This is a genomic window from Brachybacterium vulturis (assembly GCF_002407185.1).
In the GTDB taxonomy this organism is placed as follows: domain Bacteria; phylum Actinomycetota; class Actinomycetes; order Actinomycetales; family Dermabacteraceae; genus Brachybacterium; species Brachybacterium vulturis.
The window spans coordinates 1-228,972 of record NZ_CP023563.1 but is presented as its reverse complement, the minus strand read 5'-3'; the positions used below and the strand labels follow the sequence as shown (position 1 = coordinate 228,972).

Here is a 228,972-nt window from a genome sequence, read left to right as displayed (position 1 = left end):
GGAGCCCGCCATCGCCAACGGCTCCGTCGCCGCGGCGACCCCCTCGGCGCCCTTCTCCACCGCGATGGAGGAGGCCGGGGTCGCCTCACCGCTGGCGGTCCCGAAGCAGGGCACCACCGGCACCGGAGTGCTCTACTCCGAGACGTTCGTCGGCGGTGAGCTCGCGCAGGGCTTCTTCTCGGCACTCGCCCGGGGCTCCCAGGAGCTCTCGAGCGACGGCACGCAGACCGACGAGGTCTACCAGATCCTCACCGACACCCTGGGCCAGGAGCTCGAGGTGCTGAAGTCCGCGCCGATGTACTCCTACCTGCCCGACCTCGCCCCGCAGCCCGAACAGCTCGAGGCGATGCAGGCGGTGTGGATCGAGGCCGAGCAGATCACGTACGCCGAGCCGATCGACGTGGCCGGGATCGTGGATGCGAGCTTCGCCGAGGGCGCCGACGCCTGAGGCCCGCCGCCGGGGCCCCGATCGGTGGGCGCGGGTGCGGTCGGTGGTGTTCGGGCGCGGCCGGTGTGCATCCATCGGCGTCAGGTGAGCAGACGTCGCCGTATATCCGGGGTGTGTGCTGGCTCAGCGCCACTGGATGCACACCGCGCGCGGGCGGAGCGGCTCCACGCTCAGACCCAGCCCTGGCGCCGCGCGAGCGCGACCGCTTCATGCCGGTTGGCGGCCTGCAGCTTCGCCTGCGCGCTGGAGAGGTAGTTGCGCACCGTGCCCTCGGCGAGATGGGCGCGGCGGGCGATCTGCTCGATCGCGGCACCATCCGCGGCGAACTCCAGCACGTCCGCCTCCCGCGGGGTCAGGGGCGAGTCCCCGGAGGAGATGGTCTCCGCCGCGAGCTCCGGGTCGATGACGCGGCGTCCGTCGGCGACGGCGCGCACGGCGCGGGCCAGCTGATCGGCCGAGGTGGTCTTGGGCAGGAAGCCGAGGACCCCCTGGGCGAGTGCTCGCTTGAGGTATCCGGGTCGGGCGTGCGAGGTGAGGATCAGGCAGCGGGTGGCGGGGGAGGCCTCGGCGATCCGCGCGGCGAGCTCGAGGCCGTCACCGTCGGGCAGCTGCAGGTCGAGCACTGCCACGTCCGGCTGCTCGGCGCCGACGAGACGGACGCCGTCGGCGACCGTCGCGGCCTCTCCTCGCACCTCGAGGTCGGCCTCGAGGGAGAGCATCGTGGCCAGCGCTGATCGGATCAGGTGCTCGTCATCGACGAGGACCACACGCAGCGGGGCGGGGGCATCGGCGGGGTCGGGGGACTCAGCGTTCATCGGGTGCCTCCGGAGGCATCGAAGCGGATGTCGAGGGTGAAGCTGCCGCCGTCGCGGCGGATGCTCAGCGCGGAGTCTGCGCCGAGCCGCTCCCGCATCCCGGTCAGCCCGCTGCCCTCGTGGAGCTCCGCGGAGCCGGAGGCGCCGTCATTGACCAGGGTGATCCCCTCCGGGCCCAGCGTGATGGTCACGAGGGAGGGATCCGCATGGCGGAGGATGTTGGTGCCGCCCTCGCGCAGCACCCAGGCGGCGGTGCCGGCGTGCCGGGCGGGGACGTCGTCGGCGTCGCCATGGATCGTGACCTCGGCGTGCACGGAGCGCAGCAGGGAGGCGGTGCCGCGCAGCTCGGTGGCCAGGTCCGCCTCGCGGTAGCCGCGCACCAGGCCGCGGATCTCCGCGAGCGAGGTGCGGGCGATCTGGGCGACCTCCCGGCTGTGCTCCACGGCGCGGGGATCCTCGCGCTCGACGAGCTGGGCCACCAGCTCCGCCTTCACCGCGATCACCGAGAGATCCCGGCCGGAGACGTCGTGCAGGTCCCGGGCGAAGCGCAGGCGCTCCTCGGCGACGGCGAGCTGGGCCTGCGCCTGGCGCGCGTCATCGAGCTCGCGCACCAGCGCCGCCAGCCACAGGGACAACCGGGTGGTGGGCACCGTGACCACCACGAGGACGCCGCTGGAGAGGACCCACGGGAGGGGACCCAGCAGCAGCGCCGCCACCGCCGTGAACGCCATCACGAGCACCAGGCCCAGCTCCCACCGCCATCGGATCGCCACCGTGGTGACCAGCAGCGACAGGGAGATGACCAGCAGGCGAAGATTCGCGCCGCCGAGCAGCGTGGTACCGGCGATCAGCGCCGACGGTGCCGCGGCGGTGAGCAGGGAGAGATCCGAGGGGAGCCGCCCCACCCGGCGGATCCCCCAGCGGTCCCGTGCGGGGGAGGGAGCGGTGGCGGCCCACGCCTCCATGGCGCGCCAGGCCGACCAGGCACCGAGCACGATCTGCCCGCCCAGCACCGTGGTGCTCAGCGGGGCGGCGGCGAAGGCGGTCGGGATGTGCAGGCCGAGGAACAGGGCGATGCCGAGCGGGAGCACCGCCACCACGCCGACGACGGTCCATGCCGTGTAGGCGTAGAACACGCTCCACTGGCGGCCGGTCGTGGTCTGCACGTTCATCCTCTCGTGATCGTCGACAGGACGGACGACCTGGTGGGGAGCCTATCGGGTCAGCGCCGCGGCTCCCAGCGGAAGTGCTCGCGCACGAACAGGGCGCCGAGCAGGGCCCAGCCGAGCAGGATCCCGGTCTGTCCGGCCAGGAGCAGCCAGGCGTCGGCACCGGTCACGGTCGCCCCGTCGGCATCGATGCCCAGCCAGCCCAGCCGCACCAGCGCCGTGATCGGGGCGGAGGGGAGGAACGCGATCAGCCGTGTCGCCCACTCGGGCAGGAGCTCGAGGGGCAGGATGCCGCCGGCGCCGATCATCAGGACGGCCATCGCGGGCAGCGAGGTGATCTGAGCGGACTCGACGGTGCGGGTGATATTGGCGGTGACCAGCGCCAGCGGCACGAGCATGAGCGCACCGAGCCCCAGGCCGAGGGCCAGCACGAGGGGGTTCTGGGGCAGCGGGAGCTCCAGCACCGGGATCGAGAGCGCCATCGTGAGGCTGAGCATCACCGCGGTGAGCAGCAGTGCCGGGGTGGCCGTCGCGGCGAGCACGGTCGCATCGGAGGCCTCACCGGTGCGCAGACGCTTCAGGACCAGGTCCTGGCGGCGGGCGACATAGGAGCACAGGAGGTTGTAGTAGACGATGAACAGCATCACGGTCACGAGCATCGTGCCCAGCACGGCGGCCAGAGCGGGCCCGGAGGCGCCGTTCTGCGCAAGGGGCAGGAAGCAGAACGGCAGCAGGAGCGGCAGTGCGATGGCGGTGATGAGCTGCATGCGGTTGCGGCGCAGGAGGGACAGCTCCGCGGCGGCGAGCCCCAGCAGGCGGGGAGCGCGGCGCGTGCGGGTGGGGACGGTGCGAGGGAACGCGGTGGCAGTCATGATCATCCTTCGGGGGAGAGGGTGGAGCCGGCGATCGCGAGGAACACCGATTCGAGGCTGGCGGCACGGGCATCGAGGCCGGTGAGCTCGACGTCTTCGGTGCGGGCCCAGGTGAGCAGGGTGTGGAGGTCCGCGTTCAACGAGATGGTGGCCACCTCGAGGAGGCCCTCTGCGCTGCGGACGGCCTTGCCCTGCAGGGCGGGGAGCGCGGGGGCGCTCGCCGGGAGCGTGGCGCGGATCCGAGCGGCGTGCCCGGCGACGACGTCGGCCACCGTGCCCTCGCGCACGATCCTCCCGCGGTGCATGATCGCGAGTCGGTCGGCGAGGGCCTCGGCCTCGTCCAGGTAGTGCGTGGTCAGCACGATCGTGGTGCCGCGCGCTGTGAGGGAGGCGATCAGCTCCCAGGCCCGCGCCCGCGACTCGGGGTCCAGCCCGGTGGTCGGCTCGTCGAGGAACAGCAGCTCCGGGTCGCCGGCGATCGCACAGGCCAGGTCCAGGCGCCGCACCTCCCCACCGGAGAGGGAGGAGATGCGGGTACCGGCCCGGTCGGTGAGGTCGACCTCGGCCAGCACCTCGAGCACGGGGCGCGGGGTGCTCAGCGTCCGGCTCCACATCCGCAGCGCCTCGAGCGCGGTGAGGTCCGCCGGGAAGCCGCCGGTCTGCAGCATGAGCCCCTGGTGGGGGCGCACGGCGCGCCGCTCCCGGAAGGGGTCGTGCCCGAACACGCTCACCGTCCCGGAGGTGGGCCGGGCCAGGCCCTCGAGCATCTCGAGGGTGGAGGTCTTCCCGGCGCCGTTGGTGCCCAGCAGCGCGAACAGCTCGCCGCGGCGGAGGGTGAGGTCCAGCCCGTCCACGGCGAGGTAGGAGTCCCTGCCGCGGCCGTAGCGGCGGCTGAGTCCGCTCGCCTGCAGCACGACGTCGGTGCACTGGTCGGTGGGCAGGTCGGCGGGCGGGGTGGCGGTGACGGCGCGGGTGTCCGGCTGCTCGAGGGTCGACATCTCAGCGCCCGCCCGTCAGCTCGCGGGAGTATCCCCGGGTGCGGAAGCCGGCCACCAGGCGGACGGCCATGAACATGCCGACGACGCCGAACATGACCGCGATGGCCAGCATCTCCGGCTGGATCACGAGGACGACAGCCCCGATCAGGGCCAGGTCCACCACCAGTGCGAGCAGCTCGCGGCCGAGGGTCGCGGAGGGGGTCAGGGCCATCAGGTCCATCAGGACGGATCGTTCGGGGGACTGTGCGGGCGAGGGAGCGGTGCGCGGTGTCGATGTCATGCCCCCACTCTTCCGAGAAGCGTCTGCGGTCAGTAGGGCGCCGCCTCACGGCCTGGGATGGGAACCTCATCGCCCTCCCATGAGAAATGTCAGGGGTGAGGGCTCGGATCCCTCTGCGCGAACCCTCGGAGTGACCCCCTGCACACCCGGAACCGCAGGTCTGTGACGTTTGTTGCGGCAGATGAACCAATCGTCCGGCCCGGGTGCCCGGCGATGCTTGAATCCTCGGGTGATCACTCTGGACCGCCTCACGAAGGTCTTCCCCGCCCCCGGCGGCGGAGACCCCGTCGTCGCGCTCGACGGGATCGACCTCCACCTCGAGCCCGGCCGGGTGCACGGCATCGTCGGCCGCTCCGGGGCCGGGAAATCGACCCTCATCCGCTGCCTGACCGGGCTGGAGAAGCCCACCACCGGGCGCGTCGAGGTGGATGGCACCGATATCGCCGCCCTGGACGGTGCCGCCCTGCGTGCCGCCCGCCGAAACATCGGCATGGTCTTCCAGCACGCGAACCTGCTGGACTCCCGCACCGCCGCCCAGAACATCGCCCACCCGCTCGAGATCGCCGGCGTGCCCCGTGCGCAGCGGCAGCAGCGGGTGGCCGAGCTGGTGGAGCTGGTGGGGCTCACCGGGCGCGAGCACAACCACCCCGCCCAGCTCTCCGGAGGGCAGATCCAGCGCGTCGGCATCGCCCGCGGGCTCGCCGCCGAGCCGAAGGTGCTGCTGTGCGATGAGCCGACCAGCGCGCTCGACGGCTCCACCACCCGCCAGATCCTGCGACTGATCGCCGACCTGCGCGAGCGCCTCGGCATCACGGTCGTGATCATCACCCACGAGATGGGCGTGGTGCGCGAGGTCTGCGACACCGTCACCCTGCTGCAGGACGGCCGGATCACCCAGAGCGGTGATCTGCTGGACGTCGCCGCGGATCCGCACGGCCCGCTGAGCGCCGAGCTGATCCCGCTGCCGCCGGCCCCCACCGGCATCGACGCCCTCGTGGTCAACTGCGACTACGGCAACTCCGCACGCTTCCGCACCAACGATGACCTGATCCGTCTGGCCGAGACCTACCAGGCCGAGGCGACGCTGGTCGCCGGCACCATCGAGACCATCGGCGGGCGCCAGGTGGGCCGCGTGCAGCTCGCCCTGCGCAACCGCTCCGGTCGGCCCATCTCCCGGGAGGGCCTGACCGCCTTCCTCACCGAGCTCGAGGCGGCCGGCGTGGTCGCGACGGAGGTGACCGCATGATCGCGATCCTGCAGGAATGGCTGTCCAACCCGCTGCTGGTGCGCTGGGAGGGCGGTCCCTGGGAGGCCACCCTCGTCACCCTCTACATGACCGCTGTGACCATGGCGCTCACCGTGCTGCTGGGCCTGCCGCTGGGCGTGGCGCTGTTCGAGACCGATGACTCCGCCTCCTCGCTGGTGCGCCGGTTCAACCAGGTCACCGGCTTCGTGGTCAACGTGCTGCGCTCCTTCCCTTTCTTCATCCTGATCATCGCGCTGATCCCGATCACCTCGCTGATCACCGGCCGCTCCACCGGCCCGAACGCGGCGATGATCGCGCTGACCATCGCGGCGGTGCCCTTCGCCGCCCGCCTGTTCGAGCTGAACCTGCGGGAGATCCCCGCCGGGAAGATCGAGGCGGTGCGGATGATGGGCGCGAGCCGCTGGCAGGTGATCCGCCAGGTGCTGATCCCCGAGGCGCTGCCCGGTATCATCGGCTCGATCACCACCACCACGATCGCGGTCATCGGCTACACCGCGATGGCCGGCTCCGTGAACGCCGGGGGCCTCGGCCAGCTCGCCTACAACCGGGGCTACACCGGCTACCAGACCGAGATCATCGTCGTCACCGTCATCCTGCTGATCGCCATCGTGATCCTCGTGCAGCTGCTCGGGGACCGACTCTCCCGCGCCGTCGATCACCGCGCCCGCACCGCCTGATCCCCTCACCCCTGCTGTCCCCTCACCTCGTAAGGAAGCTCTCCATGCGCACCGTCTCCCGCCGCACCCTGTTCGCCTCCGGCGCCGGGCTCACCGCCCTCGCCCTCGCCGCCTGCGGCGGTGAGACGGCGGCCCCGCTCACCGAGGAGGGCGGTGTCACCACCATCCGCATCGCCGCGACCCCGCTGCCCCACATGGAGATCCTGACCTTCGTCAAGGACAACCTCGCCGCCGACGCCGGGCTCGAGCTCGACCTGCAGGAGCAGACCGAGTACCCGATCCCGAACCGTCTGCTCGACGAGGGTGAGGTGGACGCGAACTACTTCCAGCACCTGCCCTACCTCGAGACCGAGATGGCGGAGAACGGCTACGAGCTGACCCCCTTCGAGGGCGTGCACATCGAGCCGCTGGGCATCTTCTCCGAGTCGCTCACCGGCCTCGACGAGATCGAGGAGGGATCCGCCGTCGGCGTCCCGAACGACCCCACCAACCGCGGCCGTGCGCTCGCGCTGCTCGCCTCCGAGGGCCTGCTGGCGCTGCGGGACGGGATCGAGCCCACCGAGGCGACGGTCGACGACATCGCCGAGAACCCCCAGCACCTCGAGTTCCAGGAGATCGACGCGGCGCTGCTGCCCCGCACCCTGGGCGACTACGCGATCGCCGTGATCAATGGCAACTACGCCATGGAGGCGGATCTCAGCCCGGCCGAGGACGCCCTCGCCCTCGAGTCCGGCGAGGACAACCCCTATGCGAACATGCTCGTGGTCCGCACCGGGGACAAGGACAACGCGGCGCTGCGGACGCTCGACGAGCTGCTGCGCTCGGAGGACGTCCGCACCTTCATCGAGGAGACCTACGACGGTGCGGTGATCCCCGCCTTCTGAGCAGCCTGCCTCCGGCCCCCGGACCGGCTCAGGCGACCCGGGCACCGGCGGCGCGGCTCTGGTGACGCTCACCCCGGCCCCCGGCCCCCGGCCCCCGGCGACCTCTGCTCGGCGGCTCATGTCGGCGACGGGCCGTTGGTGATGTGAGGTGGTGATATGGCCATCTCACATCACCAGCGGCCCGTCCGTGACACCTGGGGCCGTCGTCCGAGTCAGGTCGGCGGCCGGTCGGATCAGAGCAGCTCGGTCGCCCCGAGCTGGTCCAGCAGCCAGGCGAGCTCGTCCGCACGCTGCTCCCACTTGCGGTAGCGGCCCGAGCGGCCGCCGTGCCCGGCGACCATCTCGCAGCGGAACAGGATCGGCCGCTCCGCCTGATCGGAGGTGACGGTCTCGCGCAGGCGGGCGACCCACTTGGCCGGCTCGTTGAAGAACACGCGGGTGTCGTTCAGCGAGGTGGAGGCGAAGATCGCCGGGTACTGGACCGCCGTGATGCTCTCGTAGGGCGTGTATCCGCGCATGTACTCGTACACCGCCGGATCGTGCAGCGGATCGCCCCACTCCTCCCACTCACCCACGGTCAGCGGCAGGCTCGGGTCCAGGATCGTGGTCAGCGCGTCGACGAAGGGCACCCCGGCGATGATCGCCCGGAACCGCTCGGGGGCGAGGTTCGCGATGCCGCCCATCAGCAGCCCGCCCGCGCTGCGGCCCTCGGCGCCCAGCCGCTCCGCGGCCACCAGGCCGGAGTCCGTCAGGTGGGCGGCGGCGGCCACGAAGTCGCTGAAGGAGTTCTTCTTCTCCAGCAGCTTGCCGTGCTCGTACCAGTCGCGGCCCATCTCCCCGCCGCCGCGCACGTGCGCGATCGCGATCACCACGCCGCGGTCCAGCAGCGACAGCCGGGTGGGGACGAACGAGGGGTCGATCGACATCTCGTAGGAGCCGTAGCCGTACAGGTAGCCCGGTGCGGTGCCGTCGGCCGTGAGGTCGCGGCGCGCCACCACGCTCAGCGGGATCGCGGTGCCGTCCTCGGCCCTCGCCCATTCGCGCCGCTCCACGTACAGCTCCGGGTCGAAGTTCGGCACCGGCGTGACGCGCAGGATCTCGGTGGCCCCGGAGGCGACCTCCCGCTCGGCGACGGTGGACGGGGTGAGCATGCTGGTGAGCTGGTAGCGCACCGTGGTCTGGTCCCAGTTCGGGTTGGCGTCGATCTCGACGGTGTCCAGCTCGCCGCCGTGGCTGATGTCGCAGGCCTGCTCGATGCGCAGCGAGCCGTCGGCCGCCCGCGGGATCAGCCGCACGCTCGCCAGGCCGCCGCTGCGCAGCTCGAGCGCGACGAAGCCCGCGAACGCCTCGACCGCGAGCAGCCGCTCGCCCTCGGCCGGGGCCAGCAGCTCCTCCCAGCGCTCCGGTGCCTCCAGCGGCGCCTGCGCGAGCGCGAAGCCGCGATGGCCGTCGTTGTGCACGATCAGCAGCCGGTCCCCGCCGTGCTCGACGCCGTAGTCCACACCGTCCCGGCGGCCGCCCGCGGGCACCGGGGCCGATGTGGGATCGGACAGGTCCAGCAGCCAGGCCTCGGTGGTGGAGGTGGAGCCCGCCTGGATCATCAGGGTCGAGCCATCGCGGGAGCGGTCGAAGCCGATCATGAACCGCTCGTCGGGCTCCTCGATGACCAGCACGTCCTCGCCGGCCGGACCCCCGATGCGGTGCCGCCAGATCTGGTGCTGGCGCCAGGCGTCGTCGACCCGGGCGTAGAACAGCCACTGCTGGTCGGTGGAGAAGGCGAGACCGTAGCCGGCGCCGGTGACCGCCTCGTCGAGGACCGTCCCGGAGGCGATGTCCATGATGCGGAGGGTGAAGCGCTCATCGCCCGCGGTGTCCACGGCGGAGGCGAACAGGGTGTGGTCGGGGGAGGGGGCGAGCCCGCCGAGGGAGTAGAACTCGGCGCCCGCGGCCTCGGCCTGGGCGTCCAGCAGCACCTGCTCGCCCTCGAGCATCACGCCCGGCTCGACCTGCGGCATCGTGCCGGTGTCGGCGACGCGGGTGAACTTCGGGTAGTCGTCCCCGGCGGTGGTGCGGGTGATGTACCACCAGTGGTCGCGGCGCACCGGCACGCTGAGGTCGGTCTCCTGGGTGTGCCCGACGAACTCCCGGACCAGGGTGGCCCGGAGCTGCTCGAGGTGTGCGGTGCGGGCATCGGAGTAGGCGTTCTCCGCCTCGAGATGGGCGATCACCTCGGGGTCGGTCTTGTCCCGCATCCACTCGAACGGATCGACCACGGTGTCACCGTGGAAGGTCCTCTCGGTGGGGCGGTGCGCAGGGGTCGGGGCAGCAGGGAGCTCGGCGGTCATTCCCCGAGGGTAACCGCGCCCAGCTGCTCGAGGAGCCAGGCCACTCCCTCGACCCGGGGGTCGCCGGCGGATCCCAGGGTGGGGGTCGCGCGCAGCAGGATCGGGCGCTCGGACGGGTCCGAGGTGACCCGCGCCCGCAGCTGCGCGACCCAGATCGCCGCGCAGGCCGGGGGCACGTCCATGCCGTCGAGCGCCGTCCAGGCGAAGACTGCCGGGTACTCGGTCTCCCGGATGTTCTCCGCCGGGCTGTACCCGCGCTGAGAGCGGTAGGTCGCCTCATCGGCCGCGGGATCGCCCCACTCGGCCCATTCCTCGAGGGTGAGCATCACGTTCGGGTCCAGGAGGGTCTCCAGGGGATCCACCAGCGGACCCCCGGCGAGGATCGCCCGGAACCGCTCCGGGGCGAGGTTGGCCGCTCCCGCGACCAGCAGCGCTCCGGCGCCGTCGCCGACGGCGCCGATCCTGTCCGCTGCGACCCAACCGGTGTCCACGAGATGGTCGGCGCAGGCCAGGAGATCGGCGAAGGAGTTCTGCTTGCGCGGACCCCGGCCCTGCTGATGCCACTGCGGGCCCATCTCGCCGCCGCCGCGCACGTGCGCGATGGCGAGCACGACCCCGCGGTCCACGACCGCTCGGACCTCGGGGCGCAGCTTCGGCTCGGTGGAGATGCCGAAGGCGCCGTGGCCGTAGAGCAGTGCGGGTGCGGTGCCGTCGCGCGGCGTGTCCCGCCGGGCGAGCAGCGAGATCGGCACCCGCGTGCCGTCGGCCGAGGTCGCCCACAGACGACGCTCCACGTACTGCGCGGGATCGAAGTCGGCGGCGTCCTCTCGCAGGAGCTCGATGCTCTCCCCGGTGTCCAGGTCGTGCTCCAGGAGCATGCCGGAGGTGAGGAAGCTGTCCAGGCGGTAGCGGATCCGTCGGGTGCCCCAGGCCGGGACGGGCTCGAGGCGCACCGAGTCCAGCGTCCCGCCACGACCCACGGTGTGCGCCGCCTGCAGGTCGAGGGAGCCGTCGGCCCGGCGCGGGATGAGCCGCAGCCGCGGGACGCCGCCGCCGCGCAGCTGGAGGGCGATGACATCGGCGAAGGCCTCCACGGACTCGAAGTGCTCGTCGTCCTCGGCGCTCAGCAGTGCGGACATGCCCGGCAGGCCGCCGGTCGTGTCCAGACCGATCTCGCTGAGCACGGTCCGCTGGGTCTCGCGGTCCTCGTGGATCACCAGCAGCCGGTCCCCGGCATGCTCCAGGCGCGCGGGTCGCGCATCCGTGAGCCGGCCGGTCACCGGCCGCGGAGGCGCTTCGGCGGCGCGGAGATCGCAGAGCCACACCTCGCTGCCCTGGGGAGAGACGGAGCGGATCATCAGTGCGGAGCCGTCCCGGGAGCGGGAGAGCTCGAGCTCTGCCCAGTGGTCGGACTCCTCGAGCAGGAGGATGTCCTCCTCCGCCGAGGTGCCCAGGCGGTGGCTGCGGACCTGGTGCCGACGGCCGAGATCGTCCACCCGGGTGTGCAGCAGGGAGCGCGAGTCGGCGGAGAAGACGATATCGGGTCCGGCCCCGCCGACGGCGCTGTCGACGACCTGGCCGGTGGCGGCCTCGGTGATGATCAGTCGGCATCCGCCGAACGCCGCCTCGGCGCGGGCGAGCAGTCTGTGGTCGGAGGAGACGGCGAAGCCGATCATCGACAGGCAGTCGGCCACCAGGATCTCCTCGCCGTCGAGGAGCCGCTCGGGCTCGATCCGGGGGATCCCGGAGGGGCTCCGCAGCCCCTCCCGGTCGCGGACCCGGGACAGCGTGGCCGTGCCGTCGGGAGCGAAACGGTCGATGTACCACCATCCGTCGAGCAGGACGGGGGCGGACAGCTCGAGCGGCGAGACGGGGTCGTCGACCAGGGCGCACAGCTCCTCGCGCAGGGAGGCGAGATGCGCGGTCCGCGCGTCGGTATGCGCGTTCTCCGCGGCGAAGTGCCGGGCGACGTCAGGGGAGTCGGCGGCACGCAGCCAGCGGTACGGGATCGGGACGGCGTCGCCGAACAGAGCCCGCTCGACGGGGCGCGGGGCAGGGCGTGGGATGAGGTCGCGCGAGATCTCGCTGCCACGACGTGCCGAGCTCGTCGAGGAGACTGTGTGCTGAGACATGGGTGCAGCTTTCCTGTCGGGGAGAACCATCCGTGGTACGGCGAGCATCGATCGGGACCGGTGCACGTCCGCAGTGAGCTGAGGCACCGGCGTGACCGGCGTCGTTGCCGACCGAGGTGCAGCAGTTCTCATCGAGATGGTGCCTGGGGACTGAGGGATGGTGCCTGGGGACTGAAGGAGCCCTGGCGGTCAGGGCGGGGCAGTACGGCACGTCGCGCCGGAGGGCACTGTCCTCCGGAGTTCACATCGATCTAGCCTCCTTGTCACGTACTTCTCAGGACCACCATGTGAGGTCTGTCATACAGGCTACTGTGGGCATTTCAGAGGTATGTCAGAAATGGTGAACGGCGGCGGACACCGCCGGGCCGGGCGACGGCCAGTGACCGGGAAGGGGAGCGCCGCGGCGATGGCAGCAGGTGATGACGAGAGATTCGCAGTTGAGCTGCGCAGAGCCATCGAGCAGAGCGGCCTGACCCTGACCGCGATCTCCCACCGTTTGCGGGCGCGCCACCGACCGGTCAGCGTCGCCACGCTGAGCAACTGGCAGTCGGGCCGGAGCCTGCCCGGCGGGGAGCAGTCACTCGGTGTGGTGGCGGCGCTCGAGGAGCTGCTGGGGCGGGCTCCCGAGTCGCTCGCGGACCTGGTGGGGGCGCCACGACTGCGGGGACGGTCCGTGCGGACCACGTCCTTCCTCGGCCACCGCTCCAGCAAGGAGGTGTTCAACGACGCGCTCCGGGAGCTGGGGTTCACCTCCGCGCAGCAGTACGCCCATGAACGGGTGTTCCATCAGCACGCGACCATCGACTCGTCGCAGGATGTCCAGAGCTTCGACTTCGGCCTGATCGTGCGGGCCCTCGAGTCCGGGGTGTGCCGTCTGCCGGCGGTGTACGTCCTGGAGCCGGCGGAGCCGAACATCGCGCCGCACTTCATCCCGGTCCAGGGGTGCTCGATCGGGCGCCGAGTGAGCTGGCCCGAGCACCGGGTCTACGGCGTCGAGCTGCTGGTGGACGGCCACCTCGATGCCGGCCAGGTCGCGGCCTTCGACTACCGGGTCGAGCTGAGCGCCCGGGCCACGGACATGACGGCGGTCGTGTACAGCCTCCCGCGGCGGGCCAACGACGCGCTGATCGAGGTCGAGTTCCGCGGCGACCGGAGGCCGGTGGACTGCGTGCGATACCAGCGCACGGAATCCGGTGAGACCACCTCCAGCGTGCGCCTGGACCGTCGCGAACGGCTCCAGGTCAGCGAGGCCCGTTTCGGGCCCGGGACGCTCGGGCTGCGGTGGAAGTGGGAGAACGAGTGCGAGGACGACGAGGACGACGAGGACGACGGGACCGAGCGGGAGGACGACGAGCCCGGCTCCGACCGCGCCATGGCGCGCACGGGCCCCCGCACAGGTCCTCCCCGGCCGTGAGCACGGCGGCGTATCCTGAGGATCCGTTCCCGGCCTCACGGGGAGGTGTGCACCATGGGATTCACCGGTCAGGACATCGTGGTGGGTTACGACGACACCACCGCATCGATGGCGGCCGTCCACTGGGCCGCGGATCTCGCCCGGAGCACGCAGTCCGGGCTGCACCTCGTCCACGCCTGGACCTGGCCCCTGCTCGGACAGGGCGTGACGGGGATCCCGGTGCTCGACCCGACAGGGCCGCGCAATCAGGCCATGAGGCTCCTCGATGATGCCGCCGAGCGCATCGCCCTGCGGTTCCCCGAGGTGACGGTCACGGCGGAGCTGCTCCAGGGGATGCCGCGGGAGGCGCTCGAGGAGATCTCCGAGCGCACCGACCTGCTGGTCGTCGGCACGCGCGGCCTCGGTGCCGTGATGGGGACGCTGCTGGGGTCCGTCAGCCGCGGGATCCTCCACGACGCGGGCTGTCCGGTGGCCGTGATCCGCTCCGATCAGCACCGGGCGGGCCCGGTGCTCGCTGCGTACGACGGCTCCGAGGCTGCCGGCGAGGCGGTCGACGAGGCGGCTGATCTCGCAGCGGCCTGGGCCGCCGTGCTGCGCGTGATCCATGTGCGGTCGGGGTCGCATGCGCCCTCGTCGGGCGGCGCCGAGGTGTGGCGCGCCGGGAGCCGTTCGCGGGGGGTGCTCGAGGAGGGGGCCGCCCGGGCGGCCGCCCGGCACGAGGGGCTCGAGGTCCAGGCGCGGATGATCGAGGACCGCACGGTCGCCGAGGGGATGCTGAGCGCGGCCACCGGGGCGCGCATGTTGGTGATCGGGCATCGCGGGCTGAGCCGGGGCGCCTTCGGGTCGACCGCGCACGCAGTCGTCCTGCACGCCACGGGGAACGTCGCGGTGGTCCGCCCGGCCAAGCGCGAGTGACGTGACTCGCGTCCGCAGTCGGAGAGTTTGAACGGGTGAGGTCGCGGCGGTTAGGCTGTGCGACGGTAGCGTGTCCGAGCGGCCGAAGGTGCATCACTCGAAATGATGTGTGGTTCATAGCCACCGCGGGTTCAAATCCCGCCGCTACCGCTCGTGACCTGGGGAGATGCCAGGTCGATGAAGGCTCCCACCGGATCCGGTGGGAGCCTTCATGCGTGCGGGGCGCAGGGGTGGAGCAGAGCCGGCACCGGGCTCAGCTGTTCTGGAACTCCTCATCGAGGTTGCTCTGGAGCAGGGAGGCGAGCAGGTCGAGGGCTGCCTCGGCACCCTCTCCTTCGGCGCGCAGCGTCACCTCGTCACCATGACCGACGTCCAGGGTCAGCAGCATGAGGATGCTGGAGGCCCTCACCGGTGCCGCCTCCGCGGTCTCGATCGTGACGGCGACGGGCTGCTCGCTGGCCGCCTGGGAGAAGATCGCGGCGGGGCGGGCATGGAGGCCGCTGGAGCTCGCGACCTTCACGGTACGTGCTGGCATCTCTAGCGCCTTTCTCGACGTGGTCCCTCCCAGGGTATCCGCGCGCACGCCCTGACGGACATCTGCCCACCGGCGACGAGGCCACCGGTGCCCGCCCGGCGCTCCCGTCGGCGAGTCCTCATCGGGATCCGCCGACCACGCCGGGGGAGTCGTACCCGGACATCCCCGGTGCGGCGGCCCGGACACCGCGGGACCCGACGGCCGCCCTGCCCGCCTCGGTCAGCTCGAACCAGGCGATCATGTCGGGACCCGGTGTGCGCCCGCCGATCGCGGCCCAGGTGGCGCCGATGTGCTCGACGACGTCCGCCGGTGGCAGGTCCCAGGCCGTGAACCGCCCGGCGGTGACGAACCCGGCGCGGATCTCGCCGCGGGCGAGCAGCCGCGCCAGCAGCAGCGGTCCGCGCCGCTCGAACTCCGCGGCGTCGAGCGCTCCCGCATTCTCCAGCACCCTCACGACGTCCCCCGGATGCAGCCACTGCCGGCGCCCCAGCGCGAGCAGGCGCTCTTCGATGCCGCTGCGGGAGGAGGCGGCGTGCTCGGCCAGCGCCTCGGGGGTCGCGTACAGCGGTGGCCCGGGAGGCCGCTCGCTGAGCTCCCCCTTCTCCTCGACCTGCAGCAGGGCACGGCGTGGGCCCTCCAGCCGCCAGCGCGGGACGGTGGTGAGCCGTAACGGCCCCTGCGCGCTGCGCAGGCTGAGGGTGAGGAGCCCCTCGAGCATCTCGGCGTGCTGGACCGAGGCGCCGACCACGCGCGGATCGCGCAGGCCGACGGCCCTGGCCCCGCCGTCCGCGATCGACGGCCCCTCGAGCTCCTGGATCCGGGAGCGCAGCACCCAGCCGCGCGCCGTCACGGTCCTGGTGCCGCGTGAGGCGACCTGGGTGTGGACGACGGTCTGCCCCCGCAGGGCATCGAGCAGCGGATGGTCCTGCGGACGGCCACGGCCGGACACCCCGGGCAGAAAGAAGTCCATGCCCCCATCGTGCCGCACCGCACGAGGGTCGAGGGGGTCCCGGGCGGCGGCGAGGCTAGGATGAGGAGATGCCCAGCACGAGTGAGCGCGCCGAGGATCCCCGACCTGCACGGACCAGGGCGGCGATCTTCGCTGCCGCCCGCGCCCTCACCGTCTCCGACGGCGAGGTGACCGTCAACGCCCTGGCCAAGCGCGCCGGCGTCAGCCGTGCCGCGTTCTACAGCCATTTCTCGGGCCTCGACGACCTGATGGGGGCGATGCTGACGCAGATGTTCGACCACGCCCACGAACGCAGCACCGCCTGCGCCCGGGATGGCCGGACCGTCCAGGAGCGGGTGCGGTTCGGCTTCGGGATGCTGGTGGCGTACGTCGAACGGCACCACACCTTCCTGCGCGGTGCGCTGGACTGGAAGTTCTCCCGCCGCACCTACCTGGTCCTCGTCGACACCATGACCGAGCTGCACGCCGAGGCGACCGACCGCCTCGGGGACGCGGTGCCCGAGCATCTGCGGACCGAGGACGCCCGCCGCGCCATCGTCGGCGGCAGCCTGGCTCTGTGCGAGCACTGGCTGGTGACCACGGAGCAGGCGGCCGCGGACGGCGGAGTGCCGGACGCCACCGGCCTGCTCGACTCGATCCTGGCCATCGCCCCGAGCTGGTACACGGGTCTGGAGCCGGGGGCGCCGACCGGCGCCGCGGAGCTGCTGGAGATCTGCCGGCAGGTCACGGCCGACGAGGAGAGCTGACCCGGTCCAGCAGCCGCTCCGCCGGCTCAGGCCTCGCCCACCAGGCGCAGCAGCACCCGGGCGCCGAAGCGCACGGCATCCACCGGCACCCGCTCGTCGACGCCGTGGAACAGCGGCGCGAAGTCGAGGTCGGCCGGCAGCTGCAGCGGCGCGAAGCCGTAGCCGGTGATGCCCAGGGCGCTCAGCGGCTTGTTGTCGGTCCCGGCGCTGAGGCAGTAGGGCAGCACCTTCGAGCCCGGGTCCTCCGCCTGGACCGCCGCAGTCATCGCCTCGACCAGCGGCGACTCGCGCGGGGAGTCGACCGAGACGCCCACGTGATCGATGATCAGCTCGACGTGCTCGCCGCTGAGCTCGTCCAGCAGCGCGAGCACCTCCTCCTGGTGGCCGGGGAGGAAGCGGCAGTCGAAGCCGGCCTCCGCGGTCTGTGGGATGACGTTCACCTTGTAGCCGCCGGAGACCATGGTGAGGTTCGCCGAGTCGCGCAGCGTTCCGGAGACGAAGTGGCGGGCTCCGCCCGTCAGCGGCAGGAAGGACTCGATGTCCTGCTCGTCCCAGCCGGTGCCGGTGATCTCGGTGATCCCGTCGAACAGCGCCCGCACGCTGGCGATGTACTCGATCGGGAAGTCGTGGGCGTCGATCGCGGCGATCGCCCGGGCCAGGCGCACGATCGCGTTCTCGTCGTTGGGGACCGAGCCATGGCCGGCCCGGCCGTGGGCGCGCAGCCTCCCCCAGGCCAGGCCCTTCTCGGCGGTCTGGATCAGGTAGGCGCGCACGTCCTGGCCGGTGCCCTGCTCCGGCAGGGTGATCGAGTAGCCGCCCACCTCGCTGATCGCCTCGGTCATGCCGTCGAACACCTCGGGGTGGTTCTCGACCAGCCACTGGGCGCCCCAGACGCTGCCGTTCTCCTCGTCGGCGAAGAAGGCGAACATCAGGTCGCGGGGCGGGGCCTGCCCGGTGCGCGCGAGATGCCGGGCCACCGCCAGGATCATGCCCACCATGTCCTTCATGTCCACGGCGCCGCGGCCGTGGATCATGCCGTCGATGATCTCGGCGCCGAAGGGATCCACGGACCAGTCCTCGGCCCGGGCGGGGACCACGTCCAGGTGGCCGTGGAGGATCAGGCCGCCGCGGGAGCGGTCCTCACCGGGGATCCGCACCATCACGCTGGGACGGCCCGGATGGGACTCGATCACCGTCGGCTCCAGCCCCACCTCGCGCAGCAGGGCGACCACGTGATCCGCCGCCTCCGCCTCGCCCCTGCCCCAGGTGGCGGGATCGTTCCCGCCGAAGTTGGTGGTGTCGATGCGGATCAGCTCGCGGGTGAAGCGGACGGCCTCGTCCTGCAGCACGGCGAGCTCATCGGCGGTGGGGGCGGCGATCGGCATGCCGGGGTCCTCCTGGTGGTTCGGGGGTCTCACCGTACTCGGCGCCGTGGCCACCCGCCGTCGGCGTCCGTACGATGGGGAGGACCAGCCCGCTCCCGCAGGAGGTGCACCCGTGGTGCAGATCTTCACGCTCCGAGAGCGGCTCGCCGCGCTCCCGTCCACGGTGCGCCGGCGCGCCGAGACCTCGACGCTGCGCGCGTCGGTGATCGCCGATGCCCGGGCCGTGGCCCCCGAGATCCCGCGCGACGCGGACGCCGGCCATCTGGAGCGCGCCGCCCGCCGCCTGCTGCGGCGCGCCGCGCAGGACGAGTTCGCGCGCGAGGGCGTGACCCGGGTGCCGCTGCCGCCGGCGGACGCCAGCCGGGCCGAGCTGCGCCGCGCCGACGTCCCCGGGGAGGCGAGCTTCCAGGCCTTCGTCGAGGACGTGCTCAGCGCGGTCGACATCGCCCCCAGTCCGCTCGAGCGCGATGACGCGGTGGAGCTGCGGGATGCGCGGGGTTCCTCCGACGCCTACGGGCTCTCCCCCGAGGTCGCCTCCGACCTCGCGTCCTATCTGCTGTGCCGGGCGCACGCGCTCGATGACGGTGCGGAGGGGCTCGAAGAGCATCTCGAGGCGCAGGCGCGACGGATCCGGGAGGAGGTGCGGGCGGCGCTGGTGCGCCAGGTGCGGGTGCCGCTCGAGCTGACGGTGGCCCGGGACCGCCACGAGCGGGTGGTGCGGGGGGAGGCCGATGAGGGCTTCGCCTCGCCCGCCGGCGGCCCCGGGGACGCGCACGCCACCGCCGAGGAGCGCGCTGACCTCGGCCGACGGGCCCGGTCGGCCTTCGAGTTCGCGCAGTCCGAGGCCGGCCGTGCCGCCTTCGGCGCGCTGCGCAGCGGGGCGGAGAGGGCGTACGAGCGGTACGGGAGCACCCGCACCCCGCCGCGCACCCCGCCACGGACCTGAGCTGGGCGCGGGCGCGGCACCGGGAGAACGCGGGGCGGCTCACCGCTTCGCGGTGGAGCGCCGTCGCCGCCCGGACGTCAGGGTGAGGTCAGGGCGCGGACTTCTCCGCGAGCTGCCGCTTGATCCGGACCAGCATCCCGGCCATGCCGTTCAGCCGCAGCGGACTGACCACCTCGGCCAATCCCAGCGCGCCGGTGACCGACTCGGGGGTGTCCAGCACCTCGCCGACGGTGCGGCCATCGAGCGCCTCGGCGAGGATCGAGGCGAAGCCGCGCGTGGTCGGCGCCTCCGGCGGGGCCGAGAAGAACAGCCGTGCCGTCGCCTCCCGGCCCGTGCCCTGGACCTCCGTGATCAGGAAGATCGGGGACTGGCACTCGGGCACCGGCTCGAGCAGCTCGGGATGGTCGGCATAGCGCTCGGGCAGGGCCGGCAGATCGTTCGAGAAGTCCAGCAGCAGCTGCAGCCGGTCCCGACCGGACAGGGCGTGGAAGTCGTCCGCGATCTCGGCGAAGGCCCCGGGCAGGGCGGTGCTGTCGCTCATCGTGCGCTCGTTCATCGCGCTGTCGTTCATCGGACGGGGACCTCACCCGGCTCGGTGCCCTGCGCGATCGGCAGGCGCACGCCGTTGCCCCATTCGGTCCAGGAGCCGTCGTAGTTGCGCACGTCCGTGAAGCCCAGCAGGTGGGTGAGCACGAACCAGGTGTGGGCCGAGCGCTCGCCGATGCGGCAGTACACGACCGTCGCCGTGGCGGCGTCGAAGCCGAGCTCGGACTGGTAGATCTGCTCCAGCTCGGCGCGCGTCCTGAACCGGCCGTCCTCGGCGGCGGCGCGGGCCCACGGCACGGAGCGGGCGGTGGGGATGTGCCCGCCGCGCACGGTGCCCTCCTGCGGGTAGTCCGGCATGTGGGTGCGCTCGCCGGTGTACTCCTGCGGGGAGCGCACGTCGATCAGCGGCCCGCCGAGGAAGTCCAGCACGTCCTCGCGGTAGGCGCGGATCGGGGCGTCCTGGCGCTCCACGACCGGGTAGCCGGTGGTGGGGGCGGGCTTGCCCTGCTCGGAGGTGGTCAGCTCGCGGCCCTCGGCCTGCCAGGCGGCGCGGCCGCCGTCGAGCAGGCGCACGTCCTGGTGGCCGAACAGCTCGAAGACCCACAGCGCGTAGGCGGCCCACCAGTTCGACTTGTCGCCGTAGATCACCACGGTGGTCTCGCGGGAAATGCCGGAGGCGTCCATGAGCGTGGCGAAGCCGGCGCCGTCGACGTAGTCGCGGGTGACCGGATCGTTGAGGTCCAGGTGCCAGTCGATCTTCACCGCGCCGGGGATGTGGCCGGTCTCGTACAGCAGCACGTCCTCGTCGGACTCGACGACGACCAGGCCCTCGGGGCGGCCGGCGGCGAGCTGATCGGCGAGCCACTGCGTGCTCACCAGCTTCTCCGGCCGGGCGTACTCCTGCAGGGCGGGGGTCGGATCAGCAGGAACGGTCATCAGTTCACCTTTCGACGGTCGATGGCGCACGGGTGTACCTCCAGTCTGTCACTGCGGGCGGTGCCGTGGCGTCCCGGAGGCTCCGCCGAGGGCGGACATCACCTCGGTGGTCCGGGATCGTCGGGGGCGGCCGCACCGGGACCCGCCGCCCGGGCCGTGCCCGTCGCGCCTCTTCCGCCGGACGGCTGTCGACTCCTACGGTGGGGTCATGGAGAACCTCGAGCAGGAACCCGCCCTCCCCGTCCTCGATGTCATCGTCCTGGACTGCCCCGACGCGCTGCAGCTCGCGACCTTCTACGCCAAGCTCCTGGGCTGGCGCGTTCAGGAGGGCAGCGACTCGGACTGGGCCGAGCTGCTCCCGCCGCGCGGCAGGGTCTCGGCTGAGGAGCCCGACGGGCAGGCCTCCCTCGCCTTCCAGCGGATCGACGACTACCAGCGCCCCACCTGGCCGGGCGGCACCCATCCCCAGCAGTTCCATCTCGACCTCGCCGTCTCCGACATCGAGGCGGCCGAGCCGCGGGCACTGGCCCTGGGGGCGGTGGTCCATGAGCACCAGCCCTCGGGCTCGGGCAGCTTCCGCGTCTATCTCGACCCCGCCGGCCACCCGTTCTGCCTCTGCCGCTCCGTCTGAACGGCCCGTGCTACGAGGCGAAGGCCCCGAAGGCCTCGCGGATCCGGTCCGGGTCCGCACCGTCGGCGAGCAGCGTCTGCAGCAGCAGGCGCGCCTTCGCCGGCGGGAGGAGACCGGCCATGACGGCGCCGGCGTCCAGCAGGTCCACCTCGGAGCCGGGATAGGCGTAATGGTGGGTGGAGGTCCCGCCGTACCAGGTGCGGGAGGCGACGACGACGGGGATCCCGCCCTCCAGCAGACGCCGCAGCCGGGGCATCGCGGCGGGGGAGACGTGCCCCATCCCGACCCCCGCGATGACGAGCCCTGCCAGCTGCTCCGGCGGGATGTGGTCCAGGAGCGCGAGGTCCTCGTCGAGCCCCGCGGCGAGCACGGGCACGGCCGGGAAGTGGTCCGGCGGGGAGCCCGGGAGCCGCGCGGTGCGGGACAGCGGGCGGTGCAGCAGGCGCAGATCGTCCTGCTCGATGATCGCCAACGGTCCCGAGGGGGCCGAGGCGAAGGCGGAGACCGACCGGGAGGAGGCCTTGGTGACCTGGTCGGCGAGGTGGGCGTGGCCGTCCAGGACCACCAGCACGCCGAGCCCCCGGGCAGAGGACGCCGTCGCCGCACGCACCGCGTCGCGCAGGTTCGCCGGCCCATCGGCCCCGAGGTCGCTGGCCGGTCGCATCGCGCCGGTGACCACCAGCGGCGCCTCCCGGTCCCAGTAGCGCTCCAGCAGGAACGCGGTCTCCTCGAGGGTGTCCGTGCCGTGGGTGAGCACCACCCCGTCGGCGCCCTCGTCGACCGCGGCCCGGGCGCTGGCGAGCACTGCGGAGAGGTGGTGGGGGCGCACGTCCGAGGAGGAGACGTTCGCCAGCGGGTGCGCGTCGATCCGGGCCCCGTCGACGGCGACCAGCAGGTGCTCGCCGACGCCGTCGTCGGGACGGGCGTTGCCGCCGGAGGCGTCCTGGGTCATGTTGATGGTGCCGCCGAGCGACAGCAGCGCGACCCTCCTGCTCACGACAGCTCCGGCTCCTCGCCGAGGTAGAACGCCGCGGTGCGCACCGACGCCTTGCGGGCCGGCTTCTTGTCCGCTCCGGAGGCGACGTGCGCCTGGAACCAGGCGTCCGCGGTGGCGCGGGTGAACTCTGCGCCCTCGGGCGAGGCGGCGAAACGGCTCAGCCGCGGCAGCTGATCGGCCGCCGGGTCCGCGAGGTGCAGGGCCAGCCCGTACAGCGCCGCATCCCAGCCGCAACCGGTCGCGGCCGGGCCGAAGGCCTGCCAGTGGGCGTCGGCCGGGACGGTGTGGCGCAGGGTGAAGCGGGTGGCGACCTGCGAGGTGGTGGCGACCGGCTGGGCGGCGGCGTCGGACCCGGCGGCGGCTTCCGAGGCCGGGACCGTCGGCTGCTCGGGCGCGACGGACTCGACCAGCAGCTCCATCTGGTTCCTGCTCTTGCCGAACTCCCAGGTCAGCAGCAGCCGGCGGGGCTCCTCGACGGCGAGCACGGTACCGCTGGTCTCCATGTCGGGCAGCTCGTAGCGGCCGCCCTCGACCACCTCGCCGCTGGCCCGCCCGAACCACAGCTCCAGGTGGGAGCCGATGGTCAGCGCGGACCACAGCTCCTCGGGATGCACCGCGAAGGGCTGGGAGAGGGCCACGACATGGCCCCCCGACGTGGGAGTGACGGTGCGGGTGACGTCGGTGAGCTGGCTGGTCGGGCTCGCGGTCATGGGGCTCCTTCGAAGACGGGGGTCGGGCCCCACTGTGCCAGGTCGGTGCGGCGCAGACGCACGATCACCTCGGCGTGCGCGGTGTGCGGGAACATGTCCACGTAGCGGCCGGCGACCACGCGCAGCGAGGGCATCGCCGCGAGATCGGCGGCGAGGGTGGTCGGGTGGCAGCTGGAGTAGATCACATCGGCCACCCCGGAGCGCTCCAGCCAGCCGGCGAGCTCAGTGCCCAGACCGCGCCGGGGCGGATTGACCACGACCAGGTCGGGCGGGCCGTCCGCACCGGCCGCCGCGTCGACCGCCCAGCGGGTGGCGTCGTCCGCGAGGAAGGTCGCCGACCCGATCCCCGCCGCCGCAGCGGCCTCGCGGGCACCGTCGATCGCCTGCGCGGAGACCTCGACCCCGGTGACGCGGGCGCGGGGGACGGCACGCGCCACGTGGAGGGCGAAGCCGCCGAGCCCGCAGTACAGGTCCCAGATCCGCGGGGCACCGGCGGGCCCTGCGTCGCCGTGCTCCTCCGCGATCTCGCGCACCCAGCTCGCGGCCTGGCGGTAGAGCTGCCCGGCGACCTCGGTGTTCGTCTGCAGGAAGGACTGCGGGCGGGAGAACAGGGTGACGTCCCCGGTGCGGATCGCGATCGAGGCGGCGCCGGCGAGGTGGATCTCCTGCTCGCCCTCGACCGCGGTGGTGTGGTCGGGGTGGATGTTCGCGGTGACCGCGACGACGGACGGGTGGGCGTCCAGCAGCGCGGGCAGGTGCTCGCGGATCCGCTCCAGCGCGCGCTCGCTGCGCAGCACCAGCCGCAGCAGATGCTCCCCGTCGGGCGAGGCGGTGACCAGCACGTTCTTGATCTCCCCGCGACGCCTCGCGACGTCGTAGGGCGGCACCTGCGCGCGTCGGATCAGCTCCTTCGCACCGCCCAGGACCTCCTCGACGCCCGGCGGGTACAGCGGGCAGTCGCACAGGTCCGTGCCCGCGGACTGCCCCGGCAGGGTCAGCACCGGTGCCTGAGCGGTGCCGCCCACCGCCATCTTCCCCCGGGCGCGGAACCCCGCCTCGGGACCGACGATCGGCGGATCCCACTGCGTGCCGGGGGCGAGGAAGGGGGCCACCAGCTGCTCGACCCGGGCCCGTCCCTCGGCGAGCTGCCGCGGGCGCGGGAGGTCCAGCAGCGTGCAGGACCTGCACGCGCCGGAGTCGAAATGAGGGCAGCGCACGGAAGGAGTCTACGGGCGGCGGGGTCGGCTGTCGGACCCCTCGGCTGCCGTCACGGACGGGTCAGGAGACGTGGCCGGACGTCCTCGACAGAGGCCGCGGCTCGACCCGGTCGTGAAGGGGTGCTCGCCTCAGTCGAACCACTCGGTGGGCGGGCCCAGCGAGAGCAGGATCGAGAACACGATCGCGACGCCGACGATCGCGATCAGGGCCGCCGGGAGCGGATGGCGCAGTGCGAGGGACACGAGGCGCTGCGGGGCCGTGCGGCCCTGCTCCGCGCGCAGCCGCCAGGTCTCACCGAGCAGGCCGCGGCGGTGCGCCGAACGTTCGAAGGGCACTGTGAGGTACGGGATCACCGCGGAGCCGATCCCCAGCAGCAGGTCCTTCAGCCGCCAGCGCTGATCGACCGCGACCAGCACCGTCACCACCACGTAGGAGAGGAAGGTGAAGCCGTGCAGACCACCGCCGATCCGCACCAGCAGCTCGGTGGACTGCAGCACGTACTTCACGAACATGCCGCCCAGCAGGAGGGTCCAGGTGACCACTTCGGCGAGGGCCAGCACTCGGTACAGACGGGACGGGGTGGAGAGCAGATGCATGCCCTGATGGTGCCAGGTGCGGCTCGATGTGCGCTGGGTGCCGCGAGCAGGGTCACCCGCGCCGCGTGCTGTGCCGAGCTCCCCGCGTGGTGCGGGCGGTGGCCGGAGCGGTCCACGGATCCTCCGGCCAGGGATGCTTCGGGTACCGGCCGCGCATCTCCTTGCGCACCTCCTGGTAGGGGCCGTCCCAGAAGGAGCGCAGGTCATCGGTGACGGCGAGCGGCCGACGGGCCGGCGAGAGCAGATGGAACAGCACCGGCACCCGGCCGCGCACCAGGCGGGGGGTCTCGGCGAGGCCGAACACCTCCTGCAGCTTCACCGAGACCACCGGACGGCCGTCCTCCGCGTCGGGTGCGGGGTAGTCGATGCGGGCGGTGCCGCCCGAGGGCACGGCGAGCCGCTCCGGGGCCAGTCCCGCCAGCTCGGACGCCTCCGGCCAGGGCAGCAGGTGACGCAGACCGCCCTTCAGGTCGATTGCGGAGAGCTTCGTGGTGCGGGCCGACAGCTGCGGGGCCAGCCAGGTCTCGAGGTCCGCGAGCAGCGAGGCCTCGTCCATGGCGGGCCAGGGGTCGCCGAGCTCACGGTGGATCAGCGCGAGCCGGGCCCGCAGCGCCGCGGCCCCGGGATCGTCGGGCAGTGCGTCGAGCCCTCGGGCCCGCACCGCGGCCAGCACGGCCGGCACGGTGTCGCGGGCGGTCGCGGCCACCGGCGTCGAGGACAGCTCGATCGCGCCGAGGGCACGCCGCTGCCGGGCGCGCACCGTGCCGTTCTCCAGGAGAGCGGTGCGCTCCTCGAGCAGCAGCCCGGCACCGAGGAGCAGGGCGTCCTGCTCGGTCAGCGGGGCGGCGGCGCGGATCACCGCCCCGGTGCCGTCGGCCGCACGCCCTGCGGCCCGTTGCACCTCCCACACCACCAGCCAGGGGGCGGACGCCAGCGCACTGCCCTCGGGCAGCGCGGCGCGGGTGCCGGAGGCGAGCAGGTAGGAGCGGGACCCGGCTTCGGTGCGGCGGGCGATCCGCTCGGGGCGGGCGAGGGCGAGCACGATGCCCGCCTCGTGCGCGGCATCCGGTGCCTCCGGTGCTGCCGGCGGCCGCGGGCGGGCAGGTCCCGCCTGGGAGGTGACGGGCGCGCTCCGGGCGATGCGGGTGAGCCGGTCCCGTTCGCGCCGCCACCGCTCCGCCCCCGGGGCGCGGCCCGAGCGCAGGTCCTGCAGCAGGCGGGGGAGATCCGCCCCGGCCGGCCGGTGATCGTCCGAGACCGCCGCGACCACCTCGGCGGCCGTGCGCGCCGCCTCCCGGCCCGGCAGCCGTCGTGCTCCGTCGAGCAGGGCGCGAGCCTCCCGGACCCCCACCGGCAGGCGGGCCACGCGGGTGCCCGACGGAGTGGGCCGGCCCTCCTCGTCCACCAGACCCAGGGCCTGCAGGGTCTGCTCGGCGGCGATGATCTCGGCGCGCGGCGGCGGGGTGAGCAGCGGCAGCCCGTCCCCGCGCGGGGTGCCCCAGCAGGCCAGCCACAGGGCGGCGTCGGTGAGGTCGGTGGCGGTGATCTCCGGCGGGGACTGCGCGGGCATCCCTGCCAGCTCCGCCTCCGAGAACACCCGCACCGCCTGGCCGGGCCCCTGGCGGGCGGCGCGACCGGCCCGCTGCTCGGCCGCGGCCCGGGAGGCGCTGACGGTGACCAGGCCCGACATGTCCCGGGCCCGGTCCCGGCGCACCTGACGGGAGAGCCCCGCGTCGACGACCAGGTGCACCCCGGGCACGGTGAGGGAGCTCTCCGCGAGCGCGGTGGAGACCACGATCCGGGGTCTCTCGCCGGGGCGCCGGCCGCCGGTGGCACGGTCCTGCTGCGCGGCGGGCAGCCTGCCGTGCAGGGCGAGCACCTCCACCTCGTCGCCGACCAGCTCCTGCAGGCGCGAGACCACCGCGTCGACCTCACGGGCGCCGGGCAGGAAGACCAGGGCATCGCTGCCCTGCGCGCGCTGCGCCCGGGCGGCGGTGCGGGCCAGGTGGTCGAGATACTCGCGGGTGATGCCGCGGACGTCGAGGCGGGGGGCGGTGGAGGGGGCGTGGTCGATGCTCAGCGGGTGCAGGGCGCTGGGGACCTCCACGATCGCGGCGCCGTCCAGCACGGCCGCCACGGCCGCCGCATCGAGCGTCGCCGACATCGCTCCGACCAGCAGATCCTCGCGCAGCTGCCGGGCCTCGGCGAGCATCCCCAGCAGCAGGTCCGTCTCCAGGGACCGTTCGTGGACCTCGTCCAGCACCACCGCGGCGACCCCGGGCAGCTCCGGATCGGCGAGCAGGCGGCGCAGCAGGACGCCCGGGGTGAGCATCTCCAGCCGGGTTGCGGTGCCGACCTCCCGCTGCCCGCGCACGGTGAAGCCGACCGGTCCGCCGAGCGGGGTCCGATCCAGCTGGGCGAGGCGACGGGCGGCGGCACGGACCGCGACCCGGCGCGGCTGGGTGACCAGGGTGAGGCCGTCGGCGAGGTTCGCCACCAGCGGCGGCACCAGGGTGGTCTTGCCGGTGCCGGGCGGCGCCGTGACCACCAGTGCGCCGCGGCGCGCGGCAGCCTCCAGCTCGGTCCGGGCCGCCCCGACGGGCAGCCCGGCACCGATGACGTCGAGGTCGAAGCGATGCGGGGCGGAGCGCGGAGTGGACTGCGGAGCGGGCATCCACCCATCATGCCGCGCCGCGCGGCGCGGCCCGGGGAATCGACCTCGGGCACGCCCTGCCGTCCGGACGTCAGTCGATGAGGTCGAACTCGACCTGCTGGGTCTCCTCACAGACGCTGGTGACGGAGAGGGTCCACAGATCGATGGTCACGGTCTCCCCGAGGGTGATGACCTCGAGCGGGCGGGAGCTGGCGTCGCCGAGGGTGGCGGTCAGCTGCGCGTCCGCGCCCTCGATGCTCTCGGCCGTGATCGTGAGGGTCTCGCCGGCACGCTCGGGCAGCTCGGGGGTGGCGGTGCCGCCGACCTCCGCGAGATAGGCGCCCTCGCCCGAGCACGGCTCCGGCGGGGTGAAGCCCTCGGGCGCCGGGGTGACGGCGTACTTCTCCTGGGGCACCGCGGCGGCGGTCTTCCCGCCCCCGTCGGAGGCGCCGTCCGTGGCCGCACCGCCGCCGTCGGACGCGGCAGAGCTCGCGGACGTCTGCTCGGGACCCGGCGTGCTCTCCCCGCAGCCGGCCGCGAGCAGGGTCAGGGCGAACAGGGCTGCGATGAGGCGGGCGACGGAGGGGCGGACGGGGGCGGTGCGAGCAGACACGCGGATCCTCACGGCAGGAGATGTCGACGGCGACACGCTAGCGGACTGCTCCGGCATGCCACCATCTGGGGGACAGAGCATCTCAGATGCCGCGGAGCGCGACGGGAGGCGGACCATGGCGCGTGCTGACGACGGCGCAGGCCGGCCGGGCCTGCCACGGCCGACTCCCCGGGCGCTGGGCGGGAGCACCGATCCCGCCCGCCGGGTGCGACCCGTCGACTGGAGCGCGGGGGCAGGACGGCCGGCTGCGGAACCCGGCTCTCCGGCCGGGGCGGAGCCCGGACGTGGTGACGGAGCGGCCGCGCTGCCGGCCCGGTCCCCGGCGGCCAAGCGTCCCCGGACCCGGGCCCGCACCGTCGAGCTGCCGCGCCCGGTGCCGGCCCCTCCGGTCGGCGCGGTGCACTCGCTGAGCGCTGCGGATCCGCGCCCGCTGCCGCGGCCGCTGCGGATCGAGGACGAGGACATCCGCACCGTCGGGGTCCACGGCCTGTCCGCGGAGCAGATCGTGCAGACGGTCGCCGATCCGGAGGATGCCTGGACCGCGGATGCCGGCGCCAGCGACCACTTCCTGCGTGCGGAGGCGGTGGTGCAGGTGCGTCGGTCGGACAACGCCGTGATCGGCCTGTTCTCCACCCGCTACGCGCTGTCGGTGCGGCCGGCGGAGTACGAGCCGGCCTTGGACATCGCCGAGGAGGCCGCAGGGCCCAGCGCGCGCGGCGGGCGGGGGACCCGGCATCCCACCTCGCGCCGCGAGCTGCTGGGCCGCATGGAGGCGGAGGGATTCGTCGTCACCCCTGGGGCCACGCACGGCCGGGTCAGTCATCCGGATCATCCGGGGCTGGTGCTGCCCTTCGCCTCGACCCCCTCGGACCGGCGCTTCACCCGGCACGCGGTGGCGCAGATCCGGCGGGTGTTCGGGATCGACCTGCGGCGCTGAGCGAAGGCCGCGGCGCGAGCCCGACCGGGCAGGGCCCGACCCTGCACAGGAAAGTGCCCCGGCTCGTCCCCACGAGCCGGGGCCATCCCTTTCCCCCGCGCCCCGGATATGTGGAGCCCGCTTCCTCCTCAGTCGGCGGGTCCTCCGGTGACGCGTTGGATCCAGTAGACGACAGCTCCCGGAAAGACCCCTGTGGTGAGGCTGGTCTTTCCCTGAGCGCCCGGCCGTTCGAGCGTGGGTCGTGCCGACGACCAGCGGATCCGGTAGGCCTGACCGGTTGGTCGGATCAGCCCACAGGGATCGAGACCGACTGCCCACCGGGCCCGGACGCGGGGTTGTAGGTGACCGCTTCGAGCTCCGCATCCTCCGGGACGTCGGCGTACAGCTCTGCGCTCGCCTCCTCACCCGGCTCGATCGGCCCGATGGTGGAGAAGACGCCGTGCATGAGCTGGTACTCGGTGCCGTCGACGTCGAGGAAGGTGAAGCGGTCCAGGTCCAGGGCGATCCCGCGGTCCCCGGTGTTCGTGAGGAGCACTTTGACCCCGATGTACTTGCCGTTCGCCGAGGTCATGGTCTCGCTCCCGGTGTCGAGCGTGGTGCCCTCCTCGGGGGCGGAGGCCTCGGCCTCGAAATGGGCCATGTTCGTCGAGTCGTCCGAGGGGGCCTCTGTGGGCTCGTCCGTCGGCTCGTCGGTGGGGTCCTCCGTCACCTCATCCGTCGGCTCCTCGGTGGGCTCCTCCGTCGGCTCGTCGGAAGGGACCTCGGTCGAGGACTCGCTGGTGGAGGGGCCGGTGGTGGGGCCGTCCTCGCCGCTGTCGCGGGAGAACATCCACAGTCCCGCCCCGGCCACGGCGATCACCACGGCGATCAGCAGCAGGCACCCGCAGGCGATCCCGACGTACAGGCCCGTGCGGCTCTTCCGAGGGGTCGCAGGAGGCTGGGGGGCCTCGGGGGGCATTCCGTAGGGGGTGCTCATGATCTCTTCCGCGTCGACGCCGATCTGTCGGGATCACGCTATCGGTCAGTTGTCCACGACGCGATGGGGAGGACTCCCCATCAGCGCGGAACGGCCGTCCGGGGAAGGGAATTCCCGGACGATGAAGCGGAGAACTTGTGAATTCCTGCCGGTGTCGGAATTATGCTCGGTCACGGGGACCGGTTCGGGCCCGCCTGCGGACGACGACGTGCTTGCACTCCGAGCACACGAGGAGTCGAGAAACTTGCTGAACAGACTGCACGATGCATTGCGATTGCGCACCTCACCGGTGATCTTCTTCGGCTCGGCGGCGATCATCATCGCCTTCGTGGTCGGGACGATCGCCTTCACCGATCCGCTGAACAAGGCCACCACCGCCGCCTCGGACTGGTTGCTGACGAACCTGGGATGGTTCTACATCCTCGGCGTCACCGTCTTCCTGGGCTTCCTGATCTTCATCGCGATCGGCCGTTTCGGCCGCGTGAAGCTGGGACCGGACGACGAGCCGCCGGAGCACTCCGGCGGTGCCTGGTTCGCGATGCTCTTCGCGGCCGGCATCGGTTCGATCCTGATGTTCTGGGGCGTCGCCGAGCCGGTCAGCCACTTCGGTGATCCGCCGCGCGCCGCCGAGCTCGGCATCGAGGCCGGCACCATGGACGCCGCACGTGACGCCATGAACTTCACGTACTACCACTTCACACTGCACACCTGGACGATCTTCACCCTGCCGGCGCTGTGCTTCGCCTACTTCATCCACAAGCGGAACCTGCCGCCGCGCGTCAGCTCGATCTTCCAGCCGCTGCTGGGCGAGGGCATCCACGGGCCGATCGGCAAGACGATCGACATCATCGCCATCATCGGCACCGTCTTCGGCATCGCCGTCTCGGTGGGTCTGGGCACCCTGCAGATCAACGGCGGCCTCAACCAGCTGTTCGGCATCCCGGAGAACGCCGGATGGAACCTCATCATCATCGGTGTGGTCTGCGGGCTGGCGCTGATCTCGGTGTCCCTGGGCCTGGACAAGGGCATCAAGGTGCTCTCGAACTTCAACATCGTGGTCGCCGTGCTGATGCTGATCTTCGTGCTGTTCGCCGGCGGGGCCACCCTGTTCGTGCTCAAGGGGACCATCGAGTCCTTCGGCAGCTACCTGGTGAACCTGCCCGAGCTCGCCCTGTGGAACGACACCTTCGCGAACACCGGATGGCAGAACACCTGGACCGTCTTCTACTGGGCCTGGACGATCACCTGGTCGCCGTTCGTGGGCATCTTCATCGCCCGCATCTCGCGCGGCCGCACCATCCGCCAGTTCGTCGCCGGCGTGCTCGCCATCCCCTCGGGCTTCTCCGTGATCTGGTTCGGCATCTTCGGCTACTCGAGCTTCAACATCGAGCTCAACGGCGAGGGCGGACTGGTCGATCGGGTGGTGGGCGAGGGCGATATCCCCGGGGCCCTGTTCGCCTTCCTCGAGCACTATCCGGCCTCGTTCTTCATCTCGGTGGTCGCGATCATCCTGGTGATCATCTTCTTCGTCACCTCGGTGGACTCCGCCGCCCTGGTCACCGACTCGATGGCCAACGGGCACGAGGACTACAACCCGCTCGGGCAGCGCATCTTCTGGGGCGTGGCGATCGCGCTGGTCACCGCGGCCCTGCTGGTCTTCTCCGGCGCAGACGGGCTGACCGCGCTGCAATCCACGATCATCCTGGTGGGACTGCCGTTCTTCGTCATGGGCTGGTTCCAGATGTACGCCCTGCTGCGGGCGTTGAAGGAGGACGCCGGTGAGCTGCCTCCGATCCGTACCCGCGAATGGGCCCAGGTGCTGCCGCCGGAGGAGTACGAGCGGCGCGAGGAGGACGGGGAGTACGACACCGACGACTATGTCGTCGAGCCGACCTTCACGTCCGAGGTGCCGGTGCTCACCGATCCCTACGAGGAGATCGCGGACATCGACCTGGACTTCCAGCCGGAGCACGGCACCCTGCCCTCGCGCACGGGCAGCGGGAAGGCCGAGCTGCCGGAGGACGGACGGACGCTGTAGACCCGACCGGCCTGACCGTGCGGGTCATGCGACGAGCCGTCCTCCTCCCGAAAGGAACCCGATGACCGACGTCACCGCCACCACCGACCTGCACGACGAGCATGGTGAGGCCCTGATGACCTGCGACACCCAGTTCCGCCAGTTCGGTGCGCGCCGTCGCTTCCGCGGGGAGATCGTCACCGTCCGCAGCCACGAGGACAACTCCCTGCTCAAGGAGATCGTCCGAGAGCCCGGTCGCGATCGGGTGCTCGTGGTGGACGGGAACGGCTCGCTGCACTGCGCGCTGCTCGGCGACCGCATGGCGGCGACCGCGCTGGAGAGCGGCTGGGCAGGACTGGTGGTCCATGGCGCGGTCCGTGACAGCGCGGCCCTGGCCCAGCTCGACCTCGGCATCAAGGCGCTCGGCACGAACCCGCGCCGCTCCCACAAGCACGGTCTGGGCGAGCGTGACGTCCCGGTCGGCTTCGGCGGCGCCGTCTTCACCCCGGGGGCGCTCCTCGTCAGCGACGAGGACGGCATCGTCGTCCTCCCGTCGGCCGGCTGACCCCCGGGCGGCCCCTCTGCGCAGGGAGCGCGACGGGCCGATGCCCGCGGATGCGGGGCATCGGCCCGTCGTGAGCGCGCGGAGTCGGCTCAGGAGGCGTCGTCCTGGTGCTTCTCGGCGCTGCGGCGGTAGTAGGTCGCCAGCATGGCCCCGGAGAGGTTGTGCCAGATCGAGAAGACCGCGGCGGGCAGGGCGGCGGCCGGGGCGAAGGCGCCGGCGGCGAGGGTCGCGGCCAGGCCCGAGTTCTGCATGCCGACCTCGATGGAGGTGGTGCGGGCGGCGCGCTCGCCCTGGCGGAGCAGGCGAGCGGCCCAGTAGCCGAGCAGGTAGCCCGCGCCGTTGTGGAGCACCACGGCGAGCAGCACGATCGCGCCGGCGGAGACGATCGCCTCGGTGGAGCCGCTGACCACGGCGATGATCACCAGCGAGATGCCGGCGACGCTGACCCACGGCAGGGCCGGCAGCACCCTGTCCACGAGCCTGCTCAGCAGCAGCCGCACCACGAGGCCGCCGATGACCGGGATGAGCACCATCTTCACGATCGACATCGCCATCGCGCCCGCATCCACCGGCAGGTAGGAGCCGGCCAGCCACAGGGTCAGCAGCGGGGTGAGCAGCGGGGCGAGCAGGGTGGAGATCGAGGTCATCGTCACCGACAGGGCGGTATCCGCCTTGGCCAGGTAGGCGATGACGTTCGAGCTGGTGCCGCCCGGGGCGCTGCCCACCAGGATGACGCCGACGGCGAGCTCCGCAGGCAGCTGCAGCAGCAGGGCGATGCCGAGGCCGATCAGCGGCATGAGCAGGTACTGGGCGACCACACCGATCAGCACCGGCAGCGGACGCCGGGCCACCAGGGCGAAGTCCGGCACGGTGAGGGTCAGACCCATCGCGAACATGATGATGCCGAGGAAGATCGCCGTGAACGGGGCGAGGGCCTGGCCCGCGGAGGGGACGAAGAAGGCGAAGACGGCGGCGGCGAGGATCAGCACCGGGAAGACGGTCACCGCGATGCGGGCGGAGCGGTCCTCGGGGGACAGGGGCGACGGGGACGGGGCGCCGGAGGAGGCAGCGGCGTCCTCCGTCGTGGGAGCGGGCGATGAGGAGGTCATGCGCCGCATCGTACCGCCTCATGAGACGACATCCCACGATGTGGACCGCTGGTCGCGCTGTGATCCGTGACTCGGGGTGCCGGAGCGCCGACGGGGCACCGAGCGCGGGGGCGGGGTGGGGCGTGGGGCGCTCAGTTCCGCTGTCGCGCCGGGACCGGCCAGGCATGGACCGGATGCCCGGTGTCCACCGCGGCGCGGTAGAGCCGGGTCATCTGTGCCAGCGCCTCGGGACGGTTCGCGCCGCGCACCTCGAGCGAGGTGACCGTGTCGATCTGCCAGCGGGCGCCGTTGCGGCCGGTACGGGCGCGCTCGGAGAGGATCCCGCTGTAGTGCTCGACCACATCGGGGTGCGCCCCGAGGTGCCGCAGCCCGTCCATGGCCTGCGGGATCAGCTGTTCCCGCAGCAGGTCCGCGACCCGCACCCGGCCCACCCTGGGCCAGCGCACCCGGGCCTCCAGGCCCCAGCGGGCGCACTGCTGGAAGGCCTCAGCGGCCTGCTCGAAGCTCATCCGCGACCACAGCGGGCGTCGCTCGTGGACCAGCGAGTGGAGGATCCCGTAGAAGAAGGCGGCGTTGGCGGCCATGTCCGCGGGCGTCGGCCCCGCCGGCAGCAGGCGGTTCTCCAGCCGCAGGTGCGGGACGTCCACGCCGGGATCGTAGATCGGCCGGTTCCAGCGCCACACGGTGCCGTTGTGGAGCATCAGCTCGTGCAGGCGGGGGGAGGAGCCCTCGGTGAGCAGCGGCTCCTCGGCCATCTCCCGCAGCTCGGGGATCAGCGCCGGGAACAGGCGCACGTTCTCCTCGAAGAGGTCGAACATCGAGGTGATCCAGCGCTCGCCGAACCACACCCGGGGGCGCACGCCCTGGGCCTCGTACTCCGGTGGCCGGGTGTCCAGCGCCTGCACGAAGGTGGGGATGCGGGTCTCGTGCCACAGCCGCTTGCCCAGCAGGAACGGAGAGTTCGCGGCCAGCGCCACCTGCGGGCCGGCGATCGCCTGGGCGGCGTTCCAGGCGTCGGCGAACTGCTCGGGCGGGACCTGCAGGTGCAGCTGCATCGAGGTGCAGGCGGATTCCGGCGCGATGGAGTCGAAGGTGACGTCCAGGCCGCGGCCCTTCCCCTCGCCCTCGATCCGCAGGGCGATCTCCTCCCCGCGTGCTTCCAGGACGGTCCGCTCGAGCGCCTCGTACCGGGCGCCGGGAGCGCGCCACTCGTCGTCCGCGAAGAGCTCCTCGGTGATCGTGGGCAGATGGCCGACGGGGATGACCCGGGCGCCCCGGGCGCGAGCGGCGACATCGGCGCGGTCGATCTTCTCGGCCAGCTCCTGCTCGAGCTCCCGCAGACCTCTGCCCTGGGGGTGGGTGACCGGCAGGTTCGCCTCGATGTTGAAGCGGCCGATCTCGTGGACGTAGTCCTCGTCGTCCAGGTCCTCGAGCACCAGGTCGGAGATCAGCGCCGGCGCCATCGTGTCGGTCCGGGCGAGGTTCATCTCGAGCTCGACGCCCACGGTCCCCTCGTTCACGAACTCGGCCGTGTCCAGGAAGGACTCGAAGAGGTCGAGGTTGCGCCGCAGCTCCCGGCGGTAGCGCGTGCGCTGGGAGCGGGTGTACTCGGTGCTGCCGATCTCGCGTCCCATGAGGACCTCCGGGGCTGACGGGGCGGGGAACGCTCATCCAAGCACGGCAGCGGCACCCGTGCGCACCGACAGCCGCTGACCGGACCCCGCGGCGGGTCCCCGTGCGCTTCCTGGAGCGGTCCCGGCCCCTGCGGATTCCGGGACGTTGCCCTGATGAGCGCCCGGGAATAGTGTGGAGGGACCATCCGGTCGGTGAAGGAGCCTGCGATGACGAACCTCGAAGCCCGTTACGATCACGTGATCATCGGGGGCGGTGTCGCCGCCGATTCCGCTGCCCGGGCGATCCGCACCGCGGAGCCGGACGCCACCATCGCGATCCTCTCGGCCGATCCGCACAGCCCGGTCTACCGGCCTGCGCTGTCCAAGGACCTCTGGACCGGCGAGGACCCGGATCCCGAGAGCCAGGAACTCCACACCGCGGAGGAGACCGGCGCGACGCTGTTCACCTCCACCCTGGTCACCGAGCTGCTGCCCCATTCGCACAGCGTGGTCACCGCCCGCGGACAGCTCACCCACTACAAGAAGGCTCTGCTGGCCACCGGCTCCTCCGCCCGTCACGTCCCGGACGTCCACGACGACCGGGTCGTCTGCCTGCGGACCGTCGGCGACTACCGCCACCTGCGCGGGCTGGCGAAGGACGGCGCCAGGATCGTCGTGGTCGGCGGCGGCTACATCGGCACCGAGATCGCCGCGGCGCTGACCCGCACCGGCGCCCAGGTGACGCTGGCCCATGCCGGGCAGCATCTGCTCGAGCACATGTTCCCCGCCTCGATCACCGGGCATCTCGAGCAGACCTTCTCCGAGCACGGCATCACCGTGGTGCCCGGGTTCCGGCTGCTGGGGATCGACACCGGGGACGAGCTGGTGCTGCACTCCGGCGCGGCGGAGTCGCTGCACGCCGACGCCGCCGTGCTCGGCCTCGGCGCCGAGCTGAACACGAACCTGGCCGAGCACGGGGGCCTGGACCTCGACCTCGGTGCCGTGGTCGTGGACCCCTACCTGCGCACCAGTGCCCCGGACGTCTACGCCGCCGGGGACGTGGCCCTGTTCGACGACCCCCTGCTGGGCCTGCGTCATGTCGAGCACGTCGACCACGCCCAGGCCTCCGGTGCCGCGGCCGGGAAGAACATGGCCGGCGCCGAGGAGGCGTACGAGTACACGCCGCTGTTCTTCTCCGACCTCTTCGATGACGGCTACGAGGCCGTCGGCCGCCTGGATGCCTCCATGGAGATGCGCGAGGTGTGGAACCAGGACCGCATCGCCGCCGTCGTCCACTACCTCGAGGACGGCAGGGTCGAGGGCGTGCTGCTGTGGAACACCTGGGACTCCGTGGACCGGGCGCGGGAGGTCATCGCCGCCTCCCAGAACGGGCAGCTCACCCCCGAGGAGCTCGACGGGCAGATCGCACCGGGCTGAGCGCGCGGGCCCGTGACAGACTGGGCGCGTGAGCACGCCGATGAACAACTCCCTGCCCTGGCCCACCGAGGCCGAGGTGCTGCCGCTGGCCTCCGTGCGACCGGTCCTGGACCGTCTCGCCTCGCTGGTGAACACCCATGAGGAGGACTCGACACTGATCCCGGGCCTCGCCGTCACCGAGGAGGAGGTGGCGGCCGATCCACCGCCCGCCCTGGAGCAGATCGGCGATGAGCTCGGCGGCATCGAGGTGCGCGGGCTGACCATGCTGACCCTCCAGATCGAGGACCGCACCGACGTGGGCCCGTACACCCTGCTGGGCCCCGCGACCAGCTACTACCCGCTGTACGAGACCCCGGAGGCGGCCGTGGTCCTGGCGCTGGACGAGGACGGCACCCCCGGAGCCGTGTACGGCATCGGTGAGGATCTCGCCCTGCAGCTCGCCGCCGACGACCTCGCCGCCTACCTCGAGCGCTTCGCCGACGCCCTGGAGACGACGCTGGACGCGCTCGCCGAGCGCGGCCCGGCCGATGACGAGTCCGAGGGCTCGCGCGCCGACGCGGCCGAGCAGCTGATGGATCAGCACCTCTTCGCCGCACTGCTGGGCATGGCCGAACCCGATGAGAGCGCCGAGATCCCGCTGCAGGATCCGGCCACCTCCGGTCTGACCGATCTGCCGGAAGGAACGCTCGCCGTCGCCGATCTGCGCAGCGCGCCCGTCGGCGCCCGCGTGGATCTGATGGAGGTCGACGTGCCCGGCGACCCGCTCGAGATGCATGTCCTCTGGCGCGAGCGAGGCCGCGTGATCGTCCTCTGCGACAGCTGAGCCCCGCGCGGTACCAGCTCGGCGGGGGCCGCGGGAGCGACGGTGGAGTACTGGCGGCTGAGCGATGACTATGCCGATATCGCCGCAGATGTCGCTGCGACGCCAGTACTCGACCAGGGTCCATGAGGGTCTGCGCGCGAGCGGGATGCACCGCCGCGGTCACGAGGCCCGCAGCGCTGCTCCCTTCGCACCGTCGAGCTCTCCCAGCGACGGGACTACCCTGGGAGGAACGCCTCGCAGCCCGCGAGGCACCCCCGATCAGGAGCCGTGACATGCCCACGACCAGCCCCGCAGCCCCCGCTCCGGTCCTCGTCCTCGTCCCCGGTGCCACCGGTGCCCCGGCCGATGGCGGCGCCCCGTTCCACCTGGCCGACGCGACCGTCCCGCAGCTGTCGGTCACCGATCTCGTCGCGACCCGCGGTGACGGCATCTTCGAGACCATCGGCGCCTTCGACGGGGTGCCCGTCAACGTCGGCCCTCATCTGGCACGGCTCGCCCGCAGCGCAGGCCTGATCGAGCTGCCCGAGCCGGATCAGGCGGTCCTGGCCGAGGCGGTCGACGCCGCGATCGCCGCCCACCAGCCGGTCGCCGAGCTCAGCGTGCGCGTGATGCTCACCCGCGGCATCGAAGGCGCGGGCACCCCCACCTGCTGGATCCACGCCCGCGTCTCGGACGACTGGACCCCGTACCGGGCCGGCATGCGGGTGGCGGTGCTCGATCGCGGCCTGGCCACCACCGTCACCGGCACCAGTCCCTGGCTGCTGTCCGGGGCGAAGACCCTCAGCTACGCGGTGAACATGGCCGCCGTCCGCGAGGCCAAGCGGCGCGGCGCGGCCGACGTGCTGTTCCTGTCGAGCGACGGCTTCGTGCTCGAAGGGCCGACGTCCACCCTGCTGGTGCGCCGCGGCGAGGAGTTCCTCACCACGCCCGTGAGCGCCGGGGTGCTGCCCGGGACCAGTGTGAAGAGCCTGTTCACGTGGCTGCAGCAGGACGGCGTCGCGGTGCGGGACGAACTGATGACGCCGGCGGACGTGGCCGGCTCCGACGGCGCCTGGCTGCTCTCCTCGACCCGGCTGGCCGCACCGATCACCCATCTCGACGACGCCGAGCTGCCGGTGGACCACGAGCTCACCGCCCGCTTCCAGACGGTGCTCAAGGGCCAGGCCTGAGCTGCCCGGCCGGAGTTGCCCGGTCTGCGCTGCCCGGTCTGCGCTGCCCGGCCGGAGCCGGACGGCAGGAGCTGTGGGGGTGAGCTGCGGGGTCAGGCGCGCGCGAGGACCTCGCGGGCGAGATCGACGTCGAGCACCGCAGTGTCGATCGCCCCGCTGCGCAGCACGCCGAGCACACCGGGCGCCTTCTCCGGTCCTGCCGCGACGCCCACGACCTCCGGGATCCGCAGCAGCTCCGAGAAGGTCACCGCCAGCACCCGCTGATCCGTCGGTGCGCCCAGTGGTATCCCGTGGGCGTCGATGAAGCGCCCGCACACATCGCCCACCGGGCGCTGTGCGTCGAAGGCGGCGCGCTCGGAGTCGCTGAGGCGCATCAGCTCGAGCACGTGCGGCGAGGAGTGCACCCCCAGTGAGCCGATGCCCACCAGCGCCAGCTCCACCCCGGCGGCCGCGGCCAGCACCGTCCCGATGCTCGACTCCCCGCGCAGCGTCGTCACCGCCGTGGCGGATTCCAGCACCGCCGGGGCGTAGAGCGTGCGCGGTGTCGCCCCCACCCGGGAGGCGAGGACCCGCAGCACGGACTCGCCCGAGTCGAACTGGTCCAGCGCGCTGTGCCCGCCGACCAGGGGCAGCACCTCGGGAACCGGTCGGGGACGCAGCGTCTCCAGCTGTGCGACCACGCTCTGGACCGTCTCGCCCCAGGAGACCCCGATGCTGCGCACGCTCCCGATCCGCTCGGTGAGCACCGCCGCCCCCTCGCGGGCCACCGACTCCATCGCCGAGGTGCGCGGCGCGGAGACCACATGCGCCGCGCGCAGGGAGAAGCTGGTGCGCAGGGCGATCTCGAGCGCCTCATCGCGTTGCGGAGGACCGTCGGGATCATGGATCGTGATCTCCACGATGCCCCGGTCCCGGGCCTGGGCGAGGATCCGCGAGACGTTCGAGCGGGACAGCTCCAGCGCGTGCGCCACCTCCGTCTGCGAGCGCCCCTGTTCGTAGTACAGCCGCGCCGCGCGCACGACGACGGCGGTGTCACGAGGGGCGGGCATGGTGCTCCTGGGGGCAGGTTCCTGCCGGTCGCGGGGCTGCGGGCCGGATTAATGCGCCCAGCGTACGCAGACCGCCGCCGAGAAGTGCCAGAATCAGGGGTGACCGACCCGGGAGGAACCATGAGCACAGACCCGCGACCCTCGGCGGAGGACCCCCGCCCGCCCCTCGGGCTCACGGTGGTCCTCGCGCACCTGGACGTCGCCGACGACGAGGACGTGCTGCGCTCCCTCGCCGGACGCCTGCTCGACGCCGGTGCCGTGACCGTCGACTTCCCCGAGGCGCTGCGGAAGCGGGAGCGGACCTACCCCACCGGTCTGCCCACCCCGATCCCCACCGCGATCCCGCACGCGGATCCGGAGCACGTGGTGGTCCCGGGGCTGGCGCTCGCGACCCTCGCCCGCCCCGTCCCCTTCGGGGAGATGGGTGCGAGCGGGAGCACGGTCGACGTGCGCCTGGTGGTGATGCCGCTGCTGACCGATGCCAGGGAGCACCTCACCGCCCTGCAGCGGCTGATGGGCCTGCTCCGGGACGAGGCCGCCGTCGCAGAGCTGCTCGAGATGACGGACGACGAGGCGCTGCGGGAGCGCGCTGCGGCGCTCCTCGCCGCGACGCTGCCCGGCTCCGCGGGAGGCGGGCCCGTGGGGAGTGATCCGACTGGCAGCGGCACCGACGGCGAGGCCATCGACGGCGAGGCCATCGACGGCGAGGCCACCGACCGAGGGGCGATCGACTGCGGGGGTCCTGACAACAGCACGGGGGCCGAGGCGTGAGGGGCCCGCGCGTGGCCGTGAAGGCCCTCATCATCCGCGACCGACAGGTGCTCATGAACCGCTACGTGCACCCCGCCGGCCACGAGATGTTCGAACTGCCCGGCGGCGGCCAGGAGCACGGCGAGGACCAGCCGGCAGCCCTGATCCGGGAATGCCGGGAGGAGACCGGCGCCCAGGTCGAGGTCCACCAGGTCGCCTGCCTGTTCGAGTTCATGACCGCGCGGAGCATCCGCGATGACTCCGCGATCGCTCCCTTCCACCAGGTCAACGTGGCCTACTGGTGCGGTCTGGCCGAGGGGGAGGAGCCGGGAGAGGGCACCGATCCGGACCGCAGGCAGGCCGGCACCGCGTGGCTGCCCCTGGAGAGCCTCGGCGACTACGACGTCCAGCCTCCGGCGCTCGCCCGGTGGCTCGAGTCCGATCCCAGCGATCGGCCGCTCTCCCTGGGCGTGAGCAGGGGCTGAGGTGCCAGCGGGTCGGTGCCGAGCCGATGCCGAGCCGATAGATGGGCAGGACCGCCCCTCGCCTCCTTCGACGCCACCATGGCCGACCTCGGCCTCGAGGACCTCGACCTCTCTCTGATCCGCTGGCCCGCCCCGTCGGCGGGCATGTCCGTGGGGACCTGGAAGGCCCTCATCGAGCTGAGCCTCACCGAGGATGAGGTCGCGCAGATCAGCGCCCTGCACAAGGGTGAGGACGGCCGCCGCGGCAAGCACCCGGCCGAGTTCGCCGGTCACCAGGGAGCCTGAGGCGGGACCACCCGCCCGGTGCCCCACCGGAACCATCTCGCCTGCTGAACTCACTCGCTGAGCCCATTGCACGGGCCACTGCTGAGGCTCATGACGCGTGGCTTATCTTCACATTCGTGACTTCTTGTCGTAACACTTGCTTCATCCTGTGAGCCAGGGCACCATGATGGGCGTGTGCACACTGATGTGCGAAAGATAGTCACGAAGGTGACAACCGGAGGTCCGTGGCCGGTCGGCACCTTCCCCGAAACGAGCAGCGGCCCTCGGTCTCCGAGGGGTGCTGCGTGGATCGAAGGAGATTCACCATGACCGTCACAGCCCTTGCAGGGCTCGACAGCCAACAGCTCGCGGGAGGTGTGATCCTCGCCGATCCCGCTCCCGCAGTCGGTGCCGACAACCCGGTGATGAAGGCGATCACCTGGGCCGCCGAGCACTTCATCGGCCTCTTCCAGGCCGCGGCGGAGAGCTTCACCGGACTCTTCACCGGGATCTTGCCGCTGCTGATCGTTCTGCTCACCGCGATGTACGCGGTCACCACCTGGATCGGTGAGGAACGGGTGACCCGCGCCGTGCGCTGGTCCGGGAAGTACGCGCTCACCCGGTACACGGTGATGCCGATCCTCGCCGTCATCATGCTCACCAACCCGATGTGCTACACGTTCGGTCGATTCCTGCCCGAACGACAGAAGCCGGCGTTCTACGACTCCGCCGTCTCGTTCGTCCACCCGGTCACCAGCTTCTTCCCGCACGCCAATGCGGGGGAGATCTTCGTGTGGGCCGGCGTCAGCGCCGGTGTGCTGGCGATCAACCCCGAGGCCTACGCGAAGCTCGCCGTCATGTACTTCCTGGTCGGCATCGTGGTCATCCTGATCCGCGGCATCGTCACCCAGTGGATCACCGAGGTGATGATCCGCCGCGGCCCCGACCGCGAGAAGTTCGACCAGTTCGACGAGGACTACGCGGCCGGCACCATCCAGGGAGGCCTGCGATGAGCGCTCGCAGCGTCCACGTCCGTCGGGGTCGTGGTGGCTGGGGCGACGGACTCACCCTGACCCCCACTGAGACCAAGGACGTCGTCCTCTCCGTCACCAACGGCGGAATCCACCCGGTCGCGGCCCGCATCGCGGAGCTGACCGGCGCCACCGCGGTGGACGGGTTCACGAACCACGTCGAGGACGACAAGGTCATGGTCGCCGTGATCAACTGCGGCGGCACCGCCCGCATCGGCGTCTACCCCAAGAAGCGGATCCCCACCGTCGACGTGTACGCCGGGGAGCCCTCGGGCCCGCTGGCCCAGTTCATCACGGCGGACATCTTCGTCTCCGCGGTGGCGCCGGCGGACGTCGAGCTCCTGGACTCCGACCAGGCGGCGACGGCTGCGGCCACCACCGCCGGAGCCGCCGGAGCGGCAGGTGCCGGCACCGACGGGGCGACCGCCACCGATCCCAAGACCCTGCCGTCCAAGCAGGAGCGGATCGAGCAGACCGGAGCCGCGATGGCATCCGGCGGCATGGGCGGATTCACCGGCGTGGTGGTGAAGTTCGGCGGGGTCATCGGCTATCTGATCAACACCCTGCTCTCCTCCGGGCGCCAGGCCGTGCAGCTGTGCCTGCAGACGATCATTCCGTTCATGGCCTACGTGTCGCTGCTGATCGGCATCGTCACCTACACCGGGATCTCCGAGGGCATCGCCCAGCTGGTCACCCCGCTGGTCGGCAACCCGCTGGGTCTGATCCTGCTGGGCGTGATCACCGCGATCCCGATCCTGTCCCCGATCCTCGGCCCCGGCGCCGCGATCGCCCAGGTCGTCGGCGTGCTCATGGGCACCCAGATCGCGGCGGGCAACCTGCCCGTCCAGTACGCGCTGCCCACCCTGTTCGCGATCAACGGCCAGGTCGGCTGTGACTTCATCCCCGTCGGCCTGTCCCTCGGAGAAGCGAAGCCGGAGACGGTCTCGGTGGGTGTGCCCGCCGTGCTCTTCTCCCGCCTGATCACCTCACCGATCGCGGTGATCATCGCGTACTTCGCGGGCTTCCTCGTCAACTGACCGGACCCCACCGACCTCTTCCGACCCGCAAGGAGCGCCCCGCTGTGAGCACCCCCCTCTGGACCACCACCGTCACCCGTATCGGCATCGATGCGCAGGAGATGTTCGACGCCGGGGTGATGATCCTGTTCGCCGAGCCCGTGCCGCCGGCCCTGGCCGACGTCTCCGTCGTCCACACCCCTGCCGGCGCACCGGGTCGGGAGATCCGGGTGGGGGATGTCTTCGAGGTCGCCGGTCGCCAGTACCCGGTGGACGAGGTGGGGGAGAAGGCCACCGAGAACCTGCGCGAGCTCGGACACGTGGTCCTCTACCTCAACTCCGTGGACCAGACGCTGCTGCCGGGCGCCGTGCACGTGCGCGGCGACGCCGTCCCAGCCGCTCCGCCCGCCGCGGGGGAGCAGATCATCCTGCGCTCGGCCTGACCATCCCTACTCTCCCTTCTCCCGAGGAGCACCTCATGGACCAGCTCGGATTCATCGCACTGCTGATCTTCGCGATCGTCCTGTCCTTCGCGTTCAGCTATCAGCAGCACCGCGCGTACGTCGGCGCGATCCGCGAGCTCGCGGATGCCCACGACCGCAACGGCATCGTGGTCGTCTCCGGCCGCGGCAAGGGCTTCCTGCGCGGCTGCGTGGTGATCCTCGCCGTCGACGCCACCACCCGTCGCATCCTCGAGGCCCGCACCATGCAGGGCTCGACGGTGCTCGCCCGGTTCCGCCGCACCCGCTTCCTCGAGGGCAATCTCAAGGGCGCGCTCGAGAGGGCCACCAGCAAGCACATGGTCACGGCCCTGGAGCAGGCCACCGCGCAGTTCCGCGAGACCACCAGGCCCACCCGCTCCCTCCGTGCGCGCAGCCCCCGCACAGCCACTGCGGAAGGAACCCCGGCATGAGCTACTCGCAGCGTCTGATCGAGCGTGAGGCCGCGCTCGGCCGCCCCGTGCGGGTCGGCATCGTCGGTGCCGGGCAGATGGGCTCGGGCCTGGTCGCTCAGGTCCACCGCGCCCGGGGGATGGTGGTCGCGGCCGTCGCCGACGTCGCGATCGACCGTGCCGAGGCAGCGCTCGCCGGGGCCGGCCGCAGCGACGTCGAACGAGCCACCAGCATCGAGCACGCCGCCGAGGTCATCACCTCCGGTCGCGCCGCGGTGTTGGACGACGGGCTGCGCCTGGCCGAACTCCCGCTGGACATCGTCGTCGAGGTCTCGGGGATCCCGGACGTGGCCGCGCAGGTGGCGCTGTCCTGCATCCTCGCCGGCACGGACGTCGCGCTGATGACCGTCGAGGCCGATGTGACCGTGGGACTGCTGCTGGCACGGACGGCAGCCTCCGGCAGCGCCGTGTACACGGTGTGCCGCGGCGACGAACCCGTCGAATGCCTCAAGCTCGTCGAGTACGCGACGGACCTCGGGCTCGAGGTGGTCGTGGCGGGCAAGGGCAAGAACAACCCGATGCGCCCCACCGACGTCCCCGAGGACGTGGCCGAGGAGGCCGAGCGCAAGGGCATGAATCCCAAGATGCTCACCTCCTTCACCGACGGCACCAAGACCCAGATCGAGATGGCCGCGCTCGCCAACGCCACCGGCTACTCGATCGAGACCCCGGGCATGCACGGCGCGGCCGTGGACCTCGACGGGCTCGCCAGGACGCTGCGCCCGGTGGCCGAGGGCGGGATCGTCACCTCCGATGGGCCGGTGGTCGAGTACGTGACCGGGGACGTCGCCCCCGGGGTGTTCGTCGTGGTGCGTTCCGACAGCGAGGTGGTCACCGAGGAGCTGCACTACCTGCGCCTGCCGGGGGAGGGGAACCACTTCCAGCTCTACCGTCCCTTCCACCTCGCCTCGGTCGAGGCACCGCTGTCGATCGGCGAGGCGGTGCTGGATCGTCGGCCGTCGTTCGCCGCCACCGCGTGGACCGCCGATGTCATCGCCACCGCCAAGTCCGACCTCTCCGACGGCACCGTCCTCGAGGGGATCGGCGGGCACCACCTGCACGGCACCGCCTACGACGCGGCGCAGACCCGCCAGGAGCAGCTGCTGCCGATCGCCCTCGCCGCCACCTCGACCCTGGTCCGGGACGTCCCGGCCGGGCAGGCCCTGACCTACGACGACGTCCTCCTCGACGAGTCGCGGCCGCTGGTCGCGATGCGCCGGATGCAGGACGCGATGATCGCGCAAGGAGTGATCCGATGAGCACGCCCACCACCGGTGAGTCCACCGCCGCCGGCCCCGGCCCCGATGCCCTGCTCTCCGACCCGGGGACCGCGGGCGAGGCGCTCGCGACCATGTGGCGGATCCGCCTGTTCGAGGAGGCCGTCGAGGACCTCTACGGCCGCGGCATGATGCACGGGACCATGCACCTGTCCATCGGGATGGAAGCCGTCCCCACCGGGACCTGCCTGAACCTCGAGGAGGGTGACCAGATCACCTCCACCCACCGCGGCCACGGGCACTGCATCGCCCGCGGTGCCGACCTCGGCAGGATGATGGCTGAGCTGCTGGCCAAGGACAACGGCTACTGCCGCGGCCGCGGCGGCTCCATGCACATCGCCGACGTCGCCACCGGCAACCTCGGCGCCAACGGCATCGTCGCCGGCGGTGTCCCGATCGCCGCCGGGGCGGGGCTGACCAACCAGCTCACCGGCAACGGACGGGTCGCGGTCTGCTTCCACGGCGACGGCGCCGTGGGTGAGGGCGCCTGGCACGAGGCGCTCACCCTCGCCTCCATGTGGAACCTGCCGGTGGTGTTCGTCTGCGAGAACAACCAGTACGGCATGTCGATGTCCTCGCACAAGGCGTTCAAGGTCGAGAACCTCGCGGTGAAGGCGATCGGCTATGGCATCCCCGGCGAGAGCGTCGACGGCAACGACGTCCACGCCGTCGCCGACGCCACCGGACGGGCGATCGACCGGGCCCGGGCGGGGGAGGGGCCGAGCTTCGTCGAGGCGGTGACCTACCGCTGGCGCGGCCACTCCAAGTCGGACAAGAACCGGTACCGCTCCAAGGAGGAGATCGCCGAGTGGAAGGAGAAGGACCCGATCGCCGCCTTCGCCCATCACCTGCTGGAGGCCGGGATCCTCGACCAGGACCAGCTCGATGCGCTGCAGGCGGATGCGCGCACCGCGATCCGTGAGGCGGTCGTCTTCGGCACCCAGGGCGAGGACCCGGATCCCGCCGCGCTGCTGGACGCCGTCTACGCCCCCTCGGCCGTGGACGCCACCGACACCCGTGATGCCGAGACGGCCCTGACCGCCGGCGCGACCACTGACGATGCGGAGGCAGGACGATGAGCACCCGTGAGATGACGTACTCCGAGGCCATCCGCGAGGCGATGGCCCAGGCGATGACCGCCGATGAGCGGGTCTTCCTGATGGGGGAGGACGTGGGCCTGTACGGCGGCGCCTTCGGGGTCGAGAACGACCTCATCGACCGCTTCGGCCCGGAGCGGGTGCGGGACACCACGATCTCCGAGCTCGGGATCGTCGGGATGGGCGTCGGCGCCGCGATCACCGGCATGCGGCCCATCGTCGAGATCCAGTTCTCCGACTTCACCGCCCAGGCGATGGACCAGATCGCCAACCAGGCCGCGAAGCTCCACTTCATGGTGGGCGGGCAGGCGAACGTCCCGCTGGTGATCCGTGCCCCCGGCGGCTCGGGCACCGGCGCCGCCGCCCAGCACTCGCAGTCCCTGGAGGCCTGGTTCACCTGCGTCCCGGGCATCAAGGTGGTCATGCCCTCGAACGCGCGCGACGCCGCCGAGCTGCTGCTGGCAGCGCTCGAGGATCCGAACCCCGTGATGGTGCTCGAGCACAAGCTGCTCTACAAGCAGACCTACGAGGTGCCCGAGACGTTCGAGGTCGGACGCCTGGGGGTCGGGAAGATCGAGCGGGAGGGGACCGACCTGACCATCGTCGCCACCGGCGTCCAGGTGCAGCGCTCCCTGGAGGCGGCCGGATCCCTGGCCCAGGACGGCATCAGCGCGGAGGTCATCGATCCCCGCACGCTCAAGCCCCTGGACCTGCCGCTCATCGTCGACAGCGTCACCCGCACGGGCCGCGCCCTGTTGGTCCAGGAGTCCGTGCGCTTCGGCGGATTCATGGGGGAGATCGCCGCGTCGATCGTGGAGTCCTCCGCCTTCGGGCACCTGCAGGCACCGGTGAAGCGGCTCTGCGGCCTCGACATCCCCATCCCCTACAACCCTGAGCTCGAGAAGGCCGCGGTCCCGCAGGTGGACGACATCGTCCGCGAAGCCGCCGCGCTCGTGAAGGAGTGGTGAGCCATGGCCGAGATCCCGCTGACGATGCCCAAGATGTCCATGACCATGGACGAGGGCACGATCACCGAATGGCAGGTCGCCGAGGGCGATGAGATCGCCAAGGGCGACGTGGTCGCGGTGGTGATGACCGACAAGGTCGACATGGAGGTCGAGTCCCCGGCCGCCGGGGTGGTCGCGAAGCTGCTGCACGCCGAGGGCGACGTCGTCGCCGTCGGCGACCACATCGCACTGGTCACCTCCGAGGAGGAGGATCTGCTCGGTGACCTCTTCGCCGGCGACGGTGGGGACGCGGGCGCCGCGGCCGAGGGGAGCCCCGGTACGACGGACACCTCTGCCCAGGCCGCACGGACCACGGGCACGACAGGCTCCGGCGGTTCCGACGAGCCCGCCGAGACGGTCGCACCGGCCTCCGGGCCCGAGGGCCCGATGCCGCCGACGGTGCCGCTGGCGCGAAAGCTCGCCAAGGACCATGGACTGGACCTGCGCGCGCTCACCCCGACCGGCCCTCACGGCACGGTCCGCGTCAAGGACGTCAAGGAGGCGATCGCCGCGACCGACGCCCAGCGCGTCTCCGACCAGAAGGCCCCGTCCGCCCCGTCGGCCGCCCCCGCATCGACCGCCGATGAGAGCACTGCAGCGGCGCTCGCCGCACCCGTGGTCGATGCCGCTCCCGAGGAGCTGCTGGGCTCGGCCCGGGACCGTCGCACCCGTCAGCTCACGGCGCGTGCGATGGCCACCACCCCGCTGATCCCGCAGTTCACGGCCTTCCGGACGATGGACCTGTCCACCGCCGCCCGCGCCCGCACCGGCGTGCTGAAGGGCATCAGCTGGACCACCCTGCTGGTGCGCGCCTACGCACTGCTGCTGCGGGCCACCCCGCAGCTGAACGGGTCCTGGGCCGGTGACGGGGTGAAGCGGAACCCCAGCGTGGATGTGGTCCTGGCCGTGGACACCCCAGGAGGCCTGCTCGTGCCGGTGGTGCGCGAACCGGATCTGCAGAGCGTCCGGGCGCTGGATGCCCAGATCCGCGAGATCGGCGCCTCCGCCAAGGCGGGGACCGTGGACCCCTCCCTGTTCGGACCCGCCACCGGCACCGTCTCGAATCTCGGCGGGATGGGCGTGGACCGGTTCAATGCGCTGATCACCCCGCCGCAGGCGACGGCGCTCAGCATCGGCACCGTCGGCTTCGCTCCCGTGGTGGAGCAGGACGGCACCGTGACCGGACGGATGAGCTGTGAGCTCGGGTTGTCCATCGACCACCGGGTGGCCGACGGCGCCGACGCCGCCCGGGCGCTCCAGGAGATCCAGGAACTGCTGGACGATCCATTGCGGCTGGCGCTGTGAGCACACAGAATCGACCGATCACCCCACCCTCGATCCTCCAGGAGCAGCCATGAAGAAGGTCCTCATCATCTGCGGCACGGGCGTCGCGACCTCCACCGTCGTCGCCGCCAAGGTGCGAGACCACCTCGCCGAGAAGGGCATCGGGGCGACCGTCGCTCAGGGCAAGGTCATGGACCTCGTCGGCGGTGACGTCGACGCCGATCTCATCGTGGCCACCACCGATGTTCCCGCCTCGGTGACCGTGCCCGTGATCCGGGCGCTGCCGTTGCTGACCGGCATGGGTCAGGACGAGGTGCTCGACGAGATCTCCCGAGCCCTGAGCTGACCTGGCCTCGGCCCTTCCCATCCCTCCACGCTCAAAGGAGAGCATCATGGAGTCCTTCCTCGCACCCATCTCGAGCTATCTCAACACGCTGGGCCCCTCCGTGGTCCTGCCGGTCATCATCACGCTGTTCGGTCTGCTGCTCGGCCTGAGACTGGGCAAGTCCTTCCGTGCCGGGGTCACCATCGGCATCGGCTTCATCGGCATCAACCTGGTGATCGGCCTGCTCGCAGCGCAGGTGGCCCCGGCGGCCACCGGGATGGCCGAAGGGCTCGGCGTGAGCCTGGACGTGGTGGACGTCGGATGGCCGTCCTCGGCCGCGATCGCCTTCGGCTCCTCGATCGGAGCGATGATCATCCCGCTGGGCCTGGTGGTCAATGTGGTGCTGCTGCTGACGGGGCTCACCCGCACCTTCGACATCGACCTGTGGAACTACTGGCACAGCGCGATGATCGGGGCGCTGGTCGGCGCCGTCACGGGGAACTACCTGCTGGGTCTGCTGAGCGCCGCGGTGCACCTGGCCCTGATCCTCGCCATGGCCGACCTCACCGCCCCGATCGTGCAGAAGTACTTCCAGCTGCCGGAGATCTCCTTCCCTCACGGGACCTCCGCCCCGTACGGGCTGCTCGCCATCCCGATGAATAAGGTGTTCGACGCGATCCCCGGGCTCCGCAGGCTCGACGCGACCCCGGAGGCGATCCAGAAGCGCTTCGGACTGTTCGGCGAGACCCTCATGATGGGCCTGATCCTGGGCGTGCTGATCGGCATCCTCGGCTACGGCTTCGACGCTCCGGCCGAGGACTCCACCGCGATCCTCACCCTCGCGATCTCGCTCGCCGCCGCGATGTTCCTGCTGCCGCGGATGGTGGCGATCCTGATGGAGGGGCTGATGCCGATCTCCGAGGCCGCCCGCACCTTCGTGCAGAAGCGGTTCCCGGGGCGGACCTTCTACATCGGCCTTGACTCCGCGATCGCCGTCGGCCAGCCCTCGGTGATCGCGACCTCGCTGCTGCTGGTGCCGATCACGCTGCTGATCGCAGTGATCCTCGCACCGGCCGGCAACAGGGTGCTGCCGCTGGTGGACCTCGCCACCATCCCGTTCATCGTCGCCGTGATGGTCCCGATCTTCCGCGGCAACATCGTGCGCTCGGTGATCGGTGGTGGCATCCTGATCGGTGCCGGTCTGTTCATCGCCACCTGGATCGCCCCCACCTTCACCCAGATCGCGGTGGAATCGGGCTTCGCCCTCGAGGACGGACAGGCGACGATCTCCTCGCTGGTCGACGGGGCGAACCCGCTGACCGGCCTGTTCTTCGCCGGTGCCGAGCTCGGGACCGTCGGCGTGCTCGCCACGGCCGTGCTGTGCCTGGCCGGGGTGGTCGCGATCCGCTTCGCGATGAAGGCCCGGGACCGTCGCGCACTCGCGGCGGAGACCACGGACGGCGCCGCGGCGCGGGACGGAGCAGGAGCATGAACGAGGACAGCACCGCTCAGAGCGGGAACGCCGCGGCCGCGGACGAGGACGCTGCTGCGCCGCAGGCGAGCATCCTGCCGGGCGCCGCGCTCCTCGGCCTCGAGGCGGATGATGCCCCCGCCGCTCTGCGGGCCCTCTCGGCGCGCCTGCGGGAGATCGGTGCGGTCACCGACTCCTTCGAAGCGGCCGTGCTGCTGCGCGAGGAGAAGCACCCCACGGGCCTGCCCACGCTCGTGCCCGCGGCGATCCCGCACACCGACCCCGAGCACGTGATCACCCCGGGGTTCGCCGTCGCGGTCCCGGAGGAGCCGGTCGCGTTCGGCGAGATCGGCTCCTCCGGAGAGCGCACCATCTGGGCGGAGCTGATCATCATGCTCGTGCTCGCCGATGCCACCAGCCAGCTGTCGGCGCTGCAGAACCTGGTGGCACGGCTGCAGGAGCCCGACGCCGTGCGCGCGATGCTCGCCGCGAGCGACGACGCGGACCTCGAGCGTCGCGCCCGGGACTGGCTGGCCGGGTGAGCAGCCGGCGACGCGCCGCCCGCCGGGGGAGCGCGCCTGCGGCAGGCCCGCTCAGACCGTGGAGAGCAGCTCCCGGGCGAGGTGCTCATCCAGCACGACGGTGTCCAGCGCCCCGCTGCGCAGCACACCGCTGACCCCCGGAGCCTTCTCCACACCGAACACGACCCCGACCACCTCGGGGATCGCGCGCAGCTCCGCGAAGGTCACCGCGAGCACACGGTCCTCCGCCGGAGCGCCCACCGGACGGCCGTCGGCGTCGACCAGGCGGGCGCAGATGTCGCCCACCGGATGCTGCTTGGCGAAGGTGCGCTTCTCGGCGTCGGTGAGCTTCATCCGCTCGACGATGTGCAGCGAGGAGTGCACGCCCACCGAGCCGATGCCCACCAGGGCCAGCTCGACCGCGGCCGCCGCCTCGAGCACCGAGGCGATGGTCGACTCGGTGCGCAGGCTCCGCACGGTCTCGGCGGACTCCAGCACCGCCGGGGCATACAGGGTGTGCGCCCGGGCCTCGAGCTTTGCGGACAGCACACGCAGCACGGATTCCCCGGACGCCAGCTGATCGAGAGCGCTGAGCCCCCCTACCAGGGGGAAGAGCTCCGGTACCGGGCGCAGCCGCTGCTGCTCCAGGTGATCGATGACGCTCTGGACCGCCTGCCCCCACGAGACCCCGACCCGGCGCACCCCTGCCAGCCGCTGGGTGAACACGAGGGCACCCTGCCGGGCCGTCATCTCGGGCGCCGAGGAGCGGGTCGCTGCGACCACATGCACATCGCCCAGCCCGTACGCCGCCTGGAGCTGCTGTTCGAGGGAGGCCACCCGGACGGGTGGTCCGGCGGGGTCATGGATGATGACCTCCACGATCCCTCGCTCCTTGGCCTGGGAGAGGATCCGGGAGACGTTCGAGCGGGACAGGTTCAGCTCGGCGGCGATCTGTGACTGCGACAGCCCCTGGTCGTAGTACAGGCGCGCGACGCTCACGATCAGGCTGACGTCGCGGGCAGCGGGCATCGGGCCTCCTCGGGAAGGATCTTCCCCCGGCACGGACACCGGGGCGTGGGCTCAGACTACGCAGAACCCCGCCCCGGTGGCTCACCGGGCAGGCACCGGCGCCAGCGTCGCGGCGAAGGGGTCGAAGTCGGCCGGCATCGGCTCGACCTCCGTGAAGCGCGAATCGATCCGCACGATCGAGTCCTCGGCGATCGCGGTCTCGATGCCCACCATGATGTCCAGGACGTGGGCGGCGACCTCGCCCTGCGCACGGTGGGGCACCCCGGCGCGGAGCGCACGCGCCATCTCCAGCACGCCCAGGCCGCGCCCGGTGGTGGCGCCCGCAGCGGGCACCGCGGTCGGCTCCTCGCCGCGGTAGGCGGTCAGGGCCGAGTCGCCGTCGAAGACGTTGGGATCGGGGAAGGCGAGCGTCGCCTCGGTGCCGTACACCTCGACGAAGCCGGCGCGCGTGTGCGGGGAGTCGAAGCTCAGCAGCACGGTCGCGTTCTGACCTGAGGCGAAGCGCAGCAGCGCCGCGACCTGCGTGGGCACGGTGACGTCGAAGACCTCCCCGGCCAGGGGGCCGGAGCCGATGGTGCGCTGCTCGCGCGCCGTCGAGCCGACGGCGCTGACCGAGGCCACGGGGCCCAGGGCGAGCACCAGGGTGGTCGCGTAGTAGGGGGCGATGTCGTACAGCGGGCCGGCACCCTCCTGGAAGAGGAAGGCGGGATTGGGGTGCCAGGACTCGGGGCCCGGGGACTGGAACAGGGTCAGGGCGCTGGCCGGGGCGCCGACCCCGCCCTCGCGCAGGGTGCGCAGCGCGGTCTGGATGCCGGCGCCGAGCACGGTGTCGGGCGCGCCGCCCACCCGCACCCCGGCCTCCTCGGCCGCCGCGAGCAGGGCCTTCGCATCGGCCGGGTCGGTGGTGATCGGCTTCTCGGTCCACACGTGCTTGCCGGCCGCGACGATCGCGCGGGAGACCTCGGCATGGGCGGTGGGGATGGTCAGGTTGACCACGATCTCCACCTCGGGGTGGTCCAGCACGTCCTGGGCGGTGCCGGAGGCGGGGACGCCGAACTCCTCGGCGCGGGCCGCGGCGGCCTCGGGGACCAGGTCGCCGACGATGTGCACGGTGAGGTCCGGGAAGGAGGTGAGGTGGGTGAGGTACTGGGTGGAGATGGTGCCGGCGCCGATGAGGCCGACGCCGACGGGACCGGTCGGGGTCTGAGAGGTCATGGGGGTGTCCTTCGAGGGTGGGGTGCGAAGCGCGGGGTGCGGGCCCGGGAGGGCCGGTCCGCGTGAGGTCAGAGGACGGAGCGCAGGTGGGCGACCGACGCCGCGATGCCCTCGAACATGTCGCCCGCGTAGTCGTCGAACTCGATCACTCCGTAGGCGGCGCCGGAAGCGGCCTGCAGCGTCTCGGCCAGGGGCATCGCCCCGGTGCCGAGGGGGAGCTGGGCGGCGGGATCCGTGGACAGGTCGCCGTCCTTGAGATGGACCAGCTGCACCCGCTCGCCGAGGCGGCCCAGCAGTGCGGGCACCTCGGCCCCGCCGACGGCCGCCCAGTAGGTGTCGACCTCGAGGACCACCTGCGGGTCCAGCGCCTCCGCGAAGACCTCGAGAGCGGTGCGTCCGCCCAGCTGCGAGGCGAGCTCGAAATGGTGGTTGTGGTAGCCGACGCGGATCCCCGCCTCGGCGGCTTCCGCGGCCCGCTGGTTGAGCGTGTCGGCCAGTGCGCGGACCTTCTCGGCGTCGGTCCAGTCCTCCGGATTCCAGAACGGATCCACGAGGTACTGCACCCCCACCGCCTGGGCGGCCTCGAGCACGGCGGGGAAGTCCACCTCGCCGAGGAACGACTGGTGGGCGCTGGGGAAGTCGATCGGGAACTGCTCGCGGGCGCGCACCAGCTCGTCGCGGTATTCCAGCAGGTGGTACGGCTCGGCGTGGGTGAGTCCGAGCTCGACCAGGCGCTGCACGGTGGCCTGGACGTCGGTCGCGAGCGACTCGCGCACGCTGTACATCTGGACGGAGATCTCCATCGGGGTCCTTTCGCGGTGGGCGGGGAGAAGTGGTGGGATCATTTCACGGCGCCGGCGGTGAGGCCGGCGACGAAGTTCTTCTGCATCATCAAGAAGCCGCCCACCACCGGGATCGACACCGCGATCGAGGCGGCGAGGACCTGGTTCCAGTAGACGTTGGTCTGGGTGGCGTACTGCCGCAGGCCCACGGCCAGGGTGCGGGTGTCCTCCGTGGTGAGCACGGAGGCGAACAGCACCTCGCCCCAGGCCGTCATGAAGGCGTAGATCGCGACCGCCACGATGCCGGGACGGGCGGCGGGCAGGATGATCCGCAGCAGGATGGTGAGGTTGCCGGCGCCGTCGACCTTGCCCGCCTGGTCCAGCTCCCGGGGGATGCCGTCGAAGTAGCCGGCGAGCATCCAGATGGAGAAGGGCAGGGAGAAGGTCAGGTAGGTGATGATCAGGCCGATGCGGGTGCCCACCAACGGAACGCCGAAGGTGGTGTCGATGTTGACGAAGATCAGGTACAGCGGCAGCAGGAACAGCACACCGGGGAACATCTGGGTGGACAGCACCGTGGTCATGAACGTGCTGCGGCCGCGGAACCGCCAGCGGGAGACGGCATAGGCGGCGAAGATCGCCACCACCACGCTGCACAGCGTCGCCACCGAGGTGACCACGAGCGAGTTCATGAAGTACCGCGCCAGCGGCACGGTGGACCACATCTCGATGAACGGCCCGAAGGTCACGCGGCTGGGCCACCAGGAGAACCCGGCCTGGACGTCGCCGAGCGGCTTGAGGCTGGTGGTGATCATGACGTACAGCGGCAGCACCACGAACAGGCCGAGGCCCACGAGCACGACGATGCGGAAGATCTTCTCGCCGAGGGTCTCACGCATGGGAGGACTCCTTCCTCCACTGGGTGAAGTACAGGTAGAGCAGGGACACCACCAGCAGGAACAGCAGCAGCAGGACGCTCATCGCGCTGCCCACGCCGAAGTCCCAGGACAGGAACGAGGCGTTGTAGATGTGGAAGCTGATGAGGTCGCCGGCCGGGGGCTGGGCGGTGCCGAACAGGATGTACGGGGTGTTGAAGTCGTTGAACACCCACAGGAACATCACCAGCAGCATGGTCTGGTTGACCGGGGCGAGCATCGGCAGGGTGACGGCGCGCCACTGCCGCAGCGGGGTGGCACCGTCCATGGCGCTGGCCTCGTAGAGCTCGCCGGGGATGGACTGCAGCCCGGCCATGAACATCAGGAACGCGAAGGGCCACATGCGCCAGACCGCGACCACCACCACGGAGACGAAGGCGTTGTCGCCGATCAGCCAGAACGGGGCGTCCTCGAGCAGGCCCAGCTGCTCGACCAGGAGGTGGTTGATGACCCCGGTGTCGCGCTGGAGCATGAAGTTCCAGGTGATCACCGCGGCGTACAGCGGCAGGGCGTAGGGGATCAGGAACAGGGTGCGGAACACGCCGCGCCCGCGGAAGGGGCGCTGCAGGGCGACGGCCGCCGCCATGCCCAGACCCCAGCTCAGCCCCACCACCAGCACGGTGAAGCCGACGGTGACCAGGAAGGAGTTCAGCAGCTCCTGGCCGACCGGGGTGTTCAGGTCGACGGCGATCCGGTAGTTCTCCAGCCCCGCGAAGGGGGCCTCCGTCCAGCGGCGGATGAAGAACTTGGTGAGCTCGACGAAGCTCATCCAGAAGCCGGTCATCATCGGGATGAGGTGGATCAGCACTTCCAGGATCACTGCGGGCAGCAGGATCAGGTACGGGAACCAGCTGCGACGGGGGCGGCGCGGCGCCGGGGGATCGGGGCGCGAGGCGGGCGCCGAGGTCCGGGGGCGGGTGGAGAGGGTCATGGGGGTCCTTCGGGGCAGGGGAGGCGCGGGACGGAGCGGCCGACGGGACGGGAGCGGGCTGCTCCCGCCCGTCGGTCCTCGTGCGCTCAGGCCCGGATCGAGTCCTGGGCCGTCTGCATGGCGGTCATGACGTCCTCACGGGTGACCGTGCCGCCGGTGGCGATGGTCGCGAACATCCCGTTCATCGCCTGTCCGACGGTGGTCTCGAACTGGTCCTCCCACGGCACCAGCGGCAGCGGCGCGGAGCGCTCGGAGTAGATCTCCATGAACATGTCCGCCTGTTCGGTGTTCTCGGTGAAGGTGGGCTCGCCGTCCACCAGCACGGGCAGGGAGGCGAAGGGCGCGCCGAGCTCGGCCTGCGTCTCCGGGGAGGTCATGAACTTCATGAAGGCGAGGGCGCCGTCGCGGTTGTCGGTGTCCACCATCGCGGCGAGGTTGATGCCGGCCAGGTGGGAGGCGCAGTCGTCCACCGCAGCGGCCGGGGCCGGGAAGGGCACGGCCTTGAACTCCTCGGGCGTCATGCCCTGGGACTCGATGGTGGCGTGGGCGTTGTTCTGGTTGATGATCATCGCCGCCTGCTTGTTGGCGAAGGCGGTGACGGACTTGGTGCCGTTGTCGAACTGTGCGTTGGAGGGGTTGACCACCTGGTGCTCCTGCATCAGGTCCAGGTAGCGCAGGATGCCGTCGACCACGCCGTCCTCGGTGAAGGTGGGCTTCCCGTCGGAGCTGTTGAGGGAGGCCCCGTTCTGGGTGGCGTTGATGAAGGCGAAGTGGTTGTTCTCGGTGTACGAGCCCGCTGCGAGCGACATGCCGTACACGTCGGCCTCGGGGTCGGTGAGCGCCTTCGCGGCCTCGACCATCTCCTCCCAGGAGGTGGGCGGCTCGATGCCGGCGTCCTCGAACATCTGCACGTTGTAGTACATGCCGTGGGCCAGGCCGTACAGCGGGATCGAGGTGGGGTCGGTGCCCTCCGCGCCGCCGGTGGCCAGGGCGGCCGGGACGTAGCGGTCCCGCCCGCCGAGCGCCTCGAACTCGGCATCGCCCAGCTCCATCAGACCACCGGTGGCCTGCAGGCTCACGCCCCAGGTGTTGCCGATGTTCAGCACGTCCGGGCCCTGCCCGGAGGTGATCGCGGTCTGGATGCGGGTCTGCAGGTCGGACCAGCCGATGACCTCGAGGGACACCTCGATGCCGGTCTCCTCGGTGAACCTCTCCAGGACGGGCGTGAGCACCTTCTTGTCGTTCTCGAGGCTGGTGCCCTGGTTCGAGGCCCAGTAGGTGAGCGAGTCGGGCGAGTCGTTGGAACCGCCGCCGCCCGAGCCGGAACCGCAGGCGGCGAGGCCGGCTGCGGTCACGGCGGCGAGAGGGGCGGCGGACAGAAGTGTGCGGCGTCGCATCGGGGGACTCCTTGGTGCGCCGTCATCAGTGAGCGGTCGCAGAGGGGACAGTGAGGGGAACTGCCGCTCCGGCCGTCGGGGACGGCCGAGCTTAATCGATTCGAACTTAATCGATTCGGCAATTATGGGAGGAGCCCGACGGGAATGTCAATGGGCAGAGGTCGGCAGTCGCCTCTCGACGGGCTCGGCCGCGCCGGGACTCAGCCGCGGGCGGTCGAGCCTCTCGGGATCAGCGCCGCGGGGGCGTTCTCGAGGACCGTGCCGCCGGGGATCCGCCCGTCGATCTTCTGCACCAGCAGGTCGCCCGCGGAGCGACCCATGTCGAAGGGGCGACGGCTGAGGGCGGTGATGCTCGGGGAGGTGGCCTCGGTGATCAGCGAGTCGTCCCAGCTCACCAGGCCGAGGTCGCGCGGGACGTCGATCCCCTGCACGGCGGCGGCGCGCAGCGCCCCCACGGCGATCAGATCGCTCGAGGTGACCACCGCCGGGCGGGTGCTGAGCGACAGGTCGGCTGCCTGGAAGGCGCGGTAGCCGGAGTCGACCGTGTAGGTGCCGGGGATGTGCATATGCGCGATGCCGCGCTCCGCGCACAGCTGCGCGAGCAGCTCACGGCGGCGTCCCTCGTGCGCATACTCGAACGGGCCCGTGAACTGGAGGCAGCCGTCATAGCCGCGCTCGAGGAGATGGTCGATCACGGTGACGGCGTCGTCCGCCTCCGCGGTCGTCACCTTCACGAAGTCCTCGGGGCCCGAGTAGTGGCCGAGCACCGCGAAGTCCAGCGACAGGGCCTCCAGCACCGGCGGGCGGTGGTCGTCCTCGGCGAGGTCCAGCAGCACCACCCCGTCGACGCGCCGCTGATGTGACCAGGCGCGGAAGACGTCGACCTCGTCGTCGGGTCCGCCGTGCACGAAGCGGATCAGCAGCTCGAAGCCATGGGCGCTGGTCGCCGCCTCGATGCCTGCGGTGACCGCCGAGTAGAAGGGTTCGCGGGAGAGCTCCTCCGGATCGCGCACCACCACCAGTCCGATGTTCCCGCTGCGGCCGCGGCGCAGGGCCTGTGCCCCGGAGTGCGGGGTCCAGCCCACGGCGGCGGCATGGTCGAGCACCCGTTCGCGCATCGCCGCACTCACCCCGGGCTTGTCGTTCAGGGCGTAGCTCACCGTCGCGGGGGAGATGCCGAGGTCCCGCGCGATGGTGGCGACGGTCGGGCGGGAGGACTTCCGCGGCATGGGACGACTCCAGATCGGGGGCGGTGGCCGGGGCCGTGTGCTCGGCGCTGCGGGCCGTGCACAGAGCCAGGGCCGAGGCGCCGGATGCGGTAATGATAGTTCCCGGCCCCGGCCGGGGCCGGAGGCCGGGCGTCGTAGGGTCGGATCATGTCGCTCCCCACCGCCGCTGCGCCCGAGGAGATCACCGTCTCCCACTGCCTGCTGGACGTCCACGGATCGGTGCTCCACGCGCAGGGCGCCGATCGTCCCTACTACGCGGCCAGCACCATCAAGCTCCACGTGCTGCTGGCGGCGCTGCGGGAGGCGGGCGAGGGGAGGCTCGACCTGTCGGCGAGCATTCCCGCCACGCGCAGCTTCACCGGGGCGAACGGCGCCGCCTTCACCCTCGGCGGCGACCACCTCGACCCCACGCATCCCGCTGAGGGTGCCCCCGTCGAGGTGCGGGAGCTGCTGCGGCGGATGATCGATCGCTCCAGCAACGAGGCCACCGACCAGGTCATCGAACTGGTGGGCCTGGACGCGATCGCGGCGACGATCGCCGGACTCGGGCTGCGGGCGACCCGCGTGGAACGCCTGATCGGGGACGCGGCCGGGCTGCGGACCGGGGCGACCAATGAGACCAGCGCCGCGGATCTCGCGCTGACGATGCGCGCCCTCGTGACGTCGGACGGCCTGACCCCGCCGCTGCCCGCGAGCTCGGTGGCCCTCGTGCGGGAGGCGCTGCACGCGCAGCGGATCCCGGTGATCGGCACCGCTCTGCGGGAGGGCGTCCGGTGGGGCTCGAAATCCGGCTGGGTGGACGGGTACCGCCACGACGTCGCCTTCATCGGCGACCCGGAGGGGCGGGATCTGCGCGTGCTCGCGGTGATGACGGGGGCAGAGCCTAGGCGGTTCCGGTGCGGTCACCGCCCGTCGGACGCCCCTGCGGCCTCGGCGCCACCGAGATCCAGATTCGATGCACCATACGCTCGCCATCCTGTGCCGTACCTCGATCTCGACCTCCGTGAACGTCCGGTCCGGGGTCTGGTCGCTGCGGTGGGGATGGTCGGGTACTGGACTGTGGGCGATCACTATGCCGATATCTCCGCAGAGGTCGCGTGGGGTCCACTACCCGACCACCCCTCTCAGAGATATTCGAGGTTGATCTCGTTCTCGGGGTGGAAGAACATGCTGGAGCCGGGCTTGGGCCGCACGTGGATCGTGGAGTCCGGTGCGATGTCCTTGAAGCCGTGGTCCAGGCGCAGCACCAGCTGGTGACCGCGCACGGCGGCGGTCATCGACTCGGTCTCCCGGGCGTGGCAGTGCAGGAACGCCTCCCCACCGAGCTTCTCGACCAGTCGCACCGTCAGCGGCAGGCTCTCCTGCCCATCGGACGCACCGTCGGCGCCGCCGACGATCTCCCAGCTCTCGGGCCGCACGCCCACGATCACCTGGTCGGTGGTCTTCGCGACGTGCTCCCGCGGCAGGCCGAGGTCCATGCCGTGGCCCGGGCCCAGCTGGGCCCGGCCGTCGGAGGTGACGGTGGCACCGTCGATCAGGGTCATCGCCGGGGAGCCGATGAACCCGGCGACGAAGGTGTTGCCGGGGTGCTCGTACAGGTGGGTCGGCTCGTCGACCTGCTGCAGGACCCCCTCCTTGAGCACCGCGACCCGGTCGCCCATGGTCATCGCCTCGGTCTGGTCGTGGGTGACGTAGACCGTGGTCACGCCGAGCTCCCGCTGCAGGGAGCCGATCTGGGCGCGGGTGGAGACCCGCAGCTTCGCATCCAGGTTCGACAGCGGCTCGTCCATGCAGAACACCTTGGGATTGCGCACGATGGAGCGGCCCATCGCCACCCGCTGGCGCTGGCCGCCGGACATCTGCGAGGGCTTCTTGTCCAGCAGCGGCTCGAGCTCGAGCATCGCCGCGGCACGCTGGACCTGCTGGTCGATCTCCGCCTTCGGCAGCTTGAGGTTCTGCAGGGCGAAGGCCATGTTCTGCCGCGCCGTCATGTTCGGGTAGAGGGCATAGGACTGGAACACCATGGCCACGTCGCGGTCCCGGGCGCGCAGCTCGCTGACGTCGACGTCGTCGATGAGGACGGAGCCCTCGTCGATCGGCTCGAGACCGGCGAGCATCCGCATCGCCGTGGACTTCCCGCTGCCCGAGGGTCCCACCAGCACCAGGAACTCGCCGTCGGTGACGGTGAGCGAGACCCGGTTGACCGCCGGCGGGCGGGAGGGATCGTAGATGCGGGAGGCCTGCTGGTACTCGACGATGGCCATGGTGTTCCTCGTGCTCCTTCAGGGGGTCGGTCGGGCGATCACAGGTTGGGCGTGATGTCCCGGTCGATGACCTCCTGCGTCTCGGTCTGCAGGTCCTCCATCACCGCCGCCACGTCCTCCCCGGCGATCGCGATCCGGTCCAGGCCGGCGCCGATGCGCTGGCCGCCGCCGGAGACGAACACCCGGGCGTAGTCCTGCGGCGCCGTGTTCTCGTTCAGCTGCCGGATCGCGGTCATCGCGTTCGGGTTCTCCTCGAGGTACTTCGCCTCCTCGGGATCCTCCATCGCGGACTTCCGCACCGGCATGTAGCCGGTGGCCTGGCTGAAGGTGATGGTGTTCTCGGTGTTGGTGAGGAAGTCGGCGAACTTCATCGCGGTGAGCTTGCGCTCGTCGCTGATGCCGTCCGGGATCGCGATCCCCGCGCCACCGGTGCAGGCGCCGGGCGTGGGCCCGGGCAGATAGGTGGTGTGGAAGGGGAACTCCGCCGAGTCGTTGAGCCCGCCGAGCGAGCCGGTGGACTGCAGCAGACCCGAGGCGTTGCCGATGGCGAAGGTGTTGTTGGCATCCTGCGCGATCTGGATATGGCCCGCCGCGACCTGCTCCTGCAGGAACGTCGCCGCGTCGATCGACCCCTGCTCGGTGAACGTCGGGGTCCACTCCTCCGAGTAGGCGCCGCCGAAGGTCCAGATCATGCCCTGGAAGTACCAGTCGAGGTAGTTGGAGCCGTCGGGCACGACGAGCGCCGGCTTGCCGCCGTTGGCCTCCATGATCTTCGGAGCCCACTGGGCGAACTCCTCCCAGGTCTCCGGGCCGCGATCGGTGGGCAGTCCCGCCGCGGACATCGCGTCGGTGTTGAAGTACATCAGCGTGGTGGAGCGGGAGTACGGCATGCCGTAGTGCTTGCCGTCGAAGGCGTAGTCCTCGCGCAGGGTGTCCACGAGGTCGTCGGAGTCGACCCCGGCCTCGGTCCACAGGTCGTCCAGCGGCGTGGTCGCGCCGGTGAAGGCGAAGTTGAACCAGGTGACGTCCGAGGCGACGATCAGGTCCGGCAGCCCGCCGCCGGCCAGGGCCGCGTTGAACTTCTGCCCCAGCTCCTCGTAGTCGGCGCCGCCGTCGATGAGCTTCGCCGGGGTGTCGGGGTTCTCCTCGTTCCACAGATCGATGATCGCCTGCTCGACATCCTTCGAGCTGCCGGGGTGGTTGGACCAGAACTGGAGGGTGCCGTCACCCTCCTCGCCCCCGCCGCCCCCGGCGGAGGTGGAGCCGCCGGCGCAGGCTCCGAGCGCCAGCGCTGCCGAGCCGGCGCCGGCCATACCGAGAAGTGAGCGTCGTGAGAATGCCATGTCGATCTCCATTTCGTGAGGTGCTGCGGGGGAGGGGAGCGGCCGGCGCGAACCGACCGGGACGGGGAGGGGGGACAGCGGGGTGGCGACGGGCGCTCAGCCCTTCACGGCCCCGGCGGTGAGGCCCTTGATCATCTGCTTCTGCAGGATCAGGAACACGATGAGCATGGGGACGGCGGTCAGGACGGTGCCGGCCATCACCGGGCCCCAGTTGGTCAGCCCCTCGTTGTCCTGCAGCTGGGTCAGACCGATGGGCAGCGGCGCGACCTTGTCGGTGTCCGACATCAGGAACGGCCACAGGTACTGGTTCCACTCGTTGACCACCGTGATCAGCGTGAAGGCGATCAGGGTGGGCCAGGACATCGGCAGCACCACCCGGAACAGGGTCCGGAAGAACCCGGTGCCGTCGAGCTCGGCGGCCTCCATGACCTCCTTCGGCAGGGACAGGAAGTGGTTGCGCATCAGGAAGGTGCCGAAGGCGACCGCGGCCAGCGGCACGATGATGCCCTGGAAGGTGTTGCGCCACCCCCAGCTCGCCACCAGCGCGTAGTTCGAGATCACGGTGACCTGGTTGGGCACCATCAGCGAGGCGATCACCAGCAGGAACAGCAGGTTCCGGCCGGGGAAGCGCAGGAACGAGAAGCCGTAGGCGCACATCACGCCCAGGCTCACCTCGATCACGGTGAGGATCGAGGTGATGATGATCGAGTTGCGCAGGTAGCGGTCGAAGCGCACCTCGGAGAGCACATAGGAGTAGTTCTCCGGCACGAACGGATTCGGGAGCCACGTGATGGGGTCCGAGTAGATGTCACCGTGGTTCTTCAGCGAGGTGATCGCGATGAAGTACAGCGGCACGAAGAACAGCAGCACGGCGGCCACCATCCCGGCATAGCCGAGGAGCTTCCCGCCCGTCCCGCCCTCGAAGGCCTGGTGCCGGGAACCGGCCCGTTTCCTCTGCGCGGGGGTGAGCTCGGGCGCGTCCTCGGGGCCCGTCCCGGGCACGGGCGGGAGGACGGGCGTGGTGTCGTCGGTCATGGTCATGGGTTCTCCCTCCCTCCTGGCCTGGTCAATCCTGCGTGTCCTGGAGCTTCACCTGGACGAGCGTGATCACCAGGATGACGAGGAACATGATCGTGGCGACCGCGGCGCCGTAGCCAGCTCGATTGTTCACGAAGGTCTCCTGGTAGACCTGGTAGATCAGGGTCGAGGTGCCGGTGCCGAAGGGACCGCCCTGGGTCATCACCTGGATGATGTCGAACACCGTGAACGAGTTCAGCAGCACCGTGACGGACAGGAAGAACGTGGTGCCCTTGAGCTGCGGGAGGGTGACCCGCCAGAACTTCCGCCAGGCCGGGGTGCCGTCGATCTCCGCCGCCTCGTCGAGGTCCTTGCGCCGCCCCTGCAGGGCCGCCAGGTAGATCACGAAGGTGTAGCCGAGGTTCTTCCACACGTAGGTGGTGGTGATCATGAACAGCGCCCAGCCGGAATGCTGGTAGAAGTGCGGGGAGTCCAGACCGACCCAGTCCAGCACCGCCTGGATCAGACCGTAGCCGGGATCGAAGACGAACTGGAAGGCGACGCCGATCGCCGCGCCGGCGATGACATACGGCGCGAACACGATGGTCCGCACCAGGCCACGACCCCGCAGATGCTGATCCAGCAGCATCGCCAGCGCCAGCCCGATCGCCATCGAGCCGACCACCGCCACGAGGGTGAAGATCGCCGTGTTGCGGGCGATCTGCCAGCTGGTGTCATCGGTGAACCACTCGACGTAGTTGCCGAAGCCGATGAACGTCATCGTCGGGGACGAGATGTTCCAGTTGAAGAACGAGATGCGGAAGTTGTCGATCAGCGGGCGGTAGGTGAACACGCCCAGCAGGATCATGTTCGGCAGGATCAGCGCGGTGGCCAAGCCGATATGCCGCCAGTTGAGCGCGCGGGACCGCTTGATCGGCTCCTGGTCGGAGGCCGATCTCTCGAGACCGGGAATAGCGGGGGACGTCACGAGGGTCACAGTACGCGTGGCCATCTCGTCGGGAGCGAGGTCCGCAGAATCGGGGCGATTCCGTGACCTTCTCGGGACCGGGCCCGCGCTCCACCCAGCGTCGTGCCATCATCCCTGCTCATGGAGATGTGCAGGGGGCGCGGGCTGCCGCGCGGACGGCACCGGATCGCCGCCCCGTCCCCGGACGGACACCGGCGCGACCTCCGGTGTTCACCCACCGGCCCCGACGGCGCCACCGGACCGCGACCTCGTCGTGACCTGCGACGTGACCGGCGTCTCCGCCGGCCACGGCGGCGGGCTCAGCAGGCGGTGAGGGCGTCGACCGCGCGGATCAGGCCCAGGTGGCTGAAGGCCTGCGGGAAGTTGCCGGCCATCCTGCCCGCACCCCCGTCGAACTCCTCCGCGAACAGGTCCAGATCGTTGCCACAGGCGAGCAGCTGATCCATCAGCGCCCCGGCCTCCTCCCGGCGCCCCGAGGCGGCGTACTGCTCGACCAGCCAGAAGCAGCACACCAGGAAGGGGTGCTCGTCGCCGGGCAGACCGTCCTGCCCCTGCGTGCGGTAGCGCAGGACCAGTCCGTCCGCGGTGCGCAGGTCCTGCTCGATGCGGGTCACGGTGGCGAGCATGTGCGGGTCGTCGGCCGGCAGGAAGCCGGTGTGCGGGATCTGGAGCAGGGAGGCGTCGACCTCCGTGGAGCCGTAGGTCTGGGTGAAGGCGCCGTCGGTCCCGACCCCGCGGGTCATGACCTCCTCGCGCACCTGGTCCCGCAGCTGCTGCCAGCGGGAGACCTCCTCCTCGGAGGCGGGCAGCCCGTGCTCGCGGACCGCCCGGATCGCACGGTCGAAGGTCGCCCACACCATCACCCGGCCGTGCGTGAAGTACGCCGGATCGCCGCGCATCTCCCAGATGCCCTGATCGGGGTCATCGATGTGGTCCTCGGTATAGCGCAGCAGCGCCTTCTGCAGCGGCCACGACCAGCGGGTCTCCTCCAGACCGGCGTCGCGCATCGCCGCCAGCGCGATCATCACCTCACCCACGACGTCCGCCTGGTACTGGCCGGCGGCGCCGTTCCCGACCCGCACCGGCACCGAACCCTCGTAGCCGGGCAGGTGCTCCAGCTCCCGCTCGAGCAGGTTCCGGTCGCCGGTGATCGAGTACATGATCTGCAGCCGCTCGGGGTCGCCGGCGATCGCGCGCAGCAGCCAGCGGCGCCAGGTCTGGGCGGCATCGACGTGGCCGTGGGCGAGCAGCGCCTCGAGGGAGAGCGCGGCGTCCCGCAGCCAGCAGAAGCGGTAGTCCCAGTTGCGCACCCCGCCGAAGTCCTCGGGGAGGCTGGTGGTCGGGGCCGCCACGATGCCACCGGTGCGGCGGTGGGTGAGAGCGCGCAGCACCAGCAGGGAGCGGGTCACGGGTACGGCGTACTCCTGCTCGACCCGTACCTGCCCCAGCCAGCCGGACCATTCGGCCACCGTGGCGGCCAGCGAGGCCTCGATATCCGGGGTCGCCGGGACCGGCTGCCAGGACGGGAACCAGGTCAGCACCCACGAGGCGGTCTCGCCGGCGCTCAGGGGGTGGCGACCGTGGTGGGAGCGGCCGTTCGCGCTCAGCGCGGGGCCGTGCAGGGCGACCCCGTCGCCGCCGGCGACCGCGATCAGCACGGGGTCGCCGGCCTGGTCCTCGCCGCGGCGCACCCAGGGCGCGGCCTGCCCGTACTCGAAGCGGATCTTCAGCTCCTGGACCACCTCGACCTCGCCCTCGACGCACTCGACGGTGCGCACCAGTTCGGCGAGGTCATCGATGTCCCCGGCCAGGGAGGTCGCGCTGCGGGCGCGGGAGCCGCCGGTGGTGGCGGAGAGCGCGCCACCGGTGGTACCGGAGTCCCCGCCCTCGCCGCTGACCGGCATGAACTCGGTGACCGTGGCGGTCCCGGTGGGGGAGCGCCACACCGTCTCGAGCACCATGGTGCCCGGCAGGTAGCGGCGGGAGAGCACCTCGCCGTCCGTGATCCGCAGCGACCAGTGCCCGTTCTCCTCGGTGCCCAGCAGGGAGCAGAACAGGGCATCGGAGTCGAAGCGGGGCAGGCACAGCCAATCGACGTCTCCTTCCCGGGTCACGAGCGCGGAGGCGCGCTGGTCGGACAGCAGGGCATGATCTTCGATGAGCGGGCTCGACATGGGGACAGTCCATCACGGACTGCGCCCGCCGGGGAGGGCGCCCCGGATCCGGTGGGCAGTCCCCCGGTTGCGGGAGCGGACTCGCCGGTGCGGCTCCTGGCAGCGGCGAGGACGCGAGGCCCGCGCTCATGCCCCGACTCGCGGACGGCGGGAGGTCGCGACGCCGTGCGCCGGCACCGACACGGTGCCGTGGTCCCCAGCGGGCAGCGCCTGGTCCTCAGCGGTGTGGTTGAGCGCGATCAGATGACGGGTGCCGTCCTCCCCGATGCGCTCGAGCAGCTCGACATCCTCGGGAAGCTCTCTCGGCGCGAGTCCCGCGGCGCAGTACGGCTCGCTGAACAGGACGGAGAGGTCCACGACGTCGAGATCGGAGGCGAGATACCAGGCCGTGCCCTGGCCGTATGTGTGCTGCGTCGCAGCGACGCCCCCGGACACCGGCCCATCGGCGTAGCTGCCGATCGGCTCCGCCCCGCGCAGCTGCAGATCCTCGCACCAGAGGCGCGCACGCACGGAGTGCCCGCCGAGGACGATCCGTGCGTCGTCCCCCTTTCTCAGCGGGCAGAATTCGTGCACCTCGACACCGAGCACCGGTGCCAGCGAGGCGTTCAGCCCGCCCTCGCGCACTCCGTCCTCTGCATCGACGACGCCTGAGAAGGGTCCGACGACGAGGTTCCCGCCCTCGCGCACGTACGCGGCGAGCTTCGCCGCCGCGGCATCGGTGAGGAGGTAGGAGGCCGGCGCGAGCACCAGGCGGTACCCGCTCAGGTCGTCCTCCGGGTGCGCGAAGTCGGCTGCGAGGTGATCGCGCCACAGCCGCTCGTACCAGGTCTGGATCTGGGCGCGGTGGCTCAGGTCGTCCGCGGGTCGCCAGGGGAGGTCCTGCGCCCAGTGGGACTCCCAGTCCCAGAGGATCGCGACGTCGGCCCGCACTCGCGTGCCGCGGATCCCCGCCAGGCCCTCCAGCTGTGTGCCGAGTTCGCGGACCTCGCGCCAGATCCGGGAGTTCGTGCCCGCATGCGGAAGCATCGCCGAATGGAACTTCTCGGCGCCCTTGCGGGAGGCTCGCCACTGGAAGAACATCACGGCATCGGCGCCCCGGCCCACATGGGACAGGGAGTTGCGGGCCATCTCCCCGGGCTGCTTGGCGACGTTGCGACCCTGCCAGTTCACCCCGGAGGTGGAATGCTCCATGAGCATCCACGGACGGCCCCGGGCGATGGAGCGCGCGAGGTCGGCATCGAGGGCGAGCTCGACGAAGTTCCGGTCGTCGGAGGCGATCAGGTAGTGGTCGTTGGAGACCACGTCGACCTCGTCGGCCCACTTCCACAGGTCGATGTTCCGGCAGGTGTGCGCCATGAAATTCGTGGTCACCGGGATATGGGGCGCGAGCTCGTGCAGGACGTCGCGCTCGGCGCGGAAGCACTCCAGGATCTGCTCGGAGCTGAAGCGACGCCAGTCCAGTGCGAGCGAGGGGTTGTGCACCGAGGGGGTGGGCAGCGGGGCGTGGATCTCTTCGGGGACGCCGAAGCTCTGGCCCCAGAAGGCGGTCCCCCAGGCGGAGTTGACCGCCTCGAGCGAGCCGTGGCGCCGCAGCGCCCAGTGGCGGAACGCATCCTGCGCGAAGGTCGAGAAGCTCTCTCCGACGGGCGCGCCGTACTCGTTGTGGACGTGCCAGAGCGCGAGCGCGGGATGGTCCCCGTAGCGCTCGGCCAGCGCTCGGGTGATGCCGGTGGCCGCCGAACGGTACGCCGGGGACGACGGACAGGCCATGCCCCGCGACCCGGGCCCGAGGGACCGGCCCGCTCGGTCGACCACGCGCGATTCCGGATGCGCGCGGAAGAACCAGGCCGGGGGAGCGGCGGTGGGGGTGCCCAGGTCGATCCGGATCCCGGCCTCGTGCAGCAGTTCGAAGATCTCATCGAGCCATTCCCAGTGGAACTCGCCCTGGCGCGGCTCGATGCTCGCCCAGGAGAACATCCCGATGCTCACCAGGTTCACTCCGGCCTCCCGCATCAGGCGCACGTCCTCGACCCAGGTCTCGCGGGTCCACTGCTCGGGGTTGTAGTCACCGCCGTACGCGAGGCCATCCAGGCCGAGCGGCCATGAGGGACGGGTCTGCGGGGGTCGAGCATCGGTGGATTCCCGCACGTCGGGACGGGAGGAGGGGAATCGATCACTGGTCATGAGGCGAGACCTTTGCACGTCAGCGCAGAGCGAGGCAAGTCACCGCCCGACCGCTGAGGACACGCGATCCCGGTGCTCCGATCCCGACCGGCGCCGCTCGCCCCCGAGGGGCCGCTCGACGCAGGCCGGTGGGCAGGGACCGTGCCGGTCACCCCAGCTCGTCCTGGGCTCCCTCCGCACCGGTGACGAACTCGCTGAGGTGCTGCGAGAGCGCGAGCCGGCTGGGCTCGTGGCAGTACATCATGTGCCCGGCCTCGTAGTACTCGATGCGGATCCGCTCGCCGTAGTCCTCGCGCGGGATCGCGAGCTGGGCGAGCACGTGCTCGCTGGCGTGGAACGGGGTCGCCGCGTCGTGATAGCCGTGGGAGACCAGCACCTTGGTGTGCGGGGACTTGCGCAGCAGCCGGGCGAGGTCCGAGGCGACCTCCACCGAGCGGTTCTCGAAGTCCTTGTAGCTCCACGGATGCACCCGGCCGGACATGATCTCGTAGACCACGTCGCTGGAGAACTCCAGCTCCCCGCGCAGGTACTGGTTGATCGTGGCGGTGTAGGCGGGGGCGAGCTGGTCGATCGAGGGGTCGGTCTCCATCCGCGGGGCATTGCCGTCCCCGGCCGGTGCGGTGAAGCGACCGTCGATGCGCCCGGTGACCAGCCCCTCCTGGCGCAGCAGCTCGGCGAGGAAGGCCATGTGCTCGATCCGCAGATCGGCGCGCTCCACCCACTGCGGATCCACCCCGATCAGGGCGCCGATACGTGCGGCGGCCTCCTGCTTCTGCTCCGGGGTGAGCCGCAGCCCGGCAGCCAGCAGCGCCGGGTACTCCTGTTCGGTGAAGGCCTCGGCCTCGTCGACCACGTCCTGCAGCATCCGGCCGGAGTGCTTGCCGTGCGCGTGGGCGATCGCGGCATAGGTGGGCAGGTAGTGGAGGTAGGGGCGGTCGTTGCCGGCATGGAAGCGGAGGGTGCCGAAGTCGAGCACCGGGGAGATCAGTGCGATCCCGGCGACGGCCACGTAGTAGCGGTCCATGAGATGCGCGGCCACGGCGGAGGCCCGGGTGGTGCCGTAGGACTCCCCGGCCAGGTAGAGCGGCGAGGTCCAGCGCTGGTGGCGGGTGAGCCAGTCGATGACGAAGGCGGTGATCAGGTCGCGGTCCTCCGCCAGCCCGTGATGGCGGTTCGGCTTCTGGCCGGGGGCGGGTCGGGAGTAGCCCGTGGTCATCGCGTCGACCACCACCAGGTCCGCGTCCTGGAGGATCGTCTCGTGGTTGTCCAGCAGCCGGTGCGGGGCAGCGGCCGGGGCTCCCGCATCCCCCGAGTCCACCCGGCGCGGTCCCAGCAGCCCCAGGTGCAGCCATACCGTCGAGGCGCCCGGCCCGCCGTTGAAGGCGAACATCACCGGTCGCTCGGCCGCATCGGTGCCCTGGGCGACGTAGGAGACGGAGAACAGCTCCGCGTGGGCGGCGCCCCGCCCGTACTCCTCGCCCTCGGGCTCCTCCGTCAGCACCACGGTGCCGGCGGTGGCCGTGTAGTCGAGCGCCCCGTCGGGCAGGGACAGCGAGTGCAGCGTGGTGACCAGGTGGTCCTCGGGCTTCTCGGCGACCGGGTCAGCAGCGCTCGTCGTGCTGTCGGGGGAGGGGGTGGTGGGTTCGGCGTTCACTCGTGCTCCTTCGTCGGGTCCGGCGTCGACGTCGATGCTATGCGAGGCCCCTGTCCACAGGATGCGGCACCAGGGCACCCCCGGGGTGCACCGAATCCCCCGCTCCGCACCGTTGCGGGTGCAGAGCGAGGGATTCGCGGAGGGGTCGCCGGCGGATCAGTCCAGCGGCGAGATATCGCGCGGCTCGTCCGCGCCCTCCTCGTTCTCGCGGACGACCATGCGGATCGGGTCAACCTTGGTCCAGACCAGGAACGCGATGGCCACGATCACCATGCCCATGCCCGCCCAGAGATTGGCGTTGAGACCGTCGGTCTTGGTGGCGGCGCCGTCGTCGAAGGCGAACAGGCCCATGGCGAGCAGGATGAGGCCGAACAGGCCCAGCAGGGTGCCGATGAAATTGCGGATGTCGAAGGCGCCGGCGGTCTCGATGTGCGCCGACTCGGGCACCGCGCTCGCGCCCTCGGGGGATTCCTTGGAGGTGGGGGTCATGGCGAGCTCCTTAGACGAAGAGGAAGTTCAGGGCGATGACGAGGACCAGGGCGATGCCGGCCATCGGGACGGGCCGGCGCCAGAACGGCATGCCCTTCTCCTCGGGATCGACCAGATCGGCCTTCGGGGTCTCCGAGTAGACCAGGCCCTTCAGCTCGTGGACGGGCTTCGGGGCGGTGAACTGGGTGACCACGACGGAGACGACGATGTCGACGACGAACGCAGTCGCGGCGGCCATGAAGGCGAGCCCCTGGCCGGGCAGCTCGAAGAGATGGAAGAACGTCGACGAACCCCACAGCGCCATGGCGGACAGGGTGCCCGCCACCAGGCCGGTCCAGCCCGCGGCCGGGGTCATCCGCTTCCAGAACATGCCCAGGATGAAGGTCGCGAACAGCGGCGCGTTGAAGAAGCCGAACAGGGTCTGGAGGTAGTCCATCAGGTTGGAGAACTGCCCGGCGATGAGTGCCGTGAAGATCGCGATCACGCAGGCCGCGGCCGTCGCGATCCGCCCCACCACCGTGTAGTGGTGATCGGGCGCGTCCTTCTTCACGTACTGCTGGTAGAGGTCGTAGCTGACCACCGTGTTGAAGGCCGAGATGTTCGCGGCCATACCGGCCATGAACGCTGCCAGCAGGCCCGCGATCGCGACGCCCAGCAGACCGTTGGGCAGCACCTCCCGCATCAGCAGCAGCAGGGCATCGTTGTAGGTGACGCCGGTCGCGGCGGCACCGGCGGCGTCCCCCGCGAAGTCGAGCTGCTTGAACTCCGTCAGCTGGCCCACCAGCACGGCGGCGATCATGCCGGGGATGATCACGATGAAGGGGATGAACATCTTCGGGAAGGCACCGATGATCGGTGTCATCCGGGAGGCGGTGATGGACTTGCTGGCCATCGCACGCTGGACCTCGACGAAGTTCGTGGTCCAGTAGCCGAAGGAGAGCACGAAGCCGAGACCGAAGACGATTCCGATCACGGACAGCACGGGACTGTCGAAACCGGACAGCGCCGTGCCGGGCCAGGTGTGCAGCTGTTCCGCACCGAGCATCCCGTCATCGGTGATGCGCTCCTTCATGCCGCTCCAGCCGCCCACGCGGTGCAGGCCGATGAGGGTCAGGGGCAGCAGCGCCGCGACGATCACGAAGAACTGCAGCACCTCGTTGTAGATCGCGGCGGAGAGGCCGCCGACCGTGATGTAGAACAGCACGAACGCCGAGGCGACGACGAGGCCCACCCACTGCGGCCACCCCAGCAGGCGATGGACGATCAACGCCAGCAGGTACAGGTTCACACCGGCGATCAGCAGCTGGGCGACGGCGAAGCTGATGGCGTTGACCAGGTGCGCGCTGGCGCCGAAGCGCATGCGCATGAACTCCGGGACGGAGCGCACCTTGGAGCCGTAGTAGAAGGGCATCATCACCACGCCCAGGAACAGCATCGCCGGGACGGCGCCGATCCAGAAGTAGTGCATGGTCGGCATGCCGAGCTCGGCGCCGGTGGCGGACATGCCCATGATCTCGACCGCGCCGAGGTTGGCCGAGATGAAGGCGAGGCCGGTGACCCAGGCGGGCAGCGAGCGGCCGGAGAGGAAGAACTCGATGGAGGTGGAGATGCCGCGCTTGGCGTACCAGCCCACACCGAGGACGAAGACGAAGTACAACGCGATGATCGCGTAGTCGACCCATTGGGCGTCGAGGCGGATGTCGACCATAGGAGACGTTCTCCTGGGGGAATGAGGAGGGAAGCCTCGATGGGTGTGCAGCACCCTGGACGAGGCGTGCGGCAACTGTACCGACGTGCGATCACGCTACCACCGCAGAGAACTGCCGCAGCGCGCACCCCTGGCGAGCACCGATCCGGTCGTCGCGGGTGCGCCGGTGGCAGGTGGCGGCCGGACAGCTCGTGCCGTGCAGGACCGGGACGTCGGCTCCGCAGAGGGACCGGGTCTGGGCAGCGGCCGGATCATCGCGTAGCATCACCTCGCGTGAACGTTCACGGCCCGATGCTGCGCTCACGCGTCGCAGCGGAGTCGGCACGCAGTACTCGACGACGAGGAAGGACGACGTACCAGCGATGAAGCCACGTCCCACCCGGCGCGCCGCATTGGCCGGCACCGGAGCGGGGGTGCTCGCCGGCCTGACCGCCTGCGCACCGCCGAATCCGGGCAACATCAACGACGACGCGACCATCCCGCCCAGCGATGGTCCCGTGACCCTGAGCTACTGGGCCTGGTTGAAGGACCTGCAGAAGGTCGCCGACATCTTCAACCAGAAGCAGGACCGGATCCGGGTCGAGACCACCTGGATCCCCAGCGGGAACAGCGGCGGCTATGCCAAGATCCTCTCCGCGGTCTCCGCGGGCGGCGGTCCCGACATCGCCCAGATCGAGCTGCGCCAGGTCCCTGAGTTCGCCCTTGCCGGCGCGCTGACGGAGCTGACCCGCTACGGCCTCGCCGAGCAGGCCGACGCCTTCGATCCCGGGGCGCTCAGCCAGGTGAAGGTCGGCGAGTCCTACTGGGCGGTCCCGCAGGACACCGGGCCCGTCGCCACCTTCTACAACCGCCAGGTCCTCGAGGAGGAGCTGGGGCTGCAGGCCCCGGCCACGTGGCAGGAGTTCCGCGAGACCGCCGAGGCCGTCTCGGAGGCCGGCAAGAGCCTGATCACCCTGGACCCGTCCGACGGCTCCTACCTCATCTCCTGGATGATGCAGTCCGGCGCCGTGTGGTTCCGGCCCGAGGACGACGGCTGGATCGTCGACATGACCGGCGACGCCTCCATGCGGGTCGCCGAGTTCTGGGACGAGATCTTCGCCGCTGACATCATCGGCACCGGCTACGGCGCGTTCTCCACGCCGTGGATGGCCGCGGCCGGTGAGGGCGATGTGCTCGCCACCATCAGCGGCTCCTGGTCCGACGCGCTCATCAAGTCCGTGCCCGGCGCTGACGGCAAGTGGGCCGTGGCCCCGATGCCGACCTGGCCCGACGGATACGCCTCCGGCGGTCACGGCGGATCGGCCGCCGCGGTCCTGTCCACGAGCGAGCATCCCGCCGAGGCGCTCGAATTCATCACCTGGATGTGCACGGACCCCGAGGGGATCGACGCCATGATCAAGTATTCCGGCATCGGCTGGTCGCCCGCCGAGGACTACATCGGCGAGGCGCGCCTGGAGCCCTCCGAGTTCTTCTCGGGGCAGGACTACAACCAGGAGGTCATCCTGCCGATGGCGGAGGGGCAGAACCTCGAATGGACCTGGGCGCCGATGATGCAGCGCGCTGCGGCGATGGTCGGTGACGGCATGACCACCGCCGTCACCGGGGAGGTCCCGCTGGTGGACATGCTCCCGCAGACGCAGAGGCGGATCGTGCAGATCATGCGCGACATGGGACTGAACGCGGAGGAGGCACGATGAGGTCCAGAACAGCTCCCTGGGTGCTGCTGGCACCCTTCCTGATCGTCTTCCTCGGCACCATGATCGTGCCGATCATCATGGCGATCGGGTACTCGTTCAACTCCGTCGAGCGTCACGGCCTGCTCGGCGAGGACGGCATCACCAACACCTTCGCCGGCTTCGAGAACTACCTCAAGGCCCTGTCGAACGCGAACTTCGTCGAGTCGATCGGGCGCATGGTCCTGTTCGGCGTCGTCCAGGTGACCGTGATGATCGTGGCCGCGGTGATCCTCGCGCTGCTGCTGGAGAGCGCGAACGCCAAGTGGCCGGGCTTCTTCCGCGCCACCTACTTCCTGCCCTACGGGATCCCCGGCGTGATCGCCACGATCCTGTGGTCGTTCCTGTACATCCCCGGGCTCAGCCCGATCGTGGACGTGCTGGAGCTGGTGGGCCTGCCGATCGACTTCCTGGGCCCGAACATGGTGCTGTGGTCGATCGCGAACATCGTGACCTGGACCTACACCGGCTACAACATGCTCATCATCATCGCTCAGCTCAAGTCGATCCCCGGTGAGCTGTACGAGGCCGCGAAGATCGACGGGGCCGGCTCGATCCGGGTGGCCACCGCGATCCAGCTGCCGCTGATCCGCCCGGCGGTGATGCTCACGGTGATCTTCTCGATCATCGGCACCCTGCAGCTGTTCGCCGAGCCGCGGCTGATGCAGTCCATGAGCGCCGGGATCACCTCGGAGTACACCCCGAACATGTCCGCCTATGCCTATGCGTTCCAGTACAACGACATCGGCATGGCGGCCGCCCAGGCCGTGATCATCGCGGTCTCCGCCTTCCTCCTCTCGGCGGTCGCGCTGGGAGTCTCCTCCTGGATGGAGAAGCGCCGATGAGCACCTCACACCCCACCCCCGACACCACTGCACCCGCCGGGCGTCGCAAGGCTGCGAAGCCCGCGAAGTCCGCGAAGGCCGTGAAGAACGCCGCGCAGGAGAGCCGGACCGGCGCGCGCGACGCAGGACGGAAACCGACGACCACCATCCTGATCACCGCGATCCTCGTCATCGTGGCGCTGTACTTCCTGGTCCCCGTCTACTGGGTGCTCATCAACGCCACCAAGTCCACCGAGGACCTCTTCGGCACCAACGGCTTCTGGTTCGGCGAGAGCTTCCAGCTGTGGGAGAACCTCAAGGCCGTGCTCAGCGCCAACGGCGGGATCTTCCCGCGCTGGGGACTGAACTCCATCCTGTACGCGGGCCTGGGCTCCGTGCTCGCCACCTACTTCGCGACCGCTGCGGGGTACGCCCTGGCCAAGTACCGCTTCCCGGGCAGGCGCTTCGTCTACGTGCTGGTCCTGGGAGGAGTGCTGGTGCCCGGCACCGCCATCGCGCTGCCGTTGTTCTTCCTGTTCAGCTCGATCGGGATCACCAACACCTACTGGTCCGTGCTGATCCCCTCGCTGGTGAGCCCCTTCGGGCTGTTCCTGGCCTCGATCTACGCGAGCGCCGCGGTGCCCGATGAGCTGCTCGAGGCCGGCCGGATCGACGGGGTGGGGGAGCTGGGCCTGTTCCACCGCCTCGCACTGCCGCAGCTGACCCCGGCGATCGTGACCATCCTGCTGTTCCAGTTCGTCGCGATCTGGAACAACTACATGCTCCCGCTGGTCATGCTGGCCGACGAGAAGCTCTACCCGATCACGCTGGGCCTGGACAACTGGCGGGCCCAGACGGACCGGCTGCCCGAGTTCTACCAGCTCACCACCGGTGGCGCGCTGCTGTCGGTGATCCCGCTGGCGATCCTCATCCTGGTCCTGCAGCGCTTCTGGCGCGGCGGGCTGACGGAGGGGTCGGTCAAGGGGTGAGACCGACGCTTCCCCGTCCGTGCGGGGTCGACGATCATCGCGTCCCGCTCCGCCGTCGCACGGCGCTCTCGGCGGCGGCGACCCTGCCGCTGGTGGTCGCCGGGCTCACCTCGTGCGGGGCGGAGGGCGAGGGCGGCGGTGCCGCGCCGGATCTCTCGGCCGAGCTGCCGCGCGCCGAGCCGGGACCCGTGGAGGATGCCGGTGAGCTCGTCACTCCCTTCACCGCGCGGATGCTCGGGGCGATCGATCGCGAGGAGGTCAACGCCGTCTGTGCGCCGCTGTCCGCACAGATCGCGCTCACCATGATCGGGATGGGGGCGGGCGGCGCGACCCGCACCCAGATGGAGGAGGTGCTCGGCGGGCGGATGGAGGACCTCGCCGCGACGGCGAACACGCTCTCCCAGCTGCTGGCCGCCGTCGGCGACGAGGAGCGGGAGCAGGACGACGAGGAATCGCCCGAGCCGGCCCGCGCCTCGCTCGTGAACGGGACCTGGCTGCAGGAGGGATTCGAGGTCCAGCAGTCCTTCCTCGAGGACCTCGCCACCTGGTTCGGCAGCGGGGTCTTCGAGGCGGACTTCACCGACGACGCCGAGCGCGAAGCGGCCCGCGAGGAGATCAACGGCTGGGTCGCCGAGTCCACGGAGGACCTCATCGAGGAGCTGATCCCCGAGGGCACCCTGACGGCGAGCACTCGCCTGGTGCTGGTCAACGCCCTGCACCTGAAAGCCGCCTGGCAGGAGGAGCTGACGACGGCCGACGGCTCCTTCACCACGGCCGAGGGCGAGGAGCTCGGCGTGGAGATGCTCCAGGGCGCCACCGGCACCTGGTACGAGGACGAGGTGTGCCGGGCGACCTCCCTGGACACCTACGGAGGCGATCTCGCCCTCGCCCTCGTGCAGCCCGCGGGGGGCCTCGCCGAGGTGCTCGAGGGCTGGTCGGAGGCGGCCACCGGGGGCGGTTCCGGTCTCGGCGCCCTGCTGGCCGGGCTCGAGGCCTCCGAGGTGACAACCCAGCTGGGCGTCCCCGCCTTCGACATCGACTGGGGGGCCTCGCTGAAGGACCTCCTGGAGGGCCTCGGCATGACCGAGGCGTTCTCCGATGCGGCCGACTTCTCCGGGGTCACCGGGACGAAGGACCTGGTGATCGATGAGGTGCTGCAGAAGGCGGTCCTCACCGTCGACGAGAACGGGATGGAGGCCGCCGCCGCGACCGCCGTGATGGTCGCCGAGACCTCTGCCCAGGTGCCCGAGCACGAGCTGGTGCTGGACTCGCCGTTCCTGGTGGTCGCCTATGAGCGGACCACGCTCGCTCCGCTCGTCGTCGGCTGGATCGGCGACCCCACGCAGACCCGTTGACCGACCGCCGAGCGCCTCGGGGCAGGGTGCGCCCGGACGGGTGCGCCCCGCGCCCGAACACCTGACACACTGGCGTAAGACGTTTTACATGAAAGGACATCCGACGATGACCGCCCTGCTCCGCCCCACCCCTGACGGATTCCTCCGTGCGGGGGATCCGCACCTGGTGATCTCCGGTGCGCTCCACTACTTCCGGGTCCATCCCCAGCAGTGGCGCGACCGCCTGCGCCGCCTGGTCGCGATGGGCTGCAACACGGTGGAGACCTACGTGGCCTGGAACGTGCACCAGCCCGCGCAGGACGTCACCACCTTCGAGGGCATCGCGGATCTCGGTCGCTTCCTCGACATCGCTGCGGAGGAGGGGCTCGATGCGATCGTGCGCCCCGGCCCCTACATCTGCGCCGAATGGGAGAACGGCGGCTTCCCCGGCTGGATCCTCGCCGACCGCAACCTGCGCCTGCGCAATCGCAACGCCCCGTACCTGCAGCTGGTCGACGCCTGGTTCGACCAGCTGATCCCGGTGATCGCCGAGCGGCAGGCCGCGCGCGGCGGCAACGTGGTGATGGTGCAGGTGGAGAACGAGTACGGCAGCTTCGGCGATGACAAGGCCTATCTCGCGCACCTGCGCGACGGCCTCCTCGCCCGCGGCATCGAGGAGCTGCTGGTGACCTCCGACGGCCCGGCCCGGATGTGGCTGACCGGCGGCACCGTCGAGGGGGCGCTGGGCACCGTCAACTTCGGCTCCCGCACCCTCGAGGTGCTCGCGATGGCCGAGCGCGAGCTGCCCGCCCAGCCGCAGATGTGCATGGAGTTCTGGAACGGCTGGTTCGACCACTGGGGCGAGCAGCACCACGAGCGCACCGGCGGCGACGCGGCCGGCGAGCTCTCCGACATGCTGAACAGCGGCATGAGCGTGAACTTCTACATGGCCCACGGCGGCACCAACTTCGGCATGCAGGCCGGCGCCAACCACGACGGCACGCTGCAGCCCACCACCACCAGCTACGACTACGACGCCCCGATCGCCGAGAACGGCGCGCTCACCGAGAAGTTCCGCGCCTTCCGCGAGGTCATCGCAGCGCACCGCGACCTGCCGGCGTACGAGGAGCATCTCGCGCAGCTGGGCATCGCCGACCACCCGGCGACCCTCCCGGCGGGCGAGGTCGCGATCGAGAAGGTCGCCTCCCTGCGCGCCACCGAGCGCTTCACCCGCCCTGCCGAGGTGCACCCGACCCCGCCCGCCTTCGAGGACCTCGGGCTGGAGCGCGGGCTGCTGCGCCTGTCCCGCGAGATCGAGATCGCGGCCGCCGAGCGTGAGGGCCGCACCGAGATCTCCCCCCTGAAGCTCTACGACCTGCACGACCGTGCCTGGGTGTACGTCGACGGGGTGTATGTCGGGGCCACCGGGCTGGACCCGGCGCAGGCCGACGTCCCGCACGCGGAGCGCACCGACGCCACCGATCCGGCCACCGTCGAGCTCACGCCCTTCGCCGACCGGCTGCTGCCGGACGGCGGTCACCGCACCGTGCGCGTGGAGATCCTGGTGGAGAACCTGGGCCGGGTGAACTTCGGCCCCCGGCTCGGAGAGCGCAAGGGCATCCTCGGCGGGGTCTGGCAGACCATCCGCTACCTCAACGACTGGGAGGCCGACGCCTGGCCGCTCGAGGAGATGGGGCAGGAGCTGGCCGCACTGCTGGAGGGAGCGCCCGCGCTCGCCGCCGACAGCGACAGCGACGCGCTGCCCGTGCTGGTGGGGGCGTCCTTCGAGGCGGAGGCGCCCACGGACACCTTCCTCGATGTCTCCGCCGCCGGGCACGGAGTCGCCTATGTCAACGGCTTCTGCGTGGGCCGGTACTGGAACATCGGGCCCCAGCAGAGCCTGTACGTGCCGGCGCCGCTGGTCCGCGCGGGCCGCAACGAGGTGCTGCTGCTGGACCTCGAGAAGCGGCCGACCGCGCTCGCGCTGGTGACGGAGCACGTGTTCGTGACGCCGGGGGTCTGAGCCTCACCGCTCCGCTGCCGACGCCGACGGGCGGCCCCGGGACCGTAGTCCTGGAGCCGCCCGTCTGCGTCGTGGCCGAGCTCAGCTGTTGGGTTCGAGATTCATGACCGTCAGGATCCCGTCAGCGGGCACCGTGCCATTGGGGCCGTAGTCGAAGCCCCCCTCGACCGTGGGATACCCGGTCCAGTTCTGCTCATTTGCGACGAGCTTCCAACCGGCGGTCGCGGTCGCGATGAACGGCGCCTCCTCGGTGAGGATCTCCTGGATGCGGATGATCAGTTCACGACTGCGCTCGGCGTCCTCGCCCGCAGGGATCGAGCCGAGTTCGTGGACGAGTTCGTCGTACTCCTCGTTCTGGAATCGACCGTAGTTCCAGATCGCCTGCTCGCTGATCGGCGTGAACTGGAGATCGCTCATGGTCGCGAACATGTCGTACGGCATGCTGCCGCCGAAGGGGGAGTACGACAGCATCCCGAAGTCGCCGATGGAGCTGGCCTCCGTGAACGGTGCGTCGGCCATCTTGTTCACCGCCACCGTCAAGCCGAGGGTCTCGTTCCACTGGTCGGCCAGGATCTGCCCGGTGGTCACCCACTCGGCGTAGGGCTGGTAGACGTCGTAGCGCAGCTCATAGGTCTCGCCGTCCTTCTCCAGCTTGCCTGCCTCCGTGACGGTCCAGCCTCCCTCCTCGAGCTGCGCCTTCGCGTACTCGATGTCCTGGCTCTGCTCCTGGTCCTCGGCGAGCATCTCGGAGAAGACGGTCGCATCCAGGCCCGCGAAGGTCGGGACGCTGTACCCGACCGCGGCGACCTCGGCCGCGATCGCCAGATCCACGGCGGCCCGCAGCGCACGACGCACATGGACGTCGTCGTAGGGAGCCTGCGTCGTGTTGAAGATCAGGCCGTCCGCGGTGCCGACGGGGAAGAAGGTGTAGACGTTGTTCTCCGGGTCCAGCGCCACGAACTCCTCGTCGGCGTTCTCCCACCCCGTGCCGCCCACATCGAGGGTGCCGTCGATGAGCTGCTGCTTCGCGGCATCGCCGGTGACGGCGTGCATGAACAGCTTGTTCGGGCCGCTCGGAGCGCCGCCCCAGTAGTCCTCGCGCAGGTCGAAGGCGATCTGCTGCGGGGAGAAGCTGGCGAGCACGCCGGGCCCGGTGCCCACGGGCTCGGGGTTCGTCCAGGTGCGGACGTCCTGCTCGGCCCAGACGTGCTCCGGGACGATCTGTCGGGTGGCGAAGCCCACCAGGTCGGCGAAGCTGGGTTCGTCGTAGGTGACCACGACGGTCTGGTCATCGGGCGCCTCGACGGAGGCGAAGGGGTAGGAGTTCGGGGTCTTCCCGGCCAGCACCAGGTCCCAGGTGAACTTCACGTCGCCCGCGGTGAACGGTTCGCCGTCGGACCAGGTGACATCGCTGACCAGGGTGAAGGTCAGCTCGGTGCCCTCGTCGTTGAACTCCCAGGACTCCGCGAGATGGGGAAGCAACTCACCGGCGGTGGAGCGGTCCACACGCAGCAGCGGCTCGTACACGAAGGAGGTCCCGGGAGTGACATTCACGCCCGTGGGGGAGAACAGATTGAAGTTCTGGTTCCAGGTGGTGCCTCCCCAGCCCAGCCAGTGGATGTCGCGGGGGGCGTCCTCCCCCTCGCCGCCGCCCGTGCCGCGGTCGAAGCTGCAGGCGGCCAGTGCCGCAGCGGTCAGCGTGGCGGCGCTTCCCGCGGCGAAGGTACGTCGGGTGAAACGGGTCATGTCAGCTCTCCTTCGAGGGGTGGGCCCCGGTGGCCCGGATGGTGTCTGCGGTGTCGTCCGCGTCGTCGTCGAACAGCCAGCACCGTGCATGCTGGGTGGCCGTGGTCAGCAGGGGTGGGGCCTCCTGTCGGCAGCGCGCCATCACGAACGGGCAGCGTGCCTGGAACCTGCAGCCGGCGATCTCCTGCGCCGGGTCCGCGGGCTCTCCCAGGGAGGTCTCCTCGAACTCGGCCGATGCGCTGTCCCGACGCCGTGAGGGATCGGGTGCGGACTCGATGAGGAGCCGGGTGTAGGGGTGCTTGGGGTGGGCGACGACGTCCTCCGTCGGCCCGGTCTCGACCAGCTCGCCGGAGTACATCACCGCCATGCGGTCGGAGATGTAGCGGGCGCTGGCGATGTCGTGGGTGATGTACAGGATCGCCACTCCGCGCTCGCGACGGATCTCGTCGAGCAGGTTCAGCACGTCCAGGCGGATGGACACATCCAGCATCGAGGTGGGCTCGTCCGCCAGCAGCACGTCCGGATCCACCGCGAGGGCACGAGCGATCGAGACCCGCTGGCGCTGCCCTCCCGACAGGGAGCTGGGGAACCGGTCGATGTAATCCTCCGCCGGGGTCAGGCTCACCAGCTCGAGGAGCTCGAGGGTGCGTGCCTCGACCGCTCTGCGCGACAGGCCCGGGGTGTGGATCTTCACCACCCGGCCCAGGATGTGCCGGATCGACTTCAGGGAGTTCAGCGAGGCGAAGGGGTCCTGGTAGATCAGCTGGACCCGCTTGTAGAAGGGACGCCGGCGGGTGCGGCCGCCGATCGGCTCGCCGTCCAGCAGGATCTGGCCGGCCGTCGGCGGATGCACCAGCGAGAACGCTCGGGCCAAGGTCGACTTGCCGGAGCCGGACTCACCGACCAGGGCGACGATCTCGCCGCGGCGCAGGTCCACGTCCACTTCGCGGCACGCGTGGATCTCCACCTTGCGGCCGGAGTTGTCCTTGCCGTCGAAGACCACCGAGACGTTCTCGGCGCGCAGCACGCTGGGGCCGGCGGCGTCCGTCCGGTCGGGAGCTGCGGGATCGGCCTGGTCCACGCTCATCGGGCCTCCTCGAGGATGGTGTGTGCGGCGATGTCATCGGCCTCCATGCGTCGAACGTGGCAGGCGGCGATCGAGTCGGGCAGCACGGTCAGTTCCGGGCGCACCTGCGAGCACAGCTCGATGGCCTCGGTGCACCGGGGGTTGAAGGCGCAGCCGCTGGGGAGGCGGCGCAGATCGGGCGGGGAGCCGGGGATGCCATGACGCTTGCCGCGTTCGGAGACCAGGGACGGGAACGCCTCGCGCAGTCCTCGGGTGTAGGGGTGCTGGGGGTTCTCGGAGATGGTGGAGCCGTCGGCGACCTCCACGATCCGGCCGCCGTACATGATGGCGATCCGGTCCGCCATCTCCAGCAGCAGGGAGAGATCGTGGGTGACGAAGACGACCGCGAAGCCGAGCTCCTGCTGCAGCCGCAGGATCTGGTTGAGGATCTGGCGCTGCATGACCACGTCGACGGCGGTGGTGGGCTCGTCCATCACGATCAGATCCGGATCGCAGGCCAGGGACAGCGCGATCAGCGCTCGCTGGCGCATGCCGCCGGACAGCTCGTGCGGATACTTGTTCAGCGCATCCGGCATGATGCCGACCATCTGCAGCAGCTCGGCGGCGCGGTCCTGCAGCCGGGCCCGGCCCAGGCTCCGGTCGTGCGCGCGCAGCACGTCGAAGAACTGGTCCCGCAGGCGGATGACCGGGTTCAGACAGGCCATCGCGGACTGCATCACGATGGAGATGTCCGACCAGCGGAACCGCTGCATCGCCCGGTCGTCGCAGCCGACCAGATCGACGCCGTCCGCGCCGGGATGCTCATGGAAGATCACGCTGCCCCGCGAGGTGACCGCGGGGGCCTGCTGCAGACGGGTCATGGCGTTGAGCAGGGTGGACTTGCCCGAGGCGCTCTCGCCGGCGATGCCGAGGATCTCTCCGCGGCGCACGGCCAGGTTGATGTCCGAGCACGCCTTGACGTTCGCGGAGTCCTCGGTCCCGAGGTACAGCACGTCCAGGTCGCGGATCTCCAGCAGCACGTCCTCTGCCGTGCTGGGTGGGGTGGGGGTGATGCTCATGCGGGGCCTCCTGCCTCGGCCAGTGCGCGGCGGCGTCGCTGCTCGCGGTTGAACTGGCGGGTGCGTGCGTTCAGGCGAGCGTTCAGCTGCGGGTTGGTGATCTCGTCCAGGCCGAAGTTGATCATCGCGGTGGCGAATCCGATCAGCGCGATGGCCAGGCCGGGCGGGAGGAAGAACCACCAATGGCCGCGCAGGATCGCGCCGCCGGTCTGTGCCTGGCTGACCATCGTTCCCCAGGTGATCTCGCTGGTGGAGCCCAGGCCCAGGAAGGCCAGGGACGCTTCCATGAAGATGCCGGCGACGACGGCCTTGAGGAACATGGAGGAGATGACGCCGCCCAGGTGCGGCACCACTTCGACAGCGATGATGCGGGGAGTGGATTCGCCGACGGTGCGCAGCGCGCTGGTGAAATCACGATTGCGCAGGCTCATGGTCTGGGCGCGGATGGAGCGGGCACCACCGGGCCATTCGAGCAGGCCGATCACCACCGCGATCAGCAGGATCCCGGCCTCCTGCACGTAGCCCGCGATGATGAACAGCAGCGCGAAGCCGGGCAGGGTCATCAGCACGTTGACCACGGCATTGATGGCCTTGTCGGGAACCCCGCCCAGGTAGCCGGCAGTGGTGCCCACCAGCACGGCGATGACCGTGGCGATGATGCCGGACAGCAGCCCGACGGTCACCGAACCGCGGGCACCGATGATCAGCTGGGCCAGCACGTCCTGTCCCACATGGTTCGTGCCCAGCAGATGCTGCGCCGACGGGGGTGCGGAGATCGCGTCGTAGTCGATGCCTCGCGGATCGACCTGCATGATGGCCGTGACGACCCAGGGGCCGAGCAGCGCGACCACCAGGAAGAAGAGCGAGATGATCATCCCGACGGCGAACTTGCGGTTGTTCAGGAGTCGTCTCATGTCAGCTCTCCCTGGTGCGGGGGTCAAGGAGGACGTACAGCGAGTCCGCGATGAAGTTCGCGATCAGCACGGCGAGCACGATCATCAAGAAGATGGCCTGCATCAGCGGGTAGTCCTTGGTGGTGATCGCGTTGAAGAGCAGGTAGCCCATGCCGGGGTAGGTGTACACGATCTCGGTCAGCACCACGCCGCCCAGGATCGCGCCGATCGAGGTGGCCAGGCCGGTGACGTTGGGGAGCATCGCGTTGCGCGCGGCGTAGCGGAAGGTCACGCGGCGATTGCTGAGTCCTTCTGCACGCGCCAGGGTCACGTAGTCCTCGCTGACGGTGGTGACCATCATGTTGCGCATCGCGAACAGCCACCCGGCGAAGCCGACGAAGATCGAGGTCAGGATCGGCAGTGCTCCGTACTGGAGGACGGAGACGAGGAACCAGAAGTTGGTGATCTCGAAGGGCACACTGGGGTCGTAGCCGCCGGAGGAGGGGAAGAGCCCCAGCGTCAGCGCGAAGATCCACAAGCAGACCAGGGCGACCCAGAACGAAGGCATCGACGAGAAGAACTGGGAGATCGGCGTGAGCCAGTTGTCCAGCTTCCCGCCGGGACGATAGCCGACGATGATGCCGAGCCCCGTGCCGACCACCCAGGCCACGATCGTGCTCACTCCGACCAGGAACAGTGTCCAGGGCAGGGCGGCGAGGATCAGGTCGAGCACCGGGGTCGGATAGCGGGAGACGGCGATGCCGAAGTCACCGGTGACGATGCTCCCGAGGTAGGAGACGTACTGCTCGAGCAGATTGGTGTTCGGGTCTCCGTACAGGGTCCGGATCGAGTCGAGCATCTCCGGGGTGAGCTGGGCGCCGGTCTGTCTGGTGATCTGCAGAGCGAGGGCCTGCGCAGGATCCCCCGGCATGAAGCGGGGGATCAGGAAGTTCAGTGTGAGGGCCACCCAGGCGGTCACGACGTAGAAGCCGGCCCGCTGCAGCAGGAAGGAACCGCCGCGGCCTCGCGCCCGCTTGGGCAGTGGTGCGGGGGAGATCGTTGCCGGGGTGCTCGGCACGACCTTCTGGGTATCGCTCACGGTGCCTCCGTTGGCGTCTCGATGTCGGTCGTCTCCCGCCACGGCAGGGCATCGGAGAGCGTCATCGACGCCTCTGCTAAACGGTTCACGCGGACTGTAGCACCTCGTCGTGAATCGGTTTACATGCGCTCTTCTCGTGGACGCCGGGCCCTCGGTACGAGGAGGGGCATGGGTTAGGCTCTCGTAAAACGCTTTACATCTGGGGCGGGCACAGCAGTCCGTGTCACGCTCAGGAGTCGTCGTCACCGCTGATGGGCGGAGAGTGCGGCGTCTCAGCCCTCAGGAAGGAACCTCATGGAAGACCTCAGGATCGGCGTCATCGGTTTCGGCGCGCGCCACTACCTCGCCACTCATGCCCACCAGCCCGGGGAGGGCTCTGCGGTCACGGTCGTCGCCGATCCCGGTGAGCGGGGGAAGGTGAATGCCCGGGAGGCGTTCGGTGAGGACATCCCGATCGTCGGCACCGTTGAGGAGCTGCTGTCCCATCACGACGTCGACGCGGTGATGATCCTGACGCCGGACTTCGCGCACGCCGCGGTCGCGCTGCAGACCCTCGGGGCCGGGATCCCCACCTTCTGCGAGAAGCCGATGGCGATCGGTGTGGAGGACACCGACGCGATGCTGGCGCTGGCGAAGGAGAAGCGGGCGCGGCTGTACATCGGCCACAACATGCGGCACATGCCGGTGGTGCGGCAGATGAAGGCGATCGTGGACTCCGGCCGGATCGGTCGGGTGCGGGCGATCTGGTGCCGGCACTTCGTGGGCGCCGGCGGCGACTTCTACTTCAAGGACTGGCACGCCGAGCGGGCGAAGTCGATGAGCCTGCTGCTGCAGAAGGGCGCCCATGACATCGACGTGATCCACTGGCTGGCCGGCGGCTACACCCGCCGCGTCTCCGGCATCGGGGATCTCGCCGTCTACGGTGACGTCACCGACCGCCGTGACAACTCCGACCGCCAGATGCGTGACTGGTACGACGCGGACATCTGGCCGCCCACCGCTCAGAAGGAGCTGAATCCCGTCATCGATGTCGAGGACATCTCGATGCTCCACATGACGTTGGACAACGGGGTGCTGGCCTCCTACCAGCAGTGCCACTTCACCCCGGATTACTTCCGCAACTACACGGTGATCGGGGACGCCGGCCGGATCGAGAACATGGGCGATGGCAGCGGGGACCAGATCCACATCTGGGAGTCCCGCCGCTCCGGCCCCGGCCGACCCGACGCCGTCGAGGTGGTCGCCCGCGCCGACGGCGGCCACGGCGGCGCCGATCCCAGCCTGGTCGCCGAGTTCCTGGCCTTCGTGCGCCATGGCGGCATCACCGACGTCTCCGCCGTTGCCGCCCGCGAGGCCGTGGCCACCGGGGTGTACGGCGCGGAGTCGATCCGCGACGGTGGGATGCCGTACGACGTCCCGGCCGTGCCGGAGGAGCTGCGCCGCTACTTCGACGAGGGGCAGGCGTGAACCGGATGCCCCGTCGCAGCCGGTCATAGGGTGGTCCGATGAGCGCCGCGAGCACCGACTCCGCCCCGCAGCCCGCGCGGCGACCGAACCTCGTGCTGGTCTGTGTGGACCAGATGCGGTTCGACGCCATGGGCTGCGCGGGCAACGAGCACATCGACACCCCGTACCTCGATTCCCTGGCCCGGCGCGGCAACCGCTTCACCCGCGCCTACTCCTCGACGCCGACCTGCATCCCGGCGCGGGTGGGCATGTTCACCGGCACGGGCCCTGAGACCCACGGCCGCTACGGCTACCGGGAGGGCATCAACTTCCCCGACGCGTACCCGACCACGCTGCCGGGCACCCTGCGGGAGCACGGGTACCAGACCTACGGCGTCGGCAAGATGCACGTGTTTCCCGAGCGGGCGCGCTGCGGCTTCGACGACGTGCAGCTGCACGACGGCTACCTGCACGTCAGCCGAGCAGAGTATCGCGGTGCCTCGGCCCGCGGCGACGACTACCTGCCCTGGCTGCGGGCGCAGACCGGCGATCCGGCTGCCGACTACCAGGACACGGGACTGGGCTGCAATTCGATGGTGGCCCGGCCCTGGGAGCGGGAGGAGCGGCTGCACCCCACCCGTTGGGTGGCCGATACCTCCTTCGAGTTCCTGAACCGGCGGGACCCCACTCGTCCGTTCTTCCTGTACATGTCTTTCCACCGCCCGCACGCCCCCTTCGACCCGCCCGGTTGGCTGTGGGACAAGTACTCCCGCCGCGACCAGCCGGAACGCCCGATGGGGGACTGGGTCGAACAGTTCGAGCAGTTCCGCCACGACGGTGACGACGAGGCCGAGTTCGCGCATCGTCCCCGGTCGCGGCACGACGCGGTGAAGGCCGGCTACTACGGCAGCATCGAGTTCATCGACTTCCAGATCAACCGCCTGATGGAGACCCTGCGCGACCAGGGCGTCGCCGAGGACACCGCGATCCTGTTCGTCTCCGACCACGGCGAGATGCTCGGCGACCACGATCTGTACCGGAAGTCCGTGGCCTACGAGGGCTCCAGCCACATCCCCTTCCTGCTGCACCTGCCGCCGCGGCTGCGGAAGGAATGGGGCCCGGCCGGTGACGTCGAGGCGATCGTGGAGCTGCGCGATGTGATGCCCACCCTGCTGGACCTGGCCGGGGTGCCGATCCCCGCACCGGTGACCGGCACCAGTGTGCGACGGACGGTGACGGAGGGCGCCGCGGTGCGCGACCACCTGCAGGGCGAGCACCTGATCCACCAGCTCGGTCGGCATTCCATGCAGTGGATCCTCACCGAGCGCCACAAGTACGTGTGGTTCTCCGGCGACGGGCGCGAACAGCTGTTCGATCTGCGTGAGGATCCCTACGAGTGCGTCGACCTGGTCGCGGCCGGGGAGCACGCGAATGAGCTCGCCCGTCACCGTGAGCTGCTGATCGCCCACCTCGAGGACCGCGAGGAGGGATTCGTCGACGACGGGGCGCTGGTGCCCGGCAGGCCGCTGCGCAGCGAAGCCGAGTGGGTCAGGCAGTTCGCGGCGGAGTGAGCGGCCAGTGCTCGTCATACGTGAACGGCACCGCCACCACCTGCACCGGGTCCTCGTAGACGATGCGCCCCGGTCGGGCGGTGCGCAGCTGGGTCCAGGGCACCTCGCAGCGGTCCAGCAGCTCCGTGTACCGCAGCGCCATCTGGAGCAGTTCGGTGGCGTCGTCCCTGAACCATGACCTCGCGCCGGGGTTGACGGCGGGGTCATAGCAGTCGGCGAGCACGGTGCTGGGGTCGGTGTAGGTGCGCTCGCCGTGCGCGTTCCAGCGGCGCACCTGTTCCTCATCGGTCGGGCTCAGCAGTCCGGCGTCGCGCAGGCCGTTCGCCATCGCGAAGACGCCCGGGAACACACCGCGACGATTCGGGACGGCGCTCTGGAGACGGATGAACACCAGGGTCCGCCGTTCAGGGGGCCGACGGGCCGGTGGCCGCCGGTGTGCTGCGCTCGTACCGGAACCATTTGTCGGCGACCGCCCGCTCGGGGTCGATGCCCATCTGGCGGGCGTAGACCAGGCACATGCCGAGCGCGTCGCCCAGCTCCTCCGCCACCACCCGTTCCTGCTCCTCATTGCTCAGGCCGCGGTCACGGCTCTGCCCGGTCGCGGTCAGATGTGCCTGCGCGAGCTCCCCGACCTCCTCGGTGAGCTTCAGCAGCGCCCAGCTCCCGGACCTCTCGATGCCGTAGAGCTCCGCGTACTGCGCGGAGAGCGCCTCGATCCGGTCCGTGATGTGGTTCAGCTCCATCCCTGAACCCTATGCGCGGGCGGCACCTGCCCGCCCAGGTGATCAGGTGCCCGTCGCAGCGGCGTGCCGCTGGGCGGCTCGCGTCAGCGACCTGCCTCCGTGGCGTCGGCGATGCGCTTCGTGTTCTGCGCGGTGCGGACCGTGGCGACGGCGAACTCCAGTCCCAGTCGCATGGCGATCAGCAGGATCACGGAGGGGATCCACCCGAAGAGGATGGCGAGGATCAGCGGTACGGCGTTGAAGCCCTGCTCACCGGTCCAGACGTCGGCGCCGAGTGCCAGGCCCATCAGAACTCCGGTGATCACCTGCACTGCCCAGTAGAGCGCGGCGACGATGAATGCGAGCACATAGATGAAGCTCGAGAACCTCACCGTGATGAAATGAGTGAAGGAGAAGTCGAACATGGCGCGGAAGAATCCGGCCTCTTGATGGCCGGCGGCCGCGGTCGAGCCCGCGACGGACTGGGGCCCATAGGCGAGATCGGGCCCGTAGGCGGAGTCGGGCGAGCTCGGGATGGGTGCGGGGCTCTCGTTCCCGTTGTATGGCTGTGTCATGGCGCGATCTCCTGCGGCGTGTGGTCGGTGGTGAGGGGCGACGGGCGCGGGGCAGTGGTGCTGGACGCCGGCGGGCTTCGTCGTCGCTGGTGCTGAGGCTATCCGAGGGGTCGGACGTGCGGAGTGCTCGACCACGTCGTCGGGCTCCGCGGCGGCGTGACGCCATGAGCACGGGCCGCCCGGTACGATCTGGCGCGTCCCGTCCTCACCCGCAGCATCGTCGCCGCCCCAGGAGTCATCCCGATGACCAGCACTGTCAGCACCCGCCGATCGATCTCACCGGCGGATCTTCCGGAGGCCTGGCACGGCGCCGCCACCTGGACCGCAGCGGCCCACGGACAGCAGCCGTGGCGGGTGCGACCCGAGCATCTCGAGCGGATCATGAGCGCCGAGGTCGACGAGCTGGCCCGGATCCCGAACGGGGTGCGGCTCGAGATCGAGACCGACGCGAGTGCCCTCGAGGTCTCCCTGACCACGAGCGAGGCCCCGGTGGGCTCCGTCTGCAGCCTCGACGTGGTGGTGGACGGGGAGCTGGCGGCGAGCCACGAGGCCCGCGGGCGCGTGAGCTTCCGCGTCGAGCTGCCGGGCCGACCCGCGCGGGTGGAGCTGTGGCTGCCGCATGCGGCGCCGACGGTGCTGCACGAGGTGGTCCTGGACGGCGCCACCGAGTGCGTGCCGGCCGCACCGCGCGGACCGCGATGGACCGTCTACGGCAGCTCAATCACCCAGTGCAACCAGGCGGTCAGCCCCACCGGCACCTGGCCCGCGCTGCTCGCCGCGCGGAACTCGTTCGAGCTGACGGCGCTGGGCATATCCGGGCAGTGCCACCTGGATCCGCCACTCGCCGAGACCATCGGCGCGTCCCGCCCGGACCTGGTCACGCTGTGCCTGGGGGCCAACATCTACGGGGCGGGCACCTTCACCGCGCGGAGCCTGCCGCCGATGGTGATCGGGTTCGTCGACCATGTGCGGCGCCTGACGGATGCCCCGATCGTGCTCATGAGCCCGACCACCGCCGGGCCTCACCGTGAGGAGCAGCCCAACAGCGCAGGCCTGGATCAGCGCGAGATCCGCGCACTGATCCACCGCGCGGTCGCGGTGCTGCAGCGGCACGACCCGCTGATCACCCTGATCGACGGCTCGGAGATCGTCACGGCGAAGGAGCTGCACCTGCTCGGTGACCTGCTCCATCCCACGCCGGAGGGCTACCGGGTGATGGCCGAGCGGGTCGCCCCGCGACTCGCCGCCGTGCTCGGCTGAGCGAGGGCGGGGCACGTCTCGGAACGAGTCGCAGCGGCGCGACCTCAGGCCGTAAGGCGGTGCGGCGTGACGATCGTGTCCGCGTAGCGGCGACGGAGGCGCTCCAGGTGGCCGGCGGTGTCGACCACGCCGGAGCGCCCGGTCCAGAACGGGTGCGAGGCCGCGCAGCGCTTCAGCCTCGCACCGCGTACGCGGCCAGCGCCTCCCGCACATCGGCCGTCGCCACCGCCCCGGCATGGACGGGCCAGGACGCCGCGACATACCCGTCGGGCCGCACCAGGTAGAGGCGGTCGGTGCGCAGTCGGCGCCGCGGATCCGGGGAGAAGGCGAACGGACCGTCGATCCAGTCGGCCACCGCGGCGGGCCGCACGGCGTCGGCCCCGTAGGTGTGCAGCTGCCAGCTCATCTCCCGCAGCATCTCGGCGTTCTCATCGGTCGGGGGCAGGCGCAGACCGACGGCGCGCTCCCGTGCCCACCGCGGCAACGGCTCGCCCTTCGGCACCGCGTGGTAGCGGATCCGGTACTGGCCGAGCAGCCCGGCCACGTGCGGTCCCAGCTCCGTGGCGAGCAGCCGTGGGACCAGGGCGCCCAGGACGTCGCGGGCCCGTCGGCGGAGGAGCCCGGTCCCGCGGCCCGGCCGGGCGATCAGACCGAAGGCGCGGTCGGTGGCGCTGATCAGGGTGAGCGCCACCGGTCGGCGCTCGCGCTCGAAGCGGTCCAGAGCCGAGTCGGCGAGGCGCCCGGCGGAGATGTCGGCCAGCAGGTGGGCCAGGTGGTGCCCGTCCTGCAGGCCGGTGTTCATGCCCTGCCCGCCCACAGGGGAGTGCACGTGCGCGGCGTCCCCGGCCAGCAGCGTCGGGCCGCGACGGAAGTGCGAGGCCACACGATGGTGCACCCGGTAGGCGGAGAACCAGTCCACCCTGTCGTAGGCGATCGCGAGGTCCTCGCGCATCCCCGCGAGCGCCTCCTCCTGCGCGGGCTCACGCTCTCCGTGCAACCACACCACCCGCACATGGCCGTCCGGGCCCATCGGGAAGGTGATCGCGAACCGCCGCTGCCCGAAGCGGGCCGTGAGCGAGTTCGCCGGAGAGCCGGTCACGCCGCGCAGGTCCGCGACGCAGAAGGTCGCCTCATCGGTGACCCCCTCGAAGGGGAGGCCCAGGGCGTGACGCACCGGGGAGCCCGCCCCGTCGGCCCCGATCACCCAGCGGGCCCGGATCCGCAGCGGGCCGTCGGGGCCCTCGACCTGCACCTCGACGGGACCCGCGACATCCGCCGGGGTCTCGAGGGCCGTGAAGCGATGGCCCCAGCGCACGGGAGCTCCCTCCTCGGCGAGCGTCCGCGAGAGCAGCTCCTCGTTCAGGGACTGCTCGAATACCTGTGCACCGGGAAACCGCGTCCACCCCTCCTGCAGGGGGCCGAAATCTACTCCCGGGGCGGCATCGGGTCCGAGCTGTATGCGCTGGGCCGGATTGGCGCCGGCGAGCACCTGCTGGGCGAGCCCCAGCTGATCGTAGATCTCCATGCTGCGGGCCTGGACCACGAGCGCCCGCGACTCCCGGGTGGGTCCGCTCTTCCCATCGATCACCAGGGAGTCGACGCCGCGGCGGTGCAGGACCAGGCCTGCCATCAGCCCGGTCGGGCCTGCGCCGACCACCAGCACCTCGGTCTCCAGCGGGCCGGCGGTGGTGCCGGGGGATGTGGTGGGCATGGCGGGCCTCTTCTCGACGCGGCGACGGATCGCTCCTGGTGCCACGGTAGACCCCGATGGCTCGCCGCGCTCCCGCGATGCCGAGCGAACCGCCCGGGACGCCGAGGCTCGCTGGGGTGTGCTGTCCGCGCAGAGCTCGGTGCCGAGTGCCGGTGCCGCGCTCGCCGGGCAGATCGGAGCTGCCTCAGGCGGCGGTGCCTGCCAGGTCGCGGTGGCGGCCCTTGCCGCTCTCCCGCGCGAAGTGCGCCGCGGAGGACAGGTCCACCTCGACGACGGGGTAGATGTTCCCGTCCTCCCAGGTGGTGGAGTGCTCCGAGGTGCGGGTGGAACGGGTGAGGTAGCGCAGGCCTGCGCTCTGGTCGCGGAATACGACGAGAGGCTGCTGTGCGCGGTCGGGACGTCGATGATCGGTGTGCTGCATGGTGTTTCTCCTTCGAGGTCGGCGTAGGGCCGACCGAATGTTCGAGTGCCGGCGGGATGCCGGGATGCGCGATCTGCGCGGGGGTGACCGGTCCGCTGGGGCGGACGATCGCCGGGCCGCATCCGCTGGGGCGGACGATCGCCGGGCCGCATCCGCTGGGGCGGACGGGCCGGTGGCGCGCACCGATCGCGATGCTCCACGGGAGGCCGCCTGGTCGGCGGGATGGAGGCGGTGCGAGGGCGCAGGCCGTGCGAGTCGGGCTCCGGTGCGCTGCCGTCATGGCAGTGCGCTGGGCCGCGAAGCTCGCGGTGGTCGAGCGGGCGGTGTCAGCGCCCTGGTGGCGGGTCTCTCCGCCGGGATGGCGACGAGGTCGCCGGTCCGAATCGCGGGCTTCGACCACCCGGGACCACGACGGACGCTACCAGGGATCAACCACAATGCCCAGGGGATTATTCCCCGGAGCTCTCGGGCACGGCGCGTCACCGCGCAGCGGGCCCTTCCTGCGGTGCCGGTCCTGCGTCCCGTCAGTCCTCTCCGTCGTGCTCGTGGCCGCGCCGTGCCTCGGGGTCCACGATGAGCAGCACATCGACCGGGCCGCCCTCGGCGCCGAAGGCGTGGGGGAGCATGGTGTCGAATTCGGCGCACTGGTTCTCGGTGACCCGGTAGCGGCGTTCGCCCAGCAGCAGGGTGAGGGTGCCGGAGAGCACCACCAGCCACTCGTGGCCGGGATGGGCGCGCATCCGTTCCCGCGCCGGCGGCGGCCCGGTGACCCGTCGGCGGAGGATCACCGTGTTCGGGGCGTGGCGGATCCGCCAGCGCAGCGCGTCCGTGCCGTGCTCCGCGGTCGCGTTCGAGACCACCTCCTCGGCCTGTGTCTCCACGAGCTCGTCGAGGCCCGTGTCCAGGGCGCGGGCGAGCACCACCAGCTGGTCCAGGGCGAGGCGGCGCTGCCCGTTCTCGATGCGCGACAGGGTGGAGGGGCTGAGATGGGCGCGGGCCGCGAGATCCCCCAGGGACAGGCCCTGGGCGAGACGCAGCGCACGCAGCCGTTGGCGCACCAGGCCGTCCACACCCTCAGAAGTTTGCGTCATGAGCAAGAGGCTATGCCTTGGCGGCAAGGCGTGTCTACGGTCGGGGCATGCCTCCCGTCGGAGGCCCCCACCGAGAGGACACCCGTGATCACCATCGACCCGCAGACCACCACCGCCGACGATTCCGCCGTCGTGCCCACCGTCGCCGAGGCCGGTGCCACCACCGATGCGCTCCCCGCCACCGTCGTCGACGCCGCCGTGATCGGGGGCGGCGCCGCCGGCCTCAGCGGCGCCCTGATGCTCGCCCGCTCCCGCCGCAGCGTCGTCGTCATCGACTCCGCCGCGCCCCGCAACGCCCCTGCCGAGGGCATCCACGCCCTGCTCGGCAACGAGGGCACCGCGCCCGCGACGTACCTGGCCCGCGGCCGCGCCGAGGTGCGGCAGTACGGTGGCCTGATCGTCGCCGGAGAAGTCACCTCGGCCCGCGCCGCCGACCCGTCGGCCGAAGGGGACCTGCGCTTCACGCTCACCCTCGCGGACGGACGCACCCTCACCGCTCGCCGACTCCTGGTCGCCACCGGGATCCGCGACGAGCTGCCCGAGATCCCGGGCCTGGCCGCGCACTGGGGCACGAATCTCGTCCACTGCCCCTTCTGTCACGGCTGGGAGGTGCGCGACCGGGCCATCGGCGTGATCGCGACCCGTGCTATGTCCTTCCACCAGGTGCTCATGTTCCGGGCGCTCTCCGAGGACGTCACCGTGTTCGTGGCCGAGGGGCTCGAGATCGACCCCGGGACCCGCGAACGCTTCACGGCGCTCGGGGTCACCGTCGTCGAGACCGGGATCGAGGAGATCGTCGCGGACGCTGAGGGCAGCCTCGCCGGAGTGCGCCTCGTGGGCGGGGAGCTGGTGCCCCGCAGCGTGCTGACCACCGCGACCGTGATGCTTCCGCGACTGGACGGCCTCGAGGACCTCGGGCTCCAGGTCGAGGACCTGCCCGCCGAGATGGGGCGGAAGATCGCCACCGGCAGCGCCGGCGCCACCGAGGTGCCCGGGGTGTGGGTCGCCGGCAACGCGGCGGACCCCAGCGCGCAGGTCGGGGCCGCGGCCGCCGGCGGTGCGCTCGCCGGCGGCCACATCCACGGGATGCTGGTCATGGCCGACGCCGACGCCGCGGTGGCCGCGCACCGGGCTCGCGTCGCAGCCTGACGTCGCCGATCCCGCGCCCGGTCGTCAGGGTCCTGGCGGGGAGCCGGGGGCGCGGGCACCCGGTTCGGGGTGTGCCCCATCTCTCGCGCCGATGGCCGGGCTCTGCGACGATCACCCCATGCGCATCGCACTGATCGGCGGCAAGGGCGGGGTCGGCAGCTCCCTGGTGGAGGCCTGGCGGGCCGAGCACGAGCTGACGGTCCTGGACCGCGGCGCCGCCCCGCTGCCCGGCGTGCGGGACGTGGTCGGGGAGGCGGATGATCCCGCCGCGCTCACCGCTGCTCTCGAGGGCGCCGAGGCCGTGGTGCATCTGGCCGCCCAGCTCCCGAACGGCAGCGAGGCGGAGCAGCTGCCGGGCACCGCCGCCGCGATCGGGGTGAACGTCGGCTCGGTACTGCTGGCCATGCGGCTCTCCCGGCGCCTCGGCCTGCGCTCCTTCGTGCACATCAGCTCGCTCGACGTCTTCGCCCGATACGGCGAGGTGCCGATCCCGGCCGGGGCCCTCCCGGATGCGACGGCCCTGTACGGCCTCTCGAAGCGGTTGGCGGAGCAGGCGCTGCGCCTGTCCCTCGACGGCCCCGCGCCCACGGCGGAGGAGGGGCCGCTGACCATCACCTCGCTGCGCCTGGCCTTCCCGACCACCGCCGAGGCCTGGCCCCGCTGGATCACCCCGCTGCGGCAGGAGCAGGCCGAGCCGGTGCTGCACACCCTGGAGGACGGCACCCCGATCAGCTCCCTGCATCCGGAGGATCTGGCGGCGGCGGTGATGGCTGCACTGCGGCGCGAGCGCGGCGGGGCCTACGAGGCGATCGCCGTCACCGCCGCCGCCCACTCGATCGCCGACGACTCCGCGGCGCGGCTGCTGGGCTGGCATCCCCGGCACGTCCTCGGGGACTGAGGACCGGCGGTCACCGCTGCACCTGTGGACACCTGCGGAAGGCGCGGCCGGCCCGCTCACGGTCCGCTCACCCACCGCTCCTGCCCCGCACCGCGTCAGCGCCGGCGATCACGGGCAGTCTTCACCCAGCCGTCGACGATGTCCCAGAGGGCGATGCCCACGATGAGCAGCACCAGCGCGATCCCCAGGATCCGCATCGACTCCGCGTCCACGCCGTGACTGCGGGCGGCCGCGAGCAGTTCCGGGTTCAGCAGCTGCTCCCGGCCCAGCAGGGTCAGCGACCAGCTCATGAAGCCCACCGCGAGCGCGGAGTTCGCCACCGCCGTCCCGATGCTCCAGCGGCCGCGCCGGTAGATCACCACGGCGAGTGCGGCCTCCAGCAGCACCAGCGCCACCAGGACCAGGATCCCGGCGGACCAGAGGCCGGGATGGAGGGCCTGCAGGGTCTCGCCGTCCACGGTGGCCAGGCCCCGCAGTCGGTCCCAGGCGAGGGCGCCGAGCGCCAGGGCCAGGAAGCTCAGCGAGGCGATCAGGTCCGCCCGGCCGGTGCCGGTGCTCCGCTGCTCCGGGAGCTGATCCACGGTCCAGGTCAGGCCGGTCTCCGCGCCGCTGCGTTCGAGGACCGCGAACGCCACGGTCACCCAGAACGCGATATGGACGGCGACGGAGAGGCCGACGCTGATGACCTCGCCGATCACGTCGCCGACGCTGCCGCCGGAGAGGCCCTCGACGAGGCCGACGATGACCGCGACGACGGGCACGACGATCATCAGCACCAGCCGCAGGAGACGGAGCCAGGTGAGGAAGTAGCGCGGTCCGATCAGCTGGAGCGGCCGGTCGGCGTAGCCGGCCGCGAGCACGGCGGGATCCCCGAGCTCGGTGAGGACGGCGCGTTCGGCGGCGCGAGGGTCCTCACCCTGGGCGAGGCGGGCCTCGACGGCGTCGGCGATGGAGGCGGAGAGCTCCTCGCGGACGTCCTCCTGGACCTCGGTCGGCAGGGAGCGGACGGTGGCGTCGATGTAGCGGGTGGTGAGTGTCGCGGGCATGTCAGTGCTCCTCGCCGGAGACAGGGTCGGTGGTGGTGAGAGAACGGATCGCGCCGGTCAGGACGCTCCACTCCGCGGTCAGGGTGTTCGCGAGGCGCTCACCCTCGGGTGTGGTGCGGTAGAACTTCCGCGGCCGGGCCTCGTCGGTGTTCCACTCGCTGGTGAGGAATTCCTGCTTCTCGAGTCGTCGCAGCAGGGGGTAGAGCGTGTTGGCGTCGGTTCTGAACCCGTGGCGCTCGAGATCCTCGAGCAGGCCGTAGCCGTACCCGGGGGTGCGCAGCAGCTGCAGGCATGCCAGCACCACGGTGCCGCGGCGCAGCTCCTGCAGATGGAGATCGGGAGGAACGCTCATACGCCACACCATAGTGTGTGACGCACAGTGTTGTCCATGGTGAGATCTACAGCCCTCGGAACAGGAGCTGTGCGGTCCCGTCGGCGGCGGTCCGACGCTCCGCCGCGACCGCGTACATCTCGCCGACCAGTGCCTCATCGAGCACCTCGGACGGCGGTCCGTCGGCCTGGATCCGGCCGCCCGCCAGCACCACCACCCGGTCGCAGTAGCGGGCGGCGAGGTTCAGATCATGCAGCACCACGATCGTGGTCAGGCGCTGCGCGCGCACCAGCTGGAGGGTGTGGTGCTGGGCGCCGATGTCGAGGTGGTTCGTCGGCTCGTCGAGCAGCAGCAGGCGCGGCTGCTGGGCCAGGGCCCGGGCGATCAGCACCCGCTGGCGCTCGCCGCCGGAGAGGGTGGAGAGGTCCTGGCGGGCCAGGTGCAGGGCGCCGGCCAGCTCGAGGGCCTCGGCGGCGAGGCGCTCATCGGCGCCGGTGGTGGCGCCGAAGACGCCGCGGTGGGGCAGTCGCCCCAGCATCACCGCATCGGCCGCGGTGATCGGCAGCTCGGAAGGGCTGTCCTGCGCCATCACCGCGAGGTGACGCGCCCGCTCACGCCCGGACAGCGTGGCGAGATCCCGGCCCTCGAGCCGCACCTGCCCGGCATCGGGCACCAGGTCCCGGTGCAGGATCCGCAGCGCGGTGGTCTTCCCGCTGCCGTTGGGGCCCACCAGCCCCACCACCTCGCCCCGGTGGGCGGTCAGGTCCACCCCCTGCAGGACCTCGAGGGCCCCGAAGCGGTGGGTGAGTCCGCGCGCCTCGAGCACCACCTCGCTCATCCCGCCTGCTCCTGCTCGCTCAGCCAGTCGCCGATCCGTTCGAGCCCGTCGACGATCAGCGGCGAGGCGGGCTCGGTGAAGTTGAACAGCAGCGGCAGCACCGCGCTGTCCTGCACGGCGCGGAGCGAGTCGAGGCGGCTGCTGCCGAGCAGCTCGGTGAGCAGCTCCTCCTCGGGGACGGTGCCCTCGTGCAGCACGATGAGCAGGTCGGGGTCGGCCGCCAGCAGCGGTTCGGTCCCGCTCTCGAACACCCGCTGCGCGGTGCCGGCGAACACGTTCTCGATCCCCAGGGCGTCCAGCTGCGCGGTGGCCATCGAGGGCGCGCCATAGGCGTACAGCGGTCCGCCACCGGCGCTCGCGTACAGCACCGCCGCGGTGCTCACCCCGAGCGGGAGCGCGGCGGCGGTCTCGATCCGCTCCTGCAGCGCTCCGACCAGTGCCACGGCCTCGGCCGCGCGGTCGAACACCGCCCCGTACGTGCTGATCTCCTCGAAGAGCATCTCGAAGCGCGCCCGCTCCTCGAGGCCGCCGCAGTACGAGCGCGGGATCAGCACCTCGGCGCCGGCGGCGCGCAGCCCCTCGCGGGTGACGCCGTCGGGCAGGCCCAGCACCAGGTCCGGCCGCTGCGCGATCACCACCTCCTGGCTGATCTGCAGGTGACCGGTGGTGTCGATGTCCTCGGAGAGCACCGGGATCCCCGCGAGGCGGCCGGTGAGGTCGTCGTCGTAGTAGCCCTCCGGGAAGGAGCCGGCGCGGGCGACGACCCGGTCCAGCACCCCGAGCCCGGCGAGGGTGGTCACCGGGGCGCTGTCCAGGAGCACCACCCGCTCGGGCGCCGCCGGGAGGACCACCTCGGCGTCGCAGTCGGTGAGGGTCAGGGGGAAGCCCTCGTCGGAGCCCCCGTCCTCGCCGCTCGCCTGCGCGCCGTGGCCGGAGGCGGTGCAGGCGGTCGCTCCGAGACCGAGGACCCCCAGGAGGGAGGTCATCACGGTGCGGCGGGTGGGGGAGGAGGTCATGGTCGGCCCTTCGGGAGACGGCGGATGAGCGCGGAGGAGGAGCGGGAGACAGGGGCGCCGGGAGCGCGGAGCCCGGACGATGAGCCGGGAGGATGCCCCGGGCTCACCCCTCCCGCGCCTGCATCCGGCGGATCAGGATCAGCAGGAACGGCGCGCCCACGGCCGCGGTGATCACCCCGATGGGCAGCTCCCGCGGCGCCATCACCAGGCGCGCGACGACGTCGGCCCACACCAGGAACCCGGCCCCCAGCAGCGCGCTCGCCGGGATCGCGACCCGGTGGCGGGATCCCACCAGGCGCCGGGCCAGGTGCGGGATCACCAGGCCCACGAAGCCGATCGCCCCGGCGCCGGCCACGGCGGCCGCGGTGCACAGCGAGACCACCACCAGCAGTCCGATGCGGGCGCGGTCCGGGGAGATGCCCAGGCCGTGGGCGATGCCGTCCCCGGCGGCGAGGGCATCCAGCAGCGGGGCCCGGGCGGTGAGCACCAGGGTGCCGAGCAGCCCGGCCACCAGCGCGATCACCAGGAAGGCGTTCCACTGGCCCAGGGACAGCGAGCCCAGCATCCAGAACATCACCGAGCGCGAGCCCTCCGCGGAGTCGGAGGAGAAGATCAGCAGGCTGGTCACTGCGGAGAGCGCGTAGCCGACCGCCACCCCGGACAGCAGCAGCCGCAGCGAGGTGACGCGTCCGTTGCTGCGCGCGATGACGAACACCAGCAGCGCCGCGGCGAGCGCCCCGACGAAGGCCAGCACCGGTTGCGCGTACTCGCCCAGCGCCGCACCCACGCCGAACAGGATCGCCGCCGCCGCACCGGTGGAGGCGCCGCCGGAGACGCCGAGGATGTACGGGTCGGCCAGCAGGTTGCGCACCATCGCCTGCAGCGCCGCACCGCTGATCGCGAGGCAGGCCCCGACCGCCGTCCCCATCAGCACCCGTGGCACCCGGACCGACCAGATGATCGCCTCGGCCGCCGGGTCGGTGGGCGCGGCGACCGGGAGCCCGAGGTGATGGGCGATGACCTGCAGCGTGACCGCGGGGGAGAGCGGGACCGGGCCGATGCCCACGCACAGCAGGAGGCTGAGAGCGACGAGACCTCCGAGCACGGCGAGGAGCAGGGTGCTGCGGCGGGCGCGGGAGCGCAGTCCGAGGGGATCGCGGGATGCCGGCGACGCTGCGGCCAGCGGGTCAGCGGTCGACGATGCGGCGGCCGGCGGCGGAGCAGCCGACGGCGCGGAGGTGCGGTGGGTGGTGGTCATGACCCTCCTTCCCGATCACTTGCACAAAGGTACAAGTATCGGCAGGGTCGCAGAGCGGCGTGCCGCGGAGTGTCGGCGAGCGGTTCAGCCGTGGCCGTGCGGCGGCTCCCCGGCGTGCTCCCCCGGGTGATGGACCCCGGGCAGGTGCGCGGAGCCGAGCTGGTGCAGCAGCTCGTGGATGGATCCCTCGGCCAGCTCGTACCGCACCTCGCGGCCCGCCCGCCGGGCCCGCACCCAGCCGGCCTCCCGCAGCACCGCCAGGGCGTGCGAGGTGGTCGACTCGTGCGCGCCGAGCACGCTGGCGAGGTCCGAGCTGCGCACCCCGGGGTGGGCGTGCAGGCAGAACAGGATCTGCAGGCGCCGCGGGTCGGAGAGCAGCGCCATGCGCCCGGCCAGCTCCTCCACCCCGTCGGCCCGGGCGAGCAGTTCCCGCAGTTCGGCGACCAGCGCCTCGTCCGGCACCTCCGCGGCGGAGGCGCGCACGTGCAACGGCCGGGCTCGATCCATGGGGACACCGTAGTCGGGTGCCCGCGACCCGTCGGCCCCGCGCCGTCCAGCTGCTCGGCCCCTCCGCGCGCCTCGCCCCTAGACTGGCCCGCACGACATCGCTCTGTTCCCGATCCACAATGAGGTGAGCGTGATGATCGACCTGCTGTGGGGCATCGGCGGGATGGCCGGGCTCCTTCTCATCGCCGTCGCGCTGTCCAGCGATCGCAGGGCGATCCGGCTGCGCACCGTGATCGGTGCTTTCGCGATCCAGCTCGGTCTGGGGGTGATGGTCCTGTACTGGGGACCGGGCCAGTGGGTGCTGGAGAAGGTCTCCGCCGGTTTCCAGGCCGTCATCGACACCTCGGGCGCCGGCATCTCCTTCCTGTTCGGGCCGCTGCTGCCGAAGGAGGGCGAGGGCAGCATCTTCGCGCTCCAGGTGCTGCCGGTGATCGTCTTCTTCGCCTCGCTGACCGCAGTGCTCTACCACTGGAAGATCCTGCCGAAGGTGGTCCAGTGGCTCGGCGGGGCGCTGGGCAAGGCCCTCGGCACCAGCTACGGCGAGTCCGTCAACGCCGCCGCGAACATCTTCGTGGGCCAGACCGAGGCGCCGCTGGTGATCCGCCCCTACGTCAAGGGCCTGTCCCGCTCCGGCCTGTTCGCGGTGATGGTGGGCGGCCTCTCCACCGTCGCCGGCTCCGTGCTGGTGGGCTACTCGCTCCTGGGCGCGCCGCTGGAGTACCTCATCGCCGCGAGCTTCATGGCGGCGCCGGGCGCGCTGCTGATGGCCAAGATCCTGGTGCCGGAGAACGACCCGGACGCGGTGGCGCGGGAGGCCGCGCTCGTCACGGCCGACAGCCGCGGGCGCTCCGCGCGATCGGCCGACGCGGCGGGGACCGGCACCACCACCACCGCCACGGCCGACGGAGAGAGCGCAGCGGAGGCCCCCGCCCCGGACCGCGAGGACGAGGAGACGGACACCGGGTACGCGAACGTCATCGATGCCGCCGCCGGCGGTGCGGCCGACGGGCTCAAGCTGGCCGTGAACGTCGGCGCCATGCTGCTCGCCTTCATCTCGCTGATCGCCCTGATCAACCTGCTGATCGGACTCGTCGGCGGCTGGTTCGGCGCCGGCGACCTCACCTTCGAGCAGATCCTGGGCTGGCTGTTCGCACCCATCATGGCGATGATCGGGGTGCCCTGGGACGAGGCGGTCGCCGCCGGCAGCTTCGTGGGCCAGAAGGTGGTCGTCAACGAGTTCGTGGCCTTCTCCGACTTCGCACCGCAGATCGAGACCTTCAGCCCGAAGACCGCCGCCATCACGAGCTTCGCGCTGACCGGCTTCGCGAACCTCAGCTCCCTGGGGATCCTGCTGGGCGGGCTCGGCGGCATCGCTCCCGAGCGGCGCTCCGAGATCGCGCAGCTGGGGCTGAAGGCGATCCTCGCCGGCACCCTCGCGAACCTCATGAGCGCCACCATCGCCGGGATCATGATCGGCTGACCGTCGATGCCGGACCCTTCACGCAGGAAGGACGACGGCACTGCCGTGGCATCGCACCGGTCGTGCCGAGCGGCGACGCGCACGGCCCGCCCGGTGAGCGGCTCCGCACCCGCGCGAGATCAGCGCATCAGCGCGATCACGATCAGCAGCTGGGTGAGCAGGAACCCCGTCACCAGGTTCAGCCACAGGAAGCGCCGCCAGCCGCGGTTGGCCTGCTCCGCCCGATCGTCGCTGAGCGCGCGGAACGGCCAGATGCTCACCAGGTAGGGCAGCGCGAGCAGCCCGGCGAGGGCGGCCGGCCACCCGGTCAGCAGCATCACCGCCCCGGCGGCGGCATAGAGGACCAGCGACAGCCGCACCGTGCGCGCCGCCCCGATCACGGTGGCGATCGACCCGATGCCGGCGTACCGGTCGGGCTGGACGTCCTGGACCGCGCCGAAGGCGTGCGAGGCCATGCCCCACAGGAAGAACGCCACCAGAGACGCCGCCGCGGTGAGTCCCAGCGGCGCCCCGGCGAGGGCCAGCCCGAACGCGGCCGGGCCCACGAAATGGGTGGAGGAGGTCACCGAGTCCAGCCCCGGGCGCTCCTTGAGCCGCAGCCCGGGGGCGGAGTACCCGACCACGGCCGCGAGCACCACCAGCAGCACCAGTGCGGAGACCGCGCCGCCCATCGCCAGCAGCGCCACCGCGAAGGGCAGCGTCGTCAGCGCCGCGGACCACAGCGTGAGCCGGTGCACGCGCCGATCCAGCACGATGCCCTCGACCCCGCCCTTGCGGGGATTGCGCAGATCGGACTCGTGGTCGAAGACGTCGTTCACCCCGTACATCAGCAGGTTGTAGGGGATGAGGAAGAACAGCGTGCCCACCACCAGGGCCGCATCGACACCGCCCCCGGCCAGCAGGTAGGCGGCGGCGAAGGGGTAGGCGGTGTTGACCCAGCTCAGCGGGCGCGAGGTGCCCAGCAGCTGAGCCGCCGCACGGGGGGCGGTGCTCACAGCGGTCATTCTTCCTCCTGCGGGGTCAGCAGCAGCCACAGCGCGGGCAGCAGCAGCCCGGCGGCCAGCGGCCAGGCCAGGTCCTCCAGCGGGGCCAGGCCGAGCCTGATCCCCAGCAGGTCGTCCTCGGCGAAGCGGAACAGGTCCGTGGCGATCATCACCGTGTCGAACACGACGGTGAGCACCAGCAGCCCCGCGAGCGTCACCGCGGTGGTCAGCCACCAGCGGCGTCCGGGGCGGCGCCGCACGACGGCCAGCACCAGGACCGCGAGAGGCACCAGCAGGAACAGCCCGGCCAGGGCGGCGTAGCTCATCGTGCCCCCTCCCGGTCGCCGACGCTGCTCCGGCGGCGGACCCGCCCCAGCAGCAGGTCCACCAGCCCCCACAGCACCAGGGCGTGATAGCTGAGGAAGGTGATGAACACCAGCTCCTCGAGCGGGAGCTCGCGGCCCAGCAGGATCCCGGTCATCCACGGGCTCGCCCCCATCCGGTAGTGGCCGGCAGCGATCGCGGCGAGGTCCCAGAGCAGGAACAGGACGATCCCCGCCACCAGCACGAGCGCCGCGCGCCGGGGGGCACGCCACAGCACCAGGCGGAAGCGCCGATCCAGCAGACCCATGCACACCAGCGGGATCAGCAGCGCGAGGAGGTACACCAGCGAGGTCATGCCTCCGCCCCGCTCTGCGCGGTGGGCGCCGATGCGGACGCGGGCTCGGGCAGCGGCGCGGCCGAGTGGTCGCCGCGCAGACGCTTGGCGACCAGCTCGGCGCTGATCAGGCACATCGGCAGGCCGATCCCCGGGATCGTGCTGGATCCCGCGTACAGCAGGGAGTCGACCTTCCGCGAGGCGTTCCCGGCGCGCAGGAACGCGCTCTGGCGCAGGGTGTGCGCGGGGCCCAGCATGCCGCCCTTCCAGGTGCGCAGGTCGGTCGCGAACTCCTCCGGGCCGACGGTGCGGCGCACCACCACCCGCTCGGCGAGGTCGGGGATGCCTGCCCCGGCGGCGATCTGTGCGACGGCCTCGTCGGCGATGGCCTCGACCGCGCTCGATCCCGTCCCGTCGATCCCGCCGTGCCCCAGTCCGGGCTCGGCCGGCATCGGGACCAGGACGAACAGGTTCTCCTGCCCGGGCGGGGCGACCGAGGGATCGGTCGCCGAGGGCCGGCACACGTAGAGCGAGGCCGGGGAGGGGACACGGCCCTCACGGATCGCGCCGAAGTTCTCCTTCCAGTCCCGGGTGAAGAACAGGCTGTGATGGGCCAGCTGGGGCAGGGATCCCCCCACCCCCAGCATGAGCAGCACCGCGCCCGGACCGGAGGTGGCCTTCTCCCACCAGCGCTGCGGGTAGGTCTGCAGCGCCGGCGGCAGCATGGTGGTCTCCACGTGATGCAGATCGGCGGTCGCGACGACCACGTCGGCGGGCAGCTCGTGCACCGTCCCGTCGGCCTCCTGGATCTCGACGCCGACCGCCCGGGGGCGGCGCCGGCCCGGCTGCGGGGCGGTGAGGATCCGCGTGGCGCGGGTGCCGGTGCGCAGGCGCACGCCCTCGCGCTCGGCGAGGTGGGCGATCACCTCGATCAGCCGGGCGAACCCGCCCTGGGGGTAGAGCACCCCACCGGTGAGGTCCATGGTGCTCATCAGGTGGTACATGCTCGGGGTGCGGTCCGGGGAGGAGCCCAGGAACACGGCCGGATAGCCGAGGATCTGCCGCAGCCGCGGATCCTGGAACCGTCGGCCGACGAAGCGCTCGAGCGGCTCGACGAGCAGCTGCAGCAGCCGCGGCGCCCGGGCGAGCAGCGGGGCGGTCAGCAGCTCCCGGCGACGGGTGAACGAGGAGTAGAGGAAGTGCTCCAGCGCCATCTCATAGGTGTGCTGGGCGGAGTCGAGGTACTGGTCCAGGGCCCGCCCGGCACCGGGCTCGATCGCCTCGAAGGCGGTCGCGTTCCGGGCCACGGAGGCGTGGATGTCCACCGGTTCCTCGTGGTCCTCGAAGAACACCCGGTAGCCGGGGTCCAGTCTCTCGAGGTCCAGCTGTGCGGCGGCGGAGGTGCCCAGCAGGCGGAAGAAGTGGTCGAACACCTCGGGCATCAGGTACCAGGAGGGGCCGGTGTCGAAGCGGAACCCGTCCTGCTCCCAGCTGCCGGCGCGGCCGCCGAGCTGCTCGCGCGCCTCGACCAGCTCCACCCGGTAGCCGTCCCGGGCCAGAAGGGCGGCCGTGGCGAGGCCGGAGATGCCGCCGCCGATGACGACGGCGGTCCCCTCAGTGGCGCTCGAGTCCTGCATATCCGGGGTGGGGCGGGCGCTCATCGGCGGGCCCCGAGCACGGCACGGGCCATGATCACTGCTTTCTCGTGGTCGGGGACCCGCACCCGGGCACGGCGGATCTGCTGGGCCGGGGTGGCGCGCAGCCGGCGCGAGAGCGCGCCGTAGAAGCCGTGGGCGGCGGCCACGGCGCGGCGGCTGGAGACGGGCAGCTGCGGTATCGCCGTCGCCGCCTGGGCGAGGTCGGCATCGATGTCGTCGAGCAGCCGGTCGCGCTCGAGATCGCCGAAGTCCTCGACGTCCAGGCCCGGGAAATAGGTGCGCCCGAGCTCGTCGTGGTCCTCGGCGAGGTCCCGCAGGAAGTTCACCTTCTGGAAGGCGGCGCCGAGCGCGCTCGCCGCCGGGGCGAGCCGTGCATAGGCGGCATCATCCCCGTCCAGGAACACCCGCAGGCACATCAGCCCCACCACCTCGGCGGAGCCGTGCACGTACTGCGCGAGGCTCGCCTCGTCGTGCGTGGAGACGTCGAGGTCGGCGCGCATGGACGCGAAGAAGGGCTCGATGAGCGCGGAACCGATGCCGCAGCGCCGCGCCGTGAGGGCGAAGGCCTGCACCACGAGATTGGTGGACCGGGCGCCGGCGACGGCGCGCGCCGTCTCGGCGGCGAGGTCCTCCAGCAGCCGGGACCGCTCGCAGGCCGGGAACGTCGGGTCCGGGTCGTCGACCGTCTCATCGGCGATGCGGACCAGGGCGTAGATGCTGCGCACATGGGTGCGCACGGGCTCGTCGAGCAGCCTGGTCGCCCACCCGAAGGACGTGGAGTAGCCGGCGATCACGCAGCCGGCGCTGCGCTGAGCGACCCGGTCGTAGCGGTTCCTCGCGACGTGAGCCGCGCTGCGGGCCGTCATCGGACCCTCCTCGCCGTCGTCGTCGTCGTTGCAGTGCGCGTCGTGGAGGCGAGCCCGCGGCGTCGGGGGCGGAGCCACTGCGCGGCGGCGGCGAGGGCGATCACGGCGGCGGCGACCGCAGCGGCGATCGCGACCGCCGGGGCGTGGGGCTCGTCCGTCGCGCGGCCGACGGCGATCCAGGCCAGGCCCCAGATCATCGCCAGCGGTGCGGCGACCGGGCGGCGACCGGCGATGGCCAGTCCCACACCGATCACCGCCACCACCGCGAGCACGACGATGGCCAGCAGCGAGGGGGCGCCGAAGCCGGAGAACCCGGCACCCTTGAGCGCGGCGGCGATGTTCGCGCAGGTCGCGACGCTGACCCAGCCCAGATACAGGCCGAAGGTGCCGTCCACGACGATCCGCTCGAGCGCACCGCCGGGCGGCACGGCCGTGAGGCGGCGGAAGAGAACCGCGAGGACCGCCAGCAGCAGTGCGATCACCACCACGCTGAGCCCGACCCGGCCGGCCTGGATGGTGAGGATCCACGCGGCGTTCAGCAGCAGCGAGGCGATCGCCGGCGGGGCGATGCCGCGTGCATCGCGCGAGTCCCACCACTGCCACAGCGTGAAGGCGCCGAGCCCGACGTAGATGACCGACCAGATCGTGAAGGCGGAGCCGGCGGGTGCCAGGTGGGTGGCGTCGGCGGCGAGCAGGCCGCCGGCGGCCTCGTCGATCGGGTCGCCCCCGAAGGCGCCGACGCCGATCGCGGTGCCGAGCATCGCCAGCAGGAAGCTCACTGTCACAGCGAGCCGACGGACGAGCGGGCCGGTCATGCGATCCCTCCGGGAGCATCGGGGTCATCGGGAGAGCGGGAGGCCCCGGACGTCGTCGCGGCGTCGTGGGGCGTCGGCCGTGCCCGGGCGCGGACGGGACCGGCGGTCTCCGCGGCGCGGGCGATGTTGCGCTGCATGCCGCCGAACACGATCCCGTGGAAGGGCCAGACGGCCCACCAGTAGAGGTCCCCGAGCAGCCCGCGGGGATGGTAGATCGCGCGCTGGTGGAGGATCGCGCGCCCGTCGTCGGTCGGTGCCACCGCCAATTCGAGCCACGCCTGTCCGGGCAGCCGCATCTCGGCGCGCAGGCGCAGCAGCCGGCTGTCCTCGAGGCGCTCGACCCGCCACCAGTCCACCGCGTCGCCGACGACGAGCCGGTCGGGGTGGCGGCGGCCACGACGCAGTCCCGGCCCGCCGACGACGCGGTCCATCAGCCCGCGCGCGACCCAGCCCAGGCGCCAGGAGTACCAGCCGTGCCGACCGCCGATGCCTTCGATCACCGCCCATAGGGTCTCGGGGGAGGCGTCGACGCGGCGCTCGCGCTGGTCGCCGCGCACGATCCCGCCGGACCAGTCGGGATCCTCGGGCAGCGGGGCGGAGGGCGCTCCGGCGGGCGTCGCGGAGTGCCAGGCGGTGGCGACGTCGAGCTCGCGGATGCGGGTCAGGGCCAGCTCGATCGCGCGGCCCACCCCGGTCAGGCCCCCCTCGGGGTCGGGCACGAGGTCGTGCAGGTCGTGCTCGGCCGCGACGGACTCATGGATCAGCGACTCGACCAGCGGGCGGGCGATCCCGGTGGGCACCGGGGTCACCAGACCGATCCAGTGGCTGGCCAGGCGCGGGGTCAGCACCGGCACCGTGCGGATGCGGCGTCGGGGGAGGCCCGCGGCGCGGGCGTAGGCATGCAGCAGCTGGGCGAAGGTCAGCACATCCGGGCCGCCCACGTCGAAGGTGCGGTTCGGGGCCCCCTCGAGCCGGGCCGCCGCGACGAGGTAGTGGAGCACGTCGCGCACAGCGGTCGGCTGGATCCGGTTGCGCACCCACTGCGGTGCGATCATCACCGGCAGCCGCTCGGCGAGGTGGCGCATGATCTCGAAGGAGGCGCTGCCGGAGCCGAGGATCACCGCCGCTCTCAGCACCACCGCGGGGACCGGACCGGCCAGCAGGATGTCTCCGACCTCCTTGCGGGAGGCCATGTGCGCCGAGAGCTCGACCCCCTCGGGGTGGATGCCGCCGAGGTAGACGATCCGCCGCACGTCGGCGCGCGCCGCGGCGCCGGCGAAGGACCGCGCACCCTGCCGGTCGCGGTCGGCGAAGCGGCGACCCGCGCCCATGGCGTGGATCAGGTAGTAGGCGACGTCGATCCCCTCGAGCGCGGCATCCAGGCTCGCCGGGTCCTCCACGTCGGCCTCGACCACCTCGACCTGGTCTCTCCAGGGACGGTCCCGGAGCCGGTCGGCGTGGCGCGCCATGGCGCGCACCCGCAGCCCGGCCTCCAGCAGGGCGGGGACGAGGCGCCCGCCGATGTAGCCGCTGGCACCGGTGACCAGGACCAGTGGGGTGTCGTGGGCAGCGGAGCCGGGACTGCTCATGCGGGGAGCCCTTCTTCGGCGCGGCGCCGGACCGGCGCCGCATCGGCCGGAACGGTCGTCGGCAGGGTGAGGTCCGCGGCGCGGAGGATCTCCGCCGTCGCGAGATCGAGCGCGACGGCGAGGCCCGGTGGCAGCTCGTGACGCTCGGCCGCCTCGGCCGCGCTGGTCACGTGCCAGCGGGCGAGGTCCTCGACCCAGGCGCGGGAGCCGCCGGAGGTCAGCAGGTCCCGAGCGCGGCGCGCCCCCGCCTCGTCGAGATCCTCGCGTCCCAGCAGCGGCTGCAGCGCGTCCCAGGAGTCGGTGGTCGAGGCGTGGGCGATGAGGGCGGTGCGCTTGCCCTCGCGCAGGTCTCCGAGCGCGCTCTTGCCGGTGCGGCGCTCGTCGCCGAACACGCCCAGCAGATCGTCGAACAGCTGGAAGCCGATGCCGAGCAGGCTGCCGATCTCATCGAGGGCGGCGAGCACCTCGGGCGAGGCGTCGGCCAGGAGGGCCCCGGCCCGCAGCGGCAGCTGGAAGGAGTAGAGAGCGGTCTTCAGCTCGGCGACGGCGAGCGCCTCCCGCAGCACCACCGAGCCGTGCGCCGGACCCAGCTGGAGGCGCACATCGGCGAGCTCCCCGGCCGCGGTGGCGTGCAGAGTGCTCTCGAACAGGTCCAGCAGCCGTTCGATCACCGGGGCGGGCGCCTCGCAGCGGGCGATCGCCCGCATCGCCGCGATCAGGCCCAGATCACCGGCCAGGATGCCGGCCGCCTCCCCGAGCCGCCGCGCCTCGGCGGGGCCGGCGCCACGGCGTCGGGCATCGGCGGCGATGCCTCCGGGCAGGCTCGGCACCCCGCGCCTGACCTGGTCGCCGTCGATCACGTCGTCCTGCACGACCAGGGCGGTGTGCAGCAGCTCCAGTGCCGCTGCCACCTGGACCGCGGCGGGCTCCCGAGTACCGCCGAGGGCCTGGTGGGCAGACAGCAGCAGGCTCGGGCGGAACCGCTTCCCACCGTCGCTGGCCCGGGAGAAGGCGTCCCACAGGTCGTGGTGATCGGGCAGCGGCAGAGCTCCGGGGCGGGTCGCGCCGAGGCTCAGCAGGCGCTGGATCTCGCCCTCGACGGCATGCTGGTGCGCGGTGGTCACGGAGCACTCGCGGGAACACGTTCGAGGATCCCGCGCAGCTGAGGGACCTGGGAGGCCGTCCACGGGCTGAGGGTCCAGGGTGAGAGCTCGACGAGAGAGGCGAGCTCGGCAGGGGCGACCCACCGCAGATCCATCACCTCTGCCGGGTTCGGTGCGGCCTCGCCGTCGGCGACGGCGAGGAAGACCGGGCAGATCTCGTTCTCGACGATGCCGGAGGCGTCCACAGCGCGGTAACGGAAGTCCGGGAGCGCCTCCTCGGGGGTCCGCACCCTCATCCCCAGCTCGTGCTGGGCATGGCGGGCGATCGCCTCGGCGAAGGACTCGCCCCGGCGGGGGTGGCCGCAGAAGGAGTTCGTCCACACCCCGGGCCAGGTGCGCTTGGTCAGGGCGCGACGGGTGAGCAGCACCCGAGCGTCCTCACGGATCACGTAGCAGGAGAAGGCCAGGTGGAGCGGGGTCTCGCGTGAATGGACCGTGGCGCGCGGGGCGAAACCGCGGGGGGAGCCGTCGGGCTCCACGAGGATGACATGGTCCTCTGCGTCGGTCTGAGCTGGACGACTGTCGATCATGGTCCCTCCCCAAAGAAACTTAGCCTATCTACGCACATGAACTGTAACATCCAGGCATGACCGAGGCCCCACAGCGCGATGACGTCGGCGACGCGCACACGTACTGGTACGGCGATGCCGATTCCGCCGTCGAACTGCTCTCGGCCACCCGTCGCTTCCGCCGCGCGGACCACGAGATGCGCCGGCGCATGAGTGCCGGCATGGGCATGAACATGACGGACCTCGCGGCGCTGAGATGCGTCATCGCCCATGAGCTGGCCGGGGACCCCGTCACCCCGCTGCGGCTCGCCCAGCAGCTGGAGATCTCCGGTGCCTCGACCTCGAAGCTGCTCGACCGGCTCACCGCCTCCGGCCACCTCGAGCGGGCACCCCATCCCCGTGACGGACGCTCCCGGATCGTGGTGGCCACAGACCATGCGCACTCCCAGGTCAGGGAGCGGCTCAGCGGCATGCACGAGCAGATGCTCGAGATCGCCCGGGCGGTCCCGGCATCGGCCCGACCTGCGGCGATCGACTTCCTGCAGGCGATGGCCGACCACCTCGAGACCGAGGCGCCTCCCCAGGAGCTCACCCCGTCCGAGGAGTGAGGTGCGGCCCGCGGCAGCTGGGATACTGGGATCCCCGACGAGAGGGGCTCATCGCGAGCAGTCCCCGGCCTCCGAGCCTGACGCGATCCCCGGCGCTCGTGGTGCAGACGCCCTGGAGGAGAACCCGATGTCGCTGGTCCGCTGGTCCGAGCACGGCGCCGAGCATGCCGCACGGTGGCACTCGGAGAACGGCGCCCCACCGCCGACGCGGCTCGAGATCGCCGATGACGCCCTCACCGCGGATGCGGCCCTGCGCCGGCTGCGCGCCGGGAACGGGCTCCTGTGGCGGGGCGACTACCCCGGTGCCCGCCAGCTGCTGGCCGCCATCGGGCGCCGGATCGACCGCCGCAGCCCGCCTCGGAGCGACGACATCGCGCAGCAGTTCCGAGATCATCGAGCACAGCGGGCACATCGCGCCACGCTTCTGGGCGGCGTCGTGGTGCTCCTCGACCCCGGCCATCGACTCGATCTGCGGCGTGCGCCCGATGTCGCCGAGGCCTGCCGGGAGGCCTACGGGGAACTCCATGAGCCGATGCTCGTCTCGCTCCCGGAGCTGCTCGGCGTGCTCAGCGCCCACCAATGGCAGCTGACGGGGGTGGCGATCCCGGCGCTCGGTGAGCGCATCCATGCCCGGTACGGGGTGTTCTCCCCGGTGCGCTCGGAATACGTCGACCTCGTCGCCGAGGCCCCGCTGCCTCAGATCGAGGGGGGAGCGGCAGCCTTCGACCTGGGCACCGGGACCGGCGTGCTGGCCGCGGTGCTCGCCCGACGAGGGGCCGCGCACGTGGTCGCCACCGATATCAATCCCCGGGCCGTGACCTGCGCGCGCGAGAACGTCCAGCGCCTGGGCCTGGAGGGGCGGGTCACCGTGGTCGAGACCGACCTCTTCCCACCCGGACGCGCCGATCTCGTGGTCTGCAATCCGCCCTGGCTGCCGGGCGCGGCCACCTCGGCCCTGGAACTGGGCGTCTACGACGAGTCCTCGAGCATGCTCCGAGGCTTCCTCGACGGACTCGCCGAGCATCTGCGCCCCGGCGGGGAGGGCTGGCTGATCCTCTCCGACCTCGCCGAGCATCTGCAGCTGAGAGGCCGGCAGGAGCTGCTGCGGATGATCGAGGGCGCCGGCCTCATGGTGGCCGGGACCCTGGAGACCGCCCCCCGGCATCCGCGGGCGAAGGATCCCCGCGACCGGCTCCACGCCGCGCGTTCACAGGAGGCCACGGTCCTGTGGCGTCTGCGCCCGGCGAGCCATTAGGCAGAGCCCGACGGCCCGGAAGCGAGCAGTCCCGGACCGGCGGTCTCGAACGGGGCCTCGCGAGGGCCCTGGCTACGTCCGCGTAGCCCGTTCCTGACCTCGACAGACGCCGATCATCGGGGTGTGGTCGAGGACACGTCGGAAAGGGTCGTTCTGGCTTGACGGGGGTGTCGGGGGTGCGTAATGTTCTTCCTCGTGCCCCGGACAACGGGAACGAGGAACGGCCAGCGCGCCGGACCGAGATTCTCGCACTGGCCAGGCATGACTGGTCTTCCGAGAGAGGATCGCGGCGCGGATCACACCGCACGGATTTGACTCGGAGAACTGAGCCGCAGTAGGTTAGCGGGGTTGCCTCGGAGCGGATGGCCCGGAAGGGTCCGAAGCACTGAGTGCGCGTGTTGCTTGATATCTCAATAGCGTGTCTGTTTATTGATGCCATTTGTTTGAATGGCAAGTATACGGATGATACAGCAGTTTAATTTGCTGGTTGTTTGTTTATTTTGTCAGGATATTGTTTTTCATGTTTTTTCATGGAGAGTTTGATCCTGGCTCAGGACGAACGCTGGCGGCGTGCTTAACACATGCAAGTCGAACGATGACGACGGGGCTTGCCCTGTCTGATTAGTGGCGAACGGGTGAGTAACACGTGAGTAACCTGCCCTTCACTTCGGGATAACCTCGGGAAATCGTGGCTAATACCGGATATGAGTTCCTGCCGCATGGTGGGTGCTGGAAAGATTTATCGGTGAAGGATGGACTCGCGGCCTATCAGTTTGTTGGTGAGGTAATGGCTCACCAAGGCGATGACGGGTAGCCGGCCTGAGAGGGCGACCGGCCACACTGGGACTGAGACACGGCCCAGACTCCTACGGGAGGCAGCAGTGGGGAATATTGCACAATGGGCGAAAGCCTGATGCAGCGACGCCGCGTGGGGGATGACGGCCTTCGGGTTGTAAACCCCTTTCAGTAGGGAAGAAGCGAAAGTGACGGTACCTGCAGAAGAAGCGCCGGCTAACTACGTGCCAGCAGCCGCGGTAATACGTAGGGCGCAAGCGTTGTCCGGAATTATTGGGCGTAAAGAGCTCGTAGGTGGCTTGTCGCGTCTGCCGTGAAAACCCGAGGCTCAACCTCGGGCGTGCGGTGGGTACGGGCAGGCTAGAGTGTGGTAGGGGAGACTGGAACTCCTGGTGTAGCGGTGAAATGCGCAGATATCAGGAAGAACACCGATGGCGAAGGCAGGTCTCTGGGCCATTACTGACACTGAGGAGCGAAAGCATGGGTAGCGAACAGGATTAGATACCCTGGTAGTCCATGCCGTAAACGTTGGGCACTAGATGTGGGGGACATTCCACGTTCTCCGCGTCGTAGCTAACGCATTAAGTGCCCCGCCTGGGGAGTACGGCCGCAAGGCTAAAACTCAAAGGAATTGACGGGGGCCCGCACAAGCGGCGGAGCATGCTGATTAATTCGATGCAACGCGAAGAACCTTACCAAGGCTTGACATGCACCGGACGACTCCAGAGATGGGGTTTTCTTCGGACTGGTGCACAGGTGGTGCATGGTTGTCGTCAGCTCGTGTCGTGAGATGTTGGGTTAAGTCCCGCAACGAGCGCAACCCTTGTTCTATGTTGCCAGCACGTGATGGTGGGGACTCATAGGAGACTGCCGGGGTCAACTCGGAGGAAGGTGGGGACGACGTCAAATCATCATGCCCCTTATGTCTTGGGCTTCAAGCATGCTACAATGGTCGGTACAATGGGTTGCGAAACTGTGAGGTGGAGCGAATCCCAAAAAGCCGGCCTCAGTTCGGATTGGGGTCTGCAACTCGACCCCATGAAGTCGGAGTCGCTAGTAATCGCAGATCAGCAACGCTGCGGTGAATACGTTCCCGGGCCTTGTACACACCGCCCGTCAAGTCACGAAAGTCGGTAACACCCGAAGCCAGTGGCCCATCCTCGTGAGGGAGCTGTCGAAGGTGGGATCGGTGATTGGGACTAAGTCGTAACAAGGTAGCCGTACCGGAAGGTGCGGCTGGATCACCTCCTTTCTAAGGAGCATCACCAATTATGGTGGCCATTTTCTCACCCGAGTGTGGTGGGGATGGTTGCTCAAGGGTGGAACATCAATGAATGGGCACTTCGCTGGTGATACCGGCTCCAGTACGGCCTTCGGGTCTGGAACGAGTGGTGTGACTGGTTCGAGGTGGAGACACGCTATTGGGTTGTGAGGCTGCACGCGGCCCCGACGAGGCCTACCTTCGGGTGGGTCTTTTCTGGGGTGTGTGGCTGGTCCTCCCTTGCATCGCTGCCGCTATGGCGGGGTGGTGTGGGTGTGGGGTTGTTTTTTGAGAACTGCATAGTGGACGCGAGCATCTTGTAAGCAATATTTGTAGAGCGCGAAGAGTCTTTGTGTTGCCGTAAGTTTTAAAGGGCGCACGGTGGATGCCTTGGCAAGAGGAGCCGACGAAGGACGTGGGAGTCTGCGTTAAGCCTCGGGGAGTTGACAACCTAGCTGTGATCCGAGGATGTCCGAATGGGGAAACCCACCACGAGTCATGTCGTGGTACCCATCACTGAATGTATAGGTGGTGTGGAGGGAACGCGGGGAAGTGAAACATCTCAGTACCCGCAGGAAGAGAAAACAATAGTGATTCCGTGAGTAGTGGCGAGCGAAAGCGGAGGAGGCTAAACCTGGTCTGTGTGATACCCGGCAGGGGTTGCAGGTTGGGGGTTGTGGGACGTATCAGAACTGTCTGCCGGCGGTTCGGCGTGGACGTGCAGTGGTAGTCGAAGTCGTGTTGAGTGCGATGGCGTAGAGGGTGTGACCCCCGTAGACGAAACTGCTGCATGGCGTGATGCTGTTCCCGAGTAGCACCGGGCCCGTGAAATCCGGTGTGAATCTGCCAGGACCACCTGGTAAGCCTGAATACTACCTCTTGACCGATAGCGGACAAGTACCGTGAGGGAAAGGTGAAAAGCACCCCGGGAGGGGAGTGAAATAGTACCTGAAACCGTGCGCTTACAATCCGTCGGAGCCTTTTGGGGTGACGGCGTGCCTTTTGAAGAATGAGCCTGCGAGTTAGTGGTCGGTGGCGAGGTTAACCCGTGTGGGGTAGCCGTAGCGAAAGCGAGTCTGAACGGGGCGTTCAGTCGCCGGCTCTAGACCCGAAGCGAAGTGATCTATCCATGGGCAGTGTGAAGCGCGGGTAAGACCGCGTGGAGGCGCGAACCCACTTCAGTTGAAAATGGAGGGGATGACCTGTGGATAGGGGTGAAAGGCCAATCAAACTTCGTGATAGCTGGTTCTCCCCGAAATGCATTTAGGTGCAGCGTTGCGTGTTTCGTACCGGAGGTAGAGCACTGGATAGGCGATGGGCCCCACCGGGTTACTGACCTTAGCCAAACTCCGAATGCCGGTACGTGAGAGCGCAGCAGTGAGACTGTGGGGGATAAGCTTCATAGTCGAGAGGGAAACAGCCCAGAACATCAGCTAAGGCCCCTAAGCGTGTGCTAAGTGGAAAAGGATGTGGAGTTGCTGAGACAACCAGGAGGTTGGCTTAGAAGCAGCCACCCTTGAAAGAGTGCGTAATAGCTCACTGGTCAAGTGATTCTGCGCCGACAATTTAGCGGGGCTCAAGCACACCGCCGAAGCTGTGTCACTCAGACCTTAGTGTCTGGGTGGGTAGGGGAGCGTCGTACAGCCAGCGAAGCTGCGGGGGAACCCAGTGGTGGAGGCTGTACGAGTGAGAATGCAGGCATGAGTAGCGAAAGACGGGTGAGAAACCCGTCCGCCGATTGATCAAGGGTTCCAGGGCCAGGTTTATCCGCCCTGGGTTAGTCGGGACCTAAGGCGAGGCCGACAGGCGTAGTCGATGGACATCGGGTTGATATTCCCGAACCGATCGTAGGAGGACCCATACCGAGGCAGTCGATGCTAACCACCCGAGCTGTTCCCATACCCTTCGGGGTGTGGAGAGTGGTGAGGCTGGGAACCAAGGTTGTAGTAGGTCAGCGCGAGGAATGACGCAGAGAGGTAGCTTCCGCGGACTTAATGGAATAGTCCGTCTAAGCGTGCAGCCCGGCCCCGGGTAATGCTGGGGCCATGAGGGTGAGACGTGATGGGGATCCCGTATGGGCGTAGGTGAGTGATCCTGTACTGCCAAGAAAAGTTCCGGCGTGACGAATACGGTCGCCCGTACCCTAAACCGACTCAGGTGATCAGGTAGAGAATACCGAGGCGTTCGAGAGAATCGTGGTTAAGGAACTCGGCAAAATGCCCCCGTAACTTCGGGAGAAGGGGGGCCCGAACCGTGAGAGCGGTGAGGGCCGCAGAGACCAGGGAGAAGCGACTGTTTACTAAAAACACAGGTCCGTGCGAAGTCGTAAGACGCTGTATACGGACTGACGCCTGCCCGGTGCTGGAAGGTTAAGAGGACCGGTTAGAGCTCTTCGGAGTTCGAAGCTGAGAATTTAAGCCCCAGTAAACGGCGGTGGTAACTATAACCATCCTAAGGTAGCGAAATTCCTTGTCGGGTAAGTTCCGACCTGCACGAATGGCGTAACGACTTCTCCACTGTCTCAACCGCGAACTCGGCGAAATTGCATTACGAGTAAAGATGCTCGTTACGCGCAGCAGGACGGAAAGACCCCGGGACCTTTACTATAGTTTGATATTGGTGTTCGGGACGGCTTGTGTAGGATAGGTGGGAGACTGGGAAGCATTCACGCTAGTGAGTGTGGAGTCATTGTTGAAATACCACTCTGGTCGTTCTGGATTCCTAACCTCGGTCCGTGATCCGGATCAGGGACAGTGTCTGATGGGTAGTTTAACTGGGGCGGTTGCCTCCTAAAGAGTAACGGAGGCGCTCAAAGGTTCCCTCAGCCTGGTTGGCAATCAGGTGTTGAGTGTAAGTGCACAAGGGAGCTTGACTGCGAGACAGACATGTCGGGCAGGTGCGAAAGCAGGAACTAGTGATCCGGCACCTCATTGTGGAATGGGTGTCGCTCAACGGATAAAAGGTACCCCGGGGATAACAGGCTGATCTTGCCCAAGAGCTCATATCGACGGCATGGTTTGGCACCTCGATGTCGGCTCGTCGCATCCTGGGGCTGGAGTTGGTCCCAAGGGTTAGGCTGTTCGCCTATTAAAGCGGTACGCGAGCTGGGTTTAGAACGTCGTGAGACAGTTCGGTCCCTATCCGCTGCGCGCGTTGGATATTTGAGAAGTCCTGTCCCTAGTACGAGAGGACCGGGATGGACTGACCTCTGGTGTGCCAGTTGTTCTGCCAAGGGCATGGCTGGTTGGCTACGTCGGGAAGGGATAACCGCTGAAAGCATCTAAGCGGGAAGCCTGCTTCGAGATGAGATATCCATACACCCTTTGGGTGTGAGAGGCCCCCAGTAGATGACTGGGTTGATAGGCCAGATGTGGAAGCACAGCAATGTGTGGAGCTGACTGGTACTAATGGCTGATGACTTACAACAACATTTCTTCGTGCTTGTTGTTTACTGTGTGTGTTTGCGTCCACTGTGCGGTTCTCGAGAAACAACCTCGACAACCCGGGCATTCCCTTGTGGGGTGTGTGGGGTGTGGGGTCTGGTTGGTCTCATCGTGTTACGGCGGTCATAGCGTCGAGGAAACGCCCGGTTCCATTCCGAACCCGGAAGCTAAGCTCGATTGCGCCGATGGTACTGCACTCGGAAGGGTGTGGGAGAGTAGGTCGCCGCCGGACATCTTCACTGGGAGTGGAGGAGTGCTGGAACCCCTGCGGGGTGTTCGCCTCCTCCACTCCCTTTTTTCATGCCCGAGAACGGCAGCGAAGCTGCACAGCAGCTCTGTAACAGCCGGCCGCGTTCTGCGGCGATGCCGCTCCATGGTGGGAGACGGTCAGGCCCGTTCCGTCCACTCCAGGAAGTCCTCGGCCGCGATCACGGGCTTGCCCCACTTCACGGCGTTCTTGGTCTTGTTGGACTGGGTGCCGAGCTCGGCGACCACCAGCACGTCGGTCCTCGTCTTGGTGACGGTGGCGACGGCCCGCAGACCACGATCCTCGGCAAGGCGCTCCATCCGGTCCCGTCCCATGACGCCATGGACGTCGGAGACCACCTCGCCGGTGAAGCACACCCGCGCCCCGGGCACCAGCATCTCGTCGAGCGCGCTCTGCTCCTCGAGCGTGAAGTCCTCGGGGAGCACGCGGACCCCGTAGTGCTGCTCGACGGCACGCAACCGGTCCGCCACGATCTGGTCGGGGTGCAGCACCCGCTCCCATGCCGTACCGAGGGCTTCTGCGAGCACCTGGGCGGCGTCGTCCTCGGCGGAGAGGTTCCCGCCCACGACGAAACCTTTAGGACTGTGCGTCCCGTCGGCCCCGGTGCTGCGGGCCAGCAGGTAGCCGCTCCCGCGCAGCAGCTGTGGAAAGGTGGTCCCGCCGATGTTCGGCATCGCGTCGTCGGCCCGCAGCTGCTGCACCGCCGCACGCACGGTCCGGGCGCGCTCGAGCGCGGTCGGGGCGCGCAGGCCGGTGCGCTCGGTGGGGGAGAGGGCTGTGGTGGGCAGATCGATCCCCAGGGGCATCTGCGCCACGATCCCGTTGCGCTTGAGCTCGAAGTCGATCCACGCCAGCTGCTGATCGATCCCGGCCCCGATCGGCACCCGTCCGGCCAGCAGCGGTGACAGGGCCGGCCAGGCTTCGGCCAGCAGCGGCGCCAGTTGCACATCGCGGGTGGTGATCCCGAAATCGGTGCGCGCGGCGAACAGGTCGCTGGTGGGGTTGATGACGGTGGTGGCCTCATCGCCCTCGTCGGTGACCGCCGCGATCTCCACCGGCCGGGCCCGGTAGCGGTCCCCGTCGTTGCCGACGGTGAGCGAGGCCAGGTAGACCTCGCCGAGCGTCTCCGTCGGCGCGGCGTGCGCGGCGAGGAAGCGTCGCACCCGGGCATCGGATTTCAGATCCCGCGGCAGGACGTCCCGCTTCAGCACCAGTCCCTCCAGGCTCGTGCAGCGCGAGAGTGCCACGTACAGCTGACCGTTGGCGAAGGTGCCGCCGGTGAGGTCCACCATCACGCGATCCAGGGTCTGCCCCTGGGATTTGTGGATGGTGATCGCCCAGGCCAGCTTCATCGGCAGCTGGGTGAAGGTGCCGACCACCTCGTGGACCAGCGCGCCGCCCTGCACGCTGGGACGGGTGATGTCCCAGGTGTGCGGCGGCACCTCGAGCGTGCGGCCATTGCGCAGCTGCACGGTGACCACCGGCCCGTCGGCGTCGGCTGTCTCCTCGGTGAGAGCGATGATCCGTCCCAGCGTGCCGTTGACCCAGCGGTCCGAGGGGTCGTTGGTGAGCATCATGATCTGGGCGCCGACGGCCAGACGGAGCGTGTCCTCGGTGGGGTGCTCGAAGCCGTCGCTCTGGCCACGGATCGCCGCAGTGAAGGACTGGGCAGGATCCGGCAGGCGTTCGAGCTGCTGCCGGTTGCGGGCGCCGACGATCCGGTTCGTGGTCGCCAGAGTCAGCCAGAACTCCTCCAGCGGGGGTTCGAAATCCGGATCCGTGCGCCGGTTCAGCTCCTGGCGGGCATCCTCGAGCAGGGCTCCCTCGCGCACGGCGTTCAGCAGCTCCACCAGGCGGCCGTCCCCCTGCTGGCGGAACACCGTGCCGAGCTCCACCACCGGGAAGGTCTCCCGGTCGAAGGAGCGGGCGGAGAAGAAGAACGGGGTGCCGAAGTGCTCCTCGATGAACGCGGCCTCGGCGTCGGTCACCACCGGCGGCAGCTGGTACAGATCCCCGACCAGCACCAGCTGCACCCCGCCGAACGGCGTGCCGGGCTTCGGACCGAAGCGCTCGAGCGCCGCGGTCAGCGCATCGAACAGGTCCGCCCGCACCATCGAGGCCTCGTCGATGATCAGCGTGTCCAGCGCTGTCAGCGCGTTCGCGAAGCGTCCCGGGTAGTAGCCGGCGCCGCGCACCAGCTCTTCGTTGACCCCGAGCGGGAAGGAGAACAGCCGGTGGATCGTGTACCCGTCCACGTTCAACGCCGCGATCCCGGTGGGGGCGACCGTGATCGCGGAACGCTCTGTGGTCTCCAGGAAGTGCCGGATCAGTGTGGACTTGCCGGTGCCCGCCCGGCCCGTGAGGAAGAGGTGGTCCCCGGCGTGCAGGTGATCCAGAGCGGCCTGGAACTCGTCGGTGAGGGTGAGGGTGGGGGCCATGGGTCTATTGTCCCGGATCGGCGGTGTGGGGGAACGGGGGAGTCCTGAGGCCGACGGGGTGATAGGCGTGCGATGCACGGATCACGGCAACGCCGCGAGGCCCCGTGCTCACCCCGTTCGCACCCATCCCATCGAGTACGCCCACGCCAGCCCGCGCCGCAACGGTGTGGCCAGCAGCCCGCGCACCGCCAGGGCGCGCAGTGCCGAGACTCTCGCCCCGGCCGGCCGGCCGAGCGCGGTGTTGGCCGCCGCGACCGCGCCGGCGAGTCGGGCCCGACACCGGATCCTCCGCTCCGCCCGACGCCAGGCGGGGTCGTCCTGCAGCGCACCGGTCCGCTCGCCGCTGGTGGCTCGCCCCAGCAGCGGGGCGAGGTCGAGGGCGTCCAGCCAGGCCAGCGTGATGCCCTGGCCACCGATCGGGCTGATCTCGTGGGCGGCATCGCCCAGCAGCACGCAGCGCCGGCTCAGCAGGCGCCGCGCGGTGCGCCGGCGCACCGTGAAGGCGCTGAGCATGGTGGTCGTCGCCGGGTCCAGGACGGTGCCGGTGCGTTCGCGGACCAGCGCCACCAGCTGTGCGGGGGAGGGGTCGGTGCCGGTCCTGCCCGTGTGCACGACCCAGCGCCGTCGGCCGCCGGGCAGCGGGAAGGACTCCACGACGCCGCCGGGCTCGAGATGCACGACCGCCTCGCGCCCGCCGCCCGCTGCGGTGGGATCGCTGAGATCACCCATCAGGTAGGTATCGGGATAGTCGCGTCCGCGGGTGGTGATCCCGAGCAGGGCGCGCACCCGGGAGCGGGAGCCGTCGGCGCCGACGACCAGGCCCGCCCGCAGCCGGAGGGTGCCGCCGCCTCCGTCGCTGTCTCGCGCGGTGAGTGCGACGGTGCGCGCGGATTCCCGCAGGTCCGTCACCTCCCAGCCCCGCCGCAGCGCCGAGGGGGTGAGCGCGGCCAGTCGCCGGGCCAGCAGCTCCTCGGTGAGGGTCTGGGGCAGGGCGAGCACGTAGGGACGGCGCGGATCGGCCCGGGCGAAGTCCACCGAGCCCAGCTCCCGGTCCCGGCACCGTGCACGCCCGACGCGGAGGCGTTCGCCGAGGGCGACCGCCTCCCGCTCCAGGCCGAGCTCGGCGAGGGCGCGCAGCGCCGGCGGGTGCAGTCCGATGGCGCGTGAGCTGGCCGGGGCCTCGGTGCGTCGCTCCAGCACGCGCACCTCCACCCCGCGCCGGGCGAGCAGGCAGGCCAGGACCAGGCCCGTCGGCCCGGCCCCGACGATCGCCACGGCGCACTCGTCCTCCTCGGCGGGCTCCGTCATCGCCGCGCCCGGGCGAGTGCATCGTGCAGCAGCAGCAGTCGGAAGCGTCCCGGCGTGCTCACCGTCCAGCCGGACGGGATCCGGGCGCGCAGCTCGGGTGCGGTGAAGCTGCGGCGGATCGAGGTGAGGCCGTCCTCGCGGATGAAGGTGCCGGGGAACAGCGGCCAGGTGGCCACGGAGAACAGGGCATAGGCGAGGCGGCCGCGGCGGATGTCGCTGTGCACCACCGCGCGGCGGGCCAGGCGGGCGGAGTCCTCGAGCAGGCCGTCGCGCTGCTCCTCGTTCAGATGATGGAGCAGATGGTTGGAGATCACCAGGTCGAAGCGCTCGCCGGCGGCGACCAGCTCGCTGGAGAGCTTCCGGTGGAACTGCACCCCCGCGACGGGAGTCCGGCGCCGGGCCCAGTCATGGGCACGCGGATCGGGATCGATGCCGGTCACGCGCAGGTCGTAGCCGTCCCGGCGCGCCCAGCGGGCCAGGGCACGGGCCACGTCCCCGCCTCCGCAGCCGATGTCCAGCAGGGTGGTGGCCCCCTCGGCGCGCAGATGCGGTCGCAGGTGGCGGCGGTACGCCCTGCGCCAGCCGGCGACAGCGGCGTTGACCGGGCGGAAAGAGGCGTAGGTGCGGGCGAGGCGGCGTGGATCGCAGCGAGGGTCGTCCATCCGCTCCCGCGCCTGCTCGTCGCGGGCGACGAGGGAGGGCAGGATCATCGGCGGGGCGCGGAGCCACCCGCCGCAGATGCCCGCACCGCGGGCCCGCCCGCCGCCAGTTCCTCGGCCGCAGCGGTCGCCGCCTCGGCAGCGACGGGCGCGCCGATGGTGGTCAGCAGCGCCGTCTCCACCGTCAGCCCCGGCCCGAAGGCCATCGCGCACACGCGCTCCCGTCGGCCGGCGGTCGCGGAGCGCAGGATCCGCTGGAGCACGAACATCACGGTCGCGCTGGACATGTTGCCGAAGTCGCGCAGGGTCTCCCGGGCAGGGACCAGCTGGGACTCGGTGAGCTCGAGCTTGGCCTCGACCTTGTCCAGGATGCTGCGTCCGCCGGGATGGATCGCCCAGTGCTCGATGTCGCGGTGGGCCAGCCCCGCCAGCTCGGGCTCATGCGCGAACAGCGGCTGGAGAGCACCTGTGATGTGCTCATCGATGATGTGGGGGACGTAGGTGCCCAGCACCATCTCGAAGCCCTGGTCGCCGATGCGCCAGGCCATCGCCTCCTCCCCGACGGGAGTCAGCACCGTCTCGAAGTGGTCCAGCTCCAGCAGCGGCGTGCTCGCGGGCAGATCCTTCCCGGTGATGATCGCGGCGGCACCGCCGTCGGCGAACAGGGACGAGCCGACGATCGTGTCGGGATCGTTCGAGGGGCGCACGTGCAGGGTGCAGAGCTCGACGGTGGCCATCAGCACCACGGCGTCCGGATCGGCGCGACAGATCGTCTGGGCCTGACGGAGGGCCGGCAGCGCCGCATAGCAGCCCATGAACCCCAGGTGATAACGCTGCACGGACGAGTTCAGCCCGAGGGAGCGGACGATCCGGTAATCGGGGCCAGGAGCGAAGAACCCGGTGCAGGAGACCGTGATGACGTGGGTGACGTCCGCGGCGGAGATCCCCTCGGCCGCCTCGAGCGCGGCGGCCGCGACCCGTTCGTACAGCGCGGTGGCCTCCCGCTCGTAGACCTGGTTGCGGGCCCCGGTGGGCGGGTGCAGGAAGCGGCCCGTCCCGGCCTCGAAGAACACGGGCTCCTCGCCGTCGGCCACCCCGTGCCATTCGGACAGGGCGCTGTAGCGGCGCTCGATGCCGGAGACGTCGAAGGAGGTGCTGATCAGGCGCTTCCCGAGGCGGGAGAGGTCCGGCTGCGCGGCAAGGGCATCGCGCACCTCGCTCTGGCGGAGCTCGGTGGCGGGGACAGCGGTCTCGAGCGACCGCAGCGTGACATTCGGAGCAGGTCGTGAGGGGACGTCCGGGCCCATGGTGGTCTCCTGTCGTCGGCGGGGACAGCGGCCGGGCCCCACAGGCGGGGTGCGTGTCCCGCCTCGCACGCTACGCCCTCGGTCCGCTCGTCCCAAGGGACTGACCGCTCGGACCGGAGGCGCAGCGCCGCAGGATCTCTCCTCCGCGACCGCGCGGCGCGCCGGGCCCGCCGCCGGGCAGGGTTCAGCTGGGGATCCGTGCCACCAGGTCGATCTCGACCAGGATGTTCGCCAGCTGGGAGCCGACGGTGGTGCGCACCGGGTACGGCTCGGTGAAGAACTCGCGGTACGCCTCGTTGAACTCCGGGGCATCCGCGAGATCGGCGAGGTGCACTGTGGCCTTCAGCGCATCGTCGAGGGTGGCGCCGCTCTCGGCGAGCACCGCCTCGAGGTTCCGCAGCACCTGCCGGGTCTGTTCGCCGACGGTGGCGGCGACCTCGCCCGTGACCGGGTGCTGCGGGCCGAAACCGGCGGTGAACAGCAGGTCACCGGTCACGATCGCCTGGCTGTAGGGGCCCGCAGGCTGCGGGGCGTCGTCGGTGCGGAGGGCGTCCTTGTGGCTCATGGTTCTCCTGGAGACAGTGGGCGGTTCGTCGGCGCGGCGCAGGCGCTGCCCGGCGAGAGCGGCGGGACCGAGCAGGCTACGCCGTCGAGGTGCGGGGCGGCGGCGGTGTCCGGTCTGCGGGGTGCGGCGCGCAGCCCGCGACCGGGCAGCTCACCGGTGAGGCGGCCGCCGGCGAGCACGGGCCGCCCGGCCACCAGCACGTCCTGGATCCCCACCGCGATCGCCAGCGGGTCCTGGTAGGTGGCGCGATCGGTGACGGCTGCGGGATCCACGAGCACCAGGTCGGCCAGGAACCCCTCGGCGACGGCGCCGCGCTCACCGAGACGGAAGCGCTCCGCCGCCCCGGAGGAGAGATGCTGCGCCGCCTGGGTCCAGTCGAGGAAGCCGTGCTCACGCACGTAGGTGGCGAGATAGGAGGCGAAGGCGCCGCGGGATCGAGGATGCGGATGGGCGCCGACGAAGATCCCGTCGGACCCTCCGAGATGCCGCGGATGGGCCAGCAGCCTCCCCAGGTCCTCCACCGGGCGCTGGTCGCGCACCGCCATCACCACGTTCACCTCGAGCGCGGACGCCGACAGCAGGTCCAGCGCCGCATCGATCGGATCGGTGCCGCGACGCACAGCGACCTGCGCGAGGGTGAGCCCGGGAGCCCAGGCGAACTCCTCGGCGACGGTGTGGGCGATCGTGAGCAGCTCCGGCCAGTCCGGCCCGAGGCTCGGATGATGCGCCACCGCGGGGAACCATTCGCGGCGCAGCAGCTCGCGCCGGGCGGGGTCCCGCAGCAGTGCGCTCGCCTCCCCGGGAGCCATCGCGTTCAGCGCCGGCGGCAGCAGGGTCATCCCCAGCAGGGAGCAGCCGCGCGTGTACGGGTAGGCGTCGAAGCTCGCCTCCACCCCCGCCCGCGCGAGGAGGCCCATCAGCCGCTCGGCCTCCGCGGCCCGGGTGTGGAAGTGGGAGATGTGCACCGGCACCCCGGCCGCACGACCGATACGGACCGTCTCCTCGATCCCCACCTGCGAGTTCTCCTCGTAGCCGCCGCGCATGTGCGTGACGTACGGCAGCCCGGCGGCGGCGAGCGGACTGCACAGCGCCGCGATCTCCTCGGCGTCCGCGAACAGGCCCGGGGTGTAGTCCAGCCCGGTCGAGAGCCCCACCGCTCCGTCGGCCACCGCGCGGGCGACCAGCGCCGTCATCGCCGCGCGCTCGGCGGGGTCGGCCGGACCCTCGGCGCCGCCCATCACCTGGTGGCGCACGGTCCCGGCGGGCACCAGGTAGGCGACGTTCAGCGGTACCGCATCGTCGTAGGTGGCCAGCAGGTCGGCCACCGAGCCGCCGCGGAAGGTGGGGTGGGGGCCGTTGATCGCCGCGAAGTACTCGCTCGCCCAGGTGCCGTCGCCGGGGGCGTAGGAGACGCCGTCCTGCCCGCCGATCACGCTGGTCACTCCCTGACGCAGCAGCGCCAGCTGCACCTCGGGCTCGAACACGGCGCCGTCGGCGTGGGAATGGGCGTCGATGAATCCGGGCATCACCAGGCGCCCGTCGGCCTCGAGCACCTGCGCGCCCCGGGCGCGGGAGGGGTCGATGCGGCCGACGGCGGTGATCCGCGCGCCCTCGACGAGCACGTCGGCCCGGACCAGGCCGTCCGGGGCGACGACCCGGCCGCCGCGGAGCAGCACGGCGCTCATCGGTGGGTGCTCATCGGCTGGGACCTCGCTCGCGCCCTCAGAAGAACGTCTCCACGGCCTCGTGCACCGTGCCGGTCGCGGGGTCCACGATCGGGATCAGCCGCCACTTGTCGAAGGCGGTGCACGGATGGGACAGCCCGAGCGTGACCACGTCCCCGAGGGCGAGCTCCGCCGTGCCCGGGTGGCGGAGGAAGGCGTGCTGGTCGTTCAGGGCCGTGATCTCCCCCTCCAGCGGACGCTCGGGGCCGCCGAGCGCGGTGGCGACACCGAGCGGGACGGGCAGACCCTCGTCATAGGGCACGTCCCGCTTGCCGGCGTCGAGCAGGGCCAGCCCGGGCTCCGGCATCGAGACCACCCGGGCGTGGGCGCGCATCCCCGGCAGCAGCGCCTCCTGGTCGGAGAGGCCGCGGGTGGCATCCAGCGGGGAGATGCCGCGGTAGAAGCCGGAGTCGTGGACGATGTACGCGCCCGAGCGGAGGATCCTCCGCATGCCCCGGAGCGGCGCGAGCGCGTCGGTCACCAGATCGAAGTAGGCGCTGCCGCCGGCGCTCACCCAGGGGGGCCCCGCGATCAGCGGGCGCAGCGACTCCGCGAGAGCGGCCAGGCGCTCGCAGTAGGCGGCGACCGCGGCCAGGGAGGCGGGGGAGCGGTCATGGGCGATCGCGCCCTCGTACCCGGCCGCGCCGACCAGGTGCAGCACCGCGGAGGCGGCGATGCGCTCGCCGATCTCTCGGGCCGTCGCCTGCTCGCGCGCGCCGGTGCGGGCCCCGGCGGCCCCCAGCTCCACCAGCACCCCGAGGGAGGAGCCGGCCGGCAGCTCGCGTTCGAGCAGGTCGATGGTGGCGAGGCTGTCCGCCCAGCACACCAGCTCCTGCTCGGGATGCTCCGCCAGGTGGGCGGCGAGCCGGCGCAGCAGGGCGGGATCGGTGCAGGTGTTCGCCAGCTGCACCGTCCGGATCCCCTCCCGCAGCGCGAGATCCGCCTGCCAGCCGGTGGCGACCGTGATCCCGGTGCAGCCGGCGGTCAGCTGCCGCGCCCACAGCGCCGGCGCCATGGTGGTCTTCCCGTGCGGCATCAGCTCGAGGCCGCGCTGTGTGGTCCAGCGCGCCATGACCCGCAGATTGTGCGCGATCACCGACTCGTCGAGCACCAGCAGCGGGGTGGAGAAGCTGCTCAGCGGTGCGTCCAGTGCGGTGATCGGGCGGCCGACGAGCTCGGCGGGGAAGGACTTGTCGCGGGGCTGGACGGTGCGCTGGTGGGACGGTGGCGCGTGCTGGGGCATCGGTGACCTCGCTCGGGGCGGGACGGCGGGACGGCGGGACGGCGGGACGGCGGGACGGCGGGACGGCGGGACGTCGAGTCTCCGGGGCGCGGCGGGAATGTTCAAGGAGCGCACACTCGGGACGACGAGGCATGCCGGCGCCGGAACCGCCCACCCTACCGAGCACCTGCTGGCGGACCTCGTCACCGCCCGTCGAAGTCCGGTGCCCGCTTCTCCAGGAACGCCGCCGTGCCCTCGGCCTTGTCCGCGGTCGTGAACAGCAGCGTCTGCGCCAGCTGCTCCAGCAGCAGCCCGGTGCGCTGATCCGTGTCGTGGCCGGGGCCGATGACCATCTTGGCGAGTCGTATCGCGAGCGGGCCCTTGGCGAGGATCCTCGTCATGATCTCCGCCGCGGTGGGCAGCAGGTCCGCAGCGGGCACCACCGTGGTCACCAGGCCGTACCGTTCGGCCTGCTCGGCGGTCAGCGCCCTGCCGGTGAGGATCATCTCGAGCGCCCGCCCGGTGCCCACCAGGCGGGAGAGCCGCTGGGTGCCACCGGCGCTGGGCAGCACCCCGAGGCCCACCTCCGGCAGGCCCATCCGCGCCTCCTCGGCGGCGATCCGGATGTCGCAGCTCATCGACAGCTCGAGCCCGCCGCCCATCGCGACGCCGTTGAGCGCGGCGAGGGTGGGCTTGGGGAAGTCCTGGAGCCGGTCGTAGAGGCGCTGCATGGTCGCGGCCAGCCCCTCGGTGACGCCCCAGGCCGCGACCTCGGAGATATCGGCCCCGGCGGCGAAGGCCTGCGGGCCGCTGCCGGTGATGATGATCCCCTGCACGGCGGCGTCGGCCTCCCAGGCGTCCAGCACGGTGGAGAGCTCCGCCAGCAGGGCCTGGTTCAGGGCGTTGCGCTGCTCCGGACGGTGCAGCGTGATCGTGCCGATCCGGTCTCTCACCTCGGTGCGGAGGGCCGTGAGGTGCGGGGACTGCTGGTCCGTCATGGTCTGCTGCTCTCTGTTCGGGCCGGCGTGGGTTCTCAGGCCATCGTGAGTCCGCCGGAGACGGACAGGGTCTGGCCGGTGATGTAGTGGGAGGCGGGTGAGGCGAGGAAGGCCACGGCGTGGGCGAGGTCCTCCGGCTGGGCGAGGCGGCGCAGCGGGATCGCTCGCTCGAGCGAGGCGCGCAGCTTGGGGTTGTCCTGGGAGATGGAGTCGAACAGCGGGGTGTCCGCCGGGCCGGGGCAGACGGCGTTGGCGGTGATGCCGGCGCGGGCGCTCTCACGGGCGAGGGTCTTGGTGAAGGCGACGATCCCGCCCTTGCACGCCGAGTACACGGCCTCGCCGCTGGAGCCCACCCGGGCCGCGTCCGAGGCGATGTTCACGACGGTGCCGTGGCCCTGCGCGGTCATCACCCGCACCACCGACTGGCTGCAGTGCAGGGTGCCGACAAGGTTGATCCCGATGATGCGGTCCCAGAGCGCGGGATCCTGGTCCAGGAACGGGCCCACCTTGTCCCAGCCGGCGTTGTTGACCAGCACGTCGATCCGGCCGAAGCGGTCCACGACCTGGGCGGTCATCGCGTCCACGGAGGCTCGGTCCGCGATGTCGACGGGGACGGCGAGGCTGGGGCCGCCGAGCTCCGCGGCGACGTGCTGCGCCGCCTCCTCGTCGAGATCGGCGACCACCACGATCGCGCCCTCGGCGGTGAGCTTCGTGGCGATGCCCCGGCCGATGCCGCCGGCGGCGCCGGTGACGAGGCAGATGCGGCCGGTGAGGTCCTGGTCGTTGATGGCGGGGGCCGGGGTCTCGGCCATGGCGGTGCTCCTCAGGTCGGTTCTCGGGTCGGTCACGGGGCGAGCTCGCGGTCCACGGTGTGGCGGGCGATGACGAGCTTCATGATCTGGGCGGTGCCGTCGCCGATCTGCAGACCCAGCACGTCGCGCAGGCGCTGCTCGATGGGCCGGTCCGTGAGGTAGCCGTTCTGTCCGTGGCTGAGCAGGCACTGGTGGATGACGTCGTACGCCGTCTTCGGGGCCCACCACTTGCACATCGCGGCCTCCTTGGTGTGCGGCAGCCCGGAGTCCTTCAGCCAGAGCGTCCTCTGGCAGAGCAGCCGCGCGGCGGCCAGCAGCGTCTCCGCCTCGGCCAGCGGGAAGGCGACGCCCTGGAAGGAGCTCAGCGGCTGGTCGAAGGCGGTGCGGGTACCGGTGTACTCCCAGGTCTCCTCGAGGGTGACCTGGGCGGTGCCGATCACCTGCAGACCGATCAGCGCGCGGGAGAAGTCGAAGCCCTGCATCACCTGCGTGAACCCTTCACCGAGCTCACCGAGCTGGTTCCGGGCAGGGATCCAGGTGCCGGAGAAGTCGATGTATCCGCGGCCCACGGCCCGGGTCCCCAGGTCCGGGGCGCGACGGCGCCGGATCCCGTCGCGGTCCAGCTCCACCAGGAAGGCGGTGATGCCCTTGCCGCGGCGCCCCGGCTCGGTGCGGGCGAAGACCACGGCGGCACGTGCATCCATCGCGAACGACATCGACTTGGTGCCCTCCAGCACCCACCCGTCGCGCTCGGGCCGGGCCGTCATCGAGGGGTTGCCGGCATCGGAGCCGGCGCCCGGCTCCGAGAGCCCGATCGCCACCAGGTCCTCGCCGCTGGTGATCCGCGGGATCCAGTCGGCGGCCACCTCGGGCCGAGCGTTCCGAACCAGGACCTGCCCCACCAGGGAGCTGATGATCTGCACGTAGGCGACGGTGAGGTCACCGCGGGCGATCTGCTCGGCGATCATCCCGGAGGTCAGCGCACGCTCGTCACGGCCGCCGAGCGTCGAGGGCAGTTCCGGGGCGATCAGCCCCAGCTCGCCCATCCGGCGGCGCAGCTCCGGGGCGATCACCCGGTCCTGCTCCCGCTGCTGCTGAGCGGGGGCGATCTGGGTGGCGACCTCGGCGGCCGCGTCGATATAGCCCTGCATCGCGTCGTCGATGACGAAATCCATGTGGCCTCCTTCGGCAGTGGGCGCGTCAGCAGTGCGGGGCTCCGGTGCTGCGCGAGGTGGTCCTACGCGAGGTCGCCGAGCAGGTCGGGGTAGCGGTGGCGGTGTTCGGGGTGGATCGCGGTGGACAGCAGCAGTGCGGTCTGGGAGCGCAGGAACTCCTCGAAGGTCATCCGCGGCGCGAAGTACCAGTGCTTCAGCGCCCAGGAATGGGCCACTGTCAGCAGGTCGTAGGCGAACAGCTCGGCGTGGATCGGGCGCAGCAGACCCTGCTCGACAGCGGTGTCGACGGCGCTGCGCAACGGCTCGACGGTGCGCACCTCCAGTTCCTTGACGACGCTCCGACCCACCTCGTCCAGGGTGTTCGATTCGCGATAGGTGAGCATCACCGCCTGACGGCTGTCACGGATGACGGTGCAGTAGGTGGCGAAGGCGCCGGCGATCTGCCGCACCGGGTCCTCCTCCGGCTCGACCGTCTCCGCGAGCATCCGTGCCATGTCATCGAGCACGCCCTCGGTCACGGCCTGCACGAGCTCCTGCTTGCTCGCGAAGTACCGGTAGATGAGGCCGACGGAGACCCCGGCTTCGTCGGCGATCGCCTGCATCGACACCGCCGGCGAGCCGCTGCGCTCCATCAGCGGCACGGCCGCGTGCAGGACCTGCCGCCGGCGCGCATCCGAGCGCGCCGCACGGGCGGCCTCCTCCGGAGCGATCGCCGCATCGTGACGGGGCATGGTCCCTCCTCCTGGTGTGGGGCACCGTCGGGCCGAGACGCGTGAGAACGCCGCTCAGCAGAAATGAATGACCATTCATCCTCGAGTGTGGCGCGGGTCACCGGGTGCCGTCAAGGGCGGGAAGGGGCCCCGTCGGCACCGGGCATCACGCCCCCGGCGCCCCCCGCGCGAGGGACCGTTCCTCCCCGTGGCCCCGTCGTCCACACCCGGTGAGGGGCCATGGCGCACCCGCCGGGGCGTCCAGCACGCTCGACCCATGACGATCGATGACGCAGTGCCCACGGCCGCTGACCTCTTCGGCGAGGACCTCGCCGGTGCACCCCCGACACCGCCGGACCGGCCCAGACCCTGGTTCCTCGGCGACGCCCCGGCCCCGAGGGAGGAACCCTCGGACGAGGCGGGTCGCATCGCGATGGCGGCGGAGGCCGCGCAGCTGCCGTTCCTCCGGGTGGCCCAGCACCTGCTGGAATTCGTCGGGGACGGGTGCCGGACCACGAAGCTGGGTACGCTGTACGCCGTCGATCGCCGGCGGGTCGAGGAGTCGTGCCGCGACGGCTCCGACGGCTGGGCCTGGCATCCCTGCGGCACGGACTCCCGAGTCCAGCAGGCCTGGGACCTGCTCACCCGTCACGGCTGGCTCGTCAGGGAGGACGCAGGGGTGCGGCCGACGGGCACGCCCCTGGTCGGCACCGGGAGCGATGCCCGCGCGGAGGACGGTCCCGACGAGGACGGGCTCGACGGTGCCCGCCGATTGCTCGTCGCCGTGCTCGAGAGCGCTCGCCCCGCATTCCGGGAGTTCTCGACCATGGAGAGGGCCGAGGACGACATCTGGGATGCGCTCTTGGTGGCGAGCGGGCCGGACGGCCTGGTCCTGCCCGATCACCCGTGCGATGGCAGGCTCCTGCACTGCGTCGAGTCGGTGGACTTCCTCGTGGGGCTGGTCCGCCACCCCTACGTGCGCGACGTGCCCCTGGACCGGAGCAGCGGGCACGTCGCCGACAGCGCCCTGCGCGGGCTCGCCCTGACCGCCCGGACCCTCGAGCAGCTGATCACGTGCGGAGTGGTCACGGACGGGGGCGACGAGGAGGAGCACTGGTACGAGGCCGACGCACCGGGAAGGAGACCGGTGCGGACCTATCGGGCCCCCGCTCTGATGCGCGGAGCCGTCGCCCGCGTGCGGGGGAGCCGGGGTCTCTGATCACCCTCGCACGGGAGAGTCGCGCCGTCGGGGGCTCAGGCCGGCACCGACAGCTCACTCTCGGTGGACGCCGGCGCCTCGACCCGGCGACGCTGCCTGCGGTGGACGGTGTAGGACCAGCCGGCGATCCCGAGGCCCAGCACCGCGAGCACCACGCCGGTCCAGGCCGGGGCGAGCAGGCCCCAGCCGGCGGCGAGCACGGCCGCGCCGAGGGCGGCGCCGAGCGAATTGCCGATGTTCAGCGCCGAATGGTGCAGGGCGGCGGCCAGTGAGGGGGCGTCGGGCGAGGCGTCGAGCAGGAACAGCTGCAGGGAGGGGCCCATCAGCTGGGAGGTGATCGCGATCGCGAGCAGCACCACCATCCCGGCGATCGCGTTCTGGGCGACCAGGCCGAAGAGGGCGAGGCTGAGCGCCATGCCGGTCAGGCCCAGGAAGATGGTGCCGTAGATGCTGCGATCCGCGAGGCGGCCGGCGAGGAGGTTGCCCAGCGTCATGCCGAGGCCGAACACGAACAGCGCCACCGGCACGGCGCGCACGCCGAGGCCCATCACGCCCGGCACGATCTCGCCGATGTAGCTGTACACGGCGAACATGCCACCGAAGCCGATGGCGCCGATCCCGAGCGCGAACCACACCTGGCCGCGGCGCAGGGCACCGAGCTCCCCGCGGATCGAACCGGTGGCGCCCGCCCCCTCGGGCTCGGGCACCAGGCGCCAGATCGCCAGGGTGGTCGCGGCGGCGATCACCACCACGATCACGTAGGCCGATCGCCAGCCCACCTGCTGGCCGAGCGCGGTGGAGGCCGGGACCCCGATCATGGTGGCGATCGTCAGGCCCAGCATCACCAGCGACACCGAGCGGGCGCGGCGGCCGGGCGGGGAGAGGCGGGCGGCGACCAGCGAGGCGACCCCGAAGTAGGCGCCGTGGGGGAGCCCCGCGAGGAAGCGGGCGGTGGCCAGCGTGGCGAAGTCCGGAGCGATCGCGGAGAGCAGGTTCCCCAGTCCGATCAGGCCGATCAGCAGCACCAGCAGCCGGGCGCGGGGGATCCGCACCGCCGCGATCGTCACCAGCGGCGCACCGATCACCACGCCGAGGGCGTACAGGGTGATGAGCATGCCGGCCTGCGGGATGGACACCTCGAGGTCGCGGGCGATCTGGGGCAGCAGGCCCATGCTGGCGAACTCGGTGGTGCCGATCGCGAAGGCGCCCAGGGACATCGCGACGATGACCAGCCGCAGCCGGCCGGGGGACAGCGGTGCGGGTGGCGTCGGCGTATGCGACATCGGGGAGCCTCCAGCGCGGGTCGGGACGGACACGCTGCCGACGCTGGAAGCGATGAGTTCCTCCCGATCCTAGGCCCGACGCCCCGGCCGCGGCCAGTGCACAGTGACCAATGCTGGCTCTTCGCGGAGGAGGGTGTAGCAGCTGGGGACGGAAGCCACCGGTCTCGAGCAGTGGCGAGTGCGCGTCTGCCCGGCACCACGGTCGCCCCTCGTGCACCGTGCAAGAGCCGGTTACTAGAGCAGGGGCCCGAGGTAACCGCCCTCGGTGTCGAGCAGGTCCGTGAGCAGGCGGCACGGGCGCCAGTCCTCGACCCGTCCTGGGGCGTCGTCATGGCCGAGCCAGATGTCAAGGTCGCGGAGCTGGTCGAGGACCGCGGCGCCGTGGAGAAGCGCGCGACCATGAACCGGATCCATGTGACGAGCGGTGATCTCCAGCGCGACTGCCCCTGCATTCGAGTCCTCTTGCTGGCCGTCCTCGGATACACGGGCCTCGCATACCAGCCGGCATAGGTCGATCTCGACCGGACCGAGCACTGCGAACTCAAAGTCCAGCAGGGAGATGACCTCGCCGTCCCAGAGGGCGTTCATCAGGGCAAGGTCGCCGTGGTTGACAGACTGCTCGACGAGGGGCGCAGCTCGAAAGTACTCCTCGATGACTTCGTCCAGCCGCGACTGCTGGGCGCTGGACAGTCCGAGCGCATCGGTGGCGCGTCCCGCCGCCGTCGTGGCATCGCCGAGCGTGGCCGGAACGAAACCCCCGTACGCTGCGACATGCGTCCTGAGAGAGGAGCTCGCGTCGTGCACGATATGGGCCCGAGCCCACAGTTGCCGGACAGCCTGTTGCTGCTCCACAGGTGACAGGGTTGGCCAGACCTCATGCAGGTTCTGGCCCCGAACCTCCTTGGTCACGATCCAGCCGTGGCCTTCGGCAGTGCCCTCCCCGAGTATCTCTGGGTGCCCGACCTCTCGTGGTAGAGCACGCACGAGTGCGGTCTCCCGAGCCATGTCGACGGGCGTATGCGCGATCCGCACGGCGATGCCGTCACCGACCCAGGTCGCGTTCGAGTACCCGTTTGCTCGCCGCATCCGCATGAGGTCGCCACCGAAGTGGGCCGCCACGTCGGCGGCCACGTCGCGGACGAAGGCTGCGTCGGACGGGTCGCGGTACTGGTCGAGCGGGTGGGTGTCCGCGTTGGGCTCTGGCGTCATGTGAAGTATCTTCCACGGGCGTGCAGGTGCTGTTCCCGAGCAGGGATCTTGCAAGATCGTCGCAGACGAGGATGCAACCGTCGTCGCGTCGGCGACCGGCGCGTCGGTGCCTGGATCGGCGTCGAGGTCTCCCGAGGATGGACGTTCTCATGTGACGTCTCAAGTCATCGTGGACCCCGATCACACCCTCGATCGTGAAGAGCACCATGGTCGCGGCCACGGTCGGCGTCCGATCCGCGCGGCGACGTGCACGGTCGGGTGCTGTTCAGCAGCGGTCCCTCGAGCGGTCCCTCGAGCGGTCACTCGGTCGTGTCCGGCCCCACCGCCGTCCCCTCCTCGGGCCGGCGTGCCCGCGACCATTCGCTGAGCTCCCGCTCCCGCGCCCGGTCGTAGGGCAGGAAGACGAGCGGGATCAGGCCCACCAGGGCGAAGAGGATCGGCACCCCGGCGGTGGCGAGGCGGATCGCCTCCTGGGTCTGCGGGGACTGCACCTCGGCGGTGATGTCGTAGCCGCCGGCGGTGAGGATCGCCATGTACAGCACCATCTGCACTCCGGCGATCGGCGCGGTCAGCAGCGCCCGGACCGAGGCGATCGACCCCGCCTTGCGCACCCCGGTGAGGCGCTCGTTGTGATCGATCAGCGCGGCATCCAGTGCGGTGGTGGCGGTGGAGACCGTGTACCGGCCGGTCATGATCAGCACGTAGCACAGCAGCACGTTCCACCAGGTATCGGCCCAGAGCAGCAGGAGCGCGAAACCGCCGAGGTAGGGCAGCGCCGCGACCCACATCGCCGTGCGCGAGCCCAGGCGCTTGATGCCCTGCGCGACCAGGGGCAGCAGCACGAGCACGACGACCATCGAACCGGTGTCCGCCAGGGTGGCCTGGGTGCCGGTGGAGCGGACCACATGGTCCATGAAGTACAGGAACGCGGTGAAGTAGATCCCCATCGGGGCCATGAACAGCATGCCGTGGAAGAACAGCGCCCAGAACGCGCGCATCCGCACCACGGAGCGCAGGTCCCGCAGCAGACGGGAGGCGGTCACCGGGGCCGCGCCGCCGTCGCCCTGCTCGTACAGCTCCGGCGGGTCGCGCAGCGCCCAGGCCGCGAACGCGTAGACGGCACCGTTGACCAGCACCACCCCCATCAGCATCACGTTCAGCGTGATCCGTTCGGTGACGGCATCGCCCACCAGCATCTGGGTGGCGACCACGGTCGCGACCGCGGAGATGATGTTCCCGATCCAGGCCCGGGCGACCTCGACGTCGATCCGGTCCTCGCGGGTGGGGGCGGCGAGGTAGACGTAGCTGGTCGCAGAGATCAGGTACAGCGTCGAGGCGACGTCGAACAGGAACAGCTCGACCAGGAACACGGTGAAGATCGCGGCCTGCGACCAGGACGACGGCGTCCACGCCATCAGCACCAGTCCCAGCAGGAGGAAGGGGATCGTCACCCGCATCACCAGCAGGAACTTGCCCTTGCCGGGGCGGTAGCGCATCTTGTCCAGCAGCACGCCGAACACCGGATCGTTCAGCACGTTCCAGATGTTGAAGATCAGGTACACCCAGCCCACGTACCGCGGATCCATCCCCACCACGTCGGTGTAGAACTTCACGTAGACGTTGTGGATGATCACCGAGGACATCCACGCCGCCGGCAGGGGCGTGGCCAGCAGCAGCCGCCGCTTCAGCGGCATCGCCATCTCAGGGACCCCCGGCTCGTCCCGCGCTCGTGAGCGGGCGGGTGGTCGAGGCGGTCATCTCAGCTCACCCGCAGCCGGTGCTCGCCAGCCCCGGGGGCCAGCAGCACCGTGGCCTGCTCCCGTCGCAGCTCCTGGCGACGACCGTCGACGAGGTGCTCGACCTCCCGCTCCGGCGGGATCCAGAACTCGCTCGGCGCATCGCAGTCGATACCGGTCCAGGCCGCACGCCAGCCCCCACCCGCCGAGGTGCCGGCCCGCAGATCCCGCCCGGCCACCGCGCGGGGCCGCGGCCGACGCAGCCGCGCCGCCGCCTCCGTGGCCGCGAACCCCGGCTCCCAGCACCAGTAGAACCAGCTCCAGGCGCGGGCATCGAACAGCTCCAGCTGCGCGTCGGCGTGGCGAGCGATGCCCTCATGCGTCCCGAACGCGCCCCATTCGCCGACGATCACCGGCACGCCGAGGCCCTCGCCGGTCTCCGCGGCGCGTTCGAAGATCGTGGTGACCCGGGTGTCGCTGGCCTGCGGCATCGCTGCGGTGTCCACCACCAGGTCGTAGCCGTGCGGGGAGTAGGCCCAGGCCGCGTCCTCGAGCGGAGGGATCGAGGCGGGGATGCCGATGTTGCCGAAGTAGTCGTGCTCGCGCAGGATCAGGCCGCGCGGATCCGCCTCCCGGATCGCGCGCGCCGCCGCGGTGTACAGCGCATGGACGGGGCCCTGCTCGAACTCGGCCAGCATCGGCGCGATCCGGTCCCCGAGGGTGCGATGCAGGGAGGGGTCCTCGAGCTGGGCGAGCTGGGAGAGCTTCGCGGCAGGGTCGGCGAAGTCGGCCATCACCTGCTCCGGGGCCTGGCCGGTGAGCTCGGCGACGACGTGGATGATCGCCCCGAACAGCTGCGGGGCGGCGGACCCCGGGGTCGGTTCGTTCAGCACGTCGTACCCGATCACCGCCGGATGCGAGCCGAACCGCTGAGAGAGCATCCCCCACATCGCCACGAAACGGGTGCGGATCCCGACGCCGTCCCCGGCGGGGGCGTCGGCCCAGAAGGCGTCGTAGGCCTCGTGCACGGCGGGGGAGGAGAGATAGGCGTCCGACCACAGCTCGGTGGCCTCGAACCGCTGCGCCGTCAGGGTCGCCCAGGCCGGGGCGCCGTTGCCGAAGGACTGCGAGAACAGGTCCTGGTGCCCGTCGAGGATCACCGCGCATCCGGCGTCGTGCAGCAGATCCAGCTGCTGGGCCAGCCAGTCCAGGTGCTGCGGGGAGTACTCGCCGGGTCGGGGCTCGGTCGCCGCCCAGTTCACTCCCAGGCGCACGCTGTCCAGCCCGATGTCCCGCAGCTGGGCGAGGTCCTCGCCGGTCCAGCAGCCCCGGAACGCCGAGGGCTCGGTGGCGCCGGGACTGCCCTTGGCGACCAGGTTGATGCCGTGCAGGATCCGTTGGCGACCGTGCTCGTCGACGAGCGTCGACCCCTCGGTGGAAAGCGACATGGTCCTGTCTCCCTCGACTCGGTGAGCTCCAGCTGCGCTGCGCTGCGCTGTGGTGACGCCACGGTAGCCGCTCCCAGGAGGGCGCATGCGAGGAATCGGGGAATGGGTGACTGCCCGCTGCGGAGGGACCTCACCAGGTCCTTCGCGGCGGGGAGGGGGAGAGCCGCCCGGGGCAGGCGCCGGACTCCTCGAGGCAGCTGGCCCCGTTCTGGACGGCGGCGCCGCTCAGGGCTGGGGCGGAGGGGCGACGCTGCCGCGCACGACGACGGTGGTGTGGCCGGCGAGGTCGTTCTCCGGACGCTCCCGGGCGATGACGGAGAGCAGGGTGCGCAGCGCGAGCTCCCCACGCTGCCGGTCGGCGGTGGCGACGGTGGTGAGGCCGGGGGAGAGGTGGGCGGAGAGCACGTTGTCGTCGTAGCCGGTGAGCGAGAGCTCCTGCGGGACACGGATCCCGTAGCTCAGGGCGAGGGAGAGGCCCGCGATCGCCATCAGGTCGTTGGCGTACAGGATGCCGGTGGGCGGGTGGGGCAGGTCCAGCAGCTGTGCGGTGGCATCACGCCCGGACTCGGCGGTGAAGTCGCCCTCGACCACGAACGAGTCGTCCAGTCCGCGCGCTCGCATCGCGGCGCTGAAGGCCGCGCCGCGCACTCGGGCGTGGAGGAAGCGAGGAGGCCCGGAGACATGCGCGATCCGGGTGTGACCCGCCTCGGCGAAGAGCTCGACGAGCTCCTCGACGGCGGGCGAGTCGTCGGAGTAGATCGTGGGCAGCCCCGAGGTCTCCTCGAGGCCCGGGGCGCGAGCACTGAGCACCACAGCGGGCAGGGCGAGCTCGGCCATCAGCGCGAAGCGCGGATCGCCCACACGCACATCCAGCAGGATCACACCGTCGGCGCGGCCCGCGGCCAGATGCTCGTAGGCGGTGCGCTCCGCCTCCTCGCTGGAGGCCACGTGCAGGATCAGCCCCATGCCGTGGGCGGCGAGCACCCGCTCGCAACCGGCGATGAACCCCGGGAAGAAGGTGTCGCTCGCGAGGGTCTCGGGGTCTCGAGCCACCACCAGGCCGACGGCACCGGCGCGCACCGACTCCGGCGACCGGGCGTCGCAGCGCGAAGCGGCCTGCGGCGTCTCGGCGGCGGTGGCGTGCTGCAGCCGGGCGCACTCAGCGGCGGCGTCGCCACGGCGGACGGCGTCGCCGTCGGGCGCCTTGTCGATGGTGCTCATGCGGTATCCCCTCCGCGGTGAGGTCGTCAGTGGGCCAGAGCGCTCTGGCGTCGTCGCAGTTCGGGACGTGCCCCCATCCCCCGAACCGGTTCGGTATGTGGCCATAGAACCGGGTTGCCCGGCGGGTGTCAATTCTTCACCTGGGCGGGGCCGCCAGCATCCCTGGACCGGGGACGTCCTGCGGTGAGATGCTGGCCTCAGCGGCGCGAGCGCGTGCTCGCGCGCCCCAGGACAGGAGGGGCTTCGATGGCGACGGTACCCGGCACTATGCAGGCCATGCGGCTGATGGGCCACGGCGGCCTGGACCAGCTCGTCCACACCCGGGAGGCGCGCACTCCCGCCCCGGCACCGGGGGAGGTGCTGATCGACGTCCACGCCTGCGGGATGAACAACACCGATATCTGGGTGCGCGAGGGGGCCTACGGGTCCGAGACCGACCCCTCGGAGGTCTCCACCTGGCGGCGCGGCCGCTCCACCCTGGAGTTCCCCCGCATCCAGGGAGCGGACATCGTCGGCCGCATCGCCGAGGTCGGAGGCGGGGTGAACCGGGACCGGATCGGTCAGCGGGTGATGGTCGACTTCAGCCTCTACCACCGCCCCGAGGGCGATGAGTCGCTCGCGGACATCGACTACATCGGCCACGGCCGCGACGGCGGCTTCGCCGACTACGTCGCGGTCCCGGCCGCCAACGCCCACGAGATCACCGCCGATATCCCCGACGCGGGCCTGGCGACCTTCTGCTGCGCCTATCTCACCGCCGAGCAGATGCTGGACCGTGCCCGCCTCGCCGAGGGGGAGAACATCCTGATCACCGGCGCTTCGGGTGGGGTGGGATCGGCGCTGATCCAGCTCGCGCGGGTGCGCGGGGCGATCCCGTACGCGGTCACCAGCGCCGGCAAGGAGCAGGCGCTGCGGGACATCGGCGCCGAGGACGTCGTGCTGCGCGGCGGCGACGATCTGGTCGCCGAGGTGGCCCGCACCGCCGACGGGCCGATCGACGTGGTCGCGGACCTCGTGGGCGGGAAGATGTTCAACGACCTGCTGCGGATCCTGCGACCGGAGGGCCGGTACACGACCGCCGGCGCGATCGGCGGCCCCGTGGTCCAGCTGGACCTGCGCACCATGTACCTCAAGCACCTCGAGCTGCACGGCTCCTCCCAGGGCACCCGCACCGCGTTCCGCCGCCTGGTCGGCATGATCGAGAGCGGGCAGATCCGGCCCCTGCTGGAGCGCACCTTCCGCCTCTCGGACCTGCACGAGGCCCAGCGCACCTTCATGGCCAAGACCTACATCGGCAAGCTGGTGGTGGTCCCGGACCGCCACTGGGAGAGCGTGGGGGCTCCCCATGCGCCGTGAACGCAGCATCACGCTGATCGATACCCAGTCCGGCGGGGACGTGAGCCGCGTGGTCACCGCCGGAATCCGGGAACTGCCCGGCGCGAGCGTGCTTCAGCAGGCCCGCTGGCTGCAGCGTGAGGGGGACGGGCTGCGACGCCTGCTGCTCTCGGAGCCCTACGGCGACCCGGCGATGTCGGTGGACCTGATCGTCCCGCCCGGTCATCCCCAGGCGCAGGCCGGCTACATCATCATGGAGGCGATGGGGTACCCCATGTACTCCGGCTCCAACACGCTCTGCGTCGCCACCGCGCTGCTGGAGAGCGGGATCATCGAGATGACCGGCGGCGAGCAGCGGATCGTGCTGGAGTCCCCGGCGGGGCTGGCCCGCATCACCGCGACCACGGCGGACGGGCGGGTCGAGCAGGTCACCACCCAGGGCGAGCCCGCCTACGTCGCCGAGCGCGGACTCGCGGTCGAGGTGCCCGACTACGGGAGGGTGGGTTTCGACCTGGTGTGGAGCGGCGCCTACTACGCGATGATCCGCGCGGCGGAGCACGGCTTCGAGCTCACGGCCGACGAGGAGATCGCGCTGACCGCCTTCGGGGACGCCTTCGTGCGCACGGCCCGACCCGGGCTGCGCCAGGAGCACCCGTCGCTGGGGGACGTGGGCCCGCTGCCCTTCGTCCACTTCATGGGCGGGGTGCGCACCGGGGAGGACGGCATGGCCCACTCCCGCTCCGCCACCTACGTGCATCCCGGCGTGATCTGCCGCAGCCCGACGGGCACCGGCACCTCGGCCCGGCTCGCGCTGCTGGCCGGTGATGGCGAACTCGGGCCGGGCGACACCCTGGAGACGATCTCCCCGCGCGGCAACCGCTTCGTGGGCACCGTGCTCGGACCCACCACCGTCGGCGACTTCCCGGCCTGGGACTCCACCATCACCGGCACCGCCCGGCTGATGGCCCGCTCGAAGCTCACCGTGGACCTGGACGACCCGCTGGTGGACGCCTCGGACCTGGAAGGGGTGCTGAGCGGGGAGTCGGCAGACCAGGACGTATCGCCGACGGGCCACTGAGCTGGCAGATATGCCACCTCTCATCACTATGTGGCTCGCGCGCGATATGGCGGATCGCCGCGCCGCCGTCGGTGCCTGCATGACAAGCCGGACGACCGCCGAGAGGGACCGGGGCGCGTGGGAGTGCCACATGCTGCGCTCGTCCGTCCGACCCCATCGCTAGAGTCGTTGCCGTTCCACGATGACGATGACGATGACGATGACGATGTCGGCCGAGAACGAGTGAGGGGAACCATGGGGATGCCGCGCCATGAAGGGGCAGCGACAGTGTGGGGGAAGACGATCTGGCTGCGAGTGCCCGGGCCGTCCCGGGAGATCCTGTCCCGCCACCTCATCCGGAGAGGCGGAAATGGTGGCGCCGTGCCTGGCGATGGCTCGTTACCTGACTGTCCGCTCGAGCTGAACGATGGGCGCTGTTCGAAGGGGACGTCGAATCGACGGACTCCCGGGCGAGGGCCCGAAGGTCGAGCAGTACCCGTCAGGGCTCGGTGCTATGATCGGACTATCACGATCAGCCCGTTGCCTCATGGCGCGGGCTGATTTTCTGTGTGAAGGAGTCTCATGGTGGAGTACACGAAGGTGTGGCTTCCTCTGGAGAAGCAGGTCGAGCGGCTCGTTGCACGGGGTCTCGAGATCGGTGACGAGAGCCGTGCTGCCGCTCTCCTGCAATCTGTCGGGTACTACCGGCTCACCGGGTACCTGTACCCGTTCCTCCGCTCGGAAGAGCGGGGCGGGGAGGCCGCACACGGAGGCGTGTGCTCAGCCGGTACCGGCCAGGCACCGCGCTCCACCACGCTGAGCAGATCATCGACTTCGACCGTAGGTTGCGCATGCTGGTCATGGAAGGTGCTGAACGCCTTGACGTCGCTCTGCGGATGAGGACCGGATACGTCCTCTGGGAGTTGTCGGCCTTCGCGCATGAGGACCCTGCATGCTTCACAGAAGCGTTCACGGCCCCGCGGACGGACAGTCGAGATCCCCGTGCCGGTGCGCATGTGCTGTGGTTGCAGCGGGTGAAAGAGAGCCGGGACAAATCCGATGAACTGTTCGTAGAGCACTTTCGGGAGAAGTACGACGGGCGAATGCCGATCTGGGCGCTCACCGAACTGCTCGAGATGGGCCAGCTCTCCCGCGTGTACCGAGGGATGCTCCAGCAGGATGCGGAGAAGATCGCCTATGCGTTCGGCGTGCCTACGAAGAAGATCATGACCAGTTGGCTGGCCAGTCTGAACTACGTGCGGAACGTCGCCGCTCATCACGCCAGGCTCTTCAACCGGAAGCTCCAGAATGCACCGTCACGGCCGACCGTGGGGAAGATCCCTCTCCTCGATCATCTCAGCGCGCCGGATTCGCCCAAGAGAGATTTTGGCACCTACAACGCTCTGGCCGTGATCGCCTACCTGCTGAGTTCCTGGGTGCGGGCCTCTGCAGCCGAGTGGGAGGAACGCAGAATGGACCGCGGTGGTAGGGCGCGCCGGTGCCGGCCCGCTCACCCCTTCGTCGCGCCGGCGGTCAGCCCGGAGACGATGTACTTCTGGCCGATCACGGCGATCACCACGATCGGGAGGGTCATCACGACGGTCGCCGCCATGATCGCGCCCCAGTCGATGCTCGCATAGGAGACGAAGTCGAACACGGCCACCGGCAGCGTCTTGGTGTCCGCGCCGGAGAGCACCAGGGCGAACATGAAGTTGTTCCAGGAGAAGATGAACGACAGGATGCCCGCCGTCGCGATCCCCGGGACCGACAGCGGCAGCAGGATGCGCAGGAAGGCTCCGATCGGGGTGAGGCCGTCGACCAGGGCGGCCTCCTCCAGCTCGAGCGGCATCGAGTCGAAGAACGACATCATGATGTAGACGCTGATCGGGATGAGGATGAACATGTGCGACAGGATCAGCACGCCGTAGCCGCCCACCATGCCCAGGTTCGCGAACACGTAGTACCAGGGCACCAGCAGGCTGATACCGGGGATGATGCGAGCCAGCAGCACCGTCAGCGCGGACTTCTGCATGCTGAAGCGGCTCATCGCGAACGCGGCCGGGACTCCCAGCAGCAGCGACAGCCCCGTGGCCCACGCCGCCACCCAGAAGCTGTTGAACACGAACTGTCCGTAGTTCGCATTGCCGAAGACGTTCGCATAGTTCGACAGCACCGGCTCGAAGAGGAAGGTCTTCGAGGTGTCGTTGATGTCGACGTTCGTCTTGAACGAGGCCATCACCATCCAGGCCAGCGGCAGCACGAAGATCAGGATGACCAGGACGATCAGGATGCCGCGCACCACCGGGTAGACCTTGGTGCGCGCTGGCTTCCTCCGTCGCGCAGGGGCCGTGGCGGAGCCGGTGGGCAGCGTCGTCGTCATAGCTTCGCCCCTCGTCGACGGAAGGTCAGGAACCACATGACCACCAGGATCATCAGGAAGAAGATGATCAGTGCGGCGGAAGCGGCCCCGTAGTCGTTGTACTTGAAGGTGAGGTCGTAGACGAAGATGTTCAGCGTCTCCGCCTCGTGGAAGGATCCACCGCCCTGCCCCTTGGTGACGTACAGCAGGTCGAAGGTCTTCAGGGCGTCGATCGCCCGCAGCAGCACCGCGACCAGCACGACGGGCCGCAGCAGAGGCAGGGTGATGGACCAGAAGCGCTGCCAGGCGCCGGCCCCGTCGATCCGGGCGGCCTCCTCGATCTCCTCCGGGATGGTGGTCAGCCCGGCCAGCAGGATCAGCGCGACCATCGGGGTGAACTCCCAGACGTCGACGAGGACCAGCGTGGGCAGGGTCGTGGTGGGGTCCGAGAGCCAGGGTTGGGCGGGGATCCCGAACCAGCTCAGGAATCGGTTGGCGAAGCCGATGTTCGGTTCGAAGATCAGCCGCCACATCATGGCGACCGCGACGGGCGTGGCGACGAAGGGCAGCAGGATGGCTGTGCGCGCCCACCGCTGGCCGCGGAACGGTCGCCACAGCAGCAGGGCGATCAGCATGCCGAGGATGAGCTCGAGCACGAGCGCCCCGGTGGTGAACGCCGCTGTGCGCACGACGGCCGGCCAGAACCGGTCGAGATCGCTGAGGATGCTGAGGTAGTTCTCGATCCCGACGAAGTCCTTGGGGCTGCGCACGGATCCCCTGGCGTCGGTGAGGCTCAGGTAGAGCGTCCACCCGATCGGGAAGGTGATCAGCAGGGCGGTGAAGATCATCGCCGGGGCGGCGAGGATCCATTTCCGGTGGGCGTTCATCCACCGGGAGGCGCGCTCACGGGAGCCGGGAGCGTCCTGGACGGTCGTGGTCATGCGTTCTCTCACCCACTCGGCCTGCACGGGCAGGTGCGGAGGCACCCGGCAACGGGATGCATCCGCACCTGCAGCTGCTGTGGAACTCGCTGCTTACTCCTCGCCCTCCAGAAGCTCCTGGAACTGCGTGCTCGCCTCGTCGGCGGCGGCATCGGAGTCCTCGCCGGTGATCGCGGCGACGATGGGGCCGCCCACGATCTCGCGGGCCTGGGCCACGCCGTTCACGCGCGGGCGGTCATAACCCACGCCGTTCTCGGCGTTCTTCGCGATCGCGGTCGCGAGCTCCTCGGGGTAGCTCTCGGTGCCGGCGGGGTCCTCCCACACCGAGGTGCGGGCGCTGGGCACGCCCGCCTTCTGGATCTCGAGCGTCATCTCGGGGCTGGTGGCCCACCGGATGAACTCCCAGGCGTTGTCCTTATTCGGGGACTGGCTGTTGATGGCCAGGGCCCAGGCGGCGACGTTGTACGGCTTGGAGCCATCGGGGCCGGCGGGGAACGCGGCGAACCCGACCTGGTCGGCGACCTTGGACTTCTCCGGGTCGTAGACGTTCTGGTAGAGGCTCGAGGCGTCGATCCAGAACCCGGCGTTGCCCTGGGCGAAGATCGCGGAGGCCTCGGGCCAGCTCATGTCGGTGCTCATCTGGTCAGGCCCGTAGTCGTGCAGGAGCCCGCCGTAGTAGGCGTAGGCCTCCTTGGCCTCCGGGCTGTCGATGGCGGAGTTGCCGCTGTCGTCGATCCAGGTGCCGCCGTGGCTGTAGAGGAAGCCGGAGAACTGGGTGACCGCGGCGGAGGCCTGGCTGCGCATCACGATGCCTGCGGTGCCGGGGTTGTCCTCCTTGATGGTCTTGGCCGCGTTCTCGAGCTCCTCCATGGTGGTGGGCGCCTCGAGACCGGCGGCCTCCAGGAGGTCCTTGCGGTAGTAGACCATCTCGCTCTCGGTGATGAGCGGGACGCCGACGGTCTGGTCCTCATAGGTGGTCAGCTCGACGGGGCCCTTCTGGAAGTCGTCCCAGTTCCAGTCCCCTGCGTCGGCCACCCGGTCGGAGATGTCCTGCAGATAGCCGCTCTGTCCGAACAGCTTGCCGACCTGCAGGGGCCGGTACATCATCACGTCGATGTCCTCGGAGCCCGCGTTGAGCTTGACCTTGTAGTTGTCGACCAGCTGATCCTCGCTCAGCTGGCTCACGACCACGGTGATGCCCGTCTCGTCTTCGAATTCCGAGATCTTCTTGGTGATGAGGTCGGTCCATACATGATTCGCCAGGGTGATGTTCAGCGTTTTCGAATCACCACCTCCGCCACCGCTGCCGCCGCCGCACGCGGTGAGGGCCCCTGCGCCCATCACTGCGGCGCTCGCTGCCATGAAGGTCCTTCGTGTGCTCGTCCACTTCGTCTGCCTCATCGGGGGCTCCTCTTCGCGCGACCGAACCTGCTGTTGTGATGGCTGCTCTCAAGATATACCGGATGTGACGCAGGCCTCCTTTCGGTGATTGGATCGTGATGACGGCGTCGCGTCGTGCCGCCGCCGCACCCGACCGAGGAGCCCGTCATGGCCACCACCCTCCCCACCACGAGCCGCACGATGCCGGCGGTCGTCAAGATCGGCCCCGGGCCCGACGGCGTCATCGTCACGGAGGTGGCCGTGCCCGAGGTGCTCCCCGGCCTGGCCGCAGTTCGGGTGACGGCGACCGGCCTGTGCGGCACCGACGTCCACGTCGCCCACGACGAATACGGGTACGAGGCCCCCGTGGTGATGGGGCACGAGATCACCGGCACGGTCATCGAGGTCGGTGGGGAGGCGGACGCCGACTGGCTCGGCCGACCAGTCGCCTGCGAGACCTACTTCTCCACCTGCGAGACCTGTCGCTGGTGTCGGGCGGGCCGCCGGAACCTCTGCCCGCAGCGCCGTTCATTGGGCAGCTACGAGCACGGAGGATTCGCCGAGATCGTCGTGCTCCCCGTCCTGAACCTGCACGAGCTGCCGCAGTGGCTCGACCCGCTCGAGGGCGTGCTCGCCGAACCTCTCGCCTGCGTCACGCAGTGCCTGCTCGATCCGCCCGTCGTCCAAGCCGGGGACCGGGTGCTGGTCACCGGGCCGGGCGCCATGGGTCAGCTCGCCGCTCAGGTCGCCGGCGCGCTCGGTGCGGCGGTGACGGTGAGCGGCCTGGACCGTGACGCACGGCGCCTGGAGGTCGCCGGGAGGTTCGGTGCCACGACCACCACCTCGCCGCTGATCGACGGATCCTTCGATGTGGTCCTGGAGTGCTCGGGCAGTGAGGCTGCGGCCGAGGTCGCTCTCGCGGCCGTGGCGCGAGGCGGTCGCTACGTGCAGATCGGGATCTTCGGTCGACCGGTCACGGTGCCGATCGACCAGATCCTCTTCAAGGAACTGACCGTCACCAGTGGGTTCGCGTCGACCGCCACCTCTTGGAGGAGGGCCCTGCGGATGATTGAGGCGAAGCAGGTCACGCTTGGCCCGCTCGTGACCGGGCAGGTCCCCCTGGAGGACGTTCATGCCGCCCTCGAGGCCGTCGAGCGCGGCGACGGGCTGAAGACGGTTGTCGTCCCCGGTCGGCACGACGGACTGGTCAGCACGTCCGCATAGTCAGCACCCTGGAGATCGCGACTCATCCGGAATAGTCAGTCGATGCTGTATGGTCAGCGCATGCTGACCAGAGCTTCTCGTCTCGACGTCATGAACCGACTGGGCCGCGCGATGGCCGATCCCACCCGCTCCCGCATCCTGCTGTCCCTGCTCGAGGAACCGGGCTACCCGGCCGTGCTCGCCACCGAACTGGACCTGACCCGCACGAACGTCTCGAACCATCTGGCGTGCCTGCGCGGCTGCGGGATCGTCGTCGCCGTCCCGGAGGGGCGACGCACCCGCTACGAGATCGCCGATGCGCACCTCACCGCCGCGCTCGGCGCCCTGGTCGAGACGGTGCTGGCGGTGGACGACGGGCTCCCCTGCACCGATGAGCACTGCACGGTCCCGCTGTGCTGCACCACCCCCGCCGCCATCGCGGAGACGGTCCGATGAGCGACGACTGCTGCGGTCCGGTGACGACGGCCCCGCCGCCCGCGGATGCCTGCTGCGGTGACTCTGCCCCGGCCGCCCCCGGCGGGACGCTCGAGCTCGAGGACCGCACGCCGTGGTGGCGGGACCGCTCCTTGGCGCTGCCGCTCGCCGCCGGCGCGCTGTGGGTGACCGGCCTGCTGCTGGGCTGGGCGGGCCTGGAGCTCGCCGGGCTCGTCGTGCACGCCCTGGCGCTCGCCGCCGGTGCCTGGACCTTCGTGCCCGGCACCGTGACCCGCCTGGTGCGGGGCCGTGGCCTCGCCCGGCTCGGTGTCGGGCTGCTGATGACCCTCGCAGCGCTGGGCGCCGTGCTGCTGGGTCATGTCGGGGAGGCGGCCGCCCTCGCCTTCCTGTTCTCCCTCGCCGAAGCGCTCGAGGACCGCTCGATGGACCGCGCGAAGCAGGGTCTGCGCTCCCTGCTCGCGCTGCTCCCCGAGACCGTGCGCGTCTCTCGTGCCGCCGGTCCCGAGCTGGTCCCCGCCGCCGAGCTCCGCACCGGGGATGTGCTCCTGCTCGGCGCCGGCGACCGGGTCGCCACCGATGGCGTGATCGTCGAGGGCCGCTCCTGGCTCGACACCTCGGCGATCACCGGGGAGTCGATCCCGGTCGAGGCGGGACCCGGCGACGAGGTGCACGCCGGCTCCCTGAACGGCTCCGGCTCGCTGTCCCTGCGCGCCACCGCCGACGGCCGCGACAACTCGCTGACCCAGATCGTGCGCCTGGTGGACCAGGCGCACGCCGCGAAGGGGGAGCGAGCACGGCTCGCCGACCGGATCGCCCGACCGCTGGTGCCCGTCGTGCTGGTGGTCTCCGCCCTGGTCGCGCTCGTCGGCCTGGTCACCGGTGAGCCCGGCACCTGGATCGAGCGGGCGCTGGTGGTGCTGGTCGCCGCCTCGCCGTGCGCGATGGCGATCGCCGTGCCGGTCACGGTGATCTCCTCGATCGGCGCGGCCAGCAGGTTCGGCGTGGTGATCAAGTCCGGCGCCGCCTTCGAGCAGCTCGGCACGATCCGGACCGTCGCGTTGGACAAGACCGGGACCCTCACCCGCAACGAACCGCAGGTGGTGGAGGTCGCGACTGCCGAGGGCCGTCGCCGCGAGGAGATCATCGCGCTCGCCGCCGCCCTGGAATCCAGCAGCTCCCACCCGCTGGCCGGGGCCGTCCTCGCCGCGGCCGACGCCACCGGGGAGGATGCCGCGCAGGCCGCGGAGGTGCAGGAATCCCCGGGCCACGGCCTCACCGGCCAGATCGCCGGGCGTGCGATCCGGGTGGGCAGCCCGCGCTGGATCGCCCCCGGCCCGCTCGCCACCCGCACCGAGGACATGGCCGCCCGGGGGATGAGCCTCATCGTGGTCGAGGAGGACGGCCGCGTGATCGGCGCGCTCGGGGTGCGCGATGAACTGCGCCCCGAAGCGGCCTCGACGGTCGCCGCCCTGCATGCCCAGGGGATCCGCACCGTGATGCTCACCGGCGACCATGCCCTCACCGCCCGCGCGATCGCCGAGGAGGCGGGGATCGACGAGGTCCACGCCGAGCAGCTCCCGGCCGACAAGGCCGCCCACGTCCGCCGGCTCGCCGCCCAGGCGCCGACGGCGATGGTCGGCGACGGGATCAACGACGCCCCGGCCCTCGCCTCGGCGACCGTGGGGATCGCGATCGGCGTCACCGGCACGGCCGCCGCCGTGGAATCGGCCGATGTCGTCTTCACCGGCACCGAGCTGGAACAGCTCCCCGGCGCGCTCGCCCACGCCCGCCGCGGCCGTCGGATCATGACCGGGAACATCGCCCTCGCCCTCGCGATCATCGTGGTGCTCTTCCCGCTGGCGCTCTTCGGGGTGCTGGGCCTGGCGGCCGTGGTGCTGATCCACGAGGCGGCCGAGGTCGTCGTCATCGCCAACGGCATGCGCGCGGCGCGTGCCGGGGGCGGGGATCGTGGCCGGAGCGGGATCGGCACCCGCTCCGGTGCCGCGCAGGGGAGCAGGGTGCCGGTCGGGTGAGAGCTCGCGGGCATGCCGCGCAGGGAAAAGCGGCCCACCGTCCCGCCCGTCGACGTCCGCGTGATCCCGGTGGTGTTCCCGGTACTGTGCGGAGCAGCCGGTCGCAGCCGTCCGGCACCCGTGCCCCCACGACCTCGTGCACGGGTCGTCGACCCAGGAAAGCACCATGGACCAGATCACCGTCGCCGGCCACCCCGACCCGATTTCCGCCTCCCCCGTCGCCGCCGCGCTCCTTCAGCAGCGGCTCGAGACCGCGCGCGAGACCCGCGGCGCCGCCGCCGCCGAGAACCTGGAGCACCTGGTCGGCGCCCGGATCGGTGAGCTCCTGGAGGAGGGCATGTACAGCATCGACCTGGCGACCATGCGCTCCCTCGTCGATTTCGTGGAGACCCCGGTGGAGGAGGAGGACACCTCCGGCCTCGGGCGCATGGTGCAGGGGATCCGCGACAAGGCCGCCCAGCGCGGCAAACGCACGATGGGCTGAGCCCATGAGGCGCGCGGCACCGCCTACGGTGCTCCCATGAGAGCCATCACCACTCCTGCCGACCGCGCCGCCGGTGTCCTGCTGGGCCTGGCCTGCGGTGACGCCGCCGGCGTCCCCTACGAGTTCGCCTCCGCCCCGTACGATCCGCATCGCGGCCCCGAGATGATCGGCGGCGGGCTCGGCCCGTACGCCCCGGGGGAGTGGTCCGACGACACCCAGATGGCGCTGTGCATCGCCCGCGTCGCCGCCACGGACGTCCCGATCGACTCCGCGGAGGGGCTGGACGCGATCGCACGCGGCTTCCTGGAGTGGGTGCGCGAGGGCGCGACCGACGTCGGCACCCAGACCCGTCAGGTGCTCGGCGCGCTGCGGGAGGACGATGGCGGTCCCGGCCTCGCCGAGCGGATGGCCGCGATCGCCGCCCAGCTGCACCAGCGCACCGGCCGCACCGCCGGCAACGGCGCCCTGATGCGCACCGCCCCGGTCGCGCTCGTCTTCGTCCGGGATCCCGAGCGCACCGCCCGTGCCGCCCGAGCGATCGCCGAACTCACCCACGCGGACCCGCTGGCCGGGGACTCCTGCGTGCTGTGGTGCGAGGCGATCCGGGCCTCCGTCGTCGATGGCGCCGCGCATCACCCGCTCGCCCTGGACCTGCTGCCACCCGAGCGCCGTCACGCCTGGCAGGCCCTGGCCGACGGGTCCTGGCGCGACGGCGGTCCGGCAGCCCTGGCCCCCAACGGGTTCACCGTGACGGCGCTGTATGCCGCACTGCATGCGGCGGAACAGGGACGGGCCGCGGCCGACTCCGCCTCCAGCGGTGCGGAGCACGTGAGCGGCCCCGCCGCGGCGCAGCATGCCGAGACCACCTATCGCGAGGGCATCGCGGCGGCCGTGGCGCTCGGCGATGACACGGACACGATCGCCGCGATCGCCGGCTCGCTGCTGGGAGCCTGGTGCGGCGCAAACGCGATCCCTGGGGAGTGGGCCGGGGCCGTCCACGGCTGGCCGGGGCATGACGCTGCCGGGCTGCGCGAGCTGGCGGCAGCGATCGTGGGCTGAGTTCTCGGCCGGGTGTGCCACCAGATCTCTGTCTCTGACGAGGTCGTCTCGATCGTATGACGGTCGCGAGCTCGCTGACGACAGCTTTCTGGTGGTGCCGATCCTGGCGGGGTGCGCGTTCATCCGGCGACACGGGGGTATTGCTTATGGGTCCCATAAGTTAACGTTCTCGGCATGATCTTCACCGGCCTTCTCCTCGGCGCCCTCCTCGGCTACGTCCTGCAGCGCTCCCGGTTCTGCGTCACCGGCGCGTTCCGGGACCTGTACATGGCCCGCTCGGCGCGCTACTTCGTCCCCTTCCTGCTCGCGATCGCGATCCAGGCCATCGGCGTCGCGGCGCTGACCGGCGTGGGCGTGATCGCCCCGGAGCCCGCCACCTTCGCGCCGCTGGCGGTGATCGGTGGCGGACTGCTGTTCGGCATCGGCATCATCATGGCCGGCGGCTGCGCGACCGGCACCTACTACCGCGCCGGCGAGGGCCTGATCGGCTCCTGGGTGGCGCTGGTCTTCTACGCCCTGTTCGCCGCGGTCATGAAGTACGGCCCGCTCAGCGCCTTCACCGAGGCGGCCCGTGCCCGCACCGTGGGCGACGCGACCATCCAGGAGACCCTCGGGGTCAGCGTCTGGGTGCCCACGGTCCTCTTCTCCGCCCTGGTCGCCGTGCTCGTGGTGCGCCAGGTGCGTCGCCGCGCCGCCCGCCATGCCGACCGCAGGAGCGTGCGCCTGCCCGCCCGCCGCGCGGGCCTCGGCCACTACCTCGCCGACATCCCCTGGAACCCCTGGGTGGGTGGCGTGCTGCTGGGGATCATCGGCGTGGCCGCCTGGGTGCTCTCCACCGCGGCCGGCCGCAACGGGGGACTGGGCATCACCACCCCCTCGGCCAAGATCATCACCTTCCTCACCACCGGCGACGTGACCCTCGTGGACTGGTCCGTGATGCTCGTGCTCGGCATCCTGGTGGGCTCCTTCATCGCCGCGAAGCTCACCGGCGAGTTCCGGTGGCGGGTGCCGGATGTGAGCACCATCCTGCGCAGCGCCGGCGGCGGCCTGGCCATGGGCGTGGGTGCCGCGCTCGCCGGCGGCTGCACCATCGGCAATTCCCTGGTGGAGACCAGCCTGTTCAGCTACCAGGGCTGGGTCTCCTTCGCCGCGATCATGCTCGGCACCTGGGGTGCCGCCTGGTTCTTCCTGGTGCGCCCGCAGAAGGCCGCTGCCGGCAGACGCCCCGCCCCGGTGCTCACCCCCGCCGCCTGACCCCGAGCTCCGGACCCTGGCCTCCCGATCCCGACCTCCTGACCGCCGGGCCTCCCGATTTCCTGGCCCCGACCCGCTGACCGACGTTCCGCACCACCGAAAGGATGCCCCTCGTGCCTGCCTTCACCCTCCAGACCAACGGCGCCGTCTGCCCCTTCCCGCTGATCGACGCGAAGAACGCCATTCAGCAGCTGAACACCGGCGATGACCTGATCATCGGCTTCGACTGCACCCAGGCCACCGACTCCCTGCCCCAGTGGGCAGCGGAGGACGGCCATGAGGTGGTCGCCTTCGACCGCGTGGGCGATGCGGGGTGGTCCATCACGGTGCGGAAGGGCGCCTGAGCGCTCACTTCCCGAACGGCCCCCGGCCCGGACCCCATGTGGGTCCGGGCCGTCGCGCGTCCGATCGTCAGGATGCTGACGATCGTCGTCGGCGCCGCGGGCCCAGCCGGCGCCACGGCCACAGCCGATGCCGCGGCCCAGCCGGCGCTCCCCATGGCTCAAACTTGCGATTCGGGCGAAATAAAGTTCGGCTGAACTTGCGATGATCGCAAATTCGTCGTACGGTGTGCGACGGACCGTGACGCGACGAACTGGACGAGAGGGAGTGGGGCACTCTTGAGGCTACCGACCCAAGCAGGCGAAACACCTGATCGCAGGCGTTCTTCGGGTGCGAGGGGGCGTCCCGCGAACCTCGCGGCAGGCACGGCGACCCGCCGCGGCGTCCTCGGGGGAGGACTGGGACTGGGGGTGAGCGCCGTTCTCGCTGCATGCGGTGGAACTGCCGCTCCAGCCCAGCAGTTCGATCTGGAGGGGCCGCCGCTCGAGGGCGGCTCGCTGCGGGTCGGCTTCGTCGGCGGCGGCGCCTCGGACACCCTCGACGGTGCGAACGCGACCAACCTCGGCGACATCGCCCGGGCCGTGAGCATGTACAACACGCTGCTGTACTTCGATGACGACTACGTCCTGCAGCCCATGCTCGCCACCTCCGTCACCCCGAACGACGATGCCACCGTCTGGACCGCCGAGCTGCGCGACGACGTCACCTTCAGCGACGGGCGGCCGATGACGGTCGAGGACGTCATCTCCAGCTTCGAGCGGATCGTCGACCCCGAGGACCCCAAGTCCGGAGCCGCCTCGCTCAGCCATCTCCGGGAGATGGTGAAGCTCGACGAGCGCACGCTCGAGTTCCGGCTCGACACCTCCGACACCGCACTGGACGAGACCTTCGGCCAGTACACCTCGATCATCGTCCCCACCGACTTCGACGTCGCGGCACCGGTGGGCTCCGGCCCCTTCATGCTCGAGAGCTTCACCGCCGCGCAGTCCACCGTGCTGCGCCGCAACCCGCACTACTGGGGCGCGGAGGGTCCGTACCTCGACGAGGTCAGCCTGCTGAACTTCAACGACACCGATGCGCTGATCAACTCGCTGCTGTCCAACCAGGTCGATGCCATCGCCCAGATCCCGCCGGCGCTCACCGAGGTCATCGCCTCGGACCAGCGGATCAAGATCCTCAACTCCGAGACCGGCATGTACCTGCCCTTCACCATGCGCGTGGACAGGGCGCCGTTCGACGACGAGCGCGTGCGCCAGGCGTTCCGCCTGGCCGTGCATCGCGAGGGGATGATCGAGCAGGTCCTCTCCGGCAAGGGCACCATCGGCAATGACATGTTCGCCGCCTTCGACCCGGCCTACCCCGGTGAGCTGTCCCAGCGCACCCAGGACATCGCCGAAGCGAAGCGGCTGCTGGCCGAGGCCGGACACCCCGACGGCCTCGAGGTGGAGCTGGTCACCGCCCCCATCCAGGCCGGCGTCGTCGAAGCCGCCCAGGTGTTCGCCGAGCAGGCGGCCGAGGCCGGCATCATCGTGTCGATCAACCGCATGGACCTCACCGCCTACTGGACCGACTACCTCAACTACGACTTCTCCCAGTCGTTCTGGTACACCCGCAACTTCCTCGCGCAGTCGAACGCCGCGGTGATGCCGGGCGCTCCGTTCAACGAGACGCACTGGGCGGACGAGGAGTACATCGCGCTGGTCGAGCAGGCCCGCGCCGAGGTCGACGATGCGGCTCGGGGTGAGCTCATCGCCCAGGCCCAGGAGATCCTGTACGACCGCGGCGGTTACATCATCTGGGGCTTCGCGAACCAGATCGACGCCTATCAGGGATATGTCGGCGGCTTCGTCGAGAACCGCACCGGGATCCCGCTGTCCGGGTTCCGGCTTGACCGCGTGTGGATCGGAGAGGCCGCATGATCGCCAAACTCATCGTCCGTCGGCTGGCCATCAGCCTCGTCATCCTGCTGGCAGTCTCCCTGCTGGTCTTCGGCGCGACCCTGCTCCTGCCAGGTGACCCGGCCCGGGCGATCCTGGGCCAGCAGGCGACCCCCGAGCGGATCGCCGCCCTGCACCAGCAGATGCATCTGGATCAGCCCGCCGGGCAGCGCTACCTGTCCTGGCTCGGTGGCCTGTTCACCGGTGATCTGGGCACCTCGGCGGCATCCGGCCAGCCGGTGATCGACCTGCTGGCCGACCGTGCCCGCGCCTCGGTGTTCCTCATGGTCGCCGCCGCGCTGATCAGCATCCCGGCCGGTCTCGCGCTGGGCATCTGGTCCGCACTGCGCCGCGGCCGGGTCGCGGACAGCGCGATCACGGGCATCTCCCTGGTGCTCGCGGCCCTGCCCGAGTTCGTGATCGGCATCGCCCTGGTGGCCCTGTTCGCCACCACCGTGCTGAGCATCCTGCCTGCGGTGACCATGTCCCCGCCGGGAACGCAGGTCTGGGACTTCCCTGCCCAGCTGATCCTGCCCACCGCGGTGCTGGTGCTGGTGGTGACCCCGTACATCGCCCGGATGATGCGCGCGACCATGCTCGAGGTGCTCGACTCCGGCTATGTGGAGATGGCCCGGCTCAAGGGCGTCCCCGAGCGCCGCGTGATCCTGCGCCACGCCCTGCCCCATGCGATCGGACCGGTCGCCCAGGTGGTCGCGATCCAGCTGGCGTGGATGGCCGGCGGCGTGGTCGTGGTCGAGTTCCTGTTCCGCTATCCCGGGCTCGGCCAGGCCCTCATCGAAGCGGTCGACTATCGCGATGTGCAGGTGGTGCAGGCGGTGACCATGATCGTCGCGGTCATCTACATCGTCGTGAACCTGCTGGCGGATGTCGTCGGCATCCTGGCCAACCCGAAGCTGCGCACCGGAGGTGACAGGTGATGTCCCAGGCCATGAATGCAGGCCCCACCGGAACGGGAGCCGACGACCCGACGGTCGCGAATCCCACCGCCACGGAACCCATCGGCCCCGAGGGGCCGGCCGTCCCCACCGGGAGCACGCGCCGCAACTCGGTGCTCACCCGCTTCTGGGCACAGCGTCAGGCGAAGATCGGCGTGGCGCTGACGGCACTGGTCGTCATCGCCGCGTTCCTGGGACCGCTGCTGCTGCCGTGGGCGACCGGCTACTCCGCCACCGAGTTCGCCGACCGTCCCTTCCAGGAGGCGGGGCCGTTCGGCACCGACAACCTCGGCCGTGACGTGCTCAGCCGGTTCCTGGCCGGCGGCACCTCGCTGATCCTCTACTCCGTGCTGGCCACGGCGCTGGGACTGTTCCTGGGGCTGCTGTTCGGGATGGTCGCCGCCTATGCCGGCGGGACGCTCGACTCCCTGCTCATGCGCGCCAACGACGTGCTGCTGGCGATCCCGCAGCTGGTGTTCGCGCTGCTGGCCATCACCGTGCTGGGCCCGCAGCCCTGGGTGCTGGTGACCGTCATCGCGGTCACCCATGCCCCGCGCATCGCGCGGGTCACGAGGTCGGCCACGCTGGACGTCATCAACGAGGACTACATCCGTGCCGCCGAGATGTACGCGATGCCGCGGATGCGGATCCTGTTCCGCGAGATCCTGCCCAACATCACCGGTCCGCTGGCCGTCGAGGCCGGGCTGCGTCTGACCTATTCGATCGCGGCGATCGCCTCGCTGTCCTTCCTCGGCCTGGGCATGCAGCCGCCGGCCGCGGACTGGGGCCTGATGATCAACGAGAACCGCATCGCACTGTCCCTGCAGCCCTGGGGCGTCATGCTGCCGGTCCTCGCGATCGCCGTCCTGACCATCGGGACCAACCTGATCGCCGATTCGATCGCGCGGGCCTCCGCGAGCACGAACGTAGGGGAGAAGTGATGTCGAGAGCACGCAGGGTCGAGGCGACCCTCACACCCACCGGCGCGCCCATGGTCGAGGGCTCGGCCTGGCACAGCACGGTCGAGAGCGGCGGCGACGTCCTCGAGATCGCGGATCTGAGGATCGACACCACCTCGGGCGGCCGCCCGATCATCAAGGGCGTCGATCTGCGCCTGCGCCAGGGCGAGCTGCTCGCGCTGGTCGGAGAGTCCGGCTCCGGCAAGACCACGGTGGGACTGGCCGTGCTCGGCCGTTTCCGTCGCGGGCTGACGCATGTGGGCGGCACGGTCACCGTCCACCCCTCCAACCACACCTCCGCTGCGGTGATGACCGACCTGGGCGAGGAGGCGCTGCGGCGCCTGCGCGGCTCACGCGTCTCCTACATCCCGCAGGACCCGGCACTGTCGCTGAACCCGGCGATGCGCGTCGGCGAGCAGATCAGCGAGGTGCTCGAGATCCACGAGTTCGGAGCCGACGACGCCGAGCGGACCGAGCGCGTGCGCGGCGTGCTGCGCGAGGTCGGGCTGCCGGATGACGACGCCTACCGGCGCCGCTGGCCCCATGAGCTCTCCGGCGGTCAGCAGCAGCGCATCGGCATCGCGATGGCCTTCGCGATGTACCCCGATGTGCTGGTGCTCGACGAGCCGACCACCGGCCTGGACGTGTCCACCCAGGCCGTGGTGCTCGAGACCATCCGCGAGATGACGGTCAAGAACAGCGTGGCCGGTCTCTACATCACCCACGACCTCGCGGTGGTCGCCGAGATCGCCGACCGCGTGGCGGTCATGCTCCAGGGCGAGCTGGTGGAGGAGGGCCCCACCGCCGACGTGCTCGGTGCCCCGCAGCATCGCTACACCCGCACCCTGCTCGCCGCCGTCCCGGACCTCGCCGGGAAGAACAACATCGGAGAGTTCGAGGCGCGCCGCAAGGCCGTCCAGGCCGCTGAAGCGGGGGAGGCCGTCCGGCCCGCGACCACGAGCACCTCCCGCGATGCGGACACGGCGGCGGCCCCGGCCACCGAGGCGGCCTCCGGCGATCCGCTGCTCGAGGTGCGCGATGTGTCGCTGTCCTACGGCACGAAGCAGGTGCTCACCAGCGTCGACCTCACCCTGCGCACCGGGGAGTGCACCTTGCTGCTGGGAGAGTCCGGCTCGGGCAAGACCACCCTCTCGCGGGCGATCGCCGGCCTGCTGGACCACTGGTCGGGATCTGTCAGGTACCGGGAGGAGGAGCTGCCGCGGTCCACCCGTCGGCGCAGCCTCGCCCAGCGGCAGGACATCCAGTACGTCTTCCAGTCCCCGTTCTCCTCGCTGAACCCGCGCCGCACGCTGGGCCAGTCGCTCGCCGTGCCGCTGGAGATGTCCGGCGAGCTCAGCGCGTCCCAGCGCCGGGAACGGGTCCGCGAGGCGCTGGACTCGGTGCGGCTGGGGAGGTCCTTCTTCGACCGTCGGCCGGGAGATCTCTCCGGCGGTGAGCGCCAGCGCGCGGCCATCGCTCGGGCGCTGGTGAACATGCCGCGGGTGCTGGTGTGCGACGAGATCACGTCGGCGCTGGACGTCTCGGTGCAGGCCAGCATCATCGACCTGCTGAGCCATCTGCGCCAGGAGCGGGGGCTGTCGATGCTCTTCGTGACCCACAACATCGCCCTGGCCCGCCACGTGGCCGAGCGCGTCGCCGTGCTGGATCACGGCGTGATCGTCGACGATGGACCGACGGACCAGGTGCTCACCGCGCCGAGCCACAGTTACACCGAGGAGCTGCTGCAGAACATCCCGACCCTCTGAGGGCGGGACGAGGAGGGCGCCGGGCCGGGGAGGTCCGGGCCCGCCCCAGCAGCCGACGACGCAGTGGGAGGCACCATGTCGACATCACATCCACCGATGACTGCCGCAGGGGACACCGCGGAGACCGCGAGCTCTTCCGCGGAGGCCGCGAGCTCTTCCGCGGAGGCCGTCCGCGTGAGGGTCCGTTCCTGCATCGAGGAGTCCGGTCTCGCCCAGCGCGAGTTCGCCCGCCGCATCGAGCTGGAGGAGACCAAGCTGTCCAAGGCGCTGAAGGGCACCCGCCGCTTCAGCCCGGCCGAGCTGGTGCGGATCGCGACCGTCGGCGGTGTCACGGTGAACTGGCTGGTCTCCGGCTCGGACTCGGCCTCCGGACCGGCCGCGGTCCCCACCGCGGCGAGCCTGCCCCGCCGGGGACGTGAAGCCCCGGAGCAGGGGCGGCGGCGGCAGACGATCGTCGAGACCGCCTGGGCGCTGTTCGCCTCCCGCGGCCTGCACGCGGTGAAGATCTCCGAGATCGCCGCCGAGGCAGGGGTCAGCACCGCCGCGGTCTACCACTACTTCTCCGGCAAGCGTGAGCTGTTCGAGGAGACGCTCCGCTACTCGGTCAAGCTCGCCTTCGATCGGCAGGTCGCCTCCCTGCACCTGATCTCCGGTCCGCGGGAGCGGCTCGAGCACCTCATCAGCCTGCAGCTGCCCGCCGACGGCGCTCGCGCGCAGGAGTTCGCGATCTGGTTGCAGGCCTGGTCCGAGGTCGCCGTCGGCGCCGGCTCCCAGCAGAACCATGCCTTCGCCTATCAGCGGTGGTATCGCACGGTGCACGACGTGCTGCGCGAGGGACAGGAGGCGGGGGTCGTCGCCGCCGAGCCGCTCGAGGACCTCACCACCCAGTTGACCAGCCTGATCGACGGGCTCGGCATCAAGGTGCTGGTCGGCACGATCAGCGTCGAGCAGATGGCCTCCCAGATCCATCGCTTCCTCGAACGCCTCGTCGTCGCCCGTCCCTGACCACCCCGAGACCCAGACCCACCCGAGACCCGGACCCACCCCACGAAAGGGACCCCCATGAGCCGCAAGGTCATCCTCACCTGCGCCGTCACCGGCGCCGGCGACACCGCCGCCAAGAGCGAGCACGTACCTGTCACCCCCGAGCAGATCGCGGCCGATGCGATCGCCGCCGCCCGCGCCGGTGCCTCCGTCGTGCACGTGCACGTGCGGGACATCGAGACCACGCAGGGCTCTCGCGACGTGGAGCTGTACAGCGAGGTGGTGCGCCTGATCGGCGAGAGCGACGTCGATCCCGTCATCAACCTCACCGCCGGCATGGGCGGTGACCTCACGGTCGACCCCAGCGATCCCACCCGGGAGCTGGGCAAGCTCGAGGGCACCGACCTGGTCAGCGGCCTGGACCGGCTGCCGCATGTCGAGAAGCTGCGCCCGGAGATCTGCACCCTGGACTGCGGGTCGCTGAACTTCGGCGAGGGCAGCCAGCTCTACGTCAGCACCCCGGACATGCTCCGCGAGGGTGCCGCCCGGATCAAGGAGCTCGGGGTCAAGCCGGAGATGGAGATCTTCGATACCGGGCAGCTGTGGTTCGCGAACGTCATGGTGGCCGAGGGCCTCATCGCCCCGCCGCCGATGTACCAGCTGTGCATGGGGATCCCCTACGGCGCCCCCGTCGACTCCGGCCTGCTGGACGCCATGGTGCACCTGCTGCCCGAGGGGGCGCAGTGGACGTCCTTCGCCATCGGCCGCGACCAGCTGCGCTGGGTCGCGCAGTCGGTGCTGCTGGGCGGGCACGCCCGGGTGGGGCTGGAGGACAACCTCTACCTGCGCAAGGGCGTCAAGGCCACCAACGCTCAGCTCGTCGAGGAGGCCGGGAAGATCATCGACTCCCTCGGTGACCAGATCGCCACGCCCGACGAGGCCCGCGACATCCTCCAGCTCGACCGGAAGGCTCTCTCCGCATGACCACTGTCCCTGCTGCTCCCATCCCCGACCCGCAGCCGCCCGAGGTCGCCGAGGTCACCACGATCGCCTGCGTCGGCATCGGCACCATCGGCGGCGGCTGGGCCGCCTACTTCCTCTCCCGCGGCTACCGGGTCCAGGCCTGGGACCCCTCGCCCGAGGCCGGGGACCGGGTCCGCGCGCTCATCGACGCCGCCTGGCCGGCGCTGACCCAGCTGGGCCTGGCCGAGGGCGCCGATCCGCACGCCATCTCCGTCCACACCGATCTCGCCGAAGCGCTCGACGGCGCCCAGTTCGTGCAGGAGAGCGCCCCCGAGGTGCTGGAGATGAAGCAGCAGCTGCTGGCGGACATCGATGCGCACGCCGCCCCGGGGGTCATCATCGCCTCCTCCACCTCCGGCTACTCGATGACGGAGATGGCGGTGGACGCGGCCTCACCCGAGCGGCTGGTCGTCGGCCACCCCTTCAACCCGCCCTACCTGATCCCGCTGGTCGAGGTGGTCGGCGGCGAGCAGACCTCGCCCGCGGCCGTCGCCTGGGTCTCGGCCTGGTACGAGCACCTGGGCAAGTCCGTGATCACGATGGACCACGAGGTGCCCGGCTTCATCGCCAACCGCCTGCAGGAGGCGCTGTGGCGGGAGGCGCTGCACATGGTGGACAACGGCGAGGCGACGGTCGAGCAGATCGACCGCTCCATCACCGACGGTCCCGGCCTGCGCTGGCCCCTGCAGGGCCCCATGCTCACCTTCCACCTGGCCGGCGGGCCCGGCGGGATGGCCCACATGCTCGACCACTTCGGTCCTTCGCTGAAGTCCCCCTGGACCCGTCTGGAGGCTCCGGAGCTGACCGAGGAGCTGCGCGGTGCCGTGGTGGCAGGCTGCGATGACGAGGCCGACGGACGCACCGTGCCCGAGCTCGTCGCCCAGCGCGACCAGGCGATCATCGCGGTGCGCCAGGTCATCGAGCAGCTGCGCCGGGGCTCCGCGGCATGAGTGCGCTGCCCGCCTTTCGCACCCCGGTGCGCCGGGAATGGATCGACTACAACGGCCATCTCTCCGAGGCCTACTACGTGCTCGTGTTCGGCTTCGCCACCGACGAGGTGATGGAGCAGATCGGGCTGGGCGCCGCAGAGCGTGCCCAGGCCGGCTCCTCGCTGTACACCGTCGAGGCGCATGTGCGGTACCTGCAGGAGGTGCCCCGCGGCGCAGAGCTGGTGGTGACCACCGCGATCGCCGGCGCCGCGGCCAAGAAGCTGCACCTGGCGCACGAGATGCGGGTGGACGGCGAGCTGGTCGCGACAGAGGAGATCCTGGCGCTGCACGTGGCCGGGGATCCGGCCCGGTCCGCGCCCTTCCCCGAGCCCGTCGCCGCGCGGATCGCCGACGTCGCGGCCGCGGGACCTGCCGGAGCCGGCGACGTCCCGGCGGCGGACGCGATCGCCGAGACCTTCGGCGCCCCCGCCACCCGGCCCGACTGGGTCGGCCGCGCGATCCGTCTCTGAACCGCCCGCACCCCACCGACCGAGGCCCCAGGAGGAGTTCCCCGATGTCCACATCCACCGTTCCCGCAGATGATCCGTCCGCGGTCACCGTCCGCGCCTGCGAGGGGCTGCCCGGCGACATCGCCGAGCGTCTCGTCGAGATCTTCGGTCGCCACCTCGCCGCCTCCGGGGGCGGGATGGCGTTCTCCGTCCACCGCGCCGGGCAGCCGCTGCTGCAGCTGCACGGCGGGCAGGCGGCGCCCGGCCGGCCATGGACCGCGGACACCATGGCGGTGCTGTTCTCCGGCACGAAGGGACTCACCGCGACCCTCGCCGCGCTCCTCATCGGCCGAGGGCAGCTGGACCCCGAGGCCCCGGTCGCGCAGTACTGGCCGGAGTTCGCCGCGGCCGGCAAGGAGCAGGTGCGGATCCACCACCTGCTGGACCACACCGTCGGCCTGCCGTTCGTCGACCCCGACCCGGCGGATGACGCCGAGAGGCTCGACAACCACCTGATGGCCGAGCGCCTCGCCGCCCAGCCGACGCTGTGGGAGCCGGGCACGAAGGTCGCCTACCACGCCCTGACCTACGGATACCTGCTGGCGGAGGTGCTGCGCCGGGTCAGCGGACGCAGCGTCGGGGAGCTGCTGCGCACCGAGCTGGCAGAGCCCTTCGGACTCGATGTCCACCTGGGACTGCCGGAGTCGGAGGAGGTGCGGGTCGCCCCGGTGTTCCGTGCCGCGGGCTACCGGATCTCCACCTACCTGCAGGAGGATCCGGAGCGGCGCGCGATCGTGGACCGGATGTACGGCAGCAGCCTGACCGCCGAGACCCCGCCGTTCAACACCCGCGCCTACCACGCCGCAGAGCTCGCCGCCGGCGGCGGGATCGGCACGGCCGACGCGATGGCGAGGATGTACTCCCTGCTCATCGCCGCCGACGCCCCGCTGCTCCCGGCCGACACCCTGGCCCGCGCCACCCGCACCTGGTCCCAGGGCACGGACACGATCAACGACCGGCCGGTGCGCTTCGGGCTCGGCTACGAGCTCGATGACCCCATCGGCACCTACGGCCCGGTGCGCCCCGCCTTCGGCCACACCGGCGCCGGCGGCGGGCTGCACGGCGCCTGGCCCGAGCAGGGCCTCGCCTTCTCCTTCCTGCCCAGCGAGATGCAGAGCGAGGACGTGGACCGGCGGGTCAAGGATCTGCTGGAGGTGCTGGCGGAGGTGGTGTAGCGCGGTCCGGTGCGAGGGGAAGCGGTGGTGGGGCCCCAGAAGCGGTCGCTCCGCGCATGCCGCCGGCGCTGTGTACGATCGCTCCCGTACGGCGATGCAGCGTCGCGATCGCCCTCCCACACCTCGTGAAAGTCGTCCCTCCACGCCGTGTACTCACTCCTGCTCGCGATCATCTACGTCGCCTTCGTCAGCCTCGGCCTGCCGGATTCCCTGGTCGGCTCGGGCTGGCCGGTCATGCATCAGGACCTCGGCGTCCCGGTGGCGTTCGCCGGCATCATCACCATGATCATCGCCGTGGGGACCATCGTCTCCAGCCTCGCCTCCGAGCGGGTCACCCTCCGCTTCGGCACCGGGGTGGTCACGGCGATCAGCGTCGGGATGACCGCTGCCGCGCTGGTGGGGTTCTCCACCTCGGAGCAGTTCTGGATGCTGTGCCTGTGGGCGATCCCGTACGGGCTCGGTGCCGGCGCGGTCGATGCGGCGCTGAACAACTACGTGGCGCTGCACTACGCGGCCCGGCACATGAACTGGCTGCACAGCTTCTGGGGAGTGGGCGCCTCGATCAGCCCGTTCGTCATGGGGTTCGCGATCTCGTCCGGGCAGGGATGGTCCACCGCCTACCTGCTGATCGGTCTGGCCCAGGCCGCGCTCACCCTCGCACTGCTGGCCAGCATCCCGCTGTGGGGCACGGTGGACAGCGCACGCTCCCCGGCGAGGACCGTCCGGACCCATGATCTCGCCGAGGACGCCCCGGCGCCGCAGGGCCGCGCACCCGTCCCGCTCGAGACGGCGCTGCGGATCCCCGGGGTGGCGCTGATCCTGCTCACGTTCGGCGCCTACTGCGCGCTCGAGAGCACGGCGCTGCTGTGGTCCTCGACCTACCTGGTCGCCGAGCGCGGGGCGCTCCCGGCGGCGGCGGCCGCATTCGGTGCGCTGTTCGTGCTCGGCCTGACCGCCGGGCGCTTCCTGGCCGGCTTCGTCGCCGAGCGCCTCGGTGACCGGGCCCTGATCCGGGGAGGCTTCGTGATCATCGGGGTGGGCGCGCTGATGCTCGCCCTGCCCCTGTCGACGGAGGTGGTCGGGCTCGCGGGTCTGGTCGTCGTGGGCCTCGGCTCCGCGCCGATCTATCCCGCGATCATCCACTCCACCCCGATCAACTTCGGTCGGCGCAACTCCCAGGCCATCATCGGCATCCAGATGGCCGCCGCCTACACCGGCTCCACCCTCGCGCCACCGGCGTTCGGCGCGCTCTCGGCCTGGACGGGGATGTGGATCCTCCCGCTGTTCCTCGCCGTGCTGGTGATGGCGGGCCTGGTGCTGTCCGAGCGGCTGAACCGGGTGGTGGCAGTGCCGGCGCGGGTCCGCACCCATAGCGTGACGACGTGAGTTCCACCCGGCCCCGCGGCGTCGGCGCCGGTCGAGGTCGTGTCCCGATCCCGCCCCGATGAGTGCGCGGCGCGCGGTCAGGCGCGCTCGCCGAGCCCGATCACGTGCTCGGGGAGGCGCTCGTTGCTGCCGTACATGAAGTGGTTCGCCATGTTCTCGGAGAACCGGCTGGCCTCCGGGGTGCGGCCCACTGCCTCGGCGACCTCGCGGATATGGATCGGAGCGGCGCCGCAGCACACCCCCAGGTAGTTCACGCCCAGCGCGTAGGCCTCCTCGGCGAAGGCCCGGATCTCGTAGCGGTTGGTCAGCAGGGGGTCCAGGGCGGTGGGGAAAGTGCGCCCGTGCGGGGAGGGGACGGCCGCCGCCTCATCCGAGAGGTTGAAGAACGTCGGCTCCTCCTGCGTGGTCCGGTACGGGATGGGCAGGGCGCCCACGTGGCAGGAGACCGCCTCGCGGATCTGCCGCAGCCAGGGCATCAGGGTCTCCGGGCCCCGGAAGCAGTTCAACCCGACCACGTCGGCCCCGCCCTGCTCCAGGCGCTGGGCGGTCTCGACGATCCCCGCGCCGTCGGCCATCTCCTGGAACGCCATCGGGGCGAGGGTGAGCACCACCGGCAGCCCGGAGGACTTCGCGACCTCGAGCGCGGCCAGCGCCTCGCCGGCGTAGTAGAAGGTCTCGCCGATGATGAGGTCCGCGCCCTCCTCGACGGCCCATCCGACCATCTCCTCGAACATGCCGCGCACCTCGGCCTGCCGTGCGGTGTCCGTCGGGTCCCAGATGTTCGAGTTCGAGATGTTGCCGGCCATGAGGTTCCCGGGCACCGCGTCGGCGACCTCGCGGGCGATGCGCAGTGCGGAGCGGTTCAGCGGCTCCAGCAGGTCCTCCTTGCCGATCACCCGCATCTTCTCGCGGTGACCGTTGTAGGTGAACGCCTCGACGATGTCGGAGCCGGCGCGCTGGAAGTCCACGTGCAGGGTTCGCAGGGCCTCCGGGTGCTCGAGGGCGACCTCGGGGACGAATTCGCCGGCCGTGAGGTAGCCGCGGCGCTCGAGCTCGAACAGGAAGCCCTCCGCGCAGATGACGGGGCCTGCGTCGAGGCGGTCGGTGAGGATGTTCTGGGGCATGATCGATCTCCGTGGTCCGGCGGGCGGGGCTGTACCGGCCGAGACTAGTCCGGAGCCGCGGCGGTGTCCCCGTGCATGGCGGAGTGTGAACGGGAGGCGGTCACCGTCCGGTCGCCGCGCTCGCCATCACCGTTCACCGCCCTCGCGCCGCCAGGCGTGCCATCAGTCCCGTCGGCGCCAGCCGCGCCGCGGTATAGATCGCCTTGTACCGCTTGCTCGGCACGGAGACCGCCTTGCCGCGCGCCGCGTCCCGCAGCGATTCCTCGACCACCCGCGGCGCCTGGAGCCACAGCCAGTCGGGGATGCCCTCCTCACCCGGAGGCAGGCCCAGGCGGGCGTGGAAGTCGGTGTGGGTGTAGCCGGGGCACACGGCGGTGACGGTCACGCCGCGGGAGCGGTAGTAGCTGCTGGCCCAGCGGGAGAACATCACCTGCCAGGACTTCGCCGCCGCATAGGTGGAGCGCGGCATGACGGCCGAGGCGGAGGCGATGTTGAGGATCGTGCCGGAGCGGCGCTCCAGCATGCCGGGCAGCACGGCGTGCATCAGCCGCATCGGCACCTCGGCATGGAGGCGCAGGTGGCGCGCCTCGTCCTCGATGTCGTTCCGTTCGAAGGCGAGGGGGAGGCCGAAACCGGCGCTGTTGATCAGCATGTCGACCGGGCGCGACGCATCGGAGAGCCGGCCGACGACGGCGGCGATGCCGCCGGCGGAGGAGAGGTCCGCGGCCAGCACGTCGACCTCGCTCGCCCCCTCGCCGCGCAGCTCGGCAGCCAGCTCCTCGAGCCGTGCCTCATCGCGGGCGACGAGCACGAGGTGGTCGCCGCGGCGGGCGAGCCGGCGGGCGTACTCGGCGCCGAGGCCGGAGCTGGCACCGGTGATCAGGGACGTCATCGTCATGGCTGCGAGCTTAGTGACCGCCGGTGCTCCCGTCGTCCTCGCACGTGACCAACGCCCCGTCGGCCGGACGGCCCGGCCGCCATAGACTCGATCGGTGCCTGGCTCCTCTGCTCCTGCCCCGTCCGTGTCGTCTCCTACCGGCCGCGAGGGACCCGCTCTGACCGCGGAGGACATCGCCACCGCCCTGCGGGTGCTGCAGCACGCCCCGACCCTCGCCGAGGACAGCGCGGATCTGGTCGCGATCAAGCGGGCCTCCCGGAACTTCGAGAAGAAGCTCGGAAAGTCGCGCCGCGGGGAGAAGACCTGGGCACAGCGTAAGGCGGACCGCGCCGTGATCGCGGCGACCGCCACCGGGTCCCCGCTGCGCATCGACGACGAGACCAAGGGGATCCCGTTGGTCTCGAGCGCGCAGGGTGCCTTCGCGGGCGAGCTGCACAAGGCCCGCGGCTGCTACATCTGCAAGACCGACTTCACCCTGGTCGATGCCTTCTACCACTGGCTGTGCCCGGACTGCGCCGCGATGTCCCACACCAAGCGGGACCAGCGCACCGACCTCACCGGCAAGCGGGCCCTGCTCACCGGCGGCCGCTCCAAGATCGGCATGTACATCGCGCTGCGCCTGCTGCGCGACGGTGCGCACACCACCCTCACCACCCGCTTCCCCAAGGACGCGGCACGGCGCTTCGCCCAGCGGGAGGACGCGGCGGAGTGGATCGACCGGCTGACCATCGTCGGGATCGATCTGCGCGACCCCCTCCAGGTGATCGCGCTCGCCGACGACGTGGCCGCCGCCGGTCCGCTGGACATCCTCATCAACAATGCCGCGCAGACGGTGCGCCGCTCCCCGAGCGCCTACTCGGCCCTGGTCGCGCAGGAGGACGCCCCGCTGCCCCCGGACCTCGCACTGCCGGAGATGACAGCCTTCGATCGCATCTCCCAGGCGCATCCCGCCGCGCTCGCCGGCGTGCTGCAGAACCGGTCCGTCCCGCGGCACGACGGGGAAACGCTCGAGCCTGCCCGGGCCGCGCAGTCCGCGGCGTCGATGACCGCGCTCGCGCTGCGTGCCGGCAGGGCCAGCCTGCAGGAGCACCTCGCCGGCACCGCGGTCGACGCCGGCGGGCTGCTGCCGGACCTGCAGACCACCAACTCGTGGACCCGGACGGTGGACCAGGTGGACGCGCTGGAGATGCTCGAGGTGCAGCTGTGCAACGAGACCGCCCCCTTCCTGCTGATCAGCAGGCTGCGGCCCGCGATGCGCGCGGCCGTGCAGGCCGGGGCGCGCCGGGCCTACATCGTCAACGTCTCGGCGATGGAGGGGCAGTTCTCCCGCCGCTACAAGGGCGCCGGCCACCCCCACACCAACATGGCCAAGGCCGCACTGAACATGCTCACCCGCACCAGTGCGGGCGAGGCGTTCGAGACCGACCGGATCCTGATGACCGCGGTGGACACCGGCTGGATCACCGACGAACGCCCCCACCAGGACAAGCTGCGCATCGCCGCCGAGGGCTGGCACGCCCCGCTGGATCTGGTCGATGGCGCAGCACGCGTCTACGACCCGATCGTGCGCGGCGAGGCCGGCGAGGATCTGTACGGCTGCTTCGTGAAGGACTTCTCGCCCAGTCCCTGGTGATGCGCGCGGGTGCGACTGCCTCGCGAGACCGTGACCTCGAGGGACTTGGACTCAGAGGGCCGATGGGGGTGTCCAGTTCCCGCAGGGGGTAGTCCAGAGCGGATCTGATGCCCAGTCCTCTGGAGCGCCCAGCGCTGCAGGACTCGGATTCTGCGTTGTGCTGAGTCCATCTTCGAGGAGTTCCCGCATCTTCAGATTCCAGGTCGATCCCGGCGCGAGATGCCCTAGGAGATAGGCGATGACTGCGATCGATCCGTAGACGCGCTCGCTCTGACCGGATGCGAGGGTGGTGAGGCGCGGGATCGTGCGAAGGGCCGCAGTGGGGGCCGGGATCAGCGAACGGTTCCAGACCCGCGCGTGGTGCGCGCAGGCGTTGCGGAGGATCGACAGCTGCTCCAGCCAGCGTGCCAGCGGGTGCTCCCGTGAAGCCTTCCGCCTCTGGTTGCCAGAAAGCGCCGACACGTCAAGCTTCAGGCCGAGGCTCTCCGCGACGGCCCATTGGTCTCGGGCGAACATCCCCTCGTACAGTCTGGAGATGTCGGCGAAGTCCAAGACTTCGGTGAGGACCCAGATCGGCACCGAGCCGCTGTAGGCCTTGCGATGGTGCCGGATCGGTGCGCTGTGGCTGCGCGCAGCGCGGTCTACGCGCCGCTCGGCCACGGTCAACCAGCGCTCGTGATCAAAGCCGGTGCGGAACAACTGCGGATCTTCGTGCGCCAGAGGCCCATGCTGGCCGATGTGATAGCTCAAGTGGCTGCGTACTCCGACTTCGACGCGCTCCACTGCGTCATGGATCAGAGTTCGCAGCTTGCGGTCGAACTCGTAGAGCGCAGCGACCATCGAGAAATCGGTGTCTGGTAGAAAGCGGTCGATAGGGGCGCCAGCCGAGCCCCTGACCCGATAGTCGTACCAGTACCCGCTGAGACGGTAGTAGCCGACGTTCCGCAACCATTGCGATGCTTCGTCTGGATCCAGGAGCATCCCGCGCCGCTGCAGCAGCGTGATCTGCTGGCCGATGGTCGTGTAGGGCTTCGGCGACGGCATCGTTCTCCCCCGATAGAGATCCAGCCCGCACCAGGAGGACCTGGGCGGGCTGAACGGTTGCGCTCAGTATAGCTGTCAGGTTGATGCGCTGACAGTGATCTGTGCGGGGCGAGTTGTAGACGTGGTCGGAATCCGTACGGGAGCCGAAAGCGTCGCGCGGGGTGAACAGCCCAGCGTCACGACCCCCTCCTGTGTGACACGCTGGCGCGATGCCCCGCCCCATGCACGTCTCGGACAGCATCGAGATCGCCGCCGACCCGATGACGATCTATCGCGAGGTCGCCGACCCCTCGCAGATGGGGCGCTGGAGCCCGGAGAACCAGGGCACGGCCGCGCCGGGCCGCGGGCCACTGAGGGTCGGGGACGAGTTCGTGGGCCGCAATCGCCGGGGCCCCGGCCGCTGGTCCACTGCCTGCACGGTGATCGCCGCGGAGCCCGGCGAGAGATTCGCCTTCTGGGTCCACCGGATCGGGCTGCGCACGCCGGTGCTGCGCGGAGCGATCGCGACCTGGAGCTATACCTTCGCCCCGGCAGGGGAGGGGCGCACCCTCGTCACGGAGACCTGGCAGGACGACCGCACCGGCTGGTCGGATGCCTGGGCGGCCCGCTTCGACAGGCTGGTCACGCGGGGCAGCACCTTCGATCGTTTCCAGGCGGGCAACATCCGGCGCACCCTCGCCCGGCTGAAGACCGACCTCGAACGCTGAGCACCCGAGCGGAAGGACCATTGCGCAGATGAGCGCGAATGCAGAGACCCTGACGAGGATCCTGACGACGATCGACGGCCGCGGCTACGGCTCGTACAAGCAGCTCACCGGCAGCTACGACCTGGGACGGTGCCGTCTCGTGGTGGACCGGGTGCAGGTGGATCCCTTCGCCCCGCCCTCCCTGATGCGCCTGGTGGTCGATCCGGCCACCGCCGGCCTCCCGGCCGATCTCCTGAGCGACCGCCCGGGATACGTCGCGACCACCGACTTCCTGGCCCGGGCCGTCGCGACCGCCGCAGGAGCGCTCGGGGAAGGGGTCAGCATCGGGACCCCCGGCCAGGAGGTCCTCGAACGCACCAGCGTCACGGTCACCGACGAGGGGGTCGAAGCGCGCCTGGCGGTCCAGCTCCCTGCCGCCGGGCGCCGGATCCGGGGCCGCCAGGCCGTGCGGCTGCTCACCGAGGACCTGCCGAGGATCGCCGAGGCCGCGCTGGTCCACGCGAGCCTCGACGCTGCGGAGTTGCGGGCGCACGTCGCCCTCCATCGCGATCAGGAGGCGCTGCGGGAGCAGCTGGCCGGTCGCGGCCTGGTGGCGTTCATCGGCGACGGCGCGATCCTCCCGCGCCGCTCCGGGGACTCCGATCTGCCCCTCGAGCAGGACGCTGTCCCGTTCCGCAGCCCCGAGTCCTTGCAGGTCTGCTTCGACCTGCCCAGCGGTGGAACGGTGAGCGGGATGGGCGTGCCCGAGGGGATCACCGTCATCGTCGGCGGCGGATACCACGGCAAGTCGACCCTGCTGCGGGCGATCGAGCGGGGCGTCTTCGCGCACCGGGAGGGTGATGGTCGCGAATGGGTGATCACCCGCGAGGACGTCGCCTCCGTCCGCGCCGAGGACGGTCGCTCCGTGGCGGGGGTCGACATCTCCCCGTTCATCTCCGGACTGCCCTCGGGCACGGACACCACGCGCTTCTCGACCACCAACGCCTCGGGATCGACCTCGCAGGCCGCCTCCCTCGTGGAGGCGGTCGAGGCCGGCGCCTCCGCGCTGCTGATCGACGAGGACACCTCGGCCACCAACTTCATGATCCGCGATGACCGCATGCGCCGACTGATCCCGGCCGAGCACGAACCCATCACCCCGTTCGTGCAGCGCATCCGCCCGCTGCATGCGGAGCGCGGGGTCTCCACGGTGCTCGTCGCCGGCGGCTCCGGGGCGTTCTTCGACGTGGCCGACCACGTGATCGCGCTGCAGGAGTACGTGCCCCGCGACGTCACCGCACGCGCCCGCGCGCTCGCCGAGGCCGCCCCGCAGCCGGCCTCCCCGGTCTTCGGTCCGACGCGGGCCCGCGTCCCCGCCGCCGGGACCCTGCGGCCGGCGGGGAAGACCAAGCCCGCCTCGGCCCGCGGACGCGACACCATCCGGTACGGACGCGAGCACATCGATCTGGCGGCCCTCTCGCAGCTGGTCGACGCCGCGCAGACCACGGCCATCGCCCATGCCCTGGACCGCCTGGCCGACCTGCTGGACCAGGCGGGACCCGACGGCGCCCGCCCCGCACTCGATACGGCGATCACCGCACTGTGCGCCCGCCTCGATGCCGAGGGGCTGGAGAGCCTGTCCCCGCACCGTGGCCACCCCGGCCACCTCGCCCGGCCGCGCCCCCTCGAGATCCACGCCGCCGTGAACCGGTACCGCGGCCTTCGACTGGCCGATTATTGATGCGGATCCCTCCGCTGGCCTGACCAGGCCCCCGTGCGGCGGCGGCATGGAAGACTGAGCTCACGCACTCAATTTCCTCTAAGGACGTGGCATGAATACATTCCTCGGCATCGGGATCGTCGGCTTCATCGCCGTGATCCTCGTCGCCCTCCTCATCGTGGCGGGGATCGCCTTCTTCGTGATCCGCCGGTGGATCAAGGTCGCTCGCGCGGATGAGGCGCTGGTGATCTCGGGCAAGAGCCAGAAGAATTCCGACGGCAGCCTGTCGGCGACCACGGTCGTGGTCAACGGCAAGGCCGTCGTCAACCCGATCACCCAGCGTCACGAGGTCATCTCGCTGCGGCAGCGGCAGGTGAACATGAGCGCGGACGCGCAGTCCGCGGACAACGTCACCGTGTCGGTGGAGGCCGTGGCGCTGGTGAAGATCGGATCGGATCCGGCGCTGGTGCGTCGGGCGGCCGAGCGCTTCGCCTCCCAGGACGAGGCCATCGAATCCTTCACGCAGGACCAGCTCGAGGGTGTGCTGCGCGGCGTCATCGCCCAGCAGACGGTCATCTCGCTGATGCGGGACCGCAAGGTCTTCTCCGAGCAGATCGCCGAGACGGTGATCCCGGAGCTGCGCGAGCAGGGTCTCATCCTCGACTCGTTCCAGATCCGGGGGATCACCGACGCCGTGGGCTACATCCAGTCCCTCGGCGCGCCGGAGATCGAGGCGAAGCGCCAGGCGGCGGAGATCAGCCAGACCAACGCCGAGCGCGCCGTGGCCAAGGAGAGCATCCGCAACCAGGAGCAGAACCTCGTCGAGCAGCAGGCGCTCGACACGAACACGGCCAATGCGCAGGCCGAGGTGGGCCGTGCCCGGGCGAAGGCGGAGCAGGCAGAGGCCCTGGCCGGGGAGAAGTCCCGCCAGGAGGTGCTGCAGCAGCAGGCCGAGAACAAGCAGGCGCAGCTGGACGCCGACGTCAAGCGCGTCGCCGACGCCGAGCAGTACCGCCGCCAGAAGGATGCCGACGCCAACGCGTATGACGAGCGTCGTCAGGCGGAAGCCCGCGCCGAGGTCGCCGAGGCCGATGCGCGTGCGGTGAAGATGCGCGCCGAGGCCGACGCCGAGGCGGAGCGCCTGGCCGGTCAGGCCCGCGCCGACGCGATGCGCGCCGAGGCCGAGGCGCTGCGGGAGAACCAGGAGGCGCTGCTGGCCCAGCGCGTGGTCGATCAGCTGCCCACCCTCATGGAGACCTTCGCCAAGGGCTATGCCCAGATCGGCGACATCACCGTGATCAGCTCCGACGGCAACGAGGGGGATGTGGCCGGCAAGCAGTTCTCCGGGGAGTCCGCCGGGGCGCTGCGCGGCGTGTTCGACACGGTCCAGTCGACGCTGGGGCTGAGCATCCCGGACCTGATCCAGGGACGTGTCACCGGCGCGGCCCAGGGTGATGCGCTCGGTGCGGCGCTGCGCGAGCAGACGGCCGGCGCCGACCAGACCGCCGGCGCCGAGCCGGAGGCACCTTCCCAGGGCTGAGGTGCAGGTCGTCCTGTCACGCCTGCAGGATGGAGCGGGGGTATCCACCGGATGGTGGGTGCCCCCGCTTCGGCGTTCGCGGCGTGGAGCGCACAAGGCGGGCACGCCTGGCACAAAAGTTGCATATATGCGAACAACTCGGCACAATGGCGGTATGGCTCTTCTGGAAGACTACGTTGAAGTGCTGGACCTCGCAGCAGGCAATGCGGGGCTGGTGACCCGCCCGCAACTGCTCTCAGTGGGGATCACGCCGAGCTCGATCGCCCGTCTGGCTGACACCCCGCGAGCTCTGTCCCCCCTCGGCGGCGGGCTGTACGTGGTCCCGGTGCTCGAGGACCTGAGATTCGGTCGTCAGCGAGCTGCGCTCCAGCGGGTTGATCCTGACCGGTGGCTCGAGCAGCTCGCGAACGATCCTCGCGGAGAGAGGTCGGGCGTGCTGAGCCATCACTCGGCAGCCGAGCTGCACGGCGCTCCTGATCTTCCAGAGGAGCTGCACGTGACCGTGCCGCGACGGCGCCGCCTATCTGGTCTGACGGCCCACATAGCGCGTCTGGGGGCGGCAGACGTTGTCCTCGTCGAGGGGCTGCCGGTCACCTCGGTGGAGCGCACCACGTACGACCTCGGCCGGTGGTCGATGGACGGCGAGCACCGATCGCGGTGGATCGAGCATTGTCTTGATGGGGGACTGCTGACCGTCGATGCGGCTCGACGGCTCCTGGGACCATCTGCGGAGGACACCCTGATGTATCTCGCGGCAGCCGTCTGAGATGGCGTATCCGACGTCACGCGCCCTAGCCAGCGCGATCCAGCAACGCGCACGCGACGGGGCCGGCCAGACTGCGCTGAACGAGTTCTTCGCGCAGCGGCTGATTTCCCGCCTCGCGATCTCGTTCCCCGACCAGTGGGCGCTCAAGGGTGGCCAGGCGATGGTCGCCCGGCTCCCTGACGTCGCGCGTACGACCAGGGATATCGACGGGGCGTTGGTCTCCACGTCACGCGAGACCGCGATCGCCGAGCTCGACCATGCCGCGAAGAGCGCACCGGCAGACTCGGACTTCCTCGAGTTCGAGCTGGTGAAATCGAAGCCCGGCTATGTCGACGACCTCGCGTCGCTGTCCTTCCGCGTCCGCTTCGGCGGGAAAGTGCACGGGAACGTGCGCCTGGATGTCCAGGTGGTGCATGATCGCCACGTTCTCGGAGAGCTCGTGCCGCTCGGACGGCGCGTGGATCCACCGAAACAGAACGGTTGGCCCGACCGGGTGCGAGTGCTCCCGGTGCCGGACCATATGGCCGAGAAGCTCGTCGCGCTCTACAGCGTTCACGCCGGCCGTCCTTCGAGCAGGGAGCGTGACATCGTCGATCTGGCCCTGCTGGCGCGCTACGCGCCCCCGCCGTCCGGTCCCCTCGCGCCCGCCCTGCGGCGCGCGCTGAATCGACCGATGCCGCCCTCGGTCACCGTCGCGCTCCCGCCCCGGTTCGTTGCCCCGGAGCGCTTCCGCCGCGCGTTCGAGCGCGAGAGCCACGGCCTGTCCTGGGAGACATCTATGCGAGAGATCGGCGCGATCTCGGCGCCGGCTCTCGAGATGCACAGCAGTGCACGCTTGAGAGCCGAGGACGCTTCCGATAGCTGACGCGCCGAGCGCGAACTCGACCGTATCGGGAGGAGCGCAGTGAGTATCGCAACCGAGCTGCACGAGCCCGGAGTGGAGGCGACGCCGCGAACCGAACGGTCGAGTTCCGGCCTGCTTCGCGGCTCGCCGTAGACGGCGCGGGCTCTGATTGGAATAGTCGTCCCACATCCATCGCGGGTGCCGACGCACAGCCGCCGTGCACCGCAGCGGGCGGCGCGCTGGTCGCGCCGCCGGATTCCGATCAAGGGAGAGACCATGGACCATCGACTGCTGGGCCGCAGCGGCACCTCCGTCTCGGTGCAGGCGCTGGGCACGATGACCTTCGGCAAGGAGGCCGACGAGACCGCCGCCCACGAGATCCTCACCGCCTTCGTCGAGGGCGGCGGGAACCTGCTGGACACCGCGGACGTGTATACGCACGGCCACTCCGAGGAGATCATCGGCCGCTGGCTCGCCGCGCACCCCACCGAGACCGAGCAGGTCGTGATCGCCACCAAGGCCCGCGCCCCGATGGGGGAGGGGCCCAATGATCTGGGCATCTCGCGCCGCCACCTGCGCCGCGCGCTGGATGCCTCCCTGCGCCGCCTCGGCGTGGAGCACATCGACCTCTACCAGATGCATGCGTGGGACGCGCTGACCCCGCTCGAGGAGACGCTGGGCTTCCTCGCCGAGGCGGTCGCCGCCGGGAAGATCTCCTACTACGGCTTCTCGAACTTCCTGGGCTGGCAGCTCACGAAGGCGGTGCACGTGGCCCGGCAGCACGGCTGGCCGGCACCGGTGACCCTGCAGCCGCAGTACAACCTGCTGGTGCGGGACATCGAGCACGAGATCGTGCCCGCCGCGCTGGACGCCGGGATGGGTCTGCTGCCGTGGTCGCCGCTGGCGGGAGGCTGGCTGAGCGGCAAGTACGAGCGCGATGTGATGCCCACCGGCGCCACCCGCCTGGGGGAGAACCCGCAGCGCGGCATGGAGGCGTGGGAGAAGCGCAATGCCGATGAGCGCACCTGGACCACGCTCGAGGCGGTGCGGGCGGTCGCCGCGGCCCACGAGGCGACCCCCTCGCAGGTGGCCCTGGCCTGGGTGGCCGCCCGGCCGGGAGTGACCTCGGTGATCATCGGTGCCCGCACCACCGAGCAGCTGCGCGACAACATGGCCGCCGCCGAGCTGCAGCTGAGCGAGGACGAGCTCGCGACGCTCAGCGAGGTCAGCGCCCCGCAGCTGGACGACTACCCCTACGGTCCGGCCGGGATCCGCCAGCGGCACCGCCCGCTGGTGCAGGAGACGCGCTGAGGCGGCGTCCCGGGGTGCGGCGCAGCGAGCGGCTGCGGCGGCCGACGGGACGTCCGTGCCGCGCCCAGGCGGCACCGGTCGATCAGGCCCCGTCCGCCGTCAGCGACGCGGCCGGCAGCCAGTCGGCGCCGAGCAGCTCCGCCACGTCGGTCAGGCCCGCAGTGTCGCCGCCGACGGTGTCGGAGGCGGCGGCGATCCGCTCCACCATCACCTTGCTCACCTGCTCCTCGACGGTGCCGTGCGCGTAGGCGATGTGCCAGGGGGAGACCTGGTGGTCGCGATGGGTGCGGCCGGTGACCTGCCGGCCCGCGATGCCCGAGAAGCGGGCCTGGTGGAAGAGGCCCACGCGGGGTTCGGTGCTCGCCCGGTGGCCGCCTTCGAGGGTCTCGCCGGCGTGCAGGCTGATCGAGGCGACCGTGGTGAACACGCACACCTTCGCCCGCCCGGTCTGGAACCGCAGCCGTTCGGCTTCGACGTCGAAGCGGCCCTGGCCATAGATCGTGGCGACCTCGAGCCCGGCATCGCGCAGCCGTTCCGTGATCGGCTCGGCGGCGGTGCCGACGAACTCGACCGAGCACGCCACCTGCCGCTCGGCCTCGACCTGCTGGGCGATCCAGGCGACGGTGGCATCCACCCGGATCAGCCCGGCCTTCTGGCGGAAGCGCAGCAGCGCCGCCCGGCCCTTGGCGGTGCTGCGGCCGCGCCGGGCGATGTCCATGTCGCGGCAGAACTGCCCCCACTCCGCCTCGTACGTTGCCCGCTCGGCCGGGGTGAGGGTCACCGGCATCCCGGCGATCGGCACCGGGCCCCACGGTGCGGCGCGGTGCAGCATCGCAGGTGGCTGAGCGTCCTCGAGCCAGCCGCGCACCCGCGCGAGGTCCTCCGCCCGGCGCGTGGCGTCGGAGGTCCAGGTGGGGCCGTAGCGGCCCCGCTCCAGGGCGATCCCGTGGCGTTCGAGGGCGCTCGCGAAGTCGGCCCCGGGCTGCTTCGCGGAGGTCCACTGCGTCATCGGCTCGCTGTGCCGCTGGGCGTAGGCGGGGGCGAGATAGGGCAGCTCCAGCGGCGTGTGGCCGGGGGTGGCGGTGGTCGCGATGACGAACGGCGCCTGCTCGTGCGCCCGGGAGTGCCCGGAGAGCTTCGCCCAGAGCTTCCAGCGCTTCGTGGTGGTGCGGCGCAGCGCGTGGGCCTCGTCCGCGATGATCACCTCCCAGTCGTGGCCGGCGACCTTCTCCAGCCGGTCCCAGGTGATCACCACCCACTCCAGGCCGGCATCGCCCAGTGCGGTGATGGTGCGGCACCAGTGCCCGATGGTGATCGCGGCGGGCCGGTCGGCGACCACCAGCACCCGCTGCGCCCCGCGGAGATCGCCCACCGCGCTCGCTCCGAGGACGGCGGAGATCGTCTTGCCCACGCCCGGCTCATCGGCCAGCAGGAACTGCCGGCCACCGGCCGCGGCGTGCTCTGCGATCGCATCGGCCGCCTCGTACTGGTTCCGGCGCGGCTCGAGATCCTCGACCGGCTCGGGGTTCGGCGTGGGGTGGTCGGGGTTCAGCGTGTTCTCGAGGAACCGCCCGAGCGTGTGCGGCCCGGGGGAGTAGGGAGCGAGATGCTCGGGCAGCGTACGGCCGACGAAGAGATGCATCGTCACGGCGGGGTGCCAGGAGGCGCCCTCGACCTGGGTCCCGTAGGGGACGTCCAGCACCCACAGCCGCTCGCCCGGGCCGACGAAGGGCAGCGGCCGCTGTGACTGCCTCGTCCCCGAGCGGCGCGGGGACCTGCGGCGTCGGCGAGTGCTGGAGCGGCGAGGGGTGGTCACCCCGCGAGGCTATCGGGGACGGCGAGCGGACGGGGACGTCTCGCCTGGGCCGACGGGAATGACAACCTTGTAGCCAGCGGCACCCTCCCTTGTTTGGTGGAAGCTGTGTGTCGCCAGCAGGCGGCTTCAATCATTGTCGTCTACGGCCGACCAGCGTGACAGTAGACGAACCGGATGAGGGCTGTCATCATCCGTCCATGAGTGACGCAGAGGAGACTGCTGTGCAGCCGACGGACTTCTTCCCGAAATGGCTTCGCGGCCTCATCTTGGGGTTTGCGGCGGTGGCCTTTGCCGTAGGTGTCATCGCTGTCTTCGTCACGTCGAATGACACCGGCACCGCCGCACTCCTGGCCGTCTCGGTGGTTTTGCTTGCCTTGGCGATCTTCGCTGACCGGATCTCATCGATCGAAGCGGGGGGCATGAAGTTGGTGTTGGTGGCAGCAGAGCAGCTTGCCCGTGCGGATGCTGCTGCGGGAGAAGGTCGAGATGCCGACGCGGCGAGGTTGCGGGAGTCGGCGAAGACTCTTCTCGCAATGGCGGGTCCGGTGTCGTCCGATCTCGAGAAGGTCCGCCGCACCATGACATCGAGCTGGGAGCGCGTGGCCACATTGGAAGCACTCATGAGCCAAGCGAGGACGCTCGCGAACACAGATATATCGGCACAGGACGTCCGGCGGCTGTTCTACACCAACACTGAAGGCAACCGGATCACGGCGATCGGGATCATGCAGGCTCGGCCCGAGCTCGCTGACATGGAGTGCCTGACAGACTCCGTGCATAAATCACGCAGTGCCTTCGAGCAGTACCAGGCGTTGAGGGCGGTGTCGGAGACCGTATCTCAGCTGTCAGATGGGTCGCCACTGCGCGATAACCTCTTGGCCATGGTGGAAGAAGCTCTCACCCGAGGCGTCATCTCGCCCGGCGATTCCGATCGCCGCGAGTTGGCTGAGCAGATCTTGCGCTCAAAGCAGTAGCCCCTGCCTGACGCTAAAGGATGGCGGCGGGTCCGTGGAGAACATCGCCTACAGCGTCTTGTGCGGAGAATCCTGCTCGGCACCGCGGCGGCGTCTGAACGCCGCGTACAGAACGAGGGGAGGTCTGCAGATTCAGCGGCGTCGAACGCCTCACCTCACCCGTCCGCGCGCAGCCCCACCCCGAACCCCGTCTCCGGTTCCGCCACGGCCACGGCCAGCGTCGTATCGGACTGCCCGTAGTACGCGAGCCACTTTCCGCGGAACTTCACCAGCCCCTCGACGAAGGTGACGTTGGAGACCAGCCCGTGGGTGTCCTCGTAGGTCTGGGGCCGCAGCCACGGCTCCTGCAGGCGGGCCATCACCCTCGTCGGCTCGGCGGGGTCGATGAGGATCTGGCCGCAGCGGTAGTCGACCTCCACGGTGCCGTCCGCGTGCACCTCGCGGGTGGCGCCGTTGGTGAGCATCAGCAGCAGGCCGTCGTCGGTGAGCACCGGCGAGGTCCCGATCTCCACCAGGGCCTCGTCGAAGGTGCCGGGGGTGGGCAGGTGCATCGGCTCGTCGTCGGCGGTGCCGGGGGTCCAGTGGATGAGGTCGTCGCTGGTGGCCCAGTAGATGCCGCCCTCGCCGAAGTACATCCACCATGTCCCGTCGATCTGCTGGGGCACGATCACGCCGGCCTTGGACCAGTTGTGGCCGCGCGGGTCCATCACCTTGAAGGTGTCGAAATCAGCGAACAGCGGGCCGTGCTTGGTCCAGCGGCGCAGGTCGGGGGAGGTGGCCAGGCACAGCTGCGCCATGGTCCGGTCCCAGCCGGTGTAGGTGAGGTAGTAGGTGCCCTCGATGAACGCGATCCGCGGGTCCTCGCAGCCGAACCGTTCATAGTCGTGCTCGGGGGAGAGGATCGGGGCGTCCTCCCGCTCGAAGGTGACGCCGTCGTCGCTGACCGCGATCCCGATGTGGGAGACGATGTCCTCCGCGTGCGCCCGGTACAGCAGCACCACCCGATCATCGACGACGAGCGCGGCGGGGTTGTAGAGGTTCGAGGATTCCCAGGACTCGCCCTTGGGGCGCAGGATCGGATTGTGCTCGTAGGGGGTGAACGGGCCGAGCGGGAAGGTGGCTCCGCCGAACAGGGACACGGTGGACATGCTTCTCCTCAGGAGTGGGGACGGTGGGTGCGGAGGCGACGGGGAGGGCGCTCAGCCCTTGACCCCGGAGCTGATGTCGGAGGCCTGGAAGTAGCGCTGGAAGAACACGAACAGCAGCACCACGGGGAAGGCCAGGGTGGCCGCGCCGGCGAGGATCGCGCCGTTGGGGTTGGTGGCGGTCTGCGAGACGTTCGAGATGTAGTTCGCCAGCGCCACCGCCAGCGGTTGCAGCTCGGCGTTCTTGGTGATCAGGAACGGCCACAGGAACTCGTTCCACGGACCGATGAAGGTGATCAGGGCGACCGTGGCGACCGCCGGCTTCACCAGCGGCACCGCGATCGAGGTCATGATCCGCAGCTCGGAGGCGCCGTCGATGCGGGCGGCCTCGAACAGCGATTCCGGCAGGGACAGGAAGAACTGGCGGAAGATGAACACCGCGGTGGTGTTGATCAGGAACGGCAGGATCATGCCCAGATACGAGTCGCCGAGCCCGTAGATGCGAGTGACCTGCACGTACAGCGGGATCATCAGCAGCTGGAAGGGGATCGCCTGCACGCCCAGCATGATCGCGAACAGGGCGCCGCGGCCCCGCCAGCGCAGGCGGGACAGCGAGTACCCGGCGGCGAGTCCGAAGGTCAGGGTGCCGGCGAGCACGCCGAGGGTGAAGATCAGCGAGTTCGCCAGCGACCGGAACAGGTGCAGCCGGGCGTTGATGTCGGTGAAGTTCTGCAGGGTCCAGCCGCCGGTGGGGAACAGGTCCGTCGGAGAGCTGGTGGGACTCGCCTGGAAGGCGCCGACGGCCATGAACCAGAACGGGAAGATGAAGGCGAGCGCACAGAGGGTCAGGACCGCGTACAGCGCGAGGAGGCTGCGTCGGGTGCCGTGGTGGGAGGCGCTGCCGACGGACGCGGTGGCGCGGGGGCGGGATGCCATGTCAGGTCTCCCGTCCGCTGCGGGCGGCCAGCATGGACAGCATGCCGATGCCGATCACCAGCAGCACTCCGATCGCCGAGGCGACGTCGGGGTTGGTCTGCTGGATGCCCTTCTGGTAGATGAGCAGCACCGGGGTGGCGGAGGCGCCGTCGGGCCCGCCGCCGTTGGTGAGCAGGTACGGCTCGGTGAACAGGTTCGCGCCGGTGATGATCGCGAGGATCAGCACCAGGGCGGTCACGGAGCGCACCCCGGGCACGGTGACGTTGCGGAACCGGCCCACCACGCCGGCACCGTCCATCTCCGCGGATTCGTACAGCTCCTTCGGGATGCCCTGCAGCGCGGCGAGGTAGAGCAGGATGTAGAACCCCAGCTGCTTCCAGGTCACGTACAGCGCGATCGACGGCATCGCGAGCGCGCTGTTGACCAGCCATGAGGGCTCCGGGGCGAGCGGCCCCAGGATCGTGTTGACCAGGCCGTTGCGGGAGAACAGCAGCATCCACACGCCGATCAGCGACACGCTCGCGGTGACGTACGGGATGTAGAACGCGACCCGGAACGCGGAGGCGAAGCGCACGATCCGATTCAGCGCCGAGGCGAGCACCAGCGAGAGGACCGCCGTCAGCGGCACATTGATCACCAGGAACACGGCGATGTTCTTGAACGACTGCCGCACGTCCGGGTCGGTGATCGCGCTGATGTAGTTCTCGAACCCCACGAACGGATGGTCCACGACCATCGCCGGTGCGGTGAAGAAGTAGTCCTGGAAGGAGATCCACACCGCCTGGATCAGCGGCCAGGCCATCACCGCCGCCAGGAACAGCACGTACGGCAGCGCCAGCAGCAGTCCCAGCGGCTGGGCTCCGAGGACGCCGCCGAGCGGCCGCCGGGAGCGCCGGGGCCGCACGGGGGCGTCGTGCGCGGTGGCGGTCATGATCAGCCCTGGACGAGCTGGTCGATCGTCTCGGCCGCCGTCTCGAGAGCGTCCTCGACGGGCTTCTTGGCGAAGATCACGGCGGCGGAGTACTCATCGCGGAAGGTCTGCCACACCTCGATCGAGTTGGGGATGTTGGGGACGTCCACGACCCGCTCCGCCTGGGAGGCGAACACCGTGTAGTCGGGGTTCTCCTCGAAGTAGTCGGGGTAGGTCTCCAGCAGTCCGGCGCGCAGCGGCATCTGGCCGGTGGCCTCGAGGAAGGCGCCGTCCTGCTCCTCGGACGTGGCGAACTTCAGGAAGTCCCAGGCGGTGGCCTGGTTCTGCGAGGTGGTGAACATCGAGACGTTCTTCGAGTCGGCGAAGGTCTTCACGGTCGCGGGGTCGGAACCGGCGGAGGTGGGGACCGGCATGAACCCGACGGGGAACGCGTCCTTGTAGGAGCTGATCGCCCAGGGGCCGGCGCTCTGCATCGCCGTCTTCGCGGTGCCCATCGCGTCATCCGTGGAGGCCTCCTTCGGGGCGAGGCCCTCGGAGTAGATCGAGGCCCAGAAGTTCGCGACGGCCAGACCGTCCTCGGAGACGAAGGTGGAGGCGCCGTCCTCGACCAGCTGCATGCCGTCGGTCTCGGCGATGTACAGCGGATAGAAGTCGAACCAGGGCTGGAAGAACTCGTTGGTGGGTGAGGGCCAGATCGCGGCCGGGGCCGCCCCGGACTCGACGATCTTCCGGGCCCCCTCGAGGAACGACTCGTGCGAGGTCATCCCGGGGTCCTCCGGATCGATCCCGGCCTTCTCGAACAGGTCCTTGTTGAACATGATCATCACGGGGTTCGACTTCCAGGGCAGCAGGTAGTACCTGCCCTCGTCGTCCGCATAGCCCTGCGCGACCTCGGCGCCGGAGCGCTCCTCGATGTAGCTCGCGCCGTCCTCGAAGGTGGTCAGGTCGATCAGTCCGCCCTGCCGGGTCCAGCCGGGAGCGGCGGCGGTGGAGATGTTGAAGATCAGGTCCGGGGTGGTGCCGGCGGTGATCGCGGCGGTGATCGCCTCCTCCGAGCTCTGCCCGGCGGGGATCTCCTGGGCCTCGACCTGCTCGTCGGGATGGTCGGCGTTCCACGCTTCGACCATGGCGGTGCCCCAGGCGACCTCCTGCTCGTTGTTCGACAGCCAGACGGAGATCGGTCCGCGGGCCTCGACGGCGTCGCCCCCGGAGCCTCCGCCGCCGTCGCCGCAGGCGGCGAGCGTGGTGGCGGCCAGCGGCGCGGCGAGCGCGCCGGTCGTGAAGGTGCGTCGATCGATGTTCATCGTTGAACTCCTCGGGTGTGGCGGTGGTCAGGGCCGCGGCGGCGGGGCGATGCTGCCGCGCGGGAGGACGGTGGTGTGATCGGCCAGGACCGCGCCGGGGGCCTCTCCGGCGAGCGCGGCCAGCAAGGTGGTGACGGCGAGCTCGCCGCGCTGCACGGCACCGGTGCCCACGGTGGTCAGGGCGGGGGAGAGGTGGGCGGAGAGCTCGCTGTCGTCGTAGCCGGAGAGCGAGAGGTCCTCGGGGACGCGCACGCCGCGGCTGCGGGCCAGGGAGAGGCCGGCGATGGCCATCATGTCGTTGGCGTAGAGGATCGCGGTGGGCGGCTCGGGCAGGTCCAGCAGCTGCGTGGTGGCGTCCCGGCCGGAGGCGGCGGTGAAGTCGCCCTCGATGACCATGGAGTCGTCCAGGCCTCGCTCGCGCACAGCGGCGCGGAAGGCCTCCTGGCGGATCCGGCCGTGGATGTAGTGGGCGGGGCCGGCGACGTGCGCGATCCGGGTGTGGCCGGCCTCGGCCATCAATGTCACCAGCTCGGTGACGGCGGGGGAGTCGTCGGAGAAGACGGTGGGCAGGCCCGCCGTCTCGCCGCGGGTGGGTTCGTGGGCGCTGAGCACCACGGCGGGCAGGCCCAGGCGCCGCACGAGCGCGAAGCGGGGGTCGTCGATCTCGACGTCCAGCAGGATCACGCCGTCGGCGCGACCGGCGGCGAGGCGCTCGTAGACCAGGTGCTCGGCCTCGGCGGTGGTGACGGCGTGGAGCATCAGTCCCATGTCGTGCTCCGCCAGCACCCGTTCACAGCCGGAGAGGAACTTGGAGAAGAAGGCGTCGGTGGCCAGCACCTCGGGGTCTCGGGCGATGACCAGGCCGATCGCGCCGGTGCGGGAGGTGGCCAGCGCTCTCGCGCGATGGCTGGCGGTCCATTCCAGCTCCGCCGCCGCGGAGAAGATGCGGCGGCGGGTCTCCTCGGAGACCGGGCGCTTGCCGGAATACGCCAGGGAGACGGTGCCCTTGGAGACGCCGGCGTGGCGGGCGACGTCCCCGATGGTCGCTCTGCTGGGTGGGTTCACTTTCGCCCCCTCCTCGTCTGCGGGCCGCAGCCCGGTGGGATGCGCACACTCTTGCGCAAACCGGTTTGATACGACACCATCAAACCGGTTTGATGTTCCGTGTGTCAAGCCCTCCGGATCCACCGACGGATCACGGATGCGCATCGTTCCTCACCGTGGAGGCCACCGTGCTGACCCGACGTACCCTGCTCCGCTCCACCGTCCTCGCCGCGGCCGCCGCCCCGACCGCGACCGCCCTCGCCGCACCCGCGCCCCCGCGCGGCAGCGGCGGCAGGAGACGCCTGACGAACCTCGACCACCTGCGGTTCCTGCTCGCCGAGGTGCCGCTGCCCCCGACCGATGGCCACTCCCGCTTCGACGACTCGAGCCCGACGGGGCTCGCGCCGTGGACCTACGCCGACCGCGCCACGGACGGCACCTTCACCCGTGTGGGCGGCGGCGACCTCGACCCCGCCACCGGGCACTGGAGCCAGGGCGCCTTCAACGCCGACGACATCTCCCGGGCCGCGATCGTCTTCCTGCGCGCCCACGCCGCTTTCGCAGAGCAGGCGGACCTCGCCGTCGCCCGGGAGCTGCTGCGCACGCTCACCTATCTCCAGGTCGACTCCGGAGGCCATGCCGGCAACGTGGTGCTGTGGCAGCAGAGCGACGGCTCCCTGAACCGCAGCGCCATCCCCGTCGAGCTGCCGGTCCCCTCCGATTCCGACGAGTCCTACTGGCTGGCCCGCACCGTCTGGGCGCTCGGCGAGGGGATCGCCGGCTTCGCGCGGACCGACCCGGACTTCACCGCCTTCCTGCGCGAGCGGCTCCACCTCGCCCTGGACGCGCTCGAGCGCGCCTCGCTGGGTCGGTACGGCCGCTGGGAGGTGGCCGACGGGGTCGCCGTGCCCGGCTGGCTCATCGCCGGCGGCGCCGATGCGACCGGGGAGGCCGTGCTGGGCCTGGTCGCCGCCCTGCAGGTGTTCCCGGAGGATTCCCGCGTCACCGAGGCGCTGGACCGCTTCGCGGAGGGGATCGCGGCCATGGCCTCCGGCGGGGTGGGAGTCTGGCCCTTCGGCGCCGTCCTGCCGTGGACCGGGTCGCAGAGCTTCTGGCACGCCTGGGGCGGCCTCGCCCCGGCCGCGCTCGCCGCCGCCGCACCGGTGATCGGCCGAGGTCTGGAGGAGGCCGTGGCGGATGCCGGGGTGTTCACCCCGCAGCTGCTCACCTCGGGTGGGCCGCACAACGCCTGGTCCCCGGTGCCGGGGGAGGCGCAGATCGCCTACGGCGTCCAGTGCCGGGTCGAGACCCTGCTGCGCACGGCCGATGCCACCGGCGGCCCGGGCCTGCGCGAGCTCGCCGCACTGGTCGCCGGCTGGTTCTTCGGCGCGAACCCCGCCGGGCAGCGCGTGTACGACCCGGCCACCGGCGCCACCGTCGACGGCATCGAGCCAGACGGCACCGTGAATCGCAACTCCGGCGCCGAATCCACCATCCACGCCCTGCTGACGATGATCGCGCTGGATCGGGAGAAGAAGCTCGCCCGCACGGCGCAGCGCCTCACCGCGACCCCGGAGCACCACGGGATGCAGTGGCTGCCGGCGGAGGAGGCGCAGCTCGGCACCGGCGCCGAGGTGATCACCCCGGAGACCGCCTGGACCGGGGAATCGAACTGGCACGGCGCCTACGTGCTCGCCCCCGACGGCGCGAGCGTGCGCTTCGACCTCGAGGAGGGGGCGCTCGAGGCCGTCGCCCGCGGCGGCGCCACCGCACATCCGCTGTTCCACCGGCTCGCCGAGGAAGCCGGCACGGCGACGTGGACGGCCCTCGCGGCCGACGGGACCCGCACCGTCCTCGGCACGCTGGAGCTGGGCGGCGCGGGGGAGCGGGGCGTCACCCCATGGGACGGAGTGCTGACGCCGGTGCGGCTCGATGTGCCCCTCCCTGCGCGCACCGTGGCGGTGGAGGTGGTCTCCGGGGGCCGGCTCGAGCTCGACGAGCTGATGCTGCTGCCTGCGGTGACCGTTGCCGAGTTCCCGCTGGAGCATGGGAGGAACGTGATGCTGCATGCTGCATCGGCTGATGCGGAGCTGTCGCTCGTGTCCGGTCGGACGGGCAGCGCGTATCGGGCTGAGGGGACGCGGGTGGGGCCGGTGAATCACGGGCGCCGGAGCGTGCTGGGAGGGGAGTTCGCGATCACGCGGGGGTGAGCGGGGGCCGCACGTGCCCGTGAGGAGCCAGGGTGCTGGTTCGGCCAGGGTGGTCACCGCCAGGCCTCCCAGCTCGCAACTACTCGAAACACTTGTTGCGAGTAGCTGCGAGTAGCTTCGGGCAGCAGCGGACCAGGTGAATTTCCTATGAGGGAAGTGACCACACGGCGCGAGGATCGCGGGCAGATCGTCCGTCCCAATGGACGACCCCGCTGGCACGCAGCTCCTCGAGTCGTGCACGTACCCAGGGCCGAGAACGGCCGGATTCCTCGACGATATCCCCGGTGCCCAGTGGGCGGCCGTGAAGGCGGAGGATCGACAGGATCTCTTCGGCTCCGCGGGGAAGGGATTCCTGCTGCTCGGCGCTCAATCTGCTCAGCGTGGTGAGGCTGAGTTGCACACTTCCACCGGTCTGGTGGTACTCGGGATCGGCGAGGCCGACGAGACGCATCTCCTCGAAGATACGCCGGATGCCCTCGCCCCGTTCCTGAGTGATGCCGAGATCTGAGCAGACTCGGGCGATCCGAGGATTGCGCGCATATCGCGCGATGTCCAAGGGTCTGGTCGGGTCCGCGAGACCCGGGAAGCGGCCGGGGCTCTCGATCTCGATGCGCGAGGGGAAGATGTTCACACGGATGTGGTCTCCCGCCATCGAGTAGCTGCGATGCACGACGGCGTTGACGAGTCCTTCGAGCCACGCATCCGTGGGGACGATGGGCTGATCGGAGAACTTCCCGCTGGTTCCGAGGGCACGCCGATGCGGCATCCACGACTCTACGCAGGCTGCGGCGGAGTCGATGATGCGGGGGATCGGCCCCTCGAATCGTTCGTCCTTGCCCGACTCCATGTTCTGCCGGCTGCCAGTGCCGGGTGAGTCATCGCTGAATCGGGTCACGCGCACGAAGGCCTGTGGCAGCCATTCCTGGGGGTGCTCGGCGAAGAGCAGCGCGGCGGCCTGGGTGAGGGTCCCATCCCGACGCAGCAGGCTCCGGGCCCGCAGCGCAGTGGCGTCATCGGCGGTGGCGCCGATGACGGACCGGTAGCGGGCGAACTCCTCGGGTACCAGGTCGCCCAGGGTGATCTCGTGGACGGGCTCATGCTCGAAATGCGAGCTGCCTCGGTCGTAGTCCAGCTCGCGACGCTGTGCGTAGGTGAGCTTCTTCGATTCGTCGCCGACGCGCAGGTAGACCTCTCCGCTGATGGTCTCGTGGACGTGTTCGCTGGGTGGGATGTCGAGCCGGAGCACCGAGCGCCCGTTGTCCAGAGCGATTTGGCTGATCTCCATCCGCACCGGTGGCAGGGTGAAGTCGACCGCAGTCTGGCGGATCGCGTTCTCCTTCTCAGGCGAGAGCAGGTCGGCGTCGAAGGCTCCGTCCCGGATGCCGATCACGACAGTTCCGCCTTCGGCATTTGAGAAGGCGACCAGTGCCCGGGCGAGGTCCTTGGGGGCGATACGGGCGGACTTCCGGTCGAACCACTGGTCCTCTGGAGCACTGATGAGCCGTTGCAGGCGGTCCTCGGGCGGAGCTGCAGCGAGGTCGTGAAGGTATGCGGTCGACATGAAGCTACTCTAAACTATTTAGAGTAGATTCGAGTTCGAGCATGTGTATGCGCCAGAAGAGCGCCCCACGATCGGCTGCCCCGGCGTTCCGCAGGCGGCCAGCGAGGATTCCGACAGGTCCTCCCGCAGGCATCTGAGGTGGGCCCGTGGGCCCACCCCTCGTATTCATCCCGGCTCAGTTCCTCAGGCCCAGCGCCTCGCCCACCAGGCAAGGGAACTCCTCGATCGAGTCCGGTTCGAGGACCTTCACCCCTTCCCCGTCGGGAGCTGCCAGGCGCCACCGGATGGTCCCGTCGACCTCCCCCTTCCACATGACGACCGCACCTCCGAACCCCGTCGGGATCTTGAGCAACGGGTTCGCATCGTCGATCTCGATCCGATCAGCGAGCGTGGGATGGGCGTCGATCAGCAGCTGATGGACGCGATCGCGTTCGAGGAGACGCTCGACACCGTCCATCATGTCTCGTGAAGGGAACAAGGCATCTCCAATCCGTAGAGCCCGCACAGGGGCTGTGCTGTGGGTGCGAGGCTTGCGCGTCAGCAATTGTGCACAGGGGCTCCGACACTCGCCAGCGGCGCCGTACGAAATGTGGACGCTGCCCTCGGGGGATGTGACTGCGCGGCATCCGGCCCTGCATCGCCGGCCGGTCCCGCCGGGCGGCACGATCATGGGGTGGGTTCTGGTCGCGGAGCACGGCGACGATGCTCATGAGCATCGCTACCCGGAGATGCCCACCGTGCGGAATCCGGCGTTGCCCATCGAGGAGTCCGGGGTGTTCTGGGAGCGGGCGGAATTGCGGTAGCGGTTGCAGTACGAGGCGTGGCACAGGTAGCTCCCGCCGCGCATCACCCGGCCGCGCCCGGTCGCGGGACCGCGGGGATCCTCGCGGGGCGAGGCCCGGTAGTAGTTCGGGGAGAACCAGTCCGCGCACCACTCCCACACGTTGCCGACGGACTGCCAGATGCCAAAGCTGTTGGGTGCGAACCACCGGGCCGGGGCCGTGGTCGCGAACCCGTCCTCGACCGTGTTGGATGTCGGGAAGGTTCCCTGCCAGATATTGGCGCGCCACCCCCCGTGGTCGACCTCCTCGTCCCCCCAAGGGTACGTTGCCCGGTCGAGCCCGCCGCGCGCCGCGTACTCCCATTCCGCCTCTGTCGGGAGCCGGCGCCCCGCCCAATCGCAGTAGGCGAGGGCGTCGTGCCAGCTGACGTGCGTGACCGGATGAGTGCCCAGGTCATCAATGCTCGAGTCGCGCCCTCCCGGGTGCCGCCAGTCCGCGCCGCGCACGCCGATCCACCACGGCGTCGCCGGGGAGCGACCGCCCAGGTCCTGCGGGGGCGCGGAGACCGCCAAGTGGAACACCGCGGAGACGCCGAAGCTCTCCGCCTCGGTGACGTACCCGGTCGCGCTCGTGAAGCGGGCGAAGTCGTCGTTGGTCACGGTGGTGGCGTCCATCGTGAAGGCCTCGAGCGCGACCTCGTGCAACGGGACCTCGCCATCGACCGGATGGCGATCCCCCGAGGAATCCCCCATCACGAAGGAGCCGGCGGGGATCGTGACCTGGGGAACGAGGTGCTCGCCGGTGCCCGACGGCCCAGAGCCGTGCGGCGCCGCTGAGCTGTGCGGTGCCGCGGGTGCAGGCGCGGGGCCGACGGTGCGGGAGCGGGCCCTGCCCGGCGGATGGCAGCCGCATCCGGCCGGCTCCTGCGGTGGTCCGAGCCCTGAGGCGAAGCCCGGGCTCTCCTGCCGATTGGTCATGAGGGCTCCTCGCTCGCCCCGGGCGCCGGCATCGGCTGCGCGAGCGCCGCCACCGCGCGCGCGGCGGCGGCCACGATCTCCTCGGCGCGGGCGTCATCGCGGTCCACCAGCCAGCTCAGGGTCAGGCCGTCGGTGAGGGAGACCAGGAGCTTCGCGGCCGTGGGCAGAGGAACCGTCCAGCAGTGGCCGGTCTGCTCCGCGGCCAGCTCCAGCGAGACGGCCGCGATGCGGGTGTACTGCGCGTAGAGCTCACGGGCGAGCGGGGGCCGGGCGCGCAGGGCGTACTGCGTCAGCTCGAGCATCGCCTGCTCGTGGAGGGGGTCGGCCCGCAGATGATCCAGGTAGCCCATCAGGCCCTCCGTGAGCAGCTCCACCAGCGTCTTGCCGGTGAGGACGGCGGGCAGCACCGCCTTCTCCTCGTTCGCCAGCACCTCGGTGATCAGCAGGTCGATCAGCTCGTCGCGGGACTCGAAGGCGTAGTGGAAGCTCGCCAGCGACATCCCGGCCTCGGCGACGATCGCCCGGGTCGAGGCGGCGCTCAGCCCTTGCGAGGCGACCACCCGGAAGGCGGCGGCGATCAGTGCGCGGCGGCGCTCCTCGACCGGGGTCCGGGCCATGGCTCATCCTCCTCGGCCGTCCGTGGATGGTGCCCGTCGCCGCTGGTGGACCGGGGGTCTGCGGGCGGCGCGAGGCTTGCTCTTCGGATGTGTGACCTCTTACACTACCCGAACTGGGACGAGTGTCCCACTGTGTGAGCAGTCGCTGCGGACGTCGCTGTCCGCAGACAGGAGACGATGATGTCCGACCACAGCCCCCGCCGTTCCGACGCCGCCTCGATCGGGCAGATGCTGCCCCCGTCGTTCGTGGTCGGCACCGCGACCGCGGCGGCGCAGATCGAGGGCGCGACCCGCGCCGGGCGCCGCACCGCCAGCGTGTGGGACCGCTTCAGCGCGGAGCCCGGTCGCATCCAGGACGGCACCACCACTGCGGTCACCGCCGATCACGTCCACCGATACCGCGAGGACGTCGCCCTGATGGCCGAGCTCGGCGTCGACGCGTACCGCTTCTCCCTGGGCTGGACCCGGCTCCAGCCGGAGGGGCGCGGACCCCTGGACCCCGAGGGCGTCGCGTTCTACGACCGCCTCCTGGACGAGCTGCACGCGGCGGGCATCTCCCCGTTCGTCACGCTCACCCACTGGGATCTGCCGGCGGAGTACGCGCAGGGATGGCTGGACCGCGACACCGCGGCCCGGCTCGGTGACCTCGCCGCGCTGGTGGGGGAGCGGTTCGCCGACCGGGTCGATCACTGGATCACCCTGAACGAACCGGCCACGGTCACCCTGAACGGCTACGCCCTGGACCTGCACGCCCCCGGCGGCGCCCTGACCTTCGACGCCCTCCCCGCAGTGCACCACCAGCTGCTCGGCCACGGCCTCGCCACCCAGGCGCTGCGCGCCGCGGGCGCGGACTCGGTCGGCATCACCAACGTCCACTCACCCGTCCAGCCTGCCGGAGACGGGGAGGAGGACGCCCTCATGGCCGGCCTCTTCGACCTCGTGCACAACCGCATCTTCGCCGACCCCATCCTGCTCGGGCACTACCCCGAGGTCCCCGACCAGCTCCAGGAGCTGTTCGGCGCCTTCGCCGCCGTGCCGGAGGCGGACCTGGCGACCATCGCCCAGCCGCTGGACTTCTTTGGCCTGAACTACTACATGCCCACCAAGGTCGCCGCCGGCGCAGGAACGGGCCACAGCCCCGACGGGACGAGCGAGGCGATGGCGGGCCTCCCCTTCCGCCTCGAACCGTTCGCGGGTTACCCCACCACCGGGTTCGGCTGGCCGATCGCACCGGAGTACTTCGGTGTTGCGCTCAGCGAGATGCAGCAGCGGTACGGGGACGTGCTGCCGCCGGTGTACATCACCGAGAACGGCGCCAGCTTCGCCGAGGAGCCAGGCGTCACCGGCCGGGTCCAGGACACCGACCGCATCGACTACCTCGGAAGCCACCTCAGCACCGCCCTCGCCGCCGTCGCCCCCGGCGGCGAGGCCGAGGGGATCGACCTGCGCGGCTACTTCGTGTGGTCGCTGCTGGACAACTGGGAATGGGCGGCGGGCTTCACCCAGCGGTTCGGGATCGTGCACGTCGACTTCGAGACCGGCGCCCGCACCCCGAAGGCGTCCTTCCAGTGGCTTCACGACGTGATGCGCGCTCGCCGGATGGCCTGAGCATGGACATCGCGGCAGGTGCCCCGCCGCAGCCGGCAGCGCGGCTGGCCCCGGTGAGCGGGGCCTGGCTGGTGCTGTTCGCGCTGGCCTGGTTCGGGTTCTGGCTGCTGGTGATGCTGCCGGGACAGTTCATGGTGGTGCACCTGGCCAGCGCCATCGACCCCGCCGAGAAGGTCGCCGTCGGCTCGTTCCTGATCGCCGAGATGGCCGCGATCATGGTGATCGGCGTCCCGGTGATCGGCTGGCTGTGCGACCGGACCCGGAACCGGTTCGGCCGCCGACGCACCTGGGCCCTGGCCGGCACCGTGGTGGCCACCGCCGCCTTCGCCGGGGTCGGATTTCAGACGTCGCTGCGAGGCGCGGCGGTGCTGCTCGGCGTCGTGGCTCTCGGCCAGGCCTCGGTGCTCGTCTCCCTCTCGGCGATCATCGCGGACCGGGTCCCGCCCGCGCAGCGGGGCCGGGCCTCCGCGGCGATGGGGCTGCCGCAGGTGATCGCGCTCGCGGCCGGGATGATCATCGTCACCGAGCTGGTGACCGGGATCCGCGCGAGCTGGGCGGTGATCGCCGGGCTCGCCCTGCTCGCACCGCTGCCGTTCCTGCTGATATTCGAGGAGCAGGCCCCTTCCGAGGGTGTCCGTCGCCCGAGGATGTGGCGCTGGAGGCCCGAGGCGCTGCGCGGCTACCGAGATCTGGGCTGGGCGGGGATCTCCCGGGTGCTGGTGAACGCCGGGAACCTGGTGGGCACCACCTACCTGCTCTTCTTCCTGGCCGATGTGCTGCACCTGCCCCGCCCCGAGAGCGGCCTGCTGGTGCTCACCCTCACCTACCTCGGCGCCAGCGCGACCGCCTCCTGGGCCGGCGGGGTGCTGACCGACCGGTGGCGCGCACGAAAAGTGCTGGTCGCGATCAGCGCAGGCCTGCAAGCCATCGCCGCGCTCACGCTCGCGCTGGTGCCGACCTGGCCGAGCAGCCTCATCGCCGCGGTGCTGCTGGGGCTGGGGTACGGGCTGTTCCTCTCCGTCGACCAGGCGCTGCTGACGGATCTGCTGCCCGATCCCGCGACCCGGGCCCGCGATCTGGGCATCGTGAACTCGGCCCAGCACCTGCCCATCGCCCCGCTGGTGGGATGGGTGGTCCTGACCGTGGCCGGCTACGCCGAGCTGTACATCGCCGCCGCGACGATCATCGCGCTGGGCGGCATCGCCGTGTTCCGCATCCGTTCGGTGCGGTGAAGGGAAAACCGATGAAGGCCATCATGGTCATGTTCGACACGCTGAACCGCCAGTTCCTGCCCCCATATGGGGCCACCGGCGTGCACGCCCCGAACTTCACCCGCCTCGCACAGCGCTCCGTCCAGTTCGACAACTGTTACGGCGGGTCCATGCCCTGCATGCCCGCTCGGCGGGAGCTGCACACCGGGCGATATAACTTCCTGCACCGCGGCTGGGGTCCGCTGGAACCCTTCGATGACTCGGTGCCGCAGCTGCTCGGCGACGCCGGCATCTACACCCACCTGGTCACCGATCACCAGCACTACTGGCTCGACGGCGGAGCGACCTACCATCCGCGGTTCCGCACCTTCGAGCTGTTCCGCGGCCAGGAGGGCGATGAGTGGAAGGGCCGCGTCGCCGATCCTGACCTCACGAACGTCGCCCCGTACGCGAGCAACCGGGACCTGCGCCGCCAGGACGTGATCAACCGGGAGCACATGGCCACCGAGGCCGAGCACCCGCAGACCAGGACCTTCGACGCCGGACTGGAATTCATCGAGACCAACCTCGACAGCGACGACTGGTTCGTGCAGATCGAGACCTTCGACCCCCATGAACCGTTCTTCAGCTATGAGCAGTACCACCAGCTCTACCCCGAAGCCGCAGAGACCGGGGGCCGCGATTTCGACTGGCCCGACTACAAGGAGGTCACCGAGACCCCCGAGGAGCTCGCCCACCTGCGCCGCCGCTACTCCGCCCTGCTCTCGATGTGCGACCGGTCGCTGGGCCGGGTCCTGGATGCGATGGACACCCACGACCTGTGGGAGGACACGATGCTGATCGTGTGCACCGACCACGGCCTGCTGCTGGGCGAGCACGACTGGCTGGGCAAGAACGTGCCACCGTTCTTTGACGAGACGATCCACCTGCCCCTGTTCGTGTGGGACCCGCGCTCCCGGGTTGCGGATGCGCGGCGTGACCACGTGGTCCAGACGATCGACATCGGCCCCACGCTGCTGGACCTGTTCGACGTGCCGGCCACCCCCGACATGCAGGGCGAGAGCCTCGCCTCCGTGATCACCGACGGCCCGCCGATGCGGGAGGCAGCGATGTTCGGGATCCACGGCGGCCACGCCAACGTGACGGACGGACGCTATGTCTACATGCGGGCCTGCGTCACGCCCGACAACCAGCCGCTGAACGAATACACGCTGATGCCGACCAGCATGCGCGGACGCTTCCCGACCGACCTCCTGCAGCAGGCAGAGCTGGTCCCGCCGCTGAGCTTCACCAAGGGCGTGCCCGTGCTGAAGGTGCCCGTGCTGGCACCGACCAACCCCGCCGCGTTCGGGAGCCTGCTGTTCGACCTGGAGACCGACCCGCGCCAGGAGATCCCGCTCGTGGATCAGGCGCTCGAGCTGCGGATGGCGCGCCTGCTCGTGGACGCCATGCGCGCCAACGACGCACCGAGCGAGCAGTACGAGCGGCTCGGGCTGCCGCTGACCGGCGAGGTGACGGCCGAGCACCTGGTGCTGGAGGCGCAGGACCTGCCGGCCGGGGCCGACGCCCCGGTGCTGGACCGGGACGCGCTGCGGCACTCGGTCGTCGCCACGCGCACGGTGCGCGAGCTGCTCGCGGACCCGGACTCCCGCGCCGTGCTGCGCGCCGTGCTCGGCGAGATCGTCGACGGGCCGCTGCCACCGGAGGCGCTGGAGATGACGCTGCTCGACATCGCGACGGTGACCGTCGGGATGATCCCGCCGGAAGCCGTGCTGGCGATCGCGGAGCAGCTGGACCAGCCAGCTTCAGCGGCTGACGCCGACGGTTCCTGAGCGCCTCAGGTCAGCAGCCTCACTAGTCCGACAGGGAGAACCGGTTCGTCATCCGGTTGCTCGCGGTGAACAGCACCGAGCCCAGCAGCGCATCGGTCGCCTCCCGGATCCGCTCGGCGATCCGGGTGTTCGCCGCGGCCAGCTGCGCCGGGACGTCCTCCGCGGAGCCGCCCCCGGCCGCCGCCGCGTCAGCGGCATGCACGGCGGCGTGACCGAGAGCGAGAGTCTCCAGCTGATAGCGCTCGATGAGCGGGATGGTCTCTGCGTAGTGCGCATCGGCCAGCGCCGCGATCATTCGCGAGGCCCAGTAGAAGCTGTCGGTGCTGACCGTCTCGGTGGTGGTCGCGAGATAGACGGGGGCCTCCTCGACGTTCGTGAACATCGGGATCAGCGTGTTGAACGGGTTCGAGGCAAAGGAGACCCACTGCAGAGCCCGGGAGGACTCGGGATAGTCCGACCGGATCTGCAGGATCGCCAGCGCGTTGTGACGGTTGATGCCGATCGGGCGGAAGGCGCGACGCTCGGCCTCGGTGCCGTGGGGCGAGTACGGGTCGAAGACGGTGCCCTGGTAGTGGGAGCTGAGCACGTCCTTGACGTCCTCGATGGTGAGCCTGCGCTCGGGAGGCCGGCTCCAGGGGAGGTCATCGGAGTCCGGGCTCGCGCCGGGGCGGCCGCTGTCCCAGTCCTCGCTGTGGGGGTTCAGGGTGCGCTGCATGAACCAGGCGCGGGGCGTGTTGTAGACGTGGTCGTGCTCGGAGTGGGAGCCGAAGGCGTCACGCGGGTTGAACACTGCGGCGTTCTCGTCGGCCGCGTCGCGCAGGGTGAGGTCCAGGTGGTGCTCGCGCAGGAACTCTCGCAGATCGGGGCTCGCGAGGTGGTCGCGGCCGGGCCCCTCGGCGTCGTCGAGGTCGAAGGAGTCGATGCCCAGCTGGTTCGGCATCGTCACGTAGTGGTCCTCCGGCACGCGCCGCGCGATCCAGTGATGCCCGCCCACGGTCTCCAGCCACCAGATGTCCTCGGCATCGGAGAAGGCGATCCCGTTCATCTCATAGGTGCCGTGCTCGGCCAGCAGAGCGCCCAGGCGCTCCACACCCTCGCGGGCGCTGCGGATATAGGGGAGGACCAGGGTCACGAAGTCCTCCTCCCCGAACCCGCCGGGCTGCTCCGGCCGGTGCCCGGGCGTGCCGGGCTCACCAGCCGCCGGCACGCGCTCGACCAGCGGATCCGCGCCGAGCACACGGGGATTGGAGGTGATCGTCTCGGTGGCGCTCATCGCGACGTTCGCCGCGTTGATCCCGGCGCAGGCCCAGATCCCCTCGTCCGGCAGGGCGTTCGGGATCGCGGTGTACCGCAGCGGCTCCTCCGGCAGCTCGATCGTGCGCCGCCCGATCACGCTGGTGTAGGTGCGCGGCTGGTCCTGCGGCTGCACCACCACGACCCGCTTGGGATCGAAGGTGCCGTTGGAGGAGTCCTCGGTGCGGGCGACCAGGGGTGAGCCGTCGGCGCTGGCATGGCGGCCGACGAGGAGGGTGGTGCAGGGCATGGGGTGTTCTCCTCGGACGGAACGGGGCGGGGTCAGGCTCTCAGAGCGGGGGACGGGACAGGACCCACGGTAGTCCTCAGTCCGGGACCGGCCGTGGCGCGTGGCATCCGGCCGGCACGTCGCATAGACACCCTCGCCATGCGCGCAGCGCTCGAGGGAGAGGTGGAGAACGTGCACCACGTCGTGGCGCTGGACCCGCTGCGGCGCGCCTGACACCTGCTCTGCCCCCATGGGCCCCGCATGATGGTCCCGTGAACCCATTGAAGCTCGATAGTGCAACTCTCCATGCACGCGCCGGGGAGACCGTCTGCGCGCGCGGCGCCCGGTACGCCCGCGCCGGCCACGTGCTGCTCGAGGAGGGGCACCCGGAGGGCGAAGTGCACGCCCAGGTCACAGGCACGAGCCGGTACGCCGTGCGCCTGTACGGCGAGGGAGAGGACGTGCGCGGGGACTGCACGTGCCCCCATGCGCGGAAGCTCCCTGCCGGGCGGCTGTGCAAGCACGCGGTGGCGACCGCGATCGTCGCCGAGCAACGGGCAACGGGAGAGGCCTCTGCCGATGGAGCATCGATCCTCCCCACCCGTTCTCCGTCCCCACCCAGGCCTTCCGCTGCTTTGGCTGTCGGCTCCGCGGGTCAGGATGACGGGATGCACCGATCGCTGTCCTCGCATCCTTCGCCGCCCTCGACGTCCGTCGTCCACGGAACCGACCCGCGCGCGCTGCTGCGCGTGGCGGAGGCGTGGAGCGATCCTGGGCTGCATCCTGCCGGGCTGCACCCATCGGGTTGGGAACGCGCTGGGAAGCATCTCTCCACCGGACAGGTCCCGCTGCTGACCGGCGGCGGGGCGGGGATGCTGGAGCTCTCCTTCCCCGACGGCACCACCGTGCACCTCGACCAGAGGGTCTACGTGCGCAGGCGTGATCGCTGCACCTGCGGGGCCCGCGAATGCCGGCACAAGCTCGCTGCGCTGCGTGCCCTGAGCGAGAACAGCTTCCGCCGCTCGTGGAGGCTCATGCCCCTGCACGCATCCACCCGTTCCGGCGCGGAGCCACGGCGTCCGGTGGTGACCGCTCTCGTACTGACCGCTGGCACAGGTGAGGCTGCTTCACACCAGGAGGTCGTGCTCCGGCCGTCCCGCCGTACCGCGAAGGGAAGCTGGCATCGCACCCTGACCTGGGATGCCGTCGTCGAGGAGTGGGACCGGCTGCCGATGGCACAGCAGAGCGTGCTGCGCACCCTGAACCAGTGGAGGCGCGGGCGCGGCCCGGGAGTGCCTCTGGACCTGCTGGGGCCCGAACTCTGGACACTCATCGACGAGGCACGGAAGGCAGGCCTCGAGATCGGCACCGACCCCGGGGTGGAGCTAGCCACGGACGATGTCGGGGTGGAGCTGCACGTCGAGCGCGTGGCCGAGGGGATGCTGCTGAACGGGCGGCCCGCCTTCCCCGGCGGTGCACCGAGCCACTGGCGGGCGATGGGCACCCCGCTCCACAGCGTGCTGGCCGTCCACGCCGACCAGGTGGTGCTCCATCGGCTCGTGCAGGATCGCGACGCCCTCGCCCTGCTCGCCGCAGCCGCGGTGTGGGTGCCGGAGAGCGAGATCGCGGAGTTCTCCCGCACCGCCCTGCCGCGCGTGGCCGCAGTCCCGGCGGTGGAGCTGGTCGGGGACGTCGATGCGACTCGCGCCGCCACCCTGCCTCTGCGACTGTGCGGAACGCTCGAGAGCCTCGACCCGCACCGGGCCCTGCTCAGCTGGGAATGGGAGTACGGCAGAGCATCGCAGGAGGGCAGCGCCAGGTCCGCCTTCGCCCCGCAGGTCGAAGGCGGACGGCGGCTGGAGGAAGAGCTCGAGCTGTTGGAGACGCTGAGCGCGCAGATCGAGGACCTCTCGCAGTGGCTGAGTCTCACCCCGCGCACGCTCACCCTCGCCGAGGCGTGCACCGTGCTGCGTACGGTCCGTGAGCCGCTGGACGCCCACGAGCACGCGTGCATGGAGGTGGACCGCGAGCTCGAGCTGGCAGAGGGCACCGCCGCGATCCGTTGGGACCTGGGTCCGGGACCGGGCCGGGACTGGCTGGACCTCGACGGCACCGTCACCGTGGGCGGCCAGGAGCTTCCGCTGGCCGCACTCATCCAGGCGTTGCGCTCTCAGCAGCGCTATCTCGTCGCCGGTGGCGAATACATCGACCTCGACACGGAGGAGATGCGAAAGCTCCGCACCCTGCTCGACTCCGCAGCGGCACTTCCCGATGAGCAGCGCGTGCGCCTCAGCCGCCACGACCTCGACGCCTTCGAGCAGGTCGCCGAACTGGAGGGCCTCGAGGCGGACTCCGCCCGCTGGCGTGCTCTGCTGACGGGGATCCAGCCACGGGATCTCTCCGCTGAACCGCTCGACAGCGCAGTGCACGCGGAGCTGCGGCCCTACCAGCTGGAGGGCTACCGCTGGCTCAGCGCCCGATGGGACCTCGGCCTGGGCGGGGTTCTCGCCGATGACATGGGCTTGGGAAAGACGCTCCAGCTGCTCGCCGCGATCCGCCGTCATCGACGCACGGATCCGCGGCCGGTGCTGGTCGTCGCCCCACGATCCGTGCTCGGCACCTGGGCGGCACAGTCGGCGCAGTTCGTGCCCGACCTGCGGGTCACCGTGATCACCTCGCGCCTCACGAAGGAGCTGGAGCTCGAGGACAGTGACGTCATCGTCGTCTCCCACCAGTTGCTGCGCCTGGACCGTGAGCGCTACCAGCAGGTGGAGTGGGCCGCACTCGTGCTCGACGAGGCCCAGGCCGCGAAGAACCCCGCCTCACAACTGCACCGCGCGCTTCGGGAGCAGCATCGGGACGTGACCTTCGTGGTGACCGGCACCCCGGTGGAGAACTCCCTGCAGGATCTCTGGGCACTGGTGGCGCTGGCCGCCCCCGGTCTGCTGCCCTCGCTGAAGGATTTCACCACCGACTGGCGCCGGCCGATCGAACGGGGCACCGACCCGGAGAAGCTCGCGCTGCTGCGCCGCCGTCTCGCGCCCCTCCTGCTGCGCCGCACCAAGGAGCTCGTCGCCCAGGATCTGCCGCCCAAGCTCGAGAACACCCTCTCCCTCCCGCTGCATCCGCAGCACATCACCCGGTACACCACCGCGCTGAACAAGGAACGGCAGCGGGTGCTGGGTCTGCTCGATGACCCCGACGGCAACCGGGTCGAGATCCTCGCGGCGCTGACCCGGCTGCGGCTGCTCGCCACCGACCCCGGAACGGTGGCGGCACCCTCGGCGAAGGCACGAGAGCTCGCCGACCGCCTCGAGGCACTCCGCGGATCAGGGCACCGCGCCCTGGTGTTCAGCCAGTTCACCAGCCACCTGCGCACCATCCGGGAGATCCTCGAGCAGCGCGGGATCGCCACCGCGTATCTCGATGGCTCGACCCGGAACCGTGAACGGGTGATCGACGAGTTCCGCACCGGAGACCACGAAGCGTTCCTCATCAGCATCAAGGCCGGTGGCTCCGGACTCACGCTCATCGAAGCGGACTACGTGTTCGTGCTGGATCCCTGGTGGAATCCCGCGGTCGAAGAGCAGGCGATCGATCGCACCCACCGGATCGGACAAGCATCCACGGTCAGCGTCTACCGACTTGTCTCAGCCCAGACCATCGAGGAGAAAGTGCTCGCGCTGCAGCAGACCAAACGCGAGCTGATCTCCTCGGTGATGGACCCCGACGCCGGAGTGAGCAGTGCACTGGACGCGGAGCAGATCACCGAACTGCTCGGCGTGTGACGAGGCGTCCTTCCACGGCATGGATGGCGCGGCTGCTCGAAGAAACTCAGAGCAGTGACGAGTCGCGTGGAGCTGACGCCTGGGGTTCTGTTCGATCGCGGCACGGTCGCCGCTCAGGAGAGGTGATCGACGATTCCCGTTCTCTGGACCGGCTGCAGCGCGGGCAGTGGGACGCTGCCGACGTCACCCCGCCACCGCCGGACTCCACCGGCACCGCCTACGCCGAGCACGTGCGCCAGCTCGCAGACACCCCGGCCCGCTTCAACGCGGATCCGACGTTCCTCCACGAGGCCTCGGGCTGCGCCGGGAAGCTGATGGTGTTCGCGGTGCGAACCCGCACGTTCCCGTTCGAGGCGGACAAGGCGACCTTCTACATCGGGGCCGACGATCCCGCGGATCTCGAGGGACTGCGCCGCGCTTTCCTCGCCGCCGACGGGCCGCTGCCGATCTCCGGGGAGTACCTGAGCGCGCACGCCGTCGACCTGGCCCTGACGTATGGCAAGGACACGTACGTCTCCCTCAAGCACGCCGGCTCCCGCACCCTGGTGCGCATGTTCGCGCTGAAGAGCTGGGCGAACGGCGTGTTCGCGAAGGTGCCGGGACTGGGTCCGTCGGTCGCAGATGCGATCTCCCAGAAGCTGTTCGCGCTGGTCCCGGGGAAGATCCCGCCGCGCCTGGTCGAGTTCCGCGACCGGTTTGCGCATCACCTGCTGCTGGTGGTCAGCGGGAGTCAGCGGGACGCGACCGCGCAGCTGCTCGAGAAGTTCTTCGCCGCGCCGGAGCACGAGGGCGGATTCTTCGAGTGCGAGGCCGACGAGGCCGAGAGTGCCACGCTGATCCGCTTCGGCGTGGCCAGCGCCGCCAGCCGCTACTTCGTCATGCACCGCGCGGAGGCCTCCGCCATGATCACCTTCGATGTCGCCCTGCGCCGGGACGATACGGACTGGCTGGAGGTGCTGCCCCCGCAGATCGCCGACCAGCTGCTGGAGAGCGTCTACTTCGGGCACTTCTTCTGCCACGTGCTGCATCAGGACCACGTCGCGAAGCAGGGCGTGGACCCGGTGGCGCTGAAGCAGGAGATGACGGCGCTGCTTCAGAGCCGCGGCGCCGCCGTGCCCGCCGAGCACAACGTCGGGCGGATCTATTCGGCTCCGGAGCCGATGGTGGAGCACTTCCGGCAGCTGGACCCGCTGAACATGTTCAATGCGGGGGTGGGGCAGACGTCGCCGCGGAAGCGGTGGGCGTGAGGGAGGTGACCGTTCCCGGGCACCTGGCTCAGCCCGCCCGATGCTCCTGCTCGAGCCACTGCCCGAAGGTCATCTCCCCGAGCACGGCGCTGTTCGGATCCCCGCGCAGCGCCCCGGAGGCGAGCCCGCTCCCGTAGGCACCCGGGAAGCGCATCTCGAGCACGCGCCGAGAGGTCCCGTCGTGCGCATGCATCCGGCGGATCATGTCCGCGAGCGCGTGCTCCTCGGGGCCGACGAGGTCCTGTGCACGGCCGGCCGGCGCCGCCTCGGCGATCTGGACGAGGTGCTCGCCCACCTCGCGGGCGGCGACGGGCCGGGCCAGCAGGCGCGGAGCGATCGTGAGCGGGCCGAGGGAGGTGCGGGCGCTGATCTGCTCGGCGAACTCGTGGAACTGGGCCGCTCGCGCGATGGTGTGCGGGACGCCGGACTCCTCGACGACACGCTCCTGGGCGAGCTTGCCGGCGTAATAGGACGCGTCGATCCCGTCGATGCCGACGATCGAGAGCACCACGTGGTGGGCCACGCCCCGGCGCGCCCCGGCCTCCAGCAGGTGACGGCTCGTGGTGCGGAAGAACTCGATGGCCCTCCGGCGGGAGAGCGACGGGGTGTTCAGCGCGTCCACGACCACGTCGACGCCCTCCAGATGCTCCTCGAGCCCGGCGCCCGTGAAGACGTCCGCGCCCTCGCTGCGGGAGAGGACCACGACGTCATGGCCCTGCGCCTGCGCGGCCTGGACCGCCTTCTGTCCCACAACTCCGGTGCCCCCGGCGACCGCGATCCTCATGGCTGTCCTCTCGTCCTGCCAGCATCGTTGCCCCGGTGGGTCCCAGGGTCAAGGGTGGTCCGGCGTGGGCGGTGACCCGGTTGGACACGGCGGATGCCTCCGGCGAAGATCCGCGAGCAGCTCGCGAGCTGAGCCGCGACGGTCGGATGCTGTTCGTGTCCGTCATGCGTGGAACGCCGCAAAGTCCGAAGAACATGCTCTTCGATCCACTAAACAAGCTAATCTAAGCTCGGTATAGGTAGTTTGTTGGTTCTCTTGGAGGTTCACCTTGCAGTCGTTCACGCCGCTGGAGCGAACGCTGGGTACGGTCCCGGGGACGCTCGTCGGCCAGCTGAGACGCATCGACACCGGGCGCGGACGCGAGGAGCTCTATGCGAATCAGCTCCCCGAGCTGCTCACGGCCCTGGCCGCACGAGCACGAGTCCAGTCCATCACTGCGTCCTCCGCGATGGAGGGAGTGCTGGTGCCCGACAAGACCCGTGCCGCCAAGATCATCGATGGCTCGGCACGAGGCCTCCGCTCCCGCAGCGAGCAGGAATTCGCCGGGTATCGGGCCGCTCTCGACTATCTCTTCGCGGAGGACTGGCGCCCCCTCAACGTTGGGCTGATCCTGCACTTGCACCGACTGCTCTTCTCCGAGACCCCTGGCAAGGGCGGGGACCTCAAGAGCAGCGACAACCTGGTCGTCGATCGAAACGAGGACGGGTCCCGCAGCATCCGGTTCACCCCGGTTCCTGCTGTCCACACCGCTCAGTACGTGGAAGAGCTGCTGAAGGGCTACCGCGAAGCCCGCACCGCCGACTCCCACCACCCAGTGCTGCTGATCGGGCTGCTCGTCCTGGACCTGCTCACGATCCACCCGTTCGACGACGGGAACGGACGTGTGGCCCGCGTCCTCACCAATGCACTGCTGGCCGAGGCGGGATACGGGATCGGCCGGTACGTCTCTCTGGAGCAGCTGATCGCGGAGTCGTCCGACGAGTACTACGCGCGCCTGCTGGAGTCCACCCATGGGTGGCACGACAACGAGCACGATGTCTGGCCGTGGCTCAACTACTTCGTGTCCCTGCTGACGGACGCGTACCAGCGCTTCGAGGTAGGGGCAGCCTCTGATCGCTCGACGGGTAGCAAGCAGGACCGTGTTCGTGAGTTCGTGCTGGACCACGCCCCGGAGTTCTTCGCGATCGGTGACGTGCGTGCAGCTCTTCCCGGCGTCAGCGACCAGACGATCCGCCTGGTGCTGGATGCACTGCGCAAGGAGGGGCGGATCCGTTCGGAAGGGACCGGTCGGGGCGCCCGATGGCACCGACTCGGCGGGGTATGAGCTCGCCCTGGAGACGCATCAGTTCTCGGGCGTGACGTCCCGTTCGTCCGGATGGAGGTCAGCGCATCCTGCTCCTACAGCGAGCCCCGCACCCGCAGGAGCTCCGCCCGGGTCGTGCCGAGAAGAAGCTCGGGGTCGGCGAGGGCGATGCCGGCGTAGTGATGGGGGAGCGCCGCGGCCTCCATCAGGCTTCGCGCCCGCTGGCTCGGAGCGCTGCGCAGCTCGAAGGCACGCCGCAGGTCCTTCTCGTGCAAGGGGGCCGGTGAATACCCCATGAGGTCGTTGCCACGGGCGATGAGCGAGACGATCGCCGCGGCAGTGTTGCGGGTGCTCGCCTTCCGTCGCAGCACCGCATCATCGAGCTGGGCGATGCGCACCAGCAGGCGGCGGCACGCTGTGAGGACCTCGTCGAGCGCAGCGGATCCGGGCTGCTGCTCGAGAAGTGCGCTCACCCCCTCGACCAGGTGCGCGTCGATCTCGGCGGCGAGGCCCTGCAGATCCTCGGCGACCTGCTCGAGCGCGAGCTCCTCCGCAGGCAGCGGCGCGGTGTCGAGCACGGCGAGCATCTCGAAGCCGCCGGCGCGCAGGGCGAGATCCGCCAGGCGCAGTGCAGTGGGGTCCTCGAGCTCGAGCGCGAAATCGACCTGCTCCTCGAGCCGCCGCGCGCGCACCCGCGGATCAGCGCGACGAGCCGGGAACTCCTCGAGCAGCGGCGCGATCACGGACAGCGTCCGCGCGATGATGGCCGGCTCCTCACCCTTGCGTTCGAGGGACCAGGCGACCAGCGCCGGCAGGGTGGAGGGGATTCTCTCCACTGCCGTCTCCGGGAGCATCGGCACTGCCGGAAGGACCTCGGAGACGACCCACTCGGCAAGCTCCGGATCCCAGCCCAGCGGATCGCCGAAGCTCGCATCGAGCAGGATCATCAAGTAGGCGGTCAGATCCTCCAACTCCTTGCCCCGCTCCAGGCTGGCGGCGTGCGCGGAGCTCGTGAACTCCTCGACCAGATCGGTGCCGTCCTCAAGAATCCACGGCGGCTGCTCGGGGACCGGCAGCGAGGCGCCGCCGGGGACGCCTTGTACGGCGTTCTCGTCATACCCTGTCCCGCCCTCCGGCATGAGGCCCACGACGAAGTCCACGAAGGGCCGCAGCATCGGCCACTGCTCCCAGTCGGCGGACTGTTCCGCATCCGCCGGAGTATTGGCGAGGGCCAGGCTGAAGCGGGCGCGCGCGTCCGCAGCGGTGACGGTCTCGAGCACCTCGTCCAGGGAGACCCCGTCCCTCGCCATGATCTCCCGGTACTTGCAAGTGACCCCGTCCAGCGACTCGCCGATCACGAAGGCGTCCTTCACGTACGGCGCCGGGCTCCACGGGATGTAGGTGATGAGCACGGCCCGTACGCCGCGGGGAAGGGCCAACTCCACCATCAGGTTCTCCCCGGCACCGTCGGAGAAGGCGACCGCCTCGGTGACGGTGGCCTGCGCGAGCCCGGAGACCTGCGGCGGCATCGGCTGACGACGCGCGGACACTCCCACCCGCGCCCGGGAGCGGAGCTCCTCATCGGGGCACATCACCGCGACCATGTGCAGCAGCGCGGTGGTCTCGGCGACGTTGATCTCGAGGAAGGTGTCCAGCAGGTCCACCCCCTCGGGCAGCTCCTCAGGATGGTGGCGCAGGTCCGCGATCTCCGTGACCAGCGGCGCTGCGGCGACCCAGAACGCGGTGGGATCGTCGGAGCGCAGCGCCGGGCGGAGCACCTGGATCAAGGGGTTCTCCGCCGCCGGTTCGACGGGGGAGGAGGCGGGCGTCGTGGGGTGCGGTGCACGGCGGCTCGCGCGGTGGCGGGCGGCGCCCTGCCCGAGCGGATTGCGATCGTGGCGGCGTGGGCTCATGGGGATATTCCATCAGCTGCAGGTCGACGGGGCGAGGAAGCGGGACGAGAACCGGTCAAGCCCAGGGAAGTGGTGTAGCCCTGCTATCGGCTGGAGACCTCCATATACAAGGCAGTGCAAGCCGGGCATCTATCCAGCGATTCGGTGTCCTGCCTCGGCACGAAGTACACCCCGCAGAGCGCCCGCAACGCACGACCCTCGACGGTCTGCTCGGCGAGATTGCGTCGGTGCGCATAGTGTGCGGTCTTGCCGGAAGCCGTCGTCGCTATCTCGTGACGAGCGGTCAGATCGCGCAGAGTCGCATGCTGCTTCGCGAGCGCGCCCGTCTCCAGAAGGTTCGAGTAGATGCCACCGCCGACGTCCCATCCTTGCTCCGGTGGACTGATCGCTGCGAGAAGCTGCATGGTGAATGGCCACACCAACGCCGAGTTCTTCCATCTGTCGGCAAAGTCGATCTCGACCACGACGTCCTCGTAGCGGTCGCCTGGCTCGTCGGAGATCGCGACCGTGAGGTGGACGATGGCGAAGCTTGCACTGGAGTCATGGATGGGGGACTTGATGGTGAGAGTTCCAGTGCCGCCTTCCAGCACCGTGGTCAACGTGTCGACGATCTGCTCCTGGTTCCGAAGCTGCCACGCGGAGATGACCGCGTCCGCACGTTCACGCTGCAGAAGGTCGCGGTCCCGATCACCGGGAAGCAGGCCAGGGATCGACTGCGCCACTTCGAGGCGTTCGAGCCGCTTGTAGAAGTCGTCGCGATCTTTGTGGCCACCCTTGGCGAGACCAGCGACGACTACCCAGCAGGCGCCTCCGTCAATCCATACCCCTGCCCGCCACTGCCCGTGTTTGATCTCGAGCAGCACCTCGCTGCTCACCGAGGCGATGGGACCCAGGGAGGAATCCTGCGCCGGGTCGTCGCCGAAGGAGTCGGAGGCCTTTCGAAGGATCGGGTGCTGCAACGCGCTCAGAGGCTGAACGGCACTGATCTCCCCAGCTTCGAGGGCGCGGAGTACGAAAGGCTCGTTCCACTCGCTGGCTAGATCTTCTCGAAGCACACGAAGCGTCGGGCGAGCTCGTCGGGACATGACAGCATCATGCCGCACCGCGCAGACAAGCCCCGGGTCAGAGGAGATCCACGATCTCGTCGACCGCTGCGGATCGATCGCGGTCCTGAGAAGAGAAGCGCTCGGCGAGATCTCGACGCTCGGTATCGCGTTGGACAGCGAATTGCTTCAGGTCACGGAGGAAGATGCGACGGTCGCGACCGACTCGATGGAACTCGATGGTGCCGTTGTCCAGCAGCTTGTAGAGGTGGGTGCGGCTCATCCCGAGGTGCTTCGCCGCCTGGCTCGGAGTGATCGCCTTCTGCGGATCAACGGCGACGATCTCGTCGCCTTCGCGCAAGCTCGCGACGAGCGAATTCAGCACATCGTGGAGCTCTGCAGGAGCCGCGTGGGCGAGCTCCTCGAGCTGATCGAGCTGGGATGCGGGCATGGGGGTATTGCTGATGGTCTTCATCTGACTCTCTCTTCAGGTGTCACACATGTTCCACCTGTCGTAGGTGACACTAGTGCTTGTCGGTGCTGGCTGACAAGCGGGATCGAGGCGAGGTTGACGGGATCGTCCCCACATCGGCGGGGACCAATGGCGCCCGACGGCAATATCAGGTGCCACCCACGGCGAGGAATACTCACTCGACTGCCCGAGAGGCTGGGGCCGTGTCGTACTGCTGTCGAGACCCGGCCCCTGACAGGAGGGGTCGGGGCTCGACACGGAAGTGCGAACTGCTCGGATCAGCCAGGCAGGGTCAGCGGGACCAGCTCTCCGATGTCGCCACGGAAGCCTCCGTCGACCATGTTGCGGAATCCAGACAGCGACACCGTGCCGTCTGCACGCGGCAGCGCCTGGCCCGCGTAGTAGTCGGCAGGCCCGACCTGCACGGCACCGGGGAAGTCCCATGGCCCGAGAGAGGAGCTGCCGCGAACGAGCCAGATGCCGCTGCCGGCCTCGGAACCCAGCCCCTCGGGGGCCTGGTCGGGAGGGCAGGAGAAGATCAGCCAGTGCGCGCCATCCACGGTGAACTGCTGGCACACCTCCAGGTGCCAGAACCCAGCGTGGTCGCTGAGGGGCGGCTTCACGTGCCACGTCTCGAGATCGTCGCTGGTGGCGTATCCGACGACTCCCCGCCCGCCGACCGGGCCCGTGTTCATGCGTGCGGTGATGAGCATGTGCCAGGTGCCGTTGCCGTCGGAGAAGACGAACGGATCGCGCCAGTGCACTTCTCCGGCCGACGCCGGATCGGTCTCGTACCAGCGGGGGTCGGCCTCGAGCGGGGCGGGGGCTGTGCGGTGGAAGGTCCTGCCGTCCTCGGAGTCGGCCCAGCCGATGCGCTGGACGGTTCCGCCCTCCTCCCGGCTCACTCCGGTGTAGAACAGGCGGATGCCACCGTCGGGATGCTCGATGGCGCTGCCCGTCCAGCAGGCCAAGGAGTCGAACGCCGGCGAGTCGGAGTGCACGAGCGCATCGGCCACCAGGTCCCATCCGCCCTGGCCGTTCTCGATCGCGTGCCCGATCCCGGCGCGATGATGGCGCCGGTCCGGATCGTGCAACGCGCGGGAGGCACGCAGGAAGAAGAGATGGTGCTCCTCTGCGGTGTCGAGGTACCAGTGGTCCCAGACCCAATGATCAGGAAGGTGCAGCATGGATCAGCCTTTCAGCCCAGAGGCGGAGATAGAGGTGACGAAGGTGCGCTGGAAGAGGAAGAACACGATGAGCACGGGAAGCGTGATCATCGTCGCGTAGGCCATGACCTCGCCCCAGGCGGTGTTGAGCTGGAAGAAGTACTGCATCCCGACGGACGATGGCCGCAGCTCCTCCTGCTGCACGACCATCAGAGGCCACAGGTACTGGTTCCACGCGGGGAGCATGGTGATGATGGCGACGGTCGCGAACGTCGGGCCGGACAGCGGGACGATCACCCGGCGGTAGATCCCGAACCAGCTCGCCCCGTCGATCCGGGCGGCCTCGTCCAGCTCGCGGGGGATGTCGTTGAACTGCTGGACGAACAGGAAGATGCCCAGCGCGTTCGCGATGAATGGCAGGACCTGCACCGAGTAGCTGTTCAGCATTCCCTGCGACAGCAGGAATCCGTCGCCCTCCCAGCTGAGCAGAGGAAGTTTGGAGACCCAGAAGACCATCGGGACGGCGATCGCCTCGAAGGGAACCATCAAGGTGGCGAGCACGAGGCTGAGGATGAGCCCCTTGCCCCGCCAGCGCATCCGAGAGATCGCGAAGCCGATCATCGAGTTGACGATCAGACCGATCCCGACGATCAAGGCGGTGACGAGCAGCGAGTTGGCGATGAACCGTACTGCGGGGACGCGATCCATCACACCGGAGTAGTTGTCCAGCGACACATCTCCGATCGGCAGGAACGCGCGGATCGACCGCAGGTCGGCGAAGATCTGCGTCTCCGGCTTGAGGCTGGAGACGACCATGAACAGGATGGGGAGGCTGGTGAACAGCGTCGCAGCGATCAGCCCCACGTAGATGAGGAGCTTGTGACGACGGCGATTGCGGGCGAGGCCGCTGGTGCGTGGTGAAGTGGTCATCGCTCAGTCCTTGTCGCGGGTGATCCGGCGCTGGATCAGGGAGATGGCCAGGACGATCACGAAGAAGATGAGGGAGAGCGCAGCGCCGTATCCCATGTCCTGCTCGCGGTAGCCCTTGCGCACGGCGTGGTACACGATCGTGGACGTCGAGTCCTGGGGCCCGCCCTGGGTCATCACGTCGATCTGCACGAACAGTCCGAGTGCGGCGATCGTGATGGTGATCAGGATGAAGACCATCGTCGAACGCAGACCTGGCCAGGTGACGTGACGGAAGCTGTGCCAGTACGAGGCCCCGTCGAGCGCGGCGGCCTCGTACAGCGCAGGGTCGATCATCTGCAGCCCGGAGAGCCAGATGATCATGTGCATGCCGAACGCCTGCCATACCGAGAGGAGGATGACGGCTGCGAGCGCCGTCCGTTCGTCCTGGAGCCAGCCGAACGATTCCCAGCGCCCCGCTGTCAGCTGTTCGAGCGCCTGGTTGATCAGGCCGTTCTGCTGATACATGAAGCTCCACAGCACGGACACGACGACCATGGACGTCACCACGGGCATGAAGATCAGTGTGCGGAACGCGGCCGTGCCCTTCACTTTCGCATTGACCAGCAGGGCGATCGCGAGCGCGAGCCCGGACTGGATCGGCACCACCACGGCGGCGAAGACGAAAGTGTTCAGGATCGAGCGCAGGAAGGTCGGGTCCTGGAAGGCTCGCACGAAGTTGTCGACGCCGCGGAACGAGGGCGGATTCGGTGAGATCAGGCGAGCGTTGGTGAACGAGAGCCCGAAGGTGATCAGGATGGGGATCACGAGGAACATGGTCAGCAGGATCAGGGCGGGGGCGGCCAGCACCCAGGCCTGTCGTTCCTCGGATCTGAGAGTCCCTCGGCGCGTGCTGCGAGTGGATACGGTCATGGCGAACTCTTCCTTCCTCGCGGCCGGCCGTCTAAAAAGGCCGGCCGCGCAGGGTGGGCAGCGGTCAGAACCCGTATCCGTCGTTGGATGCGATGTTGGCGTCGATGTCGGACACCGCCTGGTCCAGCGACTCCTGCACATCGGCGCCGGCCATGATGTCGTGCATCGCCTTGTCGAAGACGCTGGAGATCACGGGGTAGGCCGGAGTCTCGGGGCGGACCTGCGCGTACTTCGTCGAGACCTCGTAGATCGGCTCCAGGGCCCCGCCTGGACGATAGTTCTCGGACTTCTCCACCGCAGAGGCCGTCGTGGGGAAGTTGCCCGTGGCATCCGAATAGGCGACCAGATACTCGTCCTGCATCAGGAAAGAGAGGAACTCGGACGCTTCGGAGATGTGCGGGCTGTCCGCGGAGATGCCCCACTGCCAGGACCCTGCCCCGGTGCGCGGCCCGGTGCCGAAATCCGGCGGCGGCAGGATCAGCACATCGTCGGCCCCGTGCGCTTCCTGGGCGGTCAGCACCTGCCAGCCGCCCGCCCAGCACATCGGGACGACGCCCTGGCCGAAGTCGGCGCCACCGGTGGTCGGGGTCTTGCTAGCCCAGCCCTTCTCGAAGACGGACTGGAACCAGGCGCCGAACTCGATGCCCTCCGGCCCGTTCAGGACCCCGTCGGCGCTCAAATAGGTGTCACGGTCGATCAGGTCGCCGCCGAAGCTCTGGAGCATCGGCGAGTACGCGTAGGACCACCACTCTGCCGTCTCCGAGACGCCCAGATCGATCCCGAACTCGTAGTCCGGGAGCTCGCTGAGCGCTGCCATCGCGTCATTGAACTCCTCCAGCGTCCAGGGAGTGTCGATCTCGGGGATCCGCACCGCCGCAGCCTCCAGCGCGGACTTCCGCGCGAGGACGGCCATCGCCGTGTCGTAGGGACCGACGGAGTAGATCTGGTCCTGGAAGCGTCCGACGGTGGTCGGCAGCATCGCGTCGATCACCGCGGGATCCATCTCGAGGGGAGCGAGGTAACCGGACCAGGCCCAGTTCGGCATGATCGGTCCGTCGAGGTCCAGGATGTCCGGCAGGTCGCCAGAGGCCGCGGCGGCGACGATGGCGTCGTTGTAGGAGGCCTGGGGGAAGGACTCGATCGCGATCTGCTTCTCGGATTGGGCGTTGAAGTCCTCGACGACCTTCTCGACGACGGCCAGCTCTTCGGCGTTCCCACCGTTGTGCGTCCACATCGTGATCGTGTCCCCGGACCCTCCGCCCCTGCTCGTCGAGGACGAGCAGGCCGCGCCGAGCGCGAGCAGAGGGGCGGAGACAGCAGCGGAGAGCAGTAGGTTTCGGCGCTTCATGGGTCACTCCTTTGTGAATGCGGGCGGAGCCCGCGAGGATTAATCGATTAACGAATGTCGGTCTTCGAGGTAGGTCTGTGCAGTGGCGCCTCCATCGGGAGTTCAGGCGGTGATGTGGTCTGCTGACGGGCGCGGAGCGCGCCGCTCGGAGGGCGGCGCGGTGGAGTGGCGGATGACGAGGGGGGCGGCCTGCAGCGTCGGGCCGCTCGGGGAGCGGTCGTGCGTGCGGAAGGAGTCGTCGAGGAGGGTCCTCACCGCCCATTCGCCCATTTCTTCGTGGGGCAGGCGCACGGTCGTCAGCGGCGGGTCGACCAGGGTGGCCACCAGCTCGAGATTGTCGAAGCCCACGACTGACAGGTCATCGGGGATCGACAGCCCGCGACGGCGGGCGACGCGGTACACCCCGGTGGCCATCTCGTCGTTGAAGCACAGGACGGCGGTGGGGGAGGCCTGGTCCAGCAGCGTCGCGGCGCCCACGTCCGCGGTGTCCGGTGAATTCTTCGCGGTGACGACGAGCGCGGGATCAAGGTCCAGGCCGTGGCGCTCCAGGGCACGCTGATACCCCTGGAGCCGCAGTCTGGCGGCGAGGGAGTACGACACGTCTTCGTTGAGGAGCCCGATACGGCGATGTCCGAGATCGACGAGATGGCGGGTTGCGTCCTCGGCGCCCTGCGATTCATCGGGCACGATGGCGGGAACGCTCTGGTCGTCGCTGACCCCGTCGACGATGACCACGTTGTCCGGAAGGCCGGCGGGGAGGGTGACGTGCTGGTGCTCCATGCGGGCGTAGACGACGCTGTCGATGCCGTCGCGCCGCAGCTCCTTGATCGCCTCGATCTCGTCCGCGAGGTCGTCTCCGCTGTTGAGCATGAGCAGGGTGTGGCCGTACTGGCGAGCGGTGTCACTCGCGGCGCGGATGATCTTCACCGCGTGCCCCGTGGTGGCGATCCGGTCGGAGATGAAACCGACGGTCGGCGTGCGCTTGGTGCGCAGAGAGGCGGCATGCCCGTTGCTCACGTAGTTGAGCTCTGCTGCGGCGACACGGACTCGTTCCGCAGTCTCCTCGGACACGCGACCTTCGGCGAGGTCGCGGAGGACCATGGAGACGGTGGCCGTGGACACGTCGGCGCGCTCGGCGACGTCACGCAGGGTTGCTCGCATGTCGGACCTCCATTTCGGGACTGGTCGAAACAGTACGGGGGCGCCAAGGGTACGTCAAGCGATTAACGAAATCTGGCTCACGTTGCGGCGTCAGGGACGTCTGCTGACGCCCGAGGCGGGGGTCAGCGCCCGGTGCGCCGCACGGCGACGTGCACTTGGGGCTCTTCCCCCTGTCCCAACACCACGAGGAATGCGACGGAGCCCTCGACGCCCTCAGCGATGCGGTCGTCCTTCTTCTGCACCCCGGCGCCGAGCCGCTCGACCGCTGTCGCCATGTCATCTTTGAAAGCCTTGGACTCGATGCCGCTGGGGAAAATCTCCGAGACCCATGCCTCCACCTCAGAGCTGGTGCCGGAGAACGTCACCACATTGCTCCACACCTCGTCGCCCTCCAGCGGGACGTCGGCAGTGTCCGCGTCGAGCGCAGGTGCAGTGAATCCGGCTGCGGCGAGGATCTCTTCGGCGGTCATCGGGCTGTTCTCCGTATCGGTGGGGCCGCAGGTGTTGAGGAGCCCGCCGACTGCGGCAATCGTGGTGAGGTGAAGGAAGCGCCGTCTGCTCATGAGACGAGCCCTTCCGAATGCTGGGACGAGGGCTGTCCGACCAGGTTATTCGGCACTTGGGTGGGGCCGATCAGGGGCTTGCCGTCGGGCGCGACCGGGCGGATTCCCCCCAATCATCCTGACGATCATCCAGATCCATCCCGGTGAAGAGGCCGCGGGCCGCGGAGACGATTCCCTGGACCCGTCGGGGTCGGAACGGCTCGTCGGGGCCGAGGAAGTCCATCGTCCCGCCGATGCGGACGCGGCCCTGGTACGGGGTGCAGGCCAGTCGCTGGTGCGGGAAGTTGGAATGCTCCGTGGGTTGCTCGGTCGAGACGGAGAAGGAGTAGCCGCGCCCCGCCTGGACCAGGGTGCGCACTCCGAGCTTCTCCGCGAGGCGGGATAGCCAGGCGCCGGCGGCGATCACGGCGACGTCCGCGATGAGGAGCTCGCCGTTGGATAGCGAGATCAGTGGGCGCCGGATGGAGGAGATGTCGGTGACCTCCAACCCGGTGCGCAGGGTCGCGCCCCGCACGACGACCGCCTCGCCGAGGGACTGGGTGAAGGGGCAGGGCTCAGTGAACGGGTGCCCGTCCAGACGGAACGCCAGCTTCACCGAGTCCGAGAGCTGGGACCAGCGAGCAGGGACCCTCGAGCCGTTCGAAGGGGACCTCCTGGCCGTGCCGCGCGGCACCGCCGATCTCCCCCTGGAATCCGGTGGATTGCTCCTCGTTCTCGAAGGCAACGATGGCCGCGATACGCCCTCTGGGCGGGGCTCGGGGGCTCGGCGAGGGAAGGGTTCGCGACCGATCGACCACCGCGCGGTGAGCGTTCGTATCCCGCTCCGCAGCGCGGAGGGTTCGCTCTCTCGGAGTTCTGCAGACTGACCAGCAGTGATGTGCTTTCAGCTCGTAACGTTCCATGCCCGGAAAACTCCATCGAAGTGCGTCAGCTCATATTTCATCTTCCAAAGAAAGTCGGCGTGCACCCACGGCCACCGACGTGCGGCCACACAGGACACCAGTAGGTTCAGGATGGTCACGAAACCGAATCGGAGCCCGAGATCAGTTGCGGAGCCGCTTTCTACAGGCTATAAAGAAAGTATGTCGACGACGACCAGCACTGCGATGAACGGCGCTCAGGGGCTCCGACGCCTCGAGAGCGTCGTGAGCGCTCTGCTCGAGCACGGGACGATGTCGCGCACGGAGCTCGCCGAGATAACGGGCTGCTCGCAGTCATCGATGACCGGGTCGATCCGCACCCTGATTCGCTCCGGTCACGTCAGGGAGACCGGACGTGGACGGTCCACAGGTGGCCGTCGGCGCACGTTGCTCGAGTTCGATCGTCGCAGCGTGCTGCTCATGCTGCTGTCCGTGGACGCTGGGCACGTGGTCGCGCGCCAGGTCGATCTCGCCGCGACGGTCCACGCCCAGGTGCGTCGACGTCTCGACCCGCGAGAGCCGCTGAGCTCCGTCGCGAATGCCATCACTGCGCTGCAGGGCGTCTCGGAGTCACCGTCGAGCTGTGCGGTGATCTCGTTGCCCGGAGTCGTCTCTGCAGAGGGCGACGTCTCCCTCGCGCCGGCTCTGGGTGACCTGACGGCTCGCCGCGTTCAGGACGTCGTCGCCGAGACCTCCGGCCTGCACACCTTCGCGGAGAACGACGTCAACCTGCTCGCTCTGGGGGAGTCCATGGAGGGGGCGGCCAAGGACGGCGGCGACTTCGGCCTCATCTACATCGGCGACGGCATCGGGGGCGCGCTCGTCCTCGACGGGAACGTGCGGCGCGGTGCCACTGGGTCTGCGGGTGAGATCGGCTTCCTCCCGTGGAAGGGTGCAGTTGCTGAGCGCAACAGCGCTATCGGCCCTCTGGAGGCCGACTGGTCCGTGCCCGCGCTGTGCGCGAAGGCCGAGAAGATCGGCATCGATGCCGGAGACCAGCATGTGATCACCGCACTGGAGCAGAGCGCGACCGCAGAGGCGCAGCAGCTGCTCGAGGACGCTCTGGCGGCATGGGCGTACCCGGCCTTCGTGCTCACCTGCGTGGTCAACCCTGGCCGCATCGTCTTCGCCGGGGATGCCTCAGTGCTCTGCCCACAGTCGCGTGAGCGCCTGACCGCGCACGTGCTGGACGGATGCCCCTCGCCCGTGGAGATCTGCTTCGCCGAGCTCGGAGAAGGAGCGATCGTGAGCGGCGCGATCGCGCATCTGCACGGCGCGCCGTGGATCTTCCTGCCCGTCACGGACCATCGCTCAGAGCCGCCCGAGGGCTCTTCCCGTGCAACGGACTCGCCCTCCGCCCTGTCGGAGGACGGAGCGACCGATCAGCCGCTCCCCACCATCTGAACGCAGAACCCGGAATCACCGCTCAAAGGAGAGAACTCATGTTGAACCGACGCAAGTACCTGCAGGGAACCGCGCTCGTCGGGACCACCGCCGCGCTGGCCGCATGCGGCCTCGGCGCCGGAGGCGGCGGCGACAGCGGCTCGGATGGTGGCGCCGACGGAGGCCCTGCCCCGTTCACCATCTACACCGCCCGCGACAGCGAACTCGCAGACAAGGTCGTGGCCGATTTCGAGGCCGCCAATCCCGATTGGGAGGGCATGGCCACCATCCTCACGCTCGGTGCGCAGGAAGCTCTCGAGCGAGTCCGCGCGGAGAGCACCAACCCACAGGGCGACATCTGGTGGGGAGGAACCCGCCAGCAGCTCTCCCAGGGAGCGGCCGACGGTGTTCTCGCCCCGGCTCCGCAGGAGGTCATCGACGCGATCCCGGAGAACTATCGCGACCCCGAGGGGCTGTGGATCGGCGAGATGCTGCTGGCCGAGCTGTTCCTGATCAACACCGACATGATCAGCGGTGACGAGGTCCCAGCAGACTGGGACGACCTGCTCGAGGAGCAGTACGCCGGCAACATCGTGATCCGTGACGTCGAGGCGTCCGGGACTATGCGCGCGATCTACTGCTCCATGATCGACCGTCTCTACGACCAGGAGGGCTCCCCGGAGCCCGGGTATGAGTGGCTCACGAGGCTTGACGTCAACACCGCCACGTACGCGGCCAACCCCACGGACATGTACCAGCGCGTCAGCCGTGAGGAAGCGGCGATCTCCCTGTGGAACCTGCAGGACATCATGCTGCAGAAGCACGGCGACTTCCCCATGTTCGATGCCGTGGTTCCCGCCTCGGGCGCCCCGATGCTGGTCGACGGCCTCGCGAAGATCAAGGATGGCCCGAACGGAGCCGGTGCGGATGCGTTCATCAGCTACCTGATGAGCTCCGAGGTGCAGACCTCGATGGCCGAGGAGTACTTCCAGATCCCCTCGATCGAACTCGACGCGGAACCGGACTGGCTCGCCGACCTCGGACTCAAGGAACTGGAGGTCGACTGGGACCGCATCGCCGAGAACGAAGAGGAGTGGATCGGGCACTGGGCCAGCAACATCAAGGGCAAGGGCTGATCCACGTCATCTGACCACGTGGGGCCCGCCAGATCTGGCGGGTCCCACCACCTCACCACGCCTCGTCTATGGAGGAGCACATGAACTCAGTCGATCTCGAGCACGTCACCAAGAACTACGGCGGGGCCACGCCGTCCGTTGATGACGTCTCCCTGACTGTCGGGGACGGTGAGTTCTTCACCTTGCTGGGCCCCTCCGGCTGCGGCAAGTCGACCACCCTGCGCATGATCGCGGGCTTCATCAACCCCACCTCGGGCCGGATCCGCTTCGGTGAGCGCGAGATCACCAACCTGCCGCCGCACAAGCGGGACACCGGCATGGTGTTCCAGAACTACGCACTGTTCCCGCACATGGATGTCACCGGCAACGTCGCCTACGGCCTCTCGATGCGCCGGGTCGCCAAGGCCGACAAGCGCACCCGGGTGTCTGAAGCCCTCGAGATCGTGGGACTGCAGGGATACGCCGACCGGAGGATCGATCAGCTCTCCGGTGGCCAGCAGCAGCGAGTCGCGCTGGCCCGCGCGCTGGTGATCCAGCCATCGGTGCTCCTGCTCGACGAGCCGCTGTCGAACCTGGATGCGAAGCTGCGCGAGGAGACCCGCGCCCAGATCCGCCAGATCCAGAAGCGAGCCGGGACCACCAGCGTGTACGTGACGCATGACCAGTCAGAGGCGATGGCGATGTCTGACCGCATCGCCGTCATGGAGTCCGGTGTGCTCCACCAGGTCGGGACCCCCCGCGAGATCTACCGTCGCCCCACCACAAGCTTCGTCGCCCGATTCATCGGCCGCTCGAATGTCCTGCCGGGGACTGTCGACGACGTCGAGGACGCTCGGATCGCCGTTCGTCTCGATGGCGGTGACGTGATGCACGCCCCCATCGCTGAGGGAGCGCTGTCGGGCCAGGTCGCTGCCGGTGACCAGATCGCGCTGTCGCTGCGACCCGAGACCATGCGCATCGAGCCGGTCCCCACCGGTTCCGGCACCGAGGTCGATGCGCTCCGGGCGACGGTGAGGATGACCGAGTTCACCGGCTCCAGCTGCGTCGTCTGGCTGCGCTACGGCGACGAGGACCTGCTGGCCACCATCGCTGATACCGACGACCTTCCGCACGACGGCGATGAGGTCCTGCTGCGCCCGGATACGGGGCGGGCCTGGGTGGTGGCCCCGTGACCCTGACCGCTCGACCCGCCGCGGCCACGGTCCGCTCCGCGCGTCGGAACCGTTCGCAGCTGACGGCCTCGGACCGCTTCGTCTACGTACTGGCGGCGCCTCTGGTGCTGATCCTGCTGGTCTACATCGTCTTCCCGATGATCGCTACGGTCCTCACCTCGTTCGAGAACGGCGGATCGGTCTACACCAGCTTCCTGTCCGGCACCTCACGCAGCGCCCTCGGGCTCTCGGTCGGGATCTCCCTGGCGTCCGTGCTGACCGCAGGCGTGGTCGGGACGGGCCTGGCGGTCCTGCTGACGCGGTTCGACTTCCCCGGCCGTTCGGTGCTGAAGGTCTTCGCGCTGCTGCCGCTGGCGCTGCCGCCCCTGATCGGCGCGATGTCGTTCTACTACCTCTACGGCACCAGTGGCATCGTCCCCCGCCTGCTGGAGGTGGTCACGGGACTGCCGGCCGCGAGCATGGCTTTCGATGGGATCGCCGGCGTCATGCTCGTGCACACGCTGACGATGTATCCCTATTTCTACCTCGCCGTCAGCGCAGGCCTGTCCGGCAGCGACGCCTCCCTCGAGGAGGCGGCGATGAATCTCGGTGCCGGGCGCATGACGATGTGGCGCACAGTGCTGCTGCCGATGCTCACCCCGGCGCTGGTCTCCGGCGCCCTGTTGACCTTCATGGTGTCGATGGCGTCGTTCACGGCACCGCAGTTCTACAACGTCAACACCATGACCATGCGGATCGTGGCCGCGAAGACCTCCGGTGCCTATGACCTGGCCGCCGCGCTCTCCACCGTCCTGTCGGTGGTCTCGATCCTGTTCCTGCTGCTGATGCGCTGGTACCAGAACCGCCGCCTCACCCGCTCGATGTCCAAGGGCACGCCGCAGGCCGTGCGGGTGGTGCACGGCATCATGCCCAGGATCGGGGCAGCGGTTGGCTCTGCCGTGATCGTGGCGATCCTCGCGGCACCCGTCGCCTCGATCGTGCTGCTGGCCTTCACGGTCAACGGAACCTGGACCACACAGATCATCCCGCCCGAGTACACCCTGCAGAACTTCGTCGACATCTTCACCGAGCCGCGGAGCCTGCGACCGCTGCTGGTGTCCTCGCAGATGTCCGCAGTGGCCATGGCGGCCTCGATCGTCGTGGGTGTGCTGACCGCCTGGGTGATCGCCCGCTGGAAGGGCAAAGGCGCGGGCATCCTGGACCTCATGATCATGCTGCCGTGGGCATTGCCCGGCACCGTGGTCGGCATCAACATCGTCACGGCCTTCGCCTCGCCCACCCCGTTCAACCTCGGCCAGGTGTTCATCGGCTCGCTGTGGATTCTGCCGCTCGCGTACTTCATCCGCTTCGTGCCGTTGGTCTTCCGCAACGCCGCCGCCTCGCTGGCACAGATCGACCCCTCGGTGGAGGAGGCTGCCCAGAACTTGGGCGCCGGCCCCTTCCGCACCCTGCGCACGATCACCCTGCCGCTGATGGCGCGCGGCGTGATCGCCGGCGCCCTGCTGGCGTTCGTGCACGGCTTCGGCGAGTACGTGGCCTCGGTGGTCATCTACCCGGCGCGCTTCGTGCCGCTGTCGGTCGAGATCTACAACCGCCAGTACGCCAATGACCTGGGATCCGCCTTCGCCTACGGTTCGCTGCAGGTCCTCGCGATCCTGATCGTCCTGATCGTCTCGGAGATCCTCGAGAAGCCAGGGCGATTCCGTCGGCGTCGGCCCGCCGCCGACAACACCATCACCACCCCCGTCGCGTGAGAGGAGCCCCCTGTTGATGCAGGAGCGCACCACAGATGACCGGAACCCTTCGGCAGCTGGAAACGAGAAGAGCACCCGCCCGGACGAAAGATCCCGTCGCCTCCCGCTGCGGGAACGCGAGGACCTGTCGATCTACTGGGACAACCATCTACGGGTCGCGTTCGAGCAGTCCGCACCCCATGACCTGCCCGCCATGGTCGAGGCGTCCCTCGCACATGTGATCATGCTGCGCGAGACGGGAGCACTTGCCGAGCAGCGCGCCGACGCTCTCCTGGCGGGGCTGCTCACGCTGTGGCGCCGGTGGGGAGATGCGGGCCCGGGAGAGGGCTGGGCGCCGCGTGTGAGCTCGCACCCCTTCGACGGCTCCGTGGAGGACCCGTACTACTATCTCGAGCAGCAGCTCGCCGCCGCCTGCGGAATCAGTACGGCGGAGCTCGACGTGCAGCTGGCCCGCAGCCGCAACGACCTCGACGCCGGCGTGTTCCGTATGATTCTGCGCCGTGGCATCCTCGATCTCGCCGAATTGCTGCTGCAGACCGTCCGCGACCTCACCGGGACCGCCTCACGGAACGCCGAGGCCGTGCTGATCGGACACACGCACCGCCGGCCCGCGCAGCCCACCACGATCGCCCATGTCCTGTCGGGCCTCGCCGAAGCGATGCTCTCGCAGGCCGATGAGCTGCTGTCCGTCTACGACGAGATGAACGTGTCCCCGCTCGGCTCGGCAGCTTTCACCGGCACCGACATCGAGATAGACGCGAACCGCGTCGCAGCGCTGCTGGGCTTCGACCGCTCATTCACCGCCTCGTACGAGGCCGTCGCCGGGGCGGAGCACTTCATGCGCCTGGCCGCGCTGCACGGCCGCATCGGTGCCACCGGGGCGCGCTGGGCGCGAGTGCTGCAGGAGTGGATGAACCTGGGCTGGGTGCGGATGCCCTCTGAGTTCACCCAGGGCTCCTCGATCATGCCGCAGAAGAAGAATCCCGTGGTCCTCGAGCACCTGGTCTCGATGTCTGGTGCCGCCAGCGGTGAGATGACCTCGATCTTCACCACCATCGCCGCCGGTTGGTACGAGGACTCCAACAATGCCACCACCGATGTGCAGAAGCACCTGTGGACCTCCACGGACCGCATGCTGCGCGTGGTGCGGCTGCTCGACGGGCTCAGCCTCGAGATCGCACCGGAGCAGCTGCCCACCGACGAGGAGATCGTGCGCTCCGGCGCCACCACCACCGCAGTCGCCGAGGCTCTCGCCACCCGCGCCGTCCCGTGGCGCGGCGCGCATGACGTGGTGGGCACTCTGTTCCGCCAGGGTGACCCCACCACCTGGACCGCGCAGCAGGTCGACGCGGCCCTCGCCGACGCCGGGATCGAGGACTCGGGACCGCTGCGCGAGCTCGTGCTCTCCTCCGGTCGCGACCCGCGACGCATCCTGGACCGTGAGCAGCCCGGCTCGCCGGGGCGCGGCCCGATCGCCATCGCCCTGCGAGAGGCCGACGATCGGGCGGCCGACCTCGCCGGATCCTTCGCCCAGCGCCGCCAGGGATTGGAGGATGCACGGGAGAACCTGCTGCGGACGGCCACGGACCTCGCCGGCCCCACTGCTGTCGCACACGCGCTCAGCGTGATCGGCAATGCGAATCTCGATATCATCGTGCACCGTGCCCGCTCGTTCCCCCCGGCCGGCACGGAGCAGATCGTGCCGACCATCGAGGTGCGCCTCGGAGGCTCTGCCGCGATCGCTGCACAGCGTGCCGCGCAGCTCGGTCTGCCCACCCGCCTGGTCGCCAAGGTCGGCGACGATCCGACGGGACAGATGGTCCGCGACCTCGCGGGCGCCGATGGGCTGGACCTCGACCTGATCACGGACGATGCTCACGACTCGGGGCTCACCGTGGTCGCAGAGGACCAGGACCACGAGCGGTCCTTCCTCTCCTCGCTCGGCGCGATGGGACGGCTCGTCCCGGAGGACGTCCCTGCGGAAGCGCTCGAGGCACGGTTCGTGCTGTTCAGCGGGTACTTCCTGTTGCCCGGCCTGCAGGGCGCAGCCACCGGCAGGCTCTTGAGCGAGGCCCGCAGCCACGGCGCGGTCACCGCGGTGGACACCGGCCATCCCGACGGCGGCTGGAGCGAGCAGAAGCGGCGCGAACTCATGGAGCACGTGCTGCCGCACACCGATCTCTTCCTGCCCAACGAGAGCGAGCTGATCGGTCTCGCCGGCATCGACGACGTCGAGCGAGCGGCGCAGCATCTCGCCGCCCGCAGCGGGGTGACCGTGGTCGCCAAGCTCGCGGCCGACGGTGCCCTGCTGTGCACGGACGGCCACATCATCAGGGCCGACGCGCCGCAGGTCGAGGCCGTGGACACCACCGGTGCCGGCGACTCGTTCAATGCGGCGTTCCTGGCGGCGCTGCACCGCGGGCAGAGCAACGAGGCGGCTCTGGCCGTGGCAGTGACGACGGCGAGCGAGCTCATCGCTACAGCGCCGGGTGCGCGGGCCGAGCTGCTGCGGGGCGTCACTCCGTAGCGTGACCTCGTGGTCTCTCCTCGATGCTGCGGTGCCTTCGCCGGCCTCGCTGTCCTCGACGCCATTCACGGCTGCGACGGCGCGTTCGATCACCGGGAACAGCTCACCGTCCCTGTCGCCGATACTCCCGAGGCGTCATCCTGCAGACCGTGCTCATGTGGTCGTAGAAGCTGCTGAGCGAGCTGACCCCTGCGGCGTCCGCGATCTCGGTGACCTTCAGCGAGGTGGTCAGAAGCAGTCGCTGCGCCTCGGCGACCCGGCACATCGTCACGTAGTCGCCGAGAGTCACCCCGGCGGTGCGGCGGAACACTGTCATCGAGTGCGAGGGGCCAGGGGCACGGAGGCGGCAATATCCCCAACGGTGACGGGGGAGCGGTGGTGCTCGCGCACGTACTGAGCCATAGTGCTGACCTGACGCAGCCGGGCGGCGGGCACCCCGGCCCCAGCGTCCGGCCATGTGGGCGACGCGCCGGGCAAGGTCCAAGCGTGGGTGATGAGCAGCTGGACGCTGAGCAGGGGCGCAGTCTGCGCCTCCGCCAGCTCCCAGGGGAGGAACATGCTGAAGGGCACCTGCACCCAGCACATATCCCCCGTGCGGGAGTCGACGAGGCCGTGCGGCTGCGCGGCCCAGAACACGGCGATCTCGCCTTCTCGAATCGTCAGCGGCTGCCCGCCAAGGAGATCGTGCAGCTGCCCGCGAGAACGTCCATGATCGAATCCCCATACGTCTGTCACGTAGCTTGACACTGCGTGTGTAGGATCGTGCTCATCGACGATGGCGCGCCGACACTCTCGGCCGTACGCACTGACTAGGGGAGCCATGTTGAGCAGCAGCAAGGAAAGAGCACTGGCCACGCTCATCTCGCAGGGCCCGATGCACAGGGCGGACCTCGCCCGCGCGCTCGAGGTCTCCCGCACCACCGTCACGAACGTGACGCAGGAACTGCTGGCGGACGGGATGCTCGACTCCGATCAGGGCACGGCGTTGAGGTCCAAGCTCTGGATCACCCATGCGGCCGGTGTGATCGTGTCCGTGGTGTGTCGCCTGCGAAGCACCGTCGTCGCCGTCAGCTCCCTGGACGGCCGGACGACTGCCCTGCGAAGCGCCACACAGGAACCGTACGATCTCGGAGGCCACCGGCTCACGACGGCGACCCACCTCATCGAAGAGTTGCTGGCACAGATCGGTAACCCACCCGTTCTTGCAGGGCACGTCGCCGTCAACACCCAGATCGATGTCCTGACCGGCGAGATCGTCGGTGGTAGGGCATCCAAGCGATGGACCGGGTTCAACCCCCGAACGACCATGGAGGGCGCACTGGGCGCCCCCGTCGCCATCGAGAACACATCTCGCCTGCTCGCCCTGGCCGAACACCACATGCACTCGAATGGCCAGGCGCACAATCTTATCTACGTGCACCTATCGCACGGCATCACCATGGGCCAGATCCTTCACGGAACAATCGTCCAGGGGAGCCACGGCGGCGCCGGTGAGCTGGGACATATGAGCATCGACCTCGAGGGGCTCCCCTGTGAATGCGGCAACCGCGGCTGCCTCATGCAGTACGTGGACGAACAGGTGGTGAGCACTCGCGCAAGCGCGATCCTCGGGGCAGACGCCACCGTTGACGATCTCGTGGCCTCGGCGAACGACGGCTCCCGCGCTTGTCGCAGCTTGATCGCCGACATCGGGGGCCTGCTCGGAAAGGCACTGGTGGGTGTCTGCCACCTCCTGGACCCGGACGTCATCGTGCTGGGCGGCGAACTGGCCCGAGCTGGCGACCTCCTCATCGATCCAGTGCGGCAGAATCTTCACCAGCGCGCTCTCCCGCTCAATGCACGCGGCCTGAGCGTGACAGCGGCATCAGCCTCCCTGTCTGAGACGGACGTCGCCAGCGCCGGTTTTCACATCCTGCGCTCGGATCCGCACCACGTCTCGCGGATGCTTCACGCCATCAGCGATCGTGTCGAAACCTGACAGCGGACAGGCTGTGTCGACCCGCATCCGCCTCTCTGTCACTCCACTTGACACTCTTGGTGATTCCGTACACACTTGCGTCAGTTGTGCAAGGTTGCACCACGTTCCTTGATAGGAGACTGCGATGCCATTCACGCCCACACGACGTGGACTACTCTCGATGTCCGCCATAGCTGCCACTGGCTCCGCCCTCGGGCTCTCAGCATGCAGCGGCGACTCCAAGAAGCGCGCCGAGAATGTCGACCCTGCTGACATCACAGGTGAGAACGTTCGCGTGTGGTTCATGGAGGGGTCGATCTCCGATGCCGCCATCGAGCACCTCGAGACGACTTTCGCCGCGGAGAACGAAGGCAACACGTGCACGGTAGAGATCCAGCCCTGGGACGGCATCGTTTCCAAGCAGCAGACCTCCCTGGCGTCCGAGTCTGAGAGCCCAGATCTGGTAGAGACCGGGAACACGCAGTCCTCCGTCTTCACCAGCGTCGGCGCGTTTGCCGCGCTCGATGACATCTACGAAGACCTCGGGGGCGACGACCTCATTCAGAGCTTCGTCGACGCCGGGCGCTGGGACGGCGAGCTGTTCGCCGTTCCGCTCTACGCAGGGGCCCGCGGAGTGTTTTACCGCAAGGATCTCTTCGAGGCCGCCAACATCCCCGAGCCCAAGACACTTGACGAGTTCGCCGAGGCTGTCATCGCTGTCGGCAACGCCAATCCGGAGGACGTCCCCGACTTCTCGGGCATGTACCTGGCCGCAGTGGATTCCCATGCCGTGGACTCACTCCTTTTCGCGGGGGGCGGCTCGTGGGCGGTCAAGGATGGGGGCACGTGGAACGAAATGTTGACGGACCCGGCGAGCATCGATTCACTTGACCGCATCCAGCGAATCTTCGAAGACGGCACGAACTATGAACTCGATTCGCAGGCCTCGCAGAAAGCGTTCGAGAAGTATTTCAACGAGCACAAGGTGGGCGTTCTCGTAGCCACCGGCAACATCGGTGCGAAGATCGACCCGGTCTTGTGGGAGGAGGACAAGGTCGCCGTCATGCCCATTCCGAGTAATGTCGAGGGTGAGGTGGGCGAAACTTTCGCGGGCGGCTCCAATATTTCTCTCGCTGCAAACGCGAAGAATCCGGCACTTGCGAAGCAAGCGTTGCGCATAATTTTCGGCGAGAAGTTCCAGAAGCTCATGGGCGACGATGGTTGGGTGCCGGGAAATACGAAGTATGGCGATAGCGTCAGTGGACCGTTCGGCAAGATTTCCGGGAAGATCGTTGAAAACTCGAAGCTTACCCCGAACAGTCCACAGTGGGGTGCGGCGGCAGATAGCTTCGTACGCAACTTCTACACGACGATTGCTCAGGGTGGTGACGTCAACTCATCCGCCGCTGACTATGGGCAGAAGATCGAGGACATTCTCAACGAGGAGTGACGTATCCCGATGCTCTGGCCGTGGCCCGCACGCAGGCGGGAGATGGTGTGCCACCGTCTGAAAGGAAAACCTATGCCTGTTGAAGCCCGCTCGCGGCGACCGGCTCTCTCTCACCGGCTCGCCCCCTACATCCTTCTCTTGCCAGCTGTGGCGCTGGTCCTGGTGGCACAGGGGTACCCGATGCTGCGCCAGCTGGTCATGTCCTTCCAAGAGTTCGGTCTCGCGCAACAATTCGGACAACCCGCCGAGTGGGTGTGGTTGGACAACTACGCTGCCATTATCTCCGATCCGTACTTTTGGACCGTTCTTCTCAAGTCTCTCGCATTCTGTCTCTGGACTGCCGGTTTCACGATGGTCATCGGGCTCGGGATCGCCCTGTTGATGCGGGCGGCTTCGTCGTTCGCGAGCGTGGTGATGAACGTCGTGCTCATCGTTGTGTGGGCCATGCCGCTCATCGCCGCGCTCACCGTGTGGCAGTGGCTCATCGATCCGAACTTCGGACTGGTCAATTATCTTCTCACAGGTATGGGGCTGAGCCAGTTCGAAGGATTCTCGTGGCTGGCCAGTAGCTACTGGACTTTCTTTATTGTCGCGTCCGCCGTCATTGTTTGGGCTTCGATACCGCTGGTGACTATTTCGATATTCGCCGCCCTGACGCAGGTTGATGACGCCCAGATCGAAGCCGCTGAGCTCGATGGTGCAGGTTATCTGAAGCGACTCCAGCACGTGATTTTCCCGACGGTCGCGCCAGTAGTCTCTCTGATGGCGGTGCTCCAGATCATCTGGGATCTCCGTGTATTCACGCAGATCCATGTCCTGCAGCAGTCCGGCGGAATCTCGACGGAGACAAACCTGCTGGGCACGTACGTCTACCAGGTGGGTATATCGCAGGGTGATTACGGCGTTGCCTCTGCACTGGCCATGATCATCTTGCTGGTGACCCTGATCATCACCAGCAAATACATCCACATGCTGTGGACGCGAGGGGAAATCCAGTGACAGATATGACAAGCGCCACCGTTGCCTCGGCCGCCAACTCTCCCAACGCTGCGAATCGGGAGCCGCTGGCCGAGACGGAGACCTTTCGGCGACGCCGAGGTCGTCGGCGCGGCAAGCCTCATCCGCTCGTCAACGTAGCGCTCGTAGTGATCGCGCTGGTGTGGTTCCTTCCGGTCTATTGGATGGTGAATTCGGCTCTTCAGCCCGAAGAGGATCTGCTTGCAAGTCCACCTCATCTAGTTCCCGAAACACTGACCATGGAGAATTTTCGTGGAGTGCTGACGGACCCTTCGTTCTGGTCTGCGATGGCAACGTCGATGGTCGCCGCGTTCATCACGGTCATCGTGACGACGTTCGGCGCGCTTTTGGCGGCTCTGGCATTGGCGCGCTTCGGATTTCTTGGACGTAAATCCCTGATCGTTGCGGTGCTCGTCGTCCAGATGATTCCCGCGGAAGCACTCTTCATCTCTCAGTATCGAATGCTCGACGGATGGAGCTTGCTGAACTCCGTTTTTGGGCTGTCCCTGCTTTATATCGGCGGCGTCCTCCCTTTCGTGGTGTGGATGATGCGCGGTTTTGTGGGAGGGATACCCCAGGAATTAGAGCAGGCCGCCATGGTGGACGGCTGCTCGCGCCTCAAGGCGTTTATGAAGGTCACCCTGCCGCTGCTCGCCCCTGGCATCGTCTCCACCAGCGTGTTCGCTTTCTTGCATTCTTGGAACGAGTACACCCTCGCGCTGGTCATGCTGTCCCGGAATACGTCCGTGACTCTTCCGCTCTGGCTTCAGTCATTCCAGCAGGGACTGCGCGGCTCGGACTGGGGTGGGGTGATGGCCGGCTCCGTGCTGATCGCACTGCCCGTCATGATTCTCTTCGCATTGGTGCAGAATCGAATGGCAACAGGTATGGCTTCAGGTGCGATCAAGGGTTGAGTGATGCAGCGGTCGCGCTGAGTGCTGAGCTGTAAGGTCGCCGCCCTTCGCTTCGGAGGGTGCCGGCGCAGGTGTCGTGAAAGCATGTCGCAGCGCCACGCATCGTCCGCCCCAAGGCGTGCACTGGATGTCGTGCGCGGCGTTGGCCCCGCACTCACCCCGTTCTACGCCGACGCCCGCCGCCGCAGCTCCATCGGCAGCACCTCGGTGCGCGGCGCACCACCCTCCAGCAACTCCTTCAGCAGTCCCACCGCGACCTCGCCCTCGCTGACCATGGGCTGGGCGACCGTGGTCAGCGGGGGAGTGGACCGCGCCGCCAACGGGTGGTCGTCGAAGCCGATCACGGAGACGTCCTCGGGAACGCGCAATCCGGCCTCCTGGAGCGCCTCCAGGGCTCCGACGGCGATGCGGTCCGAGGCGCACAGCAGCGCATCCACCTCCTTCCCGGTGGCCAGGACCTGGGTGGCGGCCTCATGCCCGGAGCGCTCGTCCCACTCGCCGAAGCGCACGCGCTCCTCGGGGAGCAGTTCCCCCAGTACCGCGCGGTAGCCGGCGAGCCGGTCCATGTTGGCGGGGTTCTCCCGGGGGCCGAGAAGGGCGACGGGATGCTCGCGTCCGCGCTCGGCGAGGCGGGTGGCGGCGAGTCGGGCCCCGATCTCGTCGTCCGCGTACACGGTGGAGAACTGGCCGGCGTACGGGTCGCCGGGCAGGCGCCCGCACAGCACGGTGGGGGTGCGCATGGTGGAGAGGTGCTCCAGCAGCACGGTGTCCACGTACGGGGTGAGGTGGATGATCCCGTCGACCACGCCCTGCTCGAGCAGACTGCGCACTTTGGTCTGTTCATTCGGGGACGAGGCCTGCAGCAGCAGCGGAGTCATCGGCGTGGAGGACAGCGCGCTGTAGGTGCCGCCGAGGATCGAGGCGAAGGTCGGGTCGGTCCACATGTCCTGGAACGGCTCGGTGACCAGCAGCGCCACCGCGTCGGAGCGGCCGGTGGCGAGGCTGCGCGCCTGGTAGGAGACGACATAGCCGGCGCGCTGCATGGCGTCCTCGACCTGGGTGCGGGTCTCGTCAGTGACGAGATCGGAGCCGTTGAGCACGCGCGAGACCGTGGTCTTGGAGACGCCGGCCAGGCGCGCGACGTCCCTCATCGTGGCGCGGGTGCGCGCTGGATCGTGCTGGGTCACCTCGTGGAACTCCCCTCTGAGCCGTTGCCGCGACGAGCCCGAGTCCGAGCCTCGGCGTAGCCACCATTGTCTGTGATCCGCC

197 protein-coding genes, 1 tRNA gene, 3 rRNA genes and 3 pseudogenes (1 of these 204 only partly in view) are annotated in these 228,972 nt (G+C 70.2%); 93 read left to right on the top strand and 111 right to left on the bottom strand.

Annotated features, from left to right (window positions below; translation table 11 throughout):
- Positions 1-448 carry the end of an ABC transporter substrate-binding protein gene (locus tag CFK38_RS01020; protein WP_096801397.1) on the top strand. 578 nt of this gene lie to the left of the window's left edge, so 448 of the gene's 1,026 nt are visible here — the last part of the coding sequence; its start codon lies beyond the left edge, outside the window; the stop codon is at positions 446-448.
- 170 nt (positions 449-618) lie between these two features.
- Here the strand turns inward: CFK38_RS01020 and CFK38_RS01015 are convergent, their stop codons facing one another.
- From CFK38_RS01015 to CFK38_RS00995, 5 genes are read right to left on the bottom strand one after another with little or no spacing between them, the layout of a single operon-like run.
- Entirely contained in the window at positions 619-1,263 is a 645-nt protein-coding gene (locus CFK38_RS01015) for a response regulator transcription factor (RefSeq protein WP_096801396.1), read from the bottom strand.
- Entirely contained in the window at positions 1,260-2,435 is a 1,176-nt protein-coding gene (locus tag CFK38_RS01010) for a sensor histidine kinase (protein WP_245851173.1), read from the bottom strand. The genes CFK38_RS01015 and CFK38_RS01010 overlap by 4 nt, the downstream gene beginning before the upstream one ends.
- Positions 2,436-2,485: 50 nt before the next feature.
- Positions 2,486-3,304: an ABC transporter permease gene (locus CFK38_RS01005; protein WP_157773298.1), complete on the bottom strand. Its 819-nt coding sequence runs from the start codon at positions 3,302-3,304 to the stop codon at positions 2,486-2,488.
- A 2-nt stretch (positions 3,305-3,306) separates the two neighbouring features.
- Positions 3,307-4,302, bottom strand: a complete 996-nt coding sequence (locus tag CFK38_RS01000; protein WP_096801394.1) for an ABC transporter ATP-binding protein — start codon at positions 4,300-4,302, stop codon at positions 3,307-3,309.
- Between the two features lies 1 nt (position 4,303).
- Complete coding sequence (locus CFK38_RS00995) at positions 4,304-4,582, bottom strand: hypothetical protein (protein WP_157773297.1); 279 nt, start codon at positions 4,580-4,582, stop codon at positions 4,304-4,306.
- A gap of 229 nt (positions 4,583-4,811) precedes the next feature.
- Here CFK38_RS00995 and CFK38_RS00990 point away from each other — a divergent pair, with 229 nt between their 5' ends.
- Genes CFK38_RS00990 through CFK38_RS00980 form a run of 3 tightly spaced genes read left to right on the top strand, consistent with a single transcriptional unit; the run spans position 4,812 to position 7,410 of the window.
- On the top strand, positions 4,812-5,828 hold the full coding sequence (locus tag CFK38_RS00990) for a methionine ABC transporter ATP-binding protein (RefSeq protein ID WP_157773296.1): 1,017 nt from the start codon (positions 4,812-4,814) through the stop codon (positions 5,826-5,828).
- Positions 5,825-6,526: a methionine ABC transporter permease gene (locus CFK38_RS00985; RefSeq protein ID WP_096801391.1), complete on the top strand. Its 702-nt coding sequence runs from the start codon at positions 5,825-5,827 to the stop codon at positions 6,524-6,526. Before CFK38_RS00990 ends, CFK38_RS00985 begins: the two co-directional genes overlap by 4 nt.
- A gap of 44 nt (positions 6,527-6,570) precedes the next feature.
- Positions 6,571-7,410, top strand: a complete 840-nt coding sequence (locus CFK38_RS00980) for a MetQ/NlpA family ABC transporter substrate-binding protein (protein ID WP_096801390.1) — start codon at positions 6,571-6,573, stop codon at positions 7,408-7,410.
- Positions 7,411-7,643: 233 nt separating this feature from the next.
- Here the strand turns inward: CFK38_RS00980 and CFK38_RS00975 are convergent, their stop codons facing one another.
- On the bottom strand, positions 7,644-9,755 hold the full coding sequence (locus CFK38_RS00975) for a S9 family peptidase (protein ID WP_096801389.1): 2,112 nt from the start codon (positions 9,753-9,755) through the stop codon (positions 7,644-7,646).
- Complete coding sequence (locus tag CFK38_RS00970; RefSeq protein ID WP_096801388.1) at positions 9,752-11,887, bottom strand: prolyl oligopeptidase family serine peptidase; 2,136 nt, start codon at positions 11,885-11,887, stop codon at positions 9,752-9,754. The genes CFK38_RS00975 and CFK38_RS00970 overlap by 4 nt, the downstream gene beginning before the upstream one ends.
- 406 nt (positions 11,888-12,293) lie before the next feature.
- On the opposite strand from CFK38_RS00970, the gene CFK38_RS00965 reads away from it, so the two are divergent.
- The 3 genes from CFK38_RS00965 (at position 12,294) to CFK38_RS00955 (ending at position 14,366) form a co-directional block, all read left to right on the top strand.
- Positions 12,294-13,301 carry a helix-turn-helix domain-containing protein gene (locus tag CFK38_RS00965; RefSeq protein ID WP_245851172.1) on the top strand — a complete coding sequence of 336 codons (1,008 nt, stop codon included), beginning with the start codon at positions 12,294-12,296 and terminating at the stop codon, positions 13,299-13,301.
- 54 nt (positions 13,302-13,355) lie between these two features.
- Positions 13,356-14,216: a universal stress protein gene (locus CFK38_RS00960; RefSeq protein WP_096801387.1), complete on the top strand. Its 861-nt coding sequence runs from the start codon at positions 13,356-13,358 to the stop codon at positions 14,214-14,216.
- Positions 14,217-14,280: 64 nt separating this feature from the next.
- Positions 14,281-14,366 (top strand) — tRNA-Ser (locus CFK38_RS00955).
- Positions 14,367-14,469: 103 nt separating this feature from the next.
- Here the strand turns inward: CFK38_RS00955 and CFK38_RS00950 are convergent.
- Entirely contained in the window at positions 14,470-14,751 is a 282-nt protein-coding gene (locus CFK38_RS00950) for an HPr family phosphocarrier protein (RefSeq protein WP_096801386.1), read from the bottom strand.
- A gap of 118 nt (positions 14,752-14,869) precedes the next feature.
- A complete protein-coding gene (locus CFK38_RS00945) occupies positions 14,870-15,721 on the bottom strand; it encodes a hypothetical protein (protein ID WP_096801385.1) in 852 nt (283 codons plus the stop codon).
- 68 nt (positions 15,722-15,789) lie between these two features.
- On the opposite strand from CFK38_RS00945, the gene CFK38_RS00940 reads away from it, so the two are divergent.
- On the top strand, positions 15,790-16,467 hold the full coding sequence (locus tag CFK38_RS00940; RefSeq protein WP_096801384.1) for a TetR/AcrR family transcriptional regulator: 678 nt from the start codon (positions 15,790-15,792) through the stop codon (positions 16,465-16,467).
- A gap of 26 nt (positions 16,468-16,493) precedes the next feature.
- On the opposite strand, the gene CFK38_RS00935 is transcribed toward CFK38_RS00940, so the two are convergent.
- A complete protein-coding gene (locus tag CFK38_RS00935; RefSeq protein ID WP_096801383.1) occupies positions 16,494-17,852 on the bottom strand; it encodes a M20/M25/M40 family metallo-hydrolase in 1,359 nt (452 codons plus the stop codon).
- 112 nt (positions 17,853-17,964) lie between these two features.
- Between CFK38_RS00935 and CFK38_RS17335 the strand changes: the two genes are divergently transcribed.
- Positions 17,965-18,798: a hypothetical protein gene (locus CFK38_RS17335; protein WP_096801382.1), complete on the top strand. Its 834-nt coding sequence runs from the start codon at positions 17,965-17,967 to the stop codon at positions 18,796-18,798.
- A gap of 88 nt (positions 18,799-18,886) precedes the next feature.
- Here CFK38_RS17335 and CFK38_RS00925 read toward each other — a convergent pair whose 3' ends face one another.
- A complete protein-coding gene (locus CFK38_RS00925) occupies positions 18,887-19,339 on the bottom strand; it encodes a SufE family protein (protein WP_096804152.1) in 453 nt (150 codons plus the stop codon).
- 26 nt (positions 19,340-19,365) lie between these two features.
- Positions 19,366-20,280: a sulfurtransferase gene (locus CFK38_RS00920; protein ID WP_096801381.1), complete on the bottom strand. Its 915-nt coding sequence runs from the start codon at positions 20,278-20,280 to the stop codon at positions 19,366-19,368.
- 208 nt (positions 20,281-20,488) lie between these two features.
- Between CFK38_RS00920 and CFK38_RS00915 the strand changes: the two genes are divergently transcribed.
- Entirely contained in the window at positions 20,489-20,911 is a 423-nt protein-coding gene (locus tag CFK38_RS00915) for a VOC family protein (protein WP_096801380.1), read from the top strand.
- A 10-nt stretch (positions 20,912-20,921) separates the two neighbouring features.
- Here CFK38_RS00915 and CFK38_RS00910 read toward each other — a convergent pair whose 3' ends face one another.
- The 6 genes from CFK38_RS00910 to CFK38_RS00885 form a co-directional block, all read right to left on the bottom strand.
- Positions 20,922-21,908 carry an asparaginase gene (locus CFK38_RS00910; RefSeq protein WP_096801379.1) on the bottom strand — a complete coding sequence of 329 codons (987 nt, stop codon included), beginning with the start codon at positions 21,906-21,908 and terminating at the stop codon, positions 20,922-20,924.
- On the bottom strand, positions 21,905-22,618 hold the full coding sequence (locus CFK38_RS00905; RefSeq protein WP_096801378.1) for an SRPBCC domain-containing protein: 714 nt from the start codon (positions 22,616-22,618) through the stop codon (positions 21,905-21,907). The genes CFK38_RS00910 and CFK38_RS00905 overlap by 4 nt, the downstream gene beginning before the upstream one ends.
- Entirely contained in the window at positions 22,615-23,835 is a 1,221-nt protein-coding gene (gene rlmC, locus CFK38_RS00900) for a 23S rRNA (uracil(747)-C(5))-methyltransferase RlmC (RefSeq protein WP_096801377.1), read from the bottom strand. Before rlmC ends, CFK38_RS00905 begins: the two co-directional genes overlap by 4 nt.
- 129 nt (positions 23,836-23,964) lie before the next feature.
- Positions 23,965-24,432: a DUF3817 domain-containing protein gene (locus CFK38_RS00895; protein WP_096801376.1), complete on the bottom strand. Its 468-nt coding sequence runs from the start codon at positions 24,430-24,432 to the stop codon at positions 23,965-23,967.
- Between the two features lie 52 nt (positions 24,433-24,484).
- Positions 24,485-27,106: an ATP-dependent helicase HrpB gene (hrpB, locus tag CFK38_RS00890; RefSeq protein ID WP_096801375.1), complete on the bottom strand. Its 2,622-nt coding sequence runs from the start codon at positions 27,104-27,106 to the stop codon at positions 24,485-24,487.
- 70 nt (positions 27,107-27,176) lie between these two features.
- On the bottom strand, positions 27,177-27,698 hold the full coding sequence (locus tag CFK38_RS00885; protein WP_096801374.1) for a hypothetical protein: 522 nt from the start codon (positions 27,696-27,698) through the stop codon (positions 27,177-27,179).
- A gap of 115 nt (positions 27,699-27,813) precedes the next feature.
- Here CFK38_RS00885 and CFK38_RS00880 point away from each other — a divergent pair, with 115 nt between their 5' ends.
- On the top strand, positions 27,814-28,635 hold the full coding sequence (locus CFK38_RS00880; RefSeq protein WP_096801373.1) for a hypothetical protein: 822 nt from the start codon (positions 27,814-27,816) through the stop codon (positions 28,633-28,635).
- A gap of 286 nt (positions 28,636-28,921) precedes the next feature.
- Here CFK38_RS00880 and CFK38_RS17700 read toward each other — a convergent pair whose 3' ends face one another.
- Complete coding sequence (locus CFK38_RS17700) at positions 28,922-29,611, bottom strand: DUF4352 domain-containing protein (RefSeq protein ID WP_157773295.1); 690 nt, start codon at positions 29,609-29,611, stop codon at positions 28,922-28,924.
- Between the two features lie 244 nt (positions 29,612-29,855).
- On the opposite strand from CFK38_RS17700, the gene CFK38_RS00870 reads away from it, so the two are divergent.
- On the top strand, positions 29,856-31,649 hold the full coding sequence (locus tag CFK38_RS00870) for a BCCT family transporter (protein WP_096801371.1): 1,794 nt from the start codon (positions 29,856-29,858) through the stop codon (positions 31,647-31,649).
- Between the two features lie 61 nt (positions 31,650-31,710).
- Positions 31,711-32,193 carry a ribonuclease E activity regulator RraA gene (gene rraA, locus CFK38_RS00865; protein ID WP_096801370.1) on the top strand — a complete coding sequence of 161 codons (483 nt, stop codon included), beginning with the start codon at positions 31,711-31,713 and terminating at the stop codon, positions 32,191-32,193.
- A gap of 89 nt (positions 32,194-32,282) precedes the next feature.
- Here the strand turns inward: rraA and CFK38_RS00860 are convergent, their stop codons facing one another.
- Positions 32,283-33,302 carry a bile acid:sodium symporter family protein gene (locus CFK38_RS00860; protein WP_096804151.1) on the bottom strand — a complete coding sequence of 340 codons (1,020 nt, stop codon included), beginning with the start codon at positions 33,300-33,302 and terminating at the stop codon, positions 32,283-32,285.
- Between the two features lie 131 nt (positions 33,303-33,433).
- Positions 33,434-34,936: a glutamate-cysteine ligase family protein gene (locus tag CFK38_RS00855; protein WP_096801369.1), complete on the bottom strand. Its 1,503-nt coding sequence runs from the start codon at positions 34,934-34,936 to the stop codon at positions 33,434-33,436.
- 207 nt (positions 34,937-35,143) lie between these two features.
- Between CFK38_RS00855 and CFK38_RS00850 the strand changes: the two genes are divergently transcribed.
- The 3 genes from CFK38_RS00850 (at position 35,144) to CFK38_RS00840 (ending at position 38,344) form a co-directional block, all read left to right on the top strand.
- Entirely contained in the window at positions 35,144-36,352 is a 1,209-nt protein-coding gene (locus CFK38_RS00850; RefSeq protein WP_096801368.1) for an NAD(P)/FAD-dependent oxidoreductase, read from the top strand.
- 28 nt (positions 36,353-36,380) lie between these two features.
- Positions 36,381-37,175 (top strand): hypothetical protein, encoded by a 795-nt coding sequence (locus tag CFK38_RS00845; protein WP_245851171.1) that lies wholly within the window; start codon positions 36,381-36,383, stop codon positions 37,173-37,175.
- 272 nt (positions 37,176-37,447) lie between these two features.
- Positions 37,448-38,344 (top strand): aminotransferase class IV, encoded by an 897-nt coding sequence (locus CFK38_RS00840; protein ID WP_096801366.1) that lies wholly within the window; start codon positions 37,448-37,450, stop codon positions 38,342-38,344.
- A 92-nt stretch (positions 38,345-38,436) separates the two neighbouring features.
- Here CFK38_RS00840 and CFK38_RS00835 read toward each other — a convergent pair whose 3' ends face one another.
- A complete protein-coding gene (locus CFK38_RS00835; protein ID WP_096801365.1) occupies positions 38,437-39,393 on the bottom strand; it encodes a sugar-binding transcriptional regulator in 957 nt (318 codons plus the stop codon).
- 120 nt (positions 39,394-39,513) lie between these two features.
- Between CFK38_RS00835 and CFK38_RS00830 the strand changes: the two genes are divergently transcribed.
- From CFK38_RS00830 to CFK38_RS00765, 14 genes are all read left to right on the top strand, one after another.
- Positions 39,514-40,164 (top strand): PTS sugar transporter subunit IIA, encoded by a 651-nt coding sequence (locus tag CFK38_RS00830; RefSeq protein WP_096801364.1) that lies wholly within the window; start codon positions 39,514-39,516, stop codon positions 40,162-40,164.
- A gap of 11 nt (positions 40,165-40,175) precedes the next feature.
- A complete protein-coding gene (locus CFK38_RS00825) occupies positions 40,176-40,628 on the top strand; it encodes an NUDIX domain-containing protein (protein WP_245851170.1) in 453 nt (150 codons plus the stop codon).
- Positions 40,629-40,706: 78 nt separating this feature from the next.
- Positions 40,707-40,913 (top strand): hypothetical protein, encoded by a 207-nt coding sequence (locus CFK38_RS00820; protein ID WP_177370995.1) that lies wholly within the window; start codon positions 40,707-40,709, stop codon positions 40,911-40,913.
- 305 nt (positions 40,914-41,218) lie between these two features.
- Positions 41,219-41,905 carry a PTS glucitol/sorbitol transporter subunit IIC gene (gene srlA, locus CFK38_RS00815; RefSeq protein ID WP_218192329.1) on the top strand — a complete coding sequence of 229 codons (687 nt, stop codon included), beginning with the start codon at positions 41,219-41,221 and terminating at the stop codon, positions 41,903-41,905.
- Positions 41,902-42,960: a PTS glucitol/sorbitol transporter subunit IIB gene (gene srlE / locus CFK38_RS00810; RefSeq protein WP_096801362.1), complete on the top strand. Its 1,059-nt coding sequence runs from the start codon at positions 41,902-41,904 to the stop codon at positions 42,958-42,960. Before srlA ends, srlE begins: the two co-directional genes overlap by 4 nt.
- 44 nt (positions 42,961-43,004) lie before the next feature.
- Positions 43,005-43,382, top strand: a complete 378-nt coding sequence (locus CFK38_RS00805) for a PTS glucitol/sorbitol transporter subunit IIA (protein WP_096801361.1) — start codon at positions 43,005-43,007, stop codon at positions 43,380-43,382.
- Between the two features lie 35 nt (positions 43,383-43,417).
- Positions 43,418-43,852, top strand: a complete 435-nt coding sequence (locus CFK38_RS00800) for a transcriptional regulator GutM (protein ID WP_096801360.1) — start codon at positions 43,418-43,420, stop codon at positions 43,850-43,852.
- Entirely contained in the window at positions 43,849-45,150 is a 1,302-nt protein-coding gene (locus CFK38_RS00795) for an NAD(P)H-dependent oxidoreductase (RefSeq protein WP_096801359.1), read from the top strand. The genes CFK38_RS00800 and CFK38_RS00795 overlap by 4 nt, the downstream gene beginning before the upstream one ends.
- Positions 45,147-46,247, top strand: a complete 1,101-nt coding sequence (locus CFK38_RS00790; protein ID WP_096801358.1) for a thiamine pyrophosphate-dependent dehydrogenase E1 component subunit alpha — start codon at positions 45,147-45,149, stop codon at positions 46,245-46,247. Before CFK38_RS00795 ends, CFK38_RS00790 begins: the two co-directional genes overlap by 4 nt.
- Positions 46,244-47,233 (top strand): alpha-ketoacid dehydrogenase subunit beta, encoded by a 990-nt coding sequence (locus CFK38_RS00785; protein ID WP_096801357.1) that lies wholly within the window; start codon positions 46,244-46,246, stop codon positions 47,231-47,233. The genes CFK38_RS00790 and CFK38_RS00785 overlap by 4 nt, the downstream gene beginning before the upstream one ends.
- Positions 47,234-47,236: 3 nt before the next feature.
- Positions 47,237-48,577 carry a dihydrolipoamide acetyltransferase family protein gene (locus tag CFK38_RS00780; protein WP_096801356.1) on the top strand — a complete coding sequence of 447 codons (1,341 nt, stop codon included), beginning with the start codon at positions 47,237-47,239 and terminating at the stop codon, positions 48,575-48,577.
- 49 nt (positions 48,578-48,626) lie between these two features.
- On the top strand, positions 48,627-48,902 hold the full coding sequence (locus CFK38_RS00775; RefSeq protein ID WP_096801355.1) for a PTS sugar transporter subunit IIB: 276 nt from the start codon (positions 48,627-48,629) through the stop codon (positions 48,900-48,902).
- 46 nt (positions 48,903-48,948) lie between these two features.
- Positions 48,949-50,373, top strand: a complete 1,425-nt coding sequence (locus tag CFK38_RS00770; RefSeq protein WP_096801354.1) for a PTS galactitol transporter subunit IIC — start codon at positions 48,949-48,951, stop codon at positions 50,371-50,373.
- Complete coding sequence (locus tag CFK38_RS00765; RefSeq protein WP_096801353.1) at positions 50,370-50,894, top strand: PTS sugar transporter subunit IIA; 525 nt, start codon at positions 50,370-50,372, stop codon at positions 50,892-50,894. The genes CFK38_RS00770 and CFK38_RS00765 overlap by 4 nt, the downstream gene beginning before the upstream one ends.
- A gap of 51 nt (positions 50,895-50,945) precedes the next feature.
- On the opposite strand, the gene CFK38_RS00760 is transcribed toward CFK38_RS00765, so the two are convergent.
- The 7 genes from CFK38_RS00760 to CFK38_RS00730 all read right to left on the bottom strand — a co-directional run bounded on the left by CFK38_RS00760 (position 50,946) and on the right by CFK38_RS00730 (position 58,391).
- Positions 50,946-51,902: a sugar-binding transcriptional regulator gene (locus tag CFK38_RS00760; RefSeq protein ID WP_096801352.1), complete on the bottom strand. Its 957-nt coding sequence runs from the start codon at positions 51,900-51,902 to the stop codon at positions 50,946-50,948.
- An 81-nt stretch (positions 51,903-51,983) separates the two neighbouring features.
- Positions 51,984-53,117 carry a Gfo/Idh/MocA family protein gene (locus CFK38_RS00755; protein WP_096801351.1) on the bottom strand — a complete coding sequence of 378 codons (1,134 nt, stop codon included), beginning with the start codon at positions 53,115-53,117 and terminating at the stop codon, positions 51,984-51,986.
- Between the two features lie 68 nt (positions 53,118-53,185).
- The gene (locus CFK38_RS00750) at positions 53,186-53,920 is read right to left on the bottom strand and encodes a sugar phosphate isomerase/epimerase family protein (RefSeq protein ID WP_096801350.1); all 735 of its coding nucleotides are present in this window, start codon (positions 53,918-53,920) and stop codon (positions 53,186-53,188) included.
- 38 nt (positions 53,921-53,958) lie between these two features.
- The gene (locus tag CFK38_RS00745; RefSeq protein WP_096801349.1) at positions 53,959-54,798 is read right to left on the bottom strand and encodes a carbohydrate ABC transporter permease; all 840 of its coding nucleotides are present in this window, start codon (positions 54,796-54,798) and stop codon (positions 53,959-53,961) included.
- Positions 54,791-55,765: a carbohydrate ABC transporter permease gene (locus CFK38_RS00740; RefSeq protein WP_096801348.1), complete on the bottom strand. Its 975-nt coding sequence runs from the start codon at positions 55,763-55,765 to the stop codon at positions 54,791-54,793. Before CFK38_RS00740 ends, CFK38_RS00745 begins: the two co-directional genes overlap by 8 nt.
- 86 nt (positions 55,766-55,851) lie before the next feature.
- On the bottom strand, positions 55,852-57,162 hold the full coding sequence (locus CFK38_RS00735) for an ABC transporter substrate-binding protein (protein WP_096801347.1): 1,311 nt from the start codon (positions 57,160-57,162) through the stop codon (positions 55,852-55,854).
- A gap of 200 nt (positions 57,163-57,362) precedes the next feature.
- The gene (locus CFK38_RS00730; protein WP_096801346.1) at positions 57,363-58,391 is read right to left on the bottom strand and encodes a LacI family DNA-binding transcriptional regulator; all 1,029 of its coding nucleotides are present in this window, start codon (positions 58,389-58,391) and stop codon (positions 57,363-57,365) included.
- A gap of 147 nt (positions 58,392-58,538) precedes the next feature.
- On the opposite strand from CFK38_RS00730, the pseudogene CFK38_RS00725 reads away from it, so the two are divergent.
- A pseudogene (locus CFK38_RS00725) lies at positions 58,539-59,252 on the top strand (serine hydrolase); the annotation flags it as partial.
- Positions 59,253-59,515: 263 nt separating this feature from the next.
- Here CFK38_RS00725 and CFK38_RS00720 read toward each other — a convergent pair.
- The 9 genes from CFK38_RS00720 to CFK38_RS00680 all read right to left on the bottom strand — a co-directional run bounded on the left by CFK38_RS00720 (position 59,516) and on the right by CFK38_RS00680 (position 72,212).
- Positions 59,516-60,655 (bottom strand): ABC transporter ATP-binding protein, encoded by a 1,140-nt coding sequence (locus CFK38_RS00720; RefSeq protein ID WP_096801345.1) that lies wholly within the window; start codon positions 60,653-60,655, stop codon positions 59,516-59,518.
- A gap of 38 nt (positions 60,656-60,693) precedes the next feature.
- Positions 60,694-61,998 (bottom strand): ABC transporter substrate-binding protein, encoded by a 1,305-nt coding sequence (locus CFK38_RS00715; RefSeq protein ID WP_096804149.1) that lies wholly within the window; start codon positions 61,996-61,998, stop codon positions 60,694-60,696.
- A 96-nt stretch (positions 61,999-62,094) separates the two neighbouring features.
- Positions 62,095-63,039: a carbohydrate ABC transporter permease gene (locus CFK38_RS00710; protein ID WP_245851169.1), complete on the bottom strand. Its 945-nt coding sequence runs from the start codon at positions 63,037-63,039 to the stop codon at positions 62,095-62,097.
- A gap of 25 nt (positions 63,040-63,064) precedes the next feature.
- A complete protein-coding gene (locus CFK38_RS00705) occupies positions 63,065-64,003 on the bottom strand; it encodes a carbohydrate ABC transporter permease (RefSeq protein ID WP_245851168.1) in 939 nt (312 codons plus the stop codon).
- A 299-nt stretch (positions 64,004-64,302) separates the two neighbouring features.
- On the bottom strand, positions 64,303-66,177 hold the full coding sequence (locus CFK38_RS00700) for a glycoside hydrolase family 15 protein (RefSeq protein ID WP_096801343.1): 1,875 nt from the start codon (positions 66,175-66,177) through the stop codon (positions 64,303-64,305).
- 126 nt (positions 66,178-66,303) lie between these two features.
- Entirely contained in the window at positions 66,304-68,361 is a 2,058-nt protein-coding gene (locus CFK38_RS00695) for a beta-galactosidase (RefSeq protein WP_096801342.1), read from the bottom strand.
- Between the two features lie 148 nt (positions 68,362-68,509).
- Positions 68,510-70,015, bottom strand: a complete 1,506-nt coding sequence (locus CFK38_RS00690) for a S10 family peptidase (RefSeq protein ID WP_096801341.1) — start codon at positions 70,013-70,015, stop codon at positions 68,510-68,512.
- 156 nt (positions 70,016-70,171) lie between these two features.
- Positions 70,172-70,504 carry a hypothetical protein gene (locus CFK38_RS00685; protein ID WP_096801340.1) on the bottom strand — a complete coding sequence of 111 codons (333 nt, stop codon included), beginning with the start codon at positions 70,502-70,504 and terminating at the stop codon, positions 70,172-70,174.
- Positions 70,505-70,514: 10 nt separating this feature from the next.
- Entirely contained in the window at positions 70,515-72,212 is a 1,698-nt protein-coding gene (locus CFK38_RS00680; protein ID WP_096801339.1) for a sodium:solute symporter family protein, read from the bottom strand.
- 362 nt (positions 72,213-72,574) lie between these two features.
- Here CFK38_RS00680 and CFK38_RS00670 point away from each other — a divergent pair, with 362 nt between their 5' ends.
- The 5 genes from CFK38_RS00670 to CFK38_RS00650 all read left to right on the top strand — a co-directional run bounded on the left by CFK38_RS00670 (position 72,575) and on the right by CFK38_RS00650 (position 79,115).
- A complete protein-coding gene (locus CFK38_RS00670) occupies positions 72,575-73,909 on the top strand; it encodes an ABC transporter substrate-binding protein (protein ID WP_096801337.1) in 1,335 nt (444 codons plus the stop codon).
- A complete protein-coding gene (locus CFK38_RS00665; protein ID WP_096801336.1) occupies positions 73,906-74,790 on the top strand; it encodes a carbohydrate ABC transporter permease in 885 nt (294 codons plus the stop codon). The genes CFK38_RS00670 and CFK38_RS00665 overlap by 4 nt, the downstream gene beginning before the upstream one ends.
- Positions 74,787-75,758, top strand: coding sequence for a carbohydrate ABC transporter permease (locus CFK38_RS00660; RefSeq protein WP_096801335.1), 972 nt, complete (start codon positions 74,787-74,789; stop codon positions 75,756-75,758). Before CFK38_RS00665 ends, CFK38_RS00660 begins: the two co-directional genes overlap by 4 nt.
- Positions 75,755-77,113 (top strand): serpin family protein, encoded by a 1,359-nt coding sequence (locus CFK38_RS00655; protein WP_245851167.1) that lies wholly within the window; start codon positions 75,755-75,757, stop codon positions 77,111-77,113. Before CFK38_RS00660 ends, CFK38_RS00655 begins: the two co-directional genes overlap by 4 nt.
- A 106-nt stretch (positions 77,114-77,219) precedes the next feature.
- Positions 77,220-79,115 (top strand): glycoside hydrolase family 35 protein, encoded by a 1,896-nt coding sequence (locus CFK38_RS00650; RefSeq protein ID WP_096801333.1) that lies wholly within the window; start codon positions 77,220-77,222, stop codon positions 79,113-79,115.
- Between the two features lie 81 nt (positions 79,116-79,196).
- Here the strand turns inward: CFK38_RS00650 and CFK38_RS00645 are convergent, their stop codons facing one another.
- The 5 genes from CFK38_RS00645 to CFK38_RS00625 are packed head-to-tail and all read right to left on the bottom strand — an operon-like array spanning position 79,197 to position 84,998.
- Positions 79,197-80,861 (bottom strand): ABC transporter substrate-binding protein, encoded by a 1,665-nt coding sequence (locus CFK38_RS00645; protein WP_157773294.1) that lies wholly within the window; start codon positions 80,859-80,861, stop codon positions 79,197-79,199.
- Between the two features lies 1 nt (position 80,862).
- Positions 80,863-81,948 carry an ABC transporter ATP-binding protein gene (locus tag CFK38_RS00640; protein WP_096801331.1) on the bottom strand — a complete coding sequence of 362 codons (1,086 nt, stop codon included), beginning with the start codon at positions 81,946-81,948 and terminating at the stop codon, positions 80,863-80,865.
- Positions 81,945-83,006 (bottom strand): ABC transporter ATP-binding protein, encoded by a 1,062-nt coding sequence (locus CFK38_RS00635; RefSeq protein WP_096801330.1) that lies wholly within the window; start codon positions 83,004-83,006, stop codon positions 81,945-81,947. The genes CFK38_RS00640 and CFK38_RS00635 overlap by 4 nt, the downstream gene beginning before the upstream one ends.
- Positions 83,003-83,920, bottom strand: a complete 918-nt coding sequence (locus tag CFK38_RS00630; protein ID WP_096801329.1) for an ABC transporter permease — start codon at positions 83,918-83,920, stop codon at positions 83,003-83,005. Before CFK38_RS00630 ends, CFK38_RS00635 begins: the two co-directional genes overlap by 4 nt.
- 1 nt (position 83,921) lies before the next feature.
- Positions 83,922-84,998 (bottom strand): ABC transporter permease, encoded by a 1,077-nt coding sequence (locus CFK38_RS00625; RefSeq protein WP_245851166.1) that lies wholly within the window; start codon positions 84,996-84,998, stop codon positions 83,922-83,924.
- A 294-nt stretch (positions 84,999-85,292) separates the two neighbouring features.
- On the opposite strand from CFK38_RS00625, the gene CFK38_RS00620 reads away from it, so the two are divergent.
- Both CFK38_RS00620 and CFK38_RS00615 read left to right on the top strand, forming a co-directional pair.
- Positions 85,293-86,465 (top strand): Gfo/Idh/MocA family protein, encoded by a 1,173-nt coding sequence (locus CFK38_RS00620; protein ID WP_096801328.1) that lies wholly within the window; start codon positions 85,293-85,295, stop codon positions 86,463-86,465.
- Between the two features lie 38 nt (positions 86,466-86,503).
- Entirely contained in the window at positions 86,504-88,015 is a 1,512-nt protein-coding gene (locus CFK38_RS00615) for an arylsulfatase (RefSeq protein ID WP_096801327.1), read from the top strand.
- On the opposite strand, the gene CFK38_RS00610 is transcribed toward CFK38_RS00615, so the two are convergent.
- From CFK38_RS00610 to CFK38_RS00600, 3 genes are all read right to left on the bottom strand, one after another.
- On the bottom strand, positions 87,993-88,406 hold the full coding sequence (locus CFK38_RS00610) for a hypothetical protein (protein ID WP_245851165.1): 414 nt from the start codon (positions 88,404-88,406) through the stop codon (positions 87,993-87,995). The two genes, CFK38_RS00615 and CFK38_RS00610, sit on opposite strands and share 23 nt — an antisense overlap.
- A gap of 13 nt (positions 88,407-88,419) precedes the next feature.
- Entirely contained in the window at positions 88,420-88,758 is a 339-nt protein-coding gene (locus CFK38_RS00605; protein WP_096801326.1) for a MazG nucleotide pyrophosphohydrolase domain-containing protein, read from the bottom strand.
- Between the two features lie 83 nt (positions 88,759-88,841).
- Entirely contained in the window at positions 88,842-89,312 is a 471-nt protein-coding gene (locus CFK38_RS00600; protein ID WP_096801325.1) for a DUF4282 domain-containing protein, read from the bottom strand.
- A gap of 243 nt (positions 89,313-89,555) precedes the next feature.
- On the opposite strand from CFK38_RS00600, the gene CFK38_RS00595 reads away from it, so the two are divergent.
- Positions 89,556-90,572, top strand: a complete 1,017-nt coding sequence (locus CFK38_RS00595) for a GDSL-type esterase/lipase family protein (protein ID WP_096801324.1) — start codon at positions 89,556-89,558, stop codon at positions 90,570-90,572.
- A gap of 44 nt (positions 90,573-90,616) precedes the next feature.
- Here CFK38_RS00595 and CFK38_RS17460 read toward each other — a convergent pair whose 3' ends face one another.
- From CFK38_RS17460 to CFK38_RS00575, 4 genes are all read right to left on the bottom strand, one after another.
- Positions 90,617-90,748: a 50S ribosomal protein L31 gene (locus CFK38_RS17460; protein WP_245851268.1), complete on the bottom strand. Its 132-nt coding sequence runs from the start codon at positions 90,746-90,748 to the stop codon at positions 90,617-90,619.
- Positions 90,745-92,283 carry an FAD-dependent monooxygenase gene (locus CFK38_RS00585; protein WP_096801322.1) on the bottom strand — a complete coding sequence of 513 codons (1,539 nt, stop codon included), beginning with the start codon at positions 92,281-92,283 and terminating at the stop codon, positions 90,745-90,747. Before CFK38_RS00585 ends, CFK38_RS17460 begins: the two co-directional genes overlap by 4 nt.
- 184 nt (positions 92,284-92,467) lie before the next feature.
- A complete protein-coding gene (locus CFK38_RS00580) occupies positions 92,468-92,704 on the bottom strand; it encodes a hypothetical protein (RefSeq protein ID WP_096801321.1) in 237 nt (78 codons plus the stop codon).
- Between the two features lie 524 nt (positions 92,705-93,228).
- Complete coding sequence (locus tag CFK38_RS00575; protein WP_096801320.1) at positions 93,229-93,795, bottom strand: helix-turn-helix domain-containing protein; 567 nt, start codon at positions 93,793-93,795, stop codon at positions 93,229-93,231.
- An 84-nt stretch (positions 93,796-93,879) separates the two neighbouring features.
- Here CFK38_RS00575 and CFK38_RS00570 point away from each other — a divergent pair, with 84 nt between their 5' ends.
- Positions 93,880-94,944 carry an NAD(P)/FAD-dependent oxidoreductase gene (locus CFK38_RS00570; RefSeq protein WP_245851164.1) on the top strand — a complete coding sequence of 355 codons (1,065 nt, stop codon included), beginning with the start codon at positions 93,880-93,882 and terminating at the stop codon, positions 94,942-94,944.
- 118 nt (positions 94,945-95,062) lie between these two features.
- Complete coding sequence (locus CFK38_RS00565) at positions 95,063-95,842, top strand: NAD-dependent epimerase/dehydratase family protein (RefSeq protein WP_157773293.1); 780 nt, start codon at positions 95,063-95,065, stop codon at positions 95,840-95,842.
- A 95-nt stretch (positions 95,843-95,937) separates the two neighbouring features.
- Here CFK38_RS00565 and CFK38_RS00560 read toward each other — a convergent pair whose 3' ends face one another.
- From CFK38_RS00560 to CFK38_RS00535, 6 genes are all read right to left on the bottom strand, one after another.
- Positions 95,938-96,888: a permease prefix domain 1-containing protein gene (locus tag CFK38_RS00560; RefSeq protein ID WP_096801317.1), complete on the bottom strand. Its 951-nt coding sequence runs from the start codon at positions 96,886-96,888 to the stop codon at positions 95,938-95,940.
- A 1-nt stretch (position 96,889) separates the two neighbouring features.
- The gene (locus CFK38_RS00555; RefSeq protein WP_096801316.1) at positions 96,890-97,240 is read right to left on the bottom strand and encodes a PadR family transcriptional regulator; all 351 of its coding nucleotides are present in this window, start codon (positions 97,238-97,240) and stop codon (positions 96,890-96,892) included.
- A gap of 46 nt (positions 97,241-97,286) precedes the next feature.
- The gene (locus CFK38_RS00550; RefSeq protein ID WP_096801315.1) at positions 97,287-98,057 is read right to left on the bottom strand and encodes an ABC transporter ATP-binding protein; all 771 of its coding nucleotides are present in this window, start codon (positions 98,055-98,057) and stop codon (positions 97,287-97,289) included.
- Positions 98,054-99,073: an ABC transporter substrate-binding protein gene (locus CFK38_RS00545; RefSeq protein ID WP_096801314.1), complete on the bottom strand. Its 1,020-nt coding sequence runs from the start codon at positions 99,071-99,073 to the stop codon at positions 98,054-98,056. The genes CFK38_RS00550 and CFK38_RS00545 overlap by 4 nt, the downstream gene beginning before the upstream one ends.
- 103 nt (positions 99,074-99,176) lie before the next feature.
- A complete protein-coding gene (locus CFK38_RS00540; protein WP_096801313.1) occupies positions 99,177-100,331 on the bottom strand; it encodes a FecCD family ABC transporter permease in 1,155 nt (384 codons plus the stop codon).
- Positions 100,332-100,415: 84 nt separating this feature from the next.
- Positions 100,416-100,838 carry an ArsR/SmtB family transcription factor gene (locus tag CFK38_RS00535; protein ID WP_096801312.1) on the bottom strand — a complete coding sequence of 141 codons (423 nt, stop codon included), beginning with the start codon at positions 100,836-100,838 and terminating at the stop codon, positions 100,416-100,418.
- Between the two features lie 133 nt (positions 100,839-100,971).
- On the opposite strand from CFK38_RS00535, the gene CFK38_RS00530 reads away from it, so the two are divergent.
- Positions 100,972-102,318, top strand: a complete 1,347-nt coding sequence (locus CFK38_RS00530) for a NupC/NupG family nucleoside CNT transporter (RefSeq protein ID WP_096801311.1) — start codon at positions 100,972-100,974, stop codon at positions 102,316-102,318.
- Positions 102,319-102,437: 119 nt separating this feature from the next.
- On the opposite strand, the gene CFK38_RS00525 is transcribed toward CFK38_RS00530, so the two are convergent.
- The 9 genes from CFK38_RS00525 to idi are packed head-to-tail and all read right to left on the bottom strand — an operon-like array spanning position 102,438 to position 110,580.
- A complete protein-coding gene (locus CFK38_RS00525; RefSeq protein WP_096801310.1) occupies positions 102,438-103,322 on the bottom strand; it encodes a prenyltransferase in 885 nt (294 codons plus the stop codon).
- Entirely contained in the window at positions 103,319-103,627 is a 309-nt protein-coding gene (locus CFK38_RS00520) for a lycopene cyclase domain-containing protein (protein WP_096801309.1), read from the bottom strand. Before CFK38_RS00520 ends, CFK38_RS00525 begins: the two co-directional genes overlap by 4 nt.
- On the bottom strand, positions 103,624-103,980 hold the full coding sequence (locus tag CFK38_RS00515; RefSeq protein WP_096801308.1) for a lycopene cyclase domain-containing protein: 357 nt from the start codon (positions 103,978-103,980) through the stop codon (positions 103,624-103,626). Before CFK38_RS00515 ends, CFK38_RS00520 begins: the two co-directional genes overlap by 4 nt.
- On the bottom strand, positions 103,977-105,620 hold the full coding sequence (gene crtI / locus CFK38_RS00510) for a phytoene desaturase family protein (RefSeq protein WP_096801307.1): 1,644 nt from the start codon (positions 105,618-105,620) through the stop codon (positions 103,977-103,979). Before crtI ends, CFK38_RS00515 begins: the two co-directional genes overlap by 4 nt.
- A complete protein-coding gene (locus CFK38_RS00505; RefSeq protein WP_096801306.1) occupies positions 105,617-106,483 on the bottom strand; it encodes a phytoene/squalene synthase family protein in 867 nt (288 codons plus the stop codon). The genes crtI and CFK38_RS00505 overlap by 4 nt, the downstream gene beginning before the upstream one ends.
- Complete coding sequence (locus CFK38_RS00500) at positions 106,480-107,298, bottom strand: tryptophan-rich sensory protein (protein ID WP_096801305.1); 819 nt, start codon at positions 107,296-107,298, stop codon at positions 106,480-106,482. The genes CFK38_RS00505 and CFK38_RS00500 overlap by 4 nt, the downstream gene beginning before the upstream one ends.
- Positions 107,295-108,887: an SDR family oxidoreductase gene (locus CFK38_RS00495; protein ID WP_096801304.1), complete on the bottom strand. Its 1,593-nt coding sequence runs from the start codon at positions 108,885-108,887 to the stop codon at positions 107,295-107,297. Before CFK38_RS00495 ends, CFK38_RS00500 begins: the two co-directional genes overlap by 4 nt.
- Positions 108,884-110,011, bottom strand: coding sequence for a polyprenyl synthetase family protein (locus CFK38_RS00490; RefSeq protein WP_096801303.1), 1,128 nt, complete (start codon positions 110,009-110,011; stop codon positions 108,884-108,886). The genes CFK38_RS00495 and CFK38_RS00490 overlap by 4 nt, the downstream gene beginning before the upstream one ends.
- A complete protein-coding gene (gene idi, locus CFK38_RS00485; RefSeq protein ID WP_096801302.1) occupies positions 110,008-110,580 on the bottom strand; it encodes an isopentenyl-diphosphate Delta-isomerase in 573 nt (190 codons plus the stop codon). Before idi ends, CFK38_RS00490 begins: the two co-directional genes overlap by 4 nt.
- Before the next feature lie 56 nt (positions 110,581-110,636).
- Here idi and CFK38_RS00480 point away from each other — a divergent pair, with 56 nt between their 5' ends.
- From CFK38_RS00480 to rrf, 5 genes are all read left to right on the top strand, one after another.
- Positions 110,637-111,167: a MarR family winged helix-turn-helix transcriptional regulator gene (locus CFK38_RS00480; protein ID WP_096801301.1), complete on the top strand. Its 531-nt coding sequence runs from the start codon at positions 110,637-110,639 to the stop codon at positions 111,165-111,167.
- Positions 111,168-111,294: 127 nt separating this feature from the next.
- On the top strand, positions 111,295-112,422 hold the full coding sequence (locus CFK38_RS00475; protein ID WP_096801300.1) for a methyltransferase: 1,128 nt from the start codon (positions 111,295-111,297) through the stop codon (positions 112,420-112,422).
- 527 nt (positions 112,423-112,949) lie between these two features.
- A 16S ribosomal RNA gene (locus tag CFK38_RS00470) occupies positions 112,950-114,469 on the top strand.
- 367 nt (positions 114,470-114,836) lie between these two features.
- A 23S ribosomal RNA gene (locus CFK38_RS00465) occupies positions 114,837-117,905 on the top strand.
- Between the two features lie 131 nt (positions 117,906-118,036).
- Positions 118,037-118,153: ribosomal RNA gene (gene rrf / locus CFK38_RS00460) — 5S ribosomal RNA — on the top strand.
- The 16S, 23S and 5S rRNA genes sit together here, the layout of an rRNA operon.
- 155 nt (positions 118,154-118,308) lie before the next feature.
- On the opposite strand, the gene CFK38_RS17695 is transcribed toward rrf, so the two are convergent.
- From CFK38_RS17695 to CFK38_RS00405, 11 genes are all read right to left on the bottom strand, one after another.
- Positions 118,309-120,627, bottom strand: coding sequence for an AAA family ATPase (locus CFK38_RS17695; RefSeq protein WP_096801299.1), 2,319 nt, complete (start codon positions 120,625-120,627; stop codon positions 118,309-118,311).
- 108 nt (positions 120,628-120,735) lie between these two features.
- Entirely contained in the window at positions 120,736-121,935 is a 1,200-nt protein-coding gene (locus CFK38_RS00450; protein ID WP_096801298.1) for an FAD-dependent oxidoreductase, read from the bottom strand.
- On the bottom strand, positions 121,932-122,645 hold the full coding sequence (locus CFK38_RS00445; RefSeq protein WP_096801297.1) for a class I SAM-dependent methyltransferase: 714 nt from the start codon (positions 122,643-122,645) through the stop codon (positions 121,932-121,934). Before CFK38_RS00445 ends, CFK38_RS00450 begins: the two co-directional genes overlap by 4 nt.
- Entirely contained in the window at positions 122,642-123,901 is a 1,260-nt protein-coding gene (locus CFK38_RS00440; protein ID WP_096801296.1) for a type III polyketide synthase, read from the bottom strand. The genes CFK38_RS00445 and CFK38_RS00440 overlap by 4 nt, the downstream gene beginning before the upstream one ends.
- A 184-nt stretch (positions 123,902-124,085) precedes the next feature.
- The gene (locus CFK38_RS00435; protein WP_096801295.1) at positions 124,086-124,466 is read right to left on the bottom strand and encodes a RidA family protein; all 381 of its coding nucleotides are present in this window, start codon (positions 124,464-124,466) and stop codon (positions 124,086-124,088) included.
- Positions 124,463-126,151 carry an N-acyl-D-amino-acid deacylase family protein gene (locus CFK38_RS00430; RefSeq protein ID WP_096801294.1) on the bottom strand — a complete coding sequence of 563 codons (1,689 nt, stop codon included), beginning with the start codon at positions 126,149-126,151 and terminating at the stop codon, positions 124,463-124,465. The genes CFK38_RS00435 and CFK38_RS00430 overlap by 4 nt, the downstream gene beginning before the upstream one ends.
- Before the next feature lie 37 nt (positions 126,152-126,188).
- Positions 126,189-127,433: a type III PLP-dependent enzyme domain-containing protein gene (locus CFK38_RS00425; protein ID WP_096801293.1), complete on the bottom strand. Its 1,245-nt coding sequence runs from the start codon at positions 127,431-127,433 to the stop codon at positions 126,189-126,191.
- A gap of 182 nt (positions 127,434-127,615) precedes the next feature.
- Complete coding sequence (locus CFK38_RS00420; protein ID WP_096801292.1) at positions 127,616-128,410, bottom strand: enoyl-CoA hydratase/isomerase family protein; 795 nt, start codon at positions 128,408-128,410, stop codon at positions 127,616-127,618.
- A gap of 35 nt (positions 128,411-128,445) precedes the next feature.
- Positions 128,446-129,222, bottom strand: coding sequence for a glucose 1-dehydrogenase (locus tag CFK38_RS00415; RefSeq protein WP_096801291.1), 777 nt, complete (start codon positions 129,220-129,222; stop codon positions 128,446-128,448).
- 32 nt (positions 129,223-129,254) lie between these two features.
- Positions 129,255-130,397: an acyl-CoA dehydrogenase family protein gene (locus tag CFK38_RS00410; protein WP_096801290.1), complete on the bottom strand. Its 1,143-nt coding sequence runs from the start codon at positions 130,395-130,397 to the stop codon at positions 129,255-129,257.
- A 62-nt stretch (positions 130,398-130,459) separates the two neighbouring features.
- Entirely contained in the window at positions 130,460-131,128 is a 669-nt protein-coding gene (locus tag CFK38_RS00405) for a TetR/AcrR family transcriptional regulator (protein WP_096801289.1), read from the bottom strand.
- 256 nt (positions 131,129-131,384) lie between these two features.
- Between CFK38_RS00405 and CFK38_RS00400 the strand changes: the two genes are divergently transcribed.
- Positions 131,385-132,326, top strand: a complete 942-nt coding sequence (locus tag CFK38_RS00400) for a hypothetical protein (protein ID WP_096801288.1) — start codon at positions 131,385-131,387, stop codon at positions 132,324-132,326.
- A 35-nt stretch (positions 132,327-132,361) separates the two neighbouring features.
- Here the strand turns inward: CFK38_RS00400 and CFK38_RS00395 are convergent, their stop codons facing one another.
- The 5 genes from CFK38_RS00395 to CFK38_RS00375 all read right to left on the bottom strand — a co-directional run bounded on the left by CFK38_RS00395 (position 132,362) and on the right by CFK38_RS00375 (position 139,223).
- Complete coding sequence (locus CFK38_RS00395) at positions 132,362-133,609, bottom strand: MFS transporter (RefSeq protein ID WP_096801287.1); 1,248 nt, start codon at positions 133,607-133,609, stop codon at positions 132,362-132,364.
- Positions 133,610-133,843: 234 nt separating this feature from the next.
- Complete coding sequence (locus tag CFK38_RS00390; RefSeq protein ID WP_096801286.1) at positions 133,844-134,818, bottom strand: phosphotransferase family protein; 975 nt, start codon at positions 134,816-134,818, stop codon at positions 133,844-133,846.
- Between the two features lie 299 nt (positions 134,819-135,117).
- On the bottom strand, positions 135,118-136,518 hold the full coding sequence (locus CFK38_RS00385) for an MFS transporter (RefSeq protein ID WP_096801285.1): 1,401 nt from the start codon (positions 136,516-136,518) through the stop codon (positions 135,118-135,120).
- 59 nt (positions 136,519-136,577) lie between these two features.
- A complete protein-coding gene (locus CFK38_RS00380; RefSeq protein WP_172895754.1) occupies positions 136,578-138,002 on the bottom strand; it encodes a glycoside hydrolase family 5 protein in 1,425 nt (474 codons plus the stop codon).
- Positions 138,003-138,227: 225 nt separating this feature from the next.
- A complete protein-coding gene (locus CFK38_RS00375; protein ID WP_157773292.1) occupies positions 138,228-139,223 on the bottom strand; it encodes a LacI family DNA-binding transcriptional regulator in 996 nt (331 codons plus the stop codon).
- Between the two features lie 246 nt (positions 139,224-139,469).
- On the opposite strand from CFK38_RS00375, the gene CFK38_RS00370 reads away from it, so the two are divergent.
- From CFK38_RS00370 to CFK38_RS00360, 3 genes and pseudogenes are all read left to right on the top strand, one after another.
- Complete coding sequence (locus tag CFK38_RS00370; RefSeq protein WP_157773291.1) at positions 139,470-140,579, top strand: alcohol dehydrogenase family protein; 1,110 nt, start codon at positions 139,470-139,472, stop codon at positions 140,577-140,579.
- On the top strand, positions 140,569-141,636 hold the full coding sequence (locus tag CFK38_RS00365; protein ID WP_096801281.1) for a proline racemase family protein: 1,068 nt from the start codon (positions 140,569-140,571) through the stop codon (positions 141,634-141,636). The genes CFK38_RS00370 and CFK38_RS00365 overlap by 11 nt, the downstream gene beginning before the upstream one ends.
- Positions 141,637-142,391: 755 nt before the next feature.
- A pseudogene (locus tag CFK38_RS00360) lies at positions 142,392-142,850 on the top strand (Abi family protein); the annotation flags it as partial.
- Positions 142,851-143,125: 275 nt separating this feature from the next.
- On the opposite strand, the gene CFK38_RS00355 reads toward CFK38_RS00360, so the two are convergent.
- From CFK38_RS00355 to CFK38_RS00345, 3 genes are all read right to left on the bottom strand, one after another.
- Complete coding sequence (locus tag CFK38_RS00355; protein ID WP_096801280.1) at positions 143,126-143,995, bottom strand: carbohydrate ABC transporter permease; 870 nt, start codon at positions 143,993-143,995, stop codon at positions 143,126-143,128.
- Positions 143,992-144,915: a carbohydrate ABC transporter permease gene (locus tag CFK38_RS00350; protein ID WP_275542284.1), complete on the bottom strand. Its 924-nt coding sequence runs from the start codon at positions 144,913-144,915 to the stop codon at positions 143,992-143,994. Before CFK38_RS00350 ends, CFK38_RS00355 begins: the two co-directional genes overlap by 4 nt.
- A gap of 93 nt (positions 144,916-145,008) precedes the next feature.
- Positions 145,009-146,277, bottom strand: coding sequence for an ABC transporter substrate-binding protein (locus CFK38_RS00345; RefSeq protein ID WP_096801279.1), 1,269 nt, complete (start codon positions 146,275-146,277; stop codon positions 145,009-145,011).
- A gap of 186 nt (positions 146,278-146,463) precedes the next feature.
- Here CFK38_RS00345 and CFK38_RS00340 point away from each other — a divergent pair, with 186 nt between their 5' ends.
- The 17 genes from CFK38_RS00340 (at position 146,464) to CFK38_RS00260 (ending at position 164,810) form a co-directional block, all read left to right on the top strand.
- Entirely contained in the window at positions 146,464-147,519 is a 1,056-nt protein-coding gene (locus CFK38_RS00340) for a zinc-dependent alcohol dehydrogenase (RefSeq protein ID WP_218192328.1), read from the top strand.
- Positions 147,520-147,579: 60 nt separating this feature from the next.
- Positions 147,580-147,954 (top strand): Cd(II)/Pb(II)-sensing metalloregulatory transcriptional regulator CmtR, encoded by a 375-nt coding sequence (cmtR, locus tag CFK38_RS00335; RefSeq protein WP_096804143.1) that lies wholly within the window; start codon positions 147,580-147,582, stop codon positions 147,952-147,954.
- Positions 147,951-149,987, top strand: a complete 2,037-nt coding sequence (locus tag CFK38_RS00330; protein ID WP_096801278.1) for a heavy metal translocating P-type ATPase — start codon at positions 147,951-147,953, stop codon at positions 149,985-149,987. The genes cmtR and CFK38_RS00330 overlap by 4 nt, the downstream gene beginning before the upstream one ends.
- Before the next feature lie 166 nt (positions 149,988-150,153).
- Complete coding sequence (locus CFK38_RS00325) at positions 150,154-150,471, top strand: hypothetical protein (RefSeq protein WP_096801277.1); 318 nt, start codon at positions 150,154-150,156, stop codon at positions 150,469-150,471.
- Between the two features lie 36 nt (positions 150,472-150,507).
- Entirely contained in the window at positions 150,508-151,530 is a 1,023-nt protein-coding gene (locus CFK38_RS00320) for an ADP-ribosylglycohydrolase family protein (RefSeq protein WP_096801276.1), read from the top strand.
- Between the two features lie 174 nt (positions 151,531-151,704).
- A complete protein-coding gene (locus CFK38_RS00315; protein ID WP_096801275.1) occupies positions 151,705-152,784 on the top strand; it encodes a YeeE/YedE family protein in 1,080 nt (359 codons plus the stop codon).
- 113 nt (positions 152,785-152,897) lie between these two features.
- On the top strand, positions 152,898-153,128 hold the full coding sequence (locus tag CFK38_RS00310) for a sulfurtransferase TusA family protein (RefSeq protein ID WP_096801274.1): 231 nt from the start codon (positions 152,898-152,900) through the stop codon (positions 153,126-153,128).
- Positions 153,129-153,536: 408 nt separating this feature from the next.
- The gene (locus CFK38_RS00305; protein ID WP_245851163.1) at positions 153,537-155,045 is read left to right on the top strand and encodes an ABC transporter substrate-binding protein; all 1,509 of its coding nucleotides are present in this window, start codon (positions 153,537-153,539) and stop codon (positions 155,043-155,045) included.
- On the top strand, positions 155,042-156,001 hold the full coding sequence (locus tag CFK38_RS00300; RefSeq protein ID WP_218192326.1) for an ABC transporter permease: 960 nt from the start codon (positions 155,042-155,044) through the stop codon (positions 155,999-156,001). The genes CFK38_RS00305 and CFK38_RS00300 overlap by 4 nt, the downstream gene beginning before the upstream one ends.
- Complete coding sequence (locus CFK38_RS00295; protein ID WP_245851162.1) at positions 156,001-156,960, top strand: ABC transporter permease; 960 nt, start codon at positions 156,001-156,003, stop codon at positions 156,958-156,960. The genes CFK38_RS00300 and CFK38_RS00295 overlap by 1 nt, the downstream gene beginning before the upstream one ends.
- Positions 156,960-158,744, top strand: coding sequence for an ABC transporter ATP-binding protein (locus CFK38_RS00290; RefSeq protein WP_245851161.1), 1,785 nt, complete (start codon positions 156,960-156,962; stop codon positions 158,742-158,744). Before CFK38_RS00295 ends, CFK38_RS00290 begins: the two co-directional genes overlap by 1 nt.
- Before the next feature lie 96 nt (positions 158,745-158,840).
- Positions 158,841-159,749: a TetR family transcriptional regulator C-terminal domain-containing protein gene (locus CFK38_RS00285; RefSeq protein ID WP_096801273.1), complete on the top strand. Its 909-nt coding sequence runs from the start codon at positions 158,841-158,843 to the stop codon at positions 159,747-159,749.
- A 57-nt stretch (positions 159,750-159,806) separates the two neighbouring features.
- Positions 159,807-160,712, top strand: coding sequence for a beta-keto acid cleavage family enzyme (locus CFK38_RS00280; protein ID WP_096801272.1), 906 nt, complete (start codon positions 159,807-159,809; stop codon positions 160,710-160,712).
- Entirely contained in the window at positions 160,709-161,701 is a 993-nt protein-coding gene (locus tag CFK38_RS00275) for a 3-hydroxyacyl-CoA dehydrogenase NAD-binding domain-containing protein (RefSeq protein ID WP_096801271.1), read from the top strand. The genes CFK38_RS00280 and CFK38_RS00275 overlap by 4 nt, the downstream gene beginning before the upstream one ends.
- Positions 161,698-162,210, top strand: coding sequence for a thioesterase family protein (locus CFK38_RS17445; RefSeq protein WP_096801270.1), 513 nt, complete (start codon positions 161,698-161,700; stop codon positions 162,208-162,210). Before CFK38_RS00275 ends, CFK38_RS17445 begins: the two co-directional genes overlap by 4 nt.
- 44 nt (positions 162,211-162,254) lie before the next feature.
- Entirely contained in the window at positions 162,255-163,424 is a 1,170-nt protein-coding gene (locus tag CFK38_RS00265; protein ID WP_096801269.1) for a serine hydrolase domain-containing protein, read from the top strand.
- Between the two features lie 147 nt (positions 163,425-163,571).
- Positions 163,572-164,810: an MFS transporter gene (locus tag CFK38_RS00260; RefSeq protein WP_096801268.1), complete on the top strand. Its 1,239-nt coding sequence runs from the start codon at positions 163,572-163,574 to the stop codon at positions 164,808-164,810.
- Between the two features lie 77 nt (positions 164,811-164,887).
- Here the strand turns inward: CFK38_RS00260 and CFK38_RS00255 are convergent, their stop codons facing one another.
- Together CFK38_RS00255 and CFK38_RS00250 are read right to left on the bottom strand one after the other, a co-directional pair.
- On the bottom strand, positions 164,888-165,934 hold the full coding sequence (locus CFK38_RS00255) for a homocysteine S-methyltransferase family protein (protein ID WP_096801267.1): 1,047 nt from the start codon (positions 165,932-165,934) through the stop codon (positions 164,888-164,890).
- 133 nt (positions 165,935-166,067) lie between these two features.
- On the bottom strand, positions 166,068-166,832 hold the full coding sequence (locus CFK38_RS00250) for an SDR family NAD(P)-dependent oxidoreductase (RefSeq protein WP_096801266.1): 765 nt from the start codon (positions 166,830-166,832) through the stop codon (positions 166,068-166,070).
- Between the two features lie 124 nt (positions 166,833-166,956).
- On the opposite strand from CFK38_RS00250, the gene CFK38_RS00245 reads away from it, so the two are divergent.
- Positions 166,957-168,465 carry an SDR family NAD(P)-dependent oxidoreductase gene (locus CFK38_RS00245; protein ID WP_096801265.1) on the top strand — a complete coding sequence of 503 codons (1,509 nt, stop codon included), beginning with the start codon at positions 166,957-166,959 and terminating at the stop codon, positions 168,463-168,465.
- A gap of 51 nt (positions 168,466-168,516) precedes the next feature.
- On the opposite strand, the gene CFK38_RS00240 is transcribed toward CFK38_RS00245, so the two are convergent.
- Positions 168,517-169,509, bottom strand: coding sequence for an Abi family protein (locus CFK38_RS00240; protein ID WP_096801264.1), 993 nt, complete (start codon positions 169,507-169,509; stop codon positions 168,517-168,519).
- Positions 169,510-169,718: 209 nt separating this feature from the next.
- On the opposite strand from CFK38_RS00240, the gene CFK38_RS00235 reads away from it, so the two are divergent.
- The 6 genes from CFK38_RS00235 to CFK38_RS00210 all read left to right on the top strand — a co-directional run bounded on the left by CFK38_RS00235 (position 169,719) and on the right by CFK38_RS00210 (position 176,376).
- Complete coding sequence (locus CFK38_RS00235; protein ID WP_096801263.1) at positions 169,719-170,216, top strand: SRPBCC family protein; 498 nt, start codon at positions 169,719-169,721, stop codon at positions 170,214-170,216.
- 28 nt (positions 170,217-170,244) lie between these two features.
- On the top strand, positions 170,245-171,936 hold the full coding sequence (locus CFK38_RS00230) for an ABC-ATPase domain-containing protein (protein ID WP_096801262.1): 1,692 nt from the start codon (positions 170,245-170,247) through the stop codon (positions 171,934-171,936).
- A gap of 91 nt (positions 171,937-172,027) precedes the next feature.
- The gene (locus CFK38_RS00225; RefSeq protein WP_096801261.1) at positions 172,028-173,455 is read left to right on the top strand and encodes a flotillin family protein; all 1,428 of its coding nucleotides are present in this window, start codon (positions 172,028-172,030) and stop codon (positions 173,453-173,455) included.
- A 154-nt stretch (positions 173,456-173,609) separates the two neighbouring features.
- The gene (locus CFK38_RS00220; RefSeq protein ID WP_096801260.1) at positions 173,610-174,221 is read left to right on the top strand and encodes a hypothetical protein; all 612 of its coding nucleotides are present in this window, start codon (positions 173,610-173,612) and stop codon (positions 174,219-174,221) included.
- A gap of 1 nt (position 174,222) precedes the next feature.
- Positions 174,223-175,086 carry a nucleotidyl transferase AbiEii/AbiGii toxin family protein gene (locus CFK38_RS00215; protein ID WP_096801259.1) on the top strand — a complete coding sequence of 288 codons (864 nt, stop codon included), beginning with the start codon at positions 174,223-174,225 and terminating at the stop codon, positions 175,084-175,086.
- 255 nt (positions 175,087-175,341) lie between these two features.
- Positions 175,342-176,376, top strand: a complete 1,035-nt coding sequence (locus CFK38_RS00210) for an aldo/keto reductase (RefSeq protein WP_096801258.1) — start codon at positions 175,342-175,344, stop codon at positions 176,374-176,376.
- Between the two features lie 82 nt (positions 176,377-176,458).
- Here the strand turns inward: CFK38_RS00210 and CFK38_RS00205 are convergent, their stop codons facing one another.
- Entirely contained in the window at positions 176,459-178,192 is a 1,734-nt protein-coding gene (locus CFK38_RS00205; RefSeq protein WP_096801257.1) for a DEAD/DEAH box helicase, read from the bottom strand.
- A 197-nt stretch (positions 178,193-178,389) separates the two neighbouring features.
- Here CFK38_RS00205 and CFK38_RS00200 point away from each other — a divergent pair, with 197 nt between their 5' ends.
- Positions 178,390-179,166: a hypothetical protein gene (locus tag CFK38_RS00200; RefSeq protein WP_157773290.1), complete on the top strand. Its 777-nt coding sequence runs from the start codon at positions 178,390-178,392 to the stop codon at positions 179,164-179,166.
- Positions 179,167-179,321: 155 nt separating this feature from the next.
- Here CFK38_RS00200 and CFK38_RS00195 read toward each other — a convergent pair whose 3' ends face one another.
- The 5 genes from CFK38_RS00195 to CFK38_RS00175 are packed head-to-tail and all read right to left on the bottom strand — an operon-like array spanning position 179,322 to position 184,547.
- Positions 179,322-180,314 carry a glycoside hydrolase family 130 protein gene (locus CFK38_RS00195; RefSeq protein ID WP_096801255.1) on the bottom strand — a complete coding sequence of 331 codons (993 nt, stop codon included), beginning with the start codon at positions 180,312-180,314 and terminating at the stop codon, positions 179,322-179,324.
- Positions 180,315-180,365: 51 nt separating this feature from the next.
- On the bottom strand, positions 180,366-181,247 hold the full coding sequence (locus CFK38_RS00190; protein ID WP_096801254.1) for a carbohydrate ABC transporter permease: 882 nt from the start codon (positions 181,245-181,247) through the stop codon (positions 180,366-180,368).
- A gap of 1 nt (position 181,248) precedes the next feature.
- Positions 181,249-182,178 carry a carbohydrate ABC transporter permease gene (locus CFK38_RS00185; RefSeq protein WP_096801253.1) on the bottom strand — a complete coding sequence of 310 codons (930 nt, stop codon included), beginning with the start codon at positions 182,176-182,178 and terminating at the stop codon, positions 181,249-181,251.
- Between the two features lie 2 nt (positions 182,179-182,180).
- Positions 182,181-183,482 carry an extracellular solute-binding protein gene (locus tag CFK38_RS00180; protein ID WP_096801252.1) on the bottom strand — a complete coding sequence of 434 codons (1,302 nt, stop codon included), beginning with the start codon at positions 183,480-183,482 and terminating at the stop codon, positions 182,181-182,183.
- A gap of 27 nt (positions 183,483-183,509) precedes the next feature.
- The gene (locus tag CFK38_RS00175) at positions 183,510-184,547 is read right to left on the bottom strand and encodes a LacI family DNA-binding transcriptional regulator (RefSeq protein WP_096801251.1); all 1,038 of its coding nucleotides are present in this window, start codon (positions 184,545-184,547) and stop codon (positions 183,510-183,512) included.
- 167 nt (positions 184,548-184,714) lie between these two features.
- Between CFK38_RS00175 and CFK38_RS00170 the strand changes: the two genes are divergently transcribed.
- Positions 184,715-186,736 (top strand): hypothetical protein, encoded by a 2,022-nt coding sequence (locus CFK38_RS00170; protein WP_157773288.1) that lies wholly within the window; start codon positions 184,715-184,717, stop codon positions 186,734-186,736.
- 145 nt (positions 186,737-186,881) lie between these two features.
- Here the strand turns inward: CFK38_RS00170 and CFK38_RS00165 are convergent, their stop codons facing one another.
- The 4 genes from CFK38_RS00165 to CFK38_RS00150 all read right to left on the bottom strand — a co-directional run bounded on the left by CFK38_RS00165 (position 186,882) and on the right by CFK38_RS00150 (position 190,673).
- On the bottom strand, positions 186,882-188,297 hold the full coding sequence (locus CFK38_RS00165) for an ATP-binding protein (protein ID WP_096801249.1): 1,416 nt from the start codon (positions 188,295-188,297) through the stop codon (positions 186,882-186,884).
- A gap of 175 nt (positions 188,298-188,472) precedes the next feature.
- Entirely contained in the window at positions 188,473-188,754 is a 282-nt protein-coding gene (locus CFK38_RS00160) for a hypothetical protein (RefSeq protein ID WP_157773287.1), read from the bottom strand.
- Between the two features lie 261 nt (positions 188,755-189,015).
- Entirely contained in the window at positions 189,016-190,056 is a 1,041-nt protein-coding gene (locus tag CFK38_RS00155; protein ID WP_172895752.1) for a formylglycine-generating enzyme family protein, read from the bottom strand.
- Positions 190,053-190,673: a TetR/AcrR family transcriptional regulator gene (locus CFK38_RS00150; protein ID WP_096801247.1), complete on the bottom strand. Its 621-nt coding sequence runs from the start codon at positions 190,671-190,673 to the stop codon at positions 190,053-190,055. Before CFK38_RS00150 ends, CFK38_RS00155 begins: the two co-directional genes overlap by 4 nt.
- A 180-nt stretch (positions 190,674-190,853) precedes the next feature.
- Between CFK38_RS00150 and CFK38_RS00145 the strand changes: the two genes are divergently transcribed.
- The 3 genes from CFK38_RS00145 to CFK38_RS00135 are packed head-to-tail and all read left to right on the top strand — an operon-like array spanning position 190,854 to position 195,324.
- Positions 190,854-192,281: a glycoside hydrolase family 1 protein gene (locus CFK38_RS00145; RefSeq protein WP_096801246.1), complete on the top strand. Its 1,428-nt coding sequence runs from the start codon at positions 190,854-190,856 to the stop codon at positions 192,279-192,281.
- Positions 192,282-192,283: 2 nt separating this feature from the next.
- Positions 192,284-193,513, top strand: a complete 1,230-nt coding sequence (locus CFK38_RS00140; protein WP_096801245.1) for an MFS transporter — start codon at positions 192,284-192,286, stop codon at positions 193,511-193,513.
- A gap of 11 nt (positions 193,514-193,524) precedes the next feature.
- Entirely contained in the window at positions 193,525-195,324 is a 1,800-nt protein-coding gene (locus CFK38_RS00135) for a sulfatase (RefSeq protein ID WP_096801244.1), read from the top strand.
- 22 nt (positions 195,325-195,346) lie between these two features.
- Here CFK38_RS00135 and CFK38_RS00130 read toward each other — a convergent pair whose 3' ends face one another.
- On the bottom strand, positions 195,347-196,867 hold the full coding sequence (locus CFK38_RS00130; protein ID WP_096801243.1) for a C69 family dipeptidase: 1,521 nt from the start codon (positions 196,865-196,867) through the stop codon (positions 195,347-195,349).
- Between the two features lie 251 nt (positions 196,868-197,118).
- Between CFK38_RS00130 and CFK38_RS17850 the strand changes: the two are divergent.
- The 3 genes and pseudogenes from CFK38_RS17850 to dld form a co-directional block, all read left to right on the top strand.
- Positions 197,119-197,376, top strand: a pseudogene (locus CFK38_RS17850) (SWIM zinc finger family protein); the annotation flags it as partial.
- 138 nt (positions 197,377-197,514) lie between these two features.
- Complete coding sequence (locus CFK38_RS00125) at positions 197,515-200,634, top strand: DEAD/DEAH box helicase (RefSeq protein WP_096801242.1); 3,120 nt, start codon at positions 197,515-197,517, stop codon at positions 200,632-200,634.
- A 122-nt stretch (positions 200,635-200,756) separates the two neighbouring features.
- Positions 200,757-201,881, top strand: a complete 1,125-nt coding sequence (gene dld / locus CFK38_RS00120) for a D-lactate dehydrogenase (RefSeq protein ID WP_245851160.1) — start codon at positions 200,757-200,759, stop codon at positions 201,879-201,881.
- 28 nt (positions 201,882-201,909) lie between these two features.
- Here dld and CFK38_RS00115 read toward each other — a convergent pair whose 3' ends face one another.
- On the bottom strand, positions 201,910-202,665 hold the full coding sequence (locus CFK38_RS00115) for an SDR family oxidoreductase (RefSeq protein ID WP_096801241.1): 756 nt from the start codon (positions 202,663-202,665) through the stop codon (positions 201,910-201,912).
- Between the two features lie 268 nt (positions 202,666-202,933).
- Here CFK38_RS00115 and CFK38_RS00110 point away from each other — a divergent pair, with 268 nt between their 5' ends.
- The gene (locus CFK38_RS00110) at positions 202,934-203,989 is read left to right on the top strand and encodes a Fic family protein (protein ID WP_096801240.1); all 1,056 of its coding nucleotides are present in this window, start codon (positions 202,934-202,936) and stop codon (positions 203,987-203,989) included.
- Between the two features lie 74 nt (positions 203,990-204,063).
- Here the strand turns inward: CFK38_RS00110 and CFK38_RS00105 are convergent, their stop codons facing one another.
- The 10 genes from CFK38_RS00105 to CFK38_RS00060 all read right to left on the bottom strand — a co-directional run bounded on the left by CFK38_RS00105 (position 204,064) and on the right by CFK38_RS00060 (position 214,068).
- Positions 204,064-205,881: a hypothetical protein gene (locus CFK38_RS00105; RefSeq protein ID WP_096801239.1), complete on the bottom strand. Its 1,818-nt coding sequence runs from the start codon at positions 205,879-205,881 to the stop codon at positions 204,064-204,066.
- Between the two features lie 83 nt (positions 205,882-205,964).
- Entirely contained in the window at positions 205,965-206,966 is a 1,002-nt protein-coding gene (locus CFK38_RS00100; RefSeq protein WP_096801238.1) for a DUF3039 domain-containing protein, read from the bottom strand.
- A 37-nt stretch (positions 206,967-207,003) separates the two neighbouring features.
- Positions 207,004-207,399 (bottom strand): excisionase family DNA-binding protein, encoded by a 396-nt coding sequence (locus CFK38_RS00095; RefSeq protein WP_096801237.1) that lies wholly within the window; start codon positions 207,397-207,399, stop codon positions 207,004-207,006.
- A 275-nt stretch (positions 207,400-207,674) separates the two neighbouring features.
- Positions 207,675-208,583, bottom strand: a complete 909-nt coding sequence (locus tag CFK38_RS00090; RefSeq protein ID WP_096801236.1) for a glycoside hydrolase family 68 protein — start codon at positions 208,581-208,583, stop codon at positions 207,675-207,677.
- A 3-nt stretch (positions 208,584-208,586) separates the two neighbouring features.
- On the bottom strand, positions 208,587-209,492 hold the full coding sequence (locus CFK38_RS00085) for a carbohydrate ABC transporter permease (RefSeq protein WP_096801235.1): 906 nt from the start codon (positions 209,490-209,492) through the stop codon (positions 208,587-208,589).
- A 3-nt stretch (positions 209,493-209,495) separates the two neighbouring features.
- Positions 209,496-210,401 carry a carbohydrate ABC transporter permease gene (locus CFK38_RS00080; RefSeq protein ID WP_096801234.1) on the bottom strand — a complete coding sequence of 302 codons (906 nt, stop codon included), beginning with the start codon at positions 210,399-210,401 and terminating at the stop codon, positions 209,496-209,498.
- A 64-nt stretch (positions 210,402-210,465) separates the two neighbouring features.
- Entirely contained in the window at positions 210,466-211,749 is a 1,284-nt protein-coding gene (locus CFK38_RS00075) for a sugar ABC transporter substrate-binding protein (protein ID WP_096801233.1), read from the bottom strand.
- Positions 211,750-211,851: 102 nt separating this feature from the next.
- Complete coding sequence (locus tag CFK38_RS00070) at positions 211,852-212,910, bottom strand: LacI family DNA-binding transcriptional regulator (protein ID WP_096801232.1); 1,059 nt, start codon at positions 212,908-212,910, stop codon at positions 211,852-211,854.
- A 122-nt stretch (positions 212,911-213,032) separates the two neighbouring features.
- Complete coding sequence (locus CFK38_RS00065; protein ID WP_096801231.1) at positions 213,033-213,473, bottom strand: hypothetical protein; 441 nt, start codon at positions 213,471-213,473, stop codon at positions 213,033-213,035.
- Positions 213,474-213,543: 70 nt separating this feature from the next.
- A complete protein-coding gene (locus tag CFK38_RS00060) occupies positions 213,544-214,068 on the bottom strand; it encodes an NAD(P)/FAD-dependent oxidoreductase (RefSeq protein WP_157773286.1) in 525 nt (174 codons plus the stop codon).
- A 487-nt stretch (positions 214,069-214,555) separates the two neighbouring features.
- On the opposite strand from CFK38_RS00060, the gene CFK38_RS00055 reads away from it, so the two are divergent.
- From CFK38_RS00055 to CFK38_RS00035, 5 genes are all read left to right on the top strand, one after another.
- A complete protein-coding gene (locus CFK38_RS00055) occupies positions 214,556-215,797 on the top strand; it encodes an ROK family transcriptional regulator (protein WP_096801229.1) in 1,242 nt (413 codons plus the stop codon).
- Positions 215,798-215,835: 38 nt separating this feature from the next.
- A complete protein-coding gene (locus tag CFK38_RS00050; RefSeq protein WP_096801228.1) occupies positions 215,836-216,912 on the top strand; it encodes an extracellular solute-binding protein in 1,077 nt (358 codons plus the stop codon).
- 80 nt (positions 216,913-216,992) lie between these two features.
- Complete coding sequence (locus tag CFK38_RS00045; RefSeq protein WP_096801227.1) at positions 216,993-218,084, top strand: ABC transporter ATP-binding protein; 1,092 nt, start codon at positions 216,993-216,995, stop codon at positions 218,082-218,084.
- Positions 218,081-219,838 (top strand): ABC transporter permease, encoded by a 1,758-nt coding sequence (locus CFK38_RS00040; RefSeq protein WP_096801226.1) that lies wholly within the window; start codon positions 218,081-218,083, stop codon positions 219,836-219,838. The genes CFK38_RS00045 and CFK38_RS00040 overlap by 4 nt, the downstream gene beginning before the upstream one ends.
- A 16-nt stretch (positions 219,839-219,854) precedes the next feature.
- Positions 219,855-222,365 (top strand): PfkB family carbohydrate kinase, encoded by a 2,511-nt coding sequence (locus CFK38_RS00035; RefSeq protein ID WP_096801225.1) that lies wholly within the window; start codon positions 219,855-219,857, stop codon positions 222,363-222,365.
- A gap of 103 nt (positions 222,366-222,468) precedes the next feature.
- Here CFK38_RS00035 and CFK38_RS17440 read toward each other — a convergent pair whose 3' ends face one another.
- Positions 222,469-222,681 carry a helix-turn-helix domain-containing protein gene (locus CFK38_RS17440; protein ID WP_245851159.1) on the bottom strand — a complete coding sequence of 71 codons (213 nt, stop codon included), beginning with the start codon at positions 222,679-222,681 and terminating at the stop codon, positions 222,469-222,471.
- A 504-nt stretch (positions 222,682-223,185) separates the two neighbouring features.
- On the opposite strand from CFK38_RS17440, the gene CFK38_RS00025 reads away from it, so the two are divergent.
- The 4 genes from CFK38_RS00025 (at position 223,186) to CFK38_RS00010 (ending at position 227,703) form a co-directional block, all read left to right on the top strand.
- Positions 223,186-224,343, top strand: a complete 1,158-nt coding sequence (locus CFK38_RS00025) for an ROK family transcriptional regulator (RefSeq protein WP_157773285.1) — start codon at positions 223,186-223,188, stop codon at positions 224,341-224,343.
- A gap of 124 nt (positions 224,344-224,467) precedes the next feature.
- Positions 224,468-225,772 carry an extracellular solute-binding protein gene (locus tag CFK38_RS00020; protein ID WP_245851158.1) on the top strand — a complete coding sequence of 435 codons (1,305 nt, stop codon included), beginning with the start codon at positions 224,468-224,470 and terminating at the stop codon, positions 225,770-225,772.
- Positions 225,773-225,844: 72 nt separating this feature from the next.
- Positions 225,845-226,771 carry a carbohydrate ABC transporter permease gene (locus CFK38_RS00015; protein WP_096801223.1) on the top strand — a complete coding sequence of 309 codons (927 nt, stop codon included), beginning with the start codon at positions 225,845-225,847 and terminating at the stop codon, positions 226,769-226,771.
- A 5-nt stretch (positions 226,772-226,776) separates the two neighbouring features.
- Positions 226,777-227,703 (top strand): carbohydrate ABC transporter permease, encoded by a 927-nt coding sequence (locus CFK38_RS00010; protein ID WP_096801222.1) that lies wholly within the window; start codon positions 226,777-226,779, stop codon positions 227,701-227,703.
- Between the two features lie 164 nt (positions 227,704-227,867).
- Here CFK38_RS00010 and CFK38_RS00005 read toward each other — a convergent pair whose 3' ends face one another.
- Entirely contained in the window at positions 227,868-228,890 is a 1,023-nt protein-coding gene (locus CFK38_RS00005; protein ID WP_096801221.1) for a LacI family DNA-binding transcriptional regulator, read from the bottom strand.
- Positions 228,891-228,972 lie beyond the last annotated feature (82 nt).

Bases quoted from the DNA above. Each gene is read 5' to 3' on its own strand.
- CFK38_RS01015 (WP_096801396.1), bottom strand. From the start codon at position 1,263: ATGAACGCTGAGTCCCCCGACCCCGCCGATGCCCCCGCCCCGCTGCGT.
- CFK38_RS01010 (WP_245851173.1), bottom strand. From the start codon at position 2,435: ATGAACGTGCAGACCACGACCGGCCGCCAGTGGAGCGTGTTCTACGCC.
- CFK38_RS01005 (WP_157773298.1), bottom strand. From the start codon at position 3,304: ATGACTGCCACCGCGTTCCCTCGCACCGTCCCCACCCGCACGCGCCGC.
- CFK38_RS01000 (WP_096801394.1), bottom strand. From the start codon at position 4,302: ATGTCGACCCTCGAGCAGCCGGACACCCGCGCCGTCACCGCCACCCCG.
- CFK38_RS00995 (WP_157773297.1), bottom strand. From the start codon at position 4,582: ATGACATCGACACCGCGCACCGCTCCCTCGCCCGCACAGTCCCCCGAA.
- CFK38_RS00985 (WP_096801391.1), top strand. From the start codon at position 5,825: ATGATCGCGATCCTGCAGGAATGGCTGTCCAACCCGCTGCTGGTGCGC.
- CFK38_RS00980 (WP_096801390.1), top strand. From the start codon at position 6,571: ATGCGCACCGTCTCCCGCCGCACCCTGTTCGCCTCCGGCGCCGGGCTC.
- CFK38_RS00975 (WP_096801389.1), bottom strand. From the start codon at position 9,755: ATGACCGCCGAGCTCCCTGCTGCCCCGACCCCTGCGCACCGCCCCACC.
- CFK38_RS00970 (WP_096801388.1), bottom strand. From the start codon at position 11,887: ATGTCTCAGCACACAGTCTCCTCGACGAGCTCGGCACGTCGTGGCAGC.
- CFK38_RS00965 (WP_245851172.1), top strand. From the start codon at position 12,294: ATGGCAGCAGGTGATGACGAGAGATTCGCAGTTGAGCTGCGCAGAGCC.
- CFK38_RS00960 (WP_096801387.1), top strand. From the start codon at position 13,356: ATGGGATTCACCGGTCAGGACATCGTGGTGGGTTACGACGACACCACC.
- CFK38_RS00950 (WP_096801386.1), bottom strand. From the start codon at position 14,751: ATGCCAGCACGTACCGTGAAGGTCGCGAGCTCCAGCGGCCTCCATGCC.
- CFK38_RS00945 (WP_096801385.1), bottom strand. From the start codon at position 15,721: ATGGACTTCTTTCTGCCCGGGGTGTCCGGCCGTGGCCGTCCGCAGGAC.
- CFK38_RS00940 (WP_096801384.1), top strand. From the start codon at position 15,790: ATGCCCAGCACGAGTGAGCGCGCCGAGGATCCCCGACCTGCACGGACC.
- CFK38_RS00935 (WP_096801383.1), bottom strand. From the start codon at position 17,852: ATGCCGATCGCCGCCCCCACCGCCGATGAGCTCGCCGTGCTGCAGGAC.
- CFK38_RS00925 (WP_096804152.1), bottom strand. From the start codon at position 19,339: ATGAGCGACAGCACCGCCCTGCCCGGGGCCTTCGCCGAGATCGCGGAC.
- CFK38_RS00920 (WP_096801381.1), bottom strand. From the start codon at position 20,280: ATGACCGTTCCTGCTGATCCGACCCCCGCCCTGCAGGAGTACGCCCGG.
- CFK38_RS00915 (WP_096801380.1), top strand. From the start codon at position 20,489: ATGGAGAACCTCGAGCAGGAACCCGCCCTCCCCGTCCTCGATGTCATC.
- CFK38_RS00905 (WP_096801378.1), bottom strand. From the start codon at position 22,618: ATGACCGCGAGCCCGACCAGCCAGCTCACCGACGTCACCCGCACCGTC.
- CFK38_RS00895 (WP_096801376.1), bottom strand. From the start codon at position 24,432: ATGCATCTGCTCTCCACCCCGTCCCGTCTGTACCGAGTGCTGGCCCTC.
- hrpB (WP_096801375.1), bottom strand. From the start codon at position 27,106: ATGCCCGCTCCGCAGTCCACTCCGCGCTCCGCCCCGCATCGCTTCGAC.
- CFK38_RS00880 (WP_096801373.1), top strand. From the start codon at position 27,814: ATGGCGCGTGCTGACGACGGCGCAGGCCGGCCGGGCCTGCCACGGCCG.
- CFK38_RS17700 (WP_157773295.1), bottom strand. From the start codon at position 29,611: ATGAGCACCCCCTACGGAATGCCCCCCGAGGCCCCCCAGCCTCCTGCG.
- rraA (WP_096801370.1), top strand. From the start codon at position 31,711: ATGACCGACGTCACCGCCACCACCGACCTGCACGACGAGCATGGTGAG.
- CFK38_RS00860 (WP_096804151.1), bottom strand. From the start codon at position 33,302: ATGACCTCCTCATCGCCCGCTCCCACGACGGAGGACGCCGCTGCCTCC.
- CFK38_RS00855 (WP_096801369.1), bottom strand. From the start codon at position 34,936: ATGGGACGCGAGATCGGCAGCACCGAGTACACCCGCTCCCAGCGCACG.
- CFK38_RS00850 (WP_096801368.1), top strand. From the start codon at position 35,144: ATGACGAACCTCGAAGCCCGTTACGATCACGTGATCATCGGGGGCGGT.
- CFK38_RS00840 (WP_096801366.1), top strand. From the start codon at position 37,448: ATGCCCACGACCAGCCCCGCAGCCCCCGCTCCGGTCCTCGTCCTCGTC.
- CFK38_RS00835 (WP_096801365.1), bottom strand. From the start codon at position 39,393: ATGCCCGCCCCTCGTGACACCGCCGTCGTCGTGCGCGCGGCGCGGCTG.
- CFK38_RS00830 (WP_096801364.1), top strand. From the start codon at position 39,514: ATGAGCACAGACCCGCGACCCTCGGCGGAGGACCCCCGCCCGCCCCTC.
- CFK38_RS00820 (WP_177370995.1), top strand. From the start codon at position 40,707: ATGGCCGACCTCGGCCTCGAGGACCTCGACCTCTCTCTGATCCGCTGG.
- srlA (WP_218192329.1), top strand. From the start codon at position 41,219: ATGACCGTCACAGCCCTTGCAGGGCTCGACAGCCAACAGCTCGCGGGA.
- srlE (WP_096801362.1), top strand. From the start codon at position 41,902: ATGAGCGCTCGCAGCGTCCACGTCCGTCGGGGTCGTGGTGGCTGGGGC.
- CFK38_RS00800 (WP_096801360.1), top strand. From the start codon at position 43,418: ATGGACCAGCTCGGATTCATCGCACTGCTGATCTTCGCGATCGTCCTG.
- CFK38_RS00795 (WP_096801359.1), top strand. From the start codon at position 43,849: ATGAGCTACTCGCAGCGTCTGATCGAGCGTGAGGCCGCGCTCGGCCGC.
- CFK38_RS00790 (WP_096801358.1), top strand. From the start codon at position 45,147: ATGAGCACGCCCACCACCGGTGAGTCCACCGCCGCCGGCCCCGGCCCC.
- CFK38_RS00785 (WP_096801357.1), top strand. From the start codon at position 46,244: ATGAGCACCCGTGAGATGACGTACTCCGAGGCCATCCGCGAGGCGATG.
- CFK38_RS00780 (WP_096801356.1), top strand. From the start codon at position 47,237: ATGGCCGAGATCCCGCTGACGATGCCCAAGATGTCCATGACCATGGAC.
- CFK38_RS00775 (WP_096801355.1), top strand. From the start codon at position 48,627: ATGAAGAAGGTCCTCATCATCTGCGGCACGGGCGTCGCGACCTCCACC.
- CFK38_RS00770 (WP_096801354.1), top strand. From the start codon at position 48,949: ATGGAGTCCTTCCTCGCACCCATCTCGAGCTATCTCAACACGCTGGGC.
- CFK38_RS00765 (WP_096801353.1), top strand. From the start codon at position 50,370: ATGAACGAGGACAGCACCGCTCAGAGCGGGAACGCCGCGGCCGCGGAC.
- CFK38_RS00760 (WP_096801352.1), bottom strand. From the start codon at position 51,902: ATGCCCGCTGCCCGCGACGTCAGCCTGATCGTGAGCGTCGCGCGCCTG.
- CFK38_RS00755 (WP_096801351.1), bottom strand. From the start codon at position 53,117: ATGACCTCTCAGACCCCGACCGGTCCCGTCGGCGTCGGCCTCATCGGC.
- CFK38_RS00750 (WP_096801350.1), bottom strand. From the start codon at position 53,920: ATGGAGATCTCCGTCCAGATGTACAGCGTGCGCGAGTCGCTCGCGACC.
- CFK38_RS00745 (WP_096801349.1), bottom strand. From the start codon at position 54,798: ATGCGTGAGACCCTCGGCGAGAAGATCTTCCGCATCGTCGTGCTCGTG.
- CFK38_RS00740 (WP_096801348.1), bottom strand. From the start codon at position 55,765: ATGACCCTCTCCACCCGCCCCCGGACCTCGGCGCCCGCCTCGCGCCCC.
- CFK38_RS00735 (WP_096801347.1), bottom strand. From the start codon at position 57,162: ATGCGACGCCGCACACTTCTGTCCGCCGCCCCTCTCGCCGCCGTGACC.
- CFK38_RS00730 (WP_096801346.1), bottom strand. From the start codon at position 58,391: ATGCCGCGGAAGTCCTCCCGCCCGACCGTCGCCACCATCGCGCGGGAC.
- CFK38_RS00720 (WP_096801345.1), bottom strand. From the start codon at position 60,655: ATGGCCATCGTCGAGTACCAGCAGGCCTCCCGCATCTACGATCCCTCC.
- CFK38_RS00715 (WP_096804149.1), bottom strand. From the start codon at position 61,998: ATGGCATTCTCACGACGCTCACTTCTCGGTATGGCCGGCGCCGGCTCG.
- CFK38_RS00710 (WP_245851169.1), bottom strand. From the start codon at position 63,039: ATGACCATGACCGACGACACCACGCCCGTCCTCCCGCCCGTGCCCGGG.
- CFK38_RS00700 (WP_096801343.1), bottom strand. From the start codon at position 66,177: ATGTCGAGCCCGCTCATCGAAGATCATGCCCTGCTGTCCGACCAGCGC.
- CFK38_RS00695 (WP_096801342.1), bottom strand. From the start codon at position 68,361: ATGACCAGTGATCGATTCCCCTCCTCCCGTCCCGACGTGCGGGAATCC.
- CFK38_RS00685 (WP_096801340.1), bottom strand. From the start codon at position 70,504: ATGACCCCCACCTCCAAGGAATCCCCCGAGGGCGCGAGCGCGGTGCCC.
- CFK38_RS00680 (WP_096801339.1), bottom strand. From the start codon at position 72,212: ATGGTCGACATCCGCCTCGACGCCCAATGGGTCGACTACGCGATCATC.
- CFK38_RS00670 (WP_096801337.1), top strand. From the start codon at position 72,575: ATGAAGCCACGTCCCACCCGGCGCGCCGCATTGGCCGGCACCGGAGCG.
- CFK38_RS00665 (WP_096801336.1), top strand. From the start codon at position 73,906: ATGAGGTCCAGAACAGCTCCCTGGGTGCTGCTGGCACCCTTCCTGATC.
- CFK38_RS00660 (WP_096801335.1), top strand. From the start codon at position 74,787: ATGAGCACCTCACACCCCACCCCCGACACCACTGCACCCGCCGGGCGT.
- CFK38_RS00650 (WP_096801333.1), top strand. From the start codon at position 77,220: ATGACCGCCCTGCTCCGCCCCACCCCTGACGGATTCCTCCGTGCGGGG.
- CFK38_RS00645 (WP_157773294.1), bottom strand. From the start codon at position 80,861: ATGACCCGTTTCACCCGACGTACCTTCGCCGCGGGAAGCGCCGCCACG.
- CFK38_RS00640 (WP_096801331.1), bottom strand. From the start codon at position 81,948: ATGAGCGTGGACCAGGCCGATCCCGCAGCTCCCGACCGGACGGACGCC.
- CFK38_RS00635 (WP_096801330.1), bottom strand. From the start codon at position 83,006: ATGAGCATCACCCCCACCCCACCCAGCACGGCAGAGGACGTGCTGCTG.
- CFK38_RS00630 (WP_096801329.1), bottom strand. From the start codon at position 83,920: ATGAGACGACTCCTGAACAACCGCAAGTTCGCCGTCGGGATGATCATC.
- CFK38_RS00620 (WP_096801328.1), top strand. From the start codon at position 85,293: ATGGAAGACCTCAGGATCGGCGTCATCGGTTTCGGCGCGCGCCACTAC.
- CFK38_RS00615 (WP_096801327.1), top strand. From the start codon at position 86,504: ATGAGCGCCGCGAGCACCGACTCCGCCCCGCAGCCCGCGCGGCGACCG.
- CFK38_RS00605 (WP_096801326.1), bottom strand. From the start codon at position 88,758: ATGGAGCTGAACCACATCACGGACCGGATCGAGGCGCTCTCCGCGCAG.
- CFK38_RS00600 (WP_096801325.1), bottom strand. From the start codon at position 89,312: ATGACACAGCCATACAACGGGAACGAGAGCCCCGCACCCATCCCGAGC.
- CFK38_RS00595 (WP_096801324.1), top strand. From the start codon at position 89,556: ATGACCAGCACTGTCAGCACCCGCCGATCGATCTCACCGGCGGATCTT.
- CFK38_RS00585 (WP_096801322.1), bottom strand. From the start codon at position 92,283: ATGCCCACCACATCCCCCGGCACCACCGCCGGCCCGCTGGAGACCGAG.
- CFK38_RS00580 (WP_096801321.1), bottom strand. From the start codon at position 92,704: ATGCAGCACACCGATCATCGACGTCCCGACCGCGCACAGCAGCCTCTC.
- CFK38_RS00575 (WP_096801320.1), bottom strand. From the start codon at position 93,795: ATGACGCAAACTTCTGAGGGTGTGGACGGCCTGGTGCGCCAACGGCTG.
- CFK38_RS00565 (WP_157773293.1), top strand. From the start codon at position 95,063: ATGCGCATCGCACTGATCGGCGGCAAGGGCGGGGTCGGCAGCTCCCTG.
- CFK38_RS00560 (WP_096801317.1), bottom strand. From the start codon at position 96,888: ATGCCCGCGACACTCACCACCCGCTACATCGACGCCACCGTCCGCTCC.
- CFK38_RS00555 (WP_096801316.1), bottom strand. From the start codon at position 97,240: ATGAGCGTTCCTCCCGATCTCCATCTGCAGGAGCTGCGCCGCGGCACC.
- CFK38_RS00550 (WP_096801315.1), bottom strand. From the start codon at position 98,057: ATGAGCGAGGTGGTGCTCGAGGCGCGCGGACTCACCCACCGCTTCGGG.
- CFK38_RS00545 (WP_096801314.1), bottom strand. From the start codon at position 99,073: ATGACCTCCTCCCCCACCCGCCGCACCGTGATGACCTCCCTCCTGGGG.
- CFK38_RS00540 (WP_096801313.1), bottom strand. From the start codon at position 100,331: ATGACCACCACCCACCGCACCTCCGCGCCGTCGGCTGCTCCGCCGCCG.
- CFK38_RS00535 (WP_096801312.1), bottom strand. From the start codon at position 100,838: ATGGATCGAGCCCGGCCGTTGCACGTGCGCGCCTCCGCCGCGGAGGTG.
- CFK38_RS00530 (WP_096801311.1), top strand. From the start codon at position 100,972: ATGATCGACCTGCTGTGGGGCATCGGCGGGATGGCCGGGCTCCTTCTC.
- CFK38_RS00525 (WP_096801310.1), bottom strand. From the start codon at position 103,322: ATGACCGCTGTGAGCACCGCCCCCCGTGCGGCGGCTCAGCTGCTGGGC.
- CFK38_RS00520 (WP_096801309.1), bottom strand. From the start codon at position 103,627: ATGAGCTACGCCGCCCTGGCCGGGCTGTTCCTGCTGGTGCCTCTCGCG.
- CFK38_RS00515 (WP_096801308.1), bottom strand. From the start codon at position 103,980: ATGACCTCGCTGGTGTACCTCCTCGCGCTGCTGATCCCGCTGGTGTGC.
- crtI (WP_096801307.1), bottom strand. From the start codon at position 105,620: ATGAGCGCCCGCCCCACCCCGGATATGCAGGACTCGAGCGCCACTGAG.
- CFK38_RS00505 (WP_096801306.1), bottom strand. From the start codon at position 106,483: ATGACGGCCCGCAGCGCGGCTCACGTCGCGAGGAACCGCTACGACCGG.
- CFK38_RS00500 (WP_096801305.1), bottom strand. From the start codon at position 107,298: ATGACCGGCCCGCTCGTCCGTCGGCTCGCTGTGACAGTGAGCTTCCTG.
- CFK38_RS00495 (WP_096801304.1), bottom strand. From the start codon at position 108,887: ATGAGCAGTCCCGGCTCCGCTGCCCACGACACCCCACTGGTCCTGGTC.
- idi (WP_096801302.1), bottom strand. From the start codon at position 110,580: ATGATCGACAGTCGTCCAGCTCAGACCGACGCAGAGGACCATGTCATC.
- CFK38_RS00480 (WP_096801301.1), top strand. From the start codon at position 110,637: ATGACCGAGGCCCCACAGCGCGATGACGTCGGCGACGCGCACACGTAC.
- CFK38_RS00475 (WP_096801300.1), top strand. From the start codon at position 111,295: ATGTCGCTGGTCCGCTGGTCCGAGCACGGCGCCGAGCATGCCGCACGG.
- CFK38_RS17695 (WP_096801299.1), bottom strand. From the start codon at position 120,627: ATGGCCCCCACCCTCACCCTCACCGACGAGTTCCAGGCCGCTCTGGAT.
- CFK38_RS00450 (WP_096801298.1), bottom strand. From the start codon at position 121,935: ATGACGGAGCCCGCCGAGGAGGACGAGTGCGCCGTGGCGATCGTCGGG.
- CFK38_RS00445 (WP_096801297.1), bottom strand. From the start codon at position 122,645: ATGATCCTGCCCTCCCTCGTCGCCCGCGACGAGCAGGCGCGGGAGCGG.
- CFK38_RS00440 (WP_096801296.1), bottom strand. From the start codon at position 123,901: ATGGGCCCGGACGTCCCCTCACGACCTGCTCCGAATGTCACGCTGCGG.
- CFK38_RS00435 (WP_096801295.1), bottom strand. From the start codon at position 124,466: ATGAGCCACAAGGACGCCCTCCGCACCGACGACGCCCCGCAGCCTGCG.
- CFK38_RS00430 (WP_096801294.1), bottom strand. From the start codon at position 126,151: ATGAGCGCCGTGCTGCTCCGCGGCGGCCGGGTCGTCGCCCCGGACGGC.
- CFK38_RS00425 (WP_096801293.1), bottom strand. From the start codon at position 127,433: ATGCCCCAGCACGCGCCACCGTCCCACCAGCGCACCGTCCAGCCCCGC.
- CFK38_RS00420 (WP_096801292.1), bottom strand. From the start codon at position 128,410: ATGACGGACCAGCAGTCCCCGCACCTCACGGCCCTCCGCACCGAGGTG.
- CFK38_RS00415 (WP_096801291.1), bottom strand. From the start codon at position 129,222: ATGGCCGAGACCCCGGCCCCCGCCATCAACGACCAGGACCTCACCGGC.
- CFK38_RS00410 (WP_096801290.1), bottom strand. From the start codon at position 130,397: ATGGATTTCGTCATCGACGACGCGATGCAGGGCTATATCGACGCGGCC.
- CFK38_RS00405 (WP_096801289.1), bottom strand. From the start codon at position 131,128: ATGCCCCGTCACGATGCGGCGATCGCTCCGGAGGAGGCCGCCCGTGCG.
- CFK38_RS00400 (WP_096801288.1), top strand. From the start codon at position 131,385: ATGACGATCGATGACGCAGTGCCCACGGCCGCTGACCTCTTCGGCGAG.
- CFK38_RS00395 (WP_096801287.1), bottom strand. From the start codon at position 133,609: ATGTCGCATACGCCGACGCCACCCGCACCGCTGTCCCCCGGCCGGCTG.
- CFK38_RS00390 (WP_096801286.1), bottom strand. From the start codon at position 134,818: ATGACGCCAGAGCCCAACGCGGACACCCACCCGCTCGACCAGTACCGC.
- CFK38_RS00385 (WP_096801285.1), bottom strand. From the start codon at position 136,518: ATGGCGATGCCGCTGAAGCGGCGGCTGCTGCTGGCCACGCCCCTGCCG.
- CFK38_RS00380 (WP_172895754.1), bottom strand. From the start codon at position 138,002: ATGTCGCTTTCCACCGAGGGGTCGACGCTCGTCGACGAGCACGGTCGC.
- CFK38_RS00375 (WP_157773292.1), bottom strand. From the start codon at position 139,223: ATGAGCACCATCGACAAGGCGCCCGACGGCGACGCCGTCCGCCGTGGC.
- CFK38_RS00370 (WP_157773291.1), top strand. From the start codon at position 139,470: ATGGCGACGGTACCCGGCACTATGCAGGCCATGCGGCTGATGGGCCAC.
- CFK38_RS00365 (WP_096801281.1), top strand. From the start codon at position 140,569: ATGCGCCGTGAACGCAGCATCACGCTGATCGATACCCAGTCCGGCGGG.
- CFK38_RS00355 (WP_096801280.1), bottom strand. From the start codon at position 143,995: ATGACGACGACGCTGCCCACCGGCTCCGCCACGGCCCCTGCGCGACGG.
- CFK38_RS00350 (WP_275542284.1), bottom strand. From the start codon at position 144,915: ATGACCACGACCGTCCAGGACGCTCCCGGCTCCCGTGAGCGCGCCTCC.
- CFK38_RS00345 (WP_096801279.1), bottom strand. From the start codon at position 146,277: ATGGCAGCGAGCGCCGCAGTGATGGGCGCAGGGGCCCTCACCGCGTGC.
- CFK38_RS00340 (WP_218192328.1), top strand. From the start codon at position 146,464: ATGGCCACCACCCTCCCCACCACGAGCCGCACGATGCCGGCGGTCGTC.
- cmtR (WP_096804143.1), top strand. From the start codon at position 147,580: ATGCTGACCAGAGCTTCTCGTCTCGACGTCATGAACCGACTGGGCCGC.
- CFK38_RS00330 (WP_096801278.1), top strand. From the start codon at position 147,951: ATGAGCGACGACTGCTGCGGTCCGGTGACGACGGCCCCGCCGCCCGCG.
- CFK38_RS00325 (WP_096801277.1), top strand. From the start codon at position 150,154: ATGGACCAGATCACCGTCGCCGGCCACCCCGACCCGATTTCCGCCTCC.
- CFK38_RS00320 (WP_096801276.1), top strand. From the start codon at position 150,508: ATGAGAGCCATCACCACTCCTGCCGACCGCGCCGCCGGTGTCCTGCTG.
- CFK38_RS00315 (WP_096801275.1), top strand. From the start codon at position 151,705: ATGATCTTCACCGGCCTTCTCCTCGGCGCCCTCCTCGGCTACGTCCTG.
- CFK38_RS00300 (WP_218192326.1), top strand. From the start codon at position 155,042: ATGATCGCCAAACTCATCGTCCGTCGGCTGGCCATCAGCCTCGTCATC.
- CFK38_RS00295 (WP_245851162.1), top strand. From the start codon at position 156,001: ATGTCCCAGGCCATGAATGCAGGCCCCACCGGAACGGGAGCCGACGAC.
- CFK38_RS00290 (WP_245851161.1), top strand. From the start codon at position 156,960: ATGTCGAGAGCACGCAGGGTCGAGGCGACCCTCACACCCACCGGCGCG.
- CFK38_RS00285 (WP_096801273.1), top strand. From the start codon at position 158,841: ATGACTGCCGCAGGGGACACCGCGGAGACCGCGAGCTCTTCCGCGGAG.
- CFK38_RS00280 (WP_096801272.1), top strand. From the start codon at position 159,807: ATGAGCCGCAAGGTCATCCTCACCTGCGCCGTCACCGGCGCCGGCGAC.
- CFK38_RS00275 (WP_096801271.1), top strand. From the start codon at position 160,709: ATGACCACTGTCCCTGCTGCTCCCATCCCCGACCCGCAGCCGCCCGAG.
- CFK38_RS17445 (WP_096801270.1), top strand. From the start codon at position 161,698: ATGAGTGCGCTGCCCGCCTTTCGCACCCCGGTGCGCCGGGAATGGATC.
- CFK38_RS00265 (WP_096801269.1), top strand. From the start codon at position 162,255: ATGTCCACATCCACCGTTCCCGCAGATGATCCGTCCGCGGTCACCGTC.
- CFK38_RS00255 (WP_096801267.1), bottom strand. From the start codon at position 165,934: ATGCCCCAGAACATCCTCACCGACCGCCTCGACGCAGGCCCCGTCATC.
- CFK38_RS00250 (WP_096801266.1), bottom strand. From the start codon at position 166,832: ATGACGATGACGTCCCTGATCACCGGTGCCAGCTCCGGCCTCGGCGCC.
- CFK38_RS00240 (WP_096801264.1), bottom strand. From the start codon at position 169,509: ATGCCGTCGCCGAAGCCCTACACGACCATCGGCCAGCAGATCACGCTG.
- CFK38_RS00235 (WP_096801263.1), top strand. From the start codon at position 169,719: ATGCCCCGCCCCATGCACGTCTCGGACAGCATCGAGATCGCCGCCGAC.
- CFK38_RS00230 (WP_096801262.1), top strand. From the start codon at position 170,245: ATGAGCGCGAATGCAGAGACCCTGACGAGGATCCTGACGACGATCGAC.
- CFK38_RS00225 (WP_096801261.1), top strand. From the start codon at position 172,028: ATGAATACATTCCTCGGCATCGGGATCGTCGGCTTCATCGCCGTGATC.
- CFK38_RS00220 (WP_096801260.1), top strand. From the start codon at position 173,610: ATGGCTCTTCTGGAAGACTACGTTGAAGTGCTGGACCTCGCAGCAGGC.
- CFK38_RS00215 (WP_096801259.1), top strand. From the start codon at position 174,223: ATGGCGTATCCGACGTCACGCGCCCTAGCCAGCGCGATCCAGCAACGC.
- CFK38_RS00210 (WP_096801258.1), top strand. From the start codon at position 175,342: ATGGACCATCGACTGCTGGGCCGCAGCGGCACCTCCGTCTCGGTGCAG.
- CFK38_RS00200 (WP_157773290.1), top strand. From the start codon at position 178,390: ATGAGTGACGCAGAGGAGACTGCTGTGCAGCCGACGGACTTCTTCCCG.
- CFK38_RS00195 (WP_096801255.1), bottom strand. From the start codon at position 180,314: ATGTCCACCGTGTCCCTGTTCGGCGGAGCCACCTTCCCGCTCGGCCCG.
- CFK38_RS00190 (WP_096801254.1), bottom strand. From the start codon at position 181,247: ATGGCATCCCGCCCCCGCGCCACCGCGTCCGTCGGCAGCGCCTCCCAC.
- CFK38_RS00185 (WP_096801253.1), bottom strand. From the start codon at position 182,178: ATGACCGCCACCGCGCACGACGCCCCCGTGCGGCCCCGGCGCTCCCGG.
- CFK38_RS00180 (WP_096801252.1), bottom strand. From the start codon at position 183,482: ATGAACATCGATCGACGCACCTTCACGACCGGCGCGCTCGCCGCGCCG.
- CFK38_RS00165 (WP_096801249.1), bottom strand. From the start codon at position 188,297: ATGTCGACCGCATACCTTCACGACCTCGCTGCAGCTCCGCCCGAGGAC.
- CFK38_RS00160 (WP_157773287.1), bottom strand. From the start codon at position 188,754: ATGGACGGTGTCGAGCGTCTCCTCGAACGCGATCGCGTCCATCAGCTG.
- CFK38_RS00155 (WP_172895752.1), bottom strand. From the start codon at position 190,056: ATGACCAATCGGCAGGAGAGCCCGGGCTTCGCCTCAGGGCTCGGACCA.
- CFK38_RS00150 (WP_096801247.1), bottom strand. From the start codon at position 190,673: ATGGCCCGGACCCCGGTCGAGGAGCGCCGCCGCGCACTGATCGCCGCC.
- CFK38_RS00145 (WP_096801246.1), top strand. From the start codon at position 190,854: ATGTCCGACCACAGCCCCCGCCGTTCCGACGCCGCCTCGATCGGGCAG.
- CFK38_RS00140 (WP_096801245.1), top strand. From the start codon at position 192,284: ATGGACATCGCGGCAGGTGCCCCGCCGCAGCCGGCAGCGCGGCTGGCC.
- CFK38_RS00135 (WP_096801244.1), top strand. From the start codon at position 193,525: ATGAAGGCCATCATGGTCATGTTCGACACGCTGAACCGCCAGTTCCTG.
- CFK38_RS00130 (WP_096801243.1), bottom strand. From the start codon at position 196,867: ATGCCCTGCACCACCCTCCTCGTCGGCCGCCATGCCAGCGCCGACGGC.
- CFK38_RS00125 (WP_096801242.1), top strand. From the start codon at position 197,515: ATGCACCGATCGCTGTCCTCGCATCCTTCGCCGCCCTCGACGTCCGTC.
- CFK38_RS00115 (WP_096801241.1), bottom strand. From the start codon at position 202,665: ATGAGGATCGCGGTCGCCGGGGGCACCGGAGTTGTGGGACAGAAGGCG.
- CFK38_RS00105 (WP_096801239.1), bottom strand. From the start codon at position 205,881: ATGAGCCCACGCCGCCACGATCGCAATCCGCTCGGGCAGGGCGCCGCC.
- CFK38_RS00100 (WP_096801238.1), bottom strand. From the start codon at position 206,966: ATGTCCCGACGAGCTCGCCCGACGCTTCGTGTGCTTCGAGAAGATCTA.
- CFK38_RS00095 (WP_096801237.1), bottom strand. From the start codon at position 207,399: ATGAAGACCATCAGCAATACCCCCATGCCCGCATCCCAGCTCGATCAG.
- CFK38_RS00090 (WP_096801236.1), bottom strand. From the start codon at position 208,583: ATGCTGCACCTTCCTGATCATTGGGTCTGGGACCACTGGTACCTCGAC.
- CFK38_RS00085 (WP_096801235.1), bottom strand. From the start codon at position 209,492: ATGACCACTTCACCACGCACCAGCGGCCTCGCCCGCAATCGCCGTCGT.
- CFK38_RS00080 (WP_096801234.1), bottom strand. From the start codon at position 210,401: ATGACCGTATCCACTCGCAGCACGCGCCGAGGGACTCTCAGATCCGAG.
- CFK38_RS00075 (WP_096801233.1), bottom strand. From the start codon at position 211,749: ATGAAGCGCCGAAACCTACTGCTCTCCGCTGCTGTCTCCGCCCCTCTG.
- CFK38_RS00070 (WP_096801232.1), bottom strand. From the start codon at position 212,910: ATGCGAGCAACCCTGCGTGACGTCGCCGAGCGCGCCGACGTGTCCACG.
- CFK38_RS00065 (WP_096801231.1), bottom strand. From the start codon at position 213,473: ATGAGCAGACGGCGCTTCCTTCACCTCACCACGATTGCCGCAGTCGGC.
- CFK38_RS00055 (WP_096801229.1), top strand. From the start codon at position 214,556: ATGTCGACGACGACCAGCACTGCGATGAACGGCGCTCAGGGGCTCCGA.
- CFK38_RS00050 (WP_096801228.1), top strand. From the start codon at position 215,836: ATGTTGAACCGACGCAAGTACCTGCAGGGAACCGCGCTCGTCGGGACC.
- CFK38_RS00045 (WP_096801227.1), top strand. From the start codon at position 216,993: ATGAACTCAGTCGATCTCGAGCACGTCACCAAGAACTACGGCGGGGCC.
- CFK38_RS00035 (WP_096801225.1), top strand. From the start codon at position 219,855: ATGCAGGAGCGCACCACAGATGACCGGAACCCTTCGGCAGCTGGAAAC.
- CFK38_RS17440 (WP_245851159.1), bottom strand. From the start codon at position 222,681: ATGACAGTGTTCCGCCGCACCGCCGGGGTGACTCTCGGCGACTACGTG.
- CFK38_RS00025 (WP_157773285.1), top strand. From the start codon at position 223,186: ATGTTGAGCAGCAGCAAGGAAAGAGCACTGGCCACGCTCATCTCGCAG.
- CFK38_RS00020 (WP_245851158.1), top strand. From the start codon at position 224,468: ATGCCATTCACGCCCACACGACGTGGACTACTCTCGATGTCCGCCATA.
- CFK38_RS00015 (WP_096801223.1), top strand. From the start codon at position 225,845: ATGCCTGTTGAAGCCCGCTCGCGGCGACCGGCTCTCTCTCACCGGCTC.
- CFK38_RS00010 (WP_096801222.1), top strand. From the start codon at position 226,777: ATGACAAGCGCCACCGTTGCCTCGGCCGCCAACTCTCCCAACGCTGCG.